The organism is Gimesia aquarii, from assembly GCF_007748195.1.
Classification (GTDB): domain Bacteria; phylum Planctomycetota; class Planctomycetia; order Planctomycetales; family Planctomycetaceae; genus Gimesia; species Gimesia aquarii.
On the sequence record NZ_CP037920.1, the window covers coordinates 6,816,062 to 7,046,747 of the forward strand.

Below are 230,686 nucleotides of genomic sequence, written 5' to 3' on the forward strand. Positions count from 1 at the left end.
TTCTACATAAAGTAATAGATACAACTCATATGCTCTTAGCAAATAACAATCGTACTGAATTGAAATGACGCGTCAACAGACTGTTCCACTCATTAGTGTCTGGTAAAAGGTAATTTACCGGACAACATTTTAAACAACAGAAAGGAATTCAATAGTGTAAATTGATAATAGACAAAATTCCTGATAGATTAAGACAAAATCAAATTCTGTCTATCAATAGTTATCCGGCTGTAGTTGCACGAACTGTGAGTTATAGATGCGTCTCTCTTTTCTGCTTCTAATTTGTATTATCGTGAGTGGATGCGGTCCCCATATTATTCGCGGTAGTAGCACTCAGTACAATACCAAGGGCGCCTTCTATTTCTTGAACTATGTTGATCCGAATGATCGCGTAGGCTTAGCATTTGTTTTTCCTAACACGATTGACCAATATGCAACCTTTGATGGCTCTGGCTTTGTCGGCGTTTCGCCTGAAGAGTCTCTGTGGCAGGTAGAGAGGACCGTTCGCTTCGTTGGTGCAGGAGCAACAAAGCCGATTCCAATCGATTTTCATTTTAACGCGAAACGCAACACTTTGAATTTTCGCGGACAATCCTATTTCGTTTCCACTAACCAGATCGCAATCGTTCGATTTGACTCCACTCTGGAGTATAAGGTTGACGTCGTAAAAATGAATGACAACATTGTTGCCGAACTCACGTCCGAAATGCAATGACCCGAACTTGTTTTGGTCAACAATGCGTACTGGTCTTCCAACAACGGATAACCAAGTCGTCTACCGGAGCAATCGGCAACGCGTGCATAAATGAAAACTCTTCGGCGATCACCCAGTTACGACAGACGTTACTCTTACCTTCGTTCAATATACTCAATCGTTTTCTCAAATGCGTTTTTAATAACCGTTTTAAGGCATACTCTTTAAAACATTGTCTGGGTAACAATGTTTTACAGGTTACTTTTCTGGATAACACCCGCTATTCTAGAGAAAAAATATTCCTCTTAGGTTACTTCTATTTCTGTTGTAGGCTTGGTTTTTATTTGTAACCGATTATCAATTTCATTTTTGATTTCGTCATATAATTTAAGTCGTGTATCATCTGTCGAAATCGTAACAATCAAAGCATAATGTGATTTTTTTTCAACACTTTCTTCACTTAATTTATAACGCCACCAACCTGAAACCGGATAAACTCCGATGAGATTAGAAGAAGCAAGTTCCGCAGCTGTTCCGACCCAAGTATCAGAATGAATTGAACCTCGATTTGATAGCTTTTCCCCTAAATCCCATTTGCGATCATCACTAATCACGGTTTCTGGGCTTTTTTGCATTGTTCTATTTTCTTGAGGCCAGAATTCTCTGCTTAATCGACATCTCATTTGATGAGGTGTTTCTTGAGGTCGGCGAACAGAAAACCTCAAACCATGTGATGCGTAATGATATTTCGCAACATACCCTCGACGGGGTGGGTTTGGCTCCACAAAATAAGACAATGTAACTCGCATTCTGATATGCGTGTTACCAAGCTGCTCCAGAACTTTTTGTGGTAAGGGAAGATCATGCAAATGCATTTCGTTTGTCTTACCCTTTTTTTTATTTTTTTCGTCTATGCAAAATGGTTGAATGACATCTTGAATAACCATAGTTGTAAAACCATTTGCCGATTGCCTGGCTTTTTCTAAATCAGGAACTCCCATCCCATATACTCTCAATCGTCGATCACGTTTTTTTCTAGGAAATTCATTGATCATTCTATTTGTCCAGTCGGCAGAATGAACAATGAGTCCACGGATAGTCTCGGGCCAATATTTCGGGTATTCAGCTTGCAAAATTACTGCCATACGAGCGATTTGTGCGGTGGCAGCACTACTGTCTCTAGTAGTCCCCAATAAAGCATCGCTATATTCAGAAGATTGAGTTGTAAGTAACTCTAAATCATCAGATCGTGTAACAAATCCAGTATCGTCTTTTAAATCATTTCCTCCCTCAAAAACTACATCTGGCTTATAAGGCCAAGCTCTGTCTTCCCACACTAATGATGTTCGACTAGTAGGTGACAACGAACCAGGATGAGCAATTGGAGAATATCCTTCTAATCCCTCTTCATTGCTCCAAATTAAGTCTGTATAAGCGCCAACAGTTAATGCATTCCAAGATTGAGAAGGATCTTCGATACTAGATACGTGATTTTCGTCCGGATAATTTTTTCCATAATTATCCCGGAGATTTCCAGTAGAAACTATGAACAAGTTTCGTTTACCGTCTTTCACTCCAGCACAAGCCTGATCAATAGATGCAGACCACAACGTAGGACGCCAAAAGTCTTTATCACCAGCTGTTACTGCCATGCTAAATACCCGGGATCGATTAGGTGCATTATCCGTAGCAATTTCCATAGCTTTTACAGTTATTGGTCCATAATCAGGAGGATCGTTTGAACCTACGGGAGGCAAGATCTTGACTGACTCTAATTGATGATCCAGAATTAACTGTTCATTGATGTCGAAAATTCGATTTAAAGGACCATATAACGCAAGTCCAGCCAGTTCAGTTCCATGTCCACAATGGTCACTACTATTCCATTCAGGTTTTACAGTGTGTGTGTTATTTGGACGAAGCGCATGTTCGAGTAATGGATGCCCTCGATTAATCCCAGTATCTAAAATGCAAACTGAAGGTGATTCCTGTGAGGCAAAAGTAGTTCGAGAAAGAAGCTCTTCAATTCTCTTAGATTGATCAAAAGGAGTAAGCTTTAAAAAATCACCAGCAACTAAATTTGAACGCCGAAATTCAGTCAGAAAATTCAATAACCCGGGAAAAATTTTCCATTGATTGAATGTTGTAAAAGCTAAAACAACTATTCGATCAGGAAACTTTGTACTTTGTTCACTTACTGGTATTCCAAGTTGTTTACAATTCGATCGAAACCAACTCTCGACGTTGTTTTCATCACCTATATCTTCTAACCACACTTCCCACCAAAATTCATCAGTATTTGTTGGAAAATCCTTCCTATCTCCAGTCCAATAGTCAGCTAATAATGCTGAACGGATCCAATCAATTCCAGATGCTAATGGTTCATTTTGTGGGTTCCCACCACGGGTGTCATCAACCAAATATGCTTCAAACTTTTTTTGAAGAGTTTCGATTTCTTCATCAGGAACAGCAACAATGTACTGTTTTCGTCCTTCAACCTCATTAACGCTTACTATTTGGATACCCTTAGAACTTTCTAATCGCTCTACTTCCATCTCAAAATTAGAGCTTTCAACAAATTTCATCGGGATGAATTGTAAGCCTTCTCTAACCGGCTCAGTCGATAATAACCTAGTTGCATTCGTTTTTGCATTAGTTAGATCGGTAAGCAATTTCTTGCCATGAGTTGTTCTTTCAGGTCTCGGAGGAATATTACTATCTCGCGGACTACTCCAAGTTGAGGTATATGGTTCAGATTTTCGAGTACCGTCAAGTACAATATGTTTATAAGCTGCCATCAAAATAGATACCTTTTATCAAATTTTTCTTTTTAGGCGTGCCTCCACCTCTCTAATTAAAGTTTCCGTTCGAATTGAACGTCGATTATTTAAAACTGCTTCTTTAGCAGCCTCGTCACAAGCCCGGCATATTTCTGCATGACTCAAACCTTCTGCTTTCTTAGAAATTTGAATGCCATTCAAATTTTTCGTATTGAATGCGGAAAGGCGGTTTGCGATAAGCTGATTTATCTCTTCATTGTCAGGAATATGGTAAGTTATGATTTCATCAAATCGTCGAAATAATGCTTCGTCAAGCATTTCATTAAGATTTGTTGCTGCAATGATAAGACTATCTGAGTCATCCTGATCAAGAAATTGAAGAAATGAATTCAACACACGTCGAATTTCTCCAACATCATTACTCGCCGATCGCACAGCACCAATTGCATCAAATTCATCAAAAAGATAAACTCCCGGAGTATTGTACATAGCCTCAAATATCGCAAATAACTTTGCGGCTGTCTCTCCCATAAATTTTGTTATTAAGGAGTGGAATTGGACAGTAAAGAGAGGGAGTTTTAGTTCTCCTGCCAATGCCCATGAAGTCATTGTTTTACCAACTCCAGGGGGACCAACTAGCAGTAATTTTCGCTTGGCCGAAAGGCCGTGTTCACGAAGTTTAGAGTGTTGACGATATTCTATCACTACTTGATGAATAATAGCCTGCTGGTCCTCGGATAAAACCATGTCATTGATATGGGTTTTAGGGTAACTCGCTGCCAATAGGGTTGCTAACTCACCACTCGGTCGAGCAATTGGTAGAGTTCCACTAATTTTTGCTGATCGTTGTTTTTCCTGTATCTCATCAACTAGCTTCTTAAGTTCAGAGCCTAGTTTACCTTTTCCGCTTCTAGCTTCATGGGCAGCAATTTGAAGAGCTACTGATAAGAACATTTCATTATCAGATTCTCCATAGCTCTTTAATAATGCTTTGATCTGTTGAGCAGTTGCCACTTCTGCCGACCCCTATAACTAATGCTTTTCAAACCCATTGGTTGAGTAACTGAGAGTGAAATTTTCATATAGATATTTACTGTAATGAATTGTCAATTTTACATTTAATTCAACAGCTAACATTTCGACAAATTATTCCAATATCAATCTCAAACTAAATTCTATAATGCTAGAATGGTGATATGTACATAAATAATGTCCAATTGTATTTTTATCGGCATAAAATACTGTTGAAATAACAGATAAGATCGAATTTCAGCATCACTCAGCTTAGTCAGTATATACAATCAAAAACCTAATGAATGCCTACTCTGTTCTCGTAATTATAAATATAAATTGATCGGGTCATGTGTTTCCAGGACTTTGAATATGAGTGATTCAATTCAGATTCATGAGGAGCATTTTTCATTAGCTCAAATAGCTATAAAAGAGCTCGGAGACTATACCTCAAAATGCAACGGCCGGAGTGTTGTCACGTTTCGATACGAAAAGAAACCATATCTCCTACCCTACTTCTATAAAGGAAATGAATCACTGGAATTCGCCAATTGGGATGGGCATTTCATGAGAGAGGATGTTATTAAAATTAATGAACTTCTCAGTACAGAAGTAATGGGAGTTGAGATACCGGCGGTAACGGCTCAGATATCAGGTGTCTGGTACGATGTTGAACCGAGACGAATTAGAGGGTGCCTTATCAGAAGATCCAGTGATTCATTAATTTTTGTTCTGGTCAAGCCGACGACAGAATATTGTATGGAGATGACCCAAAACAAATGGGGGCCGGTTTATGTTGGTGAAGAAACAGATCCATTCATATTCGGCTAAATGACCGGGAAATTATTGTTACCCGAACATTGATATTTTTCATTTACTCGTCTCAATCTGGCGAGAACTGATTGCGTTTTAATGTCTGTTCGAGTTGCTCAATGAGTTTCAAGATCTTCTTGCACCTTGTTGTGTTTTCTATTTTCAATATTAGCAAGTAATTGATGTAAACAGAAAGAAAGAATAAAGTTACATATTGAAAATCTGATTTTGCTTGGTACCGTATACAGCATACTGGCATTATATCCAGCATCTATGTGTGACATGAAGCCGCTGGGGCTTCATATCAGAACTAAAACCGGTTATTTTGCGCGTATTTGTTCCATATCAGCGTCATATCAGAACAAGTCCGTGCAGGTTAATAACAAGTTATCCAAAGAATGTTGGGACGCGCCGACACGATCGGGCATCCGCTATTCAGGAATCTGATGGCGAAAGCGCAAAACCTGTTCGCCAAACGAAAGCAAAGAAACATCAACGACAAGGCAGAGTAAGGCAAGGAACTCTCGAATGACAGATCTACCCACGCTTGCGTTTCTTACAGTGGCTTTGATGGCAATCAATCCTTACGAGTTGCCAGCTCAAAATCGCAGAGTGATTGAAAGCAAAGCGTTCGGTGCCTCGGGGGTCGTCAGTCAAGGTGACAAGTTAATGGTTGTCGGAGACCGTGACAGAAACAAGTTAATCGAAATGTCCTTCTCGGATCTGCAGCTTAGTTCGACACCGATGGACTACGCGACAAATGAAAAGAACAAACGCAACTTTGACACCGGATTGGCCAATACAAGAACGCAACTTGATTCTGCTTTCGACAAAAGCATTGATCAACTGAAAAAAGAACTTCCCAACAAGTTGTCGTTTGCAGAAACAACTGACACAAGCGCTTTGTTGGATGAGGCAATTGGCAAGATCAAACGCGATTTCATCGAAGCAAGCAACCGATACGAAAAGGAACTCCATCAGTTCGAGGATATTGCGGTTCTCGACGGTTCGCCCGTTGTCATATGTGAATCTGTAGACGGCCACGCCACCTTGTTGTCCCCGGAAGGTCCAATTGCAAGGTACGACTTCAGCAAGTTGACGACCGCAAACAATTGTGGTCTGGAAGGACTAGATGTCGTCCCGATAGGCAACGATGGTCAGAAGCAGGTCGCGATTCTTTTCGAGGGCTGGAACGCTAACAAAAGACGTTTCGTAAGTCCACGCCTTTTCTTTCATCGTTTGGGATCCACTCCATCATCTCGACCGCCGAAATACGAATTGGAAAAACCACCGACGGATGAAGAACCGCCGAAAAGCGTGAGGATGAGTCGTTCGAAGATTCGCGACCTTGCGAAAGAAGGTTGGACCCCAGAAATAGCCAATCGCACGATTAAACTGGGTCAACTGCAAAAGAAGAAAAAGAACTTGGAAGCAATGCTCAACGGAGCAGCCGAAAGACGTTCGCGTGAAGTCGATCCAACGCTCGTACAAACGGAGATCGATGTCATTCAAAAGAAGGTAGATGATCAAGAAAAAGAACTCGAAGAGATCCAAACACACGTTAAAAAGATGCTCGTTGAACGAAGAAGAAAGAGGCTTCGCGCTCCGGCAGTTGTGATGGGAAGGTTTCGTTCGGCTGATAATTCCACCGCAAATTGCGCAATTGTGTTGGTGCAAGATGCAAAACAATTTAGTGCCAAGTGGATCGTCGTCATCACGCTCGATCGCACGGGACATCACGAGTTTAAGCAAGTCTTCAGTCTCAGGCAGTTGCTGGGCAATGAAGGAGTCAGACCGAACTGGGAAGGGATGTGTTGGCAAGAGAATCACTTAGTTCTCGTAAATGACAATACGCCAACTCCAAATGACCCCAAAGACATACGAAAACGAAACTTGATTGTCCGCCTCGACTTGAAGGGGGTTTTACCGCCTGACGAAGAGTTTCAACTGAGTGACGCTTTGCAGTTGGAGTCAAAGTAGGAATATGTCGTGTGTGGCGTACAAACCGACTTAGATAGCCCAGATCGGCCGTTGGATAACCAAGCAATGCACCGGAGTTGCGGGCAACTCGTTTTCTGAGATTGTAAGTCGTTGGCCGCAACCCGGTGAACCGGGTCGTTATCCAATAAACTCATTCGTTTCTTCAGACGTCCTATAATTCGACCGTTTTAAAAGAAACCCTTTAAAATAATGACCGGGAAATATCTATTACCCGGTCATAAATTTCGGTAGTCAAACGATGGTTTGAGGATCAACACTGACGCGCTGTTTTAGCTTTGAGTAATTATGTCAAGTGGTGCCTCTGAAGACGTGACAAACGTCGAACTTCTAGAACTACCATTTGATATGAGCTTAAATTCAAGGAGAAAGACATGAGTCGAATGCTACAAACGCCGGAACAAATTGCAAAAACAACCGAGAAGATTCAAGAAGATCTCGATCTCATTGCGGATTTAGGTGGTGTTGTCAACATCGATGATCCGAGTTACACGGATCATATTGGCAATGACGTTGCGGTGGTTGTTAATACACTTTTCATATCGGGAGATGACGTTACTAGGAGAGTGACGCTCAAAAGTAATGGTCGCCGCAACTTATATTGTAACGAAGACATCGGATTAGTTATTCAGCGTCCTCAGGTTACTGTCGAGGGAATCTCATTCGATGGCTGGCAGCAACGACCGACGGACGTCTGGAAAAGGTATATTGATACTTCCAGGATTTGCGAACGATCGTAGACCACCTTTTTCTGCCAATGTTCAGAATGTATTGATACGTGAATGTATGTTTCAGGACTTCCACGATACCGCTATTCATATTGCAAACGGTTAAGTGATTGAAGTATCAAACTGCTACTTCAACTCTTACAACACTTACAGGACAACGAGAGCGATAGGCGTCTTGGTTGCTAATATTACACCACCTAAAAATGAGACCAACGGCGATCGTGATCCTATACCTGGGTACGATCCACCGCGAGTAATTAAATTACAAAGTCTGATGATGACATTTCTTGGGACTTCGGTTGTGTGCAATAATCCTCTTCCTAGCCGTGGTGGTCTCCACCAGTTTCATGTTTCAGATTGCTACTTAAACGGGTTTTTAAAGTGTGGGATCGATATTCAGGATACACAGCCAGTGTCGATTGAATCCGTCTACCTTGAGGGAGAATCCGCCGGAGTAACGGAGACTGGAATTAGCATTAGGAGATCCAAGATTCATTCCGTTAATTCGCCTACAAACATACCTCCAGACATATCTCCATTTAGATCTCCTCCCGGGCGACAAATTATTAAGAATGTATCATTCAGCGGGCATATAAAATGGATTGTGCAAATATGGCAGACTCAAATTCGCCTAACCGGTTGTACTTTCTTTTCACTCAATCCTAATTCTGATCTTGAAGACCGGTTTAAGTATCGCTCGGATGGATGGGAGCATAAACTAAATGTCCAGTCAGAAAATGTGCTTGACTTCATCCTCAAGTGAACATGAAATCAAAGAGTGCCTAGAACTTGCTTCCAGATCTCGCTACGGTCCTGGAGTACAAATATTTTAACACGCTTGGAAAGGATAATTTCAGGTCGAAACTCGCAGGGAGTATTTAAGATCAAATATTTCGATATTGGACAATTCGCAGATAAGCTAGATTATCGTAAATTGTAATGAAGGTGATGCTAATGACCGGGAAACAATAGGGCCTGTTGCAAAAGTCTTTACAGTCACCGTAAGTCCTTAAGCCAGGTTGTGCGAGCATTACCTATCTTGCCCACTTCGATGAAACAAGGGGTTTTTCAACATCCATGAGGAAGCCGTTGTCAAGTTGATAGCGAGAAGGATACGGGATCTCCAAACATCCATCCGGCATCTCCGCTTACGGCGGACCGCCACGAATTTAATTTCGACCGCTCCCATTCAGGCCCACGGCGTCGCTTGTCGCCAGTTGAAAAACCGGGATGCGGTTGTTGGATCCCGCTATCGTACCTGAGCAGGCTTCCTTCATAGTTTCAAGCCCAATAATTACCTGGTCATTAAGCAGAGCCATTATCGATAATCAATAATGAGAGTTGCAAATCAAAAACAATTGGGCTAGCCTGAATGTGTTCATTTGCTAACTGCTAGCAAATGTGAACGAGTGAGAAACCTGATTATTATTGATTTCTCTGTTTAATCTATTCTTATTTTTTTCTGATTGAGCAATACCCAATGAGCTTAGATGAAGCCTGCAACCACTGCAATGGAGCGATACCTCTTGAATATACCTTCTGTCCCCACTGTGGCATTCAGCTTATTTGTCCCAATGTTCGTTTGGCAAGCTCACCCGAGGAATATAAAGCATTGGAGAAGAAATATAAAGATGCCAAATATCAAGCAACTCAACGTGGTTGTTCGGAGGCAATTAAAAAGTTAGAAAACGAGTTAAAAACGAGCAAAGCTGTCATAGGATGTTCAATATCAAAACTACTTACAATGGCTCGTAAATCTGGCACATTCGCAAATTATTACGACTTGATGAGTTACCAATTCTTAACTTATACAAATACTGACGAACCAGACTGGGCAAAATTAAGACCTCAAGTCGAAATTGAATTCATGGGTAGTCACAAAAACATTGATCAACTTCACTACGCATGTCTCTCTACAACAAGAGAAAGTTTACCCCACTACGGGGAGTGTACCGTCATTTTGAACGATCACATGATTGAACATCGGTCATCCGTTTTTATTGAAAATTCTGCTTTGTTTTTTTTTGTGAATGGTCCAAACATACCGTCTGGCCATAGAAGTACATGGGTAAATCGAACGAAATTGGGTACAGTAAAACTTGCAGATGACATTAAAGAAGATGCAACATTGAAAGATATTGCAAATCTGATTATGAAGTGTGGCGAAACAGCAAGAGATGACGATTTTCTCGAGGTACAGATCTTTGGCGATATGACCATTCGCACCTTTGAACACATCACCCTAAGGAAAACTTTTCGCGTTAATCAAGAACGAAAACGAACGAGACTTCGTCGTGGAACTGCCAGCGAAAATGCAATTAAGGAACTTTGTAAAAAGGCCAATGTCAATTGTGAGGTTGTCTAATGCATGCGTATCTTTCAGCTCAACTTTCTATGGCAGTTGTTGTAAGCGACAACCAATGGCAAATCTTGTCATACAATGATCTCCATAAGTTGCGAGATACTACCCCAACTGAAGCCGCTTCGATCTTTCGAAGTGAACTGGACATACAGGTACTATACGATACGACTATTCCACAAGTGAGAGATAGCTTAGAAGATGCTGTAGATTCTCTAGAAGCATTCAATTTAGTGCTGTTGTTGCTTGATGATTCGTTCACTCTAGATACACAAAGTCTCGTGATTGAAGAACTTGAAGAGCTTCTTACATGTCCAGATATTGTCGAAAATCTCGAAAATATATTTTTTGCATCACCACTTCAAGTGGATTTTAATAACCAAACGATATTCGCGATGTGTAGTAATTTGAATTGCGAATCAGTCTCAAGTTTTATCCGTCATTTGGATAATTTACAGCCCATGATCAAAGCAGTATGGACTGCGTGGAACCAAATCGATTTGTCTCTTTTTGCATCTGATCACGAACAAAGAAAAATATGTGGACTATTTGTACGCAATGGTGTGTTTAAACGAATCGTTTACGAACTGTCAATTACTGGAACTGTTACTCAGATTGATAAGAAATTTCCACAGCTATTTCCTTTTGACGAGCAATATTCATCGCTAAAAGAAATCTTACATGAACTGACAATTCGTCTTTGCAATGCAAGTGTCCCCAAGTCTTTTTCGATGAAACATACAGCGTCACATATATCTATGGAGTTAGTCAAAGAAATTCATTCTGCAGTTAATGCATCGCAGCCTATCGAAGAGTCTGCTTATCGGAACAGGATTTTCGAGTTATTTTGCGTCTATATACAATCTCTAAATAAGAATGAGCTACATGATGCCAATCACATCATCATTGCTTTGAGCCGTTATATTCCGAACATTGATATTGTGATTTCAAGAGGAAATAATTCTACAAAAGCTGGAGCTAGTAGTGCTGTATCATCTGCTACTTGGGGGGTAGTTTGCCTTTGGGATGCATGGAGCTATGCGCATGATTACTTTATAGATACGCGAGTCGATATCGCTACTGCTACTAACATTAACTCTGCAAGTTTACTTTCCGAATTTGTTGTTGAAGAGGTGGGCTTACTAGCAACACAAATGTGGAGTCGTGGTATAAAAACAAGTGATAATCATTTTCGTATTCAGCTTTTTACTTTATTCAAACAATGGTTTGTTGGTTGCAAGGATTATGTTGAAGATATCGTGTCTATGCCTGAAGAGCTGATCAAAACACTTTGTTTTATGGAAAACCTTGATAAAAAGTTACGTGGAGTTGCTTTTACAGAGGCAGCCCCGTTGGCCATGCATGACTTTTCTTATATGCAATTTGTTTGGGAAGTAGCACGACTTTGGAAAGAATGGACATTTTATTGTCAGCATTACAGAACCAAAGATCAAGAAAAATATCAAACAACTGCCAGTAGTAATTCTGCTTTTAATGTCAAAGAGATGACTTAAAATCAGGAATCATCCAAACACTTAAGATGGGAAGAATTGCAGGCACAAGTTGTACTATTATCGAACTTCACCGCAAAACTGGATCTGGAAATTGTCCACGACTTCAATCCCGCGCAGCATGAACTCAAGACGTTTCAGTCTGTCTTTAGCCTCAATCGCTTTGAGATGCCCAGAAGCCCCGTTGGTTGATTTCATTCTAAACGCACCACCGATTTCTCTCACGGTGGGACCATGTCCAGATTTCGCAATGAAGATTCGAACGAAGCTGAGAATCTGTTTTTGCCTTGGCATTATTTTTTTCATGTTCAGATACCTTTTTGAATAGATGTCCCGGTAATGCTTATTTACCAGACACTTTAAAATCACTTGGCTTATCTAAAAGAATAATGACTGGGTAATAGGTATTACCTAACACTTTTAGCACATGCTCAGTTGGATCTTGTAGGATTTTTGCCTTTTTTGGGTCTGTTTACCTTACTTATAGCATTGTGTAGATTACCAGCACATTGTTAATTCTGTGAGTTCAGATCGGATAGATGAAACTCGAGAGCGTCGGGCATATGTGCGGGAGAATCAGTTGCTGATATTATGCCATTTTCAAATTGATGAATTTCCAAAACACGATAGATTCCTGGGAAATACTGACGCTTACGAGCCAAGGGCTCAATAACAACGAGCTGTTGTTTACGGTTGGGATCCCATTGAGGAACTGCCAAGTATCTAGAGTCTTCAGACCAAGCAATCGATGAATTACATCTTTCGACAATGAAATCGTTGGAGATATGTAGAGTTCCCCACATTGGCCCACCCATAGAAATCTCCGATGCGTCAGAGATTTCAGCAACAAGGGATTCATCAGGACTAAGTAGACGCACATATTCAGACCATGGAGAAATCGTCATGTCGAGCTAACTCTAATTGTAAGGAAATTTGTTCTATGACTCTTCAACGACTTAATATTTTATGATACCCAAAATCGTACTGTTTAATGCAGCATGTAAAAAGAAACTTTCGAACTTTGATTGTCCGGGTAATAATAATTACCTGGTCACTAATACAAATCATAATTCATTTTTGATCGTAGAAGTTGCGAAATGACATTTTGAATTCAATGATCTCGAATTTTACTTCGACTCTCTTATCGAGTGAAAGTTCGGTCGAATATGCATGGAAGTTGAGCGAATCTCAAACACGATTTAAATCACAATAGATGATTTGTGGAATGCGAAAACCAGATTGAACCGTATCTGTCTCTCCTTTGAGAAATGATTCGATCTTTCGAATGCTATGAGCCGAACATGGCCCAAATTGAAATTGCTCTTTGATATCGTCTGATTTCAGATATTGAACGCGATATTGATCGAAACAATCGTCACCATCATATTCTGCCCATTCAAAACACAATTTTGCTGCTGGATTGCCAACAATCAGAGTCGCAGAGTTATTTTTTGTCATACTGTTTTCTAATTTAAGCAAACAATTGCTGAAAGTAACCGGGTAATACGTGTTAATCAGACAGTTTAGTTCATTAGTTTCTCAAAAAACCTAATTTTGTTTTCGAGTGTTATCATGGATGATTGACGATAACAGACTGACACAAATGAGGTAAATGCGTTTTAACGTATTTAAATGCGACCTCAAAGTCACTCAAGAATGAACGTTCTGAAACATCATCCTTATCGTTTCTCCAATCGAGCTCTCTGATTTCTGTTTTGGTAAACGGCCGAATCGGCTTAAACTCTTCAATGTTTGTATCACGCGAAAGTTTACTTGACTCAATTATCGCCCTAGACAATATCGATTGCACGAGTAAGCATCGCCAAAGTATAGGACGAGTTCTCGGATCGAATCCATGAAATATATCACGAACAAGGCTGAAACCCTCACTGACTTCAGATTGTTTATTCTTATAATCACTTTCAAATTCACCATAACTTTTTACATGTATTTTGTGATCCGGTAGTCGTGTTAAAAGACTCTCTACTGCACTATCTAACCGTCCAATTGGTAATCCTTGTCGCCAATATTTACGAGGGTCTGAATTACGTTGCTCTAGCCAGTTTCCAATATTGGGCTCGTATGACAATGCTGGCTCCAATCTGGCTAGCTCAAAGTCGTCTGTCCAGCAAATATAAAGCCACTTGATCAAGTCGTATCGAGCTTTTGTAACCTTGTCGACATTCAAATCTATCAATGTTAGTGCTTCTCTGATTTGCTTGTAGTGTGCCAAAGGAATAAAGAGGTTGTAGTAGGTTGATATTGAATAATAACCTTCGTTAGTGAGCCAGTCATCATCTTCGAGTCCGAGGTGTCCTAGACGTGAAGTACGAGCGAGACTAATTACTCGATGTTTAGTGTCGTTTGCAGATTCATTAAGCTGAAAAAAGATTGGTTCACATTCATGATACAGTCGCTTACGCGCTTCATACTCGTAATCCAAGCGAGCATCATGCATTGCACGACTGTTTGCTAGATCTGATTTCAGTATCTCAAGCTTTGTTTGTGTTAAATAATTCCAGATAATGTTGACTACGGTAACCAACAAAGAGAACGAAGCAATAACCAGGGCGGCGATGATTTTTGGATCAGTTGATGTTTCTGCGATGGTCATTCTAAGGCTAGTCTCGTTGAAACAAAATATTGCGATAAAATCTCTATACATTGAAAGATATAGAAAATATTCTGTAATTTTTACTCAGTACCAGTGTCCGGGTATCACACATTACCCGGTCATTATTCTCGATTATAGCAATGCTATAATTCATAGCATACCATTCTCTTTCAGATCCTGTTCAAGCACTGGACTGTGTGAAGGATAGCTCCAATACCAGAAGTAACTCTGCGGATAGTTCCCGCAAATACATCGTTTTGTGGAGTTTAATATTGCTAAGAATCGACTATCGGTTCTTTCAATTCGCGACCATAAACCTGAAACATCCGGATCATCTTTATGCTCTTCGAGATATTGTCGACAATAGAGGTCGTTGATGTATTCATAAATCGACATTGAATAGCCATCCAGTAACGAATCAACAAGGGATTCGTATTCTGATACCCGATCTTCTATTTTGCTGGGCCGACGGCTTTTGAAGTTTGTCATTAGTGAAACTCATACCTTCGCTATGTTTAAGAACATTTTATTTGTGTCAAGTCAGAATTGATGTCTGGGTAAACATCGTTACCGTCGGCGAAGTTGCATATTGATTTAAGAATTCGCAATTCACGCCGCTCCTGAACATTGCATGATTCGACGATGATACGCGGAAATTTTATAGTTCCCACATTCCTTGAGGCATTGTCTCATTGTTGATAAGATCTTCAACTTCCTTCTGGGACATTAGAGACCAAGTCCTTGATGTGCCACCGTAAGTCTCAGAGTAACCGAAGCTTTTTAGCCGTTGGTAGACTCCTGTCTGCGATTCCGCTCCTGTGCCTAAATCGTTGCCGTCTGCTGAGACATTGACAAGAATGCTATTCTTCTCTTTTGGGTGAACCAAAGCAAACGCAAATTCGATATGAAAGCCCTCGAATTCAAATTTTGCAGGCAGAGCACCTTTCTTTATCACTATGTCGCCGTCGACGGAGACGAGTCCAACGTATTTGGCACCAGGCGTGCCGAGTACTTCACATACAAAGTTGCGTGGTCTGTCCATTCCACGGAGCATGCTGAGTGTCCCTTGCCAAGCAACGATTAAAATCGTGAGAGGTAAAATGGTGGCGCAAAAAAGACGAGGACGTGTCGTAATTGTCAGACGGCCCAGGAATGCACCAAGTATTGCACCGCATGGAACGGTCAACAAGCTTACGACCCATGAGATGCTACCAGCGCTTGGATCATTCGGAGTGGTCAACTGTGACAAATATCCAAGGACCGAGGCAGTGAAACCTCCAAAAGCCAAACCAACGAATGCGCCACTGACAACTCCAAAAATGATGGCGATTACTTTCATACTGTGGGCCATAAAGCCACCGAATTGATTATTCACCTGCACGCCCTTGATCAAAGATGGTGTTATAGAAGCTTCATCTCACACAAAAATGCTAGATATGATAACAGTCGTTAAGAGTACTTCAAACTAACCGATCTGGGATAATGTCGTTAAAAAACATTAACGTCCGGGTAATTTACATTACCTAGACATATCACAGTGATCCCATAAAAGAAAAGTGATCGGGAAACATCGTTTACCAGACAAACTGGAAATGTGTACTAAATCACTGTAACGTCATATGTGGAATATTTACGCACTTTAAAAAATTTGTTGAAAGACTCATTCCATGATTGATGTCCCAGCTGAACGTGAATCTCTGCTTAAGGACCTACACCCTATCTTTCGGGAAGTAGACATCGCAGTTGCAGCGTATATTGACATTGTTCGCGATTCCCCAGAACTCTCTGATGAACAAATTCAAGACCAATTAATTTCCAAGGGGGTCGAATCATCGCTGGCTTTTGGTTGCACAACATTTGTGCCAACCGCATTTGGTCGCACAATTATCCACGAACTTGGTGTTTCTGTTTCAGATACTTATATAGAATTCAATCTTTCCAACAAACAAGAAGTTGAAAAACAACTCACAGAACAGTTCGAGTTTATTTGGGCTAAAACAGTAGTCAGCATATATCGAGAATCGTCGGAGTACTCATCTGTATGCAAAACAATTTCCTTACGCAGTGCCGAAGTAGCCGCAATTAATAACGCACTTCACGATGGAGAGACAGAAGAATCACTTCGCGAAGGACATCTAGGTCCATCAATCGTTATTGTGGGCAAACCGCAAAAGAGGTGGTGGGAGTTCTGGCGTAAATAAAACACAATTTTTGTCGACAATGGAAAAAAAGATGATCGTGAATAAATGACCGAGTAATATGCGTTACCCGGACATTATTTTGATGAGTGCCTTTTTAAACGGTCAATATTCGGCACATCCGTGAATTCAAATCAGGTTTCCGACGAGTTTCAGGGAAGGCAACTCGTTAACTTTCGACTTCGGCTTTAATCCCGATGCGAGTTGGAATTGACACCAATAACAATCGGTTTTGGCGACCGGTATTATACCGTCATTACGGATGAGCTTACTTGGTCGGAGAACCTGCTACTCGCCGCTTAACATGGCAATGTGGGAGCATTGATCTTAGGTCTGCGATACCACGTTCTGTGACCCGTGTGTATTTTACATAGAGAACGCGAAGAGTTGAGAATCGTGACAGTCGACAAAGACCAATATCACTCAATTCAGTTAACGTCAGGACAAGGCGCTGAATTCGCGGCATTTCCGGCAACTGAGCTATACAGTCATCAGTGATTGTGGTCCGTGACAGATCCAAAAATGATGTATGTAGTTTTCGTGTACGGGTGAAATGAATGCCTGTGATTTGACTGCCATAGAGTGAAAGCCAGTCGAGCGATTGGTGATGTTCTAAATTTGGCAGGTGCACCGCGTCTCCGGGATACGCATGAAGCAGCAGGCGCGTCACAGACGTCGCGTGTTCTAAAGCGGCAACAGCGGTGCTCGTAGGAGGGCAGTGGGGGACACTTAGATGATCAAACTCACCAAACGATGTCAATGAGTGAGTCTGGGGGAAACAATCGGGGGGCGTCAGGGCCCTTAGCGCATTCAGCGCCGATTCTGAGATCGAAGATTTCGCAAGCTGATCCCAAGCGACTGCTACACGTCGTTGGTGTGGGTTTGGCTCATTGGGAGATTGATTTGTGATCGTAGCCACAGCTGACTCTGCAGATGCATGTCGTATAACTATTGATAGACAGAATTAAATTCTGTCTAAATTTACCAGAATTTTTGTCCATTATCAATAAACACTATGCTGTCTTGTACTCACTGTTAGAATTATTCATCTGGCGAATTAAAAATTCGCTTAACTAATTAAACATCAACGCCCAGGTAATATTCGTTATTCACACAAGATCTTCTACAAGCTGCGCATTAAAAATGACCGGGTAACATCATTTACCCGGTCATTTTTAAACATATGCACGTCTCAAATGCATCATATACAGTAACGTGCAGTTTGATAGCAGAATCGCCATCAACGAATATGATGTCTCTGTTTCAAAATCTTCTATTATAAAATCACAAGTTACGGTAAGTTCAAATGTGCAAAATCATATTGAAGGTTTTCCTAATCAGTTTTCTACTCGCTATGATTCTAATTGGAGTTTTAGGATACTTTTTGGGGCACGAACAGATTGCCTCATTCTCATTTGGGCCAATATATAAGAATGAAGCTGCGTTTAAATTAAATGTCTACGCAGAATCGGAAACGCATTACGAACCACCGGGGTACATCTATTTCGAGATTAAGTGGTGGGGAAAGACAAAAATACCACAACGTCGATTTATGGGGATTGGTGTAGAAAGAAAGCCCAAACAAAATTTTACACTTGTTACAACGAAGGATGACGAAATTGTTGCTCTGCTGCTCAATAACGAAGTTCAAATGATTCATGAGCTTTCATCCGGTTTCACATGGCCAGGGCCATACACGAACGTCACAGAACCTCAGTGGCAAATGGCTGAATTATTATTACAAAAACTTCGTGCTACTAAACCCGACATCCGTTGCCCGCGACAAGAAGATTACCGCAAAGAACTAGATCGTGAACTAAAACAATGATAAATGATTAAAAGACGACAATACGGATCGGAGAATTTTAAAATGGGTGGGAAATGACTGTTACCCAGACATCAGGAAACAGCAAGTGTCCGGTAAATGCGTATTTACCAGACACTTATCATTAATGGGTGGCCCCAATTACGGGATACGATTTCATTTACACCCAAATTGAAGTCTCTCAGGGCCAAATGTGATCGTTTTTGACGAAATCAATGTACAATTAATGAACATCGTCGATCGAAGGGGATTCGTTGACGGGTTGCCGTGGATACCGTCTTTTCAAATCGTCGATCAATGGCATCAACGTTTTTCTTGCGAGCCCTCGAATCGAGATCTTCTCTTTTGCTGCGTAACGACATAACGGCCACCAGTCATCCCGATCAAGCTCGATCGTAATTGTTTTTTTTCTTCTCATAATCCAACTGCCCTTGACTTTTTTAAACGAGTTAATGCGAAATTGTAACTGCGAAAAGAAACTGGTGTAGAATGATGGATCGCATGAAACGCCAGTCATTTTCAGAGAGCGGTAGGGCATGGATGCATTACCGCTCTTTATATCATTTCTTAATCAGGCAAGGAAGCCGAATCAATGCTCGAATAAACTCCCTCTCAATCCGCTTGATGGTAAGACAACCTATCCCACTGCATTTCTGACAGTTGTATTTTTCCTACGTGAATTCCGGACATGATCGATCAAGGTGCGCCAGCTCCCTATGACGGATCGCTCTTTTCTTTAATGAGTACGTTACACATTGGCAAGAGGGGCCTCAACGGAGACAAGTTTCGTAGTATTCGTTGCTTTATTTGCTCTGATCTATCTCGGATTGAAATTGTTGAAAGGAATCAAATATGAAAAGCCACAGCTCAATTGATCGTCCAGCTGATAAATTACCGGGAGCTGATCCCATCATTCAGCCTGATGAAGATCTCGACAAGGCTTTGAATGAGCTGTCATACCTGGACGAGTTTGATCAGTCGACCAATGAAACTTGCACCAGGTACATCGAGCAACTCGAACAGGAATCTGAACAACAAAATAATGGTTTTGATTGAGTGCAAGAAGAAAGCCAATTCGCTTCCACATGATTTGTTAAGCGCTTAAGATCAGCTAGCCAAGTCTAAGTCTGACTAAAAAATTTCGCGGGTCCTCCCGCGGGGGGCCCGGGGTCGCGCGCGGTTCCCTAATCGCACTTTTTTTGTCTCAAAACGCAATTTTAAGTCACTTCTTCTTCTTCCGATTAAATTGAGGGGCAAAAAATCAGCGAAACGATCGCCCAAAAGAGCCGCTTCAAAACGCACCACATCAAAAACGAAAAAAATACCTAAAAAACAGGCTCCAGTGAAAAAAACGGAGCCGGTCAAATGTGTCATTGGATTTACTGTCGCTGCTGAACGGTGGGACGTTAGCGACAAGGCGATTCGGAACTGGATCAAAAAGGACTTCCGGTTAGCGGAACTCAACGAAAGAGGGTTTTCGATGTTTCTGAGTGTGATGCGTGGGTGGCATCTTATCGCGATGAGATGCTGATCAGTCGGGAAGAATACGAGTTGTTTGCTGCGGAATGTGTGATCGAGGCCCGCGACCAGATGATGACGAGACGCCGTTTCACTTTGAGGGCGTTTACCAAGATTGACCGGGTAACCATAATTACCCGGACAATTTTAAGTCTTATTTATGAAATTGTTGGTTATTTTCGTTTCTTTTGGTGATATGGAATGCCTGATTTAAAAAGTTCGAGTTTTCTAATAAATTCGTTTTTATAATGTTTCTTACTGCATTTTTGAATGGCCATTTTCTCGTATTTAATTGCTTGTTCAAAATCACCTAATTCAGCATATGCAATTGCAAGAATGTCGATGCAGTAGACGCTCTTGTAGTCTGTCATCTCACATGCAATCCTAGCCAGTTTTACAGCTTGCTTGCCGTCACGATGTTGACTTTCAGGGTATGTCGCTAATGCATATGCTAATTCTCGGAAGGACATTGGATCATTTTGTGCGATCTGATTCCATTGAGTTAAGTCATTTATCGCAAGTTTATATTCACCAATCCTTTCATATGAGCGTCTACGGAATCCTAAGGCTAATGTATTTTTTGGATCGAGACGAATTGCTTGGGTAAAGTCTTTAATTGCATTATCATACTCATCACCTTTTTTCAAAAGGTAAGCCATACCTCGCCTAATAAAATGCTCAGGTCTCTTCGGCTCTAAGCGAATCGCTTCGGTAAAATCTTTTATTGCTTTGTCATCTTCCCTTATTATAGACAATGTATCTCCACGATTACGGTAAAACAAAGCAACATTAGGATTAAGCCGGATTGCTTCGGAATAATCTTTTAATGCGGGATCCTCTTCTAATTTATTCCACCAAGCAATCCCGCGAGCATTGAAGGCCTCAGCATTGCTTTGGTTAAGATGGATTACCTCAGTGAAATCTTTTATTGCTTTGTCATACTCGCCTATGTAATTCCGAACAATACCACGATTATAGAAAGCCCATTCTTTCGTTTGGTTGTTCATAAGAAGTTTTGTGTAATATGCTAATGAGTCTCTTAATGGAACAACATGATCTTTTTTTATCGATATATTTCCAAAGGTTAATAAATCTCGATCAGTACTTGTAATTACTATTGGAAACGTTAATCCAGAAGCAGGTATCTCAATACCTTGTTTAAAAAAAATTGCTCCGTATTTAGGCATAAACTTCCGACCAATCCACTCCTCAGCGAAGAGTGTCGAAATATTCAGAAACATCGTAGTTAACAAGGTAAGTGCAAACAGTGAGATTAGTTTTTTAAAATCAGTTTTTAGAAACATGAAAATGTGCTCCGGTTGGGTGATGGTATCATTTGGATTTTCTCGATGTACAATGCTTGTTGTCAACAATCAAGATTCGATGCACCTCAATAATAATATTCAGTATGGCTGGACACTAGAGTCTGCTGATCTAGAACTCCCATTTTGAATAAGTGTCCGGGTAATAGTCGTTACCAAGACACTTTTCATTTTATTGGACCTCAGTCACATGACCGGGTAACGGATATTACCAGGTCACTTTTTATGTGCCACTACTCCTGGCGGTGGTGCTACTTTTGGACTTAAACTCATATAGTTTCAATTGATAAAAGACAAAAATCCTGATAGATTTGGACAGAACCAAATTCTGTCTATCAATAGTTCGCATTGATTCAGCGGCGGATGGCTCCAGGCATCTAAATTCTCAGCCGATCAGATTGTCGTAGTTAGTGGAGAAAACGTCGATGACTGCACCTAAAAAAGGCTCGCGTAGGATTATAGTTGACGAAGCCACTTACGTATGGAGAGTCCCTCGGCGCCCAAGCAGCGGGTCCTACGACGGAACTTCGGGGTACACAGTAACAGTCCAATTGGCAGATCGCACTGGGTCTACGTTGGCGATAACCGTGGCACAAAAACACCCGGCGCTTGCCAAGTTATGGGGTGAACCAGCAAATCCCATTTTGCCATCGCATGTCGCTGCGGCAATTCGTCGCGCGATCTCTCGTGGTTGGAAACCGAGCGATCGCAACTCTCTGTTCGAAGAAAAATTGGATTTCTCTGATAAGTCAATAGTCCCCGAAGGCAACACCGAGACCCGCTGACGCAATGCAAGTTCTGAGCTTTGATGTCGCCGGGCATTTTTTTCGCATAGTGACCGGGTACGAGATATTACCCGGACACTTAGAGATTTTAGGGGCCGATTGATTCCAAATTGCTAACTCTCAATTGTGACCGGGTAAACGTTATTACCCGGACATTCTAAATCGAGCGACTTCTTGTCTCTCTGAGTTTGTTGTTTATATTCTTTGGCCACCCCATAATGGTTGTGTAAATATCATCTATCGTTTCTCCAGAGGAGTGGCAATCAATGGCAAATCCTGTGCATGTAAAAATTGTAAAAAAAGGAGCTGAAGCCATCAGAATCTGGAGGAATGTAAACCCCGATTCTAAGAGGATTTACAGCAAGACTATTTTGGATTTGAGCGAAGCGGATTTAAGTGAGATCAATCTGAGCAAGGCTAATCTGAGCAAGGCTAATCTGAGTGAGGCTAATCTGAGTGAGGCCAATCTGAGTGAGGCCAATCTGAGTGAGGCCAATCTGAGCAGGGCCAATCTGAGCAGGGCTGATTTAAGCCAAGCCAATCTGAGTAAGGCCGATTTGAACTGGGCCAGTTTAGAGAGAACTGTTTTATTTGATGTGGATTTAAGTCAGGCATGTTTGATTAAGTCCAATTTGAAGGTGGCAAATACAAGGGGACTCAATTTTGACCAAGCTTGTATGAGTGGCATTAATTTGAGCGGGGCCGATTTGAGAAAAGCCAATTTGACTAGAGCTTATTTGAGAGGGGCCAAATTGATGAACGCCAACTTGGAAGGGGCTAATTTGTTCATGGCCGATTTAAATCAGGCTGATTTAAGTCAGGCGAAATTGATGGATGCCAATTTCAAGTTTGCCAATGTGAGTTATGCCAACTTGAGTGGGGCCTTTTTGAAGAACGCCGATTTTTCCAATGCCAATTTGAAGAAAGCCAATTTGAATGGGGCTAATTTTAATTACGCCAATCTGAGTGAGGCCAATCTGATTGAGACCAATCTGAGTGAGACCAATTTAAATAATGCACAGTTATTTTATTCTACTTTTACGAGAGTAGATTTATCGCTAACGATTGGATTGGATTCAGTTAAACATTATGGACCAAGTTCCCTGGGTATTGACACCTTGATGAAATCAAAGGGAAAGATCCCAGAGATTTTTCTACGAGGTTGTGGCATAACTGATGATTTTATTTCCTATATACCAAGCCATTTCGCAAAATCAGCGATTGAATTCTATTCTTGTTTTATCAGCTATAGCCATAAAGACAAGTCGTTCGCCCGTCGATTAAATGACGCACTTCAAGGAAGGGGAATTCGTTGTTGGCTCGACGACCATCAAATACTTCCGGGTGACAACATTTATGAACGCGTCGATCATGGAATACGTGTCTGGGATAAGGTTTTGCTTTGCGCTTCAAAACATTCTCTGACGAGTGGTTGGGTGGATGATGAATTAAAGCATGCTTTCGCAAAAGAAAAACAGCTCTTCAAAGAGCGGGGACACGAAGTTCTTTCCTTGATCCCATTGAATCTGGATAGTCATCTTTTTTCTGAATGGAAACATCCTAAACGAAATCAGATTCATGAACGATTAGCTGCAGATTTTATCGGTTGGAAATCTGACAACGCGAAATTTGAAGAACAATTCGAACGGGTTGTCAAAGCACTGCAAACGAAAGACTCTGGTAGAGAACCTGATCCCATTCCGAAGCTCTAATGTCCGGGTAACGATGTTTACCCGGTCACTTTTTTTCAAATCAAATCCTCTGAGTTGCTAATTTCTAACAAGCCATCTAGGGTGTATATACTCACCTGTTGATTGCAGCTTACATCACAAATAATAAACTTATCATTATGGTGCATTGACATATTAAGGATGGATAATGGAAAGTAACTTAAAACTATCTACTAAAACTGAAAATAAAACAGAACAGCGACTCTCTTCTAGGTCCTTCTGCTTTTCGATTTTTAGCGCCATGGTGTATGCTACTTTTGCTTTAGCAATTCTTGAAAGTAGTGAGGTCTTGGCACAGAAAAAAAATACTGACGATCCAAAGGGAATTGTAAGTATTCAACCACTTGGGAAACCCATGAAGCATACTGGGACCATCATAAGTGTGGCCTTCAGTCCCGATGGCAATAAAGTAATTACTGGAAGTTTCGATGGTACTGCTCGTTTATGGGATGTGATGAGTGGTCAACCGATAGGAGAGCCACTCCTACACGAAGATAGAGTTCATTCAGTGGCCTTCAGCCCCGATGGTAAAACCGTGGCTACGGCCAGTAGGGACAATACAGCGCGTCTATGGCATGCTAATAATGGTCAAGCAAAAGCAAAGATACTTAAGCATGAAATGATGTTAACTAAAGTGGTCTTCAGCCCTGACGGCAAATCACTGATTTCTATCGGTCACGAGCCGATAGCACGGTTGTGGGACGCTACCAGCGGAGATCTGAGGGGGAAGCTAATCGGACATAAAAGCTTTATGAATGCAGTAGGGTTTAGCCCCGATAGTAAAACTATCGTAACGGGTAGTACGGATAAAACTGCTCGTTTGTGGGATGTGTCCAGTTATCAACAGATTGGAAAGCCACTCCAGCATCAAGATGTTGTCAACGTAGTCGCATTCAGTCCCAATGGTAAAAAGTTGGTAACGGCAACATCAAATCACGCAGCGCTGTTGTGGGATGTGAACAGCGGTCAACAGATCGGGAAACTACCACAGGATAAAAGAGATGTTAATCTAGCAGCATTCAGTACTGACAGTAAAACTGTGTTTACGATAAGTGACTATGGTACTCCAAAGTTGTGGGACGCTTCCAACGGAAAGCTAAAGGGGAAGCCACTCAATCGTGGTCGGCATATACGTGCAGTCGCATTTAGTCCCGATCTAACGACTGTGATCACGTCTGCTGAGACGACTCGCCTGTGGGATTCTATTAGTGGTCTGCAGACAGGAAAGCTTCATGGAGATATAGGATTAGTCTTAACGGCGGTCTTCAGTCCAGATGGTAAGAAAGTGCTTATGGGGAGTTTCGAAGGCACTGCACGTGTTTGGAAAATACCATAAGATTCCGAAATTAATCCAAACGCGAAGGCTTCTTAATGACCAGGTAATTATTGTTACCCAGTCACTTTACTTTTTTACTCTAGATGGATCATAAATCTTGAAAAGGAATTAGATGAGTCGCCAAATTTCCATTGGATATCAAGAAGCAATTGGTGAGGCAATAATCGAAATTGAAATACCTGCTCCTTACTACTTATTTGGAACACAACAAACTAGTAAACGCTTTTGGTCTCTTCCAGACTGGCAAAATATTGGCATTAAACACCTTTCGGAGCTTGGAGAATCAGATCCTATCTATTTCATAGGCTGGGATATGCTGGCTGACTTGTCGAACGAAATCCGGTTGTTTCAGGACAATATTGAAACTATAGAATTCTATCTCGAAATCAAGACGTCATGGCTTGCCCATTTAATCTATTGCTATAATCTCCTTAAGATGACAGCGCCCCGTACCTCGATCCCAAGTTTCGAAATTGGTTAGAGGAATCGTGAAAGCTAAACTCAAGCAAAAGTGTCTGGGTAATACTTATTACCCGGACAATTTTCATTATGAGATAGCAAGCACTATATAGTTAAAATGACCGGGTAACGTGCGTTACCAAGACAATATTTTAGAGGGTGTCTTTTAAAACGATCGTTTTTCGCATCAATTATGAAAAGATATGAGTTGATGCAACAGAACGTCACCGTTCACCGGGCCGCGGCGAACGACGTTGATTTCAAAAACCGCGCGGCCCGCGGCTCCGTGTGCAACGGATTGTTAGTCTCCGCTTTTGAGGTCATCGGCCGTACCGACAATTGCGCGCTCTGTTCCTTCTGGCAGATTGTTGGCAACAAATCTTGCCGCGTCCAAAGCTCCGATGATGTCGTGCGTGCTTCCGTCAATAAGCGTGATGCGATATTTGCCGTCACCGAGAGGTTGGGTTGTTGGGCAGTCATCTGTATATGGGTACTCGGTACAACGGCTAAATCCCAATATGCTCATGCTGGATGTAGGCAACAAGCCTCTAAGAATTGGGATTCGTGCGGCCTCAAGTAGAAACGGTTCATCAGTCCCACCATCTAGGTGAATGATCGAATTCCAGTACCTGTCTATTTTGTCATCTACCTCGAAGAGCTCGGCGTCAGCGCGAATGCGAGCTTTCGGCCACAGTTTCACTGCATCTCGTGAGTTCAGGGGCGAACGCAACCATTCGATGAAAACGTCACTCACTTCTTGAATCGTGTCGCAGTCGATAAGGCCAATTGTGATGCCGCCACGGCGAATCTCGGTCAACAAGTTGTGCTCGCCGGGGATTAGTGCAACGTGAACCGATCCGTTGTTGCCGGAGGCATCGGCGTACGCGGGTCGATATGGCAACGTGACAAATACCTCCGGTGCTTTGGACGCGAGGATTGTTGCTAGTTGTTCCGCAAATGGAGGGGAGACGAACTCAGGATAAGTTGCCGCATCTAGCGGTTGGTTGAGGCGTGGAAGCAACGTTTCCATGGTGTTTCTAGGAGACTAACTTATTATTAACCTGCACGGCCTTGTTCTGATATGACGCTGATATGAAACAAAAACGCGCAAAATAAACGGTTTTTGTTTTAATATGACGCCCCAGGGGCTTCATATCACACATAGATGCTGGATATGAAGCCAACATGCTGTATATGATACCTCAGGGAATTCGCTTTACAAGTTATAAATTCATTTACATTAGACAGTTATAGTCAGTAGCTGCTGATATGAAAAAACAGAAACGCAACAAGGTACGAAAATAACTTGAATCTCATTGAGCAACTAAAACAGATAACGTTCGATTTTCGAAAAGCTTACACCTACTCTAATTTTTACTCGAACTTGGGACTAATGTGTCTGATAAACTTATCTCGAAAATCAAAATTCACTTAACTCATTTATTCAGTCGTTTTTAATACGATTGAGACAAGCAAATGAAAAATATCAATGACCGGGTAATAAGAGTTACTCGGTCATTATTTTAAAGTGTGTCTTTTAAAACGGTCGAATTACAAGACGTCTGAAGAAACGAATGAGTTTATTGGATAACGATAAAGCTCTCTGGTGGCTAATTCAGACTACTGAGAAGCTCCGGCACCGGAGAGTTGACTACAAATTACAGACTAACGTCGAAAACTCAAGGCACTGTTAGCCGTCGAGAGCAGCGCCTTGTTGTGCCCTATTTTCGTCTAGGGCTTCACACACGGATTCCGCAAAACTCGCTACTTCATCATTCGATGACTCCTTAAACTTCTCGATCTCTGGCCGTCGTTCACGAATTGCCCTCAAGACACGCTGCGTAAAATTCAGGTCAGGCCGCTGGCATCGCACGAAACCAAGAAGAATATCCAGTACCTCTACCCTAACGAGGTCACCTGATTCAAATAGTACCAACATCAGAAACGGGAGCGCCGGTTCGGCTGCCGAAGACATATAGGCATGTTGATGACAGAGGCCACACCATAGCCGGTGCGATGCATTCAATGCCTGCTTCTGATCACCAAACATCAGCAACTTTAAATCGAGAGGCACAGATTCTGGAGCCTTATAAGCGGTATCGAAATCTCGCCAACAAATCGCGTCGATCTGCGCATACAGTTCATTTTGGCTCGCTTCCAGTGATGGTGAGTGCGCGGGAGTGGCCAACTTTTTCGGCCTTTCTTTGATGTAGGGATCACCCATTTTTGGCACAACTTGTAGTTAACCTGCACGGACTTGTTCTGATATGACACTGATATGGAACAACTACGCGCAAAATAACCGGTTTTAGTTCTGATATGATGCCCCTGCGGCTTCATATCACACATAGATGCTGGATATTATACCAAGCAAAATTAGATTTTGAACATGTAACTTTATTCTTCGATATTTGAAATGCATACACCCACGCATCTTTTTACCCGAACTTGGGTTTAAATGTGTCAGATAAACTTATCTCAGAAATCAAAATTCACTTAACTCATTTATTCAGTCGTATTTAAAAAGACTGAGACAAGTAAATGAAAAATATCAATGTCTTGGTAATAACTGTTACCTGGTCACTTTTCATTAATGGATAGTCCCTGCCACACGATCATATTTTGATCTCGTATTAATACTCAATGCTATAGAGAGCCACTCTGGAACTAATACGATCGTATTGGCGAAAACAATGTACAATTAATGAACGTCGTCAATCGACGACGATGCGTTGATGGGTTGTCGCGGAAACTTCCGTTTGGCTTCCTGGATCAACGGCATCAATTGCTCTTTCGCGATTCCACGAATGGATCGTTTCTCCTTGGCTGCATAACGACTTAACGGCAACCACTCATCAGTATTGAGTTCTACTTGAACAATCTTCCTGTTTCTCTTCATAATCTGCCCTTGACTTTTGCGAGTTGTACAATCCTTAATTTAAAACGCAATCGAAAAGCCGGAGCCGAACCATGGAGCGGAGAAGCGACGGTTAATTTCAGGGCGGTAGCGCAGGGAAGCAATACCGCTTTTATATCATTTCTCAGCATGGCAAGGAAGCCAGATCGATGCTCGACAAACTCCCATTCAAAGCGCTTGACGGTAAGAAAACGTATCTCACTGCATTTCTTACCATTGTCTTTTCCCTAAGCGGAATGCTACTTGGTGAAATTGAGACAGCGGAAGCAATCAAGCTATTACTGGCAGCCTTCGGCCTCGTGGGGATTGGTCACAAATTAGAAAAGAGTGCTCCGATTCAAATGGTGTTTGGAGAAATCGAACCAACTGAGGAAAGATATCACGATCCAAGTCAGTTTTCAGATGAGTGATCAATGGGCGGTCTTTTAAGAATCATCGCGGCCCTTTTAGAGCTATTGTTTTTTTGGGCAAAGAAAAAGAACAGCAACGAAAACGAGCGGCTCGAAGAAGTGGAAAGGATTCAACGCAATGCGACCAATCGAGACGAACAAGCGGTTCAATCACAGTTTCACCGTATGCGTACTCGTGGTCGCATTACTAACGATCGTTAGTGGTTGTAATTTGGTGGATCGTCTCAAACGCAAACCGGAACCCAAAGTGATCGCGGTACCAGACAAAATGGTTCCGGACATGCTCGATCAAGGTGAGCCAGCTCCCTATGACGGTTGGCTCTTTTCAGATTCCCTTTTTAATGAGTACGCTCCCTATTGGCAACAGGGACCTTACGGGAGCGACCACAAATGAGGGCCATTTCCCCGGATCCAAACAGACCGGAATCCAAAGTTTTAGATTCCATTTCGATGCTTTTGCTTTGGATCTTCGCTTTCCTGATCCTTTTATTGACACTGCCTGGTTGTCATTCAGACGATCAAAAACAACAGTATCGCCCCTATTACGATCCCCCTTCAAAACGAGCCCGGCCGACTGAAAAGATCCGGAAGCCGATCCAGGGAGCCGCGGACCGTGTCGATGAGGTGTTGGAAAAAACTCCCGTGCCAGCCGTTGCTGGAATTCTGGCAAACGATGCTCTCGACATGATTGAGAAAGTCGAAACAATTACGGTTCAAGAACCCGATCCGGAAGTCGTCGAAATCATCGAACCGAAACCGGATTCATTGTATGAGGTTCCGGAAGATTCAAGCGATTCGGATCGAGTGCATGAGGATCAATCAGAATCAAACAGTGGAACTGTTTTTCTTGTCTTCATTGCTTTGATGGCGTTGATCTATCTTGGTTTCAAATTGTTGAAAGGACTCAAACGTGAAAAGCCTCACCGCCAATGATCGACCCGCTGCGGAATTGCTGGGACCGGATCCCGTCATTCAGACGGAGGAAGATCTCGACAAGGCTTTAAATGAGCTGTCATTCCTGAACGCCTTTGACCAGTCGGTCAATGCGACTTGCACCAGGTATATCGAGAAACTCAAACAGGAATCTGAACAGCGCAAATATATTTTGATCGATGATCAAGACCTTGTCACGATTGAAAGCCGGAGAGAGCTGCTCAATGAGCGAGTGAACGAGTATTGCAAAGCAAATCGATCGAGCTTGATGGAGGGTAAGAAGAAAACCAAATCGTTTCCACACGGTTCGGTGAGCTTCAAAGATCAGCCAGCCAAGGTGGAGTATCGATCTGGTCTGAAAGAAGCGGACAGTCTTACTCTATTAGATAAGCTGATGCAGTCATCGCTGGTTGAACAGATCACAGCCTGGTTGATGTCGATTTGTGTTTTTGGAAAGAACAAAGAGGCGCGCCTGTTATCTGAAGTCGTCGAACTCAAACCCAAGCTCAGTGTTTCGAAGATCAAAAAAGCATTCGAAGAAAAACGTTTGACGGCAGATCATTTGAAACAGCTCGGCTTGAAATATTCTAAAGGCAAAGAGCAGCTGACGATCAAGCCAGCCGAGTACAAGCCTGGCTGAAAAATTCTCGGGTCCTCCTAAGGGGGGCACGGGGTCGCGCGCGGTTGCGGAATCGCACTTTTTCTGTCTCAAAATGAAATTTTAAGTGACTTCTTCTTCTTCCTATTAAATTGATGGGCAAAAAATCAGCAAAGCGATCATCCAAAAGAGCCACTTCAAAACGCAGCACGTCAAAAACGAAAAAAACAGCTAAAAAACAGGCTCCAGTGAAAAAAACGGAGCCGGTCAAATGTGTCATTGGATTTAATGCTGCTGCCGAACGATGGGACGTTAGCGACAAGACGATCCAGAACTGGATCAAAAAAGGACTTCCGGTTAGTGGAACTCAACGAAAGAGAGTGTTCGATGTTTCTGAGTGTGATGCGTGGGTGGCATCTTATCGCGATGAGAAAGCAGACAGAGAATCCCAGAAGCTCAACGAAGAACTCAAAAAAGAGAAGCTGCTTCAGGAGAAATTGAAGCGGAAGGACCTGGAGCGTAAAGATTTAATCGCAGATGAGAAGCTGATCAGTCGGGAAGAATACGAGTTGTTTGCCGCGGAATGTGTGATCGAAGCCCGCGACCAGATGTTGACACTACCAAAAGAGATGCGGCGGCATCTCTGCAAAAAGTGCCAGTCAAAAGTGAAAGAGATGCAAACAATGATTGAGCAGACATTGCTGCGGTTATCTGTGATCGAAGAGGGACCCAAAAAATGATCGCTCAAACTCCCAATCCCTTAAACGAAGGAGGTGGACCAATGGCCGAACCGATTAACAAAACTGACAAAAAGCGTCCGGTAAACAATAAAAACCCGCGTCGTGGAGATCCTTGTCCGAACAAAAAATGTATGGGGAAACTAAGCAGCTACTCACAATCACGTACGGAAAACGGCAGAATTTACTTTCTTTCCTGCGCTCGCTGTAATTTCAAACCCAAAAACAATAAAGAATTCAAACCGTTCTGATAATTTTTTTCAAAGCCGGTAAGAAGCTATAGCGAAATCAGCACGGTACAACCTATCACCACGATAGCTCCGACGTGCTGGACCCATTCTGCGGATCCAGCATGGTAATCGTTAAATTTTCGCCTACTCTCCTAGTCACCCTGCACTAATCATAAGTCAATTTAATTTATAGATCTTTGTTTGAAAAATGAGTATATGACTAGCTTGAGGGGCTAGTGGGGGTAATCCCCGTGGAGGTTCGAGTCCTCTCTTGGGCACTTTGAAATAGCAACGATTTACGTCAATTGAAATGATGTGGTTCAGATGCGCGTATACGTCTGACTGCCCTTGATGAGACACCACCTCTCACCAAGGGCAGTTTTGCGCGCCCCTCTTTTCTGCTTGCCCGATCATCTGAGCCCGGTTGGTCACAGCTATGACTAGCGACGGAGTGTGGCTAAGCGTTGGAGACTGATTCATCGCTGCAATAGCTTTTCGAAGAGGAGAAGCCATACAGCATTTTCAAGACGAAGAACTTTTCTGGTCCGTTTATCGGGACATGTATCTGCAGACATTGGAAACTCGAAACAGTTCTGATGTGCATTTTCACAATACACGACACACATTAGATCGATTTACCAGATACTGTCACTGCGCCACAAAAAGATTAAGTGAGATCACTGACTACGACCTCGAAGAATATTTGCGGTTACGCAAAAAAGATACCTGGCGCGGGAAACCAATCAAAAACGTTTCTCTCAATAATGAAATTAAAATGCTCAACACCTGTTTTGCTAAAGCAGGCTCCAAAGAAGCGCGTGGGCCAGGTCGGGCAAATTATGGGTACCTGGAACATCCCCTGTTTATCAACAAGCTGCATCGTTTACCGGACACTTTTGCTGGCCCACCAAAAACTCTGCTTGACTTTATTAAATTTTACCCTGCAGAAGAAAATAGTTTTAGGAAGCAGAATTGTTATTTTATAATTAGCGGGCCTACTTTGAAGTAAATTTGTGAACCATTTTGAAATAAGAGTGTCACCATCAGACGTCCGAGAACTAGATATTTCCTGGAAATTAGCCTCGATGAACACATAATTGATCGGCTATTTCACTATGCTATAAATTATTTACTTATGGGCACGGTGCTTGTTCAATATCCTGTGTGAAGTTTCTCCTATTGAAAATTGTAAAAGGACGATTAAATGTTGCTCGGTTTTGGTTGGTGCCACCTACGCAGTAGCCGTTTGCCTTTGGAAAAAGCCACCCTTACTACTGTTGGCTCGATAGATGCTGAAATAGATAAGGCGGATGAAGAACTATGGCAGAAATTTCGGGAGTGGATGGAGCAATCTGCTGGACCGTTTCTGAAATGGGAACTATATGAAGCACTCAATAATCATCAGGGTTTGTTGACATATTGTGTGTCACGTAATCACAGATCGTCGGCTGTCTGGCAGATGCTTGAATGGATTTCTAAAAATGGTATTGGAAGCTATGGATTATTTTATTGTTATGATGACGAAGACTTTGTGGGGAACGCTGGCTATGGTCGAAAGACAATGACGGATTATGATCATGTTTTCCGAGTTCACCGATTGCTCAATGGGGAATTGCTAGAATTAGACGATCCATTCTTTGGTATGATTAATGGTAACATTGATCCCTTGCATCCCTATGATTCAGATCAAGAGTAGTTATTGGTCTATCGTATTGGCAATATTGGGCTCGAGCTTGCAAAAACTTAAGCTCAAAGTGTCCAGTAAATAATGATTTGCCGGACACTTGTCATTTATGAGATCACTGTAATGTGACCGGGTAATGTGATTTACTCGGGCATAAAAAATTAGAGGTCTTTATTTATAAACTACTCCAGCTTAGAATGGCTTACATATTTCGTACCTTATGCCTCTGAAGCATCGTAATTGTAAGATTGTAACGTACTTACAAGATAGGTAACTAATCGTGAGTCCATGGGTATTTCCAATTCTCATCTTTGCGACATGGATTGTGTGGTGTGGTGCGTGTATATCTGGAAAAGCCGTTCATGATGCGCGTCATGGTATTCCCGATGATCAACGCAGTGGTACTAGCATCCTCCCTGGCATACCAATCATTCCGTTAATATTCTGGGGATTAGCTTTGACGATCGATTCAGCTACCTATCCGTGGGGAACATATAGCATCGGGGGTTTTCACTGTGTGCTCCTCGTTTTACTAGTTATCACAATGATTCGAAATGTGTGGAATCTCCATCGGCTCGCCGATGGCACATAAACTATATTGCTCTTTTTTTGAGTGAATGAAGTACACATTTAACACAGTAAAGTGACCTGGTAACGAACATTACCCCGACATTATTTTAATGGTACTTAACGAATTGGTGAAGCGAATGGACTGGCGATCTCAGCAGGCAGTTTCGGGACGATTACCTAAGGTGGAGTTGATCAATCTTTCTCATAATTCTCTGTTGCTGCTGTTTGCCGTTTTCGTAAGAAATGCATAAACACAAAATAGGCCAGCATCAAAAACCAGTAGGGAATATTTCCTCCGTAAGATGTGGCGAACCTAAAAACTCCAGCAGGACGTCCCCAATTGCCCCTGAACCATGCCGGGATATTTGAAGATAGATACATGTGATTGGTGAGAGCTGTTTCAAAGTAGAATCCTTCCGCACGCTGTCCGTGATATGGAACAAAAACTCTAAAGCCGACGACGCCTTTTTCGGAACTACACCATATCTCAAACTGAGAGTTGCACCAGATCAGCACACAATGACGATATCCACTGATAGCCATAGCAAGAAACAGAATCGCAATAGGCAACCATACCTTCCGTTGCATCAAAGTTTCGCGCATTACTGACTTCCTCTAACATCTTCTCTAGTCTGGAATTTCCCATATGGGTTGAGCCGGGAGTCGATCCAGGCGCGCTAGCTTCGCGATTATAAGATCACCTTCTCGCTGAGTCTAATGAGTATGTACTTTTCGGACAGGCTGTTTTACGGGAAGCTTAATGGTCGGGTAATAGAGATTTACCGGACACTTATATGAACAATGTCTTATTAAGATTATTTCTTAAATTCAATTATAATATTGTCTTTCTGTCGTTGCTGTTTAACAAACTTCATCGCAAGAAGATAAACGCTGTGACTGTGTACGTTGATAGTGGAGCCAGGTGCAGCGTCGAGGATCTGATCTGCGATCGAATCACCAAGGCGAACTGGACTTTCAAGATTATGCCAATCCATTCTGCACAAAAGACATTGCCCAGCATTTGGATGGAGAGGAACTCCACAATACGGACAAGGAGAAGTTGGTTGATCAGGTAAATCATGGCGATGTTGAGCCCAGATTTTAGCCCATGTAAGATTGCAACCAGTTTTTTTCCTCAATGTCTTAAGAATAAATAAAGTATCGTGTTTTTTTAATTCTTCCGCTTCTTCAGGCGAGAGATCAGCAAATTCTGGGATGAAACAGTTGCAAAGTGGACAGAACACGCCCCGTAGTGGTTTCTCATTGCCGAGAGCCTCGATTTCAGCACGTGTGTAAGGTTCTAGCGATGTCACAATCTCGCCTCATTTCTTTGCAAAATATCTTTATATTTACACGAAAATAATACCTATTGTACACAGCAGGTCCTTATATGCTGCAAGATAGAACAATCATATTAAACCAAAGTACTAAACATATGAAAGATTACAAATTTCAATGACCGGGTAATTATTGTTACCTGGTCATTTAATTATCAATCATGGAAAAGCAGATGACCAATCGTAAGTTCAATATTGCGTGTTTGATCTCGACGGTCCTAATGGTTAGCACGCTAGTGTTGTACCTGGCTGAGCCTGTTCTGTGGAGACATCGCGTGTCATTCCGACATGATTTTCATGTTAGTGTCTGGCGTTGTAACATTGCATTTTTCAATGATGTAGAGTACGGCCCTTACCATGGAAGTGTTCTCTTCCTGGATAACGACTATTCTGACCTGGATCGTTTAGATCATTGGGGACCTTCGTTCGGGATCTACTACAGATACTTTCGCTGGCGGGATGGAGTTGTTCTTTGGACCCTAATGATTGGTCTCTGGTATCCCTTGTTGTTATTTATGATACTACCAGCAGTTTGGTTGAGACGTCGGATTCGCTCATCAGATCTGCAGACCCGATCTTAAAATTCCTTTAATGACCGGGTAACAACTATTACTCGGTCACTATTCTAAAGGGTGTCTTTTAAAACGGTCATCTTCGCGATACCGGAAAAGGTATGAGTTTGTGGAATAGTAAGCGGCTGAGTAGGGAGAATCGGAAGTCGCTTAAGTGCCGAATAGTTTTGCAAATTCAGGTCGGCTGAGTTTTTTTGACCCTACGGCCTTCAGTTCAGGTTGCAAACTACCTTCAGTTCTCTTTGAACAGCGCCGGATTTTTCCGTGTGCGGTAGAGAAACGCGTCGGAAGTGAGTAGTGAAACGAGCATTGCTTTCATGCTGCCGCCGCTGTCCTTGTAGGCGTGATATGCATCCTGGAGAACAGGCGCATCATTGAGGGTTTCGTTGCGGCCCATCCAGAAACGGAAGGCATGGCGGACGAAGACCTGTTCGGCGCGTTTGCTTTCCGCGATTTTCCGAATCATTTCAATGGCGTTGGCGACTTTTCCATCAAGTGTGGGATCGCCGGAATCGATGATCTCGCCCGTGGTGTTGACGGGTTTGTTGAGTTCCAATTCCCGATACAGACCCGCGTGGTTATACATTTCAAACGGCAGGCCGAGCGGATCCATCTTCTTATGACACGTCCAGCAATAGGTTTTCCTGGTGACCCGCATACGATCACGCAGCGTATTATGTGGTTCATCTGGTAACATCGCATCGACGGTAATTGGCACGTCGGGAATTCCGCCGCCCAGCAATCGTTCACGAATCCATCTGCCACGCAGGATGGCGTGATTGTCCATCGCATCGGAGTGTGAAACGAGCCAGCTAGGATGGGACAGGATGCCCAGGCGTTGATCTTCTGGCACTGTGGCCAGGATACGTTCTGGTTTCATGGATCCATTGCCGAAGCTGCGCCGACTCACACGTGCATAGATCTTCGACCCCGTCAGTTTTGCCTGGCTCACATTGTGATTGACGTTTGGTCGTCTCCTCTTCTTCTGTTTCTTTGACTTCGGCGGTTTCTTTCCCGGGTTGGCCTTCTTCCAAGCTTCCAGTTCGGCCGCCTTTTTCTTTTCTGCCTCGGCCGCCGCCTTCTTCGCAGCCACCACGGATGCTGCAACCTCTTCCTTCGATCGCCGCTTTCCGAAATAGACATTGTCTAATCTAGTGGCGACGACTTTGTCCGTCGTTAGCAACTGCTTAAATACGTCTCGGTCATCCTGCAGGATAAGTTCGATGAGACGATCAGTGCTCGCGGTGGCGTCGAACATGGCGCGGTAGTGTGATGTTCCCCTGTTGCTCACTCCCGTATCCGCCAGCGCTTTCGAATCCTTGCAGATGTAACCACCACTGTCATAGTCGAAGTATTCGCGGAAGAAGCGCAGAATGCGTGGCTTTCGTATGCTGTCGTCGGCCAGCATCCGCTCGATTTCGCGTTTGACATCGGCCTTGGACCGCATACGACCTTCGACGATTGTCTTTCGCAGTTCTTTGTCCGGCTTGATGTATCGCAGTGCATGATTGACCGCCAGACCCAGTTCCCAGTCCTGGAGCATGACACGACCCTGCTGATCCGGTTTGCCGTTCTCAACGAGTTCCGGTCTGAAGAGAGCATCGCGATCGAGGAAGATGGCTGACAGACCGAGGACCGCTCCATTTTTCTTGCCGAGTTTCTCAATGGATTGTTTGACAACCGTCAGGTATTCGTTCGATTCCTTCTTGCTGGGTGGACGGAAAGTGAGCGCTTCGAAAAGGTAGTCCACCGCAGCCCGCAAACGCTCGTCGGTGATACCCTCTTCATGCATGAGGTCGTAGACCGGCGTCAATGGACGCATGACCTTTGTGCTGTAGACCAGACTTGTGGGCAGTCCGCGTATGTCGCCCTTCATCTTGTCTGCAATTGATCTGGGATCGTCCGTGATCTGATACGGCTTGGCAATGCTCAACGGACCATCGGCCATATAGCGAATGATGTCCGCGGCAACCCCCAATATTTGTGTGGACTCCGCGCTGTTGACTGTGTAAAAGTCGGGGTAATTTTCTAACCCATGATCGCGGGCCGACGAAAGAACGACTGGTACGCTTTTCACCGCTGTGGCATAGGCAACCGTTCCGCCCTGCCAACGAATGATGCGATCCGTACCGAAGTAGAGCTTGAGTTCACCGCCGTGGTTGGTGGGAACAACATCGCCATGAGTTCGCAGGCCAGGCTTTGATGGATTGAATTCCGGTTCCCTGTTGATCAATTCGTTCAGCCGCGTAATGTGTTCCTGTGGTGTTACACGCCAGATGCGTGCTGGAGATGATGTCGGTGCGAGTTTGATGTTGTCTGGCAGCTTGCCGAACAGTAGATCATGATCGACGAAGTTGCCCTTGTTCGGATCGAGATGGGCATGGAAGCCGCCTTTGTCGCGCATGACACGAGACAGTTCAGCGACGATCCAGTCTGAAAACTGCAATCGCTCCACGACCTTGGGTTGGTCCTCATCTTTGGGGGGCATCTCTTTCAAGGTGACCTGTGCCCACACAGCTTGCCAAATGCCTGCATTTACTTCATCAACAGGACCGAGGTTATGGAGCGACAGATTGCCCTCAGGTTCTGTCTCGCCATGACAGTCTGCACAGTGGGTGGCAAGAAACGGTTTAGCAAGCTGAGAGAAATTTTTGTTGACCTTCTGGCCTGGTGTGTAAGTCTCGGCAATCGCAACAGGCAATATGCTCCACAAAAGCATGAGTGCCAGAAGGCTCGTGATCTTGTTCATGTCATTATTTCTTTCAGCGGGCCGGTCTCGGTATCGTATTTCCTGGCCAGTTTGTCGTTCATGTTGAAACGATCAACGTTCTGGCCGGCGGCACGCAGGAGCGACGTGTACAATGCGTTGATGGGGCGCTTGTGGTTCAGTTGGGTGAAACAACCGGTCTTCAATGTGCCGTCGAAGTTTCCTAGTAACATGACCGGCCAGTTGGCACCGTTGGTGTGCTGTTTATCCGCGTTGTTACTTGTGTAAACGATTACGGTATTGTCCATCATGGTACCACTGCCTTCAGGCACGCTCTCGAGCGCCTCCATAATCCTCACCAGCATACGACTATTGTACTGACGAATCTTGATCCAGATCGGATTATCTGGCTGCTCCATGTGTCCAAGGTTATGTCCTTGCTGCTCAATACCCAGCCCCTTCCATGCACCAAAGATTTCGCCACGACCTGACCCGATGGTAAGCGTATTTGTGATACCCGATGTGAGCGCTGAAATGCCTAAGTCCAGCAGAACATCGTGCCAATCGGTTTCGAACTCCGGCTTGGTGTATCGCTCGTCTACCTTCGGTGCAAACTTGCGAAGGTGATCGGAAACCGTGTCAAGCCGATCGCGCAGGCCGTTGACATTCTCGAATCCCCGAACGTATTGGTTGTAACGCTGACGATCTGCGGTCGGTAGAGATTGTCCCTTAGCAGCAGCCAACTTTTCAATCTGATTCAACATATTCGATTTGGCTTCGTGCTGGAGTCGAATATCACCTGTTGAGATGCCACCATATAGCATTTGATAAAGATGATTTGGATTTGAATGCATGAAGATCGGCTGCCCAGCGCCGCTGGCTGATAGTGTTGCAATAGTGGGCTTGGTTGTCATGTTCTCAATGGAGTCCATTCCGATGCACAGGTGGGGTAGAAGCGTCTTCGGTAGGACCTTGCTAAGTTCATAATCAATTGTCGAAGCACTGGGCGGCACACCGTCACTGCCGCGATAGCCACCGAGCGCGCCGAAAAATGCGCTGTGAGAAGGACTGGTGTGCATACCATGCAGGCCATTGATGATGTGCAGTCGCTCCTTATAAGGTTCGAGGGCTTTGATGGGCTCAGGAAGTTTCGCTTTCGCTAGCGAGCTACTGCTGCTCATCCCCTCTGGAATACAAGTCTTGGGATCAAAGCCCTGGTTTTGCATGAAGAAGATCACACGTTTTGGAGTCGTCCTACTGGTGGGCGATGCTAAGAGATGTTGAGGAAGAAGCGAAGAGGTACATGCGGCACCGACGCCAGCAGCCATTGTTCGGAGCATGTTTCTACGGTTGAGCATGATTGACCTTTCAAAAAGATTGACGCTTTACTTCTGTGACTATATATGTATCACTTATTCCACAGTAGTCAGTGGAGAAAACAGTGGAAGGTGATTGCGAGGCGATATCAGGAACAGTGGGAAGAAATTGCAGGTGGACGCCTGAATTTATGTGGATATTTTATCTGTCTTCAGGATCTATTACAACTAAACTTTGACACAATTTGAGATGCGGACGCTTTGGTCTCGCTCATTTGTGAGAGTCTCAATCACGAATTGCACTTCGTTCTCTGGCAGGCTGTATCGGTTGGACTCAGAATCTTTTAACATGGCATAGAGTGCTTTCACGAATGAAGAATGTTAAATAACTGTCGTCTCACCCCCTTTTGCCTACAATACGAACAAGCATCCACCTCCCCAGAGCCCTTTTACATCGGGGCAATCCGTTTGGAGCCGACATCGGTTGTTAAGACGACATGGCTATTGAAGCTCGCTAATATCAACCGCTGTTTGGCAGCCTGATGTTCCGGGGCATCCCACAAGTTGTTGTGTTCCCAGGGGTCCGATTGCAAATCGTAAAGCTCTCCCAGCTCCTTGTCGTGATACAGAGATAATTTATACCGGTCGTCGCGATACATGGTCGCAAAACTGCCATCCCCGCCCGTAAATAACGGATCGAGTGCGTCAAAGTATTCACAGCGAACGCTATCGCGCAGTTGTGAGCCGGTTTGTTCGCCCGTGAGAATCGGGAGCAGACTCTGTCCCTGATGATAGTCAGGGATAGCATTGCCTGTTAATTCGAGTAATGTGGCAGAAAGGTCAAGTAATTCCACAAGCCCGGTTGCACGCTGGTTGGCCACAAAGTGTCCCGGCCAGGAGAAAATCAACGGGACGCGTACCAATCCTTCATAAAACCGACATCCCTTTTGTATCAGCCCATGATCTCCCAACGTCTCGCCATGATCTGAAGTGAAAATGATGACTGTATTGTCTTTCTGTCCTGTTGATTCTAATACGTTAAGTATACGCGCAAACTGATCGTCAATTTGAGCAATCATCGCATAATAAAGTGCCTGAACTTTTTTCAGCTCACTTGTTTCTGTTGAGATCGTGACAGGCTGAAAATCAACCTGGGAAAGCAGTTCTTGAGTCACCTTATCAGACTCCTCAAAATGTGGGCCAGGCATCGCGGCAGGGTCGAACAGATTCGCATATTTTTCAGGAGGAATAAACGGGGGGTGCGGGTCGTAGATATTGATGTTCAGCAACCAGGGTTGTTGATGATCCTGCTCGATAAATTCGATCGCCCGATCAGATGCCCACTTTGTCTGATGATATTCGGGGTCAACACGCTCTTTGCTGTTTCGCATATCATCAAGGCTTTTACCTTGAGCGCGCACCCAGTCGGCATAATCGTGTGTTCCTTCAGGCCAATCATCGCGCGGAGCATGGCTGTGCTGCCAGAGTGTGAACCCGTCATCAAGCCGAGGTTCCGCGCGATGGCCGGCACTGACTAAATGAAATTTTCCAATCAACCCGCACAGGTAACCACTCTCTGCGATCAATCTGCTTATTAGAGGTGGCCAATCGGGAAAGGTGTCGTTGCCATTTCTGGTATTGTGTAAGCGCGAAGGATACAACCCGCTCATAAAACTCGCCCTGCTGGGGGTACAGATTGGACTTTGGCAATACGCATGCGTAAAGGCGACCCCCTCTTCAACGAGCGAATCAACCACAGGCGTTTTCACATACGCGTTCCCCAGCGCACCAATTGTGTCAAACCGTTGCTGGTCGGTGCAATACCATAAAATATTAGGGCGGGTCATGGAATAGCCTTCGTGTTATAGAAATATTGTGGTTGAAAACACTCTGCAACCTCTGTGTGAGGTCTATTTTTCTCCGCTGGAATGAACCAGTTACGGCAGTACAACAGAGAATACTGATGTAAACACAATTTCTGTCCCCAAACCAGTCAACAAAGAGAGTTCGATGAGAATTAACAAATACCTCGGCTGCCATTTTGCCATAGCTCCGCCAGTGACTGCAACCATGAATGCCGTTGCCAGCCAGTAACTGAGCCAGCCCTGTTCTAACACCAGCACATAACAGCAAAGCAGTACGAAACAACAAATGGCCAGCCAGGTGCGCGGCTTACAGCTTGAGAAGCGATTTGTTGACGGTGTTCGACTGAAAAATATTTCCTGTACGACAACAATGCTCATTAATGAGAGAGTTGCAATGATAATATAGAAAGGAAAATCAGGAAGCTGAATTGTTGAGCCGGGAACCAGTTCGCTGAATATTTTCTCACTCTGACTGATATTCTCATTTAATTTCTCGCCCCGATAAAACACAGGTGCAATAGACAGCGCTCGCAAGCTATTCCGTACAGAATCAGATTGCATCGCCTGTTCCAGTGTATCTGCCAGCAGATCAATCCGCTCTTGCGGAGTTCCTTTGGGAGCAAACCAGTATAATGAGTTACCAACCACTGCATCGATACCCTGTTCACGAGCCGTCGCAATGTCCGGCAGGGCGGAATTCCTTTCTTTAGACAATACTGCCAAAGCGCGAATCTGCCCATCTCCTCTATAGGCCAGAAATTCTGCCAACGAAAAAATGGTGGCATCAATATGACCACCAATGAGCAGCGTGTATCGCTTTTGCCCATCTCCGGATTGCACATAATTAAAATATTCACCACCACAAGCCTGTTCTATTTTTTTGGCAGCGAAATGGGCGAGTGCCCCAAAATTGGTTCCAAATTGAAGTTCACCAGGATGGTTCTCGGCATACTGCAACAACTCAGCCAGATTTTTGTGCCGGGCATTTTGATGCACGACTACCACCAGATTGATCTCTCCCGTTTGGGCAATCGGTTCAAAAGCTTCCGGACCATAGTTCACTTTGCCTGAGTACTTCGAAGTAATAAGCCCCTCATGGGTGCAAAGTATTTTATAACCATCAGCCCGCGCCTGTTTGACATTTCGGCTCCCAATCGTACCACTGCCCCCCGCCTGATTTATGATGACGACAGGTTGTTTCAACAGCTTGTTCTCAGTGATTGACTTTTGAACGATTCTGGCAAACAGGTCTGTTCCGCCTCCTGCGGAAAACGGTACGACAACCTGAACGGGTTGTTGAGGAAATTGCGTCAGCTCATGTTGATTCGCGAAGAAACCAGAACACTGAAAAACGATCATGCCAATAATGGCCATCACCGCAACGGTATGCCATACAGGTAAACCGTATCGACTCCAAAATGAGTGAGAATTCTGCTCCCCATTCTCGCTCAATGTTTCTGATTGAGGAACGATACTCGTCTCTTTGGCATCATCATCGTTCATCGTCTTTTTTTTGCTGTCCCATTTTTTTCGAAACTGACGCACAAGCGGCACAATCAGCAATAATGCAGAGATGACGACAAAGAGTAAAGAAATTGGTCGGGTGATGATCGGTAACCAGCTACCATGCGATGACATTAGCCCGGCGCACAAATTTTCTTCAGCAATCGGACCTAAGACAAAGCCAATGACAAAGGGTGCTAATGGGATTCGGTTTCGCTCTAATACCAGTCCCAGCAGCCCGAAACCGAGCATCACCCAGACATCGAACATGCGGTTCGACAACGCAAATGATCCGGCAATACAAAAGGTGAGAATAATGGGTAACAAAAAAGGACGTGGAAACCGTACCAGTTTTGCCAGAAAACCGACTGATGCAATCATCACCGCAAACATGACCAGGTTTGCCAGAAAATAGGTTCCCATAATGGTATGCACGAGTTCCGGATGATCGCTGAACAATCGCGGCCCCGGTTGCAAACCATGCAAAACTAATGCGCCGAGCAAAATGGCATCGATCACACTGCCGGGGATGCCCATCGCCACGAGTGGAATTAAAGCTCCTCCTACAGTCGCATTATTGGCTGCTTCAGAAGCAACAATTCCCTCAGCAGAACCGGAACCAAATTTCTGCGGAGTTTTGGAACTGTTTTTGGCAGCTGAATAAGCGGCTATCGAGCCGATGTTTGCACCAATGCCGGGAAGTATTCCAATAAATGTTCCAATCAGAGAAGACCGCAACATATTAACCCATTGATTTTTCCAATCTACCAAGGTAAGCCACAACCCACTGTGTGTTACCGAGACACGCGGGATTTTCTGGTCAATATTCGCAATATCGCGCAGCACCTGATTGATCGCAAACATGCCAATTAAAACGGGCAACAACTTGAAACCACCATTTAGAGAAGCGAACCCTAATGTGAGTCGTACTTCGCCTGTGGCTGCGGAAATTCCCGGCATGGCTGCCAAAATCCCCAACGTTCCCGAAAAAAGTGAGCGCGTCAGCGATGCGCCATCAATTGTCGCGATCAACACCAAAGCCATCATAACCAGCGAGCAATACTCAAAAGGTCCCAATTGTGTTGACCAGCGGGCAATCGGGGCAGACAAGGTTACTAAAAACAGACAGGATATTAATCCACCCACCAGGGACGCATAAATTCCCAACCCCAGCGCACGACCAGGCTGACCTTGTTGCGACATGGGGTAACCATCAAGTGTTGTCATAACAGAGGCGGGCGTGCCGGGCATTCGCAAGAGTGTGCCGGTTATCAAGCCACCGCTGATTGATCCCACATACATACTCACTAACAATGTCATCGCCAGTTGAGGATCGAGCGTAAACGTCAACGGCAACGTGAGTGCAATCAACATAGCGCCGGTTAACCCGGGAATCGCACCCACGAAGATACCAAGCGATGTTCCCACAAAAATCAGCGTCAGGCTGAGAGCTGTAGATAATTGAACAACTGTAGTTTGAATCGCATCCATATTTTGTACTGGCGCAGATGACTGCTTAACCCCTTACTCAACGGAGACCGTTAGATTGTGAATCATTGAAGAATGATTTTCACCACCAAGACTCCAGATCACAAGGGAGAGCCAAGATGATTTAGTGTTGGCTGATTTTCCCTTAAGGTTCCATCATTATTTTTTTGTGCCTTCCTGACTGGTTGGTGACATATCATTATCCTGATGTATTGTATCTCAAAACAGATCGTGAACATGCCTGATGTGATTTGAATTGTCTCATCATATCCAGAGTATTCTAGGTGATAAAGCCTGGTACTTGAAATTCATTCGCAAGAATTCAGCTATGACCCGCCCCATGACTCATACCAGTCACAAGACTTAACCCTTTGTTGTATCAACTGATGTTCTGTTTCTCTGCTGGAGCGGATTAGAAGTCCCAAAAACGTTCGTTAGCGATTACTGTTTGGGAAATGACGAGTATCGCGAACAAATTTCGACAAAAATCCAATAAGACTGGCTTTGGGTTCTCTTAATTGCCAACCGAAAGTAGTTTTGTCTACCTAGCATAAAGTGTCAGCAAAACCGGTGGTTTAAAAAACATTCGCAAATACCTTTGAGTATATAGGAAAGAGGAGAGTAACGACGGGATCACCTGTGGAGAAAAACGCAGCGTTCTCCGTCAGGTGCATCCACTTGTTGTGCCTTTCTAGTATTGCCGATCAAGTTGTGACTGCGATAGCATCTTGTGCGACTCGAACAGCTTCCCGAAGCTCTCCATTGACGCGTGCAGGGGATGTTCATCCGCGAGGCCGGATAACTTGCTGAACAGACTCGTCAAAAAACCTTGCTTCTGCAAGTAACGGACCATGATCGAGCGCTGTTCGGATTCCTTCTCTTCCGGGAAGAACATGATGTTGTACTCATACCTGTCACCGGCGAGCAGTGTCTCGTAGTAGACGCCCCAATCCTCGGAGCACCCACCCTTGATCCAGTCTTGTACGTCATGGCCCTCTTTGAGAAGGTGGTCTTCCAGACGCAAGCATACGTAAGTCGCCGCTTCGAGACAGATCTCGTCATCATCCTGGAAACGGTCTTCTGGAACGGTGACCACTACGGCCACGTACTGATCTTCTGGCTGAAGTTGTCGTTCTTTTGGCATAATGTTGATTAAAACGTGCATGCCAAAACCTGTCCAGACGGAAATCATCTCATCGAATCTGAATTCGCGAAAATGTATGGCTTCCACGCTCACGCGTGGAGTCCGCGTATTGGGTGGTTTTTTGAAACGATTCGTAAAACTTATGGGTAAATGACACTTCTGGTTTTAGCCATCGCATTTCCGTGTGCTACCCGGCCCGCAGCGGTAGACAAACAAAAAAGAGGTTGTCACAATCGAACGCTTAGTCTTGTGACTGGTGTCATTCACGGGGGCACGTCAGATTGAATCAGAGGATCCAAGATGAGCAATACGAATCAGGAAGAGGTCGGTAACCTGTCGAACGCCGAATACGATTTCCCCAAGTATGCCGCCACTACTGAGCACACACTGCAACTGTCCAGTGGGCCACTTGCCTACAAGGCGGTTGCGGACTGGATTAGCTTGCGGAAGATCTACAAGCCTGTAGCACACCTGTTTTACACTGCGTACATCGCCGAACCACAGGACTGTACCCGTCCATTGACTTTTGTTTTCAACGGCGGTCCAGGAGCGGCATCAGCCTATCTGCACATGGGAGCCCTGGGTCCAAAGCGAGTGGCGTTCGGAAAAATGGGATCGCTGCCAGAACCGCCGACGCAGGTGGTGGATAATCAAGAAACTTGGCTGTCATTTACCGACCTGGTGTTCATCGACCCCGTGGGAACGGGATTCAGTCGGGCACTGAAGGAACCGGGCGCAAACAAGAATGCGGAGGGCAGCAAGGAAAAGTTCGCCGAATCAGGACCGGAGGAGAATCCCGAGTTCTGGGAAATCGAGAAAGACCTTGATGCGCTGGGCGAATTCATCTGTCGATTTCTCTCAAAGTATCATCGCTGGACGTCGCCTCTGTTCATTGCGGGGGAGAGCTACGGCGGATTTCGAGTGGCCAGGATGGCGCGGAGGTTGCAGGAGAAGCATGGCGTGGGCTTGTGCGGCGCGCTGCTGATTTCGCCTGCGATCGAACTCGATGCACTTCTTGATTCAGACTACAACCTGGCGCACTGGATTGAACTGTTTCCGTCGCTGGTCGCGGCCGCACATCATCATGGTCGTACGGAGGATCTGGGCAATGATGACATTCAGAGCCAGGGAGAATCATTCGCCAACAACGAGCTGGTGCGGTGGCTAGCACAGGGTGAGGCACTACCCGCAGATGAACTGGCGTTGATCGTTGGGCGAATGTCGGCACTGACCGGGCTGTCGGCGACCGTGCTCGAGCGAGCAGGCGGCCGGATCAGTGCGACAATGTTCAGCCGCGAACTGCTGCGTGGCGAGCGACGATTATGCGGTCGGTACGATGCCTCTGTGACGACGGTGGACCCCTTCCCGGATCGCAATGGCTATGAAGGGCCAGACCCGACGCTGTTTTCCATCGACCGTCTTTTTACCGGTGCCATCAATCATCACTTGCGGACCAACCTTAAAGTGGAAACTGAACTCGATTACCGCTTGCTAAGTATGCAGGTGAACGAGAAGTGGAAGGACAAGAGCAATCGGCACTTCTTTGTACGACAGGTTGGTGCTATGGATGATCTGCGATACGGAATGAGCCTCAATGGGCACATGAAGGTGTCTATCACGCATGGCCGCTTTGACCTCGTCACGCCTTACTTCGGCAGTCAGCGACTGACGAAACTGATGAAACTTACCGACGAGCAGAAATCGAATTTGACCTGCCGGAATTTCGACGGCGGTCACATGTTCTATAGTTGGGACGAGTCACGCATCGAATTTCACTCGCAAATGCAGAATTTCTATCAATCGGCCTTGCCGGGCGATCGTGACGCATAGTCCAAGTGGTCTCAAGGCATATCCCGCCCGGGCAGGGCAATCGAAAGCGATCCCGAATAGCGGGCGTGGAATTTCGGGTATACCGTTTACGCGATCACGCGAATCGGGTATCGTAAAACGTCTCGCGAAAATGGGTGGTTTTAAGCACGAACCGGAAAACGTGTGAGTTTGTGGAACATTCAGCGGCTGAGATCAACCAATCAGACGAACTGCAAGTGCCGAATACTTCAGAAATAATCAAATCGAATGAGTTTATTGATCCTAAGCTCCGGCATCAACCCCAGCCGCTGGGAATCGCGCTAAGATCATTTCTGTCCCTTTATAACAGTTTCACTGTAACGCAACTCACCAGTGAGACCGTCGAAGAACTGGAATATGACCTGCGGTTTCGGGAAAACAACCCAGCGTTCTCCGCCACGTTGTACGGGGTTGTTGAAGACGTTGTTAATCTGCACGACACAATAGGTCGGGTAAACTCGGTGTGCTCGAGGAATGTCGTTGAGTACATAAGTTGACCAACGGATGTCACAAGCCCGTGGCCCATACTTGAACGGACCATTGACGGGACGATTCCCTTCGTCATCCTGCGGAGCATGGTTGATAGAGTTATGCGGTCCCGATGCAAACTCCCAGACATTGTCGGTAATACGAATAGCAAAGCTGTTGTGCAAGTCGCCAGTCAGCACAAACACTGGCTGCTCCAGTTTATCCCAGAATTGAATTAACTCTTCGCGCTCTTCCAAAAAGACCGTCCAAGCATCGTCCTTCTTGACTGCCTTGTTCAAATCTTTTCCACCACCACTCCCCACATGTGGCACCATGAAATTCACCGAGGAGACCACAAAAATGAAGTCCGCCTTACTATTACTGATACCCTCTTTAAGCCATTTGAGTTGTTGCTTACCAAGCATCGAAGCCCCAGGCTTATCGGGTCGATCGACGTCATGCAGATCGCGATGCGATCGTGTATCGACTAGAAAAAAATCGCAGTTGGACATCGTGAACTTGCCGTAACATCGCCGACCCAACGAATACGGGCCGCGGGAACTGGCTTTGGCTGGGGGAGAAATCTGCACACGATGGGCATCGAGTACCTTGACAATTTTATAAACACCTGCGTTCGGGTTGCCAGGTGACTCTGTATCGAGTGTCATTTCCTTCACACCTGCTGTCGGTCTATCCCAATGCACATGCAGTGTGGCATAATCTTCCATTTTAAGTTTCGTGAAATCGGTATCCGGGTCGGTCAAAATATTGCTCATGGCTTTAAACTCCCCAAGGCCAAAATGTGCAACTGCTTTGTGCTGTAATGGATTGGCCCAGGCCAGGTAATCAAACCAGGCGCGCACGCCAATATCGCGAAACACCGCGCGGCGGTTCACATAGCCGATTTCTGCCGTACCATAAATGTCGTTGAGTGTTTCGTGGTCATCATAGGTGTAGAAACTCGGCACATGGCGATGCCACTCTGAAAGATTCCGCCCGCGTGTCAGATAAGTCTTGTAATTTTCCCAGACACCAGTAATCGACGGCGCAACTTTGACAATGTTTGGAACCGCGGCGGGCTTAATCCCAACCTGTTTGATCCACTCAGCAGCGGGATAGTCACGCCGATTTTCATACAACCAGTCACCGTTGAGAATGGCAAATTGAATATCATCACGCACCTTTCTGTTGAGCGTATTGAACGTAGGCAAACTAGGCCCGGCACCATCGCCCGCCCCATGCTGATTGTTCCCGCAGGCAAACTCAAACTTGAAATTGAACAGTCCTTTGGGATTGTATTTTTCGTTCCTGAAGTCAGCCGTTCGCGGCAGCGTAAGAAAACTCCCCGCTTCCTGATGGTCCAGTACCCGATAGTAATACCGTGTGTTCGCTTTAAGACCGCTAAGCGTGAGAACTCCTGTATTGTCACGACCAACATGCGTGATCGCGGGTTGCGAAACATGGTTCAGTTTATTGAGATCGGTTCCGTACCGAACATGCACCTTTCCTGGCCGATGCGTGCGCACCCACATACTCATGCTATCAGGCCTGGGACGACCAAGTATCGGGCCATGACTCAGGCGCGTCTCAGCAAAGTCCTCCACCAGAAGTTTTTGAGAGGATTCTACTTTCTCGTTCGGTTGTTGAGCCATCGCAGATGCAATAGCGACAAACATCAGCACAACTACTTTAATACTGCTCTTGATAAGCATGACGAATTTGATCCTGTAATTTTGAACGAGTTTTCTATATCACAATACAAAGAGAATACCCCGTTAAGCAGCATGTTGTAAACTAGATAGGATCAGATTTTCCTGGTAGTTGCGAGATGTCGGCAGCCCGTTGACATTTTTAACTTTAGTCATTTGATTGTTTTTAGTGCATGCGAGACCTTCCCTCATGAATGATATCTGTCACGATTCTTAGTCTTCTAGTGTTTCAACTGATGTTCTGTGTGTCTGCCGGAGCGGAAAATGGAGACTCAAAAAACATTCGTTTTTTGAGAAGATAATACCAACTCTTATTTTGGCTTATATTTTTGTTCAAAGCATCATGTAAACTCATCTCGCAAATCAAAGTTCCACCAGCTCATTTAGACTATATTTCTCGAATAACTTGGAAAAAATCACCTGGGGAGAAGCCTGTCATCCAGGTACGAATGTCACTGGGTCCGAGGTAGTCGAGTCTGGATGGCACGACTTCCGAATCACCGTAATCAGTAAACGCTACCAACAACTGCAAGTCGGCACAAATCTCCAAGGAGCGTTCAAGAAAGGCCGCAAGTTCCCTTCGGGCAGATTCGGCCTCGTCGCAGTCGCCTGAGAAACCGCAAGCGTCACCTGTATGCCGAGCGCTGATGTAATACAGGAAGCGTGTCGGAAAGATGACTTGCGAGTCGCAGGACGTGGCTTTGTCGTGAGAATCGACGAATATATGCCCATCCGTTTCGTCATGTCTGTCTGGCGTGTATTGTAAGATAGGCAGTGGCTCTACCGAACCGAGAACGAGAGGATGGCACATGAATTCTCCATTGGACTATCGGATTATATCACCAGCTAGACACAAAGAATGCCATCTGGTTCGCACTGCAAACCCTTAGGCAGAAGATAGCGAATTCTACTTTTTCAATTGTCTTTTTGCAGGCAAACCCAGCCAACGATTCGCGGTTAATACTTTGCACATAAGACTAAACCACTTGGGTGAGATTCTCTAATAATCCGCAGCCTTTCCCACCCTAACCACGACATTCCAGAGGGAGATCGCAGACGGCAAGACAGATCCCCATTAGCGAACGCGTGGGGCATCGTAGTGAACGAGTCGAACCAAGAGCCAATAAACGCAGACCAAAAACAATAGCTCTGATGAAGAGACCCAGGTATCATCGCCATAGAAAACGATAGGCTGTCACATGAATGTAAACCCTTACGTTACAACCGACAGTGCCATTCATTACTGATCGATATTTGATTTGGATGAGTTACTTAGGAAATTTTGAGTTGGTGAGTTCCTGAAATAAGCGGGTGTCCCAAATTGATTGAGGACTCTCTTTCCCATTGGTGTACCCACTACAGAAAGCAGTTAAGCTTTCAATTGTGTTGTAGGTACGATCTGCCTGAGATAAGCGGATCCAGGCTTCACCAACAGTGAATGGTGCGCGTCCCGTACCAACAGCGAACCCAGCTCCATAGGCCACTTCATGGAATTCATACGGTTTGTTGTACATTGTCAAGATCTCTTTGTCTTTGATTTTTGTCTTGCCAGTAATCGCACAGAAAATGCCGATATAGTATGCTCCCAGTTCACCTGCCTGTTCTTCAAATTTTTGAATCCACATCGGATCACCAGAACGATCACTGATCAGGTAAGCCCAGATTGAGATTTCGTCAATTCGATCTGACAGAATGTTGTTGTGGCTATCTTCATTAGATGCCGCAGGAAACAATGAGAGCATACGTTTCATTAGTTCGTTTTGTAGTTTCTTATTGTTGACACGTCGTGCAGCTCGATATGTAGAAAAATAAAGAATGTTAAGATCTCTTAGCATGTGTTTATAATCTTCATTCTTGGGATTATAAAGTCGTTGGCTCTGTTCCAGCAGATTGCGTGACGCCAACTGCAACAGCTTCTCATCAGCGCATAACCGGGCGGTTTCAAGCGTGAGTAGCATATAAAATCTCCAGAGCTCACTGTCTGGTTCTTGCAGTAGAGCAGTCAGGACTTCAGGTCTTTTTTTATAAGTTTGATTGCGAAAAAGATTCAGAATCGATTTCACAGAAGAAATAAATCGAGATAATTTTGGATGAGTTTTCAGGCGATCTGACGAAAGTAATATTGAGTTGTTGACTTCAACCCCAAAAGTTTCCAGAAATCTGGATTGCCAGATCAGGATTGCAAGTGGTTCGTCCCTTTTTGCTAATAAATCCAGACCTGCGTCAAAAGCAGAAGTCCACCCACGTCTGAAACAACCCAGACCGAAGAGCAGATCGATACGTTCTAACAGCTTGTTCATCGCATCGGTACGCTTTTCAAGTGGCACGATGACCTGAATGGCGAGAGCACATTGCGCAATTTCATATCTGACAGGATGATAAGAGATCGTATGGTATCCCTTCGGTGGATACGAAGTTTCCAGGAGATGCAAGGCCTGCGGTGCGAGTGCTATTGCGTCCGGAACAAGTTTTTGAATTTCAGAATTTGGATCTCTTGATTGACGGGCAAGGTCGTACCGGGCGGAAAACCGCAGCACATTAACCATCTCCTGATCAACTTGCTTGAATGGTTTTGTTTCCTGAGCCAGCAACTGTGTGATCAACTTCTCAGGTGGCACATTCTCATGTCCTGCCAGACTGGCTAATTTTCTGGATAAAGAGAGTTCGGATTGCTGGGAATAATTGAGGCCTGCCCAGTAAAGTCCATTCCGCCAGCAATTGGATAGTCGATACTCTTCCCCCCCTTTGTTAGCAGATGACCAGCGCTCCATAAGTTGAAATGTTTCTTTTTCTCTTTGTAATTCTGAGAGGGCATTCAGACACGAAGCTTGTTGAGATTCCAGGGAGTTCTCGCTCTCAACTGTCGGGTCATTGATCATAGTGCGGGCAAATTGAAAAAGTATCTCATCATTGGCCCACCCAATCGATGGAACTGAAAACGCGATGAGTAAAGTCCAGACAAGAGAATTTCGTTTGCATTGAAAATAAAAATTCATAATAAGTCTGACCTGAAAACGAATTAGCGAAAGCATGGTTTAGTCAGGTTAAAATACCTTAGACCACTCCATACACAGGACGAAAAGACGAGTTGTTGAACTAGTACTCTTATAAGTAAGTGTCTTTTATCTTTGATTTCTTCTGAAATTGCCTTTGGAAAAAACATTAAATCTTGAGTTATTTTTTGAGTCATAACCTATCTTGGATCTACTATAAAAACATTTCCTTTTTAAAGGAATGTTTTTCTTTGGCTTATAGAGGAAATTAAGGGGGCAGGAAACTTGAAACAAATAACTTTTTCCCCAGTTTTATCAAGTGATACTCCCCATACCATTTTGCTCGCTGCTCTAACATCACCACTGCCCAATTTTTATCTCTGCGTTATTGAGTGATATCAGATAGTATCTTTTCGCGCGGGGTTTGGGTGCGAGTGTTTATACCTGCTGCGCAGTGGGTTTTATTTGATTGTTAGAGAAGGGAAGTCGGCCTGGATTCAATTTTGTCAGTGCCTGCTCTTTCCTATCTATCGACCACCTCTGTTTACTTCTGTGACAAACTACCATCTTCACAAAAGCGAATTGAATAAAACGGTGATCGTGTTGAGGAGCTTTTTTGAGCCGTTATTATCACGCTGGATAACTGAAGCGACTTCTGGGAGCCCCATTTTTGGTCCAACAAATCACAATTGAGGATCTACAGAATTACGTAATTAAACGCTCAAAAGAAAAGGAAAATCGAGGCTGACAGGCCAACTCTTCAAGAGCCCGTCGGAGTCCTTTATCAAAAATGGATGAATCTTGCAATTTGTCAAGTACCCCTTATCCTCATGAGTGTAATGAGCGTTAATCATATAATCAATTTGTGCCTGCAATTATGGCTTGATTGAATCAACAACCAGTTCCTGTTGAGTTCCCGCACCAAAATACAATGCCAGGAACAATAGCGGCGCCCAGGCGATTCCTAGGATTAAGAGCCCCCACTCAGGCCAAACCAATGTAATTCCAGCTAATGGAAATAGCCAGAAGACATTTATTATAAGGATATATAACGTCACTTTCCTGTGAGCTACAATTCGACCTTTGTCCGTACCATCTACAAATTCCAGCCAGCGAGATACCTTTTGATATACGTGGCTATTGTGTGCTTGATACCAACGTTGTCCATGTAACATGCGTCTGAAAAGAGTGGATGTTGCATCAACCCAAAATACACCAGATAAAATTAGCCATGTCCAAAGATTTAGCGAGCCATTCATGATCGTAATCAATGCAATCATCTCTAAAACATATCCTAAGAATGTACTCCCCGCATCACCCATAAATATTTTCGCCGGGGCCCAATTAAAACTTATAAACCCAATTAAACTGGCAAACAATAAAACAATAATAAGTGTCTCTTCATTAGATAGAGTCCCATGTAATCCAATGAGTATAATCGCTGACAGAAGAATGTAAATTGACTCCAACGACGCCAAGCCATCAATTCCATCCATGAAGTTAAATAAATTAAGCCACCAGACTAAGAGTAATGTAATTAAAATCCATGATAACCAGGGAGAATTAAATTTGAGGCCTAACAATTCAATTTGAGGCAAAGGGGAAAAAACAAAGAGAGTCGCTGTAATGATCAATAGCTGTGTGATAAGGCGTAATTTTGCTGAAAGTTGCAGACAATCATCGAAAAAACCAATTAACGCAATGAAAAAACTACCTAAACCAATACTGAGAACGAAAGTTCCAGTAATATAATTCCATGAGTACAAGAGACCCAGGATCGCTAAAAAGCTAATAACAAAAGCCAATCCACCTCCTTTGGGAGTTGGGTTAACATGAGCACATCGCTCAGTTGGTTCGCTAATCAAACCAACTCTAGTAGCATTTCGAATAATTAACTTCGTGCAGACAATTGAAATGATAACTGCTAAAAAAAATAGTATGCCAAGTAGAGTTAAGTCCTCATTAGTCATTTACCAACATCATCCTTACTTAATTGAAAACCTTTTGGTTCAAATTTAAGATCATGCTTGGCATCTTGACTGGGAAAAATAAGGTCCTGATTCATTCTATGCGCCATACCCACTGATATTTTTCTAAATTGTGGAATGAAATGCAAGATCGCAATAATTATGCGAAATACTATCAGAGGTAAGTGAAAATATTTTGGTTTCATTTCCAAAACGTTAAATACTCTTTCGACCATATTTTTGTATGATAATATTTCTCCACCTGAAACATTATATGCTTTATTAATAATATTTTCTTCAAAAAGGACTAAAAGACAAATCCTTGCAACATCATCAACGTGAATGGGCTGTCTCAAGCCATTGGCTTTACCTAAGAGTGGAAAAAAGCCAAAACGCTGAATGAATCGAGCAATTGTTGTTATGTTCTGGTCACGTCCAAATCCATAGATGAGGGTTGGCCGTACTATAATCCAAGCGATCTTATTTTTCTCTGCCCAGTTAATTAATTGCTGCTCACTGTCTACTAAACGATTTGCAAGATTTTGTTCTGAAACATCAATGGAATTTATTTTTGAAAAACGGCTGGTAGAACTGAGAGCAACGATTCGGCGTGCTCCGAGTGATTCTAATAAAGAAAAATAATCAGGCAAGACCCAAATGGGTGCCAGGCAAATCCAATATTCTATTTTCTGTGCGACAGCAGGAAGCTGATTATCGTGTAACACACACCAGTGAACATTGTCTATCTCTTCAGACATAAGTTCCTGTTTGTTTCGACTGAATGCAACCCAGGTAAGGTTTTTGTCTGAGAGTGGCTTGAATTCTGGTACAAAGAGACGGTTTCCGACCAAGCTCGTAGCCCCCAGAACACCAACTACAGATTCAGGCTTTAGCACTTTTTATCCATCTCATAAAACGTCGTATATAAAAATAACAGGCGAGCAAGCTAAACCGTAACCAGACTCCCACTGCGACAATCCACATTAATATTCCGGGATATTGGTGTCGGAAAAATTTACGATAAAATCGCATCATCCCTTTATGTTTATACCATTCAACGACAACAGGTGTTGGCTCACTGCAAGCTCCTTGAAAGTGAGTTAGAATCGCATCTGGAACAAACATAATTTTCCCCCCATTCAGCCTGAATCGCATGCACCAGTCCAGGTCTTCGCAGTGGAGAAAATATTTTTCATCCAAGCCGCCGACAGCTTTAAATGTTTCACGATTGATTAACATGCAAGCCCCGGAGATTGCCTCAACTTCAATGGGGTGCTCTGGAACTTCCTGCTGATGTAGATTGAAATCGGAGAACAATCGCGGGTAACGCTTTGAAAGAAAAGATAAGTTGAACACTCTAACAAAAGTTCGCCAAGGGGTAGGAACCGCACGTCGCCCCCCGGGCTGCTCACTTCCATCAGCGTTGAGCAGGCGGCCTCCGACCATCCGTACCGTATCGTCTGCCTGCAAGCAGTTAAATAATTTTGGAATCGTACTTTCATAAATCATACAATCCGGATTGAGGTACAGCAGATACTCGTTGACTGTATTTTCTGTCCCGATGTTACAGGCAACAGAGAATCCCAAATTCGACTGATTTCGTATCACTTTGAGTTGTGGATAATTTACAAAAGTCGACTCCAAAAGTGAAATACTCTCATCACTTGAGGCATTATCAACGACTATGACCTCAGCTTCGGGAGCACATCGTATTACAGATTTCACGCACTCAGTGATGTGCTCACCAGAGTTATAATTGACTATGATCACTGAAAGGTTTGCTTGGGTCATCAACTTCGAATTCACTTTATCCACGTGCTTATTTTTGCAAAACGAGTAGACCAGTCGCTTGCTTTTCTGAATTGTTCTACTTCCAAAAGTGTTGGTGATACGCTCAAGCTTTGAGACACACACTCCTCTAAACTGGTTTCTTCAAAAAAAACCACACCGCCCTGCTTGGCATGATCTGGCATTGATCCAAATTGTGTCGACAGAACGGGTTTTCCCAGTCCACGGTATTCATAAAACTTAATTGGATCAACTCCCTGTGACAGAGGATTTATTTTAAAAGGTATGATCCCGATAGAAAAGAGTCTGATCTGCTCAATAATTTCCTCTCGCGGACAAGCTTCGCGTAACTCGACATTATCCGGAAGAACAGGAGGACGAACAAAGCAGGGACCAATTAATCTAATGATGCAGTCAGGGTTTTTGTTTGCCAGTGCGATGGTTAAATCCCAGTCAAACCATTCTGCAATAGACCCTACGTAGCCTAAGACGATGGGCTCGTGTGAAGTGACATTTTCTTTTTGAGGTAGTGGAAGTGAAATCATATCATAACCATTTTCCACCACTGAAATTTCCGATTTCAGATGAGAAATATTCGATGCCAGATGTTGGGCTGAGACCATGACACGGTTGACCCGTTTGATGATTTGCTGCTCCCATGATTTCATGGCAATTTTTGAAAGCCCTGAATAGAACTGAGAAAATTCATCCATGCGATCATAAATTGTTATTTTTGTTTCAATGTGATTCAACAACCAGAGCCCCAATCGATTCGGTTTGCCTATTCCTAGTATGAGTTGGTCTTCTGAATCTAAGCAAAAGTTGAGTAGTTGCGTCTTTACATTTTTCCAGAGTAAATCATTGAGATGTTTAATAATTGGAATTGGTTCCAATGGGAAACAGGGAACATTGAGAACCGTAAGGAACGGTAGTTTTTTTTTAGATTTGCTGGAAACAAGATCCGGACGTCTTCTAAAATCATTGGCTCTTGGCAGACGTGTAGGAAACGGGTTCACCCATAAAATTTTTTCAACAGGAGAAGATTCTGCCAAATATTTCACGAATTCGTGAGGGCGCTGAGTATAACTATCCCAGGGAACAGGCGAAAAATAAATTAGATCCATTCGTCGGCATCTCTATTCTTTTTTGAAATCTCATATCTGCCTGCAAAATTCTAATGCTTTGTCAGGCTTAGAATTGAGGGCTGGGAGTGTTGTTTACGTACTCCGTTGTCGCACTCCCGTGTTCTCGATTACCCCAATATTCAAAATGACACTCCACCAGCCTGTGTCCAGGTTGACTGTAGCGTCTCCAGGGCCATTTGGTTCGAGTATACTAAAAAGAGAGACGCTAAGGTTAAATGTGATGCGCTTTAGTCTGTTGATTACTTATCAAGTTTGAATCTATCGTCTTAGTCTTCCTCGGGAGAACTGTCTTTTAAACTCTGACTGAGATGAGCTACAGATTCCACTAATCGTATCGAATTTTCAGTCAGGTCAGGTAATACAACACATTTCAATAGTCATCCTGGAGTTCACAACCAAGTTGAAAAAGTATTTTGGAAAACTTCTGTTTTGGACTTCAAGGTTGATAATAAATTATTTGGCTCCCTGTATTGTCAAAATCAAATGGAACGTGAATCAAATTGCTCAATGCATGTTTCACATTTTCCTGCCGTTCAGGTGGGACGCAGAATAACATAAACCCCCCTCCACCTGCTCCGATGACCTTTCCTCCAAAAGCTCCTGCTTCCATTGCTGTTTCATAAAGTTTATCAATCTTGTCATTACTGACCTTTTCCGAAAGGCCTCGTTTGTATTTCCAGCCTTCGTGCAGTAATTGCCCGAACCGATCCGGCTTCCATTCAGTTGCGTTGATCAGATCTAAGGCATTGTCTACCATTTCTCGCATACGGGTTAATTCTGCATGCTTTCGACTCATATTTGCAATTTGGGATTTAGCGATACTGGCAGCAATTCGAGAAAATCCTGTAAAAAAAAGTAATAGATGTGAATTCAAATTTTTGATTCGCTCAATATTCGCAAGGACAGGAGAAACCGTAATTTCGTCATTTCGTTTAAACTCAATGATATTAAAACCACCAAAGCAGGTTGCGGTTTGGTCTTGCGAACCAACGTCTTCTCCGATGACATCCTGCTCAATTCGGATGGCCTCATAGTTCAAATCAGGTTTTGAGATCCTTAATCCCTGAAGCGCTGTCAGTGCATTGATTAAGCCGACACTAAAAGATGACGAAGAACCTAAACCTGATCGTGCAGGTAAATCAGCGTCATTATGAATTTCAATTCCATAATCGAGATCAAATTCTTTAATGACAGCTCTAACAGCGGGATGCTCGATCTCATCTGCGTGTTTGACATTTTCAACTTTGGAATAAGCAATTCTATGTTTATGCTCAAAGAAAGGGGGAAGTTTTCTACAAGTAATGTAACAATATTTGTCAATAGAAGTAGATAATACGGCTCCTCCATTTTCACGATACCACGCTGGGTAATCTGTACCACCGCCAAAAAATGAGACCCGGAAGGGAGTACGGCAAATAATCATAGGATTGATTTCTGTCAATAAGAGTCGTAAACCATAGTTTATTGAGTTTGAATGGCCTTATGCCATTCAGGTGTTTTGAATCGATTGATTACTTTTGAACGAATTCTCGAACCTTATCTCTGTAACATCAAGCTTGAGTTTCTTTTGACTGACATTATGAGTGAGTGATTTGACGAACCTTTTTTATCTTAGATCGCTTCTTGAATAAACTTTTTAACACAAGTTTCAGTATCGGGTAAATTCAGATGTTGCTCTACCTTTGCTGTTGAAAGTTCATATCGAACCGGAGTTGCCTCGGTTTTCCCATCAATAGATTTTCCAGCTAGTTTGCTGATTGCTTCAACTGAAATCGTATGTTTTGCCGTTAGATTGAAGATTTCATTTGAAAATTTCATCTCGATCAGGGACATAATTAATTGGGCTGAATCATCTGAATGGATTAACTGAAACTCGCTTTTTGGATGAACCCATAGCGGCTGGTCATTCAGTAGATCATAAACCGCATTTTTCTTTAGACCGGGACCGACAAATCCTCCCATACGAATGATCAACCAATCTCTTGCAGTATGTTGCACACATTGTTCTGCCAAGTATTTATGAAACCCATAGGTGCTGAGATCTGAAACCGAAGGTGATGATTCTTCCAGAGTTGACGTGGGATTACTACAGTCAGCGTAAACATCACTGGTGGAGAGAAAAACATATTTCTGATAGTTAAAATCTTCCAGCGAGTTTCTCACAGATGCCACACTCGCTTGAAATTCCCATTTCGGATCCTGATGACCCAGAAATTTTTTGGAGTTGCCATTAGCGTTAATCAATAAATCGCAAGAACTTCCTATACAACTTTCATAGTTTTCTCTTGTGATGACTTTATATGGAATCTGTTGTTTTTCAAAAAACCTTTCAAAGGCAGAACCAACAAAACCTCTGCCTCCTAAAACAAAAATCATGAAAACATCCCTTCCTTTGAATATTCATGATGAAAAATACGAACTGAGTATAAAGCGATCTTCCTCAGACAAAAGAATAATCCATCTTTCACTATTATGGAATTGCTTTTATGCCGAAGAGTACAATTCTCAAAAATTTCTAATTTCTCTTAATCATAAACGGATTCCATCAGTTTGGTTCTGATAATGCTTCGTGAGCCAATTAATGGTTTTTTCTAAGCCTTCACTTAATGGCGTCTCACATGCCAGCCCTAATTCAGAAAGCCGCGAGACATCGAAAATCTTGATTAACTGACCATTCGGTTTGGAAGTATCCCAGTCAATTGTACCCTCCCAATCCATTTTCTCTTTTATTGTTTCAGCTAGAACCTTGATTGGTGTTTCAGTACCAGATGAAATATTGACCGGTTCACTTGAGTCATAATTCTCAATGAACCAGGGAATGATTTTGGCAACGTCAGCGGCGTAAACGAAATCTCTAACTGGTGTCCCGTCTCCCCACATGGTAATTTCCGACTCTCCTCTTAATTTCGTTTCGTAGTAGCGCCGTATCATCCCAGGGACGACATGAGATTCATTATTACGAAAATTATCGAATTCTCCATACATATTCCCTGGTATCAAAACAACAGAATTAAGTCCATACTGGGTTCGATAACTTTGTGACGCCGTAATCCCCATTTTTTTGGCGACAGAATAACCAGCGCTTTCCGCTTGCGGGTAGCCTTCCCACATTTGGTCTTCTGAGATCGGGGAGACTACTTTGGCAGGATAACTACAGCCGCCCATAGTATAAATTATTTTCTTCACTTTGTGCTTCGCAGCATATTCAAACATCAGTGAGCACAAGGTGATATTCTGAAAAAAGAAATCAGCAGGGAACTCACGATTTGCACCTATGCCACCAGAATACGCGGCCAGATGAATGACAATATCAGGTTGCAGGTCTTTGAACATGGTTTCAACATGAACCGGATTCATCAAATCATAATCTTGAGAAGATAGACCCTTGATATTCTGACTACCATATTTTTCCTGAAGCAACGGCATGAGGTGCCGACCTAGGAAACCCGTCGATCCTGTAACCACGATCGTTTCTTTTTGCATTAAAGTCCTCTTTAACCATGTGCCTTCAAGCGAAACTTGTTCGCTAGCAGTTTCATTTGTGTTTTCCAATTCAACTCTTGATTTATCGCTTGTTTAGTTCCTCCCACCATATCTTGATACTGACTGGTACCAAAAAGCTTGATCCCCAGTTGAACGGTTCTAATTAGTTCTCCTTTTGACCAGTCTTTCATAACCAAACCACAATTGTAACGTTCGACATACATTTTACATTGCGGATGTGGAGCCGTGATCACTGGAACTCCATACGCCAGTGCCTGGAAGAATTTATTGGGGGCGGCGTTGAGAAGTGCAAAACGTTTTGGTAGCCAGAAAACCAAAGAGAACGCATATTGCGATAAGAGTGAATCAAGAGTTTGTGCATCGACTTGTCCATACCAATATAGTCCCATATTAGCACAGCGAGCTTGATTTAATGCAGACGTTAATTTGTCCTGGTTTTTCGGAGTTCCTTGAGAATCACCATAGATATCTAGCGGCAGTTTCCACACAGAAGGGTCTGTAAAGTGACAGGCAACAGAGGAATCAAGATCTAAGGTTCCAGCATATAAAATTTTTGGAATTTTGGGTTTGGGGTGAAACGTGCTCTTGGCTTCGTATACATTCGGAAGCACAAATATTTTCTCATATGGAATCGAAAATAATTCTGCGTCATTTATCGCACGGTTTTGTTCCGGGAAGATCCAGTAGTCGATCTGTTTTGAAAGCTTTTGAAGTCTTGAAAACAATACTTTAGAGTGAAAGCTCTTTTTAAGATGTTCGCAATCTTCGAGAACAAGGTTAATAATCTTGGGAGGGGTGAACTCTAAAAGCTCCAAGATCGGTAGCAAATTATAATTCGAGACAATAAGTGTATCGGGTTTATATTTTTGGACAAACTGTTTGCACTGTTGAAAGAATTGCCATCGACCTAGGCATGAGTGCGGATGTTCGCGGGTAGGTAAAGTACGAATTTTTTCTGCAAATTTATGATCTGTTACAATTTGTCGATAAGGAACTGCAGGTTGCAAAATAGTAAAGTCATCTTGATTGCATTCAGCAAACTCTTTGGTAAAGCTTATGATTTGCGGTGAACCATACCCCAGAGTAACATCAGAAATAGTTATGATCATAGTCCATCTCCATTTTGACTTTGAGAAACTAATTGATGAACGAGGTTTTCTGCTGAATGTTCAGCATACCATTTTTGCTTATACGTCAGCGCACCTTCAAGGTAGTGTGGATAGTGGTTTATGAGTTCTCTAACAGAATCTGAAACACGATTGATGTTATAGTAGGTAGCTCCAATCACACCTGATGGAATTTCGGTTTCTATCCCTTTCACTGTTACATTTTTGATCTGAGCTTTTAATTGATCGATATCATTAAATGACCTCGTGCTGTCATTCAAATTGAGTGAAATCTTGTAGCATCCAGGTTCGTTTGAGCGAATGCAGCAATACACTTTATCTGCAATTGGCTCAAGAACTAACGTATCTGAATTACTATCAATCCAGAAGCACTGCTGATCTTCATCAGAGGGTCTGACCTGACGTTGTACTTGCAGGTGGCATTGCATTCCCTCTGATGGATAATTCCATTCGAGCTCCAGGATGAGGTTGGAGATCTGTTTCGGCACACAGACATCTATAGATGGAAAATTGAGAGAACTATTAAGGTTGATTAAACTTTCCTTAAATTGTTTCTTTAAATAGTTCTGTACTTCTTGTGTGAATGCACTAGACATCCATGTTCCAGCGGGAACAACGACTGGTATTCCTGCTACCAATGCTTCTGCTAAGACTCCTGAACTTCTAGCGTAATAGTTATTGGAGTCATAGGGAATTAAAACAATGTCTGAATCATTGATAAGAGACGCGTATTCTTCAGAATTGAAGGGGCCTTCGAGTAATTCGATATAGTTCTCAGAGTAATTGCTCAGAACAGCTTTTGCCACACGGGGAGCTGGTTCACCTTCCGGAACATTAAAGTTGCTTTGAAAACGATAATGTACTTGCCCAGCATCGATGCCTTTTGCTTCCAAATCAGAAATTAATTTAGGGAGTGCTTGGAATCCTTTCTCCGTTCTGGCGTCACCGATATAACTGATAACCAGGGGACCGTTCCCAACTTGCGTCTTTGATTTCTGAAGCGTGCTGTCATGAGGGATTGGCAGTGTAGTGAACTTCATCGCCCCCAGAGAGTTATACTGTTTTGTTAAATGGTCTGTATCTGTATAGAAATAAAATTGACCTTTTTCTTTTTCATGTACAAAGCGATTAAAAACGATTCGAGCCTCCTGAGTTTCTTCAAACTGCTTCGAGTAAGACGGATTGCGACCGTTAAACAAATTTCGCCGAAACAGTAAATGCCAGGCAGGTTGCTCGATTTTTAAATTCTGGGAAAGCTCCAGTAAGCCCTGTAATTCGGTTTCACCAAGTGTAGGAACGAAAGTAACGTCATTAGATTTGATTTGCGACCTTGACAGTAAGTTACATACTTCTTTCGCAAAGAGAATATTGTATTGAGGCCCAGCTTTTTTTAAGACTAAATATTGAGGAATTAAGTACAGCAATATTAACGGGGAAAGTAATAGAATTATTACAAAAAGGCATAATCTCCTGAGAATTCTGCCAAAGGGACCAAGTTTATAAAAAAGTCGATTAATTCTCTGAAGAATCGACTTTACCCCCTGTATTATAGTCAGTAATAACTTTGTCAGCACAATTCTGAAAGCACTGAGTGATCCGACATCTTCTTTACCAACATAATTTTTGATCATCTTTAACGTAGATTGACTACGTAATTCATTATAAATCATGCCAGTTTGACTATAAAGAATTTTATAGAGCAGATCGTTTTTTATTGATCTCATCAGTCCCAGAAATTTCGATCCACCAATCAACCTCCTTCCTCTGGATTTGACCATGTTTTCCCAGAAAGTATTGGTAAATATGTATTCAACCTGATCGATAAATTGACTTTGAATCGGATCACATTTTTTATTAACGGCTAAAATCGTTTCCATGCCCTGCGCTTTAGCGGCCTTAAGTACGCGTAAAGCATATTCAAGGTGATGGCCACCGGCATTCTTTATCGATTGGTCGATCAATACAAATTTACGCACTGTTCCATTCCTAGATATTGGAGTAGAGATTGTTCTTGATCATCTGGTAGCCCTTGATCAGCTCTTGAATTCCCATATCAAGACTGAAAGCAGGATGATATCCTTGCGATTCAATTTTTTCATTTGATACGATATAATTTCGCTGATCCGGGTCTTCTCCAATAGGAGCATCAATAAACACAAAATCCGAAATATGCTTTGCGATCGCTTCGCATAACTCTTTTTTGGATAGATTGGCATCAGAGAGACCTACGTTAAAAATCTCACCTTTCATTTCATCAAAATGATTAATGCCGTGTTCAAAAGCACGAGCCACATCTCGGACATGAATGTAATTTCGCTTGAAAGCGGATTCAAAAAGCACAACCGCTCGGTCGTGAACTGCACGATAAACAAAGTCGTTTACTAATAGATCTATACGCATTCGCGGAGCCATGCCAAACACGGTTGCTAATCGAAAGCTGATTGAATTTTCGTGTTCCAGTAACCGTTTTTCGACTTCGACTTTTTCGACAGCATACAGGCTGATCGGGTTTAGTGGAGATTCTTCTGTGCAAAAGTTGTTTTCATCCCCCGTTCCATAGGCACTGTTAGTAGTCGGCATAATGATCCATTGCGCTTTTGACAGATGATCAAAAATCATGTAGATGGCATCTTTGTTCAATGTCGAAGCCCCGACAGGATCTTTTTTACAAATCGGTGCACCAACTAGCGCTGCCAGTGGAATCACAATGTCTGCTTTTTTTAATTCCGGAAGCACAACATCCGGATTACGCGCATCACCGTTAATCACATTGAAATTTGGATCGATACAAACATGGGCTAATGAGTTTTGTTTGAAAAGAAAATTGTCGATTACTGTAATCTGGTGTCCTTTTGCCAATAAATGTGGTACTGCAATCGAACCTAGATAGCCTGCTCCACCAGTAATCAAAATCCGTTTACTCATGATAATTCCTAACTTAACAATCCGTGTTGAATAGTAGCGAGCATTAAAACCAAAAAATTCTGGTTACCTGACTCATTTGATTCGCTTTAAGATTTCCGTTTGTGCCCGCTCGAAGTCACTAGGAATTCCGATATCAATAAAGTACCCATGATGGGTTAACGCAACCGCATTATGATCGGCGACAAGACTGGGCAGTATTTTTTGCTCAAACGAATGCTTCTTATCCTGATCCACAAAATAAGGTTTGATTGCTTCGCAATCTACCAAATAGACTCCTCCATTAATTTTAATGCTTTGTTGATTTCCTACGATCACTTCCGCATTTAATGCTGTAACTTTATTGTTTGTATCAATCAGAATGCCAGTATAACGCTCATTTTTTTCCATTTCGTAACAGGAAAAAGTTAGTGTAGCATTATATGATTTATGAAAATCTTTAAGTTCGCTCAATGGTACGTCAAAAAAAGTGTCGCCATTCAATAATAGAAAAATGTCCTGCTTCGAAAGATATTGCATCGCTTCACGAATTGCACCACCTGTTCCCAATGGTTGGTCTTCAAACGAATAATCAATTGGTACTCCTCGAAAGGAGTTCCCAAAATATTGTGTAATGCACTCTGATTTATAGGACACTGCCAGGATAAATCGATCAACCCCTTGTGTGATCCAATAATTCAACTGGTATTCTAAAAAAGGCTTTCCTGAAATGGGGGCCATTGGCTTGGGAAGATCAGAGACGACACTCCGTAATCTGGTTCCTAATCCACCACTTAAAACGATTGCTTCCATTGCATACTTCTTGTTTAAAACTTAAAGATGGTGATCTGCCCAGGAGATTCATATCTCTCGATAAGTCATTAATTCTGATAATCATCCGATTGATAAACAGAAAGAATTTCCTCTACTCCTCCCATCGCATAGGGGGTTCCGTTTCTCAGCAACAGAGCCTTATTACAAAATTCTCTAATGACTTCATCTGAGTGCGATGCGATAACCATGATCTTTGCTTTATTCATAAACTCATTCAGTCTTTTCTCTGCCTTATGAATAAAGCGAGCGTCACCTGTGCCTATTACTTCATCCATGAGTAAGATGTCCGATTCGAGCGAGGTCATAATAGCAAACGCCAGTCGCATTAACATCCCTGATGAATACACCCGGACCGGTAAATCTAAATATCTTCCTAACTCGGTAAACTCTGCGATTTCATCGAGCTTCGAATTGATTTCATCGCCCTTTAATCCTAACAGGCGCCCCCGCAGAAATATGTTTTCATAGCCAGTCGCTTCCAGTTCAAAGCCCAAAGTGATATTGAGAGTGGATACGATGCGCCCTTCTACACTCACTTTTCCATCGGTAGGATGATAAATTCCAGCAAGTACTTTTAGCAAGGTTGATTTCCCGGCACCATTGTGTCCGATCAGTCCTAGGCGGTCACCATCGTGCAGTTCAAAAGTAACATCTTCCAGTCCGGTAACCAGCATTGTGCCACTACCCTTAGTGATTTTGCCTCCCGTTGCAAAATTCAAAATTGAGTTTTTAACAGACCGGTCCCCTGCACCGATAATCGGAAAATGCAAGCCAACACTATATGCACTAATGTGAGCCATTTCAAATCCAGAATACAATTCGTTCGCGCTTATAAGCAAAGAGTATGAAAGCCACTACCAATCCGAATATTCCGATCCCTATTGTAACAAGCCAAGAACTCGGTACTGGACTTATATTTAATGTAGGCGAGCGTGTCAGATCTAGAAAATAAGCGATTGGGTTTAATTTAAGGATCCAACTATTTGTACCAACCAACTTGGGAAGCCATGTAATGGGCGAGACGAAAAAGAGCACCTGCACCATACTCTGAATAATGGGAGCCAGATCACGATACCTCGCTCCTAAGATGCCGAACACCAGAGTGATCCAGAAGAGGTTAATCAATACCAGAAACACACCGGGAATGACGAAGAGCATCTGCCATTGTGGCCAGATCCCGAAATACAGACAGACCCCAGCGATAAAGACCGCATTATGCAAAAAGATAATAAAGTTTCTGGTCAGCGCTCGAACAACCAGAACTAGAAGATTGATTTTCATGTCTTTGAGATAAGACCCATTCTCAATGAAGATCGTCGGAGACTCACTCAGTGCAGTTGCCATCAAGGTCCAAAACAAATAGCCGGCAGCCAGGTTGGGCATATATTCTTCGGCTTTCATGTTAAATAGCTTGGAATAGACGGCTCCCAGCGCAACGATAAATATTGCCATACTGATCGTGATCCAAAAGGGACCAATTTTGGATCTTCGATATCGAATCCGAATATCAAACCATGCCAGAAAAAAACATAGCCGGAAAGATTTGAAAACATCAACAAAATCGTTTAATGCAAGCAGACTTCGGTTTTTCATTAGGAGCTAATTTATTGAACTTATAAAGTCAGCAATCCGTTTACTCGCTAGGCCATCGCCATAGGGATTGTGGGCTTGAGACATTGATTGGTAATAAGAATCAGAGTTGAGTAACGCTGAAGCTTCGTAGACAATTTTTTCAAAATTGGTTCCTACCAGTTTCACCGTACCTGCCTTAACGGCTTCCGGTCTCTCTGTAGTTTCTCGCATAACCAAGACTGGTTTTCCCAGAGAAGGCGCTTCTTCCTGGATGCCACCAGAATCAGTTAGGATGAAATATGATTGATTCATTAAATATACAAATGGTAAATAGTCAAGAGGCTTAATCAGACAGATATTTTCATAATTGTTAAGCAATCGATTGACAGGTTCTTGAACATTGGGATTCAGGTGAACCGGGTAAATAATTTGCACGCCCGGGTACTTTGATGCCAGTGTAGCGAGTGCTTTGCAGATATCCTCAAAGCCAGTTCCAAAATTTTCACGACGATGCCCTGTTACAAGAATCAAGCGTTTTCTGATATCGATTTCAGGAAGCAAGTGCTGTATTTCCTGAGTTAATGAACCATCAGATTTAATTTTGTCCAGAACATGGAGTAAAGCATCGATAACAGTATTGCCAGTGACATGAATCTTCTCTGAAGGTACGTTTTCCCGTAGTAAATTATCCCTGGCTGCGCTCGTGGGGGCAAAATGATAATCCGTTAAAACACTTGTCAGTTTTCTGTTTGCTTCTTCAGGCCAAGGCGAGTAAATGTTATTGGTTCTCAGACCAGCTTCCACATGACCAATCCGAATTTGCTGGTAATATGCGGCAAGACTTGCTGCGAAGGTAGTGCTGGTATCTCCATGGACAAGAACAGTATCGGGCTGAAACTCCTTCAGTATCGGCTCCAAGCCTGTCAGGATCCGGGAAGTAATCGTCGTTAATGACTGATTAGGAGACATGATACCTAGATCATAATCTGGCTTTATTTCAAATAAGTCCAAGACTTGATCTAGCATTTCACGATGTTGTGCAGTGACACATACTTTGGTGTCTATCTTAGGCTGAGCTGTAAACTCCCTGACGACAGAAGACATCTTGATTGCCTCTGGCCGGGTCCCAAATATAACAAGTATTTTCATCCTGAAACTTGTTTATCCTGAAAAACGAATTGTGCAATTTATGACTATATACCATCAATATTGTCAATGAACTAGCTCATTGGGCTGAACGCCATGGCAGTATAGCTAAAATAGAAAACATAACACAACCCTAATTGACTCGTTCAATAAAAGGCTAGAAAAAAGGGCATTTTCTAGCATCATATACACAGAGACCGGAACTTGATCTGAGGGTACAACAACGTCGTTTTTTATATAAATCAACAATCACAAAATATTCGCTGGAAGTAACCCTAGGTAATGTTTCTTTATCGGAATTGGTTTATACGAATTTGAAAGTATCAGCTACATCCTTGTTGTCAAAAACAGACTTGGAAGATCACGCGGCAGTTATTCTTCCAAGTTACACATTGCCTGTGATGGCTGGAAAATCTCTTTGGGGATCAAAGTCACTGCAGGTTAGTTCAATGAGCCAACAGCGTTTCTTTCCGTGATGGATTCGATCCTTCTACGACTGCATCGCAAAGCCAATTGTCCTGAACACCTTGTAAGCGATCAAGCTTACTTAGCCGGTTACATCCTCGAGTGGCTTGAATCGAAAGCGATTGGTAATGTGATTCTGAATCGGAAGAATGAAAACAAGCATCCATCTTTTTACAGGAAGTGATATAGCAAAAAGGGTGTTGTAAAACGCCTAATCGGTCGCTTGAAACACTACTGCAGAACTGCCACTCGGTACAACAAAATATTGGAAAGTTATCTTGTTATGCTTAAGGCCGCATTCCTGAGAATCACTATCAAATATATTAAATAAACACTACCTAGTATTCCCAGTGTGTAACAACCCGAGCATGGCTATATAGCCAGATAATACTGAGATCAACAACCCAAAGTACGTCGTTGAAGTAAACTTGGAAATCAGCTCCCACTGGAACTCACGATTAACTTTAATTTCCTATACATCAACTAGATTAAAGTGGACGACGGGGGTACAAAGTCACCTGCAGCTTAAAAAATGACTCGTTTTTTATCTGCCCAAGGAGACTGATTCGAATCCACTCTTAACAACGACATCGATTTAAATACATTGTTAAGGTCTTTTTGTTCGCTGAATTTAAGTCGAATGGTTATTGAATTATCCCTTTTCAAGTGGAATGGTTGATCGGTATACGATTGAGATAAATGAGACCAGGGAGAGTTATGATAACTTTTGCTTTCCAATCTTTCTCCTTCCAAAACAGATAACTCGGCTTTGGAATGGTCACAAACGGCTTCTTGAGTCGGGACAAATGATAAAACATATCTACCAGCTTGAAGCTGGGAACTTTTAAAGTAAAAACCATCAGAATCGGCCCTCCATTCAGAGTGATCCATTACAAGTACTGGTGTTTTCACTATACTATTATAATAGCTGTTATTTTTTGTATCATCTTGGTGAATTGCAATCACATTCATCAACCTGGAACCCACAGGCTTCTCAAGTTTTTCGTAATTATCAGCCAAATATAAATGATACCCTTTGTCAGCTAACCACTCTTGTAGACTGGCGTCCGCACCATCCATTTCGAGTATCAAAGCCGGGTGATGGGAGTTAAGAGTATTGATAAACCCTTTTAAAGCCTCTTGCTCAGCTCCTTCAATATCCATCTTAACGACTGATGGTGGTAACCCGATAGCACCTACAATATCATCAAGCGCCACAGTATCCGCGATATAACTGGGGGCACCATTGTTAAAATCAGCATGTCCTTCCATCACTGTATCTGCATAGTGCTCCCCCCCAAAATACAGCGGTATTTGCTCACCTGACGTGTTCCAAGCAGCCTTCGGTATAATAAATACATTTTTGCACGCCCAGTAATTCAGGTTTGCAATTAGCTGCGGAATGATGCGAGGACTCACTTCAAACGAAATTACTTTTCCGAATGGACCAACAAGCCTGGAGAGAGTAACTGATAATCCACCAAGATTTGCTCCTACGTCAAAAACAAGTTCACCTGGTGAGATTAAATCCCGTAGAGCTAATACGACTGATGTCTCATATTGATCGAAACCCTGCCATAATTGTGGAATATTTGCGGCATGAGTTGATCCTTGGTTATTTTGGAGACTAGTCAATGTAGACTCCAACCTCGAAATACGTTGATGATCAAAAGCTAATTTACTAATACCCGGTACCTTCAAAGCGAGAGTTTTTAAAGCGTTACGCATAATCCAATGGCCTCCTGCTGATAAATCATTTTAGAACACGTGGTTGTAACTGTTTTGAAAACCAAAATTCGTCACAAAGTAATAGTTTCACATTAAGGAATTTTATCTATTGAGAGAAGCCTATATAAATTCATGGCACTACCCTCGATTTTTTTTATTCCCATGAGTCCTGAAAAACGTCTCTGAAAAGTAGATGGTGCTAGATTCATGTTGAACCTTCGATTGCAAAACGACCTAGTAAGATCGAAAAATGAAGTTCATAGCTGGTTTCGCAGATTTGTACTTCGAGGGGAAAGTTCCAGATTCTACAGCCAGACTATCATGCGGTAAACCGGTGTTATACTGTCTCTTATAAACTCAAATTTATTAGACCGGCTACATCTTATTGTGCCCCCTAGCCAAAATAAGTTACTAAAGATGTTTTCATTCTTTGATATAGGCTTGGATCGCAATGAAGGGATTATATTATTAGATCTCAAATCTCAACTTCACATGACTAACTTTAAAAATAGCTTCCAAAAACATCTTCAACAGAAAACGACGCTAATAGTATTAAGAAGGCTGAAAGAAATCTAGACTGATATAAATAACTTTTGATAGACTACAAACGATTCCATTAATGAAGACAAACGATTGAATTAACAACGTTAATAACAAAAAGGATTGCCAAATGTTGTTACGAAAGTATAAAACGTTTCGGTCTCTTATTACCCACCTCAAGCGTTTACCTGCTCTTGAAACTAAAGTAAAAGAGCTTGATAAGAAGACATCCCCCAATGGTACGAGTTCGAATCCAAGCCAGATTCAGTCAAAAGTAACTACAACTCCACAAACACAAACGGATTATCAAAGCTGGATGAATTCAGCGATTAACGGGAATCCCCCAAAACCTGGGTTTTGGATTTATTCATCATGGGGGCCGGAGACTCCATATTATAGCATGGTTATGGATGCCGCCCGGAAAGCAGAATTCAATTATGCGCGGGAGCTCATCAGCGATGCTACTTTCAAAGATATTCCTGGTGCCATTGTTGAGTTTGGGGTATTCGAAGGGGATTGGCTTGAACAGCTGGCAGAGGCCCAGGATTTAAATTCGAATCACCGAGAGATTTGGGGCTTTGATAGCTTTCAAGGTTTGCCAAAAACAACTGAGCATGATTTAGATTGTTGGAGCGAAGGACAGTATGCTGCAGACTATGCCAGTGTGAGCAAAAGGCTAAAGTGTGAACAGCGTCCCCACATACATCTGATAAAGGGATGGTTTTCTGAAAGCTTTAAACAGCCAGAAGTCCAGTCCATCGAAAAGATTGCCTTTGCACGCGTTGACTGTGACCTGTATGAACCAGCTGTTGAATGTCTAGAGTATTTAGAAAACCGCTTAGTCGATGGTGCGATACTTGTTTTTGATGACTGGACATGGAATCTCGACAAAGGGGAAACGAAGGCCTTTAAGGAATGGGTAGAAAAAGATTGCAAACTTCATTTTGAATTCCTTTGCTACAATTGTAACGGCCATTTGTATTTGAGAGTCAGTAAACAATAACATAATACAATGCGCCTTGGGGGTAGCCTCGCTCATTTCTGATTCAGTTGTTTAGAGATTCGATCAGCGTTTAATATCACGAAAGCCAACTCAGCAACTGAAACGAAATACAACAGACGCAACGTTTTGATCCCAAAGTAATTGCAGTGAAATTGAAACACTTTTTAAATGTGTAGTCATTAGTTAGTGAGGGTAATCACCGCGGAGGTTCGAGTCCTCTCTTGGTCGTTTAATGTGAAAAGACTTAGTGCACATTGCTCTGAGTCTTTTTTCGTTTATAGAAATAGGTCAGGGCTAAATCAGAACAAAAGTATAACTGGAGTGATGACCAGATTGAGTGATCATTAATAAATGGTTTAGTTCAATCATATTCAAAGACGAACTATTTCTTGCACTATAATTAAGTGACAAAAGAAACGACAGTCGCTGTTGCTTTCCCCATTCCCTCAGATTCCAGAGTTTTACCTCCATGCAAATTATCAAAATGTAACCTACTTTTTATATGGATCCAATCTATTCGAAGAGGGCAACAGATCGCCAAAATTGACTCGATACGGGTTACGATGACTGTGCCACCAAAGCTCTCAATCAAAAAACTGATCGAGCTATGCCAACAACATGGTAGCGGTGAAATCATCACCTCTTTCTGATTTGGGTTTTAAAGTAGAAAAGAGTGAATGATGACTGTAATTGAATCACCATGTAAATTAGAAGAACCTTCAAATGACATGCTCGCAAACTTGTTTTCCGGGTTAACAGAACAAGTCTTGCAAGGGGAAACGCTGGATGCAGTGTTGAATTCCATTTATGAAAGTTTCCAGTCTGTATTACCGTTCAACCGAATCGGCTGTGCTTTGCTCGACGAAACGGGAGAACTTGTTATTTCACGTTGGTGCCGTTCTGATAACAACGTAATGCTCGGTAAAAACTTTAGTGCTCCACTTAAAGGATCTTCACTCCAATTTGTTTTGGAGCAGAAACGCCCCAGAATACTAAATAACCTTCAAGAGTATCTTCAAAAACATCCCCACTCTGAATCAACACGTTTGATCGTAAATGAAGGTATTCGATCTTCGTTCACATTTCCGCTGACTGTCGAAGGACATAGTGTTGGATTCCTGTTCTTTTCGAGCATCGAGATTAACGCATACTCAGAAGCCCACCTTGCGTTGTTCAATGAAATCGCTGGTTTGCTTTCGCTGGCAATTCTTACAGCTTCACAGCGTGACCGGTTTGCCAGGTCAAACAGCGAATATATTGATTTGCTCAATCGACTTGTCAGTTCTGTCTGTCCACGCTCGGAACATGTCATTCGATTAGTTAGCGATTTAGCACAAGTGCTGAATCCTGAGTACGTCAATCAATATGAAGCTGCTGCCATACTGATTGAGGCTCGTGACATTATTTCTACAAATGATGATCAAGAACGCAGAGAAATCTCAGATATCATAAATAAGATCTCTGATCTGGAGACTGTTTCTCGAATCATTAATCTTTACGATAAGCAGAGTGACCTTGTGCCATTGATTAAAGACATCATTCGAAACGAGCCACTCGCGCTTGCCGCAAATCTGATCAGAATAGTGCGACAATACAAAGTCCTCGAAAATGCCCATTCCTCAAATCATTTGCCATTCGAGCACTTACGAAGAGAACCAGAGATATTTGCTTCCTTTATTGTGGATGAACTGGAACGAGCTATCGTCGAGTCGGTTAGTAAAACTACCCGCCGTGTCATGATTAAAGAGTTAACCGATGGTATGATCTTCAAAGAACATGTTGTCGCTTCGGATGGTGCAATTCTCGTTTCATCGAATCACATAGTTGACAAACACACCAGGCGACGCCTGAAGAATTATGGAAACTATGGTATTCGAGTAATGGAACCCTTAGTAGTAAGCTGTGAACCAGACAAATCTAAGAAGAGCAATACGCGTGGAGCTAAGATAGACCACCAAAGGTTGTGTACTACGGCTCGTTGAGCAAATCGTGAATAATGCCAGGGCAAGGGCTAATGAAACCTGGCCTCGAGGCACGAAGCGATAGAGGGGTCAGATGACTTCGGCCAGTGGTAGATAACCGCTGTCGACCAGGTATTGGGGTCGACCGGCGTGATCAGGTAATGTTAATTGCTGCACGTCGATTCCCATATTGTGATAGAGTGTCGCGAAGACTTCCTGAAAATGTACGGGACGATCTTTCGCCTCGCCGCCCAGGCGATCGGTGGTGCCAATAACCTGACCCGTTTTCATGCCACCACCGGCGAGCAAAGCATTGCAAACGCGCGGCCAGTGATCACGCCCCCCCTGTTTGTTAATCATAGGAGTACGCCCAAACTCGCCCCAGGCGATGACGGTCGTGTCTTCCGCCATGCCACGTTGATGCAAGTCCTCGATGAGCGCTGTAATTGCCTGATCGAAGTCAGGAAAATTTTCTTTCGCCCGTTTGAAATTACTACTATGCCAGTCCCAGAAACTATAACTTAGAGTCACAACGCGCGCCCCGGCTTCGACAAGCCGTCGTGCCAGAAGAAATTGTTCGTTTAGTCGTGGTGCGGCGTCCCCTTGTTTTTTTTCTGTCCCTTTACCGTAACGTTCACGAATCGCCGAGTCTTCTTTTGAAAGATCGAGCGCTTCAACCAAGCCCCCTGAAGTAAGAACACCGAAGGCCTGTTCGTTGAACGAATCGAGCCCCTGCATTGCCCCGCTACTGTCGGCATCACGCCGAAACTGATCAAAACTATTTAGTAGACTTTTCCGATCATGCAAACGATCTAATGTAATGCCATTGAGTGTCATGTCACCCTTCATTTCGCCGTTCGGATTGAAGGGTGTATGAGCCATGCCCAGGAAACTGTTCTTTCCGAAGTTATAAGGAGTGTGCTGCATCCGAGGCGAAAGATTGACATAAGCGGGTGAGATCGCCCGAGGATTCCCTTTCAAGTGTGACAATGCGGACCCCAATTCGGGCCAACCGCCCGCGGGTTGGTTGACCGAGTTGTGTCCGGTCATACATTGGAACGATGCGTGCTGACCTACCGAACCGACGAGCGAATTTACAAACACACATTTGTCCGCAATCCGGGCCAGCCCGGGAAGATGTTCACAAATGCGAATGTCAGGTACATTGGTCGAAATAGGTTTGAATTCGCCACGCACTTCAGCGGGTGCATCCGTTTTGAGATCATACATATCCTGATGCGGCGGCCCACCCGGCAGATAAATCATGATGATGGATTTGTGAGAGCTGCTTTTGCCCGACTGCTTCTTAGCTTTGAGGACCTGAGGCAAGCTAAGACCGCCCAGACCAAGTGCCCCTACTTTAATGAAATTCCGACGCGATACTTGATTGCAAAATTTGCTGGCAGACTGATCAAAAATATTCAGCATAATCGATTCCAGGGTGGGCAGATCCACAACGTTTGACAACGCTGTGTATGGGGAAATTATAGAGCGAGGGTAAAAATATTTTATTGATCTAATTTTAACTTTGGAAATCGGTTATGTCTACGTCAACCCTGAAAAACAGTACTCCTGTAAAGTCGATTAAAAGTAGCATATCAATTTCAAGCTCCTGAGATTTCTTTCTTCGTGATTCTCGAAAGGAAAAAGTAGTTCTGTTCGGGTGAGAAAGCTTTGATAGTCATATTATGATTGAAACAATACAAACATGTGCCAACTGGGACGCCATTCGCCCAGCGATTCGCGTTAATCTGCCTGGAGGATCTTTTCAAAACAAGGAATCGAACGGCCTGGTATGCTTGATGGAATTCTTTTCACCAATGGAACACCCAATTTTTCGTAAAAACCGGAAGCGTTGGGATCGCTTTGAATCACCAAGCGGGTAAACCCCTCGGATTTGATCACATCCATCGCGTGGTGAAACATCTGCGAACCAAAACCACGTTTCAAGCAATCAGGATCGACGAACAAGTGTTCGAGCTCGATGGCTTTCAAGTCGATCTCACGCAGTGAATAGTAACCAACAATAGTCTTGTCGATTGTTATCACATAAACGCGTCGTTTCTGGATGTCTTCGGCTAACAGGGTGAGTTCGCTACGAAACGTTGCCATCATTTGTGGCGAGTAGTTCCAGAATGCTTTGGATCGTATGCCTAACGCACTGATCGTTGTGCATTCTTGTGGTTGAGCACGTCGAATGCGGGGAACTACATCTGGCATGGTTTCGTCTCAATGAGTTTCGGATTATCGAGGTGTGGCCTCTCAAATATTAGACCTCTGTGCTGAATAAAAGGTTCATCACATTTTTCTGTGTCCTGTGGAGCGATGCCCTATAGAGAAGATTGAAACATTGATTATTACTATTAAAACGTGATGGCTCACTGCAAGTTGCAGCTCGATGAGATAAACGAAATCCATTCGTCTTCAAACACCGCCTAACGAACTCAATACGAAGTTCATCAAACTGGTCTGCGTCGTTTTTTCCTATCGCAATTTCAGGAGGTTATCAGCAATTCCAAATGGGAGGTAAATCTGATTGAATGCTCATCCAGAGACTAATACAGGGATACCACTCAACCATCGGCTTTTCGGAGACTCCAATCTTTAGAGCAGGAACGAAACTCTCTACGTTCATTTTACTTGTGGTGTTTCACCTAAATTGAGGGAGGTTTTTATGTGGTTCATAGGAAAACCTCCCTAATTTCTTTTACTTTTACCGGTTATGAAGCCTCTCCACGTTCCGTTCCTGATTCACACCTGAATCGTGTATTTTTGCAAATAATTCGCCACCGCTTTGTACAAACGCAACTTATGTTTTCTTCACAGTGAACATCATGTTTGTAAGTCTCTTAACTTGAGAGGAATGTGTCCATCCAAAATCGAATTTGCAGTGCGCTCATTCTTTTCAAACAATAATTGATCGACAAACAGATTCATTAAGTAGTCCAAAAAACAAACTCCTCAGACTATTTACGGTAAAGACAATGAATCCACCAGGGACAAGTACATCCAATGGCGACGATCAAGTCATCCGAAATCATAGACGGAAACTTCGGTGGTTTACCTTACCTGCTCTGACAGCCCTCTGGCTTGGTCTGGTGGGAATCGGTATGTCAGCCATGTGGAAATATCAGACGACTCCAGGCGAAGTCACTCAACCTCCCCGACAATGGCCTGCCAATAGTCAAATTGAGCGAAACACAAATCGCGCAACCCTCGTGATGTTTGCTCATCCTCACTGCCCCTGCACTCGGGCCAGCATTAATGAGCTGGCACTGATCATGGCACATTGTGCTGGAAAGTTAGATGCCCGAGTACTGTTCTTTAAGCCAACTGACTTCCCCAAAAATTGGGAGCAGACAGACCTCTGGTTTTCCGCAGAGGACATCCCCGACGTCAAAGTTTTTGATGATCAAGATGGTTCCGAAGCAGAGCGATTTCATGCAAAGACTTCGGGATACACATTGCTATTTGACACAGAGGGGCAACTGTTGTTCCGTGGCGGTATTACAGGATCACGCGGACATGCTGGCGAAAATGTTGGCAGGAGTACCATTGAGTCGATCTTGATAAGTGGTGCATCAGGAACCGGTCAGACTTTCACTTTCGGCTGCCCCTTATTGGGAAAAAAAGACACTTGCGATAAGGAGCATCAATAATGTCGAGCACAATAGAATCCACAAATCATGATGATGCCATTTCGGAACGAGTAGAATCCCTCTATCAGAACAATCGTTTAGAGATCTTTAAGCGCACCGACCGCTTGTTTGCCTGCTTGATGGTCTTACAGTGGATCGGCAGTATTATTGCTGCATACTGGATTTCTCCTCGTGCCTGGTCTGGAACGGAAAGCGAAATACACCTTCACATCTGGGCAGCGATTCTGTTGGGAGGCTTGATCTCCTTATTTCCCATTTATCTGGCGATAACGCGCTCAGGATCCACACTCACCCGGCATGTTGTTGCTATCAGCCAAATGTTGATGGCCTCTCTCTTAATACACTTGAGTGGCGGCCGGATTGAAACGCATTTTCACATCTTTGGTTCACTTGCGTTTCTGGCCTTTTATCGAGACTGGCGTGTTCTCATTTCAGCGACAGTGGTGGTGGTAGTCGACCATTTAGCCTTTGGCCTGTTTTATCCGCAAGCCATTTTTGGTGTGCTCACGGCAAGCCCCTGGCGGGTGGTAGAGCATGGTGCCTGGGTTGTATTTGAAGATGTCTTCTTATTCATTGCCATTCATCAAAGTCTTAAAGAAATGCGTGCGATGGCTCGACAGCAGGCCGAACTGGAAGCAACAAATGAGTCTGTAGAATCTCAAGTAAAAAGTCGAACTCGAGATTTGCATAGCGCCAACCAGATGATTTTGGACGCCAATCACAAACTGGAGCATCAGACAGATGAATTGAGAAGACAGGCGAAAGATCTGGTAGTAGCGAACCGTAAAGCCGAACAACTGAGTGCCTTTGGTCAGATTCTAGATCGATCCCAGAATGAAATTTACATATTTGATCAGGAGACACTGAAATTTGTGCATGTCAGTAAAGGCGCCTGCCGCAACATTGGCTATAGCATGGAAGAGCTTCGCGAACTGACACCCGTCGATATCAAACCAGAACACACACAGCAATCTTTTCAAGAAATTGTGTCGCCGCTCATAGAGGGTCTGCAAAGTAATCTTGAATTCACGACCGTGCACCGCCGAAAAGATGGTTCCGAGTATCCTGTGACAGTCAACCTGGAACTATCGACACTGGAGGAAAGAGCGGTTTTTGTTGCCGTTATTCTTGATATTACCGAACAACAACGAGCATCCCAGAAAATCGAGACGATCTCACGCATTCCCGAGGAAAATAACAATCCTGTACTGCGCGTCTCAGGCGAAGGTGAACTGCTTTATGCTAACCCTGCCAGTAAAGAATTACTCACTCATTGGGGAATTCAAGTGAATGATTTACTTCCTTACGAGATCAGTGAGGCTTGTCAAAAAGCACTGGATATTGGCGATTCTGTAGGCATCGAAGTTGACACAAATCAATTATGCTACTCATTGAATCTGGCCCCCATCGTTAAAGAGAACTATGTTAATCTCTATGGAACTGATATCACATCGCGCAAACAGGCGGAACAAGCATTACTTCAGGCCAAAGAAGCAGCAGAAGCAGCAAACCAGTCCAAAAGTGAGTTCCTCGCCAACATGAGCCATGAAATTCGTACCCCCATGACGGCAATCTTAGGATTCTCGGAAATTCTGCTAGGAACGATTGAAGACCCCGAACATGTTGAAGGTTTAAAAACCATTCGCCGTAATGGAAAATATCTTCTGCAAATCATCAATAACATTCTTGATCTCTCCAAAGTAGAATCAGGCAAACTGGAAGTGGAACACATTCAATGCTCACCTTGCCAGATTCTCTCGGAAGTTACTTCACTCATGCGAGTACCCACAAATGCGAAAGGACTTCAACTGGAGCTTGAATATGATGGCCCAGTTCCGAAACAGATTCAATCAGACCCCACACGCATCCGCCAGATTCTCATCAATCTGATTGGGAACGCCACCAAGTTCACTGAAATCGGTAAAATTCGTGTCGTGGCGCGGCTAAAAGATATTGAGACTAACGATCCCCAAATGCAGTTTGATGTCATCGACACAGGTATCGGGATGACGAAAGATCAAATGAGTCATCTTTTCCAACCCTTTGTCCAAGCCGATACATCCACGACACGCAAATTTGGAGGAACAGGGCTGGGGCTCACTATCAGTAAGCGGCTTGCAAAAATGATGGGTGGGAACATCGAAGTCAGTAGTATTCCAGAAAAAGGGAGTACATTCTCGCTTAGTATTTCAACGGGATCCCTCCAGGATGTCGAACTCGTTACGGAAGTTTCTGAGGCAGAATTCCCTGTGAATCGTTCGGAAGAAAAGCAGGAACAAAAAACGACTCAACTCAATTGCCGCGTACTGCTGGCAGAAGATGGACCTGATAATCAACGGCTGATTTCTTTCATTTTGAAAAAGTCGGGCGCTGAAGTGACCACTGCGGATAATGGACAAGTCGCTTTGGAGCTTGCTTTGCAAGCACGTGATAAAGGCGATCCCTTCGATGTCATTCTCATGGACATGCAAATGCCCGTCCTGGATGGCTATAGCGCATCAACGAAGCTACGGGAAGCGGAATATACCGGCCCCATTATTGCACTCACAGCACATGCGATGAGTCATGATCGCAAGAAATGTATCGATGCAGGCTGCGATGATTACACAACCAAACCGGTAGATCGAAAACAACTCATCGCGTTAGTCGATCAATACACTTCGCAACAAAAACACAGAGAACTCGCGGAAATTCAAATCTAAGCGGGCTCTTTGTTATCGAATCAAATATGGCTTCTGGAGCGCATAGGTCGCGTTTTCAAACTGACTTTGTGACCCAAAATACTTTTCGTTTAGGTTAAGCACAGATTATTCGCGAACGGCGCGAAAACCAAAACTGGGAGAACCAACGGCTTTGGGCTTCGCATAGACGCCGCCATGATACACGACAATCCAGGCCCGTTTCTCGTCTGCTTCCTCTGCCGTCCAAAGATAAATCAGTGGTGCAAAGGAATCCCACAACGGTGATTCCTTATCCGGTTTGCGTTCGTAGCGAGGCTGCTCAAGTGCTTTGTCCCATGTTCCGCCTGCGTTACGATTGCCCCGAGTCAGAGAGCAAACAACTTCTTCGCGCGTTGGAAGTCGCCAGAGATCCTGAGGTTCTTTTGCCAATGACATCCCATCTTTCGTTAAATATCGTACCCGCTCTTTAGCATCGCTCCAACTCACACCTCCCTCTCGACTCCACCCGGGTCCCGCTGGAGCCCACAACAAAGCCACACCCTGCCCCTTCACAAAACGTTCACCTCGATCGCCATCATCAACACGAGTGCTCACTCGGATCACGGGCTCTGCACCAGATACGATCAGTGTCAGAACCGGAATTCCCAAAGCGACGAGATAGGCAGCTTTTTTGGGTTTGGGTCGACCCCATAAAAACAGGCACCCCACTAGTACCGGCAGGGCAGTCAGACACAACACAATCGCAAGTGAAATGCGCGACTGATCGTTCACAATGAGGGTCGTAATAGTAATTCCGAGCAATGTAAATAACGCAGCTCCCGCGCGAGGCCAACGAATACCGATTACAGCGAATCCACAGAAAAACATTGCCGGACTTAGATAGGCAGCTGTCTGAAGTAGTCGCATCCACAACAGTGGCTTGCACCAGCCTTCGTGAAAGGCTTCAATGATTCCCCAGAAAGCCCAGAAACTGCCAGCAAGAGTGACAAGCGCCACGCCAAGCCAACCGACAAAGTTCGTAGCGCGCAACGAATGCTCCTTAGATGATACGATTCAAACCACACCTTCGGGTTACCGGCTCGCCTTTTCTACTTTCTTGGCTTTTTTGAGTGTGGTCATGTACTCGACGATGTTGACGAGTTCCTCTTGCGTCAACACTTTTTGTAAGTCGGCTGGCATCAATGAGATCTTTTGAGGAATGATTTCTTCGATGTCATCCATCTTGAAGGTTCGTGTAATGGCTTCAGCATCTTTCAGGGTAATTGCATCATCGGTTTTGTTGACCATGAGACCGTTCACGACATTCCCCGAAGCTAAAATGATCGTGTACGATTCATAGTTATGACTGATGCCGGCACTGGGGTAGAGAATTGACTCAAACAGTGCTTCGCGGCTCAGTTTTTTACCAATTTCTGACAGATCCGGCCCGACCTCTTTTCCCATGCCATTGATCACATGGCATTTGGCGCATGTCCCTTTGGTGTTAAACATGACACGACCATCGAGGATATCCCCTTTCATACTGGCCAAGACGTTAATCGGAGGCAGGGGCTTGTTGTCTTTGGTTGGAGGCGCTGGGAATAGTTTGGCTGCCCGCTCCTTCACATCTTTCATGATGGTTGACGACATAGCGGCTGCGGCTGTCGGTTTCAGCTGCGCATGGAAATTTGCTTTTTCCGCAAGATCTAACAACGCGTGCGCGCCGGATCGAGATTTGGCGATGGCCCGAACCGCTTCACGTCGATCGACCAAGGGTTCCTGATCATCCTTAATGATATTGAGCAGGAGTGCGTTGGCTCCCTTGTGACCGGAAGTGCCCAGTGCCCAAATCAAATCGAGTTTCTGATGTCGTTCTTTCTCAGAACCACCTTTCTTTTTCAAGTCTTTCTGAATCAATGCTTTTTGTTTCAAACTTAAGGCCGCGCGGATCGCATCAACGGCAGTCTGCGATTTACCCGATTGACCAGCGATGGCAATCAACTCAGGGTAGTAGGCAGAAGCGTGAAATTTTTCGACAAGCTTCGTGAACTCTGGAGTACCCCGACTACTATCGATGACTTGCGCGAGTGCATGCTGATATTTTTGATCTTTCATGACGACATTCGCAGGCATCCGCGAAATGGCTTCTGCAATAATGTAGGTTTCGCGCTTTTTATCTCCCGGCTCTTTGATCAAAGCCAATTCTGCAACCGCAGCATTTTTTTCCTTGCCGGGAATGAAATCTAAAGCACGGAAATAGCGCGGCAGTGCATCCAGTTTTGTTTTAGGATTTTCAATGATTTTTACCAGATAAGGAACCGCCAGTGGAATTTTAGATCGCCAGAGGAGATCACGACCGACGGCAGTATCCCATTTGTCACCTGCTTGCTTGAGCCAGGCCGACATAAATTCTTGTTCCTGCCCATCCATGCCAATGCCCAGCGCTTCCAGATACCAGCGATCTTTACCATCGTATTGATCAGCCAGCGTCACCCACAGCCCGGCCACTTGTGGTGACTGATTGTGATGTAAGGCAATCAAACATTCACGTCGGACCTGCGGTGAGGAATCGTGTACCAACTGTTTTACATAAGGAATGACATCCAACTTATAACGACGTGCGGCACGCAAGCCGGTGATGCGAATATCGGGGTTGGAATCTTTGAGGGCGTGTGAGACATAGTGCTCTGTCTTACCCTTGATGCCTGCCAACAGCCAGAGGGCGCGAGCGCGGAACCTCTGGTTGTCAGATTGATATAATTCTTCTAACTGAGGAAGTGCCTGTTCCTGCAGGGCATGCAGTTTTTCCCATGCTAAATAACGTGTTGCCAGATTAGGATTTTTGATTCCGGCTATGGCTCCTTCCACTGAACTCAGATCGAGTTTATTGAACTGATACTTGTTCGCACTGGGTGGTGCGATACGGAAAATACGTCCCCGTTTCTGATCACCAATACGGTGACCGCCAACTCCGGGGTCATACCAGTCAGCCACAAACAAAGAACCATCAGGGGCGATACAGACGTCAGACGGACGAAACCATTTATCTTTTTCGCTCGTGATGATATTCGCAATTTCAGCCTGATACCCTGCCCCGTCCTTCTCAACAGGGTAAGCACGAACCACATTCGGACCGGCATCAGCGTGAATCACTTCACCCCAATATTTTTCAGGTAACAACGAACCTTCATAAACCAGAATTCCCGTAGGAGAACCGGCACCGGTCTGGAGCAAGTTCGGTACGACACCCGGATCTCTGAGATGCCAGTGCCTGAGTGGAATTTCTTCGTGCATGCCGGTACGCGGTGTCTTCCAGCGTGCTCCCGTCAATTGATCCAGGTAACCGTAGTTGCCATATTCCATCACATAATTGATGCGCACACCGCGGTTACCATCATCATCATTATCCGATTGCCAGAGTGTACCAAACGAGTCGACGGTAATTTCATAGTTGTTTCGAAAATTGTGTCCCAAGACTTCAAAGTCGCTTCCGTCCAGATTACAGCGGAAGACCATTCCACCCCAATACGGCTTGCCATTATCGAGTACTGGTTTACCATTTCTTTCGAGAATCGGTTTACCATTTTTGTCGAAGACTTGTTTGCCCGAATTTCCAAAGTTCCAGTATAGTTTGCCATCAGGACCAAAGATCGCAGCATGTGCTGAATGGTCATGCTCGCCACCAGTTACTTTGAAGAGCAGTTCTTTCTTGTCTGCTTTGCCATCGTTGTTGTCATCAGTAAAGAGAAACACATTTGGCGGAGCAGCGACAATCACCTTGTTTCCCAGGACACAGATTCCCTGTGAACCATCCAGTTCAGGTCCCTGATAAAAGACCGTCGTTTTATCGGCCCGACCATCTTTGTTTGTGTCTTCCAGAACCAGAATGCGATCGCCGGCTTTGCGCGTCGGAATCGGACGCATTTTCGCACGGTAGTTAACAATTTCGCAAATCCAGACTCGGCCCTGTGAATCGACGTCCATACTGGAGGGACTGCTGATACTGGGTTCCGAAGCAAACAGAGTTGCCTTTAAACCGGGCGCCACCGTTAAATTGGTCACCGCCTCTTTAGGGTCACGTTCCGTCTGTGCGGCCAGCGTTGAGATATCGAAAGTCACGTTGAGCAACAGAGCTGGTATGAGAACAAGACAACGATACTTCATTGAGTCGGTTTCCTTCTGATGTTTAATTGATGTCGCAAGTGATCTAAGTCATTCTAATCGATTGACGCTTATTGATTCCACTCTGCCAGCAATGCTTTGATACGGGCGGAATTGTGTTTATTCGATTTGGGATAGTCCTGGTTGGCTTCGAGATCCTCAACGGTTAATGGTTTTGATGTTATTCCTTGCGGGGGTACATCTACATTCGCAGACCAGGCAATGGCATTCAATACCAGCTTGCGAAAGTCATTATGTCCCCAGTTCCAGTGAAAGTGACCACCAGTGAAACCAAAACCACGCCCGCCATTGGGACGTTCATAAGCCCACGCCATATGTTGTGGCTGCCCCACGGTTTTACGCACAGCGGGATTTCCACTATGAGCACCATCGGGACGGCTGAGTGTTGATTTGGGAGGCACAGCCGTCAAAATGGGTTGTACGTTTTTCATTTCAGGCTGAAAACGCATGTGATAATACCATTCATCGTTGATGGCAAACGGCTCAACCCCATTAGAGATCGGATGATCGGGCAGACTTTTGTAATCGGCGGTCCAATGGGGATTCACAGACCACCAAGCTTCAAAATAACCACCGATCCACCGCAAAAACGCGTCGCCTGAATCTCCCTTGGGCACTTCAACTCCGTAATGGATATTAACCATACCGACGCCCTGCTCGGCCAGCTTGTTTAATTCTTCCAGGTGCTGATTATAAGGATGACGTGTTCCCCCATCACAATAGATAACAATCGAATCTGCATCCTGCAGCACACTGGAATCCTGTGGCCAGCCCTCTGTCACCACAGTGGTTTCAATGCCCAGACCACTGTTATTCAATGCGTCCGCCAGAATGAGACAACCGGCTCGATGTTCGTGTGAACCATAGCCATGACTCTTCTTACCGGCGATCAGGACTACTTTTTTTTTAGCGCCTTCGGTCGAAGAGGTTTTGCTTGCTTTCGGGAGTTCTTTTAGTTGAATGTCGCGAAACTGCACTACCATCGGCGGTCCCTGATGAAGTTGCAGTGCGATAATCCCATCAGCTCTGCGTTTTTCCACATCGTTATCGGTAACATCAACGGTTGTCACGCCATTGATTTTATGAACGAAGTGATTTCCACGGGCGATAATATGATAGTCGTTCCAATCTTCCTTTTTGATTTTTTTCTGGATCTCATTTGTATCACCGACTGAACCAACCACCTTGGGTTTGTGATTCTTGCCAATGACAGTTTTCTCTCCGCGTAATCCTAAAATTCCACGAAATCTTTCACCATATAAAATGCCTGAATATTTATCGCCGGCTTCGAAGTCAGCCTGGTAACCACCCACACGCCATTTGTCGGCACCAGGAACCGAGAAGCTGCGATATTGGATTCCTGAATTGCCATCGATGATTTTATATTGCAGCTTCAACTCAAAATCGGCGGGTTTTCCTCCTCGCCAGATAATAAACGTATTGCCTTTGGTCGGATTTTCTTTAGTGGTTCTGCCCGTGATGGCGCCGTCTTCTACCGACCAGAAACGAGGATCACCGTCCCAGTTTTTGAGTGTCTTACCATCAAAAATTGGCTTAAACCCTTTGTCACCTGCTTCTGTTGTTTGAGAAGTTAAAAAGAAACTGAGACAGAACAGAGACAAAAAAAATGAGGTTTGAATGTGGAGCAAGCGCGGTGATGTCATTAGTCCCTCCGGGAAGAAAATCGAAATCATTGAGAACCGTGGGATCTCAATTTGGTAGGCGAAAGCAATCATGCAGGTATGTGTCAGTCTTACTATCTTAAACAGGGTCAGGGATGATTATCCAGCGTGAAAACCAAGAATGCCCAATAGATAACATTGTTTAGTAATTCATTCTGCGGACGTGGGAATGACAGTTCAACCTGTGTTGTTCAGAGCATTCTGAATATGACATAAAAAAAGGCGCTGTTTCCAGCGCCGGGTGCTTTGTCAAGCTTGAAATTGAGAGCTGGGAGTGTTGGTTACGTGCTCCGTTGTCGCACTCCCGTGATCTCTATCACCCCAAAATTCAAAAATGACACTCCATTAGTTTCTTTGATTTGCATCGAACCGAAACAATTATTGCAGGAAGACTTCTGCTTCTTCGAGGAAATTCGGTTCCAGAGCGCGCATTTCGCCGACTGCGTCTGCCAGTGCAACGGGGACAACCTGAGTTCCACGCAAAGCAACCATGTAACCGAAATGATGCTTCAATGCCAGCCAGCCAGCGTGAACACCACAGCGTGTTCCGAGCACACGGTCATAGGCACTGGGTGAACCACCACGTTGCAGGTGTCCCAGTGTCACATGACGGGTTTCGAAGCCGGTCCGTTCTTCAATCAGCTTGGCAACGGTTTCGCCGATACCTCCCAGTTTCACATGACCGAAATCATCGACTTCACCATCCTGTGTGGTGACACCTTCTTCGGCACTGAACTGTGCACCTTCGCTTACAATCACAATACCATACATTTTTCCGTTGGCACGACGTCTTTTCAAGACTTCAATCATACGGTCCATGTCGATTTCGACTTCCGGGACCAGAGTATAGTCAGCAGCTGTTGCCAAGCCAGAGAACAGAGCGATCCAGCCGGCATGGCGTCCCATGGTTTCTACCACCATGACACGTCGATGTGATTCTGCAGTTGTACGCAAACGGTCAACTGCTTCCATCACAATATTGATCGAAGTATCAAAACCGAACGTCACATCGGTTGAACTGAGGTCGTTATCAATGGTCTTCGGACAACCAATCACGGGCAGTTTGTGTTCACTCCAAAGCTTGCTGGCGACACCCAACGTGTCATCGCCCCCGATGGCAATCAGACAATCGAGTCCCAGGTTCTCAAGAGTCGCTCTCACTTTGGGAACATCAACTTCCGCATTTTTGTAAGGATTGGTTCGGGAGGACCCCAGAATTGTTCCCCCTTTGAAGATGATGTCATCTGTATTTTCTGAAGTGAGTTCAATGTAGTTTCCTTCAATGGCACCCCGCCAGCCTTCCAGTAAGCCGTACACTTCGCCACCTGCATTGCAGATTACGCGTACCGCGCCACGGATCACGGGATTCAATCCGGGACAGTCTCCGCCACCTGTTAAAATACCTACTTTCATTAGTCTACCTGTACCTGTTTCGTTAAAAAGTAAAGCCGCTTCTTAAGGGAATGGCTTATAAAATGTACCTTACAACACAACATTGAAATGAGCGAACTTTCGCCTTTGGAACCAATTTGTTTTGCCGAAAGGGGGCTCGATTCAGACCCGCGAACGTCAGATCTTGAGAGCCTGTTACAATACAAAACGATTGGTTTTTATATCGCTTTCATCATTCGACATTTTTTACCAGGTACGTTCGATAAACGTGGTATCGACTTTACCTTCAATAAAGGCCGAGTGATTAAAGATTTTTTTCGCCAGGGGGATCGTCGTTTTGATTCCTTCAATGACGAACTCATCCAGACAACGCCTCATACACGCTAAAGACTCTTCGCGAGTCGGTCGATGTACAATGAGCTTTCCAACCAGAGAATCATAATAAGGGCCGACAGTGTACCCCTCATAAATATGTGAGTCAAACCGGACACCTGGCCCAGCCGGCACTCGCAGCTTTGTAATTTTTCCGGGTGACCCGCGAAAATCATTATCAGGATCTTCTGCATTAATACGCAATTCAATGGCCGAACCATTACATGAAATGTTCTTCTGTTTGAGATCGAGTTTTTCGCCGGCGGCAACACGAATCTGCTGTTGAATTAAGTCGACACCAGAAATCAATTCACTGACTGGATGCTCAACCTGAATCCGGGCATTGACTTCAATAAAATAAAACTGATTATCAGGACCAACGAGAAACTCAACAGTACCCGCATTGGTATATCCGGCTGACTCAATCAAACGGCAGGCGGCTTTACAAATGTCTTCACGCACGGAATGCGGCAAGTTGGGAGCGGGGCTCTCTTCTACCAGCTTTTGGTGACGTCGTTGCAAACTGCAATCACGCTCCCAGATGTGGACGACATTCCCATGGTTATCCGCCATAATTTGTACTTCGACGTGCCTGGGGTTCTCAATGTATTTTTCGATGTAAACGCCACCATTTTTGAAAGCCGCTTCTGCTTCTGCTGCCGCCGCTTTCAAACCCGCTTTGAGAGAAATATCATTGCGGGCCACTCGCATCCCTTTACCGCCACCACCGGCAGTCGCTTTGATCAACACAGGGTAGCCGATCTCTTGAGCGACTTGAAGCGCTTCGGTTTCATCAGTCACCAGCCCTTCTGTACCCGGCGATAAATGCACGTTGGCCGCTTTTGCAATCTCCCGCGCAGAAACTTTATCTCCCAGCTTCGCCATGGCTTCATGAGGCGGGCCGATAAATTCGATATTGCAACTACGACAGACTTCGGCAAAGTGCGCATTCTCTGCCAAAAATCCATAACCGGGATGAATTGCCTGAACATTACCAATTTCAGCAGCACTGATAATTCGATTGATCATCAGGTAACTGTCTGTTGCGGCAGGAGGGCCTATGCAAATCGCTTCATCCGCCAGGGAAAGATAGTGGGCACCCCGATCTGCTTCACTAAAAACCGCGACTGTCTCAATGCCCATCTCTCGACAGGCACGAATGACTCTGAGTGCGATCTCTCCTCGGTTGGCTACCAGTATTCTTTGAAACATGTTTTATGACTTGGTAAAAGGACTCTACTTCTGATTTTTGATGTGTCATCATTTTTGACAACGACATCACAACCATTTGATAAAACAGGCATCAGCCTTGAGAGACTCGGAATAGAGGCTGGCCGAATTCGACGGCTTCCCCATCCTTCACCAAAATCTCGGTAATGGTCCCATTCATCTCTGCTGGAATTTGATTAAACACTTTCATCGCTTCTACGATACAAACAATCGTCTCTGCGTTTACCTTTGATCCAATGCTTACAAAGGCGGGATCATCGGGAGTGGGCGATGCATAGAATGTTCCCACGGTCGGACTCTTAATAACAGGTCCTGACTCAGCAGAAGGAGTTGCTTCCTGTGGCTGAGGTTGAGCCTGTGGAGTTGGGGGAGCAGCCGGTGCGGGTGCCGCAATTGGTTGTTGAGGAATCTGATGCGGCATTGCTGCGGCAGGAACCATTGAAATTGTCTCCTGCGGACCGCGACGTAGTTTCCAGTTTTCATCGCCCCGCTTGAGATTGACTTCAGTCAGCCCATGCTTTTCCATCATTTCAAACAGTGTTTGAAGTTTTTCTAAATCGAAAGGTTCGCCTTTCGGGACCTCATTTTTTGCCATTGCCCTACCTTATTTCATATTCTCAAGCTGCATTTGCAATGCCTGTTACCCTGCTGTTACCTCAACACAAACTATCGTCAACACAGTGCTTCAGTTTCAAATTCAGGGTGTTTAATATTTAGGTTACGAAAGAGTTCGAACACACAAATTGCGCGCACGCTCTACCCGTTTGACTCACTTAGTGAGAGATTCTAAGCCAATTCACACTCGAAAACCAAGTGAAACAGGGGAGTTTCTCCAATAAAATCAAGCACAACAGGCACTTAGTCCTTAATTATGAATTGCGTTACCGCTCTCTATGCCTGTTGCCTATAAAGACCCCTTAAAACAAGCAACCTGACCCGTTTCATGTCAAACAGTACGAGGAAATCATAGGAGAATCACTGCTATTATAATCCAAATAATCATTAAAGAATGACCTGTTCGATTTCGTCTTGATAGTACCAGTCTATTCGAAGGGACAAGCAGATACTCTCGAGGCTTTAAAAGAGTTCTCTCAGCTCAGAAAAAAAATCGAGCCAACTTCATCTCTTTCTGCCAAGCGAAGTTACTTTTTTGATCATAACCTAATTAAGTCCTCTGAAATGAATCATTCTTAATCACTAACAGGCACAGTAGTCGTATGGGACTCTTAAATCATAATATAAACAAACAATTATTTGTTTATTAGTTGACGGTCGACCGTCGACTATTTAATCTAAAAACATGCTAAATCAACAATCCCCCCCATCAAATACCGAAATCCCCCTTCGCAAGATCCAAAAACAGTTGATTAGCGACGATGTCGAAAAGCAGCTGCGAGAGGCGATCTTGTCAGGCACATTATCGCCAGGAGCGGCACTGGCTGAGGCACAAGTGGCAACACAACTTGGCGTCAGTCGTGCCTCTGTGCGTAAGGCAAAATTCCAATTAGCAGGTGAAGGGCTGCTTGAATTCGACGACCGAGGTACGGCCATTGTTCGGAAGCTGACCCTGGCCGATGCGCATGAAATTCTCGAATTTCGACAAGCACTCGAATTGGCTGCAATCAGATTGGCTTGTCTGCGTCTCACAGAAGAAGCTGTTGCCGCCATAGAAGAGAACATTCGTCAAACCGAGCAAGAGAGCGACTTATTGAAACTGACACATCTCGACATTGCCTTTCATGAAGAGATCATCCGGGCTGCTTGCAATTCCCGTTTGATGGCAGCCTGGCATACACTACGCCCGCAACTGGAGCTATGGCTCGCAGGCATGCATCGTCGACACAGCGCCATCACTGCCCAGACATCTGAAGTAACGACCAATGGTCACCGACTACTGCTTGCTGCCTTACAATCTAGTGACCCTGACCATGCGGAACAGGTGATGCGCCAGCATACCAGCGGGCTGCAAGCATACTTTTCACTAGACTCGGAAACGGAAGATGAATTCATGCAGACAGACGCTGAGAAAGAAGGGTTGCCATGCTGAATCAACGCAGACTGTCATTCACTGTACTCAGCTCTTTAACTCTGGTGCTCTTCTTTCAGACATGCATCTGTTTTGCTACAGAGGTGCGGTTCAATGAACACATTCGCCCCATTTTGGCCGAACACTGTTTGCACTGTCATGGACCAGATGCCGGTGATCGTCAAGCTGATTTGCGACTGGATAGGGAATCAGCCGCAAAGGAGTCCGCGATCGTCCCAAAGAAACCACATGAAAGTGAACTGTTCCAGCGTATTATCTCAAAGGACCCCGACCTGCGTATGCCACCGGTTGAGACAGGTAAATCGTTGAGTGCTACACAGATCAAACTTGTGGAACAATGGATTCAGGAAGGGGCTCCCTTCCAGGATCACTGGGCGTTTGAGCCCATTAAAAAGCCAGAACTTCCGCAAGTCGACAACACAACGATCACAGACATTGATCGTTTCATTCTGGTGCGGTTGAAAACTCAGGGACTGGAATTGTCACCCCCCATCAACCGGCGGCAACTGATTCGCCGCGCCACGTTTGACCTCATAGGTCTTCCACCAACATGGGACGAAGTGACAGCCTTCGTGAATGACAAGTCTCCACAGGCGTTTGAAAAAGTTATCGACCGGCTGCTTAACTCTCCCCAATATGGCGAACGATGGGGTCGACACTGGCTCGACATTGCACGATATGCTGATACATACGGCGGAAGCGCCATTGGATTTAAGAAGTTCCCCTTTTCCTATACTTATCGTGACTATGTGATTCGTGCGTTGAACGCAGACATTCCCTATAACCGCTTTGTGACAGAGCAGCTTGCCGCTGACCAGTTAGGTCTGAAAGAAAATGATCCGGCTTTAGCAGCACTCGGGTTTCTGACAGTGGGCATGCAGTTCCGGAACCCGCATGACACAATTGATGACCAGATCGACGTTGTGACGCGTGGGCTCCTGGGGCTGACTGTTGCCTGCGCGCGATGTCATGACCACAAATACGATTCGATTCCCACAGACGATTACTACTCACTCTATGCAACACTGGGCAGTAGCAGTTTACCGCAGAGGCAGCCGATCATTGGTCAGGCACCCGATACCAAAGCATATCGTGGTTACCAAGCTGCACTGTCTCAACGTCAAGAACAGCATGATGATATGGTTCGCGAACAAAGTGCCATTATGCGCGGCCGACTGCGAATGCAGGTCGGTCTCTATCTTCGTGAGCTCGCAAAACAAACTCCCGAGCAAGACTTATCGGCAGTTTTTCTCTCATACCGTACCGATGACCTGCGACCACTTGTGTTGAATCGCTGGCGAAACTACCTGGAAAAACTGGCCGAAAATGATCCTGTGTTTGGACCATGGCATCGGTTATCGCGTCTTGATTCAAAAAACTTCCATGATCGATGTCTGGCATTAATTGAGTCACTTTCCAAAGAGAATGGCGATCCGGCAAAACAACCAGCCATGCAGAAACTCACTGCGAATGCCCCCCGCTGGAATCCGCGCGTGTTAGACTCTATTACCAGACAGAAACCAGAGTCTCTGCTCGAAGTTGCCGACGTGTACGGCAAACTCTTCGCTGAGGTACATCAGCAATGGTTAAAAGTATTAACAGGAACTTCACTTGAAGCAAGCACTGGTGCTAAAGTTATTCCCGATGAAGATCCTCGTCACCTCGCTGCGAACAGTCCGGTCAACCGACAACTAAGAAAACACTTATACGCACCAAATACCCCAACAGCAATGACAGATGAAACTGCAATGACTCTTCTCAATCGACCAATTCGAGACAACGTGAGAGGACGCAAAGGCGCCATTGATAACCTGCATCTGACATCTCCCGGTTCACCGCCGCGAGCAATGACACTCCGTGAGAAAAAACTCACTGACGAGTTTTATGTCTTTCGCAGGGGAAATCCCATCGATCGGGGAAATCCGGTTCAGGCGCGATTCCTGAGTGCATTATCGGCACCGAATTCTAATCCATTTATCCCAGGGAAGCAGAGACTCGGACTGGCCCAATCGATAGTGGATCCGGCTAATCCATTAACGCGACGCGTAATCGTGAATTGGGTCTGGCAACATCACTTTGGCCGTGGCCTCGTACGCACACCCGATGACTTTGGCACGCGCGGCCAGCAACCCACGCACCCTCAACTACTGGATTATCTGGCGACAAAATTTCTGGAAGAGGGCTGGTCATTAAAAAAACTACATCGACAGATCATGCTGACTGCCGTATATCAACAAGCAGCCATTGAAAATAGTGAAGCGCGCATCAAAGACCCCGAAAACAAACTACTCTGGAGAATGCCTCGACGCAGGCTTGAGATGGAAGCCATGCGGGATTCAATGTTACTGGTATCTGGTGAACTCGATACCCAAAGAGATGGCCGCCCCTTCAACCTGCTCTCCAAACCAGTGGTTCCGCGTCGCAGCGTCTACGCATTTGTAAACCGCGATATTGTATCCAGCATGGCGAGTACCTTCGACGGAGCGAATCCTAATGCGTGTACTGCCAAGCGTCCTGAAACGAACGTTCCTCAGCAAACATTGTTCGCACTGAATTCCAGTTTTATTCAAGACCGTGCTGTGGCGCTCGCCTCTCTAAAGGAAATCGTATCCGCAAAAACTGACGAGGAACGAGTACGGTTGCTCTACCAGCGCACTTACTCCCGATCCCCGGAACCACAGGAAGTAGAACTCGCACTCAACTACATTCGATCTCAAAAAGAAAAATCAAAAACCAACCCGTGGCAAAGACTGGCACATGTCTTGCTCGCTGCCAACGAATTTGTTTTCGTGGATTAATCTTATGTACGATCAACAACATTTTTCCCGTCGTCAATTTTTGCAACGTAGCGGAATGGGAATCGGCTCGTTGGCACTGGCTCATCTCCTCGGTCGAGAAAGTCTTGCTACTGGTTCAGCACCGCATTTTGTCGGTAAAGCCAAACATGTAATTCATGTTTTTCTCAATGGCGGCATGTCGCAAGTTGACACACTGGACCCGAAACCGGAACTGACAAAGCGTGGCGGACAGATGCTGCCTTTTGACAATCTGCAAACCGAACGAAAAACTGGTGTTGCCCTGCCTTCCCCGTTTCAATTTAAACAGCATGGAAAAAGTGGGATTCCCATCAGCGAGATCTTCCCTCATCTATCGAAATGCGTAGATGAAATGGCCGTGATTAGATCGATGCACGTCGAACTGCCTAATCATGAGATGTCTCTCATGCTGATGAATACGGGCGACCAACGTCTGGTACGTCCGAGCTTCGGCTCGTGGCTGACCTGGGGCATGGGTTCGGAGAATCAGAATTTACCGGGATTCATCGCGCTCTGTCCCGGAGGGCTTCCCGTCGGTGGTGCCGGTAACTGGCGTTCGGCATTTCTGCCTGGCGTTTATCAAGGCACTTATGTCGATACTTCGAAAACTGATCCAAAGCAACTGATTGAATACGTGCACAACGATCGCCTTACACCACAAGAACAGAAATCTCAATTCGACTTATTACAAAAAATGAACGATCGTCATCTCGCAAATCGTCCCAATGAAGTAGCGCTGGAAGCCCGTATTCGGTCTTTTGAACTCGCATATCGCATGCAAATTGAAGCGACAGACGCCTTTGATGTCCAGCAGGAACCCAAACACATTCTTGAGCTCTATGGAGAGGGACCACAGAATCGCCAATTGTTAATGGCGCGACGGCTAATCGAACGTGGCGTGCGCTTCGTACAAACCTGGCACGGCAACATGCAACCGTGGGACAGTCATTCGAATATCAATGCCAGCCATCGCAAAGTGGCCGGCGAATGCGATCAAGGTCTGGCTGCCTTAATCATCGACCTTAAACAACGAGGACTCCTCGACGAAACGCTCATTCTCTGTACGGGAGAATTTGGTCGAACCCCCTCGGTGGAAATGGGTACGAATGGTTCTGGAGCAGCACAAGGCCGCGACCATAATCACTGGGGCTTTTCTCTGTGGCTTGCCGGTGGTGGCATCAAAGGAGGTACGATCTACGGTGCCACTGATGACTTTGGATTCCGCGCTGTCGAGAACCCGGTCTCTGCACACGATCTGCACGCCACAATGCTGCACCTGCTTGGCATCGACCATGAACGTTTGACTTATCGATTTGCGGGCCGTGACTTCCGACTGACCGACGTGCATGGTAAGGTCATTGACAAAATCATTGCGTAATTGTCTTGTTTTCTAACCAGAGCAGTATACCGATAAAACAGTCAGCTTTTTGACTCTGCTTTTACATAGAGTTCTTTCGGTGCGGTGGAATAGTACTTGAACATCGCCGGGCAGATCCAGCCTTCCATGGGATCATCTTCGAACCGATAATAGTTCCCGCCGGAATCTCCACGTAACCAGACTAGTTTTTTCTGATAGCCGGGAAACGCTTTCGCGGAAAATAAAAGTCGAAAACCATCATCGGCACTAGGAATGTCTTTGACAATTACATCAATCATTTCTGGGACACCGGCTACAAACGGTTCACGCACCAAGCCAACGGAAGCGTCATCAAACACCCATGTTCCCTGATACCGATAGGGTGCAATCACCATGATTGCATTTTCCCGCGCACCAGGTTTTGATGAGGAAAATAAGTCATACTTCCATGAAATACCTAGTCCCAGTAAAACCAGGATCAGCAGAATCGGGATGAGACGCTTCCAGCGAAAGGTTGGTTGAATCGTCTTGTCTTGGGGTGACGCTTCACTTTTCATTATTATCACTCCCATTTGAGAAAGTAGAGCACCGTTAATATTCGAATCGAATACTGACGCTTCCATATTAATTGATTTTGTAGAACCGACAAGTTTTTTATTGGAATGCTCGTTTTATGTCACAAAAAAAATTTACGGTTACCTCTTATTTCCCTTGCGTAGTGCAATGTACTAGTGAATCATGATGATATAGGACCGTGATCATTCCTTTTTACTTGCCTTTTGTTGCCCGATCTCAAATTCCTCTAAATTAAAAGAGAACATTATGAAATTGAAACGTGTCTTCCTGGTCGTTGTTGCCTGCTTGACTCTGTTCTGCATCACAACGATGAGTCAGGCGGAAGTCCGTCTGCCACATATTTTTGGCGATCATATGGTCTTGCAGCGCGATCAACCCATTCCTGTATGGGGTTGGGCTGATCCGGGTGAAATGGTTTCAGTGGAACTGGGTGGGTCTAGCAGTTCCACAGTCGCCGATGACAAAGGGAAATGGATGGTCAAACTCCCCGCACAGAAAGTCGGTGATCCGGTCACCTTAAATGTCAAAGGAACGAATACGATCACGCTTTCCGATGTGCTGATTGGTGAAGTGTGGCTTTGCTCGGGTCAGTCGAATATGGAATGGACGGTCTCCAGATCGAATGACTTCGAAGAAGAAAAAGCAACAGCCAAATATAGGAAAATTCGTCACATCAAAATTCCCAAACGTCCAAACGGTTTCCCTCAGGATGATGTTGAAGCCGAGTGGACCATTTGTTCGCCAGATACAGTAGGTAACTACACCGCAGTGGGCTACTTCTTCGGCCGCAAGTTACACAAAGACCTTGATGTCCCCATTGGGCTGATTAACTCTTCCTGGGGTGGGACGCGAATCGAACCCTGGACGCCCCCCTGTGGTTTTGCGGCTGTGCCCAACCTCAGCGACATCCTGAAACAGGTACAATTGACGGACCCGGCCAACGCCTCGTATCAATCAACGCTAAGTACTTATCTTCAAGGTCTCGAAAAATGGCTGGCACAAGCAAACACAGCACTCAAAGATAAGACGCCATTAACCCCTCCTCCCAAGTATCCCACCGCCATTCAGCCACTGACCAGTCCAGGCTCCCCAACCACACTTTATAACGGCATGATTCATCCCCTGGTTCCCTTCGCAATGAGAGGGGCGATCTGGTATCAGGGGGAATCGAACCATCGCGAGGGAATGCTTTACTATGATAAAATGAAAGCATTGATCGGTGGTTGGCGCGAAGTCTGGAATCAGGGCGAATTCCCTTTCCTCTATGTTCAAATTGCACCGTTTCAATATGGAAGCGAATCGCCCAGCATCCTCCCTGTCTTCTGGGAGGCGCAAAATAAAGCACTGGAGATTCCGAACACAGGTCAAGCGGTCATTCATGACATCGGTAACCTGCAGGATATCCATCCCAAAAATAAACAGGATGTCGGGAAACGCCTTGCGTTGATCGCACTGGCGAAGACTTACGGACGCAAAGACATCGTCCATTCCGGGCCTGTATTTAAATCGCTGAAGAAAGAGGGTGCGAAATTACGTGTAACCTTCAATCATGTGGGTAGCGGACTTGTGTCTCGCGATGATAAGCCACTCAGTTTATTCGAAATCATTGGTGAAGACACCGACTTCGTCCCGGCCAAAGCCGTCATTGATGGCGACTCAGTCGTTCTTTCCTCACCCAAAGTCAGAAAAGCAGCTGCAATGCGATTCGCCTGGCACAAACTGGCCGAACCAAACTTAGCGAACAAGGAAGGCCTGCCGGCGGTTCCATTCCGTGCAGGCAAGGTGCCGGAGCGTGATTGGTTATCTCTCAAGGTCGATGAGGCAAAGGAGTACAAATTGCTTTACGACCTCGATTTGAAAAACCTGGGTCAGCAGATCAAGTACACTCACGATGCAAGCCAGGATTTCAAGAGTCCGTTCGACCGGATTGCCTACTTTCTGGAGCTGCAAAAAATCGGCGAGGAGACGCAGTACGTCTATGTCTCAATGGATGCCTTCACCGATGATCTTACCAAACTTGGTATCCCCACTTTCAGCAGCAAAGCAAATTTTCAAATGAAAGTGGACAACTTAAATATTATCTCCAATGTAAACGGCATTAAGACAGGCACTGGTTTGACGGGCGGCAACATTGAATTCTGGCCTAACAACTATGGCCCCAACAATTCAATGAGCATTCCCAACGCCAGTTCCCGCCTCTGGGACTTTGGCGATGAAACTGGTCCACCCGTCAATGGTTATGGTTGCATGCAGGTCCACAATTTTGAAGCGAAGCAAACAATCTTTGCCATCAATCAGTGGAAAAGTGGTCCCAATGCAGACATCGGCATCGGTAACAGTACCGGTAGAACGCGCGACTGGACCTTTACATCAAACGCTTCGCAGTATGACGTAAAACGACTACGCGTTTTGGTACGACTCAAATAAATGGCTTCTTTAGATGGCTGAAAGTCCAAAGACTTCACAGAACCAGCACAAACAAACCACTTTCCCAGTTTTTTAACATTGTAAGAATATTTAAAACTGATGACGAAGTCATTCCAAACTTATATTGTTGCCTTCCTGGTGTTTTGCTGGCAGCCAGTCGGCGCGTCGGCGGTTGATCGTCCGAATATACTGATGATCGTCGTTGATGATCTGCGGCCGATGCTGGGTTGCTATGGCGATCCGCGTGCGCAGACTCCGAATATCGATCGGCTGGCAGCACTTGGTGTTGTTTTTGAGCGTGCCTACTGCCAGTATGCCAAATGCGGGCCTTCCCGACTTTCGATGATGACCGGACTGCGACCTGATACCATCGGCGTCTTTGATCATCGCAATGATTCGGCAACACGATTCCGTAAACGTCGTCCTGATGTCGTTTCCATGGCGCGCTGGTTGAAGGACCACGGATATCATACTCGAGGCTTGGGTAAGATCTATCACGATGGTTGGGATGTGGCATCGGACTGGTCGAGCCCCGCTTTTCCCGGACGTAAGAGAGAGATGTGGGAGATCTTCGATCAATCAAACCCTGCAGGACCGACGATTGTGGCCGAACGGTTTGCCTGTCCGGTGATGCAAAGCCCGGATGTTCCCGACAATCACTTCTTCGCAGGTCGTATGACGGATGAAGCGATTCGTACCCTGCACAAACAGAAGCTGGGGAAACCACTGTTTCTCGCCGTGGGATATCGCCGTCCCCATCTCCCGTTCATTGCCCCCAAGAAATACTATGATCTCCATCAGCCCGACAAGTCGTGGCTCGCTAAGAACCAGAGGCCGCCACACAACTCTCCTGTGATGGCATGGTTTAATTCAGATGGATACGTTAAAGCGGCGCTACGTGCAAAGCTCACGATGCCGAACCCACCCAGTCGCGAAGAGGGTCCCTTATGGAATGGTTATGAACTGCGGAGTTACCTGGGTGCCCCCAATCAGGGTCTGATCGACCTAGAAATGCAGCTTAAGCTTCTACAGGCTTATGCTGCCTGCGTGAGCTATGTTGATGCTCAGATTGGAAGACTGCTACATGAACTTGAGAAGACGGATCGTCTGTCAAATACGATCATTGTCTTATGTTCCGATCATGGCTGGCATCTCGGCGAGCAGAGTGCCTGGAGCAAAATGACCAACTTTGAAATCGCCACCCGTGTACCATTCCTCATTGTCGCTCCTGGAATCAAACCAGGCCGCACGCGCAATCTCGCAGAATTGGTAGATCTCTACCCTACAATCTGCGAACTGACAGGACTCAAAAACCCACCACACCTCGAAGGCGAAAGTCTGGTCCCCTCATTGCGACAACCTAAGCAGAAAAGAAAGTCCGTTGCCCTCAGCCAACACACACGCTTCCGCGAGAAATACATAGGCCGCGCACTTCGCACGGACCACTACCGTTTCGTGGTCTGGTTTGAAAAGAAAAACGGCCGTATTATTGAGCGCGAACTCTACGATCATCAAACCGACCCGCTGGAAACACAAAACATCGCCGGAAACCCAGAACAGGCTGAACGCGTGAAAACACTGGAAGCACAACTCCACCGGTCATTCAAATTGCATTGATGCATTTCAGTTGACTTTGTTCATCAAGTACTTCTCCAGCAATATTACTGGATGAAGCCGCGGCAGGAAGCTATTCTTTTTTTGAAGAACGCCGATACGGCTGGCCCTCATTGAACAAGCTCAATCTCCGAGCGGCTTCGCGCTTTTGTGCATCAGGAACAAGTTCCATTGCTTGTCTTTGCATCTCAATGGCTTTGTCGAATTGTCCCAATTCTGCATAAGCCGCAGCCAATGCACCATAATTGACCCAGTACTTTGTCGGCAGCAGATCAAAGGCCTGTTGAGCATGCTGAAGTGACAAGGTGCCATCGCGAATTTCATCATCCTCACAAGCCGCGTACAAAAAGGCCAGATTCCCATGAGGTATCCAGTACTCAGGCTCTATTTCAATTGCTTTCTTGTAATCAGCAATAGCAGCCGGATAATTTTTTAGTGCTTCATGCATCTGTCCTCGATTGATCAGCACGATAAATAAGTCCGGTTTTAATTTGAGAATTTCGTCGAATATTTGAATGGCCTCTTCCTTCTTGTCTGACTGAATCAAGTAAGCCGCCTTTTGCGAAAGCAACTTTGCTTTATCATAACCTGCATCCAGTTCGGAAAAACGGCGTTCAGCGACCTTCTTTTTTTGTGACCGCAGATGCTGCGCAGCCAATGCACAGTTAAATTTATTTGTGATGGGGGATGTGGCCGCCGATTGCAGATAAATGGTTGCCCATTTATCCTGTCCTCGTTGTTCTAAAAATTTCCCAGCAAAATAGTAAAAGTTTGTCGGACGCCCTTCTGATGCCTGGGCAAGCAGCGATTGAAACCAGCGCGGATTCCATTCGACGGAATCCGGTTTCAATAACATCCGTTGGAAAAAGTTAGTGAGCTCAGCGATTCCAAAATTGTTGTTCCATTGTTCGGATACCTGTTTTAGCAGGTCATCGCGCTGATCCGTCAGTCCCAATTCATCAGCGAGTAAGGCTGCATGCAGGCCACAGTAAGCATCCTTGTATTTCTGGAAAGCGGCTAAGAAAGAATCGAAGGCCTCCGACTTCAGTCCCTGAGTCGCCTGGAAAACGCCGCTTTGCATTGATAGCGAAAGATTATTGGTATTTGGATTAGCTAAGAGCTGTTGCTCTGCCAACCGACGCGCTGATTCGATATCTCCAAAGTTCGTTCGCACACACCAGAAATACCAGTCGGCAGCGCTGGATTTATAACGCATCGAACAGGCACGGACAAACGTTTCCGCCTGCTGCAGGTCGCCGAGACCTTCATAACACTTAGCAGCACATAACAAGCCCCAGCCGGAGTAAGTCATGGCCGCTTTTACCGCATGCGGTTTTGCCAGTTCCCATTCACCTCGCTTCATGTGGTATCGTGCCAGACTGTCTCTGATGGAAGCATTTTGAAGGCCTAACGAAGGAAGTTCGAGTGCCTTTTCCAGTGTCTCTTTCCACTTTTCCGTCGCACCACGCTTTTTGTAAAGGCCAGCCAAGGACGTATAAGATCGATGATCGGGAACAATCTCTATCCTGCGTTGAAGGACTTCTTCCGCTTTGACATCATCGTTTTCAGCGATGTATTTTTTTGCCAGAGCTGTTAACACTTCAGGGTTCTTACCATATTTCCCCATTAATTCAGCGATCTGTTTTTCAGCGTATTCAGGATTCGCATTGATGTTTATCGCCACCGTTTTCGGCATTTGGGGACTGATTTTCAGAAGATTTCTGGCAGTCCTTGAATAATTTTCTTTGTCATATTCAGATCTCATATCTTTGAACCAGTGTGCATAGCGAAGCTGGTCCTGATAAGTTTGGTCAAGGTTTGCGACGGCTTCGGCAAAAAGCTTTTGATAGGCCTGAGCATTTAACTTGTAATAACTATTTGAAATCAATCGAGAAGAAACAAATTCCAGTTCTTGCGGATCATGAGAGTCTAACAACTTTTCATAAGCAGCTTTCGCATCGGCCCTGTTTGAAGAAAAACTTTCTATATATTGCTCATATGGATGGCCTTTAACCAATGGTCGATATTTCTTCAGATCATCATCGGCATTGAGACTGAGGCTGCCAGTCAGAACATCAAGTTTCCGGCAGGTATGTACAAAAGCAAGTTCATGAAGTAGTTGCCCCAGCACTTTTAATGATGGTTCATAGTCTGTTGCTTCGACTTTTTTTAGAGAATTAATGACACGCATACGAGAGTGCTCTTCACGTATCAAGTTACTTTCAGAAGGCATATTCAGCCCAATTGTAACCTGGACTGGTTTTGGAAGATTGATTTTCTGCATTTTTCGATACAGTACTGGCCAGACTTGATCCAGACGTTCTTCGGTAACCATCCTCCGAATTCCCAATGAGTTTACTTCACAAAGACGGTCCATCGCCCGGCAGCAGGCCGGTTCCAGTTCAAGCAATTGCTCAGTAATGGTCAGCATCTGTTTTTCATTTCCAACTGGATCTGCCAACAAACTACCCAAATAAATTGCCAGGTGTTTGGTATCTTCATTTTTTACTGCTTTGTCTAAAACATCAGGCTTATAAGCGCAATACGCATCAATCAGATCAATCCAATCGGGAAGAGATCGTTTGTTCTCGGATCTTTCGGTTTTTGTTGATCGAATTGCTGCTATATCGGCTAGCGCACTCTGGTGACGACCAGCGAAAGCTCTTGCATAAGCACGATGTGCCAACGCCCAGCGTGAATCCTCAGAACGCTCGGTCAGTCGTTCTGCATACAATAGCGCCCTTGCTTTAAAGACTTTGTGTGAAGGGTTCCAGAGATATTCAGTCAAACTACCAAGGTTGGCATAAGCTCGCGTCAGCACAGACAAACGCTCTGGTGATTCTCCTTCTTTTTGAATAGCTGTATGCATTTCCTGGATCACCGCATATTGCGAGATCAAATTCCATTCCTTCAATTGTTGAAGCAGCTGATCCGAAACTGTTGACTCTTCGGTCCACTGGGGTGCCTTACCAGTGTAACCTGCGGATTTCAATGCATCGACAAATCCGGTACGGGAAAGTTCTTCCGTTTTTTCGATCAGAGTCTCCAACGCAAACTCTTGCGGTAGGATAAACGACTCTGAAGACCATCGAAAAGGAGCCTCGTTTATGTGGGGACGTTCCAAATCGATATTCACTTCCCGGCTTGAATCAATGTGAGTAAGCAACTTGAGTGGAAAGATTTCTGGATTCTCGACAAACAGAACCTCGCCTCGCAATGAGGCATCGCGCGTTTTTAAACCAACCCCTTCCCTTCCACCGATCAAGAGCGCTTGACGCACAATTTCTCTTGGAAGAATTCCCTTCATATCGCGAGTCTGTGAGTCAAGTTGATCGGTCGTCAGGACGACCACATTCTCAAATTCCGGACTGAGACCTTTTTCCGGTAGGGTCGGTCGATGAACTACCGGCTTCGAAGATTTGGCTTTTAAATTCTTATCATCGAACTGTTCCGCATCAGTCTCCAGAGAAAGGACTTCGCCATCGATTCCGACCGAGATTTGAATTGCATAAGTTCGAAACAGGCTTAACCAGCGATATTGTAATTGCTTTCCACTTTGAGTCAACCGTTCATCGCCATAGGGAAATCCTTTCACCATCGCTTTGGCGTCTTTGAGCAAAAACTCTTTGCCCTCTGCTTCCTGAGCGATGCGGTTTTGTATTTCAGTTAGAGTATTGCTGTAACCATAGCGGGCATTCACTTCGAGAAGAACTACAATCAGAGCAACAAAAATTAATCCCCAAACGATCGCACGTTCCACAGGCGATCGCTTTTTTTTATTGGCTGTTTGCTTATTCTCAGAATTCACTTCTGAAGGGGTCGCATTCTGTTCTGAATCCGTCATCGCTAATACTCCGAAATGAATGATTACAGTGAACAATGTGTGAGATCAAGTCTGAGTGCTCTATTGTTTACTTATGTCCCCATCATACATCATATCGGTGAAAATCTTCTCGATCCAGAAGATTCAGCTGATTTTTAGGTTTCTTTAAATTCTATAAGTCACAGCGGTTTTTGGATTTTAAAATTCTTGATTTCGAGGTAAGACAACGGAGTTGTTTCAATCGCCAGCCCTATTTTGAAGAGTGTCTCAAAATAATATGAAAACGTCTTAATATAAGTACAATATGCTGGAATCAAACACTGAGAAATGATACCTTTGTGCATGATAATGTAGTTTAGATACTTTAAAAACCTTGCTCGGTTTTCGCCACTTACCAAACTACCTACCCAAACAACCAATGCCCACTCTCGCAGACCGCTTGAAAAGTCGAGGTTGCGAAAGTTTTAGAGATAACCGAAAGAACCTGCCCCCGATGCTGTTAACCAACTGGTTAAAGTCGATTGCCTCGCACTGTCGACCATTCCGCCCCCGTCATCATCGCCACCAACGCTCACGTATCCTCAATCGATACCAGCCAGCGCTCAGTCGACGCATGATCGGCTGCGAGGAACTCGAAGACCGCACGATGCTGACTTCGATGATCAGCATTAATGATTTAAGTTGGGTCGAAGGTGATGTAGGCTCAACAATAGTGACATTCATTGTGACGCGGACAGGAGACAGTCCCGGCGATCTGAATGAAAACCTTGCCGTTGATTTCACCACTCTGGACGGCTCGGCGCAAAGTGATGACAATGATTATGTGGCCGTGAGCGGGACACTCGATTTCGAGGCAAGTGATACCTCTACCCGTCAGACAAAAACCATCCAAGTCCAGATGCTTGGAGATTACATTCAAGAAGGGGATGAGAGCTTCCAGATTGTTCTATCAACGCAGATGTCGGGCGTCACCTTTGTGAAAGATACGGGAATCCTGACTATTTTCGACGATGAGTATCATCGCGTTGAAGAAACACAGACACTCGCCCCCCCTGCCCCCTTAATTGAAGAAAGTCATTTTGGTCAAGTGATTGCAGTTGACGGTGACTACATGGTAGTCAGTGCTCCGGACAGTGACCTCGCAGGAAGTGATGCAGGAGCAGCTTATATATACTGGCGTAATCGTTTTGGTACTGCTGACGAAACAGATGACACCTGGAGTTATCATTCTACCTTAACAGCCTTTGACGGGGCTGAGTATGACCATTTCGGCAGCACGGTCGCAATCTCTGGTGACACGCTTGTCATTGGTGCTTCCGGAGCCGATTTAAGCGAATCAGATGAAGGGGCTGCCTATGTTTATCGTCTATCAGGCGGCCTATGGCAACTGGAATCAAAACTAACTGCTTCAGACGCGGGTGCTGGCGATAATTTTGGCTCAGATGTCGCGATTGAGAATGATCTCATCGTAATCGGAGCTGATTTGTATGACGTTCCAAATAACAGCAATTCTGGTGCCGCCTATATGTTTAGTCGCTCAGGCAACACTTGGTCTGAAAATCAAATCTTAACGGCGACAGAATTTTATAGTTCAAATAACAACTTCGGCACCTCTGTCGACATCAAGAATGGAGAAGTATTCGTTGCGGCCAGAAGGGCCAAGATCGATCACGATGGTGCCGGAGTAGGTAGTATCTTTACATTTCAGAACAATGCAGGGATCTGGGAAGTACAACAACAGCTCACACTATCTTTTAACAATTACTACGACTATGCTGGCCCGGACCTAAGCGTATCGGGAAATCATCTGGCCATCATCGCAGACGATTACAGCTACGTATACATGTATGAAAACAGAGATGGGATCTGGGAATTCCATCAACAAGTGTATGTTTTCAGCCCCACTTACTCACAGATGCAAATCCGTTCTATTGATTTGAAAGAGACCACCCTGGTCGTCGGGTCGACCGCAACACGCAGTGCTGCCGACTATGCAGGCGCAATCAGCGAATATAATCTGATTAGAGACAAATGGACCCGCACACAGAATTATTATGGAAGCAGCATCGACAATACGACCGGCTTTGGAACGGGTATCGCGATGGCAGATTCGCAGATCATTACAGGTGCTCCCAACACTGATAGTACCGTTCTTGAATCGGGACTAGTTCATGTGTTAGGTCCTTTTGTGCCCGGTTATGAAATATCTGATGTCTTTGAATACGAAGGGGACAGCGGTGAGACCCTATTCGAGTTCACCATTGAACGAAAAGCGAGCAAACCAGGTGATTTGAATTTCGCATCATCGATCGATTTTGCTACTCTAGACGGAACAGCCACCATTGCTGATGGAGACTATCAAGCTCAATCGGGAACGTTAACTTTCAACGCCGATCCTGACGTCATTTCACAAACACAAACGGTTACGATCGTGGTGAATGGAGATGATCAATACGAGGGAGGCGAAGCATTTTATTTAGAACTTTCCAACCCAACGAATGGCTCTCAACTGCTTGATCCTCAAGGGAAAGCCAGTATTGGCGGTGATGACTATGCCATTGTGAGAGTGGCTGAATCTGAAGTCATAGTCAACGAAGCAGATGGGATCGCACAGTTAACTCTGACTCTGGACGAAGTCTTCTCCGAAGATGTGGTAATTGGATTTTCTTTTGAAGAAAGCTCTGCACGTCTTGGCGATGATTTCGGATTTAATTTTTTCCCCCTTACAGTTACTATTCCTGCAGGTCAACTTTCGGCCACTTTCTCTATTGATATTGTTGAAGATAATATCGCTGAAGATGATGAGCAATTCTGGATTTACCTTCATAGTGGTAGCAATTATAGAGCTGTGTCTTTTGGTCCTACAATCGTTAAGATTTTAAATGATGATTTTATTGAACTATCAATCGATGATGCTGTCGTTAACGAAAACCAATCTTACGTGACTCTTTTTGTAAGAGCCTCTGAACCAGTTCGACTACCGCTGGTTGTTTATCACGCGACTCAAGATAATTCAGCCACAAGGCCTGATGACTACACTTCTCCTCCTGGTGGATCCCGGTTTGCAACCGGTGACCGAACCATTTCAACATTTACGATTCCTATCGTAAACGATCTCAACTGGGAACCAAATGAATCATTTTTTGTAAACCTGACTGGTGTTAGTATTTACAATATTGATAACCCACCTGTCGTTTTCATTGATAATCAAGCTGAAGTCACAATCATCGACGACGATGGACCTAACGTTTCCATCCGAGATGTGACTGTCGATGAAGATGCAGGAGACGCAACCCTCACTGTTTCTCTTCAGAATGCCGCCACGTTTCCCATAAATGTTGACTATACCACTGCCAATAACACCGCGATTCAGACTGAGGATTTTTCACCAACCTCTGGAACAGTTACTTTTGCCCCTGGGGAAACAACAGTTACTTTTACTGTTCCAATTATCGACTCGGCTTTTTCTGAAGAAACTGAGTCCTTTTTCGTGAACCTGAGTAACTTAGTAGTTGCAAGTGGCCCCCCTATTCCTATTGATATTCGCGATCCTCAAGCAGAAGTAACGATCATCGATGATGACTATTACTATCTGACCATCGGACATCAAAGTGTAAACGAAGCCGATGGGACAGTTTCACTCACCGTGAAGTTGGATCAGGCATTGCCTACAGCCATGGACGTCGATTTCTCTACTATCAATCACACTGCCATCGCGGGAACCGATTACCAGTCAACGACAGGGACAGTCTCTTTTTCTCCTGGTGAAACAGAGAAAACGATTACCATTCCGATCATTGATGATTATCTCGTGGAAAATCTGGAAGGGTTTTATGTCAGATTGAACAATCTACAAACCAATGGTTCCAATGTCACCATTAATATGAGTCAGGCTTATGTTAGAATTCATGATGAAGACCAGTATTACCTGACGATTGATGACCAGACCATCAACGAGAGTGATGGGACAGCAACCCTGACCGTGACTCTAGACCACGCACTTCCGAAAACTCTGACAGTCGATTATTCAAGCCTCGGAGAGACAGCTACTACAAACGTTGATTTTCAGGCTACAACGGGAACCCTGACTTTCAATCCTGGAGATCTGACTAAAACAATCACCATCCCGATTACGGACGACGCCTTCGTTGAAGGTACGGAAACTTTTTTTGTCAAACTAAGTAATCAACAGACAACAGGGGGAGTTGTCTCTTTCATTCAAGATCAGTCACAAATCACAATTAGGGACGACGACCAAGCTTTCGTATCCATCAATGATGTGACAGTCAATGAAGACGACGGAATGGCAACTCTTACCGTGACACTTGATCAGACCGTAAATACCACCATCAATATAGGCTTAAAAACACAGAATCAGACTGCGCATGACAGAAGAGACTATGAAACGAATTATGCCTCACTAATTTTTGAGCCAGGAGAAACATCTAAAGAAATACAAATTGGAATCCTTGAAGATAATATTGTTGAACTCGCGGAAACGTTTCTGGTTGTTCTTGAACTGAACAATCCGGAATCAGGTGCTCAGATTCTATTCACTGACAATCAGAGTGAGATTACCATCCTAGATAATGATCAGGCAACGCTCCGAATTGCAGACCTCACAGTGGATGAAACAGACGGGGTGGCAATCGTGAAAGTCTCTTTAGATAATCCTGTCTCAACCTCCGTCAGTTTTGATTATGAAACAATAGATCAAACAGCCTCCAGTCCAGATGACTTTACTTCTGTAAATAACAATGGAGTTATTAATCCGGGTAAGACGTATTTTGACATCATTATCCCAATCATCGATGATACGCAATTCGAAAATAGTGAAACCATGCTAGTAAATCTAACCAATTTACAGGCAAGTGATGCTGATGTAATTTTCGCAGACGATCAGGGGATCGTAACTATTTACGATTCCCTCAGCACTCAAATCGATATTCAAGACATCTCTGTCGATGAAGATGAAGGAGAAGCAACGGTCTTAGTCACATTAACGACTCCCGTAGATACGATCGTCAACATAGACTACACAACTGCCAATGGCTCTGCCGTTGAAATATCTGACTTTCTGGCACGCTCTGGGACTCTCGTTTTTCAACCAGGAGAAACCACTAAATCAGTAACCATACCAATTGTATATTCACCAATGGTTGAGCCTGATAAATTTTTTAATTTCAAAGTCAGTAATTTTCTGATCAATGGTACTGACACGCTGATTGAAGATGACCAGGTCGAAATCGAGATTCATGACAGAGACCGCGCCAAGATCAGTCTCCCAGAGGATTTTTCTGTACAGGAATCGGATGGCTTGGTGACAGTAACGTTATCTATGGATCGTCCTGTCAGCACGCCCGTTGAAATTAATTATTTTATTATTCAAGTAAGTGCAAAAGCATCTAAAGATTATACTGACGTTTTCGGTACATTGAGATTTAATCCGGGAGAGCAAACAAAATCCTTTACGATTCCGATCATTGATGACGAACTAATCGAATCAGACGAGACATTCCGAATCATTTTGAACCGCCTGGAAAATAACAATTCAGACGTAATCATAGATGGTATTGGTGCTGACATAACAATTATTGACAATGACCAGGGTACACTTTCAATTTCTGACCTTACTGTTAGTGAGGATGATGGCTATGTCTATGTTAATTTATCTCTTACCAAAGCTCTCGGCTCCTCATTGTATGTCTTTTATGAAACCGTAGACCAAACTGCCACTCAACCTGACGACTATTCACCAAGGTCAGATCGGGTGGAGCTTCTGGCAGGATATCTGTCACGCACTTTCTCTTTTATTCTGAAAGAAGATACGATCATGGAAGGTACAGAGACATTTCAGATCAATTTGCTCAGCATCACATACTCAGATATTTTTGATATTTCTTTAGCAAACAATTCTGCCACTATCACGATCCTAGATGATGACTTTCCCAGAATCAGTATTGAAGATATCACGATTGACGAATCTGCTGGAGAGGCCCAAATCATTGTATCCTCTTCCCATCCACCCGTTTCCCCATTTAGTGTTGATTTCTCCACATCCAATGACACTGCTGTGAATTCGGACGACTATCTCTCTCAGTCGGGAACACTGACCTTTGATATTGGAGAACAGACAAAAACAATTACAGTCCCGATCATCGAATCTGACCAAGTCGAAGCAGATGAAAAATTCCTGATTAACCTTTTTAACTTACAGACCAACGGGACCCAAGTTGAACTCGTAGACGATCAGGCTGTAGTAATAATTACTGATAATGACGAGTCTCAGGTTACGGTCAGTGATGTGACTGTCGACGAAACAGCGGGGACCGCCACTGTAACCGTTTCTCTAGACCAACCTGTTGCCACGATTGTCGGCATCGATTATGAAACTGCTAACGATACTGCGACCAGTTCTGATGATTATCTCAGCCAGTCTGGTACCATTAACTTCCTTCCGGGAGAGCAAGAGCAGAGTATTACCATTTCAATAGTCGATACAGATCTGGTAGAAACTGACGAAAAGTTTCTTGTCAATTTATTTAACATTCAGGCAAATGGCGCAAATCTCATTTTTGCAGATAATCAGGCAGAAGTTACGATTATAGATGATGATGACCCCTATTTATCAATCAGTGATCTCACAGTGAATGAGGCGGATGGCACAGCATCCGTTATTGTTTCTCTGGAGAAGCCAGTTAATACCGCCGTCAGTGTCGACTATATCACCGCCGATCAATCCGCCTTAAATTCGATCGATTATTCGTTTCAATCTGGCACTTTGATCTTCAATCCGGGAGAGCAATCGAAGACCATTGAAATTTCGATTCTTGATAATGCCATTGTCGAAGGAATCGAAACATTTCTTGTCAATTTGCGAAATATGCAAACCAGCAGCCCCGAAGTGATTCTCGCTGATGATCAGGCGGAAATTACCATCGTTGATGATGATCAGGCCACGTTTTCGATCGACGATCTTTCAGTCGATGAAACGGCGGGAACCGCTAAGCTGAAAGTGTCTCTGAATCGCCCGGTTCATACCACAGTCAGTGTTGACTTCGCGACCGCTGACAGTTCGGCCTCAAATTTCACAGATTATTTATCCCAGTCAGGCACACTTACGTTTTTCCCAGGGCAGCAGTCAAAATACATTACGATTCCCATTCTGGATTCCAGTCTTGTGGAAGGCACGGAACGATTTTTCGTGAACCTGACCAACATTCAGTCCAACGGTGCTCAAGTAACTTTTGCAGATGATCAGTCAGAAGTCACGATCATGGATGACGATCAAGCCAACTTATCAATCAACGATCTAACCGTGAATGAAGCGGCAGGAACTGCAACCCTGACGGTAGCGTTAGACCAACCAGTTCAAGCAAATATCAACGTTGATTTCTCTACAGTTGATCAATCAGCGTTCGCCTCTGACGACTATCTCTCGCACTCTGGTACGCTGACCTTCAACCCGAATGAGCAAATCAAAACGATTACTATTTCGATCATCGATTCCGATCTGGTGGAACTTGATGAAACGTTTCTGGTGAAACTCTCCAACCTGCAGACGAACGGCGCTGATATTCTTCTGATAGATGACCAGGCTAAAGTAACCGTCATAGATGATGACCAAGCCAGAATTACCATCAATGACATTTCAGTTGATGAACATGCCGGCACGGCCACTGTGACGGTTTCTCTCGATCAACCCGTTGATTCTGCAGTCAGTGTCGATTTTACAACCGCTGATCAAAGTGCGAATCAGACCAATGACTATCTCACCTCAGCCGGTACTCTGACCTTCAATCCGGGTGAGCAATCAAAAACCATTACCATTTCCATCGTGGATTCGGATCTGCTGGAACGCGATGAAACTTTCCTGGTGAATCTGTCTAATATTCAAGCAGGTGGTCGTGATGTCATCTTCGCCGATGATCAGGCAGAAGTCACTATTATTGATGACGAGACTGCCACAGCCAGGGTTGACCTACGTGTAGTTCATGATCCTACAAATACACTCCCCAATGGAGAAGCAGGTTCACTTCCTGATAGTGTGGAGTGGGTTAAAGAATGGTCTTCCTATTGGGTTGAAGTCTGGGTTGATGCCAGTAGCTCAACTCATCAAGGGATCTTTTCCGTACAATTCAATCTTGACTATAACACAGAATATACATCGGCCACAGAAATTCAATTTGGTGCCAGCTTTACTCAAAATCAAGCTGGATCGATTAACGATGCGACAGGAGCCATCGAAGGTCTGTTTGCGGAAACGAATACATTGGATCTGGGATCCAACGACCATCTTCTGTTTGCCCGTATCAAATTTCAACCGCTGGCCGAGGATCAAGTGGAACTGGATTATTCAGGGAAAAACATCGGCCCTTATGACTTAGGCTTTAATATTAACTCTGCGCAAGTCCATTTAGTTGGTAAGATTCCTGCCACAACCATTTCAGGACAATTTGATGGAGCCAGTATCTGGGCAAACCCATATGATTTGAATGATGACGATGCGGTCAATTTTCGAGACCTGATGTTATTCGCCAGCGTCTACAATACGATTCCCAGCGAATCGAGTTCAGACCATTCCTGGTTTGCTGATCTGAATCAAAGTGATCGAGTTAACTTTAAAGATTTGGTCTTATTTGCCAGTAACTACGGTAAAAGAAAACTCGATCATCCAACGATCGTCTATCCTCTGAATTTTCCTCATGCCTGGAACAATCAACTGCTGGTCGATACCACTCAGGGTGAGCCACAGTTGGCACCAGAGACTCTCTCACAATCAACGGCAGACATCGCACTGAATAATGTGGTCGAACATGTCAGTCCTCAGCTTAGTCCCAGCCAAAATGAAACACTGGAAGACATCGATATTCAGGTTATTGATCTGCAAGGCGATACCCTGGGCCGTGCTGTTTCCGGCACAATTTATATTGACGCCGATGCAGCAGGATATGGCTGGTTTGTGGACGCGACGCCTGGTGATAGTAGTGAGTTCGAAATTGAGAGCCAATTATCGCTCATCGCCCTGCCCGACACTGATGCCGCGGGCCGCGTTGATCTCTGGTCGGTCATCATGCACGAACTCGGCCATCTGTTGGGATACGAACATGAAGACACAGGGCTGATGCAAGACACCCTACCTCCCGGAGTGCGCAGGCTTCCCTCCTGGGAATTGAACATTGACCTGGGAAACAACTCCCTGCCCGAAGAAGCAGACTCCTTCTTTCTGACTATCCAGGATCAAACTGAGTTAGTCCCCTTTTAAAGTGACCAAAACGCCATAAGTAAAGACCATTATTTCATAAAAACACTCTATTTACAGCTGCGATCGTAATAAAACGATCATTGTATCTGCCCTAAATCGTGTTAATATAGGTAGCCTTAAACCAGCTTTACTTACCATAAACCTACCTTATCCCCGCTGGATATTACTAATATGTTTCGATTTCACTGGCTTACCTCTTTACGGAACAAGCTACGCGCGGACTCTACGAGACGCATTCAATCTCAGCGAAAACATGCGCGGCAACTAAGTTTACGAGTAGCAACTGCTTTCGTTTCACGAACTGCTGCAGAAAGATTAGAAGACCGTACCCTACTGACAGCATTCACGGTTGTGAATACCAACGACTTCGGTACCGGCAGTCTCAGAGAAGCAATCGAACAAGCCAATGCTAGCGCGGGTGCAGACACCATTTCTTTCGATGCCAGTCTCGCCGGCCAGACGATTTTTGTTGCTGGTGAAATCACAATTTCTGATGAGTTGACAATTAATGGACTAGGGGCTGATCAGCTTACATTGAGTGGGAATGGGATTAATCGTCATTTTTACATCAATGACTATGATAATGAGAACCTGTTTTCAGTCGTCATGAATGGGCTCACACTGGCTGACGGATATGGGTTCTTTAACGGTATCCATAACCTGAGCGATGGAGGAGCGATCTTCAACTACGAGAGTCTTACTTTGCAGGATTGTATTTTTTCTAATAATTATGCTCAGGTTGATGGCGGTGCAATTCGAAATAACAGCGGTTCTTTAACAGTCGTCAATTGCTCGTTTTCTGAAAATACAGCATTGAATCAAGGAGGTGCGATCTATAGTGTTGGTGGGCAACTTAGTATCGTTAATTCTCATTTTGTTGATAACTCAGCAAATTTTGGTGGTGGAATATACAACATTGCTGCTTTCTCTGAACTGACCATTACAAATTCCACATACTCAGGAAACGAGGCTGAGTGGTATGGCGGCGGTATTTATAATGAGTCGGGCTCAATACTAGTTACGAATTCTGAGTTTTCTGAAAACTCAGCCGGAATAGGTGGAGGAATATATAACACGAATTTTTCATTTAGCAGTAATCCTGGCATAGTTACGATTAGAGATACGACGTTCAATAAGAATCATTCGGGGAGTTCTGGAGGAGGCATTTACAATCATGAAACGGTTTTGACACTGGAAAAGAGTATTTTTACTCAAAACACATCATTCGGCAACGGTGGTGGAATTTCTAATTCTCTTGGAAAACTTAGCATTCAAACTTGTACGTTTATAGGCAACTCAGCAGAAATATCCGGTGGGGGCATCGAAAGTAAAAATGGGTTTGCTTCATATCATCCGTACAGAACAGATAGTATCACAATCAGTGACAGTATCTTTTCAGAAAACACGGCTTTAAAAGAAGGCGGTGGAATATTTAGTTCTCATGGCGAGATTTCAATTTTTGATACACAACTTATTGGCAATTCCGCAATGAGTAGTGGCGGTGGAATCTATACCATATCTTCAGAAACAATCACCATCGAGAACAGCGAGTTGACAGGTAATTCAGCCGCGTTCCAAGGTGGCGGACTTTATGGAGTATTCACATCCAAAGTATCAATTAATAATAGTACCGTTGCTGCTAATCAATCCGAATCTTTTGGTGGCGGAATCTATGTTCTTGGTGAAGAGTTTACCATTAAAAATAGTACACTCTCAGGAAATACATCCGAAACAAAAGGAGGAGGAATTTATTATTCCAGAAGTGGAAGCAATTCTGCCTTTACTATACTCAATTGTACGATTGTTAGGAATTCTTCTGCGGAGAGTGGAGGTGGGATCTATGCTGACTTTTTTACCTACACAATTATTAATAGTCTGATCGCTGGAAATATTGCAGACTCTGATCCGCAAGTTTACGGAAGTTATATTGGCTATTCTAATATTATCCAGGATAGCATTAATGGATTAATTGACCCCATTCTGCGAGATAACGGTGGACCAACAAAAATACATGCATTACTGCCTGATAGTATTGCGATCAATGCCGGTAATAATGCTGCCGCTACAGATGCTGGTTTAACCAACGATCAACGGGGAGCAGGTTTTGATCGTATTATTGGTGACACCGTCGATATCGGTGCTTATGAAGTTCAAACACCTTTCACTCAGCTAGAATTACGAGTCGTCAATTCAAAAACCGCTACACAAAGTAATGGAGAATCGAGTTCGCTTCCTGACAACCTGACCTGGGTTGATGAATGGAGTAGTTACTGGTTAGAAATCTGGATTAGCACGCCTTCTACAACCGATTTAGGTATTCTATCGGCTGCACTCAATTTGAGTTACAACACTGCGATTACCACAGCAACCAGTATCGAATATGGTTCTGCATTCACATTGCATCAAACAGGAATGATCAACGATGTGACAGGAACGATTGAAAACTTGTCAGCGGAGACAAGCCTGACGGATGTGGGTGATAATCAACATGTGCTTTTTGTCCGAATTAAGTTTGAGTCCACTTCTGACGATGCGATCGACCTGGACTTGCAAAGCCTAAGCATGAATCCCCAAAGCTCTGAATTTTTGATCAAACAACCAGAAATTCGTTTTGTCGGAGGCTCTCTCAGCGAAGAGGTTCATGGCCCTTCACCTGAAACACAAATCTACGCGAATCCTTACGATTTAAACGATGACGATGCAATCAATTTTAAAGACCTGATGTTATTCGCCAGTGCCTACAATACGATTCCCAGCGAATCGAGTTCAGACTATTCCTGGTTTGCTGATCTGAATCAAAGTGATCGAGTCAACTTTAAAGATTTGATCTTATTTGCCAGTAATTACGGTAAGCGGAAATCAAATCAATCTACGATTGTATATCCTCAGAATTTTCCTTATGCCTGGAACAATCAACTGCTGGTCGATACCACTCAGGGTGAGCCACAGTTGGCACCAGAGACTCTCTCACAATCAACGGCAGACATCGCACTGAATAATGTGGTCGAACATGTCAGTCCTCAGCTTAACCCCAGCCAGAATGAAACGCTGGAGCAAATCGACATTCATGTCGTTGACCTCGAAGGCAATACTCTGGGCCGCGCTGCTTCCGGTACGATTTATATCGATGCCAACGCCGCGGGATACGGCTGGTTTGTGGACGCGACGCCTGGTGATAGTAGTGAGTTCGAAATTGAGAGCCAATTATCGCTCATCGCCCTGCCCGACACTGATGCCGCGGGACGCGTTGATCTCTGGTCGGTCATCATGCATGAACTCGGCCATCTATTAGGTTTCGAACATGAAGACACAGGGCTGATGCAAGACACCCTGCCTCCCGGAGTGCGCAGGCTTCCCTCCTGGGAATTGAACATCGATCTGGGAAACAGCTACCTGCCCGAAGAAGCAGACTCCTTCTTTCTGACTATCCAGGATCAAACTGAGTTAGTGCCCTTTTAAATCGTTTTCCGATTTTCTGAAGCAATAAAATAGAGCTATCTCTCTGATCTGACAAACCATTCCCTATGGCAATTTGGATTGCACTCTAGTCATAAAATGTGCAATCATACTGCGACACAGTATTACCTCCTTGTAGTTTGATTACTGTTTTTGAAAACAAGGATGGAACCTCTTTTCTTTAGCTGATAAGCGTAAATTTAAATTAACAAGACAAAGCTTCGAGGAAAAGAATGCAACTGTCTACCGAATTACTGGGATGGTTGGCCGTCGCTTCGGTAATCACGTTCATCGGAACAATCATCATGATTCCGATATTGGTGGTCCGAATTCCGGTTGACTATTTCATGCGTAAAGAACGAGGATCTCTGCCCTGGGCTTCGCGGCACCCTGTCGTTCGAGTCATTCTACTGACAGGTAAAAACCTTTTCGGCTTCCTGTTTATAGGAGTCGGCATCTTATTACTGGCACTGCCGGGCCAGGGGCTTGTGACAATTATCATTGGAATTTTGTTGATTGACTTTCCGGGCAAGTTTAAACTCGAACGCTGGATCATTTCACAAAAACCAGCCCTCCGCAGCATCAACTGGCTGCGACGACGCTCAAATTGCCCACCGTTAGAGATCCCGGAAGATCTAAAATAGGTCTCATACAGGATTGATTTAACGGGTAATAGAAAAGAGAAAGAATTCTGCTTGAGATTAAGAAAAACGTACCAGCAAAAGAAAGTAGGGCGAAAAGCTCAAAGCAACCATGCCCCGTATCTCCTCATAAATCAGTTTCCATATCATGCAGACACAGCGGAGTAGAGCAACTTCTGAAATTCCGTGAACTTGCTCTGTGAAATAGAACTCAGGTAACTTGCCAATCCGTTGTAGCAATTCAAAGCATTGACCTTCAATCAAATATTGATTGAAATCTCGACAAACTTATCATCATCAATAATAGAATTAGTATATTTATTGCGTTCATCTGTTGACATTCGCCTTTGGTACTCTTTGATTTTGTCTGTGAGTGGAATTTCGTTTTCCAAGTCAAAAAAGAGATTGTCTGTGTTTTGAACGATCGTCCTCCCGTTTGTTCGTTCGAGCAAAGCCTTCAAAATTGCTCGGTTAGGCATTGTGGATTTCCATCCAGAACTAATCACATCGTAATTGAGCGTAGCCATTGCCACCAGATCGGGATGGTTCATCATTTCAAGTCCAATGCTCTGTGCCGTGCCATTGTGACTAAGGTGATGTGCAACTTTGTAAAATATCACTCGATTCAAGAGATCTTCTGTCGAGAGATCGGAGTCCGGTAATGTTTCATTCCAGTCAATCTCATGCCAGCTTTCCCAACTTCCAAACTCTGCATCACCGGGAAAGAGCATCACTTTTCCGCTCTCCTTAAACTCAATGGCGAGAACAAGACTCAAGTTGTTTGTCAGACTATTCATTCGCAAAGCCAAATTCGCTGAGCTTTGTAGCCATTCGAAGTCGATTCGTCTCCAAGCCTCATTTGCGTTCTCATAGGGAGATCTTCTTAAGGTTGATTTTGAAGCGAAAGTTGATGACGGAAAGGGAGTAAGCGTTGTATCGCTTGAAACATCGTCATTAAAATTCATAGTATCCGTAAAATAGTCACTGTCTTGAAGCTGGAATCGCAGTGCATCGAGAGCATAGTCTTCAGGGTCTAGCTGATTGTTATGTCTATAGGATTCGCCAATTTCACCACTTTCCTTAGCAACTTCTTCGTGAGTTGCCGGTGGCCCAAGAACAAAAATTCGAATACCATCAAGACCTTCGATATCGTATAGAATCTCACCGGGAGAAAGATATTCAATATCATGTTCTCGACCTAACTGCTCTTTCGCAATTTGCATTCCTTTCAGAGGTCCCTTGTACTCCTTCTCATCTTCATTCACATGAAGATCGGCAAATTCCTGCACAGAGTTGGCAAAGTTTTTGTGAAACGACAACAGTCCGTTCGATGCCAGCGAACCTTCCAGCTGATTTTTGAACTCAAATGAATTCACATCCTCGTTTAATTGTTTGGCAGCACGGGCAAGAGCCATTTTCTTCTGGCCATATTTCGTTTTCCATTTCTTGACCTTTGGTTTCGCGTCGTTCTCAGACCATCCCATCCATAGTTCACCGACAGAAAGCCCTTCGACAAAAAGTTGTTCACATCGTTGGAACCCAAGTACATGATCCAGGTGCTCGTGCGTAATCACCAATGCATCTACGTGACCATCAAGATCACGAATGAGTTCCTTGACAAATGGCGTTAGTCCATCCTTCGATCCACTTATGCAGCCGCAATCGAACAACATTGTGAAAGTGATTTCAGTGTCATGAAGAAATTTCAAAGAGAGACAGTCCCCTGTTCCCATTTTGTACATGCGAACTTTGACATCTGTGATGGTTTTTTTCTGATCATCAGGCATGGTTGAAACCTAGATATTAGTGGTTATGCAGTATCGAAAACATGTGACCAAAACTATTGTCGTGTCCAACACCAAAGTAACTCGCAAATTCGGAAATTGTTGCTGGCAGCACTTCAGATTGGAATTGATATTGGCTTAGAATCCTTTTACTCGGTAGTCGGGTTTTTCTACCGTCTGAGCGTTTTGGTTCAAACAATGGTTTAGAGATGGCATACTTGAGCCGAACATCCTCAGAATCAAGGTCAAATATCAGAGTGGAACCTCCTTGAACTTCGATTCCTCCAATCGGTTTTCCTTCATGTCTCGGGTCGTAATAGCGAACAAATTTCCCAGAACGAATGACAACGCCCATTCTTTGTATCAAACTAAACACGATTTGATTGACAAACTTGCCATCTGGCCCAACTCGCGATACGAGCCTCAAGTTTTGAATCTGAAACGACGGACGCTCATCTACCACTGAATCGCCAAAATCAAATTTTTCCCAGTTAAAAACAAGCCCTGTCAACTTTTCGAACTCGTATGTGATTCTGAATTTTTGCTTCAAACGCTTATGTAATCCCATAACGCGCGAATTACCTGCTACATATGTTTTTGTAATGTTAAAGATCTTTTTACGTTCGGTTTCATATAAGAGCTCTTTTCGATAGTCCTTCAAAAATTCAACAAGGATTCCGATGCTCCGCTGAGTATCAGCTGAAAGATCTATTGGGGAAGGAAAACGCAGACTCTCTTCACTTAAGTTCTTTAGATTACTGGGATAGATTCCACGCCGTCTAAACGAATCAATGAATGCAAGTCGATAGTGGTATTTGTCGTCATCGGCTAAGTCAAAATCCGCTGTAATGATTGCCCTCAGAAAATCACCAAAAGTAATGTCAACTGGTGGGCAATAGTCGATAGCACGGATACACATATTCAAAATGTGCTGGGCAGACTTGGATGCTTCATTTGCCAGGCGATTCACCAAATCTGGTGAGAGTTCGCCTTCTGGCATAACTCCAGATCCAGCAGTTGCAATTCTTAACAGATCCTGAATACGTCGTTTGTAGATCGTGAGAAATGCTTCAAATACTGCCGCGACAAGAATGCTTCCTCGATGATGTGGCTCCGTTACATTCTGATATTCGGCCGGGTCGGATTTCTGTGGCACCCACTGACCGGATTCATCATATCCACCGAGTGCATTTCGCAAGCTTCCATAACGCCCGATTGATACTCCAATTTGCTGGGCAAGTTGTCCCAACAAATTCTGGTCATCCAAATTGCCGCTTGTCCTACTAATTTGATGTTTAAGAACTTCAGGAAACGTAAAATGTTGAAACAAAGCAATGATGTCTGCAAAAGCCTCATGAAAGGCAAGGACATCTGGATTTGTTGGTTGGTTGTATTCACGATGTAGGCCATCCAATATTGCATGAGTGACTTCATGAGCTATGATGTCATGGCTCAAACACGTAAACACTAAAGAACCGGGCATTTGCAATGCGACGTCGTTGGGTGTAGCTGAAAAATATCCGAATAGTACAGCTTTCTTAAGCGGGCTGTAGTAGGCATTTGCCTCTCGAATTGCATGCGGGTAAATACGCAGCCTTGGAACATAGTCTTCATATGCACCCTGACCTTCTTTCAAACGCGTAGACCAAAATAGCTTTCGTCCGAGAGCTTTTTCAAAATTCTTGATGGTTACCATTGCAACGGCATAAACCATCTGTTGGTGAAACTGTGGATTGCTTTCGCTCGGGTCTAATCCTTTATTTACCAGTTCATATTCGCCACTCAAATCAACAGGTTTATACATTTGCTTGATTGTTGGATCGTAGTCAACGACTTCGATATACTCACCTATTGGTCCTGGTTTGAGTTCTTCCCAGGGAATGTGATAGACAATTGTATTAATATCAACTGTGTCAATCTGCAGCGAAAGTGAAGGATCGAACGCATATCCCTGCAGGTTTCTAGTTCTTGGGTACATTAGAATCTGCCTGACTGCTATGTGCTAATAAATGATACTAAGGTATAGAATGACAAACTTTCACCGATTGTCAATTATTAATTTTTCGTCAAACAACTTATTAGGGATTCCCATAATCGTCCGTGAAATCACACCGAAATTGCTCTGAAATCGCGACATGCATTTGATAATTTCGTCCGAAACAGAAAACGACATCTCGCCAGACTGCACAGGAAGAAGTCTTCTGACCATGTAAGCGAATTCCGACTGCACACGTACTTAATAACACCAACGTGGGCAGAGTGAACGGAGACTGGTAGCACGAATATTCGATCGCTCGGGCTACTACTCGTTTCAAGCACAACCAAAATAAACCATCGTTTTATTAACCAACCTTAGAGTGGTGCTTGGGTAATACTTAGTAACCCGGCGTTTTTCAGTTTGAGATTAAAAGGGGTGACAACACCTGTCTTCAATTTCGGAGCAATGTTAGTGCGCTGTTCTAGATGAGGCATGTTTTATGGGTGGTGTGTGCTTTCATCGCGATCTGCACCAATGATTGTGCTCTGACTTTGTACGAACATGGCAAATGGTGTGAGGGGGTCAATCATCAAATTATGCGCAATTGTGTCTCGACTTGTGTCAATATGGTCCTGAAACGCATAGATTTCGCTTTGAAACTCGTTTGATCATGATCAAAATGAACATGAGTATGGAGAATTGGCTCAAAATGTGTAAGATCGAGTAACCAGAAATAAGGAGCTTTCATAGCTAAGTTTTTTTCTCATTCAAGCTCATCCGAAACAGGGATATTTTCCTGGCTTAGATATGATACGAGATGTGCATATAGCAGAAGGACAACAGTCAGAAAACAATTTGAGAGTTTGTTTCCTGTTTTTTGATTTGTGACACTAATTGTCTCACTCAATTTGCTTTCATCTTCCGGCGTTTTATGAACACGAAAGATGCTAACACAATTAAAAAGATCAGGTTAACAATCAGCATCCATTGACGATTCGATAAACCTTCGTCACTCACTTTTCCGGGTGGAACATATTTCTCGCCAAAGTTAGCTAATTTTTTCAGCCCACCATCATTGATGATGTAAAAGGCATTTTCAATGTCATCCTTAACCAATTCCCCCTCTTCCATCCCCAGTCCCTGATAACTAAATTGATTTTCATCTATTGGATGATTCAAGATACTCTTTTCAAATTTGACCGTTCGATGATATTCAAGCTTTCCACTAGTTCGATCATGACTGGTTGAGTAAACATAAGTGGGAATAAAAATGCCATCAACTGCCTTCCATTTCCATGTTTTATGTTGAAAAGGATTGTCACCATTTTTGTTTTCCGAAAGTAACTGACTAATAGGATTGAAACCAACCGAAGAGCTCCATATCGAAGTCGAATAATAAGAATCATCGTCACCAATTTTATTCACAATTTTATAGCTCACACCATCTTTCGTATTGGCCTGAAAAACGGATATTCGTTCCTTTACCTTTTTGACTAGTTCGGCACTACCTTCGCCTTTCAGTAAAGGTATATATAAACCAAGTCCTTCCCAGAATCTCTGAGCTGGAGAGAATCCAAAAAATGCGAGAGGATCTACAAAGTCACCATGAGAATGGCGTAGACCAATCCCAGCTGGTCTTCGAAAAGCGGCCCGTTTATTCATAGCCTGTGGGTGACCTTGTAAGGAATGAAATCCCGGTGCTACGATATCTGGGTAAAATTGAATGTAATGCTCGGAAGTAATCACAGACCGGTCATTTATTGGATGGACATTAGGAATATTAACTACTTTCTCCGTCTCCTCTTCAAGGAATATCAGACTACTATTCTCTTTTGAGCGATAGTAGGAATTAGAAGGAATATCGATTACAAGGTTCAATTTCATATCTGCCTTCTGGATAAGTGGCCCGGCGTCTTGAAGGTTCAGGTATTGTGCGACGAATGTTTCACCAAGCGCATGTTTCACATGAACGAGACACTCTCCTTTCCAGGTACGCAGCTTTGAATAGTTTCCTTTGGTTTGATTGGCAAGCATTTCATATATGTTGACTTTTTTGTCAACAACAACCTCTTGCCAATCCAGGTTATCGGAAACTTGAGTTTCCGGGGGAATTAACTCACTTTCAATATTCTCATCAGCAAAACTGTAAGTAGAAGATAGAAAGCTGATCACATAAAAAATAACAGCCCCTGCTATCAGAATGGATGAAAGATCTTTAGTTCTCATAATACGATCTCAACTTTCCTGAAAAGAGCAAGTAGAAGGTAGATAAGTAATAAAGTCTCAGTACTATGAATTATATAAACACTCTGAAAAAATAGCTTTACTTTTCATTGTAATCATTTACAAATTCTACACGACAGTTATTAAATCTAGAAAACGGATGAAAAAGTAGACGAAACACAAAACAAGCAAGACGTAAATATTTAGGGTTTCTTATGGGTTCCCGAAACATTTTCTCACTTCACTGTGAACTCAACCACTCAGGCAGGATTTAGAAAGAGGGTACTAACGTGAAAATTTCGCGAATCAAGGTTTACCAGGTGGACTTGCCTTTGTTGGAAGGGAAATACAGTTGGTCTGAGGGGAAAAGTGTTGATGTATTTGACTCGACTGTTGTCGAAGTTGAGACAGATCTTGGAATTACCGGCTACGGCGAAGTCTGCCCTCTGGGTCCGGTCTATCTTCCCGCTTATGCACGAGGTGTCCGGGCGGGGCTGGAAGAGTTGGCACCCGCACTTCTCGGCGAAGATCCCCGGCAGTTACTCGTCATTAATCATAAGATGGATCGCGTGCTGAAAGGTCACCCTTACGTGAAGTCTGCCGTGGATATTGCATGCTGGGATCTTCTGGGACAGTTAACAGGAATGCCAGTTTGCGATCTGCTCGGTGGTCGATATGGCGAAGAAATCACTCTGTACCGGGCAATTTCGCAACGTCCTGCAGAAGAAATGGCTGAGAACATCGCACAGTATCGAGCCGAGGGCTACCGACGTTTTCAGTTGAAGGTAGGAGGCCATCCCGATGACGATATCGCCCGTATTCGTGCGGCTCGGGAAGTACTGGAACCGGAAGACAAACTCGTGGCTGATGCCAACACGGGCTGGTTAATGCATGAAGCGATGCGCGTGGTGAATGCGGTGAAAGATATCGACGTCTATATCGAGCAACCCTGTCTGACCTACAACGAGTGCCTCAGCATTCGCCGCAATACCACGTTGCCGTTTGTGCTCGATGAGGTGATTGACTCCTCAGCAGCCATTCTTCAAGGCGCATCCGATGGTGCCATGGATGTTGTTAATATTAAGATCAGTAAATTTGGTGGGCTTACACGCGCCAAGCAGGCGCGCGACTTGTGTGTCTCACTGGGGATTGCAATGACGCTGGAAGACAGTTGGGGCGGCGACATCGTCACCGCCGCCATCGCGCACCTCGCTCAAGGCACACCTCCCGAATTTCAGTTCACGTCTACTGACTTTAACAGTTATGTGACAACATCCATCGCCGAAGGGGCTCCCCAACGAGTCGGCGGACGCATGTCTGCCTCGACAAGTCCGGGTCTAGGGATTCGACCACGGATGGACGTGCTGGGTGATCCGGTGTGGACCAGCGATTGAAGAGGGTCCGGTTTACGCTGGCCTTTCAATATTTTCCACTTTGGTGCGGCCCCATTGAATTCTTTTTTAGAAGAAAAAACAAACGGGCCTAAACCATGCCGCAGGATAGTAAAGTGGTCAGAAGCTGATTGAGATAACCGATGAACATGGAGTGTTTTTTTACCAACGATGAACCGCCATCCGCGGTTTGCGAATGCATTGATTCTACTATTGGAAGATTATAGTTTGTGCTCATCGTAATTATTCCGTAGCCGGTAGCGGGATCTCTTGACTCTCCGATGCCGGTTACTACTTGAGTAGTGCGAAGAGTTTGAAGGCGTTTTCTTGGTGACATCTAGGGGTACGTCGCAATGTCAATAACCCTACCGAAGTCAGAATCGTTTGGATCGGTGAGGAAGTTCCATTGATAGGTCTTGACATCAAAGCGAATCATTTTTGCCTTTTGAGAATCGCGATTTGCGATTGTTAATATTTCATCGAAAAATGCTTGTTGGGCTTTTGAATCTTTTCCTAAAACGAACCTGTAACGTGAGTCGGCAACGGCGCCGATCCACTTTTCGAGGCGTGCTTCTTCCTTGTGTCCGTCTTCATAAACTGCCCAAATTTTTTTATAAATAATCGAGCCATCTGTCTGCGTGTTGCTATACATTTGCATTGCCGTTGCAGGGTAAAACTCGACTCGCGCCAGCCAGCAGATACTAAGCCCTAACATCATGAACAGAAACACGCTGAAGTATTTTTGGTGCAGGCTGCGTTGTTGAGTGTTGCTCAGTGGATCTTGATTTAAAGTAGCTTTTCTACGCCAAGCTTGCGGGACGCATTCACTGAGGTTGTAAAATACGGCCTGGATCAGAATGAGGTCGAAGAACAAAATGCCTTGGAAAAACAATATCCCAAGATGCATCCCAGCTGTGAGCATTGGTATGACGAATCGAGCGCGTTTTGAAAAAAGAACGAGGCTGTAAAGTGACTCTGCCAAGACAGCAGAAATGCCCAAGGCAGAGAAAACGAAGACCGGCAGGCTGGCAATTTCGTGCTCGAGCCCCCACTCGAAGTGCATTGGATTGAGCGTATCTGTCATGACGATTCTTTTCAAGTTGGCACCGTGCCACCACCAAAATCCACCGTTGCGAATTTTACTAATGCCTGCCATTACATACGCACTGGCAATGACGGTCCAGCATAAATATCGGGACCAACCATAAACAGCCAAAGGTAAAATTGCGTCCGTCGTTTTTTTTCTGAAAAAGTATTGATCAGCCGATAGCCCATGTCCGCAGGGCATGAATGACAATGCGATGCCAACCAGTATCGGTACCAGGCCTGTGTGATAGTAATTAAAATGTTCTCGCAAAATGCCAGCATGAATTAAGACAAGAATGGTGGCACACGGAACGCTTAACCGCGTCTTGAATCCGAGCATTGCAAAAACGAGGAAAGTGAGGGTAACCATTTTTAGAACGAGAAGTTTGGTATAGCTGGCGTAGACCGATCCCCACTCCGGTATCATATGAAGTAAAGACATGATCCCCATTTTAGTCCGCAGTTGTGCAGGAAGATGGGACACGCTTGGCAAGTCTTCCCAAGCGACGTTTATGGCCAGTATCATAAATATCCAAAATCGGATCGCACCAAGGGCTTCAGGGCTTGCCTCACCCACAAAGTGATCAAAGTAAGTGGCACCCAGACGTTTAGCCATAACGATGATTGCATAAGCCACAATCAGTTGAATTGACACGAGTATGAGAATACTAATTGGGGGCAATCTTTGTTTCCTCAATAGAGAGCTGATTGATCAGGTCTGTGATCGATTATTGATGCAGAGTGTCCCTGGGCTGGAAAACTCTCACCTCGAATCTCAAGCAGCCAGCAACGGGATCTTTTTAGCTTGGAAATCCCCTTTGTGTTGAGGTTGGAACTATTCCAGGCTCTAATCACGGTCTATGCTAACTGCACACTTTTGCAGAGTCAAACTTCCGATGGTTTTCCCGACATTTCGTGAACACCGTTCGGCTTCGCGCCTCGGATGCGTATTTAGTCGTATGATCCAGTCATGACACGATATTGCATTCGAGAGTAATCGTATCTGAATACTCCCCACGTCCATAAATTCGACTCTGTTCTTCAACAGACAGTTCCGAAGACCGAAATCCGGCCTTCCTGTAGGCACGCACGGCTCGTCGATTGCGGAGCGAAGGCCGCACAATGCATTTGCGAATCTCGAAGTCATCACAAAGGTGGCCCATCAACGCCACTAAGGCATCGGTTCCGTATCCATGACCACAGCACACTTGGGACCGCATCCAAATGTCCAATTCGGCGAAAGATCGTTTAGAATCAAGTCCGTCATAGCTAATGTGCCCAATCGATTGGCCATCTACTTCAATGATGAACGAGCGACCTCGATCTGGTTGTGATCCGTCAAAGAAATGTGACATGTAATCACCGCAGAATTCATCCCAGGTCGGGATTGACACATCGGGGTATGCGGGTGGTCCCATCATAGATGGCGTTAAATCAGATGTGGTAAGCCAAATATAGATGTTACGGCGATCATGTTTGGTAGCGGGGCGAAGCGAGACTTCTTTGCCGTGGATCATTGTTTCTCTCTTTCTGCGTGGATTAATTTGTTACGTAGCGCACATCACACAGATCACATTCCATCCTCTCCTTACCGGCAATCACGCGGTATCTCGCACTGCAATTCACAGTTTATTCGGTTTTCCTTTTGGATTCCACAGCCGATAGTTCTTGCCCTTGATTTCGACCAACTTCGCTGGCTACAGAGACCTCGACGAGAGATATCATTTGCCGAGCAGAAGTTATGCAAGATATTTTTTTACGAAATAACAATGTCTTTAACTGGCGACATGAATTTTTCGCTCAGTTTTGTTAGTGAAACTCGTCAAATACGGGACAGTCTACTCAAAAAATAATAAAGCGGATTTCTTATGTACCCTCAAAACTCATACGTTTTTGCTAAATAGGGCTCAGTTCCATTCGCACAATTTGTCAGAATTGGTATCGTGACCAAAAGAAACGATTTAAGGAGTAGGTCGTCTAACAGAAATGCTATTCCACTTTCGAGGGACGATACATAATGATTAGTACAAAAATCGAAACAATTTGAATGAATCGATCAAATAAATCAGTTTAAACAATCAGTTCCATTGAGCGACGAAAAAGAAGGATACTCAGAAATGGTTGATCTGGAGACGCGCTCCAACTCCCTGGCACCTGTGTCGCCAGCCCTCATCGGGCTGGCTATCGCAGGGACGGCAGTCTTCTTCGCAATGCTGCTCTTTATTCCCGCGGGCCGACTGGACTGGATACTCGGCTGGCTCTACATAGGTCTCCTCATCCTCAATGTTTTAATCACGTGGGTCTGCCTGCAAATCTGGAATCCTGAGTTAATCGCAGCACGAATGCGTTTCAGTAAAGGAACGAAAACCTGGGACAAAATCTGGGCTCTGTTGTTTGCGCCCGTGATCATCGCAATTTACATTGTTGCCGGATTTGAAAAACGAGATGGCGTTTCAAGTCTGACGGAGACAGTATGGCCATTGGGCCTGGTGATCTTCGTTCCCGGGTCGACTCTACTCATCTGGTCGATGGTCGTGAACCCGTTTTTCGAGAAGACGGTGCGCATTCAGACAGACCGTGGTCATCGCGTGATCGACACAGGACCCTATGCTTATCTACGTCACCCGGGATATGTTGGTTTAATGTGTTGGATACTCTCGGCACCATTTCTGCTTGCGTCAGCGTGGGCTTTCGTCCCAGCACTGCTCTCTGTGATTGGGGTCATGATCCGCACGGCTCTTGAAGATCGCACACTCAGAGCAGAACTACCGGGCTATACTGATTACACGAAACGGGTGCGTTTTCGCCTGATCCCGGGTATCTGGTAACACTGATAAGGTTGAAGCACCATGAGAATCCTGGTTTACGGTGCCGGTAACATAGGAAGTCTTTATGCGGCCTTACTGAAAGAAGCGGGAGAGGACGTTTCCCTCCTGGCGAGAGGTAAGCGTCTGGATGACATCCGTGAACGGGGGATTCTTCTCGAAGAATTCAGCAGTGGGAAACAGACCACAACCAAAGTTAAAACGGTCGCATGTCTGGACCCTGGAGATGCATACGATCTTGTGCTGGTCATTTTGCCCAAGAATCATGTTGAGGAGGTTTTGCCGATTCTGGCCCAAAACCGTCAAACACCCAGCATGATGTTTTTCGGCAACAATGCCGCTGGTGCTGGGGAAATGGTCGAGGCTCTTGGTCATGCACGAGTGCTTTTAGGCTTTCCAGGAGCCGCCTCAGTAATGCACAACGATAGCATCCGATACCACATTCTCTCACAGCAAGAGCAGCCGACGACGATCGGCGAGCTCGAGGGCAGCCAGTCACCGCGCATTAAAGCGATCGCCAACACATTTCGCTCAGCCGGATTTCCCGTGTCAATTTGTGCAAATATGGATGCATGGCTCAAGACCCATGCCGCTGAGATCAGTCCCACGGCCAACGCTCTGTATATGGTCGCCTTAAACATACACAGGCTGACTCGCAACCACGATGCCCTCCTGCTTATGTTGCGAGCAATTCGTGAGGGTTACAAAGTCCTCTCAAAGATCGGAGTCCCGATCACGCCAAAAAAGCACCGTTTATTCCAATGGCTTCCTGAACCGCTACTCCTCCTATTGATGAGAAGCATGCTCGAAAACAAGACAGCGAGCATCAAACTCGGTCACGCAGTTGAGGCACGGGACGAAATGAAGACCCTCGCCGATGAGTTCCGAAAATTAATACGGAAAGCGGGTATTGACACACCATCGATCGACACATTGTACCGATATCTCAACGAAGAGTCAGAACCCGTTCCCGATTCGGACGGCCTGGTCAAGTAACCCTCGATACCGTTTGCGCTGAGTGAATCGCAATCTTTGAGGGTCTAGTTGCCGTAACTGTTGCGTTTAAAGATAACCGAAAAATAATCGTTGATCTTTCGTGAAAGTTCAGCCCCCCTATTAGTGATCAGCTCATCTATAAAACGGACTCCGTATGCATCCCGAGAACCCATACCTTTTTGCGAATGCTAAATCGACCAAATAATTTCCGACTGAACGGTCTTCAGCACGTACGATTTAATCAACGATTGATGCGACGCTATACCACACCTCTCTAGAAACAATTTCAGGAAATATTCGAAAATCCATCACATGCTCTTGACTGCTACTTTTTAATGTTACAATATGTAACACTACATTATGTAACCAATGGATTGTATAAGACGCATCGGAAAAGCGGTCATGGCAAAGTCAAACAGCAAACAACCAGCACTCAGTCCACTTGAGAATGCAGTAATGCAGATCGTCTGGGACGGTCAGCCAATGACAGGTGAAGATGTCCGTGAGCGAATGGATGGGACGCATGGCCTGAAGGCGTCGACTATTCGCACATTGCTGAGGCGACTTGAAGTAAAGGGGTATGTCACGCACGACGTAGAGGGGCGGACTTACATTTACCGAGCGGCTTTGGAGCAAACCAATGTTGCGACTTCGGCTGTCCGATCTATCGTGGACAAATTCTGTTCAGGGTCTGTTGAGAATCTGCTGGTGGGGCTTGTCGACGACAAACAAATCTCTTCCGAACGTTTGCAGGAACTGGCTAATCAGATTGCAGCAACTGAAGAAAAAAAGGCAAAGCAGAAAAAACCGAAACGCACGAAGCGTAATTAGATGAGTGAGCCGACAGGCGAAAGCTTTTCTTTTGCCGAAGTTGATATTAACCTGATCGGAGATGTTCGATGTTTCAGATCTCGAATCAATGGATGCTGTTCCTGCTGGATATTTCAACCAAATCCCTGCTGCTGGTGGTCATTGCGGGAACCTCTCTGAAATTGTTCAAATTGCGAGACTCCAACGTTCGGCATCGAGTCTGGTCTGGTGTTTTGGCGGGCATGTTATTGCTGCCACTGCTGGCTCTGGTTCTTCCAACCATTCCACTATCGATCCCGGCCGGTTGGACCAACAGGGAATCAACGATTGAACAAGCTCCTCTCGAGCCTACTCAGGTTGCCATCAACGAAACCAGTCACATCGTCTCAAATGAAAATAGTCCACTTGAGAATCGTGATGTGTCAGCCAGTTTATCAGTCAATCTGTCAGGGAGCATGCCACAATCGACATCGCAGGACGAGGAGGTCGCAGACACAACAGCAACCGTTTCAAATGGTGGAACCTCGCCTATACTTTGGACTATACCCAGTCTGCTCTTTATACTCTGGATCGCCGTGAGTCTCACATTCGCATTAAGACTGTTCGCTGGGCTTTACTCGTCCTCACAACTCTTGCACCGCAGTGTGATTGTAGCTGGACCACGAATTCAAGACTGCCTTGCCAAACTGCCAACAGCGCTCTTGCGGCGTCTACCAGCCATCCGCGAAAGTAACGAAGTGCTCGTGCCAGTGACCGTTGGATGGTTACGGCCAACGGTGCTTCTACCGGAAGATTGGCAAACATGGGCTCCCGAAAAATTCAGTGCCATTGTTGCGCATGAATTCACCCATGTTGCCCGACGTGACTTCTTTGTGACACTGGCTGCGGAACTCAATCGATGTCTGTATTGGTTTCATCCGGTTTCGTGGTGGTTGCGCAGTCGTTTGTCGGATCTGGCGGAAGAAGCATGCGATGATGCCGCCATCGATCACATCGGCGATCGTATCAGGTACGCCCGACATCTTCTGGAAGTGGCGACATCGCTTACATCTGGCTGCGGTCAACGAGTACAGCCAGGTGTATCAATGGCGCGTGGATCAAACGTGGAATCGCGAATTGCCTCAATTCTCGACTTCAAAAGACCTCTCTCACAACACCTGTCCTGGCGTAGCGCAACAGCCATCGCACTGATTGCTATCCCTGTCATCACTGCTGCAGCGGCCATCCGGCCAGCTTCTTCCGCAATCGCTACGTCCGATCAAGAACCGATTATAACTGCTGCTACTTCTACTGCTCCGACGATCGACACAGAAACAGTCCGCATTCACGGCCAAGTCACCGACACTAATGCTGAACCAATCCCTAACGCAAAAGTTCGTCTGTATCGAATGCAGTTTCCGAAATGGTACGCCGGAAGTAATCCCTCAACCCTACTCACCGAGTTCAAAGTTGATGGTAAAGGTCGCTTCGATCAAACTGTTGCCAAAGACAAAGTCATACGGGAGACTAAGAATCATGCGAGTTGGAAGCGCCTTCCTAAGAGCCATATGTGGTGGACGCTCCTTGTTGTCTCTGCACCGAATTACGCCTACTCAACATTCGGAGCCGAACAGTCAGGTCACATCATTAAAGGCAAGAAATTCATTTCGCCTGGCTTTTTGCAACAGTCGCTTAATGTAAAACTTCGCTCTGCTGTCACGATTCGCGGGCGGTTACTATCCATCGAAGGCCAACCTGTTGAAGGTGCAAGTGTGTCGGTCTTCCGCGTCAACCGTCCGGATGCATCAAGGCTCGACTCCTGGATTCAACAGACATCGAAAGTTCCGCTTGCAAAATCGGATAACCGTGCAACGATGTGGGGAGGGCCAGTCTCTCAAGGTGCCTATTTTCCCGTTCCTGCCGCTGAATTTCAACTGCCTCAGCAGTGTATTCAACCTGTCGTCACGAATCGTTCGGGTATTTTCGAACTGTCGGGATTAGCCGCGAAAAACGACCTTGTGATTCTGAGAATCAAGGATAAACGCCTCACCGACACGATCATTCACGTCCTTGCTCGCGACATGAAAACAGTCTATGGACACCATTCTACAAAATTAAGCAGAACTGGGGCGTACTACGGTCGAACGTTCGATTTTATCACTCAGCCAAGTGTTCCTGTATATGGCGTCGTCCGTGATATCGAAACCAAACGCCCTCTGGCTGGCATCCCGGTTGCTGTCGGGAGAATATATGGAACGACGATGTCTCACACAGGCTACATCACAACAACTACTGACGAAAAGGGACGTTACCGTATCGAGGGGCTTCCCATTCCCCCAGTGGGAACACGCAGATACGAACGAAACAACCTTGCAGTGCGTCCGGGTAAGCTACCTTATATCGAAACCGATTTACTCCCCGTTCCTCGTGGTGATGGTGTGAATCCAATTGAACTAAATATTGAGCTACGGCGTGCAGTGATGGCCAAGGGGAGGCTCACAAACAAAGCAACCGGCGCCCCGATTGCATTAGCAGAAATCTACTACGCACCTTATATGAAAAACGAAAATTGCGAAAAATACCATCGATACTCCGATGGATCGGTACGTTTAATGGGTAATAGCGACACCCGGTACTACAGCAACAAAGATGGTTACTTTGAAATTCCGGTCATTCCCGGTCGTGGTGTAATTGCCGCAACAATAAAATCGGGAGAATATATCACGGGTTTTGGTGCAGATAAAATTGAAGCGTTTCAAGGAAAGGATCCGAGTGAGTTGGGAGTTGTGCTTTCTGATCACCTCGTCCCTTCTCTATTCCACTCCCTGAAAGAAATTGATGTTCCAGTTGATCTATCTGAGTTTACACTAGACATGCACGTTGATGAAGGCGTGTCGATGACCATGAACTTCGTGGATCCAGGGGGAGATCCAGTCAAGGGACTCATCGGCAATGGACTCAGCAGCAACATGGGAGGGAAGATGATCAAGGATGACCAGGCCGAAGTAACAGGTCTTGCGATCGGTGTCATTCGCCCGATGTACTTCTCCGACAACACCAAAAAGCTCATGCGATTCATTCGTCTGATTCCAGAGAAAGGACAGACTCATTTCACTGTTAAGTTATTCCCACCCAGTCGGCTCAAAGGCCGGCTTGTTGACCCAGAAGGCCGACCATTGGCGAATGTAGCACTCGAAACTCGACATCAGAACGACCCTTTTATGGGTGGATCGCTGCCTCAGACCCAAACAGACAAAGATGGTCGATTCGATTATCCATTGCCCACTGGGACAAGTTACAAAATCCTCACCAAAATGGACAAGTACTTTATCGTTATGGAGGAACTCGGGAACCCGAAACCAAAGAATATTGATCTTGGTGACCTGATACTTGATCCGGATGCTGAACGATGGTCGAATTTGAAGGCGAAACGAGAACCTGTCATTTCAGACTTGGCCTCCGATATAGTCGAGGATGTGCCATCGGATTCAAACACGAAAGATTAAATTGATCGAAGCCAAATTAAGCAATATAGATACCCATATTCAGTAGAATACCACTATGAGAACTTGGCAATTGTATCAACCAACACCACAGCAACCGTGGACGCCAAGCCGTGCCGCCCATCTTCACCGTCGCACCGTTTTTGGGGCGACGTGGAAAGAACTACAGCGCGATTTGACTGGCAAGCCGCAGGACGCGGTCACCCGGGTTCTCTCTGATGAAGTTCGTGCCGATGGTGTTCCCGATGAATTCACGAGTCTCGCTAATCTCATCGGCAACGCTGCCACTGAGCAGCCAAACGTGGAACGGCTCAAAGCCTGGTGGATTTATCGTGTACTCTTCACACCCGCCCCATTACAAGAGCGATTGACGCTGATGTGGCACAACCACTTCGCCACCAGCAATCTGAAAGTAAATAATCTGTCGTTAATGAAGCTGCAAAATGATACTTTTCGGAAACACGCGACAGCTCCATTCGGCGACCTGTTGCACGCCATGCTACGCGACCCTGCATTACTGATCTGGCTGGATGCGTCATCAAACCGCCGCGGACATGCAAATGAAAACCTGGGCCGGGAACTTATGGAACTATTCACACTCGGCATTGGCAACTACTCTGAATCTGACGTCAAGAACGCTGCCCGCGCGCTTACCGGTCTCACCGTGAAAGAGGGACAATTCCATTTCGATTCCCATCGACATGATGCAGGCCAGAAAACCATTCTGACTAAGACAGGTCCGTTCAACGCGGATCAACTTGCTGATGTTCTGCTTCAGAACCCCGCAACCGCTAAACGGCTGGCTAGTCGACTGATCGGCGAGTTCTTCAGCGAAGGCGTCGTCAACGAAACAGCATACAACGAGCTTGCATCTCAACTCCGGACAACAAATTTGGATATCGGCAAAGCGGTCGAGACAATCCTTCGATCCCAGTTGTTCTTTTCCGACACGAACATCAATTCGCGAATTTGTGACCCGTTGTCATTCCTGATCGCTCCGCTGCGTGCACTTGAACTGTTTGACAAACCGCCTAGTACGCTCGCATTGAGTGAGTGGTTACAACGAATGGGTCTGGATTTGTTCTATCCACCGAACGTCGCTGGCTGGCCAGGTCACCGAACATGGCTGACAACACGCACTGTCATCGCCCGAGCCAACTACGCGGCTGCTGTGGTTTCCGGTGAAGTGTATCGACCAGCCTACGTTTCCGATCTGCAGGAACTGGCAAAGAAACACTCCGCCAAAAAAGACGACACGTTCGAGAAGATGATGAAAACACTCTTGCTGGGTGGTGCGACTGATCTTCCAGCGAAAGAATCAACCAATCCAACAACTGATTCGCGCGAAGCCAGCTGTGTTCTGAAACTGTTAACGGGATTTCGTGCGCATCTACATTAATAACGAAAACAAGGAAACCGTCATGCTGAATCGACGAAGCTTTCTGAACCAATCGTCTTTACTGTCGCTGTCTCCTTTCATCCCTGGGTTCCTTTCGCAGACCGCTCATGCCTCAAAAGCAAGTAAGGACGATCGGATTCTCGTCGTCATTCAACTCGACGGTGGCAACGACGGTCTCAATACTGTGATCCCTTTCGCCGATGAGATTTACGCCAAGTACCGCGACAAGCTGCGTATCGATAAAAAAGAGATCATCAAGCTCAACGATTCTTTGGGCCTCCATCCCGGAATGAAAGATGTGGGTAAGTTGTTCGACAACAATCAACTGGCCATCGTCCCCGGAGTTGGCTATCCTAACCCAAACAGATCTCATTTCCGCAGCATGGCGATTTGGCATTCCGCACGTTTAGATCCTACCGACCACACTGGTCAGGGATGGATCGGTCGCGCGTGTGATCAGCAACAGAAATCTGGCAACGCAACACCAGATGCTGTTTTTGTCGGAGATAGTACTATTCCTGCTGCGATCATTGGCCGGCGAACTAACTCCATTGCTTTGAACAAGGAAGAGGAATTCATGCTGGTTTCGAATCTTGCCGCGCCCGATAAACCCGTGTCTGGTGACGATCTACAGTCATTTGTGCAAAGCACCGTCAATTCTTCCTACACAGCCGCAAAACAATTCGCAGAATCAACAAAAAATCGGTCCTTCGACAAGGGGGGCTATCCGAATTATCGACTGGCACGCAAGCTGCATCTGATTTCACGTATCATTCGACTGAATAGTGGCACGCGAATTTTCTATGTCTCGCAACCTGGCTACGACACACATTCCATGCAAAAGAATACACACGCACGTCTACTGGCTGAGTTCAGTCGCTCCCTTAAAGCGTTCCTGGTTGATATCAAGAAGGCGGGTTTCAGCGATCGCATCATGGTTATGGCATTCAGTGAGTTCGGGCGTCGTGTGAAAGAAAACGCCTCGGTTGGAACTGATCATGGGACATCCGGTCCGGTATTCATCGCAGGTGAAATGGTTAACGCAGGTGTGCTCAGCAAGTATCCATCACTTGAAGACCTTCAAGATGGCGATTTGAAATCGACCATCGACTTCCGCAGTATCTATACATCACTGCTAACCGATTGGCTTAACATAGATGCAACAGTCCCGCTTGGCGGGGCGTTCAAATCACTCAGAGTCGTGTCCTAACTACAGTCCATAGCGTCAAAATCTCAGCCAGTCTGTATTTGAATGCTTCATCGACACTTGTGTTTACTCAAATGGAGTGATCGCGATCACTCCATCTTCCATGAACTCATACCAACTCTGGAACACTGTTTAACAACTCATTTTGCGGACAAATCAAGTGAGGTAGATGAAACTGTCTTCGGTAAGCAGTGAAAAGAATCCAAAGATGATAGCAAGGGTTTTTCGTCGAAATTTGTTCGGGATACTCATCATTTGTTTCACAGTAATCGCAAACTAACTGTTTCTCGGAAAAATCTTGAAGTCGGCTCGATTCATCGGTCGTTTCACCGATGCGAGTTACAGTCGAACGCATACTGCCAAAGTCGATGCACCCACGGCAAGTCTGAGTGACGTCTAAATGAATGCAATATCTTAGTGGCAGAGCAATGCCGCAACCAGAAATCGTCATGTCTCAATTTGAATCAATTGTGGTTTTTTGTCGATAGACTTCTGATTCCCTGGAACTTCAGACAAGATTCCGGCGTCTGTATATGGGAAATCCATCATCAATTTGTTGAAGTCGGGACACCGAAACATGGTCACGTTACTCCGCCAGTCCTGCACATGCAATGCAGTCAAGCTTGCCCGAGTGGTAATTTTGTTCCTGATGTTGGTCTTGAACGGTTGTAGCAGGCAGCATGAAGACACTGGCGACGCGAAGCCCGTACCAGAATCAATGCCGTTGCTGCCGAGTTCGATTCCCCCGCTGGATAAGGAACTCGCCGGAGTTTATCGGTATCGAGCCGCCCCGACCGGCGAAAATCGTTCGTCGCTGCCAGCCGATCTCGATGCAGTTATCAAGAAGATCCGACAATTCGAATTCAATGCTGTTCTCCTGAAGGCACCAACCGGCCAGGACGGAAACGACCAATGCGAGCGCGTCGCCGTTCGTTGCAATCCACTGGGACCGATCAGTCATCAGCTGCAGGAAATGCCCTGGTGTTACAACTACACGTTCATTCCCGGAACGAACGTGGTCTATGGTGTTGACCAGGGACTCTGTCGTGTGAACACAGAAACCGGCGAGTTGGAGCGTTTACTCGACGCGACAGATTATACCTTGCGAGCGCCGTTCGATTCAAAACGAAGGGAACTCGTTCTGATTACCCGGAGCGTCTTTCTGGTAAAGTTTCATGTCGACACTAACGAGGTGTCGAAAACCAAAGCGCCGGGGTTTCCGTCCGTTTCGTATCCAATGGCCTACGATCCCGCATCTGATCGTTTCCTGCGCCTGGATCCGGGTGAACAACGTAATGGGCAGCCCGACATCCAGCTTCACGAATTCGATGCAAAACGAAGGCTACTGTCATCGCGAAAGATTCAGTCGCAGGTGCGGGTCTCTCTCGACCAACGAGACGGCTGGGTCAGCACGTACGATGCCACGGTCATGGACGGACATCTGATTCTGGTCGTGCGTCGTACTCCGCAATACGAACAAACGGAGTGTCAGAATATTTGTCATGTCATTGACCTGAAAGCGAATCAAGTGATCTTCTCTGCCGAGATGATTCCGCAACCCGCAAGCGATCCACCGAGTCGAGAAAACAGTGAAGCATTGTCGGCAGAACAGGCACTGGCCAAGGCGAGTGTCGGCGGCAAGTATCACCACCTGATTATGAAGATTCCCGCACCTGAAGACGATTTGATTCATACAACGTACAGAGAATTTGGTGAATACACGGGCACGCAATGGCGCGGGTACAATTTACCCAGTGGCCACTACGTTTACGTGTACCCCAATTGGTACGTCTGGCGAACGCGACTGAGCGAGAACAGCGGTAAGAATCAGCGTGTCAGTGTTGTCAATACGCCGGGGCAGAAACCTGTAGATCCTCGCTTGAAAAAAGCGCAAGCCGCCTACGTACGGGGCGAAGAGGAGGACGCCGCTGCCATTTGGGAGTCCATTCTCAAAGATCCGGCCACGCCCTATGCGTGGTACAGAGCAACAATTTCACTAGCCACTCGATCAGCGAAACGCGAATACCTCACCGGTGCCATCAAACGTCTGGAGCCGCTCGGTCAAAAGGTCCTGGGTGAAAAGACCAGTATTCCTTTTGCCGTTCCATCAAACCAGATTGCCGCCGAAATTCTGACGCTGTTGAAGTCCTGGCATGCGGAACTGGGCCAATACCGGCAGGCCGCAATCTATGCAGGAGCGGTCAAGGGAACGTACTACGGTACTTGCGGCACATACCAAGCCATGTACGAAGCTAACGCAATAGCAGAAGCGAAAAAACTCCGACAGTGGGCCGAGACCAGGGAGTATCATCCATCACCTCGATTCGCGGAGATGATCAACGGGATGACGATTGCAGACGGAGGCAACGCCAAAGCACCTGTTCTTAATCGACTGGCCCGGTTCAAACGCATCGTATTCGAGGGCTCGAAATTGAATGACGGCGGAGCCGCCCTGCTGCAGAACCTGCCACAATTGGAAGGAGTCATATCACACGATACGCAATTAACCGATCGAGGCTTGTGGTCTCTTGCAAAGCTTGGCAAGCTCGAGGAACTCGTGATTCCAGACGCTCGAATTACAGACGAGTGTGTGCGGTATCTAACGAATCTACCGCGGCTCAGGATTCTGAATCTGATGAATTGCCCGATCACAGATGAGTCTGCCGGCACACTGGGTTCACTGAAGCATCTAACTCATCTGAAACTGACTCACACACGAATCACCGACGCAGGTATGGCCAAACTGGCGGGTCTGACACAACTCGAGCAATTCGGATTTCCCTACCAGAACATTACTGGCAAGGGGCTTGTAAATTTGTCGGGAATGCGCCGTTTGAGGTCAGTCTACATCGGTTGTCCGTCGATCGACCCGCAAGAAATGGCGCCGCTGGCCAACCTGCATTTACTCACGACGATCAATATCCAAACGCGATCCGGCGCGGGTGATGGGCTCAAACATTTGAAGGGACTAAGCAACCTGAAAGAACTCATCCTGAGTGACCCCACCATCAAAAACCATCATTTGACGCCTCTGAAAGGGCTTTCTGTAGAAAAATTGTCTGTCTGGGGAACGACCGTCGACGACGGATGCATTGATGTGATTCTCAGCATGGCATCACTCAAACACCTTCAGGCAAACGGTCTGCGAAAACTCACTCCCGCGGGTATCCGTCGCCTCAAGGATCACCCATCCCTCTCGGAGATCAGCCTGACTGATTACTGCATTCCCAAATCCGAGCGAACACCGCTGCTTGAAGACATGAAGCCGATCAAGATCACCTATTACGCCAACTGAGTGGAATGGTGATGCTCACCGCGAAACTACACATCGACCACATTTTCCTTCGTCTGGATCAATGCCCGCAGATTGACTTTTGTAGTCTGATTTGCCAATCTTCCAAAGGCAAGACGAAAAAAAACCGCTTAACAAGGAACTTTTCTGGATTCATTGCAGGGTGTCGTTTACGATATCGTTACTGAGTTATGGTGTTCCAGGTCTGTTCATTTAACGTGTTGTGACGACCCTGTTCGCCAGACTACATTGTTTCACACAACTATCAATCACAGTTTCAAAAACGAGTTTTAGCATGCGATCCCTGTTTACTCTGCTCTCAATATCGTTGCTCATCATAACAGATGCTATCGCAGGAGATCCGATTCAACTGCCGGTGACCAAAGACAACTCGATTGTTATGGTTGATAGAGAGTGGGAGCTGAACGCCGGACAGCAGGGGCGGATTCGTATCAAAGGCAACCAGCATATGGTTGCCATGGCGTTTGACACCTCTGCCATCGCGGGGAAACGAGTGAAAAACGCCACGCTGGTTTGTCTACAGGGGAAAGAGACGATTTCCGGTGTAACTATTTCCACAATCGCCACACCTTGGGATGAACAACGTTCAAACGGTTTGACCGCAGGAATGGATGGCATTAAAGGCTGGGGCTATAAGGGAGCTCGGTTCCCAGCGGTGTGTGGTGGTAACGGATTTACGTTGGTACACAATACAAATTCAAAAATTCGTGATGGCAAGTATTATTGGGACGTGCCACCCGACATGATTCATGCAATGGCGATTGGTGTTGCTCATGGGCTGGCTCTTCACGAACATAGTGCAGATACGCGACGCAATCCAACAATCTTTGCGCATGAACAATCTGGGAAGAAGCCATACTTGATGGTTGAGCTTGACGATCAGGTTGATGCAGTTCCAGATGCTCCGACAGAGTTACGATTGGTTTCAGCGGATAGTACCTCAGCGCAACTAATGCTGAAGTCTCCCCTGCGTGATGGGTTTGCTTACGAAGTCACCATCGATGGTAAGCTGCTTGGCCGACACAATATTCCGCTTGTGAGGAATGGTCACGAGCAATCGATTCCACTGCGAGATCTCCCTTCATCGATCGCGGCAGATCGGCCGTATGAAATCAAGGTCGTCACACTGAATCGTACAGGACAGCGTTCAAAGCCTGCGGTGCTTCGTAGTGTGGTTCTGAAATCCGGTTTGATCGATAAACCAAGGGTGACCTTTGCACGAGCGCATTCCTCACCCGTTGCTGGTCTGAGTGTGATTCCGGTCACGGACAAATATGACGCTTCAGGAAAGTCTGTCGGTAAACTTCCCAGAGATTACCGGACTCACAACGCAATCTTCGACGGTCGGCGCGTTCAGCTCACAGCCGCTGCCGGCGAAGTAATTGGATTTCAGATACTGCTGCGAGGCGATACAGGTAAAAAAGTGTCCGTCAAAGTCCAACTGGACGAACCTGAGCCTCGGATCGATTTGTATCAAGCTGTTTACGTTCCGGCAAATGGCCGCTCGATTCCCGATCCACTGCTGCCGCTACCTGATTCCATTTCACTCAAGCCCGATACTGACCGCTCCGTTGTAGCCGATATTTATATTCCCTTCAATGCTTCACCAGGCCTTCGCCGGGGGAAGATCACCATTTCCGACGGACGTGTCGTACCGCTGATGATCAAAGTTCTTCCCTTTGCTTTGCCTCGCCAAGCGTCATTCTTCTGCGAGATGAATAGCTATGGGTTGCCCGATCATGTCAACGATTACTATGCGCTGCAACAAATTGCGTACGATCATCGAGTCCACTCAAACATCCTGCATTACTCACACCATACCGCAGCACCGGGAGCGAGGAAGAGTAATTTCGATATGCGTTTGCGTTCCGGTCGACGGATGGACAATAAACGGTACGATGGTATTCAACCGGGTTCTAAAGTCGGATACTGGGACGATTTTGTGGAAGCTTTTGGGCCGTACATTGATGGTTCACTGTTCAAAGATGGTCATCGTGGTCCGATTCCGGCACCAGGCTTCTACCTGACGTTTCACGAAAGCTGGCCGTTGAATTGTCGAGCCTACTTCAACGGCAATCCGGACGCATATCAATCGTTTGCTGATCGGCCCGTGTATGCTCAGACGTATGTCAACATCCTGCAGGACTTTGCTCGACTTGCAGAATCCAAAGGATGGAAGCAAACCGGCTTTCAAGTCTACTTCAACAATAAGGGATCTCTCAACGAGAAGACCAAAGCGCCGTGGATTTTGGATGAACCGGCAAGCTATTGGGATTACCGGGCGCTGCAGTTCTATGGAGAGCTGACCGACCGTGGCCGTATTGCACCGGAAGTTCAGATCAATTATCGCATTGATATTTCTCGTCCGGAATACTGCCGTGGTCAACTGGATCGACGCGATGATTTCTGGGTTGTGTCAACATCAGCGTTTCAGAATTATCGTCGTCTGGTAACAGACCGCATGCAGCGTGATGGCTTGAAGGTTTGGGTTTACGGGACATCAAATCACGTCAATGAAACAAACCGCAACGTACAGGCCTGGGCACTGGATGCCTGGCAGGACGGAGCAACTGGCATTGTTCCCTGGCAGACGGTCAATAAATCGGGGAGTGCATTGAAAAAAGCGGACCAATTGGGTCTGTTCATCTTCGACAAAAACGCTGCTAACGAAACCGTCATTCGGCATTCGATGCGATTGAAGGCTTATCGCGATGCACAGCAGTTGATCGAGTATCTCAACCTGCTTCAGAAACAACGAGGCTGGACTCAGGATCAGATGCGGCGCTTTGTTAATCAATTCGTGAATCTAAACGCTCAGGTTACCAAAACCAATGAAGCGGATGCGGGTACGACCGCCTATGGTCGGCTGTCAGCTTCGGGACTTGAGATACTCAGGATGGCAGCAGCAAAACTGTTGACGATGCAGTAGGAATTCCCTTCGATTGAATTCCAGACTTCTACCGTTCAAAATAGAATTATCTGACTGATCTGTTCTCATTCCCTTACTCATTTAGAAAAACCTCATGAATCTTCCCAATCAATCTCGCCGTTCGTTTCTTAAAACTTCTGTTGCCATGTCGTCGAGTGCAATTCCACTTGTTGCTGGGCTGGCTCAGGCAAAATCGAATGATACGGAGAAGCCGCTGATGGCCTATGTCGGCACCTTCAGTTCTCCTTTAAAGGATGTGTTAGAAACTCAAGTTGACTTGCCACCTGGTAATGGTCGTGGAATTCATCTTTTCAAGGTGAATCGAGAGACCGGAGCTATGACACCTGCCGGCATTCATCCGATGGGGACAAGCCCAAGTTGCCTGGCCGTCAATGCAGAAGGCACGCGGCTTTATTCTACGAATGAAACTGATCGTGTGGGAAAAGAAAAGCATGGTTCCGTCAGCGCTTTCAAAATCAACAAACAAGATGGAAGTTTGGAGGCACTCAACACCGTTGATTCTGGTGGAGCAGGTCCTACTTATGTGAGTATCCATCCTTCCGGTCGTTTTCTATTGATCGCAAACTATTTTGGAGGATCTATATCAGTGCTTCCCATTCTGGAAGATGGTCGATTGGGAGAGGCGACTGACATTAAAAACGATGCCGGAAAAATTGGTCCGACAACGGCAACAAACGCGCCGAAAGGCAGCTTTGCCATCAGCGGACATGATCGAACACACGCGCACATGATTCAAAGCGATCCTTCAGGCCGTTTTGTCCTGCATGTCGATCTGGGCTTAGATAAAATCTATATCTGGAAGTTCAATGAAAAAACGGGAAAACTGACTGCGAATGATCCACCCTCAGTCTCGCTCCCTCCCGGCGATGGCCCTCGGCATTTCCATTTTCATCCCAATGGGCGTTGGTTCTATTCTATTCAAGAAGAAGGTTCGACCATCGTTTTGTTCGATTATGACTCGAAAGCGGGAACGCTGACGCCACGGCAAACGATTTCCACGCTGCCAGCCGAATTTGTGGGAAGCAACTTTTGCTCAGAAATTCTGGTTTCCGACGATGGCAAGTTTGTGTATGCAGGTAACCGTTTGCATGACAGCATCGGAATCTTTTCTGTTGGTTCAGAGGGCAAACTGACCTACATCGGTGAAGAATGGACACGCGGAGATTATCCACGTAGTTTCAGTTTCGATCCCACAGGGCGATTCCTGTATTGCTGCAACCAACGGGCAGATAACATCGCCGTCTTCCAAGTAGTCAAGAACACGGGCAAATTGAAATTCACCAACCACTATGCCGCTGTCGGCAACCCGTCGCACATCGTCTTTCTTGATCTGGCAAAAAAGGGATAGGTGACCCGTTTTTGGTTCCTGGAACCTTTGTTTGATTCATTCAGCCTAATATTTTTAATGATTGCAACTTCTTCACTTTTCTCTTGACAATTCCTCCCTGGTAAAACAGCATTTCACTGATTCTACCCTTCTTGGGTTATATTGAAGTCATTCAGTCTAATTCAAGTTAGGCAGCGTTCGAGAAGTCGAGAAAGCGAAAGGCTCTGCAATGACTGAATTAGAGATCTGGGTCGAGAAACAAAAGATTCACGAGCTGTGTGCGCGGTACACGCTGACTTTGGATCGCCACGACATCGAAGGTTGGGCTGACTGTTTCACCGAAGAGGCAGTGTTTGGATTCGGTGATGTTGCCTTGCGCGGACGAGACAAGATCGCAGCATATGGGCAAGTTCACAAAGAGCTAGGGTCGCGGCATCTCAACACATCGTTGCTCTTCGAGATCGACTCAAGTGGACAGCGCGCTACGGGACAGTCGACCACCGTGGTCACCTTTACGACGCGGCAGGGTTACAAGCTCGCCTTCCTGGGGCGCTACGACGATGAAGTTCTCAAAGTCGACGGACGTTGGCTGTTCTCGCGCCGCTGGGTCGTCGCGGACCCGCTTCCGGAAGATCCTGAATTCGATCTGCTTGGTGCGGACCCGGAGTTGGCGCCCCTGGCTCAGCGATTGCTGGATGCGTACCAGAGGCTTGGAGATCTCGCATAGCCAACATCGTTGACACCGCCTTATGGTGCTGCCGCTCAACAAGACATTGCACCAGACAGCGCCCTCAAATGGAATAATTAACCGATGGCGAGTGAAATCGAACGTAATGCTCCTACACAATTATGAATGAATCATCTGAACCAAGGCCGTGCGTCTTTATCTGATACTCGTCTCAGGATAAGTAGTTCGCCGAAGACTTCACGTTACGATTAAAGAAGTTTTGATTCGACGTCTGGTATGAAGACTAAAAAATCGGCGTTGGTAAGTCGATGATTGACAAGATGTTCGATCGATATTTAATATTCTCCAATCACTTCGCTTCCAGCCCGGGTGCCGAGGCCGTTGTAAATCGAGGCGTCGATATTTTCGCTGATGGCACGAACAGATCCATCACAGAGAACAAAGTGGCAAATTCCTTCATGAGGAGCGGAAAGCCCTTTATCATCACCATCGATTTGATTGGGACGAAATTGAGTTTCAAACAAAACCATATGCCCATGATCGTCTGCATAATCGGTGATTTCCCGAACAGCAGCCGACCAGGCATTTTCAAAGGCTGAATGCCCCCCAGCACTTGGATTGCTGGTGGGAAGTGGGCCATTTGTTCTCTCACCCAATGCGAGTGTATTCGAGAGACCATCAGCAATATCACGAACACGAGTACTGCTATTGCGATAAAAAACGCCTCTACTTTGAAGTGGAGTATCATCAAGATTCACTGTGGCATTGGAAGGCCCCCAGTTGGCGGCGTAGCTGGCTGCCGCGTATTGTTCAATCGGAGTGACTGAATCATCCCGGACCACATAAGCACCGGCGGAATAAGGATCAGAAGGACAAAGAAAGATGGGAAGATGCTGTTCCCGAGGCACGAGGTTCACCGCATCCCATACAGGAACATGGGAATCAAATTGTTGATACAGACTTGCCTGTTCGAGTTGTGGAAGAATCATCGATCCCCAGGCAAGACCTGCATGATTGGCTATTGCCGCTGCTGATCCGGCGGGACCAGGTTTGTGAATATACCCTGGAGGAAAAACGCGGTGAGTCGACTCATAGTTATGGAACGCCAACCCAATTTGTCTCATATTATTTTTACAAGCCGCACGCCGGGCTGCTTCGCGCGCCTGTTGAACGGCAGGTAATAATAACGCGATTAATACTGAGATCACAGCAATGACTACCAACAATTCAATGATGGTAAAACCTTTGCGTTTCATTTTTTGTTTTTTAAAAGGCATTTGAATTCCTTTGTCTCTTAAAAAAAGACTGATGTATATTCTATTAAGGATTATTTTTAAATTCTGATCGACATTGACGATAGACTTTATCGACATAGACAAGTAATGACTTCGCTTCCTGAAATTTTCCAGACGCGACATGGTTTTCCAGAGTGTCAAGGCTATAGAGTACCTCGTCGACACACTCGCGCCGTTTGGCTGAAACCGATCCGGTGCGAATCAGCACACTGGTTGATAGCTTCCCGGCATGTGTTCTCCACTGATTTAAACGTCGCTTTGTTTCGGTGACATCCTCCTGCTTTACCGAATCATAGACATAAGTGCGAATCGTATTCATGTCATCAAAAAGACTGTCAGATGAGGGGTAAAACAGGTACAATCCCACAATGGCGAGACTGATCACACAACATGCACCAGCGACAACAAGCTGAGCAGGTGTGAGGGCGGGATCCCACTTAGGATTTGTTAACTCATTTGATTCTTCAGATTCGTCTTGCTGATCTTCCAGTAAATGTTCGACACTAAGTCGCTTCCCGGATATTTTTAAAATAAGGCCTGCGAAGATAATAATCAGTAATAGCCCCAACCCGTAGGCTTCATCAGTGCGAATGGTTTTAGAGACTTTTTTGATGACCCATACCAGGTTTGCCTGAGCTGATTCGACATTCGCCAACCGAGTAAACGGATCAAAGGCATGAGTATGATCGGTGGTAGTCGCATTCCCGTGTATGAGCGTGCGATCGGCGGTTATACCAATGACAAGTGTAGAACCGATGAGAAGTGATACGAACAACATTAACGGTTTCAGCCCATAGTCGCGTCGAAGCCAGTTCGCTACTCCTACGTTCGCACCCGCCCCAAGAAGGATCAGAGCAAAAGCAGCACCCAGCGAATAACCATCCTGGACGATATGACCAAAGTGCATCATCACTTCTGTCGGAGTGACATAAACCGGAATAGCAACCAGTCCCATGATGATTGGCGCCAACGCATTGTCGCGTGTCAGACCCGTTTGTAAAATTCCATGCGGCAGGAAGGCTCCAAGGAAACCAACAGCCAGAAGCGCCAGTCCATAGTCAATAAAAACTGGTCCTACGAGTCCTCTTGCTGCCGTATCGCCCACCACCAGCAAACGGTTTACGCTATCACGTGGCGCTCTTTCGATCTGTTCCGGCTCTACATCCTGATTATCTGCTATCACGCGATTCCAAATGAGTCCGATGCCGACAGAAACGACAAATGTACCAACTCCAAAATAGACCAACATAATGGGGGTAATATGACTGAGTCCGTATATAATCGATACAGGATTGAGAACTGGGGCAACAAGAACAAAACTGAGTACTGTTCCGCTGGGAACCCCTGCTCGACGTAACTCTCGAGCGACGGGTAATGCGCCCAATGAGCAAATCGGTAACAAGATTCCAAGTGCCCACGCACGAAAGGGCCCCGTCCAATGACCTACCCCGAGGATCTTACGGGTGCGATCGGCCCCCACCATTCCACGAAGGATTCCTGCCGCGAATACCCCTGCCACCAGAAACGGTGCTGCGGCAACCATCGCTTCAGCAACACGTAGTGCACCACTCCAAAATGTCGTGTTGAAATCGGTGAGAAATCCCGTGTAACCGGGACCGTCGGCAATTAAAAACCAGTGTTTCACTTTGCCTTCTCCGGCTGAGGTGAATCCGGCTCTGAATCAGTCTGTTGCGTTTCCTTGCTCTCATTATTCTGATCAACAGTGAAACTAAAATTGAGACGCTCTCCGCCTAAAGTAATCTTGGGAATCACAATCAGCAACTTCTGGCTCTCACTGAATTTATCCGGGATGGTCGCAACAAACGTTGAAGACGGACTTTGATCGTCTTTGGAAGCAAATACAAGTTCACTCGCTCGAATCGGCTCTCCGTTGACCTCATTAATCAACGATAAAATTTCCTTCTCTTCCACCGGATAACTTTTTGACTTACCGTCGGCAGTTTCCGTTAACAGGTGAAAGGTGATGACTCCATCCACCACGGGCATGACTTCTGCGTGGTAATGCGCTTCTCCTCCCTTGTGATGTGAGTGCCCTATCGAAGTAATTTTCCCACCAAACAGCGGCTCACCATGTCTGTGACTATGGGAGTGAGGATGAGCATGAGATCCTTCGAACCCGTCCTGATGTTCGTGCTCATGTTCACTGCCTTCCCCATGCGCGTGTTTGTGCGTGTGATCGAAGTCCTCATGCATATCAGTGGTGACCGCGGGAGCTCCAGAATCTTCACATCCAACTGCGAGAACAACGATAGCAAAAAATAAAAATGGTAGTGATAAATAAGAATTAGGACCGTTCATTCTGCAAGTCTTTCATCTTGAGGTGCCAATTGTCACCGCAGGAAAATCAGTATTGTATGTTACTGAGCCGGGACTTCATATTTCGGAACACTGGTTGATTCCATGATTCCCTCGATGACCGGTATGGAATCTTCGTGATCAACGCCCAGCCTGACATCCAAAACAGGAACTGCGGTCTCAATAAAATCGTCTGGAATCACATATTGTCTCTGGTTAAGAAACGCACGCGCCTGAGCAATTCTCTGCCACATTAATAAACCCCGAGGACTCAAGCCCAGAGAGATTTCCGGATGATTTCTGGTAGCCTGTCCAAGTTTGATCAAATATTTTTGGACGGAACTAATCACGGGAAGTGAAGCCACCTGTTTCTGAATGCGAAATAACTGTGATTCTTCAAATAAAGGTTCGCAATCGCTATCAGATTCTGACTTGTCATCTATAGCATTCTCGAGCATCTTCAATTCATCCGTTTCGCCCGGATAGCCAATACTCAGTTTCATTGAGAAACGGTCAAGTTGAGCTTCAGGTAACGGATAGGTGCCATGTTGATCGATCGGGTTCTGGGTTGCGATGACAAAATAATTCTGTGCGAGTTCATAGCGCACTGCATCCACAGTCACTTGTCTTTCAGCCATCGCCTCCAGCAAGGCGCTTTGTGTCCTTGGTGTGGCCCGATTGATTTCATCAGCGAGCATCACGTCAGAGAAAACGGGACCGGTGCGAAACTCAAATTCATGTGTCTTCTGATTAAAGATATTGAACCCGGTAATGTCGCTCGGCAATAAATCGGGAGTACACTGAACTCGCGCAAATTTACCTCCAATGGAACTGGCCAACGCTTTAGCTAACATGGTTTTGCCAAGACCGGGGCGATCTTCAATTAATAAGTGACCTCGAGCCAACAGACATACAATCACGTGATCAACGACTTCCGCTTTCCCTTTTAGCGCGTGGTTGAGAGTTTCACGAAGCCGGTTAATACAACCAAACTCCTGATCCAAATTAGTTTGTGAATCTGTACTCATCATCGCTGACATTGCAACACTCGATCAAATTTAAAAAAATCAATAATAAAATGAAATATTCAACATTCCTGCTGTAAAGTCTCTTTCCCGCATTCACATTCAAGTTTTCTTCCAACGTGCTTCCTGGATGACCTGAAAACAACAATGTTTTATGTGATTGAGCTCTTCTTCAGAAATATTTTTTGAAGCATCCGGACAATAGGTTGCCCAGTTTGCATACGAAGAGAGTTCGTTTAATGACTGTGAACTCGCTGTAATATGTTCTGACGTTTGTTGAAACCATCGATTGATCGTAGTTGACTCCGGTCGTCGATAACCGGTCCACCGCATCCGTAATTCAATGAGCCATAGTGTACGGAGAACTAATTTTCTGATATCGCGGGGTTCAAAAACATAGAACCACCTTGTCAGCAGAATATCAGTGAAAACGAAACGAAAATGATACAAAATCGATCCGGAGGCAATCAGAGCCAGGCAGAGATAGAGATGTTTCCAGAACCAGAGCAGCCCCCCGACGAACGCATCATAAAATTTCTCATATATAGTAGGAGAGGGTCCTAAAATCTCATACCCCTGAGTCGGTTCAACCGTAAACCAGGACGAGGCCCCTAGCCCCACTCTCACTTCTACCCAGAAATGCACGTCATCGGAATGAACCGGGGTATGGTCTGAAGCGAGATCATAATCATCTGGGCTGGCATAAAAACCACTCACGACTCTGGTGGAATATCCAAGAGATCTGAGCATCAATGCCGTGGAGGTAGACATCATATAATCGGGCCCTGCTTTTTCTTCAAACAGGAACTCTTCGAGTGGCAGCTTGGACTCGTCATTAAAGGTTATCGTGCGATCATGCTGAAAATGTTCGCGATGATATTGCTCGATTTTCCTGATTTTATCCCAATCATCTTCAACGCCTGCAACAATATTTTCGGCGAGTTTTTTTACCTTCTTGATGACGGGTATTTCCGGTAGAGCCAGATGCTGTTTGTGATGGTTCACATTCCCATGTTTTACATCGCGGTACTCAACCAGATCAGCATCGGGGAAATGACTGATGATGCGGATGGGAACCAGCCGCGGCATCTCTTTTCGATCGAGCTTGACGATACTGTCTTGATGCCAGCCAAACATGTCGGGCTGATCGAGATAGTCAATATGAATTTCTTTCAAATGAAGCGGCGCAGGCAGCTGATTGGACCTCAAATGATTATTTGTAATCACATGCAATTCGTTCGGACATTCCTGAAAAAGCGAACTGATATTCGTACTCACAATGATCCAGGGTTTCTCAAAGCGTTCTTTCAACTCGAAACCTCCTTTTAGGTTTCTCGTTAGTGGCTCGCTGTGCCATTTCACTCCGTCGAAAATATCGTAAGTTTCCATGCGAAGATGCAGGGGAGTCCTGCCGGATACGTGTAACAACGCGTCTGATTTAAGCCCCTCGTTCGATTTTGTTTCTTCAGGTTTCTGCTCCCTGGCTGTAGAAAAATGACGATTAATATTTTCCGATTCCGGAAGCTCTCTCTCTTCTATGTTCTGGTCCTGCATTCTCAGACTAATCGCTCGGTCGACATTTTTCGCCATTTCTCCGTCATCTTTGTACTGGTCAAACATGATGTCATACAGGCTGGGTTCGTCTGATGAGATGAAGGGAGCATTTTCCACCGGCGCAAAACTACGGATGTCATACTTACCGGCCACGAGCAAGTCGCCATCACCTAACCCGTCTCTCGCGTATTGATCTTTATAACCTTCACCACCGGAACTGGGCATGATCCCCTTAAACGCATGGACAATCGGATTATTTCCCGACATAAACAGAATCAGAAGTAAAACCAAGGCGAGACAGGACAAGACTCCATGTTTTCTCCATTGATGTTTTTCCAGTGTCGGAATCAGGTAAGCTCTGATGCTGTTCCAATAAGAATAAAAGAGCCAGAAAAAGCCAACAATCAATTCCAGACCAATCAGAACGATGATATCGCGGCTCGAATTCGTTGTCGCTGAAAAGATAATCAAAAACAGAGATCCCCAGATGGCAATCTTCTGATATCTTTTCCAGCAACCGGCGGCTGCCATCACCAATAAGGTATTTTTCACACTGAACATCATGATGAGTTCAAATGGTCTGCCTTCTCCCCAAACAGCACGCTTAACCGGTTCCCATAAGAGACTGAGCAACATGACCGCCAACAGGAGCGGAGAAATATACGCATCGTTTTTCATTTCTCTTGCCAGACGGACAAAATAGCGCATTCCCAACACAACTACTGAAAGTTCAATCCCAAAATTGACCGCGATCCAAATTCGAGAATAACGTCCTTCCGCATCGGAGATTGAAAGCGCCAGCGCCGCGATCAGAACCATCACAATGGTCGTGATGTGTAGAACGGGACTGGATAAAGCTGTATTCTCGTTATGTCGCATAACAGGCTTTCTTCCATCGATCGACAAACTCTTTATTCCGGCTTTCTTCCGGATCGTTCAGCTTTAACCACGGTTCGCACTGGCAGGAAGAAGCGGCTTCCATTTCTTGCTCAAAATTATCATGAACGACAATGATTCTCTGATTGTGCTGGGCGTGACGAAAACTGAGGTGCTTTTCATACCCACGACTCGTGGTCACGACAATTTGAGAAAGCGATGAAACTTTGTGATGCAATGCGGAGTCTTGAACGCCTTCCACAGGAACATGTGCCAAGGCGTCAAACAGCTTCCTGAGTTCATAAGAATCATTCTCACAACGAAATAATTTGTCGCCAACAAGACATTCCACCCAGGCATGTTGTTGATGCAGAGACTCACAAATACTGGCGGTAATTCTGAGAACGGCTTCCAAAGCAGCTCGATGCTCCGCTTTCGTTCCATAACTGGAAGGATTGAGATCGGGAATCACTCTTAATGCACAGACGGATGCGGCCTGTCGCTCGGTCACAATCATCTGCCCCTGCCTTGCCGTCTGAGCCCAGTGAACGCGCCGCAGGGAATCCCCAATTCGAAACTCCCTCGTGCCTGTCACATCTCCAAAATCGCCGACGCGATTGGAAGCAAACCTGTCTTCGCTTGAGTTAACCTCTCTGATTTCTGGCATAGATGTCAGAGTCTGCACTTCGGGCCAGACAATCAATTTTGACTCCACGGAGAGTTCCCTTTTTTTTCGGTAGAGACCAAAGGGAAAAGCGGTTTCCAGAAAAGCGGTTTGTGTAGAATAAACCCCGCGTTTCCGGGGAGTAAAAGACCACTTGAACTCACTCACTTTCCAACCGGGGATGTATTCTATGGCAACTTCACATAAGTGACCAGATTGCTCAGAGAAACGATGCCTGAGATAAACCCCCCAGGCAGGCCAGGGCCAGCGGTTTTTAACAATCAGTCGGGCGCCTACAGATTCACCGCATCGGACCCTGCGTTTATTGAATGCCACCTCGGCAACGATTCCGGACATACTGATCCAGGGCCAAACCACACCGGTTAAGACGACAAGCAAGATTGCTCCCGCTATGTAAAGAATTGCGGTATTCACGAGGATCCCGCAAATCAACGCTGTCAGAACACTGATCGCCAGGCACCAAAACGGGTTTTTCATCCAATAAACCCATTTATTGAACTGAGGGCAAAAATCGTAATTCAGTGCTGAGACCAACGATTGACTTCGTAATTTCAATGAACCGACACTTTCTTCAATCTGACTTTGATGACATAGTTTACCAGAAGGGACTTCAGGGACGTTTACCCCCTAAGTTTGGGAGAAAAATGAGCGTAAGGCATATAAGAATTATTATTTACAGCCCAAGAAACCAATTCAATATGCAATTACAATTAATATGCAATATTAATACAATTTTATTTATAGTGTTTGGTTGTATCGGAGAATTATGGTTTTTTGCTTACTATCAAAGAAGTTAGTCAATTCAAAGAGGTAGGGAAAACACAACGTTTTTTACGGACTGAAGTGCCTTTTGGTTGGGTTTGACGGTGCTTGATGAGGGATGAGCAATGATGGCGATCTAGAGAAGACAACTGGAGACAATAATATCCTTCATTATTAACACGCAAGCCCATCATACAAATCTTCCATGGTTTAGGATTCCCAGTCATATGGATATAATATACTTCAACGGGAGTATTTTGATGTTGAGTCTGGACTTTAGAAATATGAGCGTTAGGATGTTTTAAGATTTTGGCATTTAATATCGAAAGTCTGGATATGAGTCGAAAAATTGTGTCCCTCATCTTGATGCCATGTGTACTGCTGATTCAGTCAGTTACTTTTGGCCATTCTCACGGAGGCAACCAGCCTGCGGGACACAGCTTACGTCCACATATTCACGTAAGTCATCCCTCTGAAGATGGAATTCATCACCATTGCCCTAATGACCACAATCATAGTGATGGACATCATTCGGATCATGAAAAGCAAAATTCGACGCAATTTGATTCGCCTTTTGATCACGATTCATCTGCTGTCTATCTCAGCAATACGGATATGACTGTGGGGTCACGTTCCACTTTCGAGTCAGGAATGGTAGACCTCTTACAATGGTTTCCTCTCGGGTGGGCTTCAGCCTGTGTCTTTTTGCAGAACACTGCAATGAGACAGTATGATTTTCAATGCGCGCCCCCTGATTCAGAATCACCGCTCTTTATCCGCCACCACGCTTATTTAATATAAGCATCTCATTACGCAGGTAGTACCAGTTATCAGCTTGGTATGCGCTGCGCTCTGCTTTTGGCGTCGACCCCTTGCGCGATAAGTTCCATCGTTTCAATCTATCGTTTGTGGTCGGACAATTTCTCTTTTAATGCTTTTGTTCTTCGCAAGATGCGAGGGAGGTTTTGATGTGTCCGTTTTTTAATTCGGTTCTGCTTGGGACAGGGCTGATCCTTGAAGTCCTGTGGTCCTCAGCGCCTGTCCCTCCTTTACCTGTAAAGGAACAATCATGAAGAAACTTCTTCAAGCGGTGAAACCCATCCTGACAATTGCTTTCGTAGTGGTACTGATAGCTACCGGGTATTTCACGCGTGACCATTGGTTGCCTCTATTACAACAGAACAGGACAGCCAGATCGGATAATGTTTCCGCCACAAAAACAAAGCCAGGTGACACGAAAAGCTCAGCTTCCGAACAGATCATTCTATCAGATCAGGCCATTGCCAATTTGGGTTTGAAAGTGAGATCAATACAACCAGAGACCTATTGGAAAACGCTACAGGTTCCGGGAATGGTCATCGATCGCCCAGGCCACAGTGACCGTGGTATTATTTCTCCCGTCGATGGTGTGGTTGAGAAAATGAATTATTTTCCAGGTGACACTGTTCGCCCGGGAGATGTGCTCTACACGATTCGTATTCTTAGCGAGTCTTTGCAGCAGACCCAAACAAAACTGTTTAAAGATATGCAGGAAACCAAACTCGTAGAGTCAAAGAAGAAGCGTTTAGAGTCTGCAAAAGGGGCAATCCCCGGTTCCCGGATTATTGAAGTCGCCAATGAAATCACGCGACTTAAAGTTGCTATCAAGGGATATCAACAGGAGTTGCTCAATCGGGAGTTTACACAGAAACAATTGAAAGAAATCGCTGCCGGTAATTTTGTTAAAGAGCTGAATATTCGCGTTCCCTCTCAAACTAATGAGTCCAGACCAATGGGAACTTCAGCAGTAATGCAGGCGACAGGTAAGGATGTAAAACCAGAATCCTCGCCCATCTTCGAAGTTCAGGAAAGTAAAGTTGACTTGGGCCAGCAGGTCAAAACGGGACAGATGCTGTGTCTACTCGCAAATCACCAGTTACTTTCAATAGAAGGTCGTGCCTTTCGAGATGAAATACCGCTTCTTGAACGAAGTATAAAAGCAGGCTGGCCTACCAAAGTAGACTTTCAGGAAAATGTGTCGGCAGATTGGCCTCCCATTAATCAAGATTTTCTGATTCAGCATCTGGCAAATGTCATTGATCCGATTAAACGTACTTTTGCTTTTCGCATGCCGTTGGAGAATCAGTTTCGAGTTGTAAAACAAAATGGAAGGCCCCAGGTACTTTGGCGGTTTCGACCTGGCCAAAAAGTCCGCATCTTGATTCGAACCGAAAAGCTTGAAAACGTATTCGTACTTCCTACGGATGCGGTTGCTCGTGACAATGCTGAAGCATTTGTATTTCTCCAGAATGTCAACACGTTTCAACGCAAGGCAGTTCGAGTCCTGGAACGAGATCGACGCTATACCGTCGTTGCCAATGATGGATCGCTTATCCCCGGTTCTTTTGTTGTACAGAGTTCTGCCGAACAGTTGAATCGAATGCTGAAATCGTCATCGGGAAATGACTTACCAGAAGGCTACCACATTCATGCGGATGGCAGCCTCCATAAGAACGAAGACGAAGGGAAATAGGGGAATATCGTGCTTAACTCTATCATCCGACTCTCACTGACTCATCGAACGCTGGTCCTTGCAGCCTGTCTTGTTGTCCTGGCATACGGGGGTTATTTAACGACAACATTACCGATCGATGTATTCCCTGATCTCGATCGTCCGCGCGTTGTTATTCTGACAGAGTGTCCTGGCCTGTCGTCTGAAGAAGTAGAAACTCTTGTTACGTTTCCAATTGAAACAGCAATTCTGGGAGCCAATGGAGTCGAAGATGTTCGCAGTCAGTCCGGTCAGGGTATGAACGTCATCTACGTCGAATTCAGTTGGGAAACCGAACCTCGATACGCTCGGCAAATTGTTTCAGAGCGTCTGGCAAATGTACCGATGCCACCGGGTATCCGCCCGATAATGACCCCCCAGGCATCCATTATGGGACAGATTCTTCACATCGGGATTCATCGCAGACAAGGACCACAAGGTGGAGATTTAACGCAAGTTGGACAAACACCATTTCTGGCAGAACGTACTGAAAGCGATGGTAAGGCTGTGCTAACTGTCTGGGATCCGGTGAGCCGAAACGATCTCAGTTTGTGGAAGAAAGTCGAAGTCGAGAATCCCCTATGGAATCAGGCAAGCCCGAAGCGAAACGTGACCTTTGTTTGGAATAAACGGTCCTACGAAGTTGTTTTCCCGACTCCTCTGCAAGAACGCATGAATCTGCGTACCACGGCGGATTGGGTGATCAGACCACGATTACTGAAGTTAACTGGCATCGCTGAAGTCATTGTCATGGGTGGTGATGAAAAGCAGTATCAGGTCCTGGTCGATCCGATCAAGCTACAAGAATATAACGTTTCGCTTCAAGAAGTTGAGGCAGCGGTCCAGGCTAATAACCTGAATGCCAGTGGTGGGTTCATCATCGGTGGCCAGACGGAACGTCCTGTGCGGGTGATTGGTCGTCTTGGCTCGCTTGCAAACGACGTCCTGGAAGAACTCCGAAAAGCCCCAGTCAAAATGAATGGGGATCGGACCGTGTTGTTATACCATGTGGCACGAATTGAGGAAGGCCCTGCTCCGAAACGTGGTGATGCTAGTATTGATGGACAAGCTGGAGTCGTGATTACGATTGTCAAACAACCGCATGCTGATACTCGAAAATTGACTGATGATGTGATGGCGGCACTGAAAGATGTAGAATCAACACTTCCTGCCGATATCGTGATCAATACCAATCTATTCCAGCTCAAGAGTTTCATTGATCGAGGGATTTACTACGTTGAAGAAGCGCTTGTGATTGGAGCTGTTCTCGTTGTCATCGTACTGTTTTTGTTCCTGCTCAATCTACGCACGACGTTCATTACGCTGACGGCCATTCCTCTGTCTTTGGTGATCACAACGCTTGTATTCCGGATTATTGGTGTCATTACTGGGACTGAACTCTCTATTAATGTGATGACGCTGGGGGGAATTGCAGTTGCCATTGGTGAACTGGTGGATGATGCCATTGTGGACGTGGAAAATATTTTTCGACGTCTGGGAGAAAACAACACGAGTCCCAATCCTAAACCCGCTATTGTTGTCGTATATGAAGCAAGCAAAGAAATCCGTTCGGCAATCATATTTGGCACAGCAGTCGTTGTGCTGGCTTTTATGCCACTTTTTGCTTTGTCTGGTGTGGAAGGTCGCCTGTTTGCCCCACTGGGAGTTGCTTATATTGTCTCTATCCTGGCGTCATTACTGGTTTCACTGACTGTCACACCGGTACTCTCTTACTACCTTCTGCCTCAAGCAAAGGCAACGCATAACCACCAGGATGGGCGATTACTGCGAGTGCTAAAGTGGGGAGCCAGCTTCCTGATTCGTTTCAGTATACGACGTGCAGGAATCTTACTGGTTTTGACCTGGGTATTGGTTGGTATTAGTGTTTGGGAATTGTCGAAGTTAGGAGCCGATTTCTTACCCAAGTTTGATGAAGGCAGTGTGCAGATTAACGTGACTTTACCGGGTGGATCTTCCCTCAAAGCATCGAATGAAGCATCTACCCTGATCGACAAGCAACTTGTGAAAATGCAGAAATCTTCGGACAACCCAAATGGACCAGTGTTACACTTTTTTCGCAGGACCGGTCGGGCCGAACTGGATGAGCACGCTCAACCAGTCAATGTGGGTGAGTACATTTTGACAATGAACCCCGATTCCGAACACGGTCGTGATGAGTTTCTGGATACTTTACTTTCATATTTGCGTTCCAACGTGCCCGGGGTGGGAATTGAGGCAGAACAACCGCTTTCACACCTCATCAGTCACATGTTATCCGGCGTCAAAGCCCAGATTGGTATTAAGCTTTATGGGGATGATCTGGATAAACTGCGCGAGTTGGCCGGACAGGTTCGCGATGTCATCGCTGATGTACCAGGCGTCACGCCCCCTATCATCGACCCGCAGGAACGGGTAGACGAGTTGCATGTTGTTCTCAAGCCAGATGAACTGGCCTTTTTCGGACTGAGTCGGGAGTACGTAGCCAATTTTGTGCAGACGGCATTAAAAGGGGAAGCGATATCACAAGTATTAGTGGGGCAACGACGATTTGACCTGGTGATTAAACTCAATGAGCTATACCGTTCCGATCCCTATAACCTGGGAGAGCTGCGCCTTGATCTTCCTGATGGACGAGGGCAAATTCGTTTACGAGAGGTGGCCGATTTCCCGGGGTCAGCCAGTGGTCCTAATCTGGTCAATCGGGAAAATGTCAGAAGGCGACAAACAATACGTAGTAATGTCTCAGGACGTGACCTCGCCAGCGCTGTCGTTGAGATTGAAAAACGAGTGCGTGATCAGGTCACACTGCCGACCGGTTACTTTGTTGAGTTCGGAGGACAATTTGAAGCACAGAGGTCTGCCACGTTTTTGATTACGATCTTGGCGGCAGTCTCAGTCGCTGGAATTTTTATTGTTCTTATGATGCTCTATCCGTCAGCCCGAATCACGTTTCAAATTCTGAACGCCATTCCGACAGCCTTCATTGGTGGTGTCTTCGCACTGGTTCTAACCAATCAGACTCTCACAGTAGCAAGCATGGTAGGCTTTGTGTCTCTCGGAGGCATCGCCGTTCGTAATGGAATTCTGCTAGTTACTCACTATTTTCATTTAATGGAAGAAGAGGGAGAAGCTTTTACCCCTCAAATGGTGTTGCGCGGCAGTCTGGAAAGACTTTCTCCGGTTCTAATGACCGCGTTGACTGCCGGTATTGCATTGGTTCCTCTTGTTGTCGGTGGTAATAAACCGGGGCTGGAAATTTTATACCCCGTTGCCACTGTGATCTTAGGAGGATTAATAACTTCCACGTTTTGCGAATTTTTTATTCATCCCGGACTATTCTGGAAGTTCTCGGGGAAAGATGCCGATCGACTAGTCCGCAGTGAAAGTTCTGATGAAGAACTACTGCGAGCTGTATAAAGATGAAATACACTCTCACTATTTTTCTAATGCAAAGGAAAACAAAATGATGTACACAAAAATTTTAATCCTGATTCTAGCAGCGTCAATTGTCACAGGTTGTTCAGATAAAGGCAGCAGAGACGCTCCGACGACTAAAACCACACCACAACCCGAAAAGAATAATGAAGTCGATAGCGACAAAGAACATGCACCACACGCCCACGGTGCGGGACCGAACGGTGGTGTTGTGTTTGATCTTGGCAAGCATCACGCCGAGTTCACCGTCGATCATGCCAAGCAGGAATGCATGATTCTTTTTATCGGTGACGATGAAAAAACACCAGTGGCTGTTACAGCCAAAGAACTAACTTTAACTACAAAAGAAACAAAGACAGAAGAGGGAAAAGTAGTGCCTCCCATGACAGTGAAACTGGTCCCCCAAGATGAAACTGACGGGAAAGCAACAAAGTTCGTTGGAACAGATCCTGGAATTGGCAATGTAGCCGCCTTTGAAGGGACTATTCTGGGAGAGGTTGATGGCAAGCCTTCTCAAGGTGAGTTTAAAGAATGAACTATCTGGAAAGAAGCTAAGAAACCTATTGAGGTCGCCGCCATTGCTTAAAAACAGTTGCGGCGGTCTTTTGACACTGCCACATAGTTAAAACAAGAAAATAGTTCTGCAATTTCTGCTATAAAAAAGTGCGGTCCACAAAATCAGTTTTCTTGCATCAGTAACGCCACTGTTGTAAGGTGAAAACACTTACGTTGAAGCCGCATTCGATAATTCTTCCCGCCATCTTGCAATGAACAGGAATCTACAGCATGAATCCCAAACTTATTCTCGCTATCGTATTCCCACTTCTATCCCTCAATAACGTTGCGCTTTCACAGAAGTTGACGTCCGACATTCCGTACGTGGCGAACGGTCACAATCGTCATGTTCTTGATATTTACACGCCGGAAAAGCCAGCTAAGAAAAGCCTGCCGGTCGTGTTCTGGATTCATGGTGGCGGATGGCGAGTTGGGGACAAGAGTGATGTTGCACTGAAACCGAAAGTACTGACTGATCGCGGTTTTGTCTTTGTTTCGACGAATTATCGACTTCTTCCGGAAGTGAAAATGGAGGAGTTGATTGGCGATGTTGCCAAGTCGCTCGCTTGGGTGCACAAGAACATTGCAAAGTATGGCGGTGATCCCAACCGAATCTTTGTGGGGGGACATTCTGCCGGCGCTCAGTTGGCGGCGTTAATTTGTATCGACGATCGCTATCTAAAGAAAGAAGGGGTGCCGTTCGATATGCTCAAAGGTTGTGTTCCGGTTGACGGAGATACTTACGACATCCCCAAGATCATCATGACAGCAGAGTTCCGCCAGGCACTCTACGGCGGCAAGATGTTTACCTTTGGTCATCGGCAAAAATTCGGAAACGACCCAGAAAAGCATGTTGATTATTCTGCCGTAACACATGTGAAGAAAGGCAAAGGCATACCGCCGTTCCTTATCCTCTATTTTCCCGGTAATCCAAACACAAGAGCTCAGGCGCGAAGATTGGAAAGTGTCCTGAAAGCGTCGGAGATTCCAACAACCGTGTATGGCAAAAGCGATAGCAACCACAGTCGCCTGAATAACGACCTTGGCAAACCCGATGACCCGGCAACACAGCAACTTTATGAGTTTCTGGATTCATTAGTTTCGCAGTGAGAAGTAGTATGCGAAAGATAATTCCGACACTCCGGTTGTGTCTCCCGATTCATTCCATCACTGTTGATCGCGGCGGGTTCAGTGGCGAAGGCTCGTGCCACAACCTATCATAGAACGAGTAAGAGGAATTAAATTCCAGGAGTCCTTAAATGCAATCGGAATTGGCTAGTTCGAGCGGTGTTCGACTGATTCCAGTGACTCCTGGTTCATTCATCATGGGAAGCCCGCAGAGTGAAGTGGGGCGCGCGTATTGGGAAGAAGAACGCGAGGTTACGTTAGCGCATGAGTTTTATCTCGGCGCGACGCCCGTGACACATCGTCAGTTCGAACTCGTAATGCCCGACTTTCCAAGGCAACTCGCACACCATCCGTCAGCCGCGGACGCACCCGTCGATTCGGTCCCCTGGAAATCGGCGACCGAGTTCTGTGAAAAGCTCACCACGATTGATCGTGAAGCCGGCATTTTGAGCAGCGATTGGGAGTATCGGTTACCGACCGAAACAGAATGGGAATACACGTGCCGAGCGGGGACATCCGATGCGACTTATGGCCCGCTGGATTCCATTGCCTGGCATTTCGGAAACTCAGATCTCCGACCGCATGCGGTCTGCCAAAAATCACCAAATCCGTGGGGGTTCTATGACATGTTGGGCAATGTCTGGGAAATGTGTCAGGACTGGTTTTGGGTTAAATATCAGCAACGGGCTTGCCGTGGTGGCAGCTACTTCAACACACAAAAGTGCTGTCGCGCAGCCACACGCGCTAACTACGGAGGCGGCCGCTACTGCGGCTTTCGCCTGACAGCCGCTCCGGTCGGACCGTACGACTTCTGTCCTTCGATCGAAGAATACTCGACCCCGCCCGCAAAACCATCGATTTTCGACGCGTTCGACGCCAAGGATTTCGCATTGGCAGAGCAGATCCTGGCCGATGATCCTGATCAACTTGAAGCAGTCGATGCAATTCCGCCCAATTTGCACGGGTGCGTCTACTTGGACCGGCCCGAGATGTTGGAATGGCTGCTGGACCACGGCGCGGATATTGAGCTACGCGAACAGGATTACGGGGGGACACCGCTGAACGGCGCTGTCGTCCACCGAAACAAAAGGATCATCCGGATTCTGGTGGAACGAGGTGCGGATACAACAAGCGCCATGGATCTTGCGCAGCGCGGATTGGCAGGAGAATTCGAATATGATGCCAGCCTTGATCGTGAGGGATATCGGGAAATCGTCGAATTACTTCGAGAGCTCGGCATCGAATAGCATTCCGTCTGAGGAGATGGTATCCAATAATGAATTTCGAAAGAGCAACTCCGTTTCCTGCGGTGGGACGGTTCGACAACCCGATGCGAGTTAGATAGAGGTTGAATGTCTAAACCAAATTGATACTCACCTCGGCAGGAAACACCGAACCGTGCGTGCCCGGGACGTCACCACTGTTACGCCGAGTTCCCCAGAGTCTTTGGTGACCATTCAGGAAGATTCGAGCAGGCTGCTAAAGATCGGAAAGCCATTAGATATCCGAATTGCTCCGGAAACCGTCCCATTTCACTGACACAACCTATGGAGTAGATAAATCTGCATTCGGTTAGCGGTGAAAAGGATCCCAAATCGCCGTAAGAGATTTTCATCAATAATTGTTCGCATCATTCATCACTTGCGGCACACTCAATTATAACGAACGAATTTCAAACAGCATCAGGCAAAATGTTTGTATTTCGCATTTATTTATTTGTTTCCTGCACACGGATGAGAAAGTCAAATAACTCGCCATAATGTTTCTCATCCAGAGTGATATCAAAGGGGACAATATTCACTCCCTGGGAGACAGTACTGCGATCGATCGAGAGTTTCACTTTATAGTTCTGGCGACTCTTAGGGCCGATGGTGCCTTCCAGAACAGTCGGTTCCGCTTTCACACCAGGAGGCAGTTTTAATTTGACTCGATGTCGCTGTGGTGATTCCCGGAAGTTGCGAATGGTTACCGTGATGTTCTGTACGTTGTCTTTGCTAAAATCGATACGGTAGGGATAAGCTGAGACCCAGTATGGATCATACAGGTATTCGTAATCTTTGTCGGGCAGTAAATCACGATACAGTGTGATAATTTGTTTTGACCACTCATGATAACGATGTAAGAAGTCGGCAGGTTCATCCATGACATAGGAATGGCTGCCCATTACGATGTCAGGTTTAAGATTCTTCAAATAACGACTGCCGTATAGATAGCCTTCCTCAAAGATCGCACTATTGCGTGCGACCACTGCTTCGTGTCCGTTTTGTTTTTTGTCAGCGGGATTTCCGAACAGATTATCGCCAGTGAAGGCGACCCGTTTGCCATCCAGTTCCAGCCACAAGCAACAGCCGAATTCCGTCTGGCCGGGCATCCAATCGACTTGGATTTGATAGCCTTCCCACTGGATTGTTTCTCCATCGCGAAAACCTTTTTCAATCTTCATGCCATCGAAGCCATCGCGATAGGCCGACACTAGAGCGGCATAATCATAGCGGCGAGGGTGTTCACACTTATCGACAATGCGATCCAGAGTCCACGCCTGGGCACCGTACTTTTGCTTAAGGGTGGGGCCGAGCAGGAAATGATCGCCATGCATGTGTGAAATCCAAAATGCATCGATTTCCTTCAAACCCATATGTGCGCGCAAGCCGACGATGATTTCTTCTAACATCGACTTCGGAAACAGTCCGCAATCGAGAATCAACCCTTTACCATTATCGGAAATGATGATCGCAAAGTTTTTTCCTTTGGTTTCGTGGCTAAGCTTATAGAGGTGTGGCGTTACCTGGCTGATCAATGGGACTACCGTTGGTTTGGAGAAGGAATCCCGATCTTGTTCCGTTGATTCGAACACCTTGTATCCACGGACGTAGCTTTGGCGAAATGCCGCTAATTTCTGTTGGTATGCTTTAAGTTGCGTTCTCGGATTTTGGATGAATTCGCCCTGCGATGGTAACACCAGGTCAAGCTCCTGGTCGGTCAGCAGCTCGACCGATTTAATCAACGTATCCACACCCTTGGCAAAACCGTAGTCCCATTCTGAATCGAACCATGTTGTCATTTTAGCGTCATCATGGATAACGCCTCCAGTGAAAGCGATTTTTTTTTCGCCCAGAGTAATCACGTACGTCATACCTCCGGGAGAATGCCCGGGGGTGTCCAGACAGCGGAAATCCATTTCATGCCAGGAAAAAACTTTTCCAGGTTCTAATGCTTTATCAATGCGAATCGCATTCTGGGGAGGCCGAACATAGCTTGCTCCATAAACGGAAAATCGGTCCCCCAACTTGGGGTACCACTTGCGGAAATCTGTTGGTTTTTCAAACAGTTCTTGTTCTGAGTTGGGAGCAGCGATTTTCGTTTTAGTTCGATCTACGCGATTCATTCCCTGACATTGTTCACGATGATGATGCGTAAATAAAATCCACTCGACGTGTTTGACACCGATATCATCCAAATGATCTAAAACAGTACCGTCACCAAGATCAATTAATACTGCTTTATCGTTATCTCGGATGACATAGACATTGCAAGTGTCGGTCCAGACAAAGAGATTTGGCAATATTTTCGGGGCAGGTTGACGAAACCCTGATGTGGAAGTTACAGGTTTTTCCTGAGCTGACGTGCTGTTGGGGAAAAGGTTTAAAAGAATCATACAAAGGACAATAGCAACTCGCAGTGACCAGGATGGTATAGAACACATGATGTCGCCCTTGTGAATTTCGATTTGTATAGAATTAAATCACCTCTTTTCATACCAAAAATTCAATTGTTGGACAAGATTGCAGCAGCTTCAACAGAACCATAACGTTTGTAATTTGCCGCAGAGCATCGAATGTATTGGTAAAATGAATTCAAAGATCAACAGGTTTGTTTTAGTCCACGAAATCTGATCTATCAAGTTCTGAAGCGGTTAAAGGAGGCAGGTCACGAGCGCAATTTCCTATGCTGACTGCTCCAGAAGAAAACATGATGCCCAGCAAAGGTTCCCCGCTCCTGTGAAGCGAGTTCGTTCTGATTACTCGTTCTTGCTGGATACAACCCAATATACTTTTCTGTTTTTTCATATCTGCAAATGACTTGCTGTACCTATCCAATATCGATGAAGTATCATATTTAATAAAGGTGTGTGATATGAAACGTCTGAGTCACGAAATTTGAACAAGTCCAAGCAATTGAAAAACAAGTTCGTAGCGGATAAGTTTCAGTTACTTACATCAATTCCATTAAGCGGCACGCGCACATCAGATCGTCTCAATAAATTGTTCAAAGCGCTTCAACAATCTCTCGAACAAAGTAGGACCAGGTAATCATTGTGTGAACCAGGAAGGAGTGGAGAAAATGACTGAGGAACACCCGAACGTCACTCTACTAAAGCGATTTGATCCAAGAAACGTAATTGGAACTGCGGACGTATTTGCGGAAGACGCCGTTTGGCACTTCTTCAATCCACTCCTGCCGGATATTCAGGGCGACTATGTCGGCCGGAGCGGACTTCAAACCTTCTTCGAGAAAATGGCAAAGCTGACTGATGGCACCTTTAAGGTCACCCCAGTCTCTGTCACCCCAGTCGGAGATGAACTGCTGGTAATGCAGACCAAAAACACGATGATTTTGGAAGAGGAGCAAATCGCAACAGACGTGGTCCTCGTATGGCGTATCGTTGACGGCCATATTGTAGAGGTCTGGGATATACCGTCCGTTTATAGCTGACATACTTCTTAAATGTAAGAGTTATGTAGGGCATCGCTCGTGTAGATTAAAACTCGCGATGCCGAACAGTGACTTGCAAAAATTGATCCGTTTAGGTCAATCGTCTACATCTTCGGCATCGTCTGCTTCTTACACTCTTTCCCATAATCTTCCCATGATCACTTTTTTCACAGAAGTCGAGTTGCTCAATTTCGTGAGCAACATCGGTATGAATGCTTGACCAGAAAACAGGCTTGCCGACGACTTCTCGCCACTTTGAATAACAAGACGGCAATTCAGGACACAAAGACCGGCACTCGGCCAACTAGAGGGAGACACTCTGAGAATCTAACGTTTCTTGATTTATCTTTGTGAATCCCAACCATAATTTTTTGACGTGTCGGATATTTTGTTCAGTCTGGATGGTTATAACTTTTAAATCACTAGTATACAATAAGTCTCACTCCTCTAGTAAACATGTAGATAACAGAGGGCCGATTTTATACTATACAGATAATTGTAGCGGAGGAATTACGCTCATTATTTGTCTGTATAGACTGTGAGAATCACACTTATTGCTAAGAAACTATTCAATGGACGTTGTTAAACAAAGTGAGACCTGGGACGAACGTCTAAAAGCAATTGTTCGAACGATCCGGTATGGTCGTCGAGAACAGGTATTGCTCCTCTTATCAGTTATGTGTTTCATAGCATCAGGCTTATTGAGCTTTAAGCTCCCTGAATCATTTGCTGACTTCCTGGATTTGGTTAGTTATACGCGCCTCGTTTTTCTCTCTGCTAGTGGACTGCTTTTGTTTGCAGGAGGGGTATATGTTTGGAGGCATACTTTACCAGCATCAATTCAACTCGAATCTTCACCCACAAAACCTATTCCGTTTAAAGGACCTGGCGCGTTCGGTCCTCAAGATGCAGAGCTATTTTCAAAACTAGGTCGCAACAAGGAAACAGAAGAGCTGCTCAACGGGATTCTCGATGATCAAATTTCCTTGATCGTAGTAATGGGGGAATCTGGTTGTGGAAAAACCTCTCTTCTTCGCGCAGGTTTAACTCACGCTTTAAAAGACTGTAAGTCTGGGCCTATTTATTGGGAGGCAAGTCCTAGAGAATCAGAGCAGGCACTCCTGCACTCCCTTCGTATGCAGTGTGGAACAGAGATGAATTCTCTTGACGAAGCAACTGCCATCAATGACCCTCGTTTTCCCGTCATAATCATTGACCAATTTGAGCAACTTAAGATGAGATCGGATAAAGCTATTTTTGAATGCTTGAAATCTGTTGCTCAACGCAAACGTCCCGTTCAAACAACCTGGATCGTTTCGTTTCAAAGAGACTATGCGGCAGATTGGATGGATTTCGAACAAACCTTAAAGACCACGATGCCGCGTCTTTCTGTGAAGCGGTTTTCTGAATCACAGGCTACTGCAATCGTTTCTGTACTTTCGGAAATAGGGAATCTAGATCTTAGTTCGAAAAATATTTCACAGCTGATCCACGGCGTGGCCGAGCATGATGAAGTGTCTCCCGTGGACCTTGGTATTTGTATGCTTGTCCTGAGCGAACTTTCTCATAAGCAAGATTCGGCATCGAATATTGGCAACTATCTCGATTCAGTTGGTCACTCTGGTCTACTCACAGATTATCTGAATGATAGGCTAGAACAAATTACCGAGTCGGATCGAGAGGGCCTCTTGAGAGCACTACTCCTACTTTTTCATCCGCAAACTGACCAGCGAATTTCAGAAGGAAAGTCTGTAAAATGGATGGCAAAAACGGCTGGTCTCACTTTACGACGTACTGAGAATTATCTCGACTATTTGGCTTCTCCTCATGCCCGAATTCTTGAACAAATCAGCAACAGACCAAAACGATATCGTCTCGTTCATAACCGCCTGATCGCGGCAATTCGAAATCTCACAGGTGCAGTCCTACCACCAGCCGAGCAGGCAAGTAGCTTGCTTGATCGTAAGTACCGTTTCTGGGCACGTGAACGAACGAGGAAATATCTACTGTCGAGCAAAGACCTATCCAATATACTCAAGTTTCGGGATCAATTGATCTGGGGAGAGCACGAACAAGCCAAGCGGGATTATGTTCGCCAAAGTGTTAGTAGCCGTACCCTACATCGCACAGGGATTGGAGTTGCGGTAACAGCAGTAGCAACTCTGTTTGCAGTTGGCCTAACATGGGAATTGCTACGTATTGATGATTCACGGCAAGCAATTCTTAAGGAACAGGAGGAAACAAAAAAAGCACTAGATAACCAACGTCAAGCCAACGAACTACTCTTTACCAGCCTGGAACAATTTGCTGATTTGATTATGCAGGATGAAGTACTGGCCACCCCTCAATTACAAACTTTGAGAACTCGTTTACTTATGGAGTTGGCGGATCAATATCGCATCTGGTCTGAACAAAAAACAGGCACTTCGGAAGAACTGGCACGCGCTGCTCAGGGAACGATTCGTTTAGCAAAAATCGAATACGAAACGGGACATCTTTCCCGAGCACTGGAAGCCAGTAAACAAGCCGTCGAATTGGCCAATAGTTCCGTTGCTTCTGCAAATTCGCAAACCAAGCCAAAGCGTTCCCAGTTGGCCATCGAAGCAACCAGGGAACATGCTCTTCTGGCAATCCTCGCGGGGAAATTGGACCTGGCAGATCGCTTGATTAAATCAGCCGAGACGCAATACGCCGACCAACAGAAATTACTGACTGATGCACAGAAATTGGTCGAATCATCTGCAATTGATAAACTGAAAATGTCTTTAGGCTACCAACGAGCAGAGCGGTCAACATTGAGCGATACCCGCATTCAATGGATGAAAACTTCGTTATCCCATGCCCGAAATTCAGTTGCCGCGCAAAAGAAATTACTGAATCAAAATAGTCAGCTAAGCACAGCTTTGGAACTTGTCGCAGCACAAAATACAGAAGCATTAACGCTTCACAAACTGACTCGCAGGAAAGAGGCGATTGAGGTCTATCGGAATGCTCTTTCCATTCTGAATGCGAGAGATACGGAACATCTTCCCGACCAATCGACTGCTCAAATCAGACAACTCCAAATCAGAATTCTATTTAATGCCATTCTGTCGTATCGTGGGGAAAAAGACTTCGAAGGGGTTAAACAAGTTGCCCAAGAGGGAATCAAGATTTGCCATGACATGAAAAAACAGCACCCCTTAGTCATTCGCTATTCACAGGAATTGGCGCGCGGATACGGAAATTATGCCGAAGCCCTGTGGATCAAATACTTGGAACATGGTAAATCGGAAATGGATTTGGAGCAGGCAATTAAAATATTCCGCTCTGCTGGTGATGAATATTCTACCCTACTGCAGCAGTATCCCGAGCGAAGAGGATATGCTGGTGGAGCCGCTATTCAATATTTGAGACTATCTTATGCTTTGCATGCCGCCAGACAGGATAACGAGGCTCTGACGGCTTTTCGAAAGTGCCTGGAATTTTCACCGCAACCCGAAGATTTAGAGCCTCTGAATGGCTCCAATACCTTTATGGTACTCACCGGGTATTGCTTGTTGTGTCGGGAAGAAACTCCCCATTCACCGCACCAACATCGAGCCACAAAGAAATTCAAGAAGTTACTAGATATTTTTGTCCCGCAATTTATTGACCCTCAGAGTCAATACGCGCGTCGATTCGTCCATGATCCTTTATATCAACAATTTAGTGATGTTCCAGGATTCAGAGAAGGTCAGAAAACTGTGGAAAAAATTATCCAACCGTAAATTTGTTTATTGCAATAGTTCTTCAAAAGTCTTGAACATGTTTCGAATTTTAATATGAAATCAACACAAACATTCGTTGTCATGTCATTTCAGTAATATTTCGTAACGTTTTGATTTACAAATTATCGCCGTAGCACAAGAAAAGTATAACTATGTATAACAAAAAAACAAAACGAGAATCAAGTATTCAACCATATGGTTTCACTTTGATAGAACTTCTCGTCGTAATTGCTGTGATTGCGATCTTGATTGCATTGCTTCTCCCAGCAGTGCAACAGGCCCGAGAGGCAGCCCGTCGATCCTCCTGCAAAAATAATCTCCGACAAATTGGTCTCGCTTTGCAGAATTATCACAGTAATTTTACGACACTTCCACCGGGAAACATTCACAGAGTTCCCTCGTTACGATTTTCGTTACCGGAGTGGCCTTACTTTCTCCATCATTTATTGCCCTATCTGGAATTAAAAAATGTTTATGAGGAAATGAATCAGCTAGATCTTGTTCCCCCTTGGGAAATTGCGGCTCAGTCGACTTGGCCCAACGAAGTGTTACAGAAGGGCTTTCCAGTTTTCCTGTGCCCCAGCGATGGTCGTGGTGGAACATCAAAAACAGGTGGGGTGACCTATTATGTACGTCCCTTCACAACAAATTACCTCGGATTCTTCTCGGGACTGAATGACGGAGAATATATCAATGATCCGCGTGATAAGTTTGCTACTTTTGGAATCAACCGTGGAGCCAGAATTCGTGACATGACAGATGGTTCGTCTAATACGATTGTCGTTGCTGAATATCTCACCGGAAATCCATCCACGGAATCAACAACATTCCACGACCATCGTGGCTGGCCTTATACATCGCGAGCTGGCTGCCAGATGATCTATCCTACCAATACTCCAAATTCCAAAGTGCCCGATAATATTTTAAATAATACCCGTTTTTGTGGAGATATTGCAGGACAACCAAGCCCCAACAACATCCCGCACGCCAATTTACCCTGCGTACCGGGATCAACGAATGCAAACCATGCATCCGCAAGAAGCATGCACGCAGGCGGCGTGCAAGTGATATTAGGAGATGCTTCCGTGCGTTTTGTATCAGAAAATATAAATCTTGAATTGTGGAGAAATCTCGTGTGGATCAATGATGGTGAGATCATTGGAGAGTTTTAAACTTGTTTATCGAGCTGAACAGTGACACACAAAAATTGATCGGTTTAGATCAATCGTCTACATCTTCGGCATCGTCTGCTTCTTACACTCTTTCCCATAATCACTTTTTTCACAGATGTCGCGTTGCTCATTTCGTGAGCAACATTGGTATGAATGCTTGACCAGAAAACGGGCTTGCCGACGACTTCTCGCCACTTTGAATAACAAGACGGCAATTCAGGACACAAAGACCGGCACTCGGCCAACTAGAGGGAGACACTCTGAGAATCTAACTTTAAAACAAATTTTGTATGTGATCCAAGAACTTATACCTTTTTTGCCAAATAGGACTCGGTTCTGTTCGCACAAGTTATCAGATTCAATAGCATAATCTAAGCGCACGCATTTCAAGACTATAGTTGGTTCGTCCAGGCACGCTTTGTATCATAGGTCAACGCGTCGCTTTTGTACGATAAAACGCAAAACTTGTTACGAAGCTAAAGAAAGTCATGGTGTTTCATGATTCGTTACCTCGCACTGCTAATCACTTTGTTATCAATTGTGCCTGCAGAAAGCGCCGACTGGCCTCACTGGCGAGGAGCGAACCGGAATGACGTTACCTCGGAGTCCTCTGGCTGGGATGGAAAGTCGTGGCTCAAGGAAGAATTATGGAGAGTGTCTGTCGGCGAGGGCAGTTCATCTCCCCTCGTCATCAGCAACCGAGTCTATCTCGCAGGCTGGTCTAACAATCGCGATACGATCATCTGCCTGGACGCCGAAAGCGGTAAGGAAAAGTGGCGCCAGACTTACGACTCGCCACGATATGGTCGCTTCTCCATTGGTGATAAAGGTCTGTATTCAGGAGCATGTTCTACTCCCGAGTATGACTCGGAGACCGGTATGCTTTTCACGCTTGGTGTTGATGGAGACCTGCACGCCTGGGACACGCGAGACAAAGGCCGGCGTGTCTGGTCGCTGAATCTTTATGAACAATACAAGGCCCAGCGGCGGCCCGAAGTTGCTGTACGCAAAAAGACACGGAGAGATTACGGCTATATGAGTTCGCCAGTTGTCATCGGCAATCAACTCATCGTGGAAGTCGGTGGCAAATCTGGTAACCTTGTCGCGTTCAATAAACGAACCGGCCGTGAGCTGTGGAAATCAGAGAATCGGGATGAAGCCGGTCACACCGGTGGTCCGGTGCCGATCGTTATTCAGGGGGTCCCTTGCGTAGCCGTCCTGACACTGCGGAATCTTGTCGTGACGAGAATCGACGGCCCGAACTCAGGCCAGACCGTCGCCATATATCCCTGGACTACGGATTTTGCCAATAACATCGCTACACCAGCCGTCAGTGGAGATTCAGTGATTATTACATCGGCCTACAACCATTTCTCAATGTGTCGACTAAAAGTAACGCTAAACGGGGCAACAAAAGTCTGGGAAAACAAATTGGCATCGGGAGTCTGCAGTCCGCTGATTCACTCGGGTCACGTTTACTGGGCGTGGCGTAGAGTTCACTGCATCGACTTTAAAACAGGGAAAGAACTGTGGTCTGGCGGAAAAGTCGGTTCGCAGGGCTCCTGCATTCTGACTGGCGATAATCGTCTGATCGTGTATGCAAACAAGGGTGATCTATCACTCGTCGAGACAGCAAAACGATCACCAAAAAAATACACACAACTTGCCACTGAGAGCATTCTATCGAAAACCGATGCCTGGCCCCATGTCATCCTTGCAAACGGTCGACTCATTTGTCGTGACAGGAGTGGTAATGTCCGCTGTATTTCGGTCTCTCGAAATATGACGTCGAAGACAAATTAAACCGTCGCGTCGACTTCATCTAAAGCCAGATTTCGGACAAGGGATGTCAGGAAGCGACTGGCAAACCATTGCGTACACAAAAGCCGGCGGCTGGGTCGGTCTCAAATGGAAAGTCATCACCGTCAGCTCAGTGAAGCGTGACGTTATCTAGTAATCTAGATCGGTTCTTCGAACGTTTTATAATCAATTTTCTTGTAAAACAATGCGCAGGGTGGCGACCTATTATTGCCTCATACTCAAGCAAGTTTCATTTTGAGCTTAAAGCGATCAACATCTGCTTTCATTTCGAGGTAAAGTTAGTTCTCAAAATTCATCTCCCGTGTGCCGGTTCTGATCGGGTAGAATGTGACTTCACAGAACTTGTTTGCTTGTGCGCTGGGGTTGAGCTCACTGCTTTGCCAGCACTCCATGAAAAGATGGCCCCGCATTATTCTGCCGTATTTTTCTACGCGGGCAGTCGAAACTGAGCAGCATCAGGCCACGTAGCACAATTCATCCTAGATCACCGGCAGTTCCCTCTATGGGCTACCCTCTGACTCAGTCGCCACTCGTCTGGATTCACTTTCGGGGACAGCCCAACCATCAATTCATGGAATCGAGCAGCATGTAGTATTTCAGGTCAAAGTATCCGGCGTCCGGTTGACGATTGTCAAAGTTCCAGTCAGTCAGCCAATCCAAGAACGGCCAGAAGGCCGCCGTGTTACGAAGCATGCCGTACTTTTCCTTCCAGGCTGACCACTGTGCGGTCGTTGAGACGGCGTTGAGTTCTGTGAGAAATGCCGACGCCTGCTCAATTTTCAAATCGATAATGAGATTCGGAAAATCTCCGACGAGGCCGTGGTAGACGCTCATCGTATCAAGCTCAGGCTGCCGGGCGCCGTTTTCATCGAACACGACGTTATTAAAAGCATACGAACGGTTAGCCACCAACGAATAGACGCGGCTCTCTTCACCCATAGTCAAACGGACGAATGTGTTGCTGGGTAAAAACTGCGTGAACTTCAGATGGGTCCGCACGGTGAGCGTGGATACAGCCGCTTCCCAGCCAGCGAAATCTTTAACCGGATCCGATAATTTAACTTCCGGTTTCTTGCCGGGATTAAGCAGGTCGGGTGGTCCACTGACGGCTTCCGTAAAGCGGCTTTGAATCTTGCTGAGTACGCCTGAGATGGGGTCTGCTCCTTCAACATCGAACCCCTTGCCAATGTCTTCGCCTGGAAAGGGCATCCTGAAGAGCAGTTCCTGACCGATGCCACGCGTCCAGAGGTCGCGGTACTTCTGACGTTTGTCGACAGGCAGCAGCCGGAGAAAGTTATCTTCGAACTCCTGCCGCAGCCGGCTCATGAATTCCCAGGTGGCAAGCTTTTGTTCGACGCTACCATAGTATTCGTAGTTGACAACCAGGGAATAGTAGAGTCGTTCGAAGCCGCTGTAGTCGATCAGCCAGAATGTGGGCGGAATACCGCCCTGTCGCCCTCGCAGCACGGTGGCGTTAGTTTCATTGCGCAAGATGGTCAGCCAGGCGTTTGAGTTTTCCTGGTTCCCGTCCCAGACATCGGTGATTTGATAACCGGTCGGCTTGTATTTATTGAGCACCCGGTTATAGGCGTCGTTGTATTCGACATTGCCCTTGATGCCATAACCCATGAAATCTTCCCACGACTGGAGACCGAGTTCCGGCTTCAATACGGACGGATCATGAGCAGGATCAACGAAGAAGACCCAGAAATTGTCTTTAATGGCGTAGGTCGCCAGATTCCCGACGCAGACCGGCCCACGAATCATGCCGCTGACAATCAAGTGAGAATTCTCTACCAGGAACAGTGAACGCGATCGCGCGGGGATCGCCTGGAAAACTTCGAACGGGTTGTGGCTTGCGTAGCCGGGCGTCAGGCTCTTACCGGCTATTGCATCGACTTGAAAAAAGAGTTCGTCGAGGCGCTGAAGTTTGGCGTCATCGAGCTGCCACACAAACAGCGACTTCTGGACCCGCGCTTCGGTCACCTTTTTCAGGCGGTAGTAGAACTTGTCGACTCCGGCGAGATACGGCGTGTCATAGGGCCGGGCTGTCTTGATTTCATGAATCGGACTTGCAACAACGACACTGTTGCCGTCTGTGCTGGTTTTGATCTGGATTGGCGGCGTGGTGGAGCGCACCAGCCTGAAATACTCGCCTGGCGATTCTTGGAAATGCAACGTCGCCAGGAAGGCATGTTCGAAAATAAAGCGGCTCACCAACGGTGACAGCTCGGCTTCCTGGTTAAAAAACGCTTCCCAGCGGGCGATGACTTCAGGCTGTGCCAATTTTTTAACCTCGGCCATCACGTCGGCCGTGGGGCCCGGTGAGCCGGCGGAAATCCATTCGGAAAAGACTTGATTCTCGTCTGGTGTCAGGGCAGGGAGACCAAAAGGCATTCCCGCAGTCGGTCGCTTCTTCAGATAAGCATCCATCCCCTGATTGCACGGGCAAATATGAGAATTAACTAACTGGTAGACAGGTTGGATCGGCTTCAAATCAAAGGGCGGCTGGTTATGCTCAGTACCGGCCACCAGCATGCGAAACAGAATGCTCTTGGCGGGCCGCTCTTCAGGTGGCCCCTGTTGTTCGACGACACTACAGAAGCCTTGTTCGCGCCATGCCGCCAGAGAAGGCTGGTCAGTCAAACGAACGGGTTTTTCCGCAAACAAGTGTGTGCCATCGGGATTGCCTTTCCGCGCCCCGCGGATCAGTCCTTCGTAACAGGTGAGCTTGAGTAAACAGGGCGAATCGAGACACCCATGACATACAATACAACGCCGGTTGAAAATCGGCTGAATTTTGTCGAGATAATAGCCACCTTCGAGATGCGAGTTCGTCGAATCCGGATAGGCTGGTGGCGAATGAACGAATGGTTGCCAGTTTGACTCCTGGCGTACCTGCCTCAAAAGAAAGCCGCCAACGATCACACCGGCAACAACAAAGAGCAGCAGCACAACAACAATGTAGCGAACCTTGCCTTTCAATGCCCTTGGCTCCACACAAACATGAGAAAACGATTCTGTTTCAAGGTCCACTCATCTGGCCCAAAATTCAATATAGGTACGTGCAAAATCGCTGTCAACCCGCCCGTTCCAATGACCGGTGCTCTATCCAGTTGTGCTAGCACAGGCCACTATACCGACAGATATTCTGTTTTGAGAACAACAGTAAAAGGACCCAATTTGCGGACTCCATACGCGCCAGTCAAACTCATCCCTTTTTGCGAGATTAGATCTCACGAGACAATTCTTGTCGGGATGAGCATCAACACGTACGATTTAATCAACCTTTTTCAAGAGCGAGCTCTCGGTTTCACGTCAAGACGTGGAATCGACAAAGATATTTCTCTGAAAAGAGCCGTTTTCTTGAAGAAATGTGAACACACCAAGCGTGTTATATTTCAACAATAAGTCAAATCGTGTCTTGTCTTCATGGAGATTGAGTAATTTGCCCGAATTGTTGAGAGTTCTTTACCTCAATCATCGGCAGGGTTTGTTCTCTCTGGCGTTATCGATCACCGGCTCACGCCAACAGGCGGAAGACGCTGTACATGAGGCTTTTGCCAAAATGGCTGGTCGGAAACCGCCAGAGGGAGATCCCGTTTCCTACGTTTTCAAGGTGGTGCGTAATGCGGCAATCGATATGCAACGGTCACGAAGACGAGACCAGCAGGTGTCGATATCGTTGTTCAATGGCTATAGCCCGCAACTGAAGGAGATGGATCCACAATTTCATTTGCTCACTAAAGAACGTGATCAAATTCTTCGGAAAGCGATTGAAAACCTTCGTGAAGACGAACGCGAGGCGATTGTACTTAAAGGATTGGCCGGGCTGACTTTTGAACAGGCCGGAGAAGCAGCGGGGATTCCGGCCAAGACGGTCGCGACGCGATATCGGCGCGCTTTACAAAAACTAGAAACTTGTTTGCGAGATCAGATATGAGCCAAAACGAAAAACAGCCTATCGAAAAACTGTTAGAACAAATGTCGTTGCAACAACCGTCTCAGGAACTGGACGACGCGGTCTTCGATTTGACTCGGCGGCAAAGTCCCGTGAAAGTCGATCCTGCACCGACGGCGAGTTTTGGCTGGCGGTCGCTGGCTGCAACAGCTTTGATCTGTGCATCGGTCGGAATATGTATCGGCAGGTGGATTCCACAGGACCACATACTTGACCCTGAGGATTCCCAATCTCATTTACTGACTATGGACGGCGCGACCAAGACTCTTGCATCGCGTTCGGTGGATCAATCGCCCCCTCTGTCGCTACGCGAGAGTGCTATAGCGCCGTTGCATGGGCATGCAGCCCAGATCATTGATGAAGGCTTTGTTCTGCTGGACGGCAAACGGCCGTCTCAAACCTATCGCGTGGTGAAATCGCGCCAGCAGCAGCGCGAGAATACCTTGCCAGTCCGTGAAATGGTTGTTCTTCCTTCACCGGAGATTTAACGATCCGGCTGCGAAGTTTTCCGTGACTACAAACGTACTTTCCTGTCCAACAATACGAGGAGTTTACCATGTCTATCACGAAACGCATTCCGTATGTTGTTTTAATGGCTTTGTTCATCTGCTTAATCCTAATCGGCATACAAGTGTATTCGATGGGACAGACGAACAAGAGTGCTAAACCATCCTCCGGAATTGTCGAATCGAAATCGGAAAGTGCGGCAGATTCTCAAACCGAGAATAAATCGTCGACAACGCAGAAGGTTAAAAAAACGACGCTGGGAGTTCACGTCAGCAAGCTAAGCCAGGCGTTGCGAAAACACTTGAAACTGTCTGAAGACGTTGGACTGATCGTCGAGCATGTTGTCGATGGCAGTGCTGCGGCGAAGTCGGGGTTGCAGCCTTACGATGTGCTCCACAAATTTGAGGACCAACTGCTCATCAATCGTGAGCAATTGACTGCGTTAGTGAATCTCCACGGTCCAAAAAGTAAGGTCGCTTTCACCGTCATTCGCAACGGAGTCTCCACTCGAATTGAAGCCATTCTCCAAGCGAAAAACGTTCCTGCGATTGGCTATGGCTTTGACGCATTTGATTACTTTCATGGTCACGCGGGACGGCAAGAACTGCAGAAGTGTGCTCTCTGCCATGTGGGTCACGACGGCGCGATTGATCAACACGGAAAGTTTGACAATTACAAGTTCTTTCATCACGGCAAGCCAACGGGTGTGGAGCTTCAAGACTGCTCTGCGTGCCACGCGAGAGTGGTTCATCCACTGAAACTGAATGGATTCTAGAGCGACAGCCTTGGGACCATCTCACCAGACACGTGTGACCTTGCTCTGTACTGAAGGTTCATCTTTGGCAAACGTCTCTGGATAAGTAGCCAGAGGCACGAGTCAGATCAAACCACCGGGCGTGTTGTAAACCGCTTTTCCGATCGAACACTTTTGGCAAAGGAGCACTATTTAGCCTCTCGTCTCGATCAGAATTGGATACTGGTAAGGAAATGCTCAATGCCGTTGTATGTGCTTTAAAACGATTTTCGAGAACGGTGAAGTTGGCGAGACGATGGAGGTTCGGGCACGTGCATGTTGCAACAGTAATTGCAATTTCTAACTACTCGTTACCGCTGCAATTTTCCCATCCAATTATAATGAACAAGTCAGAACGATGTGGAATCTTCCTTTGATCGATGTTCTGACTGAGATTGCGAATTGATGGTTAGCTGTTGCAAAACCCTGGTGCTGAGTAGTCCCCCCGAAGTCGGATAATTCTGAGTCCAAAGCGGTTTTCCATTGGAAAAGAACACATAGCTGGGGCAAACGGTTGCGCCGAGCGAGGCTGCAAGAGCCTGGTTGGAATGAAAATCCAAGCGGACAACTTCCGCGCGTCCCTTGAGATTACCCAGCAGTTGCTGGACCTGTGGTCGCATATCATTACAACGAAAACAACCGGTCATGACGCTGAATTCCACAAGTACAGGTTCTTTTGAGCTCTCCACGAGTTCCTTAAGCTCGCTCGCATCCACGACTGGTACGGGCGGCGCCAAGTTTCTCGTAGATGCTTTTTTAGTCGACTTGCTCTCGCTGCAGCCTGACAACAAAATTAATCCGCAAAGAATTGATATAAGTATATTTACATAAGTATTCATGGAATTGAATTCTCGACTCAAGATGGAAAACAGTGTTAGATTCCTGTAATCCCAAAGGTCTGTCGAATTTGGAGCAGACGGATCCAGAATAGTAAAGTGGGGTTGATGAAAATTCCCTTTGCTATCCCTCTAATCCTAAACATTTATGATTATAGTGACGAGACCCCTTGGGACAACTCCTGATTACTTCAAAATGAGATGCGACTCCAACCAACGTGTAATTCTTAAAAGGGCCAAAGAACAATACCGAGATCTATCTGAGCTTAAAGTTATCGTGCAACACATCTCCACACGGATTGACTGGGGACAGTCTGGAATGTTTACGATTCGCCCCCGGTGCCGATGACCGGTGCTATATGCAGCTTAGCTAGTACTGTAACGAGAATCTTCAGATGTCTTGTTTTTGAAGCCAAACTGTAAAATCACTGTTTTAAAAAACGCCCATTAAAATAATGACTGGGTAATAGCTGTTACCTGGTCACTAGTTTTGTGGATGTCTTCTAAAATGGTCGATTCTTGGCACGTGTCAATCGTCACCGGCTTCTGAGACAGCGACGTTTCAACAGTTTATTCGGACGAGATAGTGAAACTGCACAAGGTTTGTTTCACATCCGCGCCCAAGGCGAAACGCAAGGCAGCTCGCTGCTTCAAGAGCACTCGAATGGCAGGCTAGGGCCAAACGAGATCCTTCAGAGTCCTGGTCACAATATAATTCAACCCTACTTGCAATTGATTTGCATTTGCGTTATATTTGCATTAAAACACTCTGGGGGAAGGGTCTGAGCGATTGCCAGTCGACGGCGATTCAACCGATACCCATTTTGGAATTGCTCATTTCTCAGGAGCCCCTTCTCCCATCACGAACCGAGCGTTGGAGTTACCTATGCAGAAGAAAGAATCACCACGATCCCACTTACCAGTTACCGTGCTTAGCGGTTTCCTCGGCGCTGGCAAGACGACACTGCTGAATCACATTCTGGCTAACCGCGAAAAAATGCGTATCGCCGTGATCGTCAATGACATGAGCGAGGTCAACATCGACGCAGCCTTGGTACGCGACGGCGGTGCAGATCTCTCTCGAACGGAAGAACAACTTGTCGAGATGACAAACGGTTGTATCTGCTGCACTTTGCGAGAGGATCTGCTGGTCGAAGTGAGTCGGTTGGCCAGTGAAGGGAGGTTCGACTACCTGCTGATCGAATCGACTGGAATCAGCGAACCGATGCCGGTCGCTGAAACATTCACGTTTGAGGACGAAGAGGGAAACAGTTTGTCACAGCTCGCCGAACTAGACACAATGGTGACAGTTGTTGATGCCGGAAGTTTCATGAAGGATTTTGGCTCCTGGGATGATCTGACGGATCGTCGTATCGGTCTGAGCGAAGAAGATGATCGTAATATCGTCGATTTGTTGGTCGATCAGGTTGAATTCGCCAATGTGATCATCATTAATAAAACGGATCTCATCTCGCCGTATGAATTGGAGCAACTGGACCAGATTATCCGGCGACTCAATCCGAACTCCGAGATTCTGCACACCACAGAAAGCCGTGTTCCTCTGTCCGCAATTCTGGGCACAGGCCGTTTTCAGTTGTCTGAAGCAGAAGAAATGCCGGAGTGGCTGGCAGTGCCACGGGGAGAGGAGCAAACCGAGACAGAAGAGTACGGGATATCCAGCTTTGTTTACCATCGTGACCGGCCCTTTCATCCCAAGCGATTAAACGACGTCCTCGATGACAATCTCGATGATGGCTTGTTCGACGGCATTCTGCGGAGTAAGGGGTTGATGTGGATCGCATCGCGCCATGACTGGGCCTACGACTGGTCACAGGCGGGTTGTTCAATTCGCCTGAATCCGATTGGATTCTGGTGGGCATCCGCTCCCGAGGAGGAATGGCCGAGCGACGAAGAAGAAATTGCGGAGATTCGCTCGAGGTTTCTCGGTGAATACGGAGACCGACATCAGAAACTGGTGTTTATCGGGCAAGGACTGGATCAGGAACGTATCGAAAGAATCCTTGATCGGTGTTTGCTGACAGATACTGAATTCGAACTGGGTCCCGATGCCTGGTCCGATCTGGAAGATCCTTTACCTCAAATCGAACTCGAAATCGAGGAGGTCGACTGATGACAACTTCAGTTAAGGTAAAACTTTACGATGTCATTGTCGTCGGAGGTGGTGCTGCGGGTGTGGGAGTGGCGATAGCCCTGATGCATGCGGGCATTGAGAATTTCGTGGTACTCGAGCGACACAGGGTCGGAGCGTCATTTGCCTCATGGCCAGACGAGACTCGATTCATCACCCCCTCTTTTCCGAGCAATTCGATTGGCATGCTCGACCTGAATTCGATCGCGATTGGTGTTTCACCCGCGTTCAGCATGGAGGTTGAGCATCCGACTGGTCGCGAATACGCGTCGCATCTACGAGGAGTTGCTAAATTTTTCGAGGTACCGATCCAAGAGAAAACCGAGGTGAAGCGTATTTCGAAGCCCGGTGAAGACTTTCACATCGAGACAGCTGACGAAACCTTGCGAGCCAAGCATGTGATTTGGGCCGCGGGCGAATACCAATATCCACGCTTGAATGGGTTCGTTGGCAGTGAATTCTGTCAACACACTGCGACAATTGCCAGCTATGAAGATCTTGAGGGAGACGACTTCATCATTATCGGTGGTTATGAGAGTGGTGTTGATGCAGCTTATCACCTGGCGTTTTATGACAAACGAGTCCGTTTGTTCGACAAAGACTGTCCGTGGAAAGACGAACGTTCCGATCCCAGTGTAGCGCTCTCTACGTATTCGCGCGAACGAATGCGAGAAGAATGGTTTGAAGACTACGTGGAGTTGTTTCCAGAAACGCCGATCAAATCGGTGACTCGTGTGGGCAATCAGTATAAAGTCACAGCGCAGGATGGACGTCGGTTTCAAACCAGTGTTCCGCCGCTTTTGGCAGGTGGGTTTGCAGGAAGTCACAAGCTGGTCGCAGACTTGTTCGAGCAACGCGACGATGGATATCCATTGCTGAGTGAGCAGGATGAGTCGACTGTCGTACCGGGGATGTTCCTCTGCGGCCCCGCTGTTCGACATGACAATCACGTCTTTTGCTTTATCTACAAGTATCGCCAGCGTTTCGCCGTCGTTGCCAAAGCAATCGCCAGCTCGCTGGGACTGCCGGCGGAAGAGTTAGAAAAGTATCGCCAATGGGGGATGTATTTAGATGATCTCTCATGTTGTGGGGAGGAGTGCGAGGTATGTTGACAGGTTATGACGAAGGGGCCACCGTACGGGCTCCCGCCGCGTCTCCGAGTGGGGCGAACACGATGAGTGGGACCAACAGCAGGGAGATCGCGTCTGGCGCGGGGAAAAGCCGACTGGCACGAGCGCTACGAATTGAGTGGCTCGGGCAAACGGTTGCCAGCCTTTGTTGGATTGCCAGTGTGCTGACTTATGGAATCAGCTCTAATGGGGATTGGTTGCAGTTGGCTGCCGCGTCCGCCTGGTTATTAGCAAACATCGCAGCGATTACCACTGCCGAGGCTGATTGAGATGTCGGTTGCACGCCAAGTGAATCATCACAAACGAAGTGAAGCAGAATTCATTAAACATGCGGTGGGTCTGCTGAGCCAGCAGGTCTGGTGCTGGGGACGCGACGTTCTTCGTGCCGAGGGCAATTGGCTACTCGAGGTGGGCTTTACTCGCATTGAGCCACCCGCCCATCGCAAAAAATGTTCCAGCGTGTATACCCTGGATCTGCCGCAAGATCGACGTGTTGTTTTACGTGGGTTTGGAGTGTTCTTTGGAGATTCTCAACGAGGCGGTGTCTTCCTGCCTCGTTTCAAGTTTCGGCCAAAATTCACAACAGACGCGAGACTAGAATGCCCACCCTGGTCCAGTGAGGACTTGCCGAAGTTAAGCGTACCTACGGAGTCTCAGCGAAATTGCTGTGTGTCCCTGACCTTGGATTTGATCGATTGGATACGAACTTACGAATCAAACATTATAGAGCTTTTGGGAATCGAGTATCGCCGATCGACGTTGGCTGAGTGGGACAATGTCAAGCAACCAATCATACCGGTAGAGGAGATGGCTCGCGCGTGGCAATTGCTCGGCGTCGAGATCTCTGAGGATTTCCAGAAGTTAATTCCAAGATGAGGCCCCCTGGGAGTCTAGCTAATGACTAATTCCGCACCAGCGAGACATCGCCGCCCAGCACTAGCGCGCACGCGCCAAGGATGGTGCATGCCTCAGCCGGTACGCAGATTTGGCGGAAAGCTGATGGAACAACAGCTCTGGTGTTGGGGAAGGGATATAGAGCACCCCGATGAAAATCTGCTGATGGGTTTTGGTTTTGAACGCCATCGAGATTGCAGCACCGACGATCGATCCACGTGTTATCGACTCGATCAGGATCAGTTGCACGTGTCCTTGTGGGGCTTCGGCATGTTCTTCGGACGCCGCGATCTGGGAGGTCTTTATCTCAACCGTTTCGACTTTTGTCCCAAATGGGCTCCGGTCGAGTCGCTCTCACTGGCAATTCACTGGCCCGACGAACTACCGGTCTTTACTCGGCCACGAGGCAGACCGCAGTGGCAGCGTGCTCGCGAACTCTGGAAATCGTGTTTACTCTGGATCGCCAAATATGAGACTTGGGTGCGCTCCACCGTTGGCCTCGCTTATCGGAGGGAATGCGTGGATGATTGGCTACGGCCGTTCGTCCGTGCCGAGAAGATGGCGGCCGCATGGCGCTTTCTCGGCCGTCAAGGTTGGGAGCATCAAAACCAACCGTTATCATTAGCACTCAAGCCATTCACAATTTCAGCTGAGAAGCAATGAAAAAACGATCCGTCACCGTGCACTTCAAAATTGAATCCGCCAACAAATGAAGGACGGAGTGAGACTCATGAAAGAGAAAGCGTCAATCGACCCAACGACGAAGATTCCAGTTCTCATTATCAATGGATTTCTTGGATCAGGTAAAACAACCCTTTTGACTAGCCTGCTTGTTCAGTCTTTCAAGAGAGACCTTTCTGTTGGTGTCGTAGTCAATGACATGAGTGAGTTGGATGTCGATGGCCTGCTTGTCGCTCAGCGGGAATTTTTCGAAAAGGACGCCTGCAATTTTGAATCCATTCATTCCCATGTTCTAAGTAGCAATCAAGGGATCAACAAGCTCCGTCATGCACTGGAACGGATGGTATCAAATAGCGCCCTGGAATTGCTGATCATTGAGACATCGGGAAGCTGTCATCCGATGCCGCTTATCGAATTCTTTAGCACACAGCCACAGTTCAAGCTCACTGGCGTACTGACACTGGTCGACAGCGCGATGATTGATCAGGACTACGACTGCGGACAACAGCTTGTTCCTATCATGCAACGCAATCTAAAGAATCAGCAGAGGGATACGACGAATTTACTGGTGGAACAAATTATGTTCTGCAGTCACCTGATGCTGACCAAGGTCGACCGAATTGCTGAAAGTAAAATAAATACCATCGCCAGGTCCATTCACGAACTGAACCCTTTGGTGCCTGTCGTTTCTGTACCTTGGGGCAACCTTCCCCTTGATAATGTACTGGCGATGACTGAGTACGACTATCATCGAGTGGCACAGTTAATCAAAGAACTGAAACCAACCCTCGAATTAGAGTGCCAGGACGATCGGCCCTATAATCTGGCAACCAGAGTCATTAAAGATGATCGTCCGTTTCATCCTCAGCGTTTGTGGGATGCTTGCAATCAACATCTCGGCCAAAACATATATCGAAGCAAGGGATTTTTTTATCTCGCGAGCCGTGACAACTTGTCGCTACTCTGGAACCAGGCGGCCGGTGGGATCAATCTGGAATTAATTGGATACTGGCGTGCGGCAGTCCTTGAAGAAGAAGATAATCGTTTTGATGAAATGGAACTTGAGGCGCTGAGGAAGAGACTGGCAAAGGAGACAGGACGTTTTGGTGATCGTCACTGCCACCTGACTGTCATTGGTGATAAAGCTCAGGTTGATTGGTTTGCTGAGTCGCTTAAACGTTGCTTTCTGGATGAAGACGAAATCGAACATTGGAGATCTGGTGGATCATTTCCTGACCCTTGGCCTGAAAACTACGCCAGATTAGAGCATTGAGGCTTGAAAGCGATTTCAGGATCCATTTCCAAGATGGAATTTAAACGTGGATGAGGCTCTTTCCGCTCGTAACTAAGCCCATACATCCTGAGGCACGGTCAAGAACAAAAGACTTCTTAAATGGATTCATGCTGCGAAAGCATTTCATTTTATGAAAACACCCGGCCTGATGATTACCTGAGACTCTGTTGTAAGACGGATTACCAACGAGTTCGACCTATTTTGCTCCTTAAATTTCTCTGTTTCATCAAATAAACTTGAGGGTTAAGACTTAACAATACCTCTGACCGATTCACTTTTATTTTCAGATGAGAGCAATCTATCACAGCTTTTACATTCTGAAGAAAAGTTAGTTCCCAATATTCATCTCCTGTGTACTGGTCCTTATCGGGTAAAATGTTTCTGCGCAGAACTTCTCCACTCGATTAGAGCGGGTTTGCTCTGGCTACCTGATGCGTTCTGTTTTACTTGTTCTTAATGGAGATGACCTAATGCTCTGTTCTGGATGTACTATGCTGCCTCGTTCTCTGCTTTCGTTCTGGTTCACGGATTGTAATCTCACTTTCCACAATCATCGCGAATGGCGTGAGTGGGTCAAGCAGATGACATTTGCGCAACTTTGTCTTGACTCTGGTAAATTCTGTCCTGAAACGCATGGATTTTTAAATGAAATTCGCTTGATCGGGTTCAAAACAAACGTGATCAAAGGGAACTGGTTCGAGATGTGTCGTAGCAAATTCTCAAAAACAAGGGACTTTTATGGTGATAACATCCGCAGGAGTGAAGATATGCACTCGAAAAAAATAAGCGCCTCGCGCGCGCGACGCAGATCACAGAGTTTCGCGAGTAGCGCGACGGTGTCAAGTTGAATTTAAGCACTGAAAATACGAAGGCGTTGTCGCGCTTCGATAGCCTCCATTTTGTCAAGAGAATATTTTGAGTAGAGCTGCTGTGGAAAAGACTGGTTATTGTTGCACTGAATTTACAACAGGGAAGACTCAAACTCCTTCGGCACACTGGTGAGTGTTTCATGCCCGTCGCGGGTTACGAGTACGTCGTCTTCAATGCGTACGCCTCCCCAGCCTGACAAGTAGATGCCTGGTTCGACGGTCACAATCATGCCCGGCTTGAGTTCTGTGGACTGGTTGGCTCCCAGGCGCGGACCTTCGTGAATGTCGAGACCGATGCCATGCCCCAGTCCATGCGAAAAGTATTTTCCAAAGCCTGCTTTGTCGATGATTTTTCTTGCGACGGAATCGACCTTTTTACATGTCACTCCCGGTCCTATGGCTTCGATGGCAGCACACTGCGCCTTCAAAACCGTGTTGTAAACTTTTTCCAGTTTGCTTGTAGGTCGACCGTGGATGATCATACGCGTTAGATCGCTTCGATATCCTTTTTGGGTCATAGCCCCCCAGTCGACCAGCAAAAAAGGAGATTCCCCAATTCGCTTCTCGGACGGTATCGCATGCGGTAACGCTGCCCGCTCACCTGCTGCGACAATCGGGTCGAAGGCCGCCTGCCGTGCTCCGAAGCGTCGCATGGCATGTTCTAATTCATGCGCTCCTTCCAACTCGGTCATGTCCTTCGTAAGGATGGCGCGCAATACCCCAAAGCCCTGTTGTGCCTGTTGAACGGCTTTGCGAGTTTCCTCGATTTCCGAAGCATCTTTCACCATCCGTAACTCTTCAACAAAACTATCGAGAGGGGCCCACTGGATGGCAGGTGTGATACCATTTAACGACTCTAAAAGAGCACAGGTCACAACATGGCTTTCGAAGCCTACCTTTGTAAGACGTGCTTTTTTCAAGACTTTTTCCAGAGCCTTTGTCATCGACTCGGTGGACGGGCGAATGTAAACATCCAGACCAGGACATTCCTCCTCGATTTGAATCGTATAACGAGCATCGCTGATCAGAATAGTTTGTGCTTTTCCAATTAATAAATAGCTGGAATCACCCCCAAAACCGGTGAGATAGGTCACATTCGTTTCACTGGTGACTAACAGTGCTTCGACTCCCATGCGTTTCAGGAGTGAATTCAATTTTTTCTGTCTGGCGGCGATATAGTCTTTACTCATGGGATTCCTTAATGAACTAGTGCTGATAGTCGCACTAACTTGCTGTTTTTTACGCGATTTACTTCTATAATTTTTGCTGACCAACTGTTACATTTTTGTAAGTTGCCATCTGGCTCGCTATGCCGATCAAAGCGATTATGGAAATGATTCCATTTAAAACGGTCAAAGTCGGATCTTAAACCTTTTATGAGAAATTTGCGAAGAAAAAAATCCGAAGTTTCTGTTTCTTCTCCTGAGGTGCTATGATTTTATTACTTTTGATTAGGATATGCCCCTGCTTCCTCTCTCTATTTTCGATATCGATTTTTCATGGACCAGAACCAAGACGAACAAATCTTTAAAATCCAGGACATGGATTGTGTCGAAGAAGTTTCCGTTTTGAAACGGGAAATTTCCCCACTCGTCGGTGGAGAGGAATATCTGTTTTTTGACATTCTCAATCGTAGAATGACAGTCAAGCCATCAACACAGCCCGTTTCTGCGGAAGCAGTGATTCAAGCCATCAATGAAACCGGGATGCGGGCCGAGATCTGGGATGCAGAGAAACAACAAGCGGAATCCGGTTCATTCTGGTCGAAACAGGGACGATCTCTACTGACTGGCTTGAGCGGTGTGATGATGTGCTCAGCGTTTCTGACTCATATCATTTTAGCAGGCAGTTTCAGCGCTGCCCTGGGTGCGGAAGAAACGGCCAATGCATCAATGCCGTTACCTGTCCGTTTACAATATCTGGCAGCCATCATTACCGGTATCTGGTTCGTGTTGCCTAAAGCCTGGTTTGCATTAAAGCGTTTGCGACCGGATATGAACCTGTTGATGTGCATCGCTGTGATCGGAGCGCTATTTATAGATGAGTGGTTTGAAGCCGCCGCTGTCGCGTTTCTGTTCGCCTTCTCACAACTGCTGGAAGCCTGGAGTGTAGGCCGTGCACGTAAAGCAGTCGCGGCACTAATGGACCTGACGACTCCGATTGCCCGTATTCGCGATGAGCAAGGAAACGAAACGACGGTCACACCCGAGTCTGTGGAAGTCGATACGATTTTTCTCATCCGACCGGGCGAAAAAATTCCGTTGGACGGCCGAGTGGTAAAAGGAGAAAGCGAAGTCAATCAGGCGCCCATTACAGGCGAATCGATCCCCATCATGAAACAAGTTGATGATGAAATATTCGCGGGTACGATTAATGGGGACGGCCTGCTGGAAGCGAAATGCACCAAACTGGCGGAAGATACCATCCTTTCACAAATCATTCGCATGGTGGGAGAAGCGCAGACCCGCCGTGCGCCATCGGAAGTTTGGGTCGAAAAATTCGCCAAAGTTTATACACCAATTGTCATGGCGGCAGCATTGTTGATTTTGCTGACTCTGCCGCCTCTATTGCAAATTAGCTGGCACGATTCGCTTTATCGATCACTTGTGCTGTTAGTCATTGCCTGTCCTTGTGCACTGGTGATCTCCACGCCGGTCAGCATCGTTGCTTCCCTCGCAGCAGCAGCCCGGAATGGGGTGCTGATTAAAGGGGGCGAGTTTGTTGAAGCACCTTCCAAATTGAAAGCGTTGGCGCTGGACAAAACAGGTACGCTCACACAAGGCAGACCTGTCGTCACCAAAATCGTTCCGTTGAACGGTCACACCGAATCAGAGTTACTTGAACGCGCCGCCGCATTGGAAGCGCACAGTAATCACCCTCTGGCGGTAGCAATTCTGGACGCGGTTGAAAAACAGAATGTCAAATATCAGCCGGCAGAAGACTACCAGATTATTCAAGGTAAAGGTGCAACGGCGCTGATTAATGGACGAGAATTCTGGCTGGGATCTCATCGCTATCTGGAAGAGCGAAATGAAGAAACTCCCGAAGTACACCGGCAGCTTGAGGAGCTTTCGAACGCTGGTCAAACCGTAGTCGTTGTAGGAAATGAAACTCATGTCTGTGGTTTCATCGCTTTAGCAGATCGTGTGCGCGAAACATCGGCGGATGTGATTCGCGACCTACACCATGAAGGGGTAAAAGAGCTTGTCATGCTGACGGGTGACAACGCGGGCACTGCTCAAGCGGTTGCTGAAGAAGTGGGTATGGATACCGTGCATTCCGAATTACTGCCGGAAGATAAACTCACCGTCATGGAATCGCTGGTGGAAGAATACGAATACGTGGCGATGGTCGGTGATGGCGTGAATGATGCGCCCGCGATGAGTCGTTCGACTTTGGGCATTGCGATGGGAGCCGCCGGCAGTGATGTCGCTATCGAATCAGCTGACATCGCGTTAATGACGGATGACCTGACCAAAATTCCGTGGCTGATTGGTCACTCGCACCGTACATTGCGCATTATTCGTCAGAACATCATCTTTGCGTTGAGTATCAAAGTGTTATTCATGCTGTTGATGGTCTTTGATCAAGCCTCGTTGTGGGCAGCCATCGCCGCCGACATGGGTGCTTCACTGCTCGTCATATTCAATGGCCTGCGTCTGCTCCAGACGCCAGCAACGGCAAAGCTGAATGAAGTGTGATCATTATCAGCGCGTTTACTTTGTATACTCGCTACGGCTTTCAAAAACTGCTTCTGGAATTTCCGATCCTGTAATCGCTTTGAAAATCTGATTGAGCTGTTTGCGATATACTTCGTTTACATCGACGACTTCACACCCTCTGCCCTCGGCTTCGCGAATCAGTTCCGTTTCTTCGGGCAGCTGGCTGATATCCATCACAGTCATTGTTTCGCGAAGGTATGCGGGATTAAATTCGGTCTTGCCAGGTCCCAATTTCAATTCAGGGTCGGTCTGAATCACAATGTCAGAAAGAGTATCGTATAAATTGGCAAACGGGACATAACGGACATCGAACGCACGCGCGATTGCCTGGGCTGCTTTATCGTTACCCGAAGCAACACTGACAACAGCGCCCTGTTGCACCAGGCTATAAACGATGGCTTTTGTTAAACCACTGCTACCTAAGACGAGAATATTTTTACGCTGGAAGGCACTCGTTGATCCTGTCGTATGCTCTTCAAAGGTGGCTTCGAGACTTTTCACTGCACTCCGCCGCACTGTGTCGTATGCGTGCCAACCATCTGGCTGATTGAGTTGCAGATCCCCGTAACCGGTCGCTTGTGATGATTCTTCCAGATGCTCTGCCAGCGGTAAAATAAATTCTCCCATGCGCGGGCTCACCACTAATGAGCGAATTTTTAGAATCCCCAACATTTTATGAACTTGTTTGAAATCATTAATCATCAGTGGCAGGCAAATGAAATCCAGACCCAACTGTTCTGAAGCTTTATTGAAGACTTCCACTGTGCGTCGCTCTGCGACACCTAACCCGGCGACACCGATAAAACGTGTTTTGGCTGAGATTTTTTTGTGATGATAGACTTCATCTAATTCTGCTAATGTCGGTTGTCCTTCAAAGGCTTCCATCCCTTTTTCCAGAGCAGCATAGATCCAGGGAGACCCATACTTCAAACCGAGTAATGAAAAGGTGATGCCTGCGGCTCCCAGCCCTAAACCGACCACCGGAATCTCCCGTTTCTGGCTGATCGCAGCGAGTAAAGGCCAGGCCGTTTGCAAGGTAGGAGTCGGCCAGGTGAATTTAATGATATCCGCTTTGGCGTCTTCCATTTCATCAAAGATATCATCTACCGCAGCTAACGGTTTCTTTAAACTCGTATAGCTGATGACACGTTTCGTTTTTCCAAATCGCGGAATCTGTTGAGCGGTCTCCAGATCCAGTTCGATATAAGCAGGTTCTGCGATGATGGCCTGCTTCAGTAGATTGATCCGTTCGGACTCGGTCCCTTTGAAAGACCCTCCCTCTTCGGGTCGACGACAGGAAACCAGAATGGGTACATCGAAGCCGGCGATCAAGTCTCCAATATCGGGTGTTTTAATCAACCGATCCAGGCAGAGCTCCACCAAATCAGATTGTGCAGCAGCATTTAGAATATCCACTTTGGCAAAGCTACGGGATTCGGGAGTCACAGAGGTACAAATCATGCTGCTTCACAATCAATCTGAAATGAGATGGTAGAGCCAGAACACTTTTACAAATCGAAGCCCATCAATTATGCCAGATCTGTGTTGTAATGAAAGCGCGAATCTTGCACTTCGGCAAATTTATTGACACGCTAATCGTTTTGTCTCTGTTCAATAAAAAACGCTTCCTCAGATGATAAAGTAGAGGAAGCGTTTTATTTTCAAATCAGAAACAGGACCACTACGAGGGACTGACTCAAAAGTTACGCAGTGGTTTCTTTTCACTATTTTCTGATTAGCGTCGCAGGAGCCAGTGGAGGTCGTGCTTTGGCGGATTGAGTTGGTTTCTGGACCGACTTTTGGTGTGGTTTTTGAACAGCTGTTACGCAATTCCCAGACGAGCAGGAATCACAGTTGCATTCAACGGTCCACTTATATCCGCATTTCTCACAAGTATAATTATGCTTTTTCAGAACACGAACCGTTTTGATTTTCCCACATTTTAAATCACAACATTTCTGCCAGGGAAAACGTACGGGAGGAATACAGATGTCTTTGCATTCAATATAGTAACAATGCTTTTTGATTTTTAATGTTTCCACATGCATTCGACAGGTTTTGCAACCCTGTGAACAGTAATTGGTGTTTCCACAAACACCTTTCGTCTGATCACAACAGGGCACTTGAGATTCGGCAAAGTTCCGGTGCCCACTTATGAGCGTGGCTGTGATCGCCAGTAAAATCATTCCTGAATATTTCATATTACTCATTTCCTGAGAGATTAATTTTTTAGTATCACACTTTTAAATCAACACTATTCTGCTGTTAGAAGTCAACCATGAATCGTGCTCCAAAGATGTTTGACCGACCACCGGTGAAGCCATCAATCGGACCACGGTCGTCAATTTGAGCATGGATATAGTTGAACTGCAGGCGGGCATGCGAATTCCACCACCAAACCATACCAAACGTGAAGTTACGTTCGTCACCACCAGTGATATCAGCATCAGTTAAGTTGAGGTAAGAATAGCGAGCAGCAATCTGCCAGGCACCCCAACCACCGGCTTTGCCATCATCGCAGGTGTTGACAAAGAAAAAGTTTTCCAACGGTTTCACGCGAGCAATAGTACCTGTTCTACGATTGATGGGCTGGTACTCACCTGTCAGGAAGTAAGCGGCTTGCACATATGCACCATCGAAAGTGAGATCGGGTCCATCGTTTCCACGTCCCACATTGGTAACCTGGTATTCGCTCACAACTGAGAACGATCCGATGTTCAACATGAATTCGAAACCGAGAGTATTAAACCAGTCTGCTCCGGCAATTCGGCCTGTATTTAACCAACGCACACTTCCCGTCCGTGCTTCGGGACGAGTTCGAAACCGGGCTTCGTTGTTATCAGAACTGGGTTCAACCACATCTCCATCCGGATGAGCCCACATATCGGCAATCCCCAGATGCAAGTAGCCACGACCGCCAGAGGTTTCATCATACCAGGGAGTTCCTGCCAAACGACCGTTCACACTCATTTGCCCTGCATCACCAACATAGGTTCCATCACTGGCAATATTCTCCAAATTATAAATACCATAGCGCCAGTTCCAGGTTTCGTCTTCAGAAACACCATAAGCGGCGATCCCCAAACGTCGGGCATCTTCGTTGAATGCTTCGATTACCAGAGGACGTTCCAAGAACGTGTTGTAACGACTACTATTAAGGTGATCCATACCCAGGGGACGCTTCTGGTTACCAATCAAGAGTGTCTGAAAGACGGGCAAGTCCTTCCATCCGATATAAACATCTTTGAATGCAGGATCTCCGGGATTACCAAAGTCGTACTCGAATTTATAGAGCATGTTATCTTTAATATCACCGGAAACACCGATACGCAAACGACGAAATTCAAAGCGGTTTTCTGGATCGGCTGGGTCTGCCGGATTATTAAAGGCAGCAATCCCCGGTGTACTATCAGAGAAATTCCATCCATCTAAATGAATTCGACCGAACACTTTTAGGGTCGTGACTTTGGAAGCATCTTTTGCCTTTTTCGCCTGTTCGGACTCACTGAATTTCTTCCAGTCCTCTTCAAGAGTGGACAGGCGACTTTCCAGTGCGGGGTCTCCTTCGGCATTACGAAAACTGTTAATGAGCATTTCATCTGACTCATCAAGACTGCCCCCCACTTTTTCCAGTTGGGGTGGCAACACCGTGGCTTTTGCTGGCACTGATGGTTGAGTCTTGGTTTGCTCCAGTTCCTGAATTCGACTCTCGGCGGCCTCTAATCGCTCGAGTAATCTTTCCAATTTATCAGAACTGATTTGAGTGTCTTCCGCAAAGCTACTTTGAGAACGGAACAACGTTCCTAAGAGAAGTAGAAACCCTGCAAGTTTAATGAACGTGCGCATACTCATCCCTGATAGTTGATCGCCTGAAAGTCATGACAAGCGATTCTGTACTAAATTTACCTATTATGCGGCTATGTACGAATAGTCCGATTATGAGGGTCTTATCGGCTGTTCTTTTTTTAAGCGAATATTAAGAAACGATGAAGGACCTTAACATTTACTCCTTCAACGCGCACAAGCCTGAAAGAAAACCTAATCGTTACAATTTAACAACTAAAAAGTGTTCCGATTTGAACTTACCCTCGCTAAATGAGTGATTTCACTTGGAAATCACTGGGATCTGGTATTCAAAACTTTCAGGTTGAAATTCAATGATCCGGATTCATTACCGAGCAAAAGTTCAGAATCTCCTCAAATACAGTCAGAGAAGGCTCTTGCTATGATCCTTCACAAAAGCTAAAGTCAATCGCAACCAATTTGCTATTACAATATGCGAGTGATGCTTGGCCTGGAAATCTGGGAAACTCACTCTATCTGGATCTCTGGTGGCTTTTTAACTCAATGAAACCGCTCTCTCATTTCAAAAATGACGTTAAACTTACGTTACTCTTAATGACGATCCCTCTCGTTCTGTTTTTGATCGCACCCGGATTTTTTGTTTCGCAACCTACATTGGCGGCTGAGCATACTCATCAGCATGCTGAATCTGAAAACACATCGGAATCATCAACAGTTGCAAATGCGGATACAAAAGCACCAAACAGCATCATGTGGGCTTATACTCTGTTGGGTGTTTATTGTAGTGTCATCGTATTCTCTTCCCTGCTGGGTGGTTGGTTACCTTCACTCATTCGCTTGACCCACACGCGTATGGAAACGCTGATCAGTTTCGTCGGTGGGCTCATGCTGGGAATTGGCGTATTCCATCTGCTGCCGCACGCCGTGGCTGAAATGGGCTCCGTTGATCGCGCTGTCTGGTGGATGATGGCCGGTATCCTGACACTGTTTTTCCTGATTCGTACCTTCCATTTTCACCAACATGGCACCGTAGAGCTTGATGAAGAAAATGAGCACGAACACGATCATGACTGCGACCATCACCACGCTCATGCTCACGTGCACCCACATACACATTCCCATAAATTGAGTTGGGTCGGTATTGCACTGGGCTTAGCGCTACATACACTGATTGACGGTCTGGCTTTGGGTGCGAGTATCATTGCCGAGCAACATCATGAAGTCTTTCTGTCTTTGTTCGGACTGGGAACGTTTCTGGCAATCACATTACATAAACCTCTCGATGCCGTTTCGATCACTTCTTTGATGGCAGCAGGAGGCTGGTCTGCAGGTTGGCGCAATGCCGTAAATATTGGTTTTGCCTTGATGTGTCCATTGGGAGCTTTGTTGTTTTTCCTGGGAGTTCAACAATTTTCGGAAAATCAACATATCATCATCGGATGCGCGCTCGCCTTTTCGGCGGGCGTATTTATCTGTATTTCTCTGGGAGACTTACTGCCGGAAATGGAATTTCATTCGCATAACCGGTTTCGACTCTCCTTTGTGCTACTGCTGGGTATCGCACTCGCATATGGAATTGGTTTCATTGAACCTGACCATGTCCATCACCATGGCAGTCATGGAGCGGATTCTTCAAATCACGAAGCCGAGCACTCACACAATCACAGTCATTAGACGAATTTATTCCCGCTCAAGCTTCGTCGCATTCGCTGCAAATTCCCTTCAGGAGAATTTCTGTCACTTTTCCTACCTGAGACCAATGCTTATTACTGGGTGTCTTGAATTCAACATCATGGAGACAGGAAACACTGCCACATTCGGTGCAGACGAAATGAGGGTGCTCAGCATCCTCCGGTTCATTGGGATCGCGTAATTCAAATCGCCACGCATGATCTCCGAGTTCTGTTCGCTTAACCAGCCCCGCTTCGGCAAGATCAATGAGATTGCGGTAGACAGTCGCCTTGTCAAATCCCATCGGCGTCAGATCTTCGGCAATCTCTGCGTGCGTAAGAGGTGATGAGGCCTGACGTAGAAACTGAATGACTGTAATTCGGGCCGCAGTGCTTCGCAGGCCACTATTTCGCACCAGTGTGCGAATTTCATCAATTTCTTCTGCCTGGGACAGATTTTTCATTGCGATATATCCGGGTGCCACATCGGGTCATTAAATAAAAACAATCCACTTCGTCAGGGCTATGTTAACAATTATATACACAGATTACGAGATTCAGGATCATAATTGTCGGTTCAATCTCTATTATGAGCTTTCTTTACAGGCGGATCATATCCTCGAATGCGGGGAATCCAACATCGAATCGCCCGTCGATAATCGGAATATTCCTCTTTAAATCGCAGTAAAAGATCCTGCTCTTCAATAGGTCGCACATAGTAGTTCCAAAGAAAAAAACCGATGATGACGTAAATCAATGTAAACCATGAGCCAACATAGAACGCGACAGCAATACCTTGTGTTAAACCAGCGATGGCCATGGGATTCCGTACATAACGATAAGGACCCACAATGACCAGTTGGCGTGCTGAATCGAGGGGAAGTGGTGTTCCTCGACCGTAAATACCCATGATGGCTCCACTCGTCAAACCCAGGCTCCCCCCTAGTACAAACAAGACGATACCCAAAATTCGCTGTCCTGAAAAATGGAAATGAATCTCACCCCACAACTGTTCCAACCACACAAGACCACCGGGGATCACAAACAAAAACAGTCCCCAGAAAATTGTTGTCTGGAAAAAGATTTTGAGCAATATCCACCAAAGTGGGGAGTCCTCAGCCGCCGGGACAAAATAGGTCTTCATTGATATGTGCTTCCTCACAATGGCGTCGGCTAACAACCATCAACAATGAGGGATCTCAACCCCCGGGATGCGTTTCACTACTTCGAACAACGCTACAGACATAGAACATGATGAACATACAAAACAACATAATCAGAGTCCCCAACCATCCCCCTCTCGTTGAGAGACTCAACGCGAGACAGTAGAGGCTGGCATAAGCAATGCCTCCGGTTAAAAAATAAAGAACAGGCTGAACCCAACCCCGGTTTTTCCTCCATCCATAAGCAACCATCAATGAACAGAGAATAAAAATAAATAAATCGGGCAGCCAGAACGAAATCAACACACGATCCGGAAGCATATCCGACAGAAAAAATGAGCGACTCGCTGGCACACTAAATAGAAGACACCACCATAAAATGCCGCCTATTCCCTGTGCAAATAAATAAAGAGTTAGCCATTTTTTCACATACAGAGATAATTTCATATTGCTAATCGTCAAAGAAACGAACAGGATGATAAGAGAGATTTGAAAATTTTATCCTCATTATGATAGCCTGACAGGCTCTGAACGACATCGTCAGACTTCAGATTGCTGAAAATCCCACCAGAATAAAGGCCACTAATCATATGAAACAACTGCTGTTTTCCACCTTGACCCTCTTAAGCATATTCGTAGTCTCTATGCAGACAGTGCAGGCACAGCGTCCTAAACCCAATTATGATGAAGCAAAGGTTCCGCAATATAAATTACCCGCTGTTCTGAAAACTTCTGATGGCAGGAAGGTCGACTCTGCTGAACTTTGGTGGAAAGTCAGACGTCCGGAAATTCTGCATCTGTTTGAAAGTGAAGTCTATGGAAAAAGTCCGGCACCATCAGAAGATATTCTGTTCGAAGTGACCTCACAGAAAAATGATGCACTGAATGGCAAAGCAATCCGAAAAGAGGTTTCCGTTTATTTTTCTGGAAAAAAAGAAGAGCCCCGTATGGACCTGCTGATTTACTTGCCGGCCAAAGCAACGAAACCGGTGCCGGTCTTCATGGGACTCAATTTCTATGGTAATCACACCATTGCCAATGATCCTGAAATCACACTCTCAACCAAATGGATGCGGGCCAATAAAGCGAAAGCTATCGTCAATCATCGAGCGACTGAAAAATCAAGAGGTACCTCGGCCTCGCGCTGGGCTATTGATGAAATCCTTGACCGTGGCTATGGGTTAGTTGCCATTTATTGTGGTGATATTGATCCTGACTATGACGATGGCTTTCAAAACGGCATTCATCCTCTGTTTAATAAGGCAGGACAAAAGAAGCCTGCGGCCGACGAATGGGGCACTATTGCCGCCTGGGCCTGGGGCTTGAGTCGTGCAATGGATTATCTCGAAACAGACGATCAAATCGATCAAAAGCATGTCGCCCTCATCGGTCATTCACGACTTGGTAAAACATCGCTCTGGGCCGGAGCACAAGATCAACGCTTTGCACTGGTCATTTCCAATAATTCTGGTTGCGGAGGCGCCGCACTCAGCCGTCGTCGTTTTGGCGAAACACTGAATGTAATCAATAATGCATTCCCGCATTGGTTTTGTGATAATTTCAATAAGTACATTGACAAAGAAGAGCAACTTCCCGTTGATCAGCACATGCTGGTCTCTTTAATCGCACCCCGCCCTGTATATGTAGCTAGCGCAGTTGAGGACCGCTGGGCAGATCCACGTGGCGAATTCTTATCTGTACTGAATGCAGAGCCGGTCTACAAATTATTGGGAACTTCCGGATTTGGTGCGAAACAGATGCCGGAAGTCAATCGACCCGTACAGCAGCAGATGGGATATCATATTCGAACCGGCAAACATGATGTAACCGACTATGACTGGAAGCAATACCTCGATTTCGCAGATCGGCATTTTCGTGGCAGCTGAACCTCATAGATCTAACCTCTCTCGACCACGAAGTTGAATCAAGAGCTACGTATTTGGTGATTTATCAGCAGAAATACCAGTGCACAAAGTACGTATAACGTAGGTTTTCGCTGCTCCAGAAGGAGATTTCGACAACGCCGCTTGCCTCAGCCAGAAGTGCCACGATAATATGAATATTTCACACTTTACTACTTTAAATTGATTTCGCGATTACATGATGATGAATAACCGTATCCGGCCCCTCTTCTCATATGACTTACGTATCGGCAAAATTTGTCTGATCTTCCTGGCATTCACATTTTTGCCTGTTCAGTTTGCTCTTGCTGATAAAGCGTCCGATGAATTTCAGCTGGCGATCGGCCTGTACAAACAAAACCGCTGGGAACTGGCGACAGAAACATTTCAAAAATATTTGAAGAATTATCCTAAGCACGCCAGTGTTCCTTTGGCTAAATTTTATCTCGGCCTTACTCTCGTTAATCAACAAAAATATCGGGAAGCAAGAGACGTCCTCAGAAACTTTGTAAAAGAGTACCCCCAAAACCAGAATAGACCCGATGCACTTTATCGCATCGGTGAATGCAGTTACTTGCTGGATGACCTGGAAGCAGCGGACAAAGAATTCACAGAATTTCTCAAACTCCATCCGAAGCACGCACTGGAAGAATGGGCCTACCCTTATTTTGGTGATGTCATGCTCAGGCGTGGCAAATCCGAAATGGCTGTAAAAAGTTTTCAGAGATCATTAGAACGCCACCCTAAAGGAGCCATGCGCGAAGATGCCGAATTTGGTCTCGCATCAGCTTACCTGCAAAATAAACAACCAGCCGAAGCCGAAAAACGATTTAAAGAAATCGCCGACAAAAAAAATCACTCCCGCGCCAGTGATGCGCAAATGTCGCTAGCCACCTCTTTATTTGATCGTAAACAGTTTAAAGCGGCTGCAAATGCATTCCTGGAAATACCTGAGAAGTTTCCTGAGAGCCCCCTTGGTACAACCGCGCGACTTAATGCAGGTTATGCATTTTACGATTTAAATGAATATACCAAAGCAATCGAGCAGTTTGATCTCGTTGCCAAAGATCCGAAACAAACTGCGAATGCCTTGTATTGGAAGGGAGTAAGTCTGAAAGGCGCCCAGAAATTTCCTGAAGCAATCGCGGCCTTAGAACAAACACTCAAATCAAAACCCAGTCCAGAGCAAAAAGAGTTAGCGACCTATCAACTGGCGGATACTCTGTTACGCTCTGGAGAACCAGCCAAGGCAAAGCCTTTATTTCTTGATTTCATAAAACAATGGCCAACCAGTGATCTCGCCGATGACAGTTTACATTTTGCCATCGAGTCTGCACTGCTGAACGATCAATTAACGGAAGCGGCACAACTGGCAATGCAGTTTGAAAAGGAGTACCCACAGAGTGGTCTGCGGCTGCATCAGGAACTGCTGAAAGGCCGTATTCGAGATGCATTGGGTACCCCCGACGATCTGAAAATTGCCTTGGCCCATTTCCAAAACGTCCTTGCACAAACCAAGCTTGAGAACACAAAACTACTGGCACGGTTGTATCTGGCACGCACGTTCCAAAAATTGAATCAATTTGACAAGTCGGTAGAAGTACTGGAGCCATATTTAAACGATCCTAAAGTCAACAAACAATCCAGCGAATACGCCGACGCACTGGTTCTGCAAAGTAGTAGCTTCAATTCACTCAAAAAATATGCCGAGGCAGAAACTCTCTCTACCGAATATCTCAAACAATTCCCAAATGGTCCTAGAGTTAATCAGATCCTCGCCAATCTGATTATTATCACCAATAAAAATAATAAACCCCAGGAAGTTGATAAATATCTCGATCAGTTAAAAGCACGCAAACCAGATACTGAGCTGTTGCTTCAGACCTATAGTCAGTTAGCAGAAAGAAACTACGAGCAAAAGCAGTGGAAACGCGCAAAAAAATTCTTCGCTGAAATCGTAAAAGCCGGATTGGGTACTCCGGAATACCCGGCTGCACTCTCGGGATTGGCCTGGTCTGAATTTCAACTCGAAGAGTATCCATCCGCGGCAAAACATTTTGAACAATTTGTCAAAGAATTTCCAGAAAGTCCCTTAGCTGCTGAAGCAACTTTCATGCAGGGGCGCAGTCTGGAAGACAATAAACAACTGGAGGCAGCCACCACTGTTTTCCAGAACGCGTTGACCAAATTTGCCCCTTCGCGTTATGCAATGCTCTCGGGTTTACAGGCAGCACGAACGTTATTCAAACTCAATAAAATCGATGCCGTTAACGAAGCCTACGAAACCCTTTTGCAGAAATTCCCCAAACCTGACAATCTCGACAAAATTCTTGATGAGTGGGCTTTGATCAACTACGAGGCAGAGCGATTTGAAATGTCAGACACGATCTTTCAGCGCCTGGTGCAAGAGACCCCCAATAGCGATCTAGCTGACAACGCACGTTTGAGTCTGGCAGAAAGTGAATTAATCGCCGGTAAATTACAGGTAGCCGCAAAAGCATTCGATGAATTACAAGCCTCTGCAAAGTCTGATGAAAAAGTACAACAAGTCTCCCTTTATCGGCTGATTGAAATTTATCTAGAGTTGAAAAAATGGGACCTCGTCGAAAAATTTGCCAAAGAATTGCTCAAACGATTTCCCAAAAATGAATACGCATCCTTTGCTCAATTCCATCAGGCAGAAGCGGCCTTGTATCTAAATCAGACCAAAACAGCACAGGAAGAACTACTGAAAATCGTCAATGACGATAAGAGTGCGAAACTGAGTCAGGAACCCTGGTATCCGCGCGCGTGGGTACTTTTAGCAGAAACATACTTTCGACAGAAAAAATATGATGATGTGCAAAAAACAGTGGAGCGTTTTCGTAGCTGGGATGCGAAAAACCCCTTCCTCTATCAAGCAGAAGAAGTTCTGGGACGCAGCTTGAAAAATCAGGCAAAATTTGAAGAGGCACGCAAAGTATTTCAAAAAATCACAGAATCTGAAAATAGCAGACGCACCGAAACCGCAGCCAAGTGCCAATTTCTTCTGGCAGAAACTTTGATGATTCAAGAAAAATTCAAAGCAGCACTTCTGGCGTATTTGCAGGTTGATATTCAGTACAAATTTCCCGAATGGCAAGCCCCTGCGCTCTTTCAAGCCGGTACCTGCCATGAAGCGCTGAACGAATGGACTCAAGCTTTAAAAACGTATCAGGATTTTCTGAAACGTTTCCCTGAACATGAACTGGTTCCTCGTGCCAAAGAGCGGATGAAAGCAGTTCAAGCCAAGGTAAGTCGCAATAAATAACCCAAAGCAAGATTTTGTCTTACAAACGTTTGATCAGGAAATTTGATTCCAGGCTCGACGGGAAAGCCAATCTGGCGTAAACTAGACCGCTTCTTACAATCGTATGTTGACTTACGATAAAGTACTAACGGGGCAAATGCTGCTACGAGTAATCCGGATCAGATAACAGAGGCACTTAGCCAGTCCCCTTCATTTTAGTGTGACAATTATTTCTCATGGTCAATTTTATCAGCAATCAACAAAATCCCTCCGCTGATCATCCCCATCGAGGAAAATCTACAAACTTCACATTCATACGGCTCTCCCGGCTACTGCTACCATTCGTCGTGATTAGCGTTATCGCTCTACTTATGATAGCCGACTCCACGGAAGCACAGGAACGATTACCTGATGTGGTTGAATCCATCGATGGAAAATTTGTAGAAGCCGAAGGTCCGCTACCAGATGGAGTACTGCCAGTCAAACGGAACTCGGGTATTCCTTCCACGCCGGAAGCAATCATCGATGAAATGGGTTATTTTCTACTCCCCTTTGTCATTGCCTCCATCATTTCAATGTGGTTCATTATTGAGCGACTGGTCATTCTCAGAACCGCGCGTGTGATTCCACGTCACTTTGTCAGTCGTTTCTTGAAACTGCTCAAAGATGGAAAACTGAATGCACGTTCGGCATTGAAATTATGTGAGGAAAATCCGAGCCCTATTGCTTCGGTCTTCGCACACGGCGTTCGTAAATGGGGGAAACCGAGTGTCGAAGTGGAACAGGCAATCATCGATGGCGGTGAACGTCAACTTTCCCAATTGCGTAAGCATCTGCGCGTCATTAATGGAGTCGCGACAGTGGCACCCTTGATGGGACTGCTGGGCACCGTAATCGGAATGATTCAGGCCTTCAACGAAATTGCCAACAGCAGTGCCATGGGCAAGGCAGAGGAACTCGCGATTGGTATTGCCATGGCTTTGCTAACAACGGCCTTCGGTTTGGGAATTGCCATTCCTTCATTGATTATGTATATGTACCTTGCAGGTCGTGTCGATGCTCTTGTTATGGAAATGGATCAGAATTCACAAGATTTGGTCCATCTCATCTCTGCAGAAGGCCTGGCCACGAATGCTGCCAGCCGCAAAACCACTGCCCCTGCCCCGAAAAGCAAACCAACTAAAACACGAAGCACATCTTAGAAGATTTCATCAGTTTATTATCTTCTAATGAAAATGGTTCCGACTTCCGGCAATTATTGCTTCTAAGTTGTTCCTGAGCTGAGCCCTATTTACAATAGGGACATATTTCTTTCCTGGGAACGACGCGCCAAAAACTGTTTCGCCCACGACTGATTTACTCTGATATTATTGAAAAGGCATATCATGACAGAATCCAAAGAATTCCAGGCAGTCCCCGAGGAAGAAGAACTCTCTCAAATCGAACGTGACTTGAAATTCTATCCTTCTACAACAACGGACCCCCAAGTTTTAACCAGCGCTCAGATCGAGCAATTCAATCAGGACGGGTATCTCCGTAGCCTCCGCATCTTCAATGAACAGGAAGTCGCTACGAACCGACAGTATTTTGACGCATTGTTAGAAAAAGTCATGGCTGAAGGTGGGGATAGCTATTCCATCAGTACCGCTCATATGAAGTATGGCAAGGTTTATGATCTGCTGACTCATCCTAAAATCGTTGCCTATGTCAAAGATTTACTGGGAGATAATTTGATTGCCTGGGGTTCTCATTTCTTCTGCAAAATGCCTCATGATGGGAAATCGGTCTCTTGGCATCAGGATGCCAGCTATTGGCCTTTATCTCCTTCCAAAGCAGTCACTGTGTGGTTAGCCATTGATGATGCTGATCCCGAAAATGCCAACATGCGGTTTATTGCCGGGAGTCATCACCATGGTCACATGACGTATCGTCCGAGTGGCTCGCACGAAGATAATGTATTGAACCAGACGATTGAAAACCCGGAGCAATATGGATCACCGGTTGACGACTCATTGAAAGCCGGAGAAATTTCTATTCATTCCGATTTACTACTACACGGCTCAGAAGCGAATGAATCAGACCGTAGACGTTGTGGTTTAACACTCCGTTATTGTGCCGCGGATGTGAGAGCGGGAATGGACTGGAATGCCAAAGGAGTGATTGTTGCCGGCACAGATCCATCCGGCCATTGGCTTAACCCTGCCCGTCCTGAAAATGATTAGTCATTGAATCTACAACCTGGAATCGACAACTGATGCAAAAATACTATGCTGAAATTTTTGGCACATTCATCCTGCTATTTTCAGGCGCGGGTGCCATCGTCACTAATCAGGCTTCACAGGGAGCTGTGACACATGTTGGAATCGCTCTTGTGTTTGGGCTCGTCGTCACTGCAGTCATTTATGCCATTGGTGAAATTTCTGGTGCTCATATCAATCCAGCAGTTACCATCGCATTCTGGGTCTCAGGCCGCTTTCCAGCAAAACAGGTGATTCCTTATATTGTCTGCCAGATCATTGGTGCTATTGTGGCATGTCTGATTTTGAAATTCCTCTTTCCCGATTTGAAGAATTACGGAATGACGCTTCCTGCGGGCAGCGAAATGCAGTCGCTTGTTCTGGAAGGAATTTTGACCTGGATACTGATGTTCGTTGTGCTTTGTGTAAGTACAGGTGCGAAAGAAACCGGAATTTTGGCAGGAGTTGCCATCGGAGCTGTGATCGCTCTGGAAGCAATGTTCGCCGGACCAATCTCCGGTGCTTCCATGAACCCGGCGCGCTCGTTAGCCCCCGCACTGGTCAGCCAGAATTTGACGTCTCTCTGGATTTATATTGTCGGTCCCATTGCAGGAGCAGCCCTGGCCGTGCCTTCACTGTGGCTTGTCCGTAATAACAGTCCTGCCAATGATAATGGGGAAGAATAAAAGTAGCATCGAATAAAGTAGAAAAGATATGATGGCGTAACCAACAAACCGAACATAACTTGTTTTCAACAGGCAATAGCAAAGAGGTACAAACCATGATCAACTGGCAAAACATCTTCATTTATGGAGTGGCACTTTCAGCAATGGCTTGCTCAATGGTTTATGCGGCAATTCCTGGCCCCTCTGGTGATTCATCGATTGTTTCACCGCAGTCCAAAGTGGAGGAACTGTGGAACGATAAAGGATTCACAGAAGGGGCCTGTGTTGACGTTGATGGCATTATCTACTTTAGCGATATCAATTTCTCCGGCGGCCTGGGAAAAATCATGGCCTTCGATCCTGCAACAGGAAAAACCACTGTCTTCAGTTCAGACAGTGGACAAAGCAACGGATTGATGATCAATCAAAAAGGTAAAATGCTGGCTGCCTGCGGTGCGAATAATGGAAAACAGTGTTTGGCACAAATCTCAAAAAAAGGGAAAGTGAAATGCCTGGTTGATCGTTATCAAGGAAAAAAATTCAATGCTCCCAATGATCTGGTTGTGCATCCTAAAGGGTGGGTCTATTTTACGGATCCACGTTATGTCGGTACTGAACCACTGGAACTGGATCACATGAGTGTCTTTCGCTACGACCCAAAATCGAAAACCGTAGTACGTGTCACAACTGATATCAGTAAGCCTAATGGAGTGGTTGTTTCACCTGATGGTAAAACACTCTATGTTGCTGAAACCAATAATGGGGCCACTGGTCTAGAAAAAAATCCCCCCCAAAAACCCAAGAAACGGATGACCCTCAACGCATTTCCGATTCATAAAGATGGCTCCTTGGGTAAGAAGAAAATACTTGCGGACTTCGGTGGGAAAGAGACTGGAATTGATGGAATGACCGTTGATCAAAACGGAAATATCTACGCGGCGTTCCGCGCAGAAAGCCGATTCGGCATTGTCATCTTTTCACCCGAAGGAAAAGAACTGGCATACATCCCCACTCCCACACTGCCTACCAATTGCACGTTCGGGATTGGTAAAGATGCGTCAACGCTTTACATCACTGCGGGTAGCGGCTTATATCGGATTCCCTGTAAAATCCCTGGGTTTCATCCAGCACTGCCTGTCAAGAAGTAACTTCATCGCGAACTATTCAAACGAATCAGACGAGCTAAAGGGATATTCGACCTGGAAACTTCGGTAATGATGTTCTGCGATTCCTGTTGCCCTGCTTGAAGGATCTCTGGCAAATAAGGATTCCGTTGAAAATATAACACGTATTCGGAAACTGGTTTCTCTGATTCGAAGGGGACCAATTGAATCCCCTTCCGTTTTAGCTCGGGTGTTTCCTGCAAGGTTTGTAAGTAAGCGGGATGCAAAACTGGTGCGACTTGAATGACTGAATTCTCAGGTACATCGTTCACAACTTGTTGCAACATGTCGGCGGTAATCGAATCGCCCCAGTAGGTGACTTCCATACCAAGAACGTTTGCCCCATTCAGGCCACGAGTCAGCAAACTATAATAACTAAGCCAGCAGGGAGCCAATACGAAGGTGGCATAGGATTGCGAGAGCAGGAGCAAGGCAACAGCAGTTATTGCAAACTTGGCTGGAAGCTGTTGGTTTACCCAATCAATGACTATCGCTGCGCCGCGACCAATAAATACTGCCGTCAGCGGAAAGACCATTAAAAATAATCGCACGCCATCGTAGACAGTAATCCCTGGCAAAGAAAATAAGATCAAGGGCCACAATAACGAAAGCAGCAACAAAATTTCTCCACCAGGTCTTTGATTTGGAGTTTCACGAAATGAACGAATTGTTTTCCAGAAACCTAATAAGCCGAAGAGAGAGAGCCCTACCGGAATCGACGTCAGAAACATGACCCAGGGATAATGCCAAGGCAGATTACGATCAGAATATTTGATACCGAAATATTCTACATAGAGAGCCGCACGCTCTGTGGTTCTGCCAAGATATTCACTGATTCGATCCACGGGATCAAACCAGAGCCACGGCCAGCCTGCAAAGAAAATCAATACCCCTATACTCCCCCAACAGAGTAATGGCACAATCGCTTTTTGTCGCCATTTCCAGAGCGCCCAGATGATCACAGGAATCGGAATCAAAACTGCCTGAATCTTGGTTAGCAGTGCGAGTCCCAATAACAGCCCTGTGAGGCAAGACCGTTTGTATCCGGGAGGCTGTTCTAAATTCCAAAAATGTACGACAGATAATACCGCTAATACATAAAACAGTGCTGTTACCATTTCCAACGCCGCCAGATGTGCATGCCCAAATAATCGAGGTAAGCAGATCAACGTGGCAGCAGCAATCAAACCGCTTTTGTGCCCCCATTGGAGAAAGGTAAACCACCCCACCACAAACACGAGACAGGCAAAACTGAAGGCTGAGGCATATCGACCATAGGTTACTACAAAAGGACGATCATCACTCCCTGCTAACCAGGAAACCAATTCGTGCGAAATTCCAATCAATAACCGTCCCAATGGAGGGTGGTCGGGTAAATAGTTGGGATGTTCAAAAATCTCCCGCAAGCTGTCGGGTGAAAAGATTCCCAGGCCATAGACCTCTATCGCACGAACGAGGAACACTCCTTGTCCAACATTAAACGGTTCATCGACAGTCATCCCGGGACCCGCCCCAGTAAAGTAAAGATCCTGTGCACAATCGAGCTGAGTGGACACAAATAGGAAAGCAATGAGGGCAAGCAGCAAATACCAGATAGAATCAGGTAACCGCTTTTTCTTCTCGGATTCGTGATGTTGATTTAATAGATTCATATCGGTTTGTAACGAAACACCAGGCACGTAAAAAAACCCGGCCAAGAGTCTTACCTCTTGGCCGGGTCTATTCGTTCACGCAAACCAGCAAATCCCTTTGCGATTGTTTTGGTTGACCAGCGGGCCGTTCTCTCGACACCGTCCATAATATCGAGAACTACACGTCCCTGGCAATCTCACCACAGGGCATTCTTGCCCCTCATTAGGCGATCTGCTTTTTTCGTCCAACCAAGGTCCGAATCCGTTCAGCTAGTAATGCAGCATCAAATGGCTTCCGGAAAGTTTCGTTAAACAGAGTTCTGTCAAACCCACTGGCATTATCCTCATCGCTCAGAAGGGCAATCAATACAGAATCAGTGTAGTCTTTGTTTCGTCGCAGGTTTTGAGCGATCATCAGAGCTTCATTGCGGCCCATTGCAAAATCAACAATCACGCAATCGGGATGCAAAGATTCAGCCTGGATACCAGCTTCAAAACCACTTACGGCATATTCAATTTTGAAATCTTCGGTAGCCATCAGGTCATCGAGACTTGCACGAACCTGAGTGTCTGCCCCAACAAGCAACAATTTGCCCATTGCTTCATCTTCCAATTCGCCTAACGGCATGCCGTGTTCTTTAAGAAATCGAATAAGGTGCTCACGTGGGATTCGACGATCCTGAGAACCGGGGATCCGGTATCCTCTCAAGCGTCCAGAGTCGAACCACTTACTAACCGTGCGGGGTGCAACCTTACAGATCTTTGCTACTTGGCCAGTAGTGAAGATCGTTTTCATTGCGGGCTCTCCAATCACATGTTTGGCAAATTTCAATCGAAGAAGGGTTACACTTCTTCTGCTTTAACCCCTACTACTGTCAACGGCTATCCTGGCCAGTCACTTTCAAGTTGTAACCTGAGTAGTCTTGGGTCGGGGTTTGTTTTCAGAGACAGCATCTCCAAAAACTGTTTCAAATTGCCAATCTTTAATTTTAAGGAAATTTGGGATCTGGTACGTAATACTTTTGGGGTCGGACTGAATGACAATCGCAATACCATTCAGATCAGTTCGTCAGACTAGATCCATCTTGTCCTCTCCCCCCTTACAAACGATTGAAGGGACTGAACCATTCAAACTGATGTTGACTGGTTCGACGTGGTTTTTACGTCTTTCCGGTTTCAACCGTCTGCCCTAATTGCATCGACGAATCGACGGTGAGGACTTTAAGTTCTTTGACAAGAGAGAGTGCAGTAGTGAGAGAGACACTGGGAATAGCTGATAGGGAAGAAACAACTGTGAGGAATATTATGCCGTAATCCCCTACGATTCAGGGACTTAATCCACTTCTGGAAAATACTTAAGATATGAACCAAATTTCTTGGGGGACTTGAATTTTTCACACCGCTTCCCGCCGCTTTTCTCATGAGTCGGAGAGAAACGGTCGGATAATCGTTATGACAACAGCGACCAGCATTGGGTTCCATGCAATTGAACTTTCAGATCTATTACGTCAATTATGCCGATTTTTGTTGGCCGCTTTTCGAAAATTGATACCTATTTCTCTAAATTTGAAAGTCGTTGAAATCTCACTTTTTTGCTTGCTCTATCATGGCTGGCTGGTCTAAGATCAGAACACAATAATCCAAGGTTCTCCAGGAACTCTTTCGCCATCTACCACTTATGAAAGATTTAGCATCATGACGATATAGACATTTCTTAGAACCTGCGCTTGATGCTTCTTTTCATAGACTCCTCTTCTTGTCTTCTGTTCGTTAAAATTCAATGATCGAAATTTCTCGATCCTGAACTGATAGAATTGTTATGGCTCAATCTCTCCAAGAATATGCTGAATGGCTGGCTCACCGTGATGACCTTATCTGGCCGATCCCTCCAGCGCTAGTGGTCCCGAAGGCAACGCCTTTTTTGAAGCCTATGAGGGATGTCGCTGCAGTCACATTCAGCGTCTATGGAACATTACTCCATATTTCTGATGGTTGTTTACTGTTTGATCATGAACAACAATTGCGGATGCAAATAGCTCTCGATAAGACAATCAAAGAGTTCAATATGTGGAATAGCATGTCACGCAAACCAGGTGCTCCCTGGGAATATATGCTGTCACAATATCGCAACATCCTTGAAGACCAGAGAATGTCTCGCAAAATTGCTAAGGGAGAAAAACCGGAAATCAACTCTGTCGAAATCTGGAAACAACTTATCATTCGACTACAGAAGAATGAATATCACATTGACGAATCCTTTTATGGTGGGCTGGATGACTTTAGTGCAAAAGTAGCTTATTTCTTTCATTCCTGTCTGCAAGGTGTTGAGGCAATGCCTGAAGCCCTGGTCACTCTTAACAAATTAGGAGAACGAGGTAAAAAAGTCGCTCTTTTCGCAGATGCACAGCCTTTCACTTTAGTCCAAGTATTGCGGGGATTAAGCTCTCAAGGTACACTGCCGCCACTCTCGGAACTCTTCACTCAGGAGTGTTTCTGTTTGTCTTATCGTGAAGAAGTCTGTAAACCATCGATGTCTCTTTATGAAAGACTTATCAGTCGTTTCGAACAATTGGGTATTTCACCAGAGCAAATTCTGCATGTTGGGACTCGTATTCATGAAGACCTGGCGATGGCCAGACGATTTGGAATGAAGACCGTTTTATTTGCAGGCGATTCACTGAGTATGCAAGCGAGTAAAAAAGAAGTTCGAAATCCTGATTTAAAGCCTGACAGGTTGATCACTAATCTGAACCAATTAGCTGAAATCCTCGATTAACAAATGCTACCGAGTTTGCTAAGATCACAAGCTTCAAGGGCGGTGAGTATTCACTTCATTACCTTGTGAATCTTAGGAAAAACAGTAGTTACGTTGAAAAACTATTTCATTCACTTGATGACCCCAATTAAAAATTGAGGGCTGTTTTCGATAATGCCCCTTTTGGAGAAAAGAGACCATGCCACCCAAGTTGCTTTATGCTGGAATTGATTTCGATTTCGAGAACCCTTTATTCGGAATCGAAGACATTAGAGAAATCAATCCTCAGCGATTTGAGATGGAACAACTTTCCGGTATCGTCCATATCGATAACGAAAAGCATGGCATTGTCGGTTTTAAAGATATCACTGAGAATGAATTTTGGGTGCGTGGGCACATGCCCGGTTTTCCTTTGATGCCAGGCGTGGTTCTTTGTGAATGTTCGGCTCAATTAGCTGGTTTTTATGCCCGCAAATTCAAATTGCTCGGCGGTGACTTCCTGGGATTTGGTGGAATGAACGATGTTCGTTTTCGCCGCCCTGTCTTTCCTAACCAGCGTCTGGTCATCATGGCACAGTTGGCACGCATCCGCGCTGGCAAGAGAGCCGAGTTCAACTTTCAAGGGCTCGTTGATGGAGACATGGTTTTCAGTGGCCAAATGATTGGCGTGCCAATTGATAAAAATCAGGAAATCCCGGGAACCAGCTAAGCAAGAGTTCTCATCATTCAGCGATTCAACACTTCCTGCATGTTCTTTTTGTAGGCTTCCACACCGGGCTGGCCATACGGATTGATGTCAATTAAACGACCTTCTAAAACGGTTGCCAGCATTAACATCTGCAAAGTTTGCCCCAACGTATACTCATTCAGGCAAGGTAGGACCAAATCTGCCGTGGGTCGATTTACGTCGGCATAAGCGCGATTTGTTCCTTCAATGGCTGCAGAAAGAATATCAGGAACCGTTTTCCCTTTCAGTTTATTAAGCTGATCCTGGTTTTGACTTTCGGGAACCAGAGGAACTGAAACAGGAGTCGAATCGGGTTGCTCGACTATCAGGTTTGTAATTAATTTATCGAGGGCTCCCTCCTGGTGCTGCTGCCCACGGCTATGCAGGTCTCTGGTGTTCACCACCGTCAGAGGAGTTGCCCCCTTTTCCTCTTTGCCCAGACTTTCAGCCAGCAATTGATCATACCAGAGTCCTAATGCTTCGAGTCGTTTTCCCCAAGTAGAAAGGATCCGAATCGTGTTCTGCTTCTCTTTTTCAAAGAGATGACAGGTCGCCGTGTAGTCTAACACCGGATTGTCACCCATCGGCTGAGTGACAAATCTCTGTGTCATATCGGCTGCCCCTTGCAAAAGTTGTTTGATGTCAATCCCCATCACGGCAGCGGGGAATAAACCGACTGCGGTGAAAACGGAAAAACGCCCTCCGACATTATCGGGAATCGGAAAGACGCTGGAATATCCTTTCTCATTAGAAAAGTTTCTCAACTTTCCTTCCAGACCGGTAATAGGAACGACGAGCGAACGGCTTTCTTCCGAATCGGCTCCGTAGTATGCTTCCAACGCTTCACGAAAGAGCCGAAATCCGACCGCGGTTTCTAATGTGCCCCCTGATTTACTGATGACAGTCAGACTCCAACGTTGCAACAGGTCATGTGGATCCTGGCAACCGCTTTGTAGTAAATCTCTGAGTGCAGACACCGAATCGTTGTCAACATTGTTTCCTTCGAAATAAAGACGGGGGATATCCTGTCTTTGCTCACGCGTCAATTCATTATGCCAGGGATGCGCCAAAGCTTCGAACAATGCCCGCATCCCCATATAGGAACCACCAATTCCCAGAACCACAAATCGGTCAGACTGCTCGCGCAACTCCTGCGCCTTGGCCTCAATTTTTCCCAGCAGGCTTTCACCCTTTTGCGATTCATATTCATCCAGGAGTTGCTGCGGCAAATTCTGAAAACCAGCATCTAAAGGCTGTTTGCTGGCCGGTATCTGATCGGTCCCCAGCAGAGTCACATCTTTCAGCATTTCTTCTCGTGCCGCGATTAGATCTGGCTGGAGCGCCTCGTATAATTGATTATCAATCAAACGTCGAGCTGCTGAATCATCATAACGTAGGAAATTTTCCATTAAAAATGTCTCTTTCAATGAAGGCTTGAAAGTTTACTCATCTTCCACCGGTGGTTCGATTCCAAAGTCTTGAATCGTTAATAACGCTTTGAAGGGAATATTGCGTTTTTCAAAGTTCGCAGCCCCCCCTTGTAAACGATCGACAACCCCTAATGCCTGCACCACTTCGCAGCCAAATTTTTCGGCTCGATCAACAGAGAGCAACGCACTACCAGCCGTGGTAATGACATCATCCACAATCACGACTTTATCACCTGGCTGCACAGGACCTTCCACATATTTATTCGTTCCATGTCCTTTGGGTTCCTTGCGAACCATAAACCCGTTGAGCGACTTCCCCTGTTCAGCGGCAATCGCCAGCACACCGGCGACAATCGGATCTGCCCCTATTGACATGCCGCCAATGGCATCAAATTCGACGTCGGCCAACATTTCTAATAATCCGGCGCTCACTAAACGCAACCCATGCGAATGTAGTACAACCTGTTTTCCATCAAGGTAATAACTACTTTTTTTACCCGAAACGAGTGTGAAGTCTCCAAACTTTAAAGCACGCTCTCGAAATAACTCGATCAGCTTTTCCCGATCAAACATGAATATTCTCTTCTCTACCCTGAATGTGTGTCATTATGATGAAGAACCATTGAAAAGCACATGCTTTATCCTTGTGCTCTCTCTGGTTCAGCCACACGTATTCTACAGGCTCGAATTCCACATTCAAACAGACTGCAGAGAAAGAATCACCCGAATTCAAGTTTATTATTATGTTTGAGAGCCATGGGACTAAAAAATTATCCCATAAATATTTCTTAGGATCCACTTAAGAATGCCTGCGAAATAACAATAAGAAATCAGGGACGAATCACAACTTCTGAGCCTATTCCCAGCATGTCGTAAACTTCAGCAACATCCTGGTTGTGCATCCTCACACATCCTTTAGACTCTGCTTTACCAATCGAAGCAGGATTGATCGTGCCATGAATACCGTAGCTATCACCAATATCAATCCATCGTTCGCCCAAGGGATTCGTCGGATCATCGTTGGCGATCACTCCCTCTGGACCATAATAAGTAGGATCCACCAACTTGTCTTTTACGAGAAATTTACCCGTCGGTGTGGAATGATCTTTGCCAGTTCCAATGGCATAACGTTTTACAAAGTAACCATGTGCATGCACTGTCAAAGTAAAATCACTCAAATCCACAAATACGGAAAATGGTCCCTTGATGACCTTGAGCTTCTGACCAGGTCTGATTTTTCTGGGGTCAATCCGATTCAGCTTTGACAGGTACTCCCAGGGAATTTGATATTGTTTTGACACTTTTCGCAATTGATCTCCGGGCTCTATTTCATGAGGTGTCATAAAATGTGGCTGAGGAGAAAAGTAAATCATGCGTGCGGTCTCTTCAATTCGTGATTTGATGACCGGGTATAATTGAGGTTGTTTCCAGTAAATTTTAGAAAGCCTCTTATGAGCATCGATAATTTTTCCCTGCTGAATGAGTTGATCAATGGCGATCAGATCAGGAGTGGAATTTTCTGTCTGGCTTTTCCCTATTTCTTCATCAAAACTCGCATGCTTGGCCGTTTTGATCACACGAGCACTCGCACGTTTGATCCCTTCTGGCGGGTTCAATTTCTTCGGAGCATTGAGCTCTTTTGAAGCCAGTTGAGGTGAGACCTGATCCTCTTTGGCCAAAGGTTGTGCAGAAACTTTGAAATGATTGGGTTCTATAGCAGCATTCACAGGAGAATCGACTTTAGGAGCAGTCTCTACAATCGTACCGGTAATCGTTCGCTTAAAAATACGAGGTACTTCGATTTCTCTCCTATGATATTTACGTTGATTATCACTTCCCTCCGTTAATTCTTCTGCGGGAGGTTCCGACTGAGCAATGATGGTTTCCTGCTCCAAAACCGGCTCTTCATGATCGGAAGTTCCTTGTCGCTTACCAGACTCGGACGAATTTTGAGAAGAATCGTCAATCAAAGCCCCGGTTTGTGCTCCGCCCACATGAAATGGAATCCACTCATATTTCCAGGCAGCAGTCCCCAAAATTCCCAGCCCTATAAACATTACGACTCGAAAGGGAGTCATTAGTCGGTTCCGTTGATGACTTCGCATCTTGTAATCATCCTTGATTCACAGTTGTTGCATGTATCATTTCGCAGATTGTTTTAACACGAAAGAGGCGGAACTATAGCAAAACACTCAAAACAAGCCTACCGCGATCCCGATAAAAATAAGTCGAAATTGTTGCGACATAAGTTAGCTAACGACCATTGTTTAAGGGACTTTTTTTAAGACCCACTGATCGGGAATAATTGCAAAGATTTGCGAAAACAACACTAGCGAACGACTGGCTTATTGCATAACATTTGCAAAAACAACAGCACAAATCAGCGAAAGAATTTTCATCCGTAGTATCATTCTTCCATCGAACAAACGAGGTCAGCATGTCTTTGCTGCTGGAAAACGTCAAAAAGAGCTACCGGGAACCCAATGGTTCCATTCTCCCCATTCTGAATATTGAACGATTTGAACTGAAAGAAAGTGAACAGGTCGTGCTGATTGGCGAGAGTGGTTCAGGGAAATCGACCCTCCTGAATGTCATCTCTGGAATTACTTCAGCCGATAGCGGAAAAGTAACCATTGCTGGCACCGAAATTGCTTCGATGGCGGAGGTGGTCCGCGATCGATTTCGAGCCGAACGGATCGGTTTTGTTTTCCAGACATTCAATCTGTTACCCGCTTTTTCTGCTTTGGAAAATGTCTTGCTAGGTATGAGTTTCTCACGCGAAAAACCAAATCGGAATCGCGCGAAAGAACTCTTGGCACAGGTTGGCTTGGAACATCGCTTACATCATCGCCCCCAACAAATGTCTGTTGGAGAACAACAGCGTGTGGCAGTCGCTCGCGCATTGGCCAATCAACCCAAGCTCTTACTCGCAGATGAACCTACCGCCAATGTGGATATTTCCAACCAGGAAACGATTCTGCAATTATTACGAGATGCTTGCGCACAGAACCAGATTTCGATGCTGCTGGTAACACACTCACAAGAAGTCGCCAAACAGTTTGACCGCGTGGAAACGTTATCTGATTTTAATAAAATTCACGCAGAAATATAACACTCATTTTATTCATGATATTTTTTATCCTCAGTGAACGAAGTAATTCCCCACTATGAATACTGTCACTATTGCCTGGAAAAGTATCCAACAACGTCGCGTCTCCTCACTGTTAACGGCTTTGAGTGTCGCTTTGGGTGTCACACTCCTGGTCTCCGTCCTAGTCATCAATGACGTCGTTGACCGTATGTTTAATCAGACTGCCAGTGGCTATGACTTGATTGTCGGTGCGCAAGGCAGCCCACTGCAATTGGTTTTGAGTACCGTCTTTCGCGTCGGAGCACCGATTGAAAACCTGCCTTACCGATACTACACCGAATTGAAAAAAGACCCACGCATTGAAGAAGCCATTCCTTTTGCAATTGGTGATGTGACGCAGAAGGGTGCGTTCCCCATCGTAGGAACCATTCCACGTTACTTTGCGCTGGAATACATTCCCGGTCGCCATTTTCGCATTAACAAAGATGGAAAATTTCTACCAGGAACCTGGGATGCCGTGATTGGCTCTGTGGTCGCAAAACAAAATAACTGGAAGATGGGCGATGAGTTCCAACTGATTCATGGTTCCGCAGAAAGTGGACACGTCCATGATGAAAAATTTAAAATTGTGGGTATTCTGGCACCAACGGGAACCCCCAATGATCGTACTGTGTTCGTAAATCTGCGCGGTTTTTATCAGGTCTCCGGACATGAAAAACCTCTGGATGAAGCGCTCAAACGGGAAGCTGCTTTTTTTGGAGAAGCACTCGATGAAGAAAAACTGAAAAGGTTGATGAAAGAGAACGCAGCCCATGATCACAGTGGTCATGATCATGGACACAACCACGCACATGAAGTACCCGATGCCCAGAAAGAAGTCACCGCGATTCTCGTACAAATGAAAGGGGACCGATTACGCGGATTTACAACAATCAAGTTTCAGTCTGAACTCAAAGAGGCGAATCAAGCGATGGCCGTCAATCCGATTCGGCAAATCAGCTGGCTGATGACTAATATCGTGGGCAATGTGCGCACGATGCTCATCATTTTGACATCGTTGATCATTGTCGTTTCCGGCGTCAGTATTTTCGTCAGCATTTACAACTCGATGTCGGACCGCAAAAGAGAAATCGCCATTATGCGCGCCCTGGGTGCCGGGCGCACTACCGTCTTTTCGATCATTCTATCTGAATCCGTGCTGCTCTGTCTGGGTGGAGGCATCTTGGGAATCATCCTCGGACATGGTCTCGTCTTCATCGCCTCTCCCATTATCGAAGCACGTAGCGGACTGTTGATCAACCCGTTTGCATTCAGCTCAATAGAATTGATCCTGTTGCCGATCCTTGTCGTGCTAGCTTCACTGGTAGGATTTATCCCCGCCATGACCGCATATCGAACTGATGTCGCCAGTACGTTAAGTGACTAAGCTTATGGATCAAACCATAAGAATAATTATACAAAATAACACTTCCGGCAATTTCTAGTGGATCTGTCTGATAGTATATTGAAGACAAGGCTCATAAGTGTCTATTCAGTAATGTTTTATACTCTTTCTATCTCTTCAAATTCATTTTTTGAATGATTCTGAGTGTCAGATACATGCCTTGCATTCTTTAAGGTAGGTTAAATAATCAACGGAAATGAAATCTTCTCCGTATATACTATATTAGTAGTATTATGTAAGCTGTTGAGAGAAAAGAACCGTGGAGTGATTATTCCGGTCTTTGAAATTAATAGGGGTTCTGACTTCTCTCTCATGATTTCTGTGGTTTTCTATGGGAATTCAGGGGTGATCTGCCCCTTTTAGCATGATATGATTTAAATAATAGGAGTTGGACCACTCTCGAATCTCTGAGCGCATTCAGTGTAAGTGAGTAGTCACGCTCTATAACTATCATATTCGTTTTTTCTTAATTTTCATTCTTGCTGAATTTTGAAAGGCCTTGCAAAATGTCGCAAGTTCTTGATGGATCCAATCAATTTTTGCACGACGCGGTCGATACCCAGAACGAGTTTTCTTACAAACCTGTGCCTCCTACTGCCGTTGTTGGTTTAGCATTAGGATTGCTCTCGTTCATCGCATTGTTTGGAATTATTGGTCTGGGGATTGCCGTCGTCGGAATCATTGTTTCTCTCATTAGCTTATTCAGTATCAAACGCGCTGCGGGTGAACTGGGAGGTAAAACAGTGGCCATTGCAGGGGTCGCACTCTCCGCATTTTTCTTAGCCACTGGAATTTCCTATCAGTCTTATGTTTACGCGCATGAAGTCCCAGACGGTTTTCAGCGACTCAATTTTACCAGTGATATTTCCGCCAAAGATTTTGTTCAGAAAGACGGGGTTACGCGAGTTGATCCGGAAGTACTGAAGCTGGATAAACAAAAGATCTTCCTCAAAGGTTACATGTATCCTACCAGAGATACTAAAAATCTGAAAAACTTTATTCTCGTGAAAGACAATGGTCAGTGCTGCTTTGGGGGACAACCCGATGCCAAGGATATGATCCTGGTTGAAATGCAAGGCGATCACCGTGCTGATTTTTATGCTGGCCTGGTAGCTGTGGCTGGCGAATTTCAGGCCGAAGCACCTACACAGGCAGGTGAACTGAGACCCGTTTATCAATTAAAGGGAACACATTTTGAACAGGCAAGGACCGCCTATTAATCATTGTGTCTTTGAGAAGTAGAGAGAAAGAACTATTATAAAACTTGTTTACCGAATGGCTCAGATTGATTGACAGTCTGAGCCATTATCAACTTTGTAACGAAGTTGGTGCAACCACCCGATCATCAGGAGTTTGATCACGTGCAGGCCCACCTTTATCCCACCCGACAGACAACATTATTTTTGGTTTTCCTGATTCTGAGTAGTCTTCCTGTTTTAGGAACAGGCTGTACATCATCAGAGCCGACAGAGTATCGCCAGTTCAGCGATCAGATTGACCAAAAGAGTCAAGATACTAGCCCCACTGAGATTGTCGATTCAAAATCATCTGTCGACAGTCAGCAAACACAAAATGCTGCAACAACACCTGAAACAAGATCGCCACCAGAAATAGACAAACCAAAAGAGACTTCTGAAGAAAAAATTCTGGCCCAGGCAACCTCAAAACAGACCGTACAAAAAACGGAAACCAAAGTTTCAGAAGATAAAACCCTGGCGCTCGTCGCACGTAAACCAAATCCGAAAGATCGTGCATTAACAGAACAGGAAAAAAAAGAACTAGCTGCTCTCGAACCTCGAGAAGTTAAATTGCTCATCAAAAATCGTACTTTTCAAAAAACATCACCTGGAGACGCTCTGCGTGTCTCCTATGACGATATTGATTTGTTGAAAGTGCTGAATATGGAACCGGTCACTCCCAATGCACCGGAATTAATGCCACAATGGTTAAAGAATCTGGATGGCGCGCGGATTCGTATTCGAGGGTTTATGTATCCTCCCTTTCAGCAGACTGGAAATGAATTTTTCATGCTGGCCCGTGACAATCAGATCTGTTGTTTTGGGAAAAACCCGAAAATTTATGACTTATTTCCCGTTGTGATGCGTGACGGCGTGACAACCGACTATATTCTGAACCGCCCCTTTGACGTGGTAGGCACGTTCCATATTAAAGCGGAATCTATCGATGATGAACTAGAGCGTATCTATATGATCGACGACGCCATCGTCATCGATCAAAAATGACGGTAGAATCTCTGTTAGAAACATTTTAAAGATTTCAATTTCAAGAAACATATTTCAATCGCCACGAGGTCAGGCAATGAATCGTCTCAAACACAACGTCAATAACCGATTTTTTATGGGACTCCTCTGCAGTCTGATTGTGATTTCACAGTCAAGCTACGCGGTAGCCTGCCCTTTCTGTTCTGCTCCTTCACTGACGTTGACCGAACAGCTCTCGCAATCTGATGTTGCCGTCCTGGCACAATGGACAGAGGCAGAAAAAGGTACGTTAGAAAAAGCCGGCAAGACGGTTTTTGAAATTAAAGAAATTGTCAAACAATCGGACAAAGACAAACTGAAAGTCGGCGATAAGATCGTTATCAATCGTCATCGTCCTGGTAAAAAAGGAAACTTGTTTTTACTACTCGGTACCAAAGGTACCAGCGTTGATTGGGGGGACCCGATTGAAGTGACAGAAACAAGCTTCCACTACATCTCACAAGCACCTCCTCCTGAGGAAAAGACATCCAAGCGTTTACGTTATTTCCTGAAGTTCCTGGAATATCCTGATCAGATGGTCGCAAACGATGCGTATGCAGAATTTGCCAATGCCCCTTATGAAGATATCACGCCTCTTGCGAAAGACATGCCACGGGAAAAAATTCGGAAATGGGTCGTTGATTCCAATACTCCCGTGACTCGCCTGGGGCTATATGGTCTGTTACTGGGGTTATGTGGACAGGAATCTGACGTCGCCTTTATGGAAAAGAAGATTAATGAACCGACTAAAGAGTTTCGACTGGGCATTGATGGTGTCATTTCTGGATATCTGCTACTGACTGGTGCAGATGGTTTGGACAAAATTGATGAAACCAAGTTTATCCCCAAGAAAGTTGCCTTTAGCGAAACTTACGCCGCCATGCAGGCACTACGTTTCATGTGGACTTACGCAGATGGCCGTATCAGTAAGGACCGCTTGCGTAAATCAATGCGTTTATTATTGGATCGTCCCGAATTGACAGATCTCGTTGTGGCTGATCTCGCACGCTGGGATGACTGGAGCGTCCTGGATCGCTTGATGGAAATGTATGGTACAGGAGATTATGACATCCCTTCTATTAAGCGTGCCATTGTGCGTTATCTGCTGGTCGCTTCCAAAGGCAAGAACAAAAAAGGAGGCGGAGCAGACCCGGCAACGGCGGAGAAAGCAAAGCTACTGCTTGACAAATTACGTAAAGAAGACCCCAAAACAGTCAAAAGTGCAGAACGCTTCTTTTTCTTCAAATAAGAAGAACAGGCATTTTGACATCTGGATTTTTTGTAGCCGCGTGAGGAACTAACGGTCACAAAACTTGTCTCAATCACCAGAAGGATCTGGAATGACTGGACGAAAACAACACATGAAAGTTCGCATTGGTATAGGACTGCTGAGTGCGCTACTCATATTTTCAAATGCAATCACGCTTCATGCATGCCCTTTCTGCTCTGGCCCCTCGCGAACATTGACTGAGCAACTCTCTGAATCTGAAATAACTGTTCTCGCGAAATGGATTGAAACAAAAAAAGGAACACTGGAAAGATCTGGTAATACGCTTTTTGAAATCAAAAAAGTTATTCGTCAGTCCTACAAGGACCATTTGGATGTAGGCGATCAAATCATCATCAATCGACATCGCTCCGGGAAAAGAAGTCAGTTGTTTTTATTACTGGGAACCAACGAGACCAGTATGAATTGGAAAAACCTGATTCCAATTACCGAAACCTGTTTTCAATACGTTTCTCAAGCTCCTCCCGCAAAAGAACAAACATCCAAACGCCTGCGGTATTTCCTGAAGTTTCTGGAACACTCAGATCCGATGATCGCCAATGATGCCTTTGCTGAATTTGCGAATGCTCCCTACGAAAAGATCACTCCTCTCGCCAAAGAGCTGCCGCGAAAAAAAATTCGAACATGGATTGTGAGTCCTGATACCCCTGTAGTCCGATTGGGGTTGTATGGCTTGTTACTGGGGCTGTGTGGACAGGAATCAGATATTGCATTTATGGAATCGAAGATCAATGAACCCGTTAAAAAAGTTCGATTTGGCATTGATGGCCTGATCTCAGGATACCTGCTACAGACCGGTGCAGATGGGTTAGACAAAATTGAACAAACCAAATTCATTTCCGAAACAGTTCCTTACTCTGAAACAAAAGCCGCGATACAAGCGTTGTATTTTATGTGGGCTTATGGAAATGAACGGATCAGCAAAGAACGATTGCGAAAGTCAATGAGACTGCTGCTGGATCGACCTGAGTTAACCGACCTGGTAATCGCGGATCTTGCACGCTGGAATGATTGGAGCGTACTGGATCGTCTAATGCAAATGTATCAAACAGAAGACTATAGTAACTCTTCGATCAAACGCGCCATTATAAGATATCTTTTGGTCGCCTCTAAAGGTAGAAACAAAAAAGGGATTGGTGCCGATCTCAATACTGCAGAAAAAGCAAAGCAGTTTATTAATAAACTGCGTAAAGAAGATCCAAAAACAGTCCAAAGCGCAGAACGCTTATTCATCGTTCGATAAGTAAGGATTAGAACGCATTTCGTTTTTTTGCCCTGCGAACAGTGTCAGTCAATCGAGCATTTCGCTAGAGTAGCAGTACTGGTAATTTCTTATTTTAACTGTATCTCTTTAGAAATATTTGATCATGCCTCGTACAATTTGTACTGCGAAAATGTGTGAATTTGGACCCCATTTTGAAATTCTTCAAGCCGGTGGATTTGAAGTAGCCACTGTCCCCTCCGAGGTTGATTTACGAAAAGAACCAGATAGAGTCGTTGAACAAGTAGAAAGCTTCGATGCCATCCTTGCCGGCGCAGAGATCTATTCTAGAGAAGTTCTGGAACAGCTTCCGGACTTAAAAGTGATTTCACGTTATGGGGTTGGCTTTGATGCCGTCGATTTACAAGCCGCTGATGACCTGGGAATTGCCGTCACAATTACACCCGGTGTGAACCATCATTCGGTCGCAGAACAGGCTTTTGCTCTATTAATGGGAGTGGCACGCTTGACCCGTTCACAAGACCGTGCTGTTCGTAGTGGAAAGTGGGAACGAGCTCTCACACCCCGTGTTTGGGGAAGTACCATCGGCATTGTGGGGCTGGGGCGTATCGGTCAGGCAGTCGCAACCCGTGCGATTGGCATGGGAATGAAGGTCCTCGCTTATGACCCTTTTCCCAATCAATCATTTGTGGCCGAACATCAGATCAAACTCGTTGATCTCAATGAATTACTGAAACAGTCAGATTACGTCACGTTACACCTGCCTGTAACATCAGAGACTATCGACATCATTAACAAAGAAACCCTGGCAAAAATGAAATCCGGTTCTGTCTTGATCAATACGGCGCGCGGGGGGCTAGTTGACGAGGAGGCCTTGATTGAAGCACTTCAGTCTGGTCACTTACGTGCCGCTGGTCTGGATGTTTTCAAAAAAGAACCTTTGCCCGTTGAAAGTCCGCTGATAAACTTAGAAAATGTGTTATTGAGTTGTCATATCGGCGGTCTGGACAAGGAATCTCACCGTGACGCGTATGCAATGGCAGCTCAGAACATTGTAAAATTATATCAGGGAGATTGGCCTGAAGAGTGCGTTGTGAATCTGAAAAACACAACCGGCTGGCAATGGCCAAAGTAATTTTATTGTCAAACTACGTATATTGATATCTTCAGTAGTAAGAAACTGGACACATTCATAATGACATCTCTTCATTCCAGTTTTCTCAAAATCAGTCCCCGTATTTCAGTTTTACCACTGATCCATGGTAGTGGCGATTACGCCATTGAAGTACGCCGTGTCATGTTGAACAATGAGTTTGATTGTCTGGCCGTTCCATTGCCTCCCTCGTTTCAAGCCAACGTCGAACGAGGTATCTCGTTTCTGCCAAGTATCACTGCTGTCTTACAAGAAGAACCTCCCATCTCTGGTTCTGCTCCCTGGGAAGAAGATGACGAGGAAGAGGAAGACGATATTCAGCGTGTCTGCAGCTATGTTCCCATCGATCCCTGTCAGGGAGTGATTGCCGCCCTCAGGCTTGCGATGATGGAACACATTGATCGCCATTTTATCGATTTAGAAACACAACGCTTTGAAAGTATTTCTGCTTCATTACCTGATCCCTATGCATTGAAGAAAGTTCCTATTGAAAAATTTTCCGCGGCAGTATTGCCAGCCCTGAATAAATTACCTGAAGGACAGCCTCTGGATCGCTGTAAGATGATGGCACATCGTTTACGCGAATTGGAGAAGAAATATAAATCGATTCTGCTGGTCTGCTCACTTCTGGATTGGCCCTGGATTCACGACGCCTACATCGAACAAATGCCACTGGAAGTCGAAGACGAAGAAGTCAACGAAACGAATATTTACACTGCAGATTCTGAAACCCTCTTATTTTTACTTGGTGAGCTCCCCTATATTACAGGTCTGTATGAAGCAGCCCGCTCCGAACTGAATGATGATGAGAATCTGTCAGTCGATGGCATCAAGGAACTGGCATTGACTGCTCGAGATCGTTATCGAATGGAATTGAAATCACGCGGTAGAAAAATCACCCCGAAAGTCCTTTCCGTCTATTTTCGTTATATACGCAATCTATCACTTATCGAACGACGTATGACGCCCGACCTATATACGCTGGTCAAAGCAGCCCAACAAGTCGCCGGCGATCAATTTGCCATTCAAATTGCAGAAACAGCGCGAGAATACCCATTCGTGCATTTGCTGCCATTTGATAAGATCAGTTTTGGAATTGAACAAGCTCAACTCCCGAATGGCACAATGTTTGAGTTGAGTAACCGCTTACCGGGTAACCCCATTTCCTGGAGAAATTGTGAACTGGCCCCAAAACCTCCTAAGCCAAAACAGGATGAGTGGGAGATGAGATGGGATCCATTTAAACAATGCAGTTGGCCACCGGAAGACGTCGCCATTGAAAAGTTTCGTACCAGTGTCAAAGATCATGCACTTTCTCTTCTGGGAGTGGATCTGGCACGAACCGAAAAGTTTACAACAAGCATGAAAGATGGACTTGATCTCCGCGAAACGCTAAGGAACTGGCATACCGGTGAGATCCATGTCAAAGTACTCCCTCCGAGTCGAGGGCGGCTTGATTGTGTGATTATGCTCTTCGACTCACCCGCAGATCCCCGAGACTATCCCTATCGACTTACCTGGCATGCTGAACACCAGGATGAATCGACACTGGCATTTTTTGCGACCGACCACCGTAAAGAAATGGTAGGACCTGGAATTGGTATGGCAACTTACGGCGGAGCACTCTTCCTGTTCCCTCCCCGGCCTGTCAGTGATATCTGGAATGACCTCCAGTTTGATTTTGTGGATACACTCGAGGAGCGTCTGCTGGTTGCCGCCTGCCATTATAGTGAAGAATCACATATTGCCCTGCTGAGTGAGGCGCCTCCGGGGATTGGCTGGCGACGCTTAGCAAAACGTTATCAGAAAAAATTGATTCATGTCCCACTGGGACGATTCAGTCAGGAAACCATCCAGCAACTCAGAATGTTCCATGTCCTTAATGGTCAGGAAATAAGAAGTTATGCAGCCCACTATATTCGAAAGGCGTGATTTGGTGCATACGGAATCTGTTATTCACAGTTGACCTACACCTATATTATTAGTTTTTTTAACAAATTGCCACATTGCTTATTTTTTCCGTGTTAATCACTTTGAGAAGCGTATAAAATACAAAGCTTGTTTTATGCTTAATCCTGCCTCGCTTTAACTCCCCTGCAATGGAGAACCAAAGATGTCTGATTCTGTCAACCGTCGTACTTTTCTAGGTCAAACTGCAGCAGCCTCTGCTGCGAGTTTCGCTGCCCCAGCACTTCTTTCAGCCGCGAATAAAGCCCCTAGCAAAAAAGTCACTATCGGTATCATGGGTATGCAACGTGGACTCGCTTTGGCGAAAACATTTGGTGCTCTGGACGGCGTCGAAATCAAGTATGTTTGCGATACTGATGATAACCGAGCGGCTAACGCAGCCAAGACTGTTGAGAAAGCGACCAAAAAAGCACCACAGCCAATCGCAGACTTCCGTAAAATTCTGGATGACAAAGCGGTTGATGCCCTGATCGTTGCGGCTCCCAACCACTGGCATTCACCAGCGACTATTCTAGGCTGCTCAGCAGGCAAGCACGTTTACGTTGAAAAACCTTGCAGTCATAATCCTAAAGAAGGTGAAATGATGGTTGAAGCCGCTCGCAAAAACAAACGTGCGGTCCAGATGGGAAGCCAGAGACGTAGTAGTGAATCGATTATGGAAGGGATTCAAAAAGTCAAAGAGGGGGTCATTGGCGATGTATACCTCGCACGCGCTTTCTACCAAAGTGCCCGCGGTTCGATTGGCACTGGTAAACCTGCTTCTGTTCCCGGTTATTTGAATTACGATCTCTGGCAGGGACCAGCCCCTCGTCAAAAATATATGGATAACGTCGTACACTATAATTGGCATTGGTTCTGGAATTATGGCAACGGTGAACTGGGAAATAATGGCGTGCATTCCCTGGATGTTTGTCGTTGGGGACTGGATGTAGATTATCCTACACGTGTTGTTTCGAGTGGCGGTCGATACGCCTACAACGATGATCAACAAACGCCAGACACACACGTCGTCGCTTACGAGTTTGACGGAGGTAAACAGATTACCTGGCAGGGAACTAGCTGTAATCGTCACAAGAATGAATTTGTCACTTTCTTCGGTAGTAAAGGGACATTGATTATTGGCGGCTCAGGCGGCTACAGAGTATTAGATGCCAAAGATAAAGAAGTCGAAAAAGTAGGCGGTGGGCAGGGCATGTCCGAGCATGCTCAAAACTTCATTGATGCCATACGTAACAATGAACCACTCAGTCTGAATGCCGAAATTGAGATCGGTCACAAAAGCACGTTGTTATGCCATATTGGAAATATTGCACATCGCACAGGTCGCACAATGACCTGTGATCCTTCGAATGGTCATATTCAAAACGATAAAGCCGCCATGGCACTATGGACGCGAGACTACGAACCAGGCTGGGAACCCAAAGTTTGATTCAGTTTGACTTTTGTGAAGCGAAAAATCGTAAATGAAGGGAGCCGGCAATGTGCCAGCTCCCTTTTGAGTCGTCAGCTCCAGCGATTAGATATCAACACCTTCAATTGAATCATTGTCGAAAGTATTTGGAAACGCTGTATATACTGCCCCTAGTTTGTGCTCTGAGTACCTTTGTACTGTTTTAGAGCTGATCAGCGATCTTCTTGGCGGCTGCCTGAATCTGCTTTTTGCCCTTCATGGCACCTAGTTTTTTTGCTTCTTCAGCCAATTTTGGTTTGCCCGCTTGTTCCAAGCTTTCTGGAATTCCAAAGAAGCTACTGTCGATAACACCGGACTCCGCGATGCTATTTAATGATGTCTTTACAGCTGTTAAATCTTGAGCGGCAGGCGTTTCCTGATTGGCCGGGGCAGTTTCGCCAGTGCCTCCTCCTTCACCACAACCTGCTAAAGTAAGACTCAGCAACATGCAAAATACAGTTAGTATTTTCATTACAAAACTCTTTCTAATCTCTAGTAACTCTTGTTTGTCTTCAAATTTGGGCAAAAACAATGAAAACAGCCCGGCAATATGTGTTGCCGGGCTGTTATTGATTACAGCCGTAAAACGATCAAGTCTTATTCAGTTACACTGACAGCAGCACCATCGGCGATTCCACCGAGTTGCTGCCACTTCAGTAAATCAATATTCTCCGAGATAAAGTGCACAGAACCATCTGCCATCAAAGCATGGGCGCCTCCCGTATGACGGCTGCGTGCTGCCTGGTTTGAGGCTGCATCTCCTCCTGCATGACCTCCATTCCCCGTACTACAGTCATCATTAGGTGAGTTTGGCGTATTCCAGGTATTAAACCAACATTCATCGGCACGCATCCAACGTGACCCACGATGAACATAAAAGGCACTTGCTGCCGCACAGGCGGTACCATGTGCATCCAGAGCCGCTTTTGTCGGGTATGTCGTATTGTTACCACCACTGAAAGGCACATTCCGTCTTACATCACCTGTCCTTTTGAAATTCCCACTACTGTTTGTTCCCACAATGCGTTCCGCCATGGCAACCACATTTGATGTTCCATCCAAAATGTCTGCTACTCGTGTGACGATCGAATAACGGGAAAAACCTTCTTGCGAACCGACACTCACGTTCCATCCCATGCAAGGACCTGCAGACATATAATAGTTCAAGGATCCTTCCCCATAGTTGGTATACCGCTGGTCCGAAGGGCAGCGAAATACACCAATACCTGCATTACGGTTATTTGTATTGGGTGCTTCTTCGCAGTTAAAGTTAAAGTCCATGGCGTTATAAATGGTGGCTTGGTCCATAAAAGGCAGCAACATTGTCTGCGTACTAAAACCAACCCAAGGTGTTGTGACGCCACTCCTTTGCCCGGATAGTGTTAATTGCCCAAAACAACGATGAGTTTCATGGTAGTTGTGTAATGCTAAGCCGAACTGCTTCAGGTTATTTTTACACGTTGAACGGCGTGCTGCCTCTCTCGCCTGCTGCACTGCAGGTAATAGTAGTGCAATTAAAATTGCAATGATGGCAATCACAACAAGCAATTCAATGAGCGTAAAGGCTCTTCTCCTGCGTAAAAGTTGCATTGAGACTCTCCTGATAAGTATTTAAATAAGGGTAAAAAGGGCACGTTAAACTACTGGCTTAGTAGAAAACGATACTATCTGTTGAGGGTGGAATTAAGAGGAAAACTTGGCAATAGACAGTAATTTCATAGTTATTCATACTAAGCAATCAATTTTATGATTTCTTAAAGAAAAAACAATGTTTTCATCTATCAAAAACATGATAAAACACCCTTTATTTAAGTAATTACACTTATTTAAACACCTTAATTTTAACAACTTACATTTAATCAGACTTGTAGACGTGTATATCTATAGAGACATATGAAGTGAGTGTTTGCAGTGGAATCAAACAGCTTATTTTTGTTTGAAAAGATCACTTTTTGAATCAGGTTCCAGAATAAGATTTGTAGCATTCACTTTAAGTGAATCACTTTTCTGCTGTATACCTGAAGGCCAATAAATGCTTATCCCATTGAGAGTTACTTTTTCGTCTATTCCCCAATGCAGACAATAATCGCTGGAAGAGAGATAACTACCACCTCCTTTGACTTGTCGTATGAGGTCTCCTTGACTTGTATGTAGCACCGCACGTGTGCCAACCGCATCGCGATTACTTTCTCTTCCAATGAAACGTACGGAAACCCACTGGCCTTTTGTCTTGGTCGTATTTTTAAGGATTGCCGGAGGATCGCTGAAATTTGAGATAGACACATCAAGATTACCATCGTCATTAAAGTCTGCCAAAGCTAATCCGCGACCAGTATGGGACTGTCCCAAATAAGAAGAATCGTCATATTCAATCTGAGCAAAACGTCCGTTTTGGTTTTCCAGATAAAGCGGCTTTTGTCGAAAGGGAGAATTCGTAGAAAAATATGCGACATGCCCATTTGCCACAATCAGGTCTTCGTCTCCATCCCAATCAAAATCGGCACACGCTGTCCCAAAACCTACAAATAAATCTCCTATCGAAGTCACTCCAGTATCATTACTGACGTGCAAAAATTGGGCATCGCCATCATTACGGTATAAAGCAAAGGCTTCTTTCTCATAGTTGGCAACCCATAAGTCAGTCAAGCCATCCTGATTATAATCCATGATGTCAACGCCCATGCTTCCATTGGGCGTGCCCCGATCATCAACGGCAGCACCATTGATGAAGCCAACCTCCTCAAATTTCCCCTGTCCGTTATTCAGATACAAAAAATTCTCGACCGTATCATTACAAACATAGATATCCAAATCGGTGTCATGGTCCAAATCTGCCAGAATTACACCAAGCCCTTTACCTTTTGGCAGTAAACCAACTTGTTCGCTGGCATCATAAAAAGTGCCATCACCTCGATTAAAAAAAACAAGATCTTTGACGCCCGTGAAGGAGTGAGGAGAGCAAACATCGGCAACACCAGGCGTCAGATCACACTCTGGATGATTTTGAAATGACCAGTCAGCATATTGAGTGAGGTAAAGATCCAACAAGCCATCTCCATTAAGGTCTCCCCAACCAGCGCTGGATCCCCAGAAACAGTCTCGCAAGCCAGCAGCGATAGAAATTTCTTCAAACGTGCCATCGCCTAAGTTCTTCCAGAAAATTGAACCTCCATAACCAGTCACAAGCAAATCCTGAAAACCATCATTGTCATAATCGCCGACCGCACAACCATTACTGTAAAATGCTGCGAGCCCGATGCCCGCGTTCTTTGTTATGTCAAAAAAACGAAACTCCCCAGTATGTCGTAACAAAATAGAGGGATAACCTTTGACAGTTTTGTTCTCAAATGTACCACCACCAGTATAAAAGAGATCAAGAAGTCCATCCCGATCATAGTCGAAAATTGCCGTACCCCCTCCAAGCGTTTCGAGAATTGCCAGTTCTCCCGCTTCTCGACCGTTACGGTAAGTGAACTCTAAATTCTGCTCAGGCCAAACATTGATAAATTCGGGCTGAATTCTCAATTCAGAATGTTTCTGTTGTGCCTGTTTTTTGATGTCCACCGTTTGTGGACGCTCAACCATGCCCGTCTCAGAATTACACCCGACTAACAAAACGCATAAACCGGATACCAAGAACGCCAGGACTACTCGTCGATTGAAACACGAATACTGATTGGTGAAACCCCTTGAATAACCATTTGATTTGATCATGTTTGTTTCCAGGTAGACTTCTATTTCTGGCCAGACAAGACTGGAGTCTTGGCAGGTGCCCTTTCAGAGATTCCCTTTTATCGCATCTGCTTTCTCACGATGCAGCTTCGCCAAACGTTGAAAGCTTTCGCCACGCGAAAGATTTTGTTCGTAATATCTGGCTAATTCAGAGTGAGCGCCCCGGTGGTTAGGCTGATAACGTACAACACTGTTAAGCCAAACAACCCCCTGCAGTTCGGAAACATATTTTAAGTAAGCTTTTCCAATTTGAAACCGCAGTTCCACATTATTGGGCTCTTGCAGCAATTGATCCAACAATTTCTGAATCTCTTCCAGAGCATCATTCGTTTCTTTGATCAACAGACTTAATTTCTTTGCTTCCTGTTTCCTTCCTAAGCGACTGTAAGCAATCACTAAAGAATTTTTCGCTCCCAGATCTCTGGGATTGGCCTTCGCTGCAGGCTCGAGCCACTTTAATGCAGCTTCATAATTTTTTTCAGCAAGTTCCAGATTCCCCATTTCCAGATGTGCTGAAGAGTAAGCAGAAGATTTATGATCCCCCATTGCCTGATAGTCTTTTTGCAATTCTTCGGGATCTTTTGAGATCACCTCTGTCAGAATATTTTTCGCTTCCTGATTCCGGTTTAATAATCGCAAGCAACGCGCCAATCCTACTTTGGCGGGTGCCTGATGTTCTGTGTTATCCAGCGTTATTTGATAGTACTTCATTGCAGCTTCAGTTTTTTTACGCGTTAACTGAATCCGGGCCAAACTGTATGCCGCTGGTGCATATCTGGCATTTTTACTGAGTGTTTTTTGAAACTCTTCTACTGCTTCCTGCAATGCACGGTTATGTTCGAAGATTTTCCCACGCATAAAATTGGGAAGCGGATCTTCTGGAAAATCGGCTTCCCAAAGATCCAAAATTTTTAGTGCATCATCAAACTGGTAGTTGAGAATGCAACTATTTACGTATGTCTCACAAATATCCTGAATATCCCCCTGCGGTTTAATGAGAAGTTCACTCAGGTGAATGCGTAAGTCAGCGTTATCTCCAATCTGTGCTTTTAACAACCATTGCTCCTGAAGATATTCCTCACTGGATCCAGCCAGTTGATAATAGTTTTTTAATTCTTGATATGCTTTTTCGACATCGTGTGATTTTCTGTATGAGCGTGCG

At 45.5% G+C, this 230,686-nt stretch carries 167 protein-coding genes (1 of these 167 only partly in view); 88 read left to right on the top strand and 79 right to left on the bottom strand.

Annotation, left to right across the window (positions count from 1 at the left end):
* The first annotated feature begins 256 nt into the window (after nt 1-256).
* Nucleotides 257-715 (top strand): hypothetical protein, encoded by a 459-nt coding sequence (locus V144x_RS26030; protein ID WP_144989767.1) that lies wholly within the window; start codon nt 257-259, stop codon nt 713-715.
* A gap of 284 nt (nt 716-999) precedes the next feature.
* Here V144x_RS26030 and V144x_RS26035 read toward each other — a convergent pair whose 3' ends face one another.
* Both V144x_RS26035 and V144x_RS26040 read right to left on the bottom strand, forming a co-directional pair.
* Nucleotides 1,000-3,492, bottom strand: a complete 2,493-nt coding sequence (locus V144x_RS26035) for a S8 family peptidase (RefSeq protein ID WP_144989769.1) — start codon at nt 3,490-3,492, stop codon at nt 1,000-1,002.
* Between the two features lie 18 nt (nt 3,493-3,510).
* Entirely contained in the window at nt 3,511-4,488 is a 978-nt protein-coding gene (locus V144x_RS26040; RefSeq protein ID WP_144989771.1) for an AAA family ATPase, read from the bottom strand.
* Nucleotides 4,489-4,857: 369 nt separating this feature from the next.
* On the opposite strand from V144x_RS26040, the gene V144x_RS26045 reads away from it, so the two are divergent.
* The 5 genes from V144x_RS26045 (at nt 4,858) to V144x_RS26065 (ending at nt 11,897) form a co-directional block, all read left to right on the top strand.
* Nucleotides 4,858-5,316, top strand: coding sequence for a hypothetical protein (locus V144x_RS26045; protein WP_144989773.1), 459 nt, complete (start codon nt 4,858-4,860; stop codon nt 5,314-5,316).
* A gap of 510 nt (nt 5,317-5,826) precedes the next feature.
* Complete coding sequence (locus tag V144x_RS26050) at nt 5,827-7,278, top strand: hypothetical protein (RefSeq protein ID WP_144989775.1); 1,452 nt, start codon at nt 5,827-5,829, stop codon at nt 7,276-7,278.
* 392 nt (nt 7,279-7,670) lie between these two features.
* The gene (locus V144x_RS26055) at nt 7,671-8,036 is read left to right on the top strand and encodes a hypothetical protein (protein WP_144989777.1); all 366 of its coding nucleotides are present in this window, start codon (nt 7,671-7,673) and stop codon (nt 8,034-8,036) included.
* Between the two features lie 1,468 nt (nt 8,037-9,504).
* Nucleotides 9,505-10,389 carry a hypothetical protein gene (locus V144x_RS26060; protein ID WP_144989779.1) on the top strand — a complete coding sequence of 295 codons (885 nt, stop codon included), beginning with the start codon at nt 9,505-9,507 and terminating at the stop codon, nt 10,387-10,389.
* Nucleotides 10,389-11,897, top strand: coding sequence for a hypothetical protein (locus V144x_RS26065; RefSeq protein WP_144989781.1), 1,509 nt, complete (start codon nt 10,389-10,391; stop codon nt 11,895-11,897). Before V144x_RS26060 ends, V144x_RS26065 begins: the two co-directional genes overlap by 1 nt.
* Nucleotides 11,898-11,954: 57 nt before the next feature.
* On the opposite strand, the gene V144x_RS26070 is transcribed toward V144x_RS26065, so the two are convergent.
* The 6 genes from V144x_RS26070 to V144x_RS26095 all read right to left on the bottom strand — a co-directional run bounded on the left by V144x_RS26070 (nt 11,955) and on the right by V144x_RS26095 (nt 15,883).
* Nucleotides 11,955-12,200, bottom strand: coding sequence for a LexA family protein (locus V144x_RS26070; protein WP_144989784.1), 246 nt, complete (start codon nt 12,198-12,200; stop codon nt 11,955-11,957).
* Nucleotides 12,201-12,406: 206 nt separating this feature from the next.
* On the bottom strand, nt 12,407-12,799 hold the full coding sequence (locus tag V144x_RS26075) for a hypothetical protein (protein WP_144989786.1): 393 nt from the start codon (nt 12,797-12,799) through the stop codon (nt 12,407-12,409).
* 283 nt (nt 12,800-13,082) lie between these two features.
* Nucleotides 13,083-13,352 carry a hypothetical protein gene (locus V144x_RS26080; protein WP_144989788.1) on the bottom strand — a complete coding sequence of 90 codons (270 nt, stop codon included), beginning with the start codon at nt 13,350-13,352 and terminating at the stop codon, nt 13,083-13,085.
* Nucleotides 13,353-13,464: 112 nt separating this feature from the next.
* Nucleotides 13,465-14,508 (bottom strand): hypothetical protein, encoded by a 1,044-nt coding sequence (locus tag V144x_RS26085; RefSeq protein ID WP_144989790.1) that lies wholly within the window; start codon nt 14,506-14,508, stop codon nt 13,465-13,467.
* A gap of 150 nt (nt 14,509-14,658) precedes the next feature.
* A complete protein-coding gene (locus V144x_RS26090) occupies nt 14,659-14,997 on the bottom strand; it encodes a hypothetical protein (protein ID WP_144989792.1) in 339 nt (112 codons plus the stop codon).
* A 169-nt stretch (nt 14,998-15,166) separates the two neighbouring features.
* Nucleotides 15,167-15,883 (bottom strand): hypothetical protein, encoded by a 717-nt coding sequence (locus tag V144x_RS26095; protein WP_144989794.1) that lies wholly within the window; start codon nt 15,881-15,883, stop codon nt 15,167-15,169.
* Between the two features lie 292 nt (nt 15,884-16,175).
* Here V144x_RS26095 and V144x_RS26100 point away from each other — a divergent pair, with 292 nt between their 5' ends.
* Nucleotides 16,176-16,709, top strand: coding sequence for a hypothetical protein (locus tag V144x_RS26100; protein WP_144989797.1), 534 nt, complete (start codon nt 16,176-16,178; stop codon nt 16,707-16,709).
* A 265-nt stretch (nt 16,710-16,974) separates the two neighbouring features.
* Here V144x_RS26100 and V144x_RS26105 read toward each other — a convergent pair whose 3' ends face one another.
* Nucleotides 16,975-17,625 (bottom strand): leucine-rich repeat domain-containing protein, encoded by a 651-nt coding sequence (locus tag V144x_RS26105; RefSeq protein ID WP_144989799.1) that lies wholly within the window; start codon nt 17,623-17,625, stop codon nt 16,975-16,977.
* Nucleotides 17,626-18,090: 465 nt separating this feature from the next.
* Between V144x_RS26105 and V144x_RS26110 the strand changes: the two genes are divergently transcribed.
* Nucleotides 18,091-18,534 (top strand): hypothetical protein, encoded by a 444-nt coding sequence (locus V144x_RS26110; RefSeq protein WP_144989801.1) that lies wholly within the window; start codon nt 18,091-18,093, stop codon nt 18,532-18,534.
* 220 nt (nt 18,535-18,754) lie between these two features.
* On the opposite strand, the gene V144x_RS26115 is transcribed toward V144x_RS26110, so the two are convergent.
* Nucleotides 18,755-18,949, bottom strand: a complete 195-nt coding sequence (locus tag V144x_RS26115) for a hypothetical protein (RefSeq protein WP_144980222.1) — start codon at nt 18,947-18,949, stop codon at nt 18,755-18,757.
* A 434-nt stretch (nt 18,950-19,383) separates the two neighbouring features.
* On the opposite strand from V144x_RS26115, the gene V144x_RS26120 reads away from it, so the two are divergent.
* Nucleotides 19,384-19,587, top strand: a complete 204-nt coding sequence (locus V144x_RS26120; protein ID WP_144984103.1) for a hypothetical protein — start codon at nt 19,384-19,386, stop codon at nt 19,585-19,587.
* Between the two features lie 635 nt (nt 19,588-20,222).
* Here the strand turns inward: V144x_RS26120 and V144x_RS26125 are convergent.
* The gene (locus tag V144x_RS26125) at nt 20,223-21,353 is read right to left on the bottom strand and encodes a tetratricopeptide repeat protein (protein ID WP_144989803.1); all 1,131 of its coding nucleotides are present in this window, start codon (nt 21,351-21,353) and stop codon (nt 20,223-20,225) included.
* Nucleotides 21,354-21,796: 443 nt separating this feature from the next.
* Between V144x_RS26125 and V144x_RS26130 the strand changes: the two genes are divergently transcribed.
* From V144x_RS26130 to V144x_RS26145, 4 genes are all read left to right on the top strand, one after another.
* Nucleotides 21,797-22,156, top strand: a complete 360-nt coding sequence (locus V144x_RS26130; protein ID WP_144989805.1) for a hypothetical protein — start codon at nt 21,797-21,799, stop codon at nt 22,154-22,156.
* 266 nt (nt 22,157-22,422) lie between these two features.
* Nucleotides 22,423-23,868, top strand: coding sequence for a toll/interleukin-1 receptor domain-containing protein (locus V144x_RS26135; RefSeq protein ID WP_144989807.1), 1,446 nt, complete (start codon nt 22,423-22,425; stop codon nt 23,866-23,868).
* 166 nt (nt 23,869-24,034) lie between these two features.
* Nucleotides 24,035-25,222, top strand: a complete 1,188-nt coding sequence (locus tag V144x_RS26140; RefSeq protein WP_144989809.1) for a WD40 repeat domain-containing protein — start codon at nt 24,035-24,037, stop codon at nt 25,220-25,222.
* Between the two features lie 112 nt (nt 25,223-25,334).
* Entirely contained in the window at nt 25,335-25,703 is a 369-nt protein-coding gene (locus V144x_RS26145) for a hypothetical protein (RefSeq protein WP_144989811.1), read from the top strand.
* 279 nt (nt 25,704-25,982) lie between these two features.
* Here the strand turns inward: V144x_RS26145 and V144x_RS26150 are convergent, their stop codons facing one another.
* From V144x_RS26150 to V144x_RS26160, 3 genes are all read right to left on the bottom strand, one after another.
* The gene (locus V144x_RS26150) at nt 25,983-26,711 is read right to left on the bottom strand and encodes a DUF6193 family natural product biosynthesis protein (RefSeq protein ID WP_144989813.1); all 729 of its coding nucleotides are present in this window, start codon (nt 26,709-26,711) and stop codon (nt 25,983-25,985) included.
* Between the two features lie 660 nt (nt 26,712-27,371).
* Entirely contained in the window at nt 27,372-27,905 is a 534-nt protein-coding gene (locus V144x_RS26155) for a hypothetical protein (RefSeq protein WP_144989815.1), read from the bottom strand.
* A 477-nt stretch (nt 27,906-28,382) separates the two neighbouring features.
* Complete coding sequence (locus V144x_RS26160) at nt 28,383-28,580, bottom strand: hypothetical protein (RefSeq protein WP_144989817.1); 198 nt, start codon at nt 28,578-28,580, stop codon at nt 28,383-28,385.
* A 167-nt stretch (nt 28,581-28,747) separates the two neighbouring features.
* Between V144x_RS26160 and V144x_RS26165 the strand changes: the two genes are divergently transcribed.
* The 9 genes from V144x_RS26165 to V144x_RS26205 all read left to right on the top strand — a co-directional run bounded on the left by V144x_RS26165 (nt 28,748) and on the right by V144x_RS26205 (nt 33,782).
* Nucleotides 28,748-29,008, top strand: coding sequence for a hypothetical protein (locus V144x_RS26165; protein WP_144989818.1), 261 nt, complete (start codon nt 28,748-28,750; stop codon nt 29,006-29,008).
* A gap of 118 nt (nt 29,009-29,126) precedes the next feature.
* The gene (locus tag V144x_RS26170) at nt 29,127-29,402 is read left to right on the top strand and encodes a hypothetical protein (RefSeq protein WP_144989820.1); all 276 of its coding nucleotides are present in this window, start codon (nt 29,127-29,129) and stop codon (nt 29,400-29,402) included.
* Entirely contained in the window at nt 29,399-29,941 is a 543-nt protein-coding gene (locus V144x_RS26175; RefSeq protein WP_144989822.1) for a hypothetical protein, read from the top strand. Before V144x_RS26170 ends, V144x_RS26175 begins: the two co-directional genes overlap by 4 nt.
* The gene (locus V144x_RS26180; RefSeq protein WP_144989824.1) at nt 29,919-30,581 is read left to right on the top strand and encodes a host-nuclease inhibitor Gam family protein; all 663 of its coding nucleotides are present in this window, start codon (nt 29,919-29,921) and stop codon (nt 30,579-30,581) included. Before V144x_RS26175 ends, V144x_RS26180 begins: the two co-directional genes overlap by 23 nt.
* Before the next feature lie 206 nt (nt 30,582-30,787).
* Nucleotides 30,788-31,279, top strand: coding sequence for a terminase small subunit (locus V144x_RS26185; RefSeq protein ID WP_144989826.1), 492 nt, complete (start codon nt 30,788-30,790; stop codon nt 31,277-31,279).
* Complete coding sequence (locus V144x_RS26190; protein WP_144989828.1) at nt 31,276-31,527, top strand: hypothetical protein; 252 nt, start codon at nt 31,276-31,278, stop codon at nt 31,525-31,527. The genes V144x_RS26185 and V144x_RS26190 overlap by 4 nt, the downstream gene beginning before the upstream one ends.
* Before the next feature lie 538 nt (nt 31,528-32,065).
* Entirely contained in the window at nt 32,066-32,515 is a 450-nt protein-coding gene (locus tag V144x_RS26195) for a hypothetical protein (protein WP_144989830.1), read from the top strand.
* Between the two features lie 195 nt (nt 32,516-32,710).
* Complete coding sequence (locus tag V144x_RS26200) at nt 32,711-33,202, top strand: hypothetical protein (protein WP_144989832.1); 492 nt, start codon at nt 32,711-32,713, stop codon at nt 33,200-33,202.
* Between the two features lie 268 nt (nt 33,203-33,470).
* Nucleotides 33,471-33,782 (top strand): hypothetical protein, encoded by a 312-nt coding sequence (locus tag V144x_RS26205; protein WP_144989834.1) that lies wholly within the window; start codon nt 33,471-33,473, stop codon nt 33,780-33,782.
* Between the two features lie 170 nt (nt 33,783-33,952).
* Here V144x_RS26205 and V144x_RS26210 read toward each other — a convergent pair whose 3' ends face one another.
* Nucleotides 33,953-34,363, bottom strand: a complete 411-nt coding sequence (locus V144x_RS26210) for a hypothetical protein (RefSeq protein ID WP_144989836.1) — start codon at nt 34,361-34,363, stop codon at nt 33,953-33,955.
* A gap of 212 nt (nt 34,364-34,575) precedes the next feature.
* On the bottom strand, nt 34,576-35,073 hold the full coding sequence (locus V144x_RS26215; RefSeq protein ID WP_144989838.1) for a hypothetical protein: 498 nt from the start codon (nt 35,071-35,073) through the stop codon (nt 34,576-34,578).
* Nucleotides 35,074-35,372: 299 nt separating this feature from the next.
* Here V144x_RS26215 and V144x_RS26220 point away from each other — a divergent pair, with 299 nt between their 5' ends.
* Complete coding sequence (locus V144x_RS26220) at nt 35,373-35,678, top strand: hypothetical protein (RefSeq protein WP_144989840.1); 306 nt, start codon at nt 35,373-35,375, stop codon at nt 35,676-35,678.
* 223 nt (nt 35,679-35,901) lie between these two features.
* Here the strand turns inward: V144x_RS26220 and V144x_RS26225 are convergent, their stop codons facing one another.
* The 5 genes from V144x_RS26225 to V144x_RS26245 all read right to left on the bottom strand — a co-directional run bounded on the left by V144x_RS26225 (nt 35,902) and on the right by V144x_RS26245 (nt 45,785).
* Nucleotides 35,902-38,418 carry a DUF1588 domain-containing protein gene (locus V144x_RS26225; protein WP_197998645.1) on the bottom strand — a complete coding sequence of 839 codons (2,517 nt, stop codon included), beginning with the start codon at nt 38,416-38,418 and terminating at the stop codon, nt 35,902-35,904.
* Entirely contained in the window at nt 38,415-39,734 is a 1,320-nt protein-coding gene (locus V144x_RS26230) for a DUF1552 domain-containing protein (RefSeq protein ID WP_144989841.1), read from the bottom strand. The genes V144x_RS26225 and V144x_RS26230 overlap by 4 nt, the downstream gene beginning before the upstream one ends.
* 407 nt (nt 39,735-40,141) lie before the next feature.
* On the bottom strand, nt 40,142-41,539 hold the full coding sequence (locus V144x_RS26235; RefSeq protein ID WP_144989842.1) for a sulfatase family protein: 1,398 nt from the start codon (nt 41,537-41,539) through the stop codon (nt 40,142-40,144).
* Nucleotides 41,540-41,629: 90 nt separating this feature from the next.
* The gene (locus V144x_RS26240) at nt 41,630-44,551 is read right to left on the bottom strand and encodes a tripartite tricarboxylate transporter substrate-binding protein (RefSeq protein ID WP_144989843.1); all 2,922 of its coding nucleotides are present in this window, start codon (nt 44,549-44,551) and stop codon (nt 41,630-41,632) included.
* 688 nt (nt 44,552-45,239) lie between these two features.
* Nucleotides 45,240-45,785, bottom strand: coding sequence for a hypothetical protein (locus tag V144x_RS26245; RefSeq protein WP_144989844.1), 546 nt, complete (start codon nt 45,783-45,785; stop codon nt 45,240-45,242).
* 207 nt (nt 45,786-45,992) lie between these two features.
* Between V144x_RS26245 and V144x_RS26250 the strand changes: the two genes are divergently transcribed.
* Together V144x_RS26250 and V144x_RS28550 are read left to right on the top strand one after the other, a co-directional pair.
* Nucleotides 45,993-47,522: a S10 family peptidase gene (locus V144x_RS26250; RefSeq protein ID WP_144989845.1), complete on the top strand. Its 1,530-nt coding sequence runs from the start codon at nt 45,993-45,995 to the stop codon at nt 47,520-47,522.
* Nucleotides 47,512-47,688, top strand: a complete 177-nt coding sequence (locus tag V144x_RS28550) for a hypothetical protein (protein WP_197998646.1) — start codon at nt 47,512-47,514, stop codon at nt 47,686-47,688. The genes V144x_RS26250 and V144x_RS28550 overlap by 11 nt, the downstream gene beginning before the upstream one ends.
* 139 nt (nt 47,689-47,827) lie before the next feature.
* Here the strand turns inward: V144x_RS28550 and V144x_RS26255 are convergent, their stop codons facing one another.
* A complete protein-coding gene (locus V144x_RS26255; RefSeq protein WP_197998647.1) occupies nt 47,828-49,720 on the bottom strand; it encodes an alkaline phosphatase D family protein in 1,893 nt (630 codons plus the stop codon).
* Nucleotides 49,721-50,123: 403 nt separating this feature from the next.
* Between V144x_RS26255 and V144x_RS26260 the strand changes: the two genes are divergently transcribed.
* Complete coding sequence (locus tag V144x_RS26260) at nt 50,124-50,330, top strand: hypothetical protein (protein WP_144989846.1); 207 nt, start codon at nt 50,124-50,126, stop codon at nt 50,328-50,330.
* 21 nt (nt 50,331-50,351) lie between these two features.
* Nucleotides 50,352-50,483: a hypothetical protein gene (locus tag V144x_RS28930; protein ID WP_261343637.1), complete on the top strand. Its 132-nt coding sequence runs from the start codon at nt 50,352-50,354 to the stop codon at nt 50,481-50,483.
* A gap of 502 nt (nt 50,484-50,985) precedes the next feature.
* Here V144x_RS28930 and V144x_RS26265 read toward each other — a convergent pair.
* The 16 genes from V144x_RS26265 to V144x_RS26340 form a co-directional block, all read right to left on the bottom strand.
* Entirely contained in the window at nt 50,986-52,713 is a 1,728-nt protein-coding gene (locus tag V144x_RS26265) for a hypothetical protein (RefSeq protein WP_144989847.1), read from the bottom strand.
* A gap of 872 nt (nt 52,714-53,585) precedes the next feature.
* Nucleotides 53,586-54,680: an MraY family glycosyltransferase gene (locus V144x_RS26270; protein WP_144989848.1), complete on the bottom strand. Its 1,095-nt coding sequence runs from the start codon at nt 54,678-54,680 to the stop codon at nt 53,586-53,588.
* Nucleotides 54,677-55,573, bottom strand: a complete 897-nt coding sequence (locus tag V144x_RS26275) for an SDR family oxidoreductase (RefSeq protein WP_144989849.1) — start codon at nt 55,571-55,573, stop codon at nt 54,677-54,679. Before V144x_RS26275 ends, V144x_RS26270 begins: the two co-directional genes overlap by 4 nt.
* Nucleotides 55,560-56,468: a glycosyltransferase family 2 protein gene (locus V144x_RS26280; protein ID WP_144989850.1), complete on the bottom strand. Its 909-nt coding sequence runs from the start codon at nt 56,466-56,468 to the stop codon at nt 55,560-55,562. Before V144x_RS26280 ends, V144x_RS26275 begins: the two co-directional genes overlap by 14 nt.
* A gap of 11 nt (nt 56,469-56,479) precedes the next feature.
* Nucleotides 56,480-57,589, bottom strand: a complete 1,110-nt coding sequence (locus tag V144x_RS26285; RefSeq protein WP_144989851.1) for a glycosyltransferase family protein — start codon at nt 57,587-57,589, stop codon at nt 56,480-56,482.
* Nucleotides 57,590-58,046: 457 nt separating this feature from the next.
* Entirely contained in the window at nt 58,047-59,033 is a 987-nt protein-coding gene (locus V144x_RS26290) for a GHMP family kinase ATP-binding protein (RefSeq protein ID WP_144989853.1), read from the bottom strand.
* A 188-nt stretch (nt 59,034-59,221) separates the two neighbouring features.
* Nucleotides 59,222-59,986: an NAD-dependent epimerase/dehydratase family protein gene (locus tag V144x_RS26295; RefSeq protein ID WP_144989855.1), complete on the bottom strand. Its 765-nt coding sequence runs from the start codon at nt 59,984-59,986 to the stop codon at nt 59,222-59,224.
* Between the two features lie 153 nt (nt 59,987-60,139).
* On the bottom strand, nt 60,140-61,093 hold the full coding sequence (locus V144x_RS26300; protein WP_144989858.1) for an NAD-dependent epimerase/dehydratase family protein: 954 nt from the start codon (nt 61,091-61,093) through the stop codon (nt 60,140-60,142).
* An 11-nt stretch (nt 61,094-61,104) separates the two neighbouring features.
* Nucleotides 61,105-62,223 (bottom strand): glycosyltransferase family protein, encoded by a 1,119-nt coding sequence (locus tag V144x_RS26305; protein ID WP_144989860.1) that lies wholly within the window; start codon nt 62,221-62,223, stop codon nt 61,105-61,107.
* Nucleotides 62,220-64,217 (bottom strand): glycosyltransferase, encoded by a 1,998-nt coding sequence (locus tag V144x_RS26310; protein ID WP_144989862.1) that lies wholly within the window; start codon nt 64,215-64,217, stop codon nt 62,220-62,222. Before V144x_RS26310 ends, V144x_RS26305 begins: the two co-directional genes overlap by 4 nt.
* A gap of 10 nt (nt 64,218-64,227) precedes the next feature.
* The gene (locus tag V144x_RS26315; RefSeq protein WP_144989864.1) at nt 64,228-65,166 is read right to left on the bottom strand and encodes an NAD-dependent epimerase/dehydratase family protein; all 939 of its coding nucleotides are present in this window, start codon (nt 65,164-65,166) and stop codon (nt 64,228-64,230) included.
* 72 nt (nt 65,167-65,238) lie between these two features.
* Nucleotides 65,239-65,955, bottom strand: a complete 717-nt coding sequence (locus V144x_RS26320; protein WP_144989866.1) for a nucleotidyltransferase family protein — start codon at nt 65,953-65,955, stop codon at nt 65,239-65,241.
* A gap of 68 nt (nt 65,956-66,023) precedes the next feature.
* Nucleotides 66,024-66,776, bottom strand: a complete 753-nt coding sequence (locus V144x_RS26325; protein WP_144989868.1) for an ABC transporter ATP-binding protein — start codon at nt 66,774-66,776, stop codon at nt 66,024-66,026.
* Nucleotide 66,777: 1 nt separating this feature from the next.
* Nucleotides 66,778-67,569 carry an ABC transporter permease gene (locus tag V144x_RS26330; RefSeq protein ID WP_144989871.1) on the bottom strand — a complete coding sequence of 264 codons (792 nt, stop codon included), beginning with the start codon at nt 67,567-67,569 and terminating at the stop codon, nt 66,778-66,780.
* A 6-nt stretch (nt 67,570-67,575) separates the two neighbouring features.
* Nucleotides 67,576-68,697 (bottom strand): non-hydrolyzing UDP-N-acetylglucosamine 2-epimerase, encoded by a 1,122-nt coding sequence (wecB, locus tag V144x_RS26335; RefSeq protein ID WP_144989873.1) that lies wholly within the window; start codon nt 68,695-68,697, stop codon nt 67,576-67,578.
* 987 nt (nt 68,698-69,684) lie between these two features.
* Nucleotides 69,685-70,887: an FkbM family methyltransferase gene (locus tag V144x_RS26340; RefSeq protein WP_144989875.1), complete on the bottom strand. Its 1,203-nt coding sequence runs from the start codon at nt 70,885-70,887 to the stop codon at nt 69,685-69,687.
* 670 nt (nt 70,888-71,557) lie between these two features.
* Here V144x_RS26340 and V144x_RS26345 point away from each other — a divergent pair.
* Nucleotides 71,558-72,430: a TylF/MycF/NovP-related O-methyltransferase gene (locus tag V144x_RS26345; protein ID WP_144989877.1), complete on the top strand. Its 873-nt coding sequence runs from the start codon at nt 71,558-71,560 to the stop codon at nt 72,428-72,430.
* Nucleotides 72,431-73,107: 677 nt separating this feature from the next.
* Nucleotides 73,108-74,412, top strand: a complete 1,305-nt coding sequence (locus V144x_RS26350; protein WP_144989880.1) for a GAF domain-containing protein — start codon at nt 73,108-73,110, stop codon at nt 74,410-74,412.
* Nucleotides 74,413-74,481: 69 nt separating this feature from the next.
* Here V144x_RS26350 and V144x_RS26355 read toward each other — a convergent pair whose 3' ends face one another.
* Complete coding sequence (locus tag V144x_RS26355) at nt 74,482-75,819, bottom strand: DUF1501 domain-containing protein (protein WP_144989881.1); 1,338 nt, start codon at nt 75,817-75,819, stop codon at nt 74,482-74,484.
* A 318-nt stretch (nt 75,820-76,137) separates the two neighbouring features.
* Nucleotides 76,138-76,611, bottom strand: coding sequence for a GNAT family N-acetyltransferase (locus V144x_RS26360; RefSeq protein ID WP_144989883.1), 474 nt, complete (start codon nt 76,609-76,611; stop codon nt 76,138-76,140).
* Between the two features lie 764 nt (nt 76,612-77,375).
* Here V144x_RS26360 and V144x_RS26365 point away from each other — a divergent pair.
* Together V144x_RS26365 and V144x_RS26370 are read left to right on the top strand one after the other, a co-directional pair.
* Nucleotides 77,376-78,050, top strand: a complete 675-nt coding sequence (locus V144x_RS26365; RefSeq protein ID WP_197998648.1) for a thioredoxin domain-containing protein — start codon at nt 77,376-77,378, stop codon at nt 78,048-78,050.
* Nucleotides 78,050-80,752, top strand: coding sequence for an ATP-binding protein (locus tag V144x_RS26370; protein WP_144989885.1), 2,703 nt, complete (start codon nt 78,050-78,052; stop codon nt 80,750-80,752). Before V144x_RS26365 ends, V144x_RS26370 begins: the two co-directional genes overlap by 1 nt.
* Before the next feature lie 105 nt (nt 80,753-80,857).
* On the opposite strand, the gene V144x_RS26375 is transcribed toward V144x_RS26370, so the two are convergent.
* The 6 genes from V144x_RS26375 to accB form a co-directional block, all read right to left on the bottom strand.
* The gene (locus tag V144x_RS26375; protein ID WP_144989887.1) at nt 80,858-81,760 is read right to left on the bottom strand and encodes a DUF7670 domain-containing protein; all 903 of its coding nucleotides are present in this window, start codon (nt 81,758-81,760) and stop codon (nt 80,858-80,860) included.
* Between the two features lie 42 nt (nt 81,761-81,802).
* Nucleotides 81,803-84,874, bottom strand: a complete 3,072-nt coding sequence (locus V144x_RS26380) for a PVC-type heme-binding CxxCH protein (protein WP_144989889.1) — start codon at nt 84,872-84,874, stop codon at nt 81,803-81,805.
* Nucleotides 84,875-84,942: 68 nt separating this feature from the next.
* Entirely contained in the window at nt 84,943-86,556 is a 1,614-nt protein-coding gene (locus tag V144x_RS26385; protein ID WP_144989891.1) for a DUF1080 domain-containing protein, read from the bottom strand.
* A 396-nt stretch (nt 86,557-86,952) separates the two neighbouring features.
* The gene (locus V144x_RS26390) at nt 86,953-87,987 is read right to left on the bottom strand and encodes a 6-phosphofructokinase (RefSeq protein WP_144989893.1); all 1,035 of its coding nucleotides are present in this window, start codon (nt 87,985-87,987) and stop codon (nt 86,953-86,955) included.
* Nucleotides 87,988-88,212: 225 nt separating this feature from the next.
* Nucleotides 88,213-89,550: an acetyl-CoA carboxylase biotin carboxylase subunit gene (gene accC / locus V144x_RS26395; RefSeq protein WP_144989895.1), complete on the bottom strand. Its 1,338-nt coding sequence runs from the start codon at nt 89,548-89,550 to the stop codon at nt 88,213-88,215.
* Between the two features lie 91 nt (nt 89,551-89,641).
* The gene (gene accB / locus V144x_RS26400; RefSeq protein ID WP_144989897.1) at nt 89,642-90,163 is read right to left on the bottom strand and encodes an acetyl-CoA carboxylase biotin carboxyl carrier protein; all 522 of its coding nucleotides are present in this window, start codon (nt 90,161-90,163) and stop codon (nt 89,642-89,644) included.
* Between the two features lie 705 nt (nt 90,164-90,868).
* Here accB and V144x_RS26405 point away from each other — a divergent pair.
* From V144x_RS26405 to V144x_RS26415, 3 genes are read left to right on the top strand one after another with little or no spacing between them, the layout of a single operon-like run.
* The gene (locus tag V144x_RS26405; RefSeq protein WP_144989899.1) at nt 90,869-91,615 is read left to right on the top strand and encodes a GntR family transcriptional regulator; all 747 of its coding nucleotides are present in this window, start codon (nt 90,869-90,871) and stop codon (nt 91,613-91,615) included.
* Nucleotides 91,609-94,413 carry a PSD1 and planctomycete cytochrome C domain-containing protein gene (locus V144x_RS26410; RefSeq protein ID WP_144989901.1) on the top strand — a complete coding sequence of 935 codons (2,805 nt, stop codon included), beginning with the start codon at nt 91,609-91,611 and terminating at the stop codon, nt 94,411-94,413. Before V144x_RS26405 ends, V144x_RS26410 begins: the two co-directional genes overlap by 7 nt.
* A 4-nt stretch (nt 94,414-94,417) precedes the next feature.
* A complete protein-coding gene (locus V144x_RS26415) occupies nt 94,418-95,809 on the top strand; it encodes a DUF1501 domain-containing protein (protein ID WP_144989904.1) in 1,392 nt (463 codons plus the stop codon).
* Nucleotides 95,810-95,850: 41 nt separating this feature from the next.
* Here V144x_RS26415 and V144x_RS26420 read toward each other — a convergent pair whose 3' ends face one another.
* A complete protein-coding gene (locus V144x_RS26420) occupies nt 95,851-96,345 on the bottom strand; it encodes a DUF6717 family protein (protein ID WP_197998649.1) in 495 nt (164 codons plus the stop codon).
* A gap of 265 nt (nt 96,346-96,610) precedes the next feature.
* Between V144x_RS26420 and V144x_RS26425 the strand changes: the two genes are divergently transcribed.
* Entirely contained in the window at nt 96,611-98,791 is a 2,181-nt protein-coding gene (locus V144x_RS26425; RefSeq protein ID WP_144989906.1) for a sialate O-acetylesterase, read from the top strand.
* A 99-nt stretch (nt 98,792-98,890) separates the two neighbouring features.
* Entirely contained in the window at nt 98,891-100,408 is a 1,518-nt protein-coding gene (locus V144x_RS26430) for a sulfatase (RefSeq protein WP_144989908.1), read from the top strand.
* 70 nt (nt 100,409-100,478) lie between these two features.
* Here V144x_RS26430 and V144x_RS26435 read toward each other — a convergent pair whose 3' ends face one another.
* Nucleotides 100,479-104,249: a tetratricopeptide repeat protein gene (locus V144x_RS26435; protein WP_144989910.1), complete on the bottom strand. Its 3,771-nt coding sequence runs from the start codon at nt 104,247-104,249 to the stop codon at nt 100,479-100,481.
* Nucleotides 104,250-104,721: 472 nt separating this feature from the next.
* Between V144x_RS26435 and V144x_RS26440 the strand changes: the two genes are divergently transcribed.
* From V144x_RS26440 to V144x_RS26450, 3 genes are all read left to right on the top strand, one after another.
* Complete coding sequence (locus V144x_RS26440; protein WP_197998650.1) at nt 104,722-113,493, top strand: Calx-beta domain-containing protein; 8,772 nt, start codon at nt 104,722-104,724, stop codon at nt 113,491-113,493.
* Between the two features lie 171 nt (nt 113,494-113,664).
* Nucleotides 113,665-116,952, top strand: coding sequence for a choice-of-anchor Q domain-containing protein (locus V144x_RS26445; protein WP_144989915.1), 3,288 nt, complete (start codon nt 113,665-113,667; stop codon nt 116,950-116,952).
* Nucleotides 116,953-117,182: 230 nt separating this feature from the next.
* Nucleotides 117,183-117,593 (top strand): hypothetical protein, encoded by a 411-nt coding sequence (locus tag V144x_RS26450; RefSeq protein WP_144989917.1) that lies wholly within the window; start codon nt 117,183-117,185, stop codon nt 117,591-117,593.
* Nucleotides 117,594-117,850: 257 nt separating this feature from the next.
* On the opposite strand, the gene V144x_RS26455 is transcribed toward V144x_RS26450, so the two are convergent.
* The 3 genes from V144x_RS26455 to V144x_RS26465 form a co-directional block, all read right to left on the bottom strand.
* Nucleotides 117,851-119,377 carry a ComEC/Rec2 family competence protein gene (locus V144x_RS26455; RefSeq protein ID WP_144989919.1) on the bottom strand — a complete coding sequence of 509 codons (1,527 nt, stop codon included), beginning with the start codon at nt 119,375-119,377 and terminating at the stop codon, nt 117,851-117,853.
* A gap of 16 nt (nt 119,378-119,393) precedes the next feature.
* Nucleotides 119,394-121,352: a gluzincin family metallopeptidase gene (locus tag V144x_RS26460; protein WP_144989921.1), complete on the bottom strand. Its 1,959-nt coding sequence runs from the start codon at nt 121,350-121,352 to the stop codon at nt 119,394-119,396.
* Between the two features lie 903 nt (nt 121,353-122,255).
* Complete coding sequence (locus tag V144x_RS26465) at nt 122,256-123,578, bottom strand: hypothetical protein (protein WP_144989923.1); 1,323 nt, start codon at nt 123,576-123,578, stop codon at nt 122,256-122,258.
* 287 nt (nt 123,579-123,865) lie between these two features.
* Here V144x_RS26465 and V144x_RS26470 point away from each other — a divergent pair, with 287 nt between their 5' ends.
* Complete coding sequence (locus tag V144x_RS26470) at nt 123,866-124,969, top strand: cis-3-hydroxy-L-proline dehydratase (RefSeq protein WP_144989925.1); 1,104 nt, start codon at nt 123,866-123,868, stop codon at nt 124,967-124,969.
* 334 nt (nt 124,970-125,303) lie between these two features.
* Here the strand turns inward: V144x_RS26470 and V144x_RS26475 are convergent, their stop codons facing one another.
* Together V144x_RS26475 and V144x_RS26480 are read right to left on the bottom strand one after the other, a co-directional pair.
* Nucleotides 125,304-126,668 carry a hypothetical protein gene (locus V144x_RS26475; RefSeq protein WP_144989927.1) on the bottom strand — a complete coding sequence of 455 codons (1,365 nt, stop codon included), beginning with the start codon at nt 126,666-126,668 and terminating at the stop codon, nt 125,304-125,306.
* 352 nt (nt 126,669-127,020) lie between these two features.
* Complete coding sequence (locus tag V144x_RS26480; RefSeq protein WP_144989929.1) at nt 127,021-127,569, bottom strand: GNAT family N-acetyltransferase; 549 nt, start codon at nt 127,567-127,569, stop codon at nt 127,021-127,023.
* Nucleotides 127,570-128,169: 600 nt separating this feature from the next.
* Between V144x_RS26480 and V144x_RS26485 the strand changes: the two genes are divergently transcribed.
* The 10 genes from V144x_RS26485 (at nt 128,170) to V144x_RS26530 (ending at nt 145,088) form a co-directional block, all read left to right on the top strand.
* Nucleotides 128,170-128,880, top strand: coding sequence for a methyltransferase family protein (locus V144x_RS26485; RefSeq protein ID WP_144989930.1), 711 nt, complete (start codon nt 128,170-128,172; stop codon nt 128,878-128,880).
* Between the two features lie 21 nt (nt 128,881-128,901).
* A complete protein-coding gene (locus tag V144x_RS26490) occupies nt 128,902-129,873 on the top strand; it encodes a ketopantoate reductase family protein (protein WP_144989932.1) in 972 nt (323 codons plus the stop codon).
* Between the two features lie 402 nt (nt 129,874-130,275).
* Entirely contained in the window at nt 130,276-130,704 is a 429-nt protein-coding gene (locus V144x_RS26495; RefSeq protein WP_144989934.1) for a BlaI/MecI/CopY family transcriptional regulator, read from the top strand.
* Nucleotides 130,705-130,772: 68 nt separating this feature from the next.
* On the top strand, nt 130,773-134,168 hold the full coding sequence (locus V144x_RS26500; RefSeq protein WP_144989936.1) for a M56 family metallopeptidase: 3,396 nt from the start codon (nt 130,773-130,775) through the stop codon (nt 134,166-134,168).
* Between the two features lie 55 nt (nt 134,169-134,223).
* Nucleotides 134,224-135,564 carry a DUF1800 domain-containing protein gene (locus tag V144x_RS26505; RefSeq protein WP_144989938.1) on the top strand — a complete coding sequence of 447 codons (1,341 nt, stop codon included), beginning with the start codon at nt 134,224-134,226 and terminating at the stop codon, nt 135,562-135,564.
* Between the two features lie 22 nt (nt 135,565-135,586).
* A complete protein-coding gene (locus V144x_RS26510) occupies nt 135,587-136,774 on the top strand; it encodes a DUF1501 domain-containing protein (RefSeq protein ID WP_144989940.1) in 1,188 nt (395 codons plus the stop codon).
* 574 nt (nt 136,775-137,348) lie between these two features.
* A complete protein-coding gene (locus tag V144x_RS26515; protein WP_144989942.1) occupies nt 137,349-140,066 on the top strand; it encodes a leucine-rich repeat domain-containing protein in 2,718 nt (905 codons plus the stop codon).
* Nucleotides 140,067-140,358: 292 nt separating this feature from the next.
* The gene (locus V144x_RS26520; RefSeq protein ID WP_144989945.1) at nt 140,359-143,013 is read left to right on the top strand and encodes a fibronectin type III domain-containing protein; all 2,655 of its coding nucleotides are present in this window, start codon (nt 140,359-140,361) and stop codon (nt 143,011-143,013) included.
* A gap of 94 nt (nt 143,014-143,107) precedes the next feature.
* A complete protein-coding gene (locus tag V144x_RS26525) occupies nt 143,108-144,382 on the top strand; it encodes a lactonase family protein (protein WP_144989947.1) in 1,275 nt (424 codons plus the stop codon).
* A 208-nt stretch (nt 144,383-144,590) separates the two neighbouring features.
* A complete protein-coding gene (locus V144x_RS26530) occupies nt 144,591-145,088 on the top strand; it encodes a nuclear transport factor 2 family protein (protein ID WP_144989949.1) in 498 nt (165 codons plus the stop codon).
* 296 nt (nt 145,089-145,384) lie between these two features.
* Here V144x_RS26530 and V144x_RS26535 read toward each other — a convergent pair whose 3' ends face one another.
* The 6 genes from V144x_RS26535 to V144x_RS26560 form a co-directional block, all read right to left on the bottom strand.
* Complete coding sequence (locus V144x_RS26535) at nt 145,385-146,326, bottom strand: DUF1559 domain-containing protein (RefSeq protein WP_232102649.1); 942 nt, start codon at nt 146,324-146,326, stop codon at nt 145,385-145,387.
* Between the two features lie 43 nt (nt 146,327-146,369).
* A complete protein-coding gene (locus V144x_RS26540; RefSeq protein WP_144989953.1) occupies nt 146,370-147,989 on the bottom strand; it encodes a permease in 1,620 nt (539 codons plus the stop codon).
* Nucleotides 147,986-148,663 (bottom strand): hypothetical protein, encoded by a 678-nt coding sequence (locus V144x_RS26545; protein ID WP_144989955.1) that lies wholly within the window; start codon nt 148,661-148,663, stop codon nt 147,986-147,988. Before V144x_RS26545 ends, V144x_RS26540 begins: the two co-directional genes overlap by 4 nt.
* A gap of 59 nt (nt 148,664-148,722) precedes the next feature.
* Nucleotides 148,723-149,700: an AAA family ATPase gene (locus V144x_RS26550; protein ID WP_197993091.1), complete on the bottom strand. Its 978-nt coding sequence runs from the start codon at nt 149,698-149,700 to the stop codon at nt 148,723-148,725.
* Nucleotides 149,701-149,787: 87 nt separating this feature from the next.
* Entirely contained in the window at nt 149,788-152,118 is a 2,331-nt protein-coding gene (locus V144x_RS26555) for a transglutaminase-like domain-containing protein (RefSeq protein ID WP_144989957.1), read from the bottom strand.
* The gene (locus tag V144x_RS26560; RefSeq protein WP_144989959.1) at nt 152,108-153,277 is read right to left on the bottom strand and encodes a DUF58 domain-containing protein; all 1,170 of its coding nucleotides are present in this window, start codon (nt 153,275-153,277) and stop codon (nt 152,108-152,110) included. The genes V144x_RS26555 and V144x_RS26560 overlap by 11 nt, the downstream gene beginning before the upstream one ends.
* 621 nt (nt 153,278-153,898) lie before the next feature.
* Between V144x_RS26560 and V144x_RS26565 the strand changes: the two genes are divergently transcribed.
* The 6 genes from V144x_RS26565 to V144x_RS26590 all read left to right on the top strand — a co-directional run bounded on the left by V144x_RS26565 (nt 153,899) and on the right by V144x_RS26590 (nt 162,457).
* Nucleotides 153,899-154,363: a hypothetical protein gene (locus tag V144x_RS26565; RefSeq protein WP_144989961.1), complete on the top strand. Its 465-nt coding sequence runs from the start codon at nt 153,899-153,901 to the stop codon at nt 154,361-154,363.
* 268 nt (nt 154,364-154,631) lie between these two features.
* Nucleotides 154,632-156,074 (top strand): efflux RND transporter periplasmic adaptor subunit, encoded by a 1,443-nt coding sequence (locus V144x_RS26570; protein ID WP_232102650.1) that lies wholly within the window; start codon nt 154,632-154,634, stop codon nt 156,072-156,074.
* A 9-nt stretch (nt 156,075-156,083) separates the two neighbouring features.
* A complete protein-coding gene (locus tag V144x_RS26575) occupies nt 156,084-159,509 on the top strand; it encodes an efflux RND transporter permease subunit (protein WP_144989963.1) in 3,426 nt (1,141 codons plus the stop codon).
* Nucleotides 159,510-159,555: 46 nt separating this feature from the next.
* Nucleotides 159,556-160,062, top strand: a complete 507-nt coding sequence (locus tag V144x_RS26580) for a hypothetical protein (protein ID WP_232102651.1) — start codon at nt 159,556-159,558, stop codon at nt 160,060-160,062.
* Between the two features lie 251 nt (nt 160,063-160,313).
* On the top strand, nt 160,314-161,192 hold the full coding sequence (locus V144x_RS26585; protein ID WP_144989965.1) for an alpha/beta hydrolase: 879 nt from the start codon (nt 160,314-160,316) through the stop codon (nt 161,190-161,192).
* 161 nt (nt 161,193-161,353) lie between these two features.
* Complete coding sequence (locus tag V144x_RS26590; RefSeq protein ID WP_197998651.1) at nt 161,354-162,457, top strand: SUMF1/EgtB/PvdO family nonheme iron enzyme; 1,104 nt, start codon at nt 161,354-161,356, stop codon at nt 162,455-162,457.
* Between the two features lie 461 nt (nt 162,458-162,918).
* Here the strand turns inward: V144x_RS26590 and V144x_RS26595 are convergent, their stop codons facing one another.
* On the bottom strand, nt 162,919-164,913 hold the full coding sequence (locus V144x_RS26595) for an MBL fold metallo-hydrolase (RefSeq protein WP_144989969.1): 1,995 nt from the start codon (nt 164,911-164,913) through the stop codon (nt 162,919-162,921).
* A 638-nt stretch (nt 164,914-165,551) separates the two neighbouring features.
* Between V144x_RS26595 and V144x_RS26600 the strand changes: the two genes are divergently transcribed.
* The 4 genes from V144x_RS26600 to V144x_RS26615 all read left to right on the top strand — a co-directional run bounded on the left by V144x_RS26600 (nt 165,552) and on the right by V144x_RS26615 (nt 172,647).
* The gene (locus V144x_RS26600) at nt 165,552-165,923 is read left to right on the top strand and encodes a nuclear transport factor 2 family protein (protein ID WP_144989971.1); all 372 of its coding nucleotides are present in this window, start codon (nt 165,552-165,554) and stop codon (nt 165,921-165,923) included.
* Nucleotides 165,924-166,495: 572 nt separating this feature from the next.
* Nucleotides 166,496-169,672: an nSTAND1 domain-containing NTPase gene (locus V144x_RS26605; RefSeq protein WP_144989973.1), complete on the top strand. Its 3,177-nt coding sequence runs from the start codon at nt 166,496-166,498 to the stop codon at nt 169,670-169,672.
* A 152-nt stretch (nt 169,673-169,824) separates the two neighbouring features.
* Complete coding sequence (locus V144x_RS26610) at nt 169,825-170,844, top strand: DUF1559 domain-containing protein (protein WP_144989976.1); 1,020 nt, start codon at nt 169,825-169,827, stop codon at nt 170,842-170,844.
* Between the two features lie 498 nt (nt 170,845-171,342).
* A complete protein-coding gene (locus V144x_RS26615) occupies nt 171,343-172,647 on the top strand; it encodes an outer membrane protein assembly factor BamB family protein (protein ID WP_144989978.1) in 1,305 nt (434 codons plus the stop codon).
* 582 nt (nt 172,648-173,229) lie between these two features.
* Here the strand turns inward: V144x_RS26615 and V144x_RS26620 are convergent.
* Complete coding sequence (locus V144x_RS26620; protein WP_197998652.1) at nt 173,230-175,650, bottom strand: fatty acid cis/trans isomerase; 2,421 nt, start codon at nt 175,648-175,650, stop codon at nt 173,230-173,232.
* A gap of 472 nt (nt 175,651-176,122) precedes the next feature.
* Here V144x_RS26620 and V144x_RS26625 point away from each other — a divergent pair, with 472 nt between their 5' ends.
* From V144x_RS26625 to V144x_RS26635, 3 genes are all read left to right on the top strand, one after another.
* The gene (locus V144x_RS26625) at nt 176,123-176,608 is read left to right on the top strand and encodes an RNA polymerase sigma factor (RefSeq protein WP_197998653.1); all 486 of its coding nucleotides are present in this window, start codon (nt 176,123-176,125) and stop codon (nt 176,606-176,608) included.
* On the top strand, nt 176,605-177,114 hold the full coding sequence (locus V144x_RS26630) for a hypothetical protein (protein ID WP_144989984.1): 510 nt from the start codon (nt 176,605-176,607) through the stop codon (nt 177,112-177,114). The genes V144x_RS26625 and V144x_RS26630 overlap by 4 nt, the downstream gene beginning before the upstream one ends.
* 68 nt (nt 177,115-177,182) lie before the next feature.
* A complete protein-coding gene (locus tag V144x_RS26635; protein ID WP_144989987.1) occupies nt 177,183-177,908 on the top strand; it encodes a PDZ domain-containing protein in 726 nt (241 codons plus the stop codon).
* A 368-nt stretch (nt 177,909-178,276) separates the two neighbouring features.
* On the opposite strand, the gene V144x_RS26640 is transcribed toward V144x_RS26635, so the two are convergent.
* The gene (locus V144x_RS26640) at nt 178,277-178,714 is read right to left on the bottom strand and encodes a thioredoxin family protein (RefSeq protein WP_197998654.1); all 438 of its coding nucleotides are present in this window, start codon (nt 178,712-178,714) and stop codon (nt 178,277-178,279) included.
* Nucleotides 178,715-179,648: 934 nt separating this feature from the next.
* On the opposite strand from V144x_RS26640, the gene zigA reads away from it, so the two are divergent.
* The 6 genes from zigA (at nt 179,649) to V144x_RS26670 (ending at nt 184,889) form a co-directional block, all read left to right on the top strand.
* Nucleotides 179,649-180,893, top strand: a complete 1,245-nt coding sequence (gene zigA / locus V144x_RS26645) for a zinc metallochaperone GTPase ZigA (RefSeq protein WP_144991177.1) — start codon at nt 179,649-179,651, stop codon at nt 180,891-180,893.
* Nucleotides 180,893-182,023, top strand: a complete 1,131-nt coding sequence (locus V144x_RS26650; protein ID WP_144989991.1) for an NAD(P)/FAD-dependent oxidoreductase — start codon at nt 180,893-180,895, stop codon at nt 182,021-182,023. The genes zigA and V144x_RS26650 overlap by 1 nt, the downstream gene beginning before the upstream one ends.
* Nucleotides 182,017-182,310, top strand: a complete 294-nt coding sequence (locus V144x_RS26655) for a hypothetical protein (RefSeq protein WP_197998655.1) — start codon at nt 182,017-182,019, stop codon at nt 182,308-182,310. The genes V144x_RS26650 and V144x_RS26655 overlap by 7 nt, the downstream gene beginning before the upstream one ends.
* A gap of 1 nt (nt 182,311) precedes the next feature.
* A complete protein-coding gene (locus V144x_RS26660; RefSeq protein WP_144989993.1) occupies nt 182,312-182,917 on the top strand; it encodes a hypothetical protein in 606 nt (201 codons plus the stop codon).
* An 87-nt stretch (nt 182,918-183,004) separates the two neighbouring features.
* Nucleotides 183,005-183,598: a hypothetical protein gene (locus tag V144x_RS26665; protein ID WP_144989995.1), complete on the top strand. Its 594-nt coding sequence runs from the start codon at nt 183,005-183,007 to the stop codon at nt 183,596-183,598.
* A 67-nt stretch (nt 183,599-183,665) separates the two neighbouring features.
* On the top strand, nt 183,666-184,889 hold the full coding sequence (locus V144x_RS26670; RefSeq protein ID WP_144989997.1) for a CobW family GTP-binding protein: 1,224 nt from the start codon (nt 183,666-183,668) through the stop codon (nt 184,887-184,889).
* A gap of 982 nt (nt 184,890-185,871) precedes the next feature.
* Here V144x_RS26670 and V144x_RS26675 read toward each other — a convergent pair.
* On the bottom strand, nt 185,872-186,969 hold the full coding sequence (locus tag V144x_RS26675) for a M24 family metallopeptidase (protein ID WP_144989999.1): 1,098 nt from the start codon (nt 186,967-186,969) through the stop codon (nt 185,872-185,874).
* A gap of 309 nt (nt 186,970-187,278) precedes the next feature.
* On the opposite strand from V144x_RS26675, the gene V144x_RS26680 reads away from it, so the two are divergent.
* The gene (locus V144x_RS26680; protein WP_197998656.1) at nt 187,279-189,480 is read left to right on the top strand and encodes a heavy metal translocating P-type ATPase; all 2,202 of its coding nucleotides are present in this window, start codon (nt 187,279-187,281) and stop codon (nt 189,478-189,480) included.
* Nucleotides 189,481-189,495: 15 nt separating this feature from the next.
* On the opposite strand, the gene V144x_RS26685 is transcribed toward V144x_RS26680, so the two are convergent.
* From V144x_RS26685 to V144x_RS26695, 3 genes are all read right to left on the bottom strand, one after another.
* Nucleotides 189,496-190,962: a type I 3-dehydroquinate dehydratase gene (locus V144x_RS26685; RefSeq protein ID WP_144990001.1), complete on the bottom strand. Its 1,467-nt coding sequence runs from the start codon at nt 190,960-190,962 to the stop codon at nt 189,496-189,498.
* Between the two features lie 263 nt (nt 190,963-191,225).
* On the bottom strand, nt 191,226-191,702 hold the full coding sequence (locus V144x_RS26690; RefSeq protein WP_144990003.1) for a hypothetical protein: 477 nt from the start codon (nt 191,700-191,702) through the stop codon (nt 191,226-191,228).
* Between the two features lie 64 nt (nt 191,703-191,766).
* On the bottom strand, nt 191,767-193,347 hold the full coding sequence (locus V144x_RS26695) for an OprO/OprP family phosphate-selective porin (protein ID WP_144990005.1): 1,581 nt from the start codon (nt 193,345-193,347) through the stop codon (nt 191,767-191,769).
* A gap of 501 nt (nt 193,348-193,848) precedes the next feature.
* On the opposite strand from V144x_RS26695, the gene V144x_RS26700 reads away from it, so the two are divergent.
* Entirely contained in the window at nt 193,849-194,979 is a 1,131-nt protein-coding gene (locus V144x_RS26700; protein ID WP_144990007.1) for a ZIP family metal transporter, read from the top strand.
* Nucleotides 194,980-194,995: 16 nt separating this feature from the next.
* Here V144x_RS26700 and V144x_RS26705 read toward each other — a convergent pair whose 3' ends face one another.
* From V144x_RS26705 to V144x_RS26715, 3 genes are all read right to left on the bottom strand, one after another.
* Nucleotides 194,996-195,439, bottom strand: a complete 444-nt coding sequence (locus tag V144x_RS26705) for a Fur family transcriptional regulator (RefSeq protein ID WP_144990009.1) — start codon at nt 195,437-195,439, stop codon at nt 194,996-194,998.
* A 113-nt stretch (nt 195,440-195,552) separates the two neighbouring features.
* The gene (locus V144x_RS26710; RefSeq protein WP_144990011.1) at nt 195,553-196,119 is read right to left on the bottom strand and encodes a methyltransferase family protein; all 567 of its coding nucleotides are present in this window, start codon (nt 196,117-196,119) and stop codon (nt 195,553-195,555) included.
* Nucleotides 196,120-196,174: 55 nt separating this feature from the next.
* Nucleotides 196,175-196,585: a hypothetical protein gene (locus V144x_RS26715; RefSeq protein ID WP_144990013.1), complete on the bottom strand. Its 411-nt coding sequence runs from the start codon at nt 196,583-196,585 to the stop codon at nt 196,175-196,177.
* A 143-nt stretch (nt 196,586-196,728) separates the two neighbouring features.
* Here V144x_RS26715 and V144x_RS26720 point away from each other — a divergent pair, with 143 nt between their 5' ends.
* The 3 genes from V144x_RS26720 (at nt 196,729) to V144x_RS26730 (ending at nt 202,509) form a co-directional block, all read left to right on the top strand.
* Nucleotides 196,729-198,024 carry a glucuronyl esterase domain-containing protein gene (locus V144x_RS26720; protein WP_197998657.1) on the top strand — a complete coding sequence of 432 codons (1,296 nt, stop codon included), beginning with the start codon at nt 196,729-196,731 and terminating at the stop codon, nt 198,022-198,024.
* 214 nt (nt 198,025-198,238) lie between these two features.
* Nucleotides 198,239-201,328, top strand: a complete 3,090-nt coding sequence (locus V144x_RS26725) for a tetratricopeptide repeat protein (protein ID WP_144990015.1) — start codon at nt 198,239-198,241, stop codon at nt 201,326-201,328.
* A 215-nt stretch (nt 201,329-201,543) separates the two neighbouring features.
* Nucleotides 201,544-202,509 carry a MotA/TolQ/ExbB proton channel family protein gene (locus V144x_RS26730; RefSeq protein ID WP_232102653.1) on the top strand — a complete coding sequence of 322 codons (966 nt, stop codon included), beginning with the start codon at nt 201,544-201,546 and terminating at the stop codon, nt 202,507-202,509.
* An 85-nt stretch (nt 202,510-202,594) separates the two neighbouring features.
* Here the strand turns inward: V144x_RS26730 and V144x_RS29085 are convergent, their stop codons facing one another.
* A complete protein-coding gene (locus V144x_RS29085) occupies nt 202,595-202,663 on the bottom strand; it encodes a Cas8a1 family CRISPR/Cas system-associated protein (RefSeq protein ID WP_390620823.1) in 69 nt (22 codons plus the stop codon).
* Nucleotides 202,664-202,692: 29 nt separating this feature from the next.
* On the opposite strand from V144x_RS29085, the gene V144x_RS26735 reads away from it, so the two are divergent.
* From V144x_RS26735 to V144x_RS26745, 3 genes are all read left to right on the top strand, one after another.
* Complete coding sequence (locus V144x_RS26735; RefSeq protein WP_144990018.1) at nt 202,693-203,529, top strand: phytanoyl-CoA dioxygenase family protein; 837 nt, start codon at nt 202,693-202,695, stop codon at nt 203,527-203,529.
* Between the two features lie 32 nt (nt 203,530-203,561).
* Nucleotides 203,562-204,230: an MIP/aquaporin family protein gene (locus tag V144x_RS26740; RefSeq protein WP_144990020.1), complete on the top strand. Its 669-nt coding sequence runs from the start codon at nt 203,562-203,564 to the stop codon at nt 204,228-204,230.
* A 95-nt stretch (nt 204,231-204,325) separates the two neighbouring features.
* Complete coding sequence (locus V144x_RS26745; protein WP_144990022.1) at nt 204,326-205,357, top strand: SMP-30/gluconolactonase/LRE family protein; 1,032 nt, start codon at nt 204,326-204,328, stop codon at nt 205,355-205,357.
* Nucleotides 205,358-205,359: 2 nt separating this feature from the next.
* Here V144x_RS26745 and V144x_RS26750 read toward each other — a convergent pair whose 3' ends face one another.
* Together V144x_RS26750 and V144x_RS26755 are read right to left on the bottom strand one after the other, a co-directional pair.
* A complete protein-coding gene (locus V144x_RS26750; RefSeq protein ID WP_144990024.1) occupies nt 205,360-207,069 on the bottom strand; it encodes an ArnT family glycosyltransferase in 1,710 nt (569 codons plus the stop codon).
* A gap of 157 nt (nt 207,070-207,226) precedes the next feature.
* The gene (locus V144x_RS26755; protein WP_044238118.1) at nt 207,227-207,799 is read right to left on the bottom strand and encodes a helix-turn-helix domain-containing protein; all 573 of its coding nucleotides are present in this window, start codon (nt 207,797-207,799) and stop codon (nt 207,227-207,229) included.
* 1,023 nt (nt 207,800-208,822) lie between these two features.
* Between V144x_RS26755 and V144x_RS26760 the strand changes: the two genes are divergently transcribed.
* Nucleotides 208,823-209,779, top strand: coding sequence for an HAD family hydrolase (locus V144x_RS26760; protein ID WP_144990026.1), 957 nt, complete (start codon nt 208,823-208,825; stop codon nt 209,777-209,779).
* 178 nt (nt 209,780-209,957) lie between these two features.
* Nucleotides 209,958-210,467, top strand: a complete 510-nt coding sequence (locus V144x_RS26765) for a 3-hydroxyacyl-ACP dehydratase FabZ family protein (protein ID WP_144990028.1) — start codon at nt 209,958-209,960, stop codon at nt 210,465-210,467.
* A 17-nt stretch (nt 210,468-210,484) separates the two neighbouring features.
* Here the strand turns inward: V144x_RS26765 and V144x_RS26770 are convergent, their stop codons facing one another.
* The 3 genes from V144x_RS26770 to V144x_RS26780 all read right to left on the bottom strand — a co-directional run bounded on the left by V144x_RS26770 (nt 210,485) and on the right by V144x_RS26780 (nt 214,020).
* A complete protein-coding gene (locus V144x_RS26770) occupies nt 210,485-211,894 on the bottom strand; it encodes a glucose-6-phosphate isomerase (protein WP_144990029.1) in 1,410 nt (469 codons plus the stop codon).
* A 33-nt stretch (nt 211,895-211,927) separates the two neighbouring features.
* Nucleotides 211,928-212,488: an orotate phosphoribosyltransferase gene (pyrE, locus tag V144x_RS26775; RefSeq protein WP_144990031.1), complete on the bottom strand. Its 561-nt coding sequence runs from the start codon at nt 212,486-212,488 to the stop codon at nt 211,928-211,930.
* A gap of 257 nt (nt 212,489-212,745) precedes the next feature.
* A complete protein-coding gene (locus tag V144x_RS26780; protein WP_144990033.1) occupies nt 212,746-214,020 on the bottom strand; it encodes a L,D-transpeptidase family protein in 1,275 nt (424 codons plus the stop codon).
* Between the two features lie 332 nt (nt 214,021-214,352).
* On the opposite strand from V144x_RS26780, the gene V144x_RS26785 reads away from it, so the two are divergent.
* The 9 genes from V144x_RS26785 to V144x_RS26825 all read left to right on the top strand — a co-directional run bounded on the left by V144x_RS26785 (nt 214,353) and on the right by V144x_RS26825 (nt 225,771).
* Nucleotides 214,353-215,027: an ABC transporter ATP-binding protein gene (locus V144x_RS26785; protein WP_144990035.1), complete on the top strand. Its 675-nt coding sequence runs from the start codon at nt 214,353-214,355 to the stop codon at nt 215,025-215,027.
* Between the two features lie 55 nt (nt 215,028-215,082).
* The gene (locus V144x_RS26790) at nt 215,083-216,432 is read left to right on the top strand and encodes an ABC transporter permease (protein WP_144990037.1); all 1,350 of its coding nucleotides are present in this window, start codon (nt 215,083-215,085) and stop codon (nt 216,430-216,432) included.
* A 524-nt stretch (nt 216,433-216,956) separates the two neighbouring features.
* Nucleotides 216,957-217,670 (top strand): DUF4190 domain-containing protein, encoded by a 714-nt coding sequence (locus tag V144x_RS26795; protein ID WP_144990039.1) that lies wholly within the window; start codon nt 216,957-216,959, stop codon nt 217,668-217,670.
* Nucleotides 217,671-217,811: 141 nt separating this feature from the next.
* Complete coding sequence (locus tag V144x_RS26800) at nt 217,812-218,693, top strand: hypothetical protein (protein ID WP_144990041.1); 882 nt, start codon at nt 217,812-217,814, stop codon at nt 218,691-218,693.
* Nucleotides 218,694-218,769: 76 nt separating this feature from the next.
* Nucleotides 218,770-219,960: a hypothetical protein gene (locus tag V144x_RS26805; protein WP_144990043.1), complete on the top strand. Its 1,191-nt coding sequence runs from the start codon at nt 218,770-218,772 to the stop codon at nt 219,958-219,960.
* Nucleotides 219,961-220,051: 91 nt separating this feature from the next.
* A complete protein-coding gene (locus tag V144x_RS26810) occupies nt 220,052-221,242 on the top strand; it encodes a hypothetical protein (RefSeq protein WP_144990045.1) in 1,191 nt (396 codons plus the stop codon).
* Between the two features lie 124 nt (nt 221,243-221,366).
* Nucleotides 221,367-222,356 (top strand): phosphoglycerate dehydrogenase, encoded by a 990-nt coding sequence (locus tag V144x_RS26815; protein ID WP_144990047.1) that lies wholly within the window; start codon nt 221,367-221,369, stop codon nt 222,354-222,356.
* Between the two features lie 60 nt (nt 222,357-222,416).
* Nucleotides 222,417-224,306 (top strand): hypothetical protein, encoded by a 1,890-nt coding sequence (locus V144x_RS26820; RefSeq protein ID WP_144990049.1) that lies wholly within the window; start codon nt 222,417-222,419, stop codon nt 224,304-224,306.
* Between the two features lie 181 nt (nt 224,307-224,487).
* Nucleotides 224,488-225,771 carry a Gfo/Idh/MocA family protein gene (locus tag V144x_RS26825; RefSeq protein WP_144990051.1) on the top strand — a complete coding sequence of 428 codons (1,284 nt, stop codon included), beginning with the start codon at nt 224,488-224,490 and terminating at the stop codon, nt 225,769-225,771.
* Nucleotides 225,772-225,955: 184 nt separating this feature from the next.
* On the opposite strand, the gene V144x_RS26830 is transcribed toward V144x_RS26825, so the two are convergent.
* The 4 genes from V144x_RS26830 to V144x_RS26845 all read right to left on the bottom strand — a co-directional run.
* On the bottom strand, nt 225,956-226,264 hold the full coding sequence (locus V144x_RS26830) for a hypothetical protein (RefSeq protein WP_144990053.1): 309 nt from the start codon (nt 226,262-226,264) through the stop codon (nt 225,956-225,958).
* A 125-nt stretch (nt 226,265-226,389) separates the two neighbouring features.
* A complete protein-coding gene (locus tag V144x_RS26835) occupies nt 226,390-227,382 on the bottom strand; it encodes a DUF1559 domain-containing protein (RefSeq protein ID WP_144990055.1) in 993 nt (330 codons plus the stop codon).
* A gap of 336 nt (nt 227,383-227,718) precedes the next feature.
* On the bottom strand, nt 227,719-229,506 hold the full coding sequence (locus tag V144x_RS26840) for a CRTAC1 family protein (protein ID WP_144990057.1): 1,788 nt from the start codon (nt 229,504-229,506) through the stop codon (nt 227,719-227,721).
* 63 nt (nt 229,507-229,569) lie between these two features.
* Nucleotides 229,570-230,686: the 3' portion of a tetratricopeptide repeat protein gene (locus tag V144x_RS26845; RefSeq protein WP_144990059.1), read on the bottom strand. It continues 251 nt past the right edge of the window; 1,117 of the gene's 1,368 nt are visible here — the last part of the coding sequence; its start codon lies beyond the right edge, outside the window; the stop codon is at nt 229,570-229,572.

Coding starts and splice junctions, on each gene's coding strand:
- V144x_RS26380 (WP_144989889.1), bottom strand. CDS start 84,874: ATGAAGTATCGTTGTCTTGTTCTCATACCAGCTCTGTTGCTCAACGTG.
- V144x_RS26065 (WP_144989781.1), top strand. CDS start 10,389: ATGCATGCGTATCTTTCAGCTCAACTTTCTATGGCAGTTGTTGTAAGC.
- V144x_RS26580 (WP_232102651.1), top strand. CDS start 159,556: ATGATGTACACAAAAATTTTAATCCTGATTCTAGCAGCGTCAATTGTC.
- V144x_RS26525 (WP_144989947.1), top strand. CDS start 143,108: ATGAATCTTCCCAATCAATCTCGCCGTTCGTTTCTTAAAACTTCTGTT.
- V144x_RS26130 (WP_144989805.1), top strand. CDS start 21,797: ATGACTGCACCTAAAAAAGGCTCGCGTAGGATTATAGTTGACGAAGCC.
- V144x_RS26550 (WP_197993091.1), bottom strand. CDS start 149,700: ATGTCAGCGATGATGAGTACAGATTCACAAACTAATTTGGATCAGGAG.
- V144x_RS26035 (WP_144989769.1), bottom strand. CDS start 3,492: ATGGCAGCTTATAAACATATTGTACTTGACGGTACTCGAAAATCTGAA.
- V144x_RS26160 (WP_144989817.1), bottom strand. CDS start 28,580: ATGAAGAGAAACAGGAAGATTGTTCAAGTAGAACTCAATACTGATGAG.
- V144x_RS26320 (WP_144989866.1), bottom strand. CDS start 65,955: ATGGAAGCAATCGTTTTAAGTGGTGGATTAGGAACCAGATTACGGAGT.
- V144x_RS26810 (WP_144990045.1), top strand. CDS start 220,052: ATGACTGGACGAAAACAACACATGAAAGTTCGCATTGGTATAGGACTG.
- V144x_RS26390 (WP_144989893.1), bottom strand. CDS start 87,987: ATGAAAGTAGGTATTTTAACAGGTGGCGGAGACTGTCCCGGATTGAAT.
- V144x_RS26840 (WP_144990057.1), bottom strand. CDS start 229,506: ATGATCAAATCAAATGGTTATTCAAGGGGTTTCACCAATCAGTATTCG.
- V144x_RS26570 (WP_232102650.1), top strand. CDS start 154,632: ATGAAGAAACTTCTTCAAGCGGTGAAACCCATCCTGACAATTGCTTTC.
- V144x_RS26665 (WP_144989995.1), top strand. CDS start 183,005: ATGCCTCAGCCGGTACGCAGATTTGGCGGAAAGCTGATGGAACAACAG.
- V144x_RS26600 (WP_144989971.1), top strand. CDS start 165,552: ATGACTGAGGAACACCCGAACGTCACTCTACTAAAGCGATTTGATCCA.
- V144x_RS26475 (WP_144989927.1), bottom strand. CDS start 126,668: ATGGCTAAACGTCTGGGTGCCACTTACTTTGATCACTTTGTGGGTGAG.
- V144x_RS26705 (WP_144990009.1), bottom strand. CDS start 195,439: ATGAAAAATCTGTCCCAGGCAGAAGAAATTGATGAAATTCGCACACTG.
- V144x_RS26500 (WP_144989936.1), top strand. CDS start 130,773: ATGTTTCAGATCTCGAATCAATGGATGCTGTTCCTGCTGGATATTTCA.
- V144x_RS26450 (WP_144989917.1), top strand. CDS start 117,183: ATGCAACTGTCTACCGAATTACTGGGATGGTTGGCCGTCGCTTCGGTA.
- V144x_RS26755 (WP_044238118.1), bottom strand. CDS start 207,799: ATGAAAACGATCTTCACTACTGGCCAAGTAGCAAAGATCTGTAAGGTT.
- V144x_RS26050 (WP_144989775.1), top strand. CDS start 5,827: ATGACAGATCTACCCACGCTTGCGTTTCTTACAGTGGCTTTGATGGCA.
- V144x_RS26820 (WP_144990049.1), top strand. CDS start 222,417: ATGACATCTCTTCATTCCAGTTTTCTCAAAATCAGTCCCCGTATTTCA.
- V144x_RS26480 (WP_144989929.1), bottom strand. CDS start 127,569: ATGATCCACGGCAAAGAAGTCTCGCTTCGCCCCGCTACCAAACATGAT.
- V144x_RS26805 (WP_144990043.1), top strand. CDS start 218,770: ATGAATCGTCTCAAACACAACGTCAATAACCGATTTTTTATGGGACTC.
- V144x_RS26585 (WP_144989965.1), top strand. CDS start 160,314: ATGAATCCCAAACTTATTCTCGCTATCGTATTCCCACTTCTATCCCTC.
- V144x_RS26270 (WP_144989848.1), bottom strand. CDS start 54,680: ATGACTAATGAGGACTTAACTCTACTTGGCATACTATTTTTTTTAGCA.
- V144x_RS26555 (WP_144989957.1), bottom strand. CDS start 152,118: ATGCGACATAACGAGAATACAGCTTTATCCAGTCCCGTTCTACACATC.
- V144x_RS26325 (WP_144989868.1), bottom strand. CDS start 66,776: ATGGCTCACATTAGTGCATATAGTGTTGGCTTGCATTTTCCGATTATC.
- V144x_RS26490 (WP_144989932.1), top strand. CDS start 128,902: ATGAGAATCCTGGTTTACGGTGCCGGTAACATAGGAAGTCTTTATGCG.
- V144x_RS26165 (WP_144989818.1), top strand. CDS start 28,748: ATGCTCGACAAACTCCCATTCAAAGCGCTTGACGGTAAGAAAACGTAT.
- V144x_RS26135 (WP_144989807.1), top strand. CDS start 22,423: ATGGCAAATCCTGTGCATGTAAAAATTGTAAAAAAAGGAGCTGAAGCC.
- V144x_RS26290 (WP_144989853.1), bottom strand. CDS start 59,033: ATGATTATTTGCCGTACTCCCTTCCGGGTCTCATTTTTTGGCGGTGGT.
- V144x_RS26790 (WP_144990037.1), top strand. CDS start 215,083: ATGAATACTGTCACTATTGCCTGGAAAAGTATCCAACAACGTCGCGTC.
- V144x_RS26175 (WP_144989822.1), top strand. CDS start 29,399: ATGAGGGCCATTTCCCCGGATCCAAACAGACCGGAATCCAAAGTTTTA.
- V144x_RS26780 (WP_144990033.1), bottom strand. CDS start 214,020: ATGCGAAGTCATCAACGGAACCGACTAATGACTCCCTTTCGAGTCGTA.
- V144x_RS26605 (WP_144989973.1), top strand. CDS start 166,496: ATGGACGTTGTTAAACAAAGTGAGACCTGGGACGAACGTCTAAAAGCA.
- V144x_RS26650 (WP_144989991.1), top strand. CDS start 180,893: ATGACAACTTCAGTTAAGGTAAAACTTTACGATGTCATTGTCGTCGGA.
- V144x_RS26045 (WP_144989773.1), top strand. CDS start 4,858: ATGAGTGATTCAATTCAGATTCATGAGGAGCATTTTTCATTAGCTCAA.
- V144x_RS26295 (WP_144989855.1), bottom strand. CDS start 59,986: ATGATTTTTGTTTTAGGAGGCAGAGGTTTTGTTGGTTCTGCCTTTGAA.
- V144x_RS26535 (WP_232102649.1), bottom strand. CDS start 146,326: ATGCCTTTTAAAAAACAAAAAATGAAACGCAAAGGTTTTACCATCATT.
- V144x_RS26485 (WP_144989930.1), top strand. CDS start 128,170: ATGGTTGATCTGGAGACGCGCTCCAACTCCCTGGCACCTGTGTCGCCA.
- V144x_RS26225 (WP_197998645.1), bottom strand. CDS start 38,418: ATGAACAAGATCACGAGCCTTCTGGCACTCATGCTTTTGTGGAGCATA.
- V144x_RS26330 (WP_144989871.1), bottom strand. CDS start 67,569: ATGAAAAACCGAAGTCTGCTTGCATTAAACGATTTTGTTGATGTTTTC.
- V144x_RS26430 (WP_144989908.1), top strand. CDS start 98,891: ATGACGAAGTCATTCCAAACTTATATTGTTGCCTTCCTGGTGTTTTGC.
- V144x_RS26615 (WP_144989978.1), top strand. CDS start 171,343: ATGATTCGTTACCTCGCACTGCTAATCACTTTGTTATCAATTGTGCCT.
- V144x_RS26670 (WP_144989997.1), top strand. CDS start 183,666: ATGAAAGAGAAAGCGTCAATCGACCCAACGACGAAGATTCCAGTTCTC.
- V144x_RS26440 (WP_197998650.1), top strand. CDS start 104,722: ATGCTGTTAACCAACTGGTTAAAGTCGATTGCCTCGCACTGTCGACCA.
- V144x_RS26520 (WP_144989945.1), top strand. CDS start 140,359: ATGCGATCCCTGTTTACTCTGCTCTCAATATCGTTGCTCATCATAACA.
- V144x_RS26695 (WP_144990005.1), bottom strand. CDS start 193,347: ATGCGCACGTTCATTAAACTTGCAGGGTTTCTACTTCTCTTAGGAACG.
- V144x_RS26685 (WP_144990001.1), bottom strand. CDS start 190,962: ATGATTTGTACCTCTGTGACTCCCGAATCCCGTAGCTTTGCCAAAGTG.
- V144x_RS26675 (WP_144989999.1), bottom strand. CDS start 186,969: ATGAGTAAAGACTATATCGCCGCCAGACAGAAAAAATTGAATTCACTC.
- V144x_RS26055 (WP_144989777.1), top strand. CDS start 7,671: ATGAGTCGAATGCTACAAACGCCGGAACAAATTGCAAAAACAACCGAG.
- V144x_RS26100 (WP_144989797.1), top strand. CDS start 16,176: ATGATTGATGTCCCAGCTGAACGTGAATCTCTGCTTAAGGACCTACAC.
- V144x_RS26745 (WP_144990022.1), top strand. CDS start 204,326: ATGATCAACTGGCAAAACATCTTCATTTATGGAGTGGCACTTTCAGCA.
- accC (WP_144989895.1), bottom strand. CDS start 89,550: ATGTTTCAAAGAATACTGGTAGCCAACCGAGGAGAGATCGCACTCAGA.
- wecB (WP_144989873.1), bottom strand. CDS start 68,697: ATGAAAATACTTGTTATATTTGGGACCCGGCCAGAGGCAATCAAGATG.
- V144x_RS26345 (WP_144989877.1), top strand. CDS start 71,558: ATGTTGTTACGAAAGTATAAAACGTTTCGGTCTCTTATTACCCACCTC.
- V144x_RS26370 (WP_144989885.1), top strand. CDS start 78,050: ATGTCGAGCACAATAGAATCCACAAATCATGATGATGCCATTTCGGAA.
- V144x_RS26210 (WP_144989836.1), bottom strand. CDS start 34,363: ATGCGCGAAACTTTGATGCAACGGAAGGTATGGTTGCCTATTGCGATT.
- V144x_RS26835 (WP_144990055.1), bottom strand. CDS start 227,382: ATGCAACTTTTACGCAGGAGAAGAGCCTTTACGCTCATTGAATTGCTT.
- V144x_RS26365 (WP_197998648.1), top strand. CDS start 77,376: ATGAATCCACCAGGGACAAGTACATCCAATGGCGACGATCAAGTCATC.
- V144x_RS26075 (WP_144989786.1), bottom strand. CDS start 12,799: ATGACGATTTCTCCATGGTCTGAATATGTGCGTCTACTTAGTCCTGAT.
- V144x_RS26630 (WP_144989984.1), top strand. CDS start 176,605: ATGAGCCAAAACGAAAAACAGCCTATCGAAAAACTGTTAGAACAAATG.
- V144x_RS26090 (WP_144989792.1), bottom strand. CDS start 14,997: ATGACAAACTTCAAAAGCCGTCGGCCCAGCAAAATAGAAGATCGGGTA.
- V144x_RS26150 (WP_144989813.1), bottom strand. CDS start 26,711: ATGGAAACGTTGCTTCCACGCCTCAACCAACCGCTAGATGCGGCAACT.
- V144x_RS26420 (WP_197998649.1), bottom strand. CDS start 96,345: ATGAAAAGTGAAGCGTCACCCCAAGACAAGACGATTCAACCAACCTTT.
- V144x_RS26765 (WP_144990028.1), top strand. CDS start 209,958: ATGCCACCCAAGTTGCTTTATGCTGGAATTGATTTCGATTTCGAGAAC.
- V144x_RS26285 (WP_144989851.1), bottom strand. CDS start 57,589: ATGGATCTAATTTATTTTTCGCCTGTTCCCTGGGATAGTTATACTCAG.
- V144x_RS26720 (WP_197998657.1), top strand. CDS start 196,729: ATGAAACAACTGCTGTTTTCCACCTTGACCCTCTTAAGCATATTCGTA.
- V144x_RS26510 (WP_144989940.1), top strand. CDS start 135,587: ATGCTGAATCGACGAAGCTTTCTGAACCAATCGTCTTTACTGTCGCTG.
- V144x_RS26825 (WP_144990051.1), top strand. CDS start 224,488: ATGTCTGATTCTGTCAACCGTCGTACTTTTCTAGGTCAAACTGCAGCA.
- V144x_RS26635 (WP_144989987.1), top strand. CDS start 177,183: ATGTCTATCACGAAACGCATTCCGTATGTTGTTTTAATGGCTTTGTTC.
- V144x_RS26415 (WP_144989904.1), top strand. CDS start 94,418: ATGTACGATCAACAACATTTTTCCCGTCGTCAATTTTTGCAACGTAGC.
- pyrE (WP_144990031.1), bottom strand. CDS start 212,488: ATGTTTGATCGGGAAAAGCTGATCGAGTTATTTCGAGAGCGTGCTTTA.
- V144x_RS26710 (WP_144990011.1), bottom strand. CDS start 196,119: ATGAAGACCTATTTTGTCCCGGCGGCTGAGGACTCCCCACTTTGGTGG.
- V144x_RS26080 (WP_144989788.1), bottom strand. CDS start 13,352: ATGACAAAAAATAACTCTGCGACTCTGATTGTTGGCAATCCAGCAGCA.
- V144x_RS26560 (WP_144989959.1), bottom strand. CDS start 153,277: ATGAAAAACCCGTTTTGGTGCCTGGCGATCAGTGTTCTGACAGCGTTG.
- V144x_RS26170 (WP_144989820.1), top strand. CDS start 29,127: ATGCGACCAATCGAGACGAACAAGCGGTTCAATCACAGTTTCACCGTA.
- V144x_RS26445 (WP_144989915.1), top strand. CDS start 113,665: ATGTTTCGATTTCACTGGCTTACCTCTTTACGGAACAAGCTACGCGCG.
- V144x_RS26140 (WP_144989809.1), top strand. CDS start 24,035: ATGGAAAGTAACTTAAAACTATCTACTAAAACTGAAAATAAAACAGAA.
- V144x_RS26085 (WP_144989790.1), bottom strand. CDS start 14,508: ATGACCATCGCAGAAACATCAACTGATCCAAAAATCATCGCCGCCCTG.
- V144x_RS26715 (WP_144990013.1), bottom strand. CDS start 196,585: ATGAAATTATCTCTGTATGTGAAAAAATGGCTAACTCTTTATTTATTT.
- V144x_RS26060 (WP_144989779.1), top strand. CDS start 9,505: ATGAGCTTAGATGAAGCCTGCAACCACTGCAATGGAGCGATACCTCTT.
- V144x_RS26545 (WP_144989955.1), bottom strand. CDS start 148,663: ATGAACGGTCCTAATTCTTATTTATCACTACCATTTTTATTTTTTGCT.
- V144x_RS26030 (WP_144989767.1), top strand. CDS start 257: ATGCGTCTCTCTTTTCTGCTTCTAATTTGTATTATCGTGAGTGGATGC.
- V144x_RS26240 (WP_144989843.1), bottom strand. CDS start 44,551: ATGGATGCGATTCAAACTACAGTTGTTCAATTATCTACAGCTCTCAGC.
- V144x_RS26460 (WP_144989921.1), bottom strand. CDS start 121,352: ATGTACCCAAGAACTAGAAACCTGCAGGGATATGCGTTCGATCCTTCA.
- V144x_RS26230 (WP_144989841.1), bottom strand. CDS start 39,734: ATGCTCAACCGTAGAAACATGCTCCGAACAATGGCTGCTGGCGTCGGT.
- V144x_RS26235 (WP_144989842.1), bottom strand. CDS start 41,539: ATGACCCGCCCTAATATTTTATGGTATTGCACCGACCAGCAACGGTTT.
- V144x_RS26830 (WP_144990053.1), bottom strand. CDS start 226,264: ATGAAAATACTAACTGTATTTTGCATGTTGCTGAGTCTTACTTTAGCA.
- V144x_RS26610 (WP_144989976.1), top strand. CDS start 169,825: ATGTATAACAAAAAAACAAAACGAGAATCAAGTATTCAACCATATGGT.
- V144x_RS26425 (WP_144989906.1), top strand. CDS start 96,611: ATGAAATTGAAACGTGTCTTCCTGGTCGTTGTTGCCTGCTTGACTCTG.
- V144x_RS26070 (WP_144989784.1), bottom strand. CDS start 12,200: ATGAAAAAAATAATGCCAAGGCAAAAACAGATTCTCAGCTTCGTTCGA.
- V144x_RS26740 (WP_144990020.1), top strand. CDS start 203,562: ATGCAAAAATACTATGCTGAAATTTTTGGCACATTCATCCTGCTATTT.
- V144x_RS26155 (WP_144989815.1), bottom strand. CDS start 27,905: ATGGGTGATCCCTACATCAAAGAAAGGCCGAAAAAGTTGGCCACTCCC.
- V144x_RS26735 (WP_144990018.1), top strand. CDS start 202,693: ATGACAGAATCCAAAGAATTCCAGGCAGTCCCCGAGGAAGAAGAACTC.
- V144x_RS26595 (WP_144989969.1), bottom strand. CDS start 164,913: ATGTGTTCTATACCATCCTGGTCACTGCGAGTTGCTATTGTCCTTTGT.
- V144x_RS26300 (WP_144989858.1), bottom strand. CDS start 61,093: ATGCAAAAAGAAACGATCGTGGTTACAGGATCGACGGGTTTCCTAGGT.
- V144x_RS26435 (WP_144989910.1), bottom strand. CDS start 104,249: ATGACGGATTCAGAACAGAATGCGACCCCTTCAGAAGTGAATTCTGAG.
- V144x_RS26815 (WP_144990047.1), top strand. CDS start 221,367: ATGCCTCGTACAATTTGTACTGCGAAAATGTGTGAATTTGGACCCCAT.
- V144x_RS26655 (WP_197998655.1), top strand. CDS start 182,017: ATGTTGACAGGTTATGACGAAGGGGCCACCGTACGGGCTCCCGCCGCG.
- V144x_RS26350 (WP_144989880.1), top strand. CDS start 73,108: ATGATGACTGTAATTGAATCACCATGTAAATTAGAAGAACCTTCAAAT.
- V144x_RS26385 (WP_144989891.1), bottom strand. CDS start 86,556: ATGACATCACCGCGCTTGCTCCACATTCAAACCTCATTTTTTTTGTCT.
- V144x_RS26760 (WP_144990026.1), top strand. CDS start 208,823: ATGGCTCAATCTCTCCAAGAATATGCTGAATGGCTGGCTCACCGTGAT.
- V144x_RS26360 (WP_144989883.1), bottom strand. CDS start 76,611: ATGCCAGATGTAGTTCCCCGCATTCGACGTGCTCAACCACAAGAATGC.
- V144x_RS26265 (WP_144989847.1), bottom strand. CDS start 52,713: ATGAATTTTTATTTTCAATGCAAACGAAATTCTCTTGTCTGGACTTTA.
- V144x_RS26515 (WP_144989942.1), top strand. CDS start 137,349: ATGGTCACGTTACTCCGCCAGTCCTGCACATGCAATGCAGTCAAGCTT.
- V144x_RS26770 (WP_144990029.1), bottom strand. CDS start 211,894: ATGGAAAATTTCCTACGTTATGATGATTCAGCAGCTCGACGTTTGATT.
- V144x_RS26495 (WP_144989934.1), top strand. CDS start 130,276: ATGGCAAAGTCAAACAGCAAACAACCAGCACTCAGTCCACTTGAGAAT.
- V144x_RS26690 (WP_144990003.1), bottom strand. CDS start 191,702: ATGAAATATTCAGGAATGATTTTACTGGCGATCACAGCCACGCTCATA.
- V144x_RS26255 (WP_197998647.1), bottom strand. CDS start 49,720: ATGCTTATCAAGAGCAGTATTAAAGTAGTTGTGCTGATGTTTGTCGCT.
- zigA (WP_144991177.1), top strand. CDS start 179,649: ATGCAGAAGAAAGAATCACCACGATCCCACTTACCAGTTACCGTGCTT.
- V144x_RS26190 (WP_144989828.1), top strand. CDS start 31,276: ATGATCGCTCAAACTCCCAATCCCTTAAACGAAGGAGGTGGACCAATG.
- V144x_RS26195 (WP_144989830.1), top strand. CDS start 32,066: ATGTATCTGCAGACATTGGAAACTCGAAACAGTTCTGATGTGCATTTT.
- V144x_RS26700 (WP_144990007.1), top strand. CDS start 193,849: ATGAAACCGCTCTCTCATTTCAAAAATGACGTTAAACTTACGTTACTC.
- V144x_RS26455 (WP_144989919.1), bottom strand. CDS start 119,377: ATGCCTGATGATCAGAAAAAAACCATCACAGATGTCAAAGTTCGCATG.
- V144x_RS26250 (WP_144989845.1), top strand. CDS start 45,993: ATGAGCAATACGAATCAGGAAGAGGTCGGTAACCTGTCGAACGCCGAA.
- V144x_RS26565 (WP_144989961.1), top strand. CDS start 153,899: ATGAGTCGAAAAATTGTGTCCCTCATCTTGATGCCATGTGTACTGCTG.
- V144x_RS26680 (WP_197998656.1), top strand. CDS start 187,279: ATGGACCAGAACCAAGACGAACAAATCTTTAAAATCCAGGACATGGAT.
- V144x_RS26785 (WP_144990035.1), top strand. CDS start 214,353: ATGTCTTTGCTGCTGGAAAACGTCAAAAAGAGCTACCGGGAACCCAAT.
- V144x_RS26730 (WP_232102653.1), top strand. CDS start 201,544: ATGGTCAATTTTATCAGCAATCAACAAAATCCCTCCGCTGATCATCCC.
- V144x_RS26660 (WP_144989993.1), top strand. CDS start 182,312: ATGTCGGTTGCACGCCAAGTGAATCATCACAAACGAAGTGAAGCAGAA.
- V144x_RS28930 (WP_261343637.1), top strand. CDS start 50,352: ATGCCGAGCGCTGATGTAATACAGGAAGCGTGTCGGAAAGATGACTTG.
- V144x_RS26405 (WP_144989899.1), top strand. CDS start 90,869: ATGCTAAATCAACAATCCCCCCCATCAAATACCGAAATCCCCCTTCGC.
- V144x_RS26120 (WP_144984103.1), top strand. CDS start 19,384: ATGAAAAGCCACAGCTCAATTGATCGTCCAGCTGATAAATTACCGGGA.
- V144x_RS26145 (WP_144989811.1), top strand. CDS start 25,335: ATGAGTCGCCAAATTTCCATTGGATATCAAGAAGCAATTGGTGAGGCA.
- V144x_RS26305 (WP_144989860.1), bottom strand. CDS start 62,223: ATGATCATAACTATTTCTGATGTTACTCTGGGGTATGGTTCACCGCAA.
- V144x_RS26340 (WP_144989875.1), bottom strand. CDS start 70,887: ATGCGTAACGCTTTAAAAACTCTCGCTTTGAAGGTACCGGGTATTAGT.
- V144x_RS26315 (WP_144989864.1), bottom strand. CDS start 65,166: ATGAGTAAACGGATTTTGATTACTGGTGGAGCAGGCTATCTAGGTTCG.
- V144x_RS26505 (WP_144989938.1), top strand. CDS start 134,224: ATGAGAACTTGGCAATTGTATCAACCAACACCACAGCAACCGTGGACG.
- V144x_RS26200 (WP_144989832.1), top strand. CDS start 32,711: ATGTTGCTCGGTTTTGGTTGGTGCCACCTACGCAGTAGCCGTTTGCCT.
- V144x_RS26725 (WP_144990015.1), top strand. CDS start 198,239: ATGATGATGAATAACCGTATCCGGCCCCTCTTCTCATATGACTTACGT.
- V144x_RS26465 (WP_144989923.1), bottom strand. CDS start 123,578: ATGAGAACTAAAGATCTTTCATCCATTCTGATAGCAGGGGCTGTTATT.
- accB (WP_144989897.1), bottom strand. CDS start 90,163: ATGGCAAAAAATGAGGTCCCGAAAGGCGAACCTTTCGATTTAGAAAAA.
- V144x_RS26115 (WP_144980222.1), bottom strand. CDS start 18,949: ATGAGAAGAAAAAAAACAATTACGATCGAGCTTGATCGGGATGACTGG.
- V144x_RS26410 (WP_144989901.1), top strand. CDS start 91,609: ATGCTGAATCAACGCAGACTGTCATTCACTGTACTCAGCTCTTTAACT.
- V144x_RS26125 (WP_144989803.1), bottom strand. CDS start 21,353: ATGTTTCTAAAAACTGATTTTAAAAAACTAATCTCACTGTTTGCACTT.
- V144x_RS26280 (WP_144989850.1), bottom strand. CDS start 56,468: ATGACCCAAGCAAACCTTTCAGTGATCATAGTCAATTATAACTCTGGT.
- V144x_RS26795 (WP_144990039.1), top strand. CDS start 216,957: ATGTCGCAAGTTCTTGATGGATCCAATCAATTTTTGCACGACGCGGTC.
- V144x_RS26530 (WP_144989949.1), top strand. CDS start 144,591: ATGACTGAATTAGAGATCTGGGTCGAGAAACAAAAGATTCACGAGCTG.
- V144x_RS26355 (WP_144989881.1), bottom strand. CDS start 75,819: ATGCTGAATATTTTTGATCAGTCTGCCAGCAAATTTTGCAATCAAGTA.